The following is a 227682-nucleotide window of genomic DNA, read 5'->3' as shown; positions in this document are numbered from 1 at the left end:
CTCGCACTCCGGAACGTGGTGCACCAGCTCCGGATGCGCGGCCTCCACGGCGGCCACCTGCTCGGGGTGCAGCGGAAAGGCGGCGGCGATGTCGACGGTCTCGGTCAGCGGCGAGAAGTAGTACGCGTGGGCCGGGCCCGCGGGGTGCGCCCCGACCGCCTGCAGGGCGTCGATAAGCAGGGGGTAGGCGCGGTCGAAGAAGGCGGGCAGCTCGTCGACGGAGACGGTCTCACGCGAGGCGATGAACGCGTGGGCGGGGACGGTGATCTCTCGGGTCATGCCACCTAATTGTAGAACTTGGCGCCCCGGCCTTCACCGACGTGAATGTAGAGCCACTTGAGCAGCGGGTACGCGAGGATGATGCCCGCCGAACCCCAGGCGATGCCCTCCAGCTCGACGGAACCGATGCTCAGCGTCAGGTTGCCGATGCCCGCGATGAGCGCCACCGCCGCCGCCGTGAGGTTGACCGGATTGTTGAAGTTGACCCTGTTGTCCTGCCAGATGCGGATACCGAGCATGCCGATGAGTCCGTACAGCACGATCGTCGCGCCGCCCAGCACCCCGGTCGGGATGGTGAAGATGAGCGCACCGAACTTCGGGATGAACGCCAGCGCGATCGCCGTCGCCGCCGCCACCCAGTACGCGGCCGTCGAGTAGACGCGGGTGGCGGCCATGACGCCGATGTTCTCCGCGTACGTGGTGGTACCGGAACCACCGAAGGAACCGGCCAACGTGGTCGCCAGGCCGTCCGCGACGAGGGCGTCGCCCGCCAGATCGTCGAGGTTCTTCCCCGTCATCTCCGAGACGGCCTTGACGTGGCCGACGTTCTCCGCGATGAGCACGATGACCACCGGCAGCGTCACGAGGATCGCCGACAGGTGGAACTCCGGGCTGTGGAACTGCGGCACACCGATCCACGCGGCCTGCCGGATGGTCTCCCCCGCCCCCTCCGCGAGATTGCCCGTCACCGTGGCGAACACCCAGCCCACCACCACACCGATGAGAATGCCCAGACGCGCCACCATGCCACGCCCGGCGACCGTGCACACGAGGATCGCCACCATCGTCACCGCCGCCACCAGCGGCTGCGCCTGGAAGTTGCTCGTGGCCACCGGCGCCAGGTTGAGGCCGATGAGCGCCACGATCGCACCCGTCACCGCCGGCGGCATCACCGCGTCGATGACCTTCCGGCCGGCCGCCTTGACGATGAACCCCACCGCCATGAGCACGACACCGGTGACCAGCACGCCACCGATCTGCGCGCCGGGGCCGTGCTGCTGGCTGGCGATCATCGGCGCGATGAACGCGAACGACGACCCCAGGTAGGAGGGCAGGCGGTTACGGGTGATGAGCAGGAAGATCATCGTGCCCAGACCGGAGAACAACAGGGTGGTGTTAACGGGGAATCCGGTCAGGGTGGGGACAAGGAGGGTCGCTCCGAACATCGCCACGACATGCTGCATGCCGATGCCGATGGTGCGGGGCCAGCTGAGGCGCTCGTCGGGTGCGACGACCGCGCCGGGGGCAATTTTCCGACCGTCGCCGTGGACGGTCCAACCGAGGCTTTTGATGGTCACGGTTACACAGTAGCGTCGATAAGCATGAATCCTGACACGCAACCGTTCGCCTTCGGACGCGACGGCGTCCGCGTCTTCTCGCTCATCGGCGCCGCACTGGCCGCCTGGTTCTGGTACGAGCAGGAGGGCGGCGGCTGGATCGCCATGGTGTGGATGCTCGCCGTGTCGTGGGCGGTGCTGTTCGTCGTGTTCACGCTCGCGCGGTGGGCGTTCAACCGACTGTTCGCGTGGGGTGCACGGCGGGCGGAGGAGGACTCGTAATTACCGGCGACGACCTGACACTATGCGCGGATGGCATGCATCCGGTGATCGTTGTTACGACGCCTCCCCCTCCACCGCGAACTCCGCCAGCTCGCGGGCCATGGACTGCGGGAGGCGGACGTCGATGAGCGTGCCGTCGGCGGTGTACTCCTCGGAGCGCACGGTGCCGTACTCGTGCAGGCGTGAGATGACGTCGCCGCGGGTGAAGGGCACGAGCAGCACGAGATGGGCGTCGAGGGAGTTGAGGAACAGCTCGATGCGTGCCTCCAGCTCCGGGATGCCCTCACCGGTGACGGCGGAGACGTAGACGGCGTCATCGACCGCGTGCCGCAGCTCGGCGAGCACCAGCGGATCGGCCTGGTCGATCTTGTTCACCACGATCATCTCCGGCGGAGCGTCCTCGCCGGTCTCCTTGACGATGTCGTAGATGACCTTGTTCACGGCCTCGATCTGCTTGAGCGGGAACGGGTCGGAGCCGTCGACGACGTGCAGCACCAGATCGGCCGCCAGCACCTCCTCGAGCGTCGACTTGAAGGCCTCGACGAGCTGCGTCGGCAGGTGGCGGACGAAACCGACGGTGTCGGTGAAGACGACGGCGCGGCCGTCGGCGAGCTCGGCGCGCCGGGTCGTCGGGTCCAGGGTGGCGAACAGCGCGTCCTCCACGAGCACACCCGCGCCCGTGAGCGCGTTGATGAGCGAGGACTTACCGGCGTTGGTGTACCCCGCGATGGCGATCTGCGGGATCGTCGACTCCTGACGACGCTGACGCTTGATCTCACGCGCCGTCTTCATCCCCGCCAGTTCACGGCGCAGCTTGGACATCTCCTGGCGCAGGCGACGACGATCCGCCTCGATCCGCGTCTCACCGGGACCACGCAGACCCACACCGCCGTTGGAGCCGGCGCGGCCACCCGCCTGACGCGACAGGTTGCCACCCCAGCCACGCACGCGGGTGTAGAGGTACTCCATCTGCGCCAGCGACACCTGCGCCTTGCCCTCCTTGGACTTCGCGTGCTGGGCGAAGATGTCGAGGATGAGCATGGTGCGGTCGATGACCTTGGTGTTCAGTGCCGTCTCCAGCGCGACGAGCTGGCCGGGGCTGAGCTCACCGTCGCAGATGACGGTGTCGGCGTCGGTCGCGGCGATGATGTCCTTGAGCTCGGCGACCTTGCCGGACCCGATGTAGGTGCCCGGGTCGGGCTTGTCGCGGCGCTGGTAGAGCATCTCGAGGACCTCGGCACCCGCGGTCTCGGCGAGGGCGGCGAGCTCGGCCATGTTCGCGTCGACCTCCGCGGAGGTACCCTCCGTCCACACGCCGACGAGTATGACCTGTTCGAGGCGCAGCTTGCGGTACTCGACCTCGGTGATGTCCTCGGAGTCGCGGGAACGGATCTCGGTGTCACGGGTGACGCGGCGGAAGCGGTTACGCTCGGCGAGATCGAGCTCGCCGGTGGTGGGGGTCAGCAGATCGGAGAGATCCGTGCCCGGGTCCTCCGGGATGGTCGGCTGCGGGGCATTGTCGCGGAAGGCGCGGGCCAGCAGTTCATCGTGGGAGTTGGGGTCGTTCTGGGAAACATCAGTCATTTCTGTTCATTGTTCCACGTCGGAGGCGGAGTTAACAGCACCGGGCCGCCGCGATACACTGAACAACCATGAGCACCGACCTGAAGAGCATCGGACTGGGTTTTGACCGCTGGCAGGACGCCGTCGAAGCGGCCATCGCCACCAATCAGCTGGTTGTCGCCGGCGAGATCCGGGGTGGACAGCTGATCCAGTTCACGGACGCCTCGGGCGCCCAGATCAACATCCTGGCCGTCGAGCCGTTCGCCACCTTCGCCGGCTTCGAGTCGGTCACCCAGACCTTCGCCCACGTCAGCATGGTCAACGACGTTCTCGCGCTGTGTGAGATCGTCACCCCGGACGGCACCGTCCTGTCGTCGATCACCTGCAACCTGGCCCAGGGCCCACTGCTTGTCGACGCCCCCACCCAGACCTGGCAGCAGATCGGCGTCACCGCCCTCGGCCTGGACACCACCACCTACGAGTCCCCCGAGGCCTACGAGGCCGCCTCCGGCCAGGTCGTCGGCGAGATCGTCTCCGAGGGTGCGCAGCTGGTCACCTCCGGTTCCGGTGCCGCCGCCCCGGACGCCTCCGCGTTCTTCTCCGCCCGCATCCTCGACTCCGAATACCGCCACAACCAGCTCACCGGCCAGCGTTTCATCCACGCCACCGTCGACGGCGCCTTCCCCTTCGATCTCTGCCTGGTCGACGGCCCGGAGCTGCCGGAGAAGGGTTCCGTCGTCGCCGGCACCGCGATGCTCACCGCCTCCGTCCTGTCCCCCATGTCGGGTGGCGGCTGCGGCGGGTGCGGCAGCTCCTGCGGCTGCGGCGGCCACTAGAGGCACACATGTCGGACCGGATGCTCATCAAGCCGGATCCCCCGCGGCAGCGGTGGATTCTGCTGCTCATCATCGCCGCCTGCGTGGCGGTCCTGGTGATCTTCCGGCTGCAGGGGCTCCTGCTCATCCTGCCGATCCTGGCGGTGGCGATGCTCGTGATGAGCCGGCGTCCCGACACCACCGAGACCCTCGCCCTGCGCTCCTCCATCACGCTGAGCGCCGAGGACATCGAGGACGTCATCGCCGAGTTCGACCGCTTCGCCACCGGCACCGACGCCGAGGCCATCGCGGACCGCACCCTCAACCGTCCGGCGCTGCTCGACCTCGACTGCACCGACCCGGACATCGCGGCGTTCCATCATGAGTACGCCACCGCGCGCCGTTTCCTCTCGCGCCTCGACGCCCGCCTCGCCGCCGAGAACCTCGAGGTCTCCCAGCTGGAGACCATCCTGACGGTCACCGACATGCGGGCCCTCGAGATCAAGGAGACGTGGCTGGCCGCCCGGCAGGCCGCCCAGCGCCTGGGGCACGACTACTAGAGCGTGACCTCACCCGTCGCGATGATCCGCGACGGTCCGGTGAGCGTCGAACGGTCACCGTCGATGGTCACCTGCACCGTGCCGCCCGGGATGTGGACGGTCACCTCACCGTCCGTCCACCCGGCGTCGGCCAGGGCGGCGCGGGCGGCGGCCACCGTGCCCGTGCCGCAGGAGCGGGTCTCCCCCACCCCGCGCTCGTGGACCCGCATGTGTACGGCGCCGTCGGTCAGCGGGGTGAGGATCTCCACGTTGACCCCGCTGGGGAAGAACTCCCGGTCGAACTCGGGGTCCGAAAGTGCCATAGCCTGCAGCGACTCCGGGGTGAGTCCGGGCAGCACACACGCCACGTGGGGGTTGCCCATGTCGACGCCCAGCCCGGCGACGGTGAGATCCCCCAGGCGGGCCGTTGACAGGCCGGTGACCTCGGCGGCCCCCATCTCAACCGTGACCACCGCGTCGGTGTCCGAGCACTCGCGCACGGTCACGCGGCGGTCGCCCGCCCGGGTGCCCACGGTGAACTCGTCGGAGTCGACCAGCCCGCGGGAGCGCAACCAGTGCGCGAACACGCGCACGCCGTTGCCGCACATCTCGGCGATGGAGCCGTCGGCGTTGCGGTAGTCCATGAACCACTGCCCGTCGGCGTCTGCGCGAACGACCCGCAGCACGCCGTCCGCCCCCAGGCCGGCGCGACGCTCGCACAGGGCGCGCACCTGCTCCTCGGTGGGGTCGACGGTGGCGTCGATGATGAGGAAGTCGTTCTCCGTGCCGTGGCCCTTGGCGAAGCTGATGGTGTTCACCGGAGCGATTCTAGAGCGCCCGCGTTGCGGCGTACTCCTCTGTGTCCCGGGGTCCGCGAAAAGCCCAGGTCGCTGCTCAGGCGTAGAGGAATCGGGGTACGCCCGTACGCGGCCCGCCGCTCAGGAGAGTGCTTCCAGAGCGGCGCGCGCCGGATCCGCCTCGGCCGCCAGCCACGTGATCCGCGGATCGCGGTTGAACCAGGAGCGCTGGCGACGCACGTAGCGGCGCGTGCCGGTGATGGTGCGCTCCACGGCCTCCTCCCACGTCAGCTCTCCCGCGCGGGCCGCGAGCACCTGGGCGTAACCGATGGCGCGGCCGGCGGTGGAGTCGGCGACGAGCCCGTGGTCGTCGACCAGCCCCTCGACCTCCTCGACGAGGCCGCGCTCGAACATCTGCCGGGTGCGCAGCTCGATGCGCGGGTTGAGCCATTCCGCCTGCGTGCGCAGGCCGAGGATCCGCGTGCCCCAGCGCGGGGGAGCGTCCTTCGGCGGCTGGGAGGCCTGGAACGGCTGCCCCGTCAGCTCGATGACCTCCAGCGCGCGGACGGTGCGGCGGGGATCCTTGTCCTCGATGACGGCGGCGGCCGCCGGGTCTACGGCAGCGAGCTCGGCGTGGAGGGCGTCGATGCCGATGTCCGCCAGGTGCTCCTCCCACCGGGCGCGGACGGCCGGGTCGGTCGGCGGGAACCGCCAGTCGTCGAGGAGAGACTGGACGTAAAGCATGGAACCACCGACGAGGACGGGCACGCGACCGCGGGACATGATGTCCTCGACGTCCGCGACGGCGTCAGCCTGGTAGCGGGCGACCGAGGCTGTCTCCGTGACGTCCCACACGTCGAGCTGGTGGTGCGGGATGCCCTCGCGCTCCTCCACGGTGAGCTTCGCGGTGCCGATGTCCATCCCGCGGTAGAGCTGCATCGAGTCGACGTTGACCACCTCGCCTCCGAGCTCATGGGCCAGGGCGAGGCCGAGCGCCGACTTGCCGGAGGCCGTCGGGCCGACGACCGCGACGGGTGTCAGATCTGCCATGCCGCCACGTACCTTCCCACGCCGTGCGTCGTGTCCGCCAGGAGGAGTTCCGCGTGCTGCGGTTCCCGTGCCGCGAGCTCATGCCACAGCCCGGGTTCGAGGACGCCGCCGTCGGCCGGCAGCTCCCCCGCCGGCCGGCCGGACAACACCGCGCGGCACCACTCGTCGGCGGCCGCGGCCTGCGGGAGCAGGGCCAGCGGGGCGCGCTCCGTCAGACCGGCGGAACCGTCAACCGCGACGAGAGTCAAGGCTTCGGGCTCGACTTCCCCCAGTTCCCCACGCACCGACGCCACCCGCGACGCCGCCTCGCCGAGCACGTACCGCTGCACCAGTTCCGGCAGGAACCGCCCCTCACCCACCGTCACCTGCGGCGCGCCCCAGGCTCGGAAGGACCCCTCGACACCCGTCTCCCACCGCGGGTCACGCGAGGCGACGAGGTGGATGGGGGCGGCGGTGGCGTCGACAAGCGAACGCACCAGGGACACCATCTGCGCGCCGACCGCATCGCGCGGCGCGAGCTCGGCGACCAACGCCGGCGAGGCGGGCATGATGATCAGGTTGGGGCTCACCCGGCACATCCTACTGACTCCTGCTGACAGGCCCGAACGGTGCGCGGTATGTTAGTTGGAGCACTATCGGCAGCCGTGTCGCGCGGCATGAAGCAAAGGACCATCGACATGACCAACTCCCCGACGCCGTCCCCGACGCCCGGCCCGAAGCCAGGCCACCGGCCGGGACCGAAGCCTGGTCCTCTGCCGGGCGGCGGACACCGCCCCACCCCCTCCCCGCGCCCCGCGGCCCCCGTCGCCGCCCGCCCGCCGAAGAACGACCCCGCCAAGTGGGGCCGCGTCGACGCCGACGGCACCGTCTACGTCACCACCGCCGACGGCGAGCGCGAGATCGGATCCTGGCAGGCCGGCACCCCCGAGGAGGGACTCGCCCACTACGGCACCCGCTTCGATGACCTGGCCACCGAGGTCGAACTCCTCGAGGCCCGCCTGACCGCCCACCCGGACGACGCCACCTCCATCAAGGAGGCCGCCGGCCACCTGCGCGAGACCCTGCCGACCGCCGCCGTCATCGGTGACCTCGCCGGCCTGGACAAACGCCTCGGCGACATCATGGAGCACTCCGACGCCGCCGGCGAGCAGGCCAAGGCCGACCGCGCCAAGCGCCGCGAGCAGGCCATCGCCCGCAAGGAGGCCCTCGCCGGGGAGGCCGAGGAGATCGCCGAGAACTCCACCGACTGGAAGGGCGCCGGCGACCGCCTCCGCGCCATCCTCGAGGAATGGAAGACCATCCGCGGCATCGACCGCAAGACCGACGACGCCCTGTGGAAGCGCTACTCCCGCGCCCGCGACTCCTTCAACCGCCGCCGCGGCTCCCACTTCGCCGAACTCGACCGGGGTCGCGCCGCTGCCCGCCGCGCCAAGGAGGCCCTCGTCGAGCGTGCCGAGGCCATCAAGGACTCCACCGACTGGAACGAGACCGCCCGCGCCTACCGCGACCTCATGAAGGAGTGGAAGGCCGCCGGCCGCGCCCCGCGCGACGTCGACGACAAGCTGTGGGAGGCTTTCCGCGCCGCCCAGGACCACTTCTTCAACGCACGCAACGCCGTCAACGCCGAGCGCGACAAGGAGTTCGTCGCCAACGCCGAGGCCAAAGACGCGCTCCTCGCGGAGTACGACTCCCAGATCGACCCCGCCAAGGGTCTCGACGGCGCCCGCGCCAAGCTGCGTGAGCTGCAGGAGAAGTGGGACGAGATCGGCTACGTCCCGCGCAACCAGGTCCGCGAGTACGAGGACAAGATCGGGGCGATCGAGAAGCGTGTCTCCGAGGCGGAGGAGTCCCAGTGGCGCCGCACCGACCCGGAGGCGCAGGCCCGCGCCCAGCAGTTCCTCGACAAGGTCGCCGAGTTCACCGCCCAGGCCGAAGCAGCCGAGGCCAAGGGCAACTCCAAGAAGGCCGAGAAGCTGCGCGGCCAGGCCGCCCAGTGGCAGGAGTGGGCCGACGCCGCCGCCAAGGCCGTCGAGGATCTCTAGTTGCAGCTCGTTCGTCTTGATCGGCCGGTTCCGGATGCGGAACCGGCCGATGACGTTGTCAACCTCGTCTTCCTCGCCAACCTCGCGGCGCAGGAGACCACCGGTGACACCGCCTCCTCCACCTCCGTCGAGCGCGTACAGCACCGCCTGCGCGGCTCCACCGAGTACGACACCCACGCCTTCGCGCTCGTCGCACCAGACGAGGATCCGGCCGGTTACCTCCTGCTGAGCACTCCCCTGGTCGAGGATCTGCAGGTCGCCGACGCCGAGATCATCCTCGACGCCGCGCATCTCCCCCTCCCCGGCACCGCCTTCGAGCCGGAGGGCCGGGCGGTGCTCGGGCAGCTCTACGACGCCGCCGAGACCCAGGCCGCGCGTCTCGGCCGCTCCCTCGTGCAGACGTGGCTGCTGCACGGCGCTGACGAGGCTCCGGGTACCGGCGACTGGGCGGATCTTCTGCGTGCCCGCGGTTACGAGCTCGGGCTCGCGGAGATCCAGGGCGTGGTCGAGATCGGGGGCGAACCGACGTGGCCCGCCGACGTCCGCGTCGACATCGTGCGCGACCTGCGGTTCCCCTCCGGACTCGTGAAGGGCGTACTCGCGCTCTACCACCGGGCCAGCGTCGACGTCCCGCACGGCGGCCTGCACGCCGACCCCGTCGACTGGACGACCGCCCGCCTGGCGGCCGCCGCCGAGCGGGTGCGCACCACCCGTCGTGAGGTGGTCTCGGTCGTGCTGTCCGACGCCACCGGGCCCGTCGGGATCAGCGAGATCACCCGCTTCCCCGGTTCCGAGCCGGGCATCGCCGAGCAGGGCATCACGATGATCGCCCCGTCGGCCCGCGGCCACGGGTACGGGCTCGAACTGAAGAAGGCCGCGCTGCAGGCGGCGGCCGCGGAACTCGGTGCGACGCGGGTCTACACCTCCAACGCCGCGGACAACACGTGGATGATCGACATCAACCGGCGCCTCGGGTGGCGTGTCATCTCCGGTGGTTCGGGATGGCAGAAGGTGCTGGACACGTAGGTCGCGTTGTCGCGTACCCCGATTTCTCCGGGGACGGAATTCCACCTGGGGAAACGTCGGGGCTGCCGGAGATCGGGGTACGTCCGTACGCGGTCTCCCGGTCACGCTGCGCCGACACCCCGGGCGTGCCACACTGCGGGGCATGAACACGGTCGGGGGGCCTGTCATCACGACTGCGAAGATGTCGGGGGCAGAGCGGCAGCACATCATCCGGGGATGGAAGAACGACGAGTACGTCCGACTCGCCCCGGGGTTCTTCATGGAACGGGAACAGTACGAGGATCTCGGGCGGGAGGAGCAGATGCAGGCACGCGTCGTCGCGTACGCCTGCACTGCCGCGACCACGGTGGTGGTGGGTACCTCCGCGGCGCACCTGTGGGGCTTTCCCGTCGACACGGACAACGAGACCCTTTGTAAGGAGAGAATCCACCTGGCCTCCACCTCGATGCGCTCGCGGCGGATGGCGCGTGTGCACTACCGGAAGATCGGTCGTTCCCACGAGAACAGCATCGTCGAGGTAGAGACCGACTTCGGGACGGTGCAGGTCACTGATGCCCTCACCACGGCCCTGGATCTGGCCCGCTGGTCCACGATCGATCAGGCCGTCCGGGCCCTCGACCACGGACTCCAATCGAGTCTGTTCACCCGGGACGAACTGACCGCACGGTTGAAGGAGATGGCCGGGGTGACGGGGATCGAGACGACGCGGCAGGCGGCCGGGCTGGCGTCGATCGGCTCGGAGAGCCCGCGGGAGACCGACGTGAAGCTCCTGCTGTGGCGGATGGGGCTGCCGGCTCCCCGGCAGCAGGCGGATGTCAGTTCGCGCAGGAACGTGTGGATCGGCCGGGTCGACTTCTTCTTCCCCGAGCTGGGGCTCATCATCGAGTACGACGGCGACGGGAAGTACCACGATCCGGAGAACGCGGAGTCGACGAAGGCCAAGGAGTACGACCAGCACCGCGACTACCGGATGAACGGCCTGGTGCCCATCCACGTCTGTGATGAGACGCTGCGCAACGGGACCGCCGCGGACCTCATCGAGCGGTACGTCGCGGCGCTGTCCCTGGTGGGGCAGCTCTACCCGGACCACCTGTGGACGGCCGAATGCCTGGCCTGGGTCTGACGGGCCGCGTTGCGGCGTACCCCGATTCCCCGGCTGCACTCAGCCGACCTGGGGTTACGCCCACCCACCTGCGACAGAGGAGTACGCGGCAACGCGCCGCCCCGACACTCAGTCCTTCTTGTGTCGTTCGGTCGCGCGGGACCGGCGGTCGTCGACGAGCAGCGGGTTCTCCGCGGCGGAGATATTGGCCTGCTGCTGCATGCGGCCGACGACGTCGAGGTTGTCGGAGGCGGCGCGGGCCTGCGCGAGCTGCTCCTGTTCGGGGTTGCGGCGGAAGATCGTCGTCGCGTACCCGAGAAAGGCGAGCACGACGGCGAGGAGCGAGATCCAGAAGCCGAGGTTCATCTCGACGCCGTCGTCGGCGCTGGAGCGAGTCTGGCGCAGCCACATGGCGAACACCGAGTACGCGAGGCCCACGGTGGTGAGCATCCACGCCGGGATCGCCACGGCCAGGCGGCGGGTGAGCAGCGTCAGCGTCGTCAGGACGCCGATGCCCAGGAAGATGAGGATGGCGTAGACATACTCGGTGATTTTGATGCCGGCGTCATCTGCGGCGGAGGTCTGCAGCAGCACCTCGTACCCGCGCACCGACCCGGCCTGCGGCAGGACCAGGGAGATGACGTACAACACGAGCGCCCCGACGAAGAACCACAGCCGGCCTCCCAGATCCAGCCGGGATGCCACGCGCTTCTCACGGGTGGCCAGCTCCTGATGGTCGTTGCTCACGTCTGCTCCTTGGTGTGTCGGGGTGATGTGTCGAGCCTACGTCAGCAGCCGCAGGAATCCGCGGCGGCCGGGGGTGTGACCGGGCGGCCGACGGACGGCAGGCCCAGGCCGACGCCGATGGGCTCGGTGGTGGGGACCTGGCCGGCGGCGGACATGTCACCGGCGCGGGTGCGGCGGTGGGTGATGACGTCGGAGTCAGCAAGCAGGTGGTGCGGGGCGGAGGCGGTGACGGTGGTGGTGACCACGTCGCCGGGGCGGATGTCGCCGTCGAGGGCGCCGACGGGAGCGAAGTGGACGAGGCGGCCGTCGCGGGCGCGGCCGGTCATACGGCCGGTCTTCTTGCGGCCCTCGGCCTGGACGAGCAGTTCGACCTCGGTGCCGACGAGGCGTGCGTTCTCCTCGGCGGAGACCCGCTCCTGCAGGGCGAGGAGGCGTTCGAAGCGTTCCTGCACGACCTCCTTGGGGATCTGGTCGGTGTAGGTGGCGGCCGGGGTGCCGGGGCGCGGGGAGTACTGGAAGGTGTAGGCGGAGGTGAAGCGGGCCTTCTCGACGACGTCGAGGGTGGCCTGGAAGTCCTCCTCGGTCTCCCCCGGGAAGCCGACGATGATGTCGGTGGTGATGGACGCGTGCGGGATCTTGGTGCGCACCTCGTCGAGGATTCCGAGGAACTTGGCCGAGCGGTAGGAGCGGCGCATCTCCTTGAGCACCTTGTCCGAACCGGACTGCAGGGGCATGTGCAGCTGCGGGCACACGACCGGGGTCTCGGCCATGGCGTCGATGACGTCGGAGGTGAACTCGGCCGGGTGCGGGGAGGTGAATCGCAGGCGCTCGAGGCCCTCGATCTCGCCACAGGCGCGCAGCAGCTTAGAGAAGGCGGAGCGGTCGCGTTCCATTCCGGGGTCGGCGAAGTTGACGCCGTAGGCGTTGACGTTCTGGCCGAGGAGAGTGACCTCGGTGACGCCCTGGTCGACGAGCGCCTGCACCTCGGCGAGGATGTCGCCGGGGCGGCGATCGATCTCTTTGCCGCGCAGTGAAGGCACGATGCAGAAGGTGCAGGTGTTGTTGCAGCCGACGGACACCGACACCCAGCCGGCGTAGGCGGATTCGCGCTTGGCGGGCAGGACGGAGGGGAAGGCCTCGAGGGCGTCGACGATCTCGACCTGCGCCTCGTCGTTGTGCCGGGCGCGCTCGAGGAGTGTCGGCAGGGAGCCGATGTTGTGGGTGCCGAACACCACGTCGACCCAGGGCGCGCGGGAGACCACGGTGTCGCGGTCCTTCTGCGCGAGGCAGCCGCCGACGGCGATCTGCAGGCCGGGGTGCTCGCGCTTCGTGGCGCGGAGCTGGCCGAGTGTGCCGTAGAGGCGTTCGTCGGCGTTCTCGCGGACGGCGCAGGTGTTGAAGACGATGAGGTCGGGCTGCTCATCGACGGCGGCCTCGTACCCGGCCTCCTCGAGGAGCCCGGAGAGTCGCTCGGAATCGTGGACGTTCATCTGGCACCCGAAGGTGCGCACTTCATAGGTGCGGGGGGTATCGGTCTCAAGCTGTGCCACGGGACGTCATTGTATCGGCGCCGCGTGTCCGGACCTAAACGTCGGCCGCCACATCAACGCCACATCAACGCCACATCAACGCCACAACAACCACGCACTTAACAATCTTCGCCCCGTTGCTGAAAAGTTAACTGAAAGTCGGATGACCAAGCGTGGTTTATGTCTAAGATCATCCTATGACCCAGACCACACCTTCATCGGATCGTGTTCCCGAGAACACCGGCGGGCAGCGTGACGTCATGATCCGGATGACGGACGTGCAGAAGTACTTCGACGATTTCCACGCCCTCAAGGACATCAACCTCGAGGTCCCCCGGGGCCAGGTCGTCGTCGTGCTCGGCCCGTCCGGTTCCGGCAAGTCCACGCTGTGCCGCACCATCAACCGCCTGGAGACCATCGAGGACGGCACCATCGAGATCGACGGCGTCGTCCTCCCGGAGGAGGGCAAGGACCTGGCCAAGCTGCGCGCGGACGTCGGCATGGTGTTCCAGTCCTTCAACCTCTTCCCGCATCTGACCATCAAGGACAACGTCACCCTCGGCCCCATGAAGGTGCGTAAGAAGAAGAAGGCCGAGGCCGAGAAGCGTGCCATGGAGCTGCTGGAACGGGTCGGCATCGCCAACCAGGCCGAGAAGTACCCGGCGCAGCTCTCGGGCGGCCAGCAGCAGCGTGTGGCCATCGCCCGCGCGTTGGCGATGAGCCCGAAGATCATGCTTTTCGACGAACCGACCTCCGCCCTCGACCCCGAGATGGTCAACGAGGTCCTCGACGTCATGGCCAGCCTGGCCAAGGAAGGCATAACCATGGTCGTGGTCACCCATGAGATGGGCTTCGCGCGCCGCGCCGCGGACCGGGTCCTCTTCATGGCCGACGGGGCCATCGTCGAGGACGACACCCCCGACGAGTTCTTCACCAACCCGAAGACCGATCGTGCCAAGGATTTCCTCGGCAAGATCCTCTCCCACTGATCAATTCTCATCAGAGACTCACCAGACAAGGAAATAGAACCATGAAGCGCAACATCTTCCGCCTCGCCGCCATCTCCTCCACCGTCGCCCTCGCCGGTGCCACTCTCGCCGCCTGTGGTGATTCCGCTGGTGGCGGTGACGGCATGCTGGCCGCCATCGAGTCGGGTGACGTGACCATCGGCACCAAGTACGACCAGCCGGGTCTCGGCCTGCGCAACCCGGACGGCTCCATGGCCGGCCTGGACGTCGACGTCGCCGAGTACGTGGTCAACCACATCGCCGAGGAGAACGGCTGGGAGGCTCCGACCGTCACCTGGCGTGAGACCCCGTCCGCACAGCGTGAGACCCTCATCCAGAACGGTGAGGTCGACCTCATCGCGGCGACCTACTCCATCAACAAGGGCCGTTCCGAGTCGGTCAACTTCGGTGGCCCGTACCTCATCACCCACCAGGCGCTGCTGGTCCGTGAGGAAGAGTCCGAGATCACCGATCTCGAGTCCCTCGACGGCAAGATCCTCTGCTCCGTCACCGGTTCCACCCCGGCGCAGAAGGTCAAGGACGCTCTGCCGGGTGTCCAGCTGCAGGAGTACGACACCTACTCCTCCTGTGTCGAGGCGCTGCGCCAGGGCAACATCGACGCGATGACCACCGACGCCACCATCCTGCTCGGCTACTCCGCGCAGGCCCCGGGCCAGTTCAAGGTCATCGAGATGGAGCAGGACGGCGAGCCGTTCACCAACGAGTACTACGGCATCGGCCTGGCCAAGGACGATCAGGAGGGCACGGACGCCATCAACGCGGCGCTGACCGATCTGCACGAGTCGGGCGAGTTCGACCGTCTCCTGCAGTCGAACCTCGGTGGCGACGAGGCCGTCTCCCCGGGTGAGCCGGGCGATCTCTCCTTCCTCGACGAGAACTAGTCCGCACGCAAGGAGTCCCTCATGACGACACTATGGGCCGATCTGGGCCCCCGGTTGTGGCCGGCCTTCTGGCTGACCATTCAGCTGACGGTGTACTCAGCGATCGGATCCATGATCCTCGGCACCATTCTCACCGCCATGAGGGTCTCCCCGGTGAAGATCCTGCGTGGGCTGGCGACGTTCTACATCACCACGGTGCGTAACACGCCGCTCACGCTCATCATCATCTTCTGTTCCTTCGGCCTGTACCAGAACCTGGGTCTGGTCATGGCCGACCGGAGCTCCCCCACCTTCCTGGTGGACAACAACTTCCGCCTCGCGGTGCTCGGTTTCATCCTGTACACCTCGGCGTTCGTGGCGGAGTCGCTGCGCTCCGGCATCAACACGGTGCATTTCGGCCAGGCGGAGGCGGCGCGTTCCCTGGGTCTGTCGTTCGGGCAGATCTTCGGCAACATCGTCTTCCCGCAGGCGGTGCGCGCCGCGATCGTCCCGCTGGGCAACACGCTCATCGCGTTGACGAAGAACACCACGATCGCCTCGGCGATCGGTGTCGCGGAGGCGTCGCTGCTCATGAAGTCCACGATCGAGAATCACGCGAACATGCTCTTCGTGGTGTTCGGCATCTTCGCCCTGGGCTTCATCATCCTGACCCTGCCCACCGGCCTGGCCCTGGGCCGTCTCTCTGATCGTCTGGCGGTGAGGAAATAATGTCCGTACGTGCGACAGTGCTTTACGACGCCCCCGGCCCCCGCGGTCGTCGCAACAACCTCATCTTCACGGTCCTCACCGCGGTGGTCACCGTCGCGGTCCTCGGCTGGATCGGCTGGACGCTGGGCAACAACGGTCAGCTCGAGGCCGCGAAGTGGACCCCGTTCCTCGACTCGCTGACCTGGCGGACGTACATCCTCCCGGGCCTGTGGGGCACCCTGAAGTCCGCGTTCGTGTCCATCATCCTGGCCATGATCCTGGGTGTCATCCTCGGTCTGGGCCGCCTCTCCGAGGTCGCCCCGGTCCGCTGGGTGTGCGGTGTGATCGTCGAGTTCTTCCGCGCCATCCCGGTGCTGCTGCTCATGATCTTCGCGTACCAGCTCTTCGCCATCTACCGCATGGTCCCGCCGCGTGAGCTCGCCTTCGCGGCTGTGGTCTTCGGTCTGACGATGTACAACGGTTCGGTCATTGCCGAGATCCTCCGCTCGGGCATCAAGTCCCTGCCGAAGGGTCAGACGGAGGCGGCCCGCGCGCTGGGCATGTCCCACTCGCAGACGATGCGCACGATTCTCCTGCCGCAGGCGATCGCCGCCATGCTGCCGGCGCTCATCGCGCAGATGGTCATCGCGCTGAAGGACTCCGCGCTTGGTTACCAGATCGGTTACGTCGAGGTCGTCCGTTCCGGTATCCAGACGGCGTCCGTCAACCAGAACTTCCTGGCCTCGCTCACGGTCGTGGCGATCATCATGATCCTCATCAACTGGGCGCTGACCTCCCTGGCGCAGCGCATCGAGCGGCAGCTCCGCGCCGGCCGTGCCCGCCGCAACATCGTGGCCAAGGTCCCCGAGCTCCCCGACCAGGGTCTCGACACCAAGGACAACGTCAACGTCGACTGGCACGATCCCGACTACGTCGAGATCAAGAATCCGGGCCAGTAACACCCCGCTTGTCGACGCCGCCGTCACCTGCGCAGGTGACGGCGGCGTCGTCTAGTTTGGGGGTGAGAACTGTTTCGCCCGCATGCTTGTGGTCCTGCTCGGCGTCGGCACGCTCACCGCCTGTTCGACATCAGGCGGGGAGCTCTCCGCCTGGGACCAGGAGATCCGGGAGGTGTCGATGGGCTCGGACTGCGTCATCGCGTTCCTCGACGAGTCCGACGCGGAGGGCCTCTACCCCGCCACCGAGGAGGATCCACTCGCGGGGACGGACACGCAGTTCCGGGACGGCGGGGACGCGGCGACGGGCACCGGCTCCATGCTCATGCAGAGCCTGGAGGGCCGGATCGTGGAGGGGGCCTACACATGCGAGGCCACCCTGTCCGACGCCGGGGACGTCATGCCCGTGTGGGACCTCCACGTCACCACCACGTGGGAGCAGCCTGCCGCGGGGGCGGTACCGACGTACCCGTCCGGTTTCGTCCACTCCGTCGACCGGGCCCTCGAGAGCTGGCTGTGGCTGCGGGACCCGGGCACCGTCGTGCCGGGTGGCCGGATGGAGATCTCCGGCAGGGACGTGGTCTGCTCCGCCGGTTTCCTCGCGGAACGCGACGGGCGGACCACCCTGCTCACCGCCACCCTCTGCGGTGCACCGGACACGCAGCTCACAGTCGACCAGCCGATCGGCACGGTGGTCGAGAGCGTCGACAACGGCCACGGCCCCGAGATCGCCCTCGTCGCCCTGGAGGACGGAGTCTCGACCAGCCCGGGCCTCGCCTTCCCGGAACCGCTGCTCGGCGTCCGCGATCTGGCGTGGCTGGAGGAGAACTCGCCCCGCCTGTGCCACCTCGGTGCGGGCACGGGCCTGTCCTGCGGCGAGTACGAAGGCACGGTGGCCGAGGGACTGTTCCGGTTCACGGCGGCCATCAACTGGGACGACGCCGGCGGGCCGGGCTTCGCGATGACCGACGAGGGCCTGTGGGCGGTCGGCGTCGTCAGCGGAGGAAACCCGGGGAGCGGCGTGGTCGGTGTCACCGCGATCGCCCCGTGGTTCGACACCTGGGGCCTCACCCTCCTGGGGACCTCCGGGGAGCTCCGGGGACTGAGCCCGGGTCAGCTCAGCTGTGCGACCCGCTCGTCGAGGGCGTCGCGGGCGATCCGCAGGCTCATCCCCTGGGCGAAGCCGCGGCGGGCGAGCACGCCGACGATGCGGCGCAGCGCCTTGTCGCTCTCCGCGCGGTCAGCGGGCACGGTTCGCACCGAGCGGGCCTTCTTCTCGGCCAGGGCGCGGGCCGTGGCCTCCTCGTCGGCCGCGTCGATCTGCTCGAGGGCGTCGGCGCGGGTGGCGGAGTCGACGCCCTTGTCCTGCAGCTCCCGGTCGAGCACGCGGGAGGACTTCCCCCGCCGGGCGTGGCGCTGCCGCACCCACTCGTGGGCGAAGGCGGCGTCGTCGAGCAGGCCGACACCGGCGAGGTCGTCGAGGACGTCGTCGACCACCGCCTCCTCGAACTCGAGGTCGAGCAACCGGCCACGGAGCTCGTGGCGGGAGCGCGCCCGGGCGTCGAGAAACAAAAGGGCGCGCTTGCGCACCGCGGCCTTCGCCTCCTCGGCCTCGTGGTCGAAGAGGCTGCCCGGGCGGAAGTCCGCCAGGGCCTGCCGCAGCTGGTCGATCCGTGCGTCCCGCTCCATCGGCTACTCCGCGGTGGCGGCCACCGTGTCGCCGGCCAGGTCATCCTCGTCGTCGAAGTCGACGTTGGGGACCATGTCGACCGGGTCGTCGCTGAGATCGCTCTCGGCGGTGGCGGCGTCGGGGCCGATGCCCAGCTTGGCGAAGATCTTACGCTCGATCTCGTCCGCCAGCTCCGGGGTCTCCTTGAGCAGCAGGCGGGCCTTCTCCTTGCCCTGGCCGAGCTGGTCCCCCTCGTAGGTGAACCAGGAGCCGGACTTCTTCACGATACCGTTCTCCACGCCCATGTCGATGAGGGAGGACTCCCGCGAGATGCCCTCGCCGTAGATGATGTCGAACTCGGCGATCTTGAACGGCGGGGAGACCTTGTTCTTGACCACCTTGACGCGGGTGCGGTTACCGATCGCATCCTGGCCGTCCTTAAGGGTCTGGATACGACGGACGTCGAGGCGCACGGAGGCGTAGAACTTCAGGGCCTTACCGCCGGTGGTGGTCTCCGGGGAGCCGAACATGACGCCGATCTTCTCGCGCAGCTGGTTGATGAAGATGGCGGTGGTGCCCGAGGAGTGCAGGGCGCCGGTCATCTTGCGCAGCGCCTGGCTCATGAGGCGGGCCTGCAGGCCGACGTGGGAGTCACCCATCTCACCCTCGATCTCGGCCTTCGGGGTCAGCGCGGCGACGGAGTCGATGACGATGATGTCGATGGCGCCGGAGCGCACGAGCATATCCGCGATCTCCAGGGCCTGCTCACCGGTGTCCGGCTGGGAGACCAGCAGGGCGTCGGTGTCCACGCCGAGCTTCTTGGCGTAGTCGGGGTCGAGGGCGTGCTCCGCGTCGATGAACGCGGCGATGCCGCCGGCCTTCTGTGCCTGGGCGATGGCGTGCAGGGCGACGGTGGTCTTACCGGAGGACTCCGGACCGTACACCTCGATGATGCGGCCGCGCGGGTAGCCGCCGATGCCGAGCGCGACGTCAATGGCGGTGTTGCCGGAGGAGATGACCTGGATCGGCGGACGGTTGTCGTCGCCGAGGCGCATGACGGCGCCCTTGCCGAAATCCTTCTCGATCATCGCCAGCGCGGCGTCGAGTGCCTTCTGCCGGTCATCGCCCTTCGGTGCGGCGGCCTTCTTCTTGGGTGCCATGGTGACGGTTCCTTCTGTTGGGTGGTCGGTGGTGCCGGTCTCGTGTCGGGTTTTGTCCACACCCTCTTAGACTCCGGTCACCTGCGAAAGGATCCCGGATTCCGCGAGCCGGCGGCACCGCGTGCATTCCGGCCCTGACGATATCCACAGGGTGCGACGTGTGGACCATCGACTTCGAACATACACGCACGCCTGTTCGAACTCAACGCCATCGCTCCGGCGTGTCGAGTCCGAGCCGCCGCCCCTCCGGAACGTCGAAGTCACGGCAGATCTCGAGCCAGACTTCCCGCAGGTCAGCCCCGGCGTCGACAAGCTCCCCGACGGTGACCCCCTGCGACGCCAGGACGTGTGAGTGGACGAGGTGACGGCCCTTGGCGCGTCCGAACTCGTCCTCGATGAGCTGATGGAACTCCGTCAGTCGCATGCCCCGATAGTACAGCCCGGCCATCCACACCCCTGCCCCGACGTTCCCTTGAACGGTGTTCAGTGCTAGTGTCTCGTTCCATGACAACGACAACCGCCCGCCCGGCCCGCACCTCCCGCAGCGCCGTCCAGGACCTCGCCTACATCGCCGTGTTCGCGGCCCTCATCATCGTGCTCGCGTTCGTCGCCATCCCGGTCGGCGCGGCCGGCGTCCCGATCGTCCTGCAGAATGCCGCGGTCATCCTCGCGGGCCTCGTGTTGGGCGGGCGTCGCGGATTCCTCGCCACGGCGCTGTTCCTCGGCCTGGGGCTCATCGGCCTGCCGGTCCTCGCGGGCGGACGCACCACGCTCGCCGCGCTGGCCGGCCCGACCGTCGGCTACCTGGCCGGCTACCTCGTCTCCGCGGCCGTCGCCGGGTACCTCGCCTACCGCGCCCGCCCGGGGAGGCGCGGCGAGCAGATCCTCTGGTTCTCCCTCGCCGGTGTCGTCGGCGTCCTCCTCCAGTACGCGTTCGGCGCGCTCGGCCTCGTGTGGCGGGCAGGCATGGAACTCTCCGAGGCGATCATCGCCCAGGGCGCGTTCATTCTCCCCGGCATCGCCAAGATCGCCGTCATGATCATCATCGCCCTCGGCATCCACGCCGCGTTCCCCGACCTCCTCGCCCGCAGGAACTAATGCCCACCATCACCTTCGAGGACGTCTCCGTCACCTTCGCCGGGGACGATTCCCCCACCCTGGACCGGATCTCGCTGACGCTCGCCGAGCACCGCATCGGCATCATCGGTGCCAACGGCTCCGGCAAGTCGACACTCGCGCGCCTCATCAACGGCCTCGGGGATGCGACCTCCGGTCGCGTGCTTGTCGACGCCGCCGACGTCTCCCGCCACGGCCGCGACATCCGGCGCCGCGTCGGCTTCGTCTTCTCCGACGCGGAGAACCAGATCGTCATGCCCCAGGTGCGTGACGACGTCGCCTTCTCCCTCCGCCGCCTCAAACTGTCGCGGGCCGAACGGGATGCGCGTGTCGACGCCGCCCTCGCCCGCTTCGGCCTCACCGACCTGGCGGGCAATTCCCCGCACACCCTCTCCGGCGGCCAGAAGCAACTCCTCGCGCTGGCGTCCGTGCTGGTCATCGAGCCGGACCTCATCATCGCCGACGAGCCCACCACCCTGCTCGACCTGCGCAACCGCGACCGCATCGTCGCCGAGTTCGCCCGCCTCGAACAGCAGCTCATCGTGGTCACCCACGACCTGGACATCCTCGCCGACTTCGACCGCGTCCTCTGCCTCGACGACGGCCACATCGTCGCCGACGGAGCCCCGGACGAGGTGTGCGCCCACTACCGGAACCTCATGCTGGCATGAGGCACATCCCCCTCGGCGTCCACCTGCCCGGCGACACCGCCATCCACCGCCTGCCGGCCGGTGTGAAGTTCCTTGCGCTGCTGGCCTTCATCCTGACGTCGACGTTCCTGGTGACCGGGACCCCGGTCGCCGCGGCCTGGTGCGCGGTGGTGCTCGCCGGTTACGTGGTGGCGCGGGTTCCGGTGCGGGTGGCCCTCGGGCAGGTCCTGCCCGTCGTTCCGGTGCTGGCCGTGCTGGGTGCCTTCCAGTGGTGGCAGCGCGGCTGGGAGTTCGCTCTGACGACCGTACTGGTCCTGCTCGCCTCGGTGGCGGCGGCGGCCCTGCTCACCTTGACCACAACGATCGCCGAGCTCATGGCCGCCATCGAGCGCGGCCTGTCCCCCTTCGCACGCTTCGGACTGCCCGTGGAGACGATCTCCCTGGCGGTGTCCCTGACGCTGCGGCTCATCCCCCTGCAGCTGGCGACCGTCCACGAGGTGCTCGCCGCGCGGAAGGCCCGCGGCGCGGGCTTCTCGATCGCGGCCTTCGGCACCCCGGTGCTCGTGCGCTCCATCCGGCGGGCCCGCCTGCTCGCCGAGGCCCTCATCGCCCGCGGCGCCGCCGACTGAATCTAGTCCTGCCGCACCGCGGAGCCGTCGATCTCGATGCGTACCTCGTCGGAGAGCAACAGCCCGCCGCCGGGCAGTTCGGCGTGGAAGTCGAGTCCGAAGTCCTTCCGGTCGACGGTCGTCGACGCGCGGAAGCCGAGCCGGTGCTCGATCTCCCCGGTCTCGGGGACGGGAACATCCGCCTCGGCGATGTCGATGACGTCGAGCGTCACCGTCTGTGTCCGCCCCTTGACGGTGAGTTCGCCGTGGACGCGGGCGCGGTCCCCGTCGCCGTCGCGCTCGATCCCGGTGGAACGGAACGTGATCTCGGGGAACTGCGCGACGTCGAAGAAATCCGCGGCGAGCAGGTGCTCGTCGCGGAAGCGCACACCGGAATTCAACGAGGAGACGTCGAGGGTGGCGGCCACGGCGTCGTCGTCAAGCGAGGCGTCGAACGAGGTGAACAGGCCGCGCACGCGGGTGATCATGGCGTGGCGGACCTCGAACGCCACCTGTGACATGACTGGATCGAGGATGTAGCGCGCCATCAGCACCCCCGGGTGTCGAACAGCGTGCACTGCGGGATGCCGGCCAGCGAGGACAACATCGACGAGAACAGGGCGGGCAGACCGAAGAGCAGAAGCAGATTGTTCACGGGTGGTTCCTAACGGGACGAGAGGAAGTTGACGGCCCCCTGCGCCACGGCCGCCACGAGGGAGGAACCGAGCATGGGGAAGAACAGGATGAGGCTGATGATCTGGCCTGGCGTGTAATCCACGAACCCCAGCCTATACGTGAGCGTGGTCACGTCAAGGGGTCTCGACGACCTGCCAGGAACCGGACAGGTTGACCCGCCTACTGATGCTCGCAGCCGCTGACGTCCGCCAGCGAACACTGCGGGATGCCGAGCATCGTGAGGCCCAGGGACGACAGGAACCATCCCATCGACGACAGGAAGGAGACGTAGTCTCGGATGAAGGTGCTCATACCCGCAGCCTAGGCGGCGTGCCGGGCAAGTCAAGGCTCCCCGGGGCACGAATCGACAACAACCCCGACCCCCAGAGGGGCCGAGGTTGTCTCAGACGCGGAGGCTACTCGCCGCGCAGCTCACGCATGCGCTGGGCGACAGCGTCGTCGGTGACGTTGGCGCCACCGTTGCCGGACCCGATGGCCTTGTCGGCCTGGCCGGAGGTCAGCTGACCGCCGCCCTGCATCTCGGCGCGGATCGCCTCGAGGCGGGAGTGGCCGGCCATCTGGATGCCCGCCTGCTGCACCTCGGCCATACGACCCTCGACGGAGTTCTGCGCCAGCTCGGCCTGGCCGAGGGCGTTGGCGTAACGACGCTCGATCTTCTCGCGCACCTGGTCCAGGTTCGGGGTGGAACCGGCGGTGATGGCGTTCATGGACTGCAGGGAGTCGGAGACCTTCTCCTGCATCTTGGCCTGCTCCAGCTGGGAGAGCAGCTTGGTGCGCTCGGCGACCTTCTGCTGCAGGGCCATGGCGTTGCGCTCGACGGCCTGCTTGGCCTGGTCCGCCTGCTGCAGGGCCTGATCGTGCAGCTGCTTGGTGTCCTCGACGGACTGCTCGGCGGTGACGAGCTGCGCGGCGAAGGCCTCGGCGGCGTTCTCGTACTCGACGGCCTTGCGCTCATCGCCCTCGGCACGGGCCTTGTCTGCCAGCTGCAGCGCCTGACGAGTGTTGGCCTGCAGCTTCTCGATCTCACCGAGACGACGGTTGAGCTGCATCTCCAGCTGACGCTGGTTGCCGATGACAGCTGCCGCCTGCTGCGAGAGCTCCTGGTGCTGGCGCTGTGCGTCCTCGATGGCCTGCTGAATCTGCACCTTCGGGTCGGCGTTCTCCTCGATCTTCGAGTCGAAGAGCGCCATCAGGTACTTCCATGCCTTGACGAAGGGGTTAGCCATGTCGGATCGGGCCTTCCTGGTTAGTCATTGTTTTACGCCACCATGGTAGCGGAGTGGGATTCGAACTGTCGGTTAAGCGTGGAGCGATTCGGTGGCCAGCTCCTCGGCGACGGACTGCAGCGCCATCGACCCGGCGGCCTCGATGAGGACATCGGCGACAGAGGTGCCCAGCGCATGGCACACGGAGGCGAGCAGTTCGGAGGAGACCTCCTTGCGGCCGCGTTCCAGCTCGGAGAGGTAACCGGGTGAGACGCGCGCCTGTTCGGCGAGCTCACGCAGGGTGATGCCCTGGTCCGCGCGGAACGAGCGGAGGGCGGCACCGAGTGCCTCCCGCAGCAGCAGTTCAGGGGCGCGTCGGGTGGTGACGATCGGGGTATCAAGTACAGCGGTGGTAACCATTACTCCTCTTAACGCCCCACACCGTCGTTTTGTTCCACGCGCGCCCGCAGTCCGTCGAGCGCGGCGTTCACCGCCTGCTCGCGGATCTCCCGCCGGTCGCCGCTCAGCTGCAGCCGCTGCTTATCGACGCCCCCCGGCCCCGCGAATCCCAGCCACACCTCCCCCACCGCGTGACCGTCCTGCGGATCGGGCCCGGCGACCCCGGTGAGTGCCACACCCCAGTCGGCGCCGCAACGTTCCCGTGCGCCCCGGGCCATGGCGACTGCGGTGTCCCCGTCAACCGGGTCCGCCCCCTCGGGCACGCCGGCCAGCGAGTACTTGAGGTCGGTGGCATACGTGATGAGCCCGCCGCGCAGCACCGCCGACGCCCCCGGGGTGTCGGCGAGCGTCGCGGCGGCGAGACCCGCGGTGAGGGACTCGCAGAAGGCAACGGTGAGGCCGCGGCGTCGCAAAGCGTCGACGAGGCTCACTGCTTCCTCGAGTCCCACAGGTACTGCACGCCCGTGATGACGGTGACCGCGACGGCCGCGAGCATGACGATCCACGTCGGCAGATCCATCCACTCCGGCAGCGGCAGCAGGTAGAGGCCGATGGCCAGTGCCTGCAGGGTGGTCTTGATCTTGCCGCCCTTCGACGCCGGGACGACCAGACCGCGGCGCAGCATGACCATGCGCCACAGGGTGATGCCGAACTCCCGCACCAGGATGACCACGGTCACCCACACCGGCAGCACGCCGATGATGTTGAGGCCCACGAGCGCCGCCGTGATGAGCGCCTTGTCAGCGATGGGGTCGGCGATCTTGCCGAAGTCGGTCACCAGGTTGCGGGCGCGGGCAATGTCACCGTCGAGCTTGTCGGTGATCATGAGCGCCACGAAGACACCGAACGCCCACCACATCTGGCCGGTGAGCAGCAGCCACAGGAAGACGGGGATGACCAGGATCCGCAGACTCGTCAACACATTCGGCAGGTTGAAGTTGCTGGGCTGGGCCGATTCGGCCGGGTTCGGTGCAGTCACGACACACACCCTACCCCGCACCCGCGGCGTAGAATCGGCCGACATGAAGTACTTCGCAGTCTCCTACCAGTACCCCGACGGCGCCGAGGACATCGTGCGTCTGCGCCCCGAGCACCGTGAGTGGCTCGCCACGCTTCTCGACGCCGGCCGGCTCGTCGCCTCCGGCCCCCACACCGACGGAGCGGGTGGAGCGCTCATCATCATCCGCCTGCCGGAGACCGCCGCGCTGCGCGACGCCGAGGAGCTGATGGACGACGACCCCTTCACCCGGGAGGGCGTGCTCGCCGGTCGCGAGATCCGGGAGTGGAACCCCGTCCTCAACATCTTCCGCTAGACAGAAGGACACCCTCGCCTTTATGGCGAGGGTGTCCGTGTGTCAGGACTTCTTCTCGTCGATGTCGCTGAGCTTCGTCGACCCGTTCGTGTCGACGGAGTGGTCGAGGTGCTCGGTGGAGTACATCTCCTCCTCCGTGAGCTCGTGGTCCCACTCCACCGGGCGGATACGGGTGTCGATGCCACCCTGCGCCTCGTCGTACTTGTTCTTCCAGATGGACGCCAGGACCGTCACCGTGAGGATGCCGACGATGACGAGGAGGGACATCTCGGTCGGGATCTCCGGCACCGCCACGTCCTCGCCTCCGTTGATGAACGGCAGGTTGTTCTCGTGCAGCGCGTGCAGCAGCAGCTTCACACCGATGAACGCCAGGATGAGACCCAGGCCGTACGGCAGGTACACCAGGCGGTCGAGGAGGCCGTCCAGCAGGAAGTACATCTGACGCAGACCCATGAGCGAGAACGCGTTGGCGGTGAACACCAGGTACGCCTCGGTGGTGATGCCGTAGATCGCCGGGATGGAGTCGAACGCGAACATGACATCCACCAGGCCGATGGCCACCAGCGCCACGAACAGCGGGGTGAGCGCGAACTTGCCGTGGAACTTCGTGGTCAGCTTGTCACCGTGGTAGCCCGGGGTGACCGGGACGACCTTGCGCAGCCACCGGATGACCTTCATGTCGTTCGGGTCGGTCTCGGGGGCATCGGTGATCTCGTCCCACAGCAGCTTGATGGCCGTCCACAGCAGGAAGAAGGCGAAGAGGTAGAACACGTCCGACCAGGCGGCGATGATCGCGGCGCCGGCCAGGATGAACGCCAGACGGAACACCAGCGCCAGGACGATGCCGATGAGCAGCACCTTCTGCTGGTACTTCCGCGGGATCTTGAACGCGCCCATGATGAGCGCGAAGACGAAGAGGTTGTCGACGCTGAGCGCCTTCTCCGTCACGTAGCCGGTGAAGTACTCCATACCGTGCTGGTGGTCCCACATGAAGTAGACGAACACACCGAACAACAGGGCCAGGCCGACGTAGAACGCGGACCACGAGGCCGATTCCTTGAGCGTCGGCTCATGCGGGGTGCGCACATGGGAGTAGAAGTCGAAGATGAAGAATCCGAGGATCACCACGATGGTGGCGATCCAGATCCACAGGGGGACTGACATTGAGCCTCCGGTCTTTGGGGGTTGCCTGAATGACCGGAGGTCTCCCCCACCCGAAAAAGCGAGGCCGGCACGACCGGGCCCCTTGTACTGCCGGGACCGTGCTGACGATCAGTGCCGCTTAGGGGGTACTCCCCTCCATGTCGTGTCACTATACACGCGGGCGGGGGTGGCCGGAACGGGCGTCGTAAAGTTCGCGCTCGTAATTACGACCGTCCGACCCATAAGACGCACGACATAGTGCCGGGCCGCGGCTGACATGCGTCGAAGTTGATGGTCGTAATTACGAACAGGCCCTCACACCGATCCTCAGAACACCCCGCGCGGCGGATCCGCCTCCACGACGTCGACCTCGGGCTCCTCCTCCTTGGGGGCCTCGGCCGGGTCGGCGCCCTTGATCATCCACAGGATGGTGTCCAGCTCCTCCGGCTTGACCAGCACGTCACGCGCCTTGGATCCCTCGGACGGGCCGACGACGCCGCGGGTCTCCATGAGGTCCATGAGGCGGCCGGCCTTGGCGAAGCCGATGCGCAGCTTGCGCTGCAGCATGGAGGTGGAGCCGAGCTGCGAGGTGACGACGAGTTCGACGGCCTCGACGAGGTCGTCCATGTCCTTGCCGATCTCCTCGTCGATCTCCTTCTTGGCGTCGGTGGAGCGGTCCTCGGTGACGCCCTCGGTGTAGTTGGGCTGCGCCTGGTCCTTGGCGGACTCGACGACGGCCTGCACCTCCTCGTCGGTGACGAAGGCACCCTGGAGGCGCTGCGGCTTGCCGGCGCCCTGCGGGATGAAGAGGGCGTCGCCCATGCCGATGAGCTTCTCGGCGCCGGCCTGGTCGAGGATGACGCGGGAGTCGGTGAGGGAGGACGTCGCGAAGGCGAGGCGCGACGGCACGTTCGTCTTGATGAGGCCGGTGACCACGTCGACGGACGGGCGCTGGGTGGCCAGGACGAGGTGGATGCCAGCGGCGCGGGCCTTCTGGGTGATGCGGACGATGGAGTCCTCGATCTCCTTCGGCGCGGTCATCATGAGGTCGGCGAGCTCGTCGACGACGCAGATGATGAAGGGGTACGGGCGGTACTCGCGCTCGGAGCCGAGCGGGGCCTGGATCTCGCCGGACTTGACCTTGCGGTTGAAGTCCTTGATGTGGCGCACGCGGGCGGACTTCATGTCCATGTAGCGCTGCTCCATCTCCTCGACGAGCCACTGCAGCGCGGCGGAGGCCTTCTTCGGCTGCGTGATGATCGGGGTGATGAGGTGCGGGATGCCCTCGTACGGCGTGAGTTCGACCATCTTCGGGTCGACGAGGATGAGGCGCACCTCCTCCGGCGTCGCGCGCGTGAGCAGGGAGACGAGCATGGAGTTGATGAACGCGGACTTACCGGAGCCGGTGGAGCCGGCGACGAGCAGGTGCGGCATCTTCTGCACGGAGTGGGAGACGAAGTCGCCCTCGATGTCCTTGCCCAGGCCGATGAGCATGGGGTCGTGGTTGCCGCGGGTGGCGGGCGCGTTGAGGACGTCGGCGAGGCGGACCATCTCGCGGTCGGTGTTGGGCACCTCGATGCCGACGAGGGACTTGCCCGGGATCGGGGTGAGCAGGCGGACGTTGTCGGTGGCCACCGCGTACGCCAGGTTGGACTGCAGGTTGGTGATCTTGGAGACCTTGACGCCCGGGCCGAGTTCCACCTCGTAGCGGGTGACGGTCGGGCCGCGGGAGAAGCCGGTGACGGCGGCGTCGACGTTGAACTCGCGGAAGACGTCGGTGATGGCCTCGATCATCCGGTCGTTGGTCTCGGTGCGGGTCTTGGGCTTGTCGCCGTCGATGAGCAGGTCGGTGCTGGGCAGCTGGTAGTCCGTGGTGGTCTCCGGCTGGCGGGCCTCCGGGACGGGGACGGCCTCGAGCTCGGACTTCGGGGTGCTGGCGGGGACGGCGGCGGCATCGATACCCGAGCGGGCGACGATGGCCTGGCGCATCTGCTCGCGGGAGGCGGCGACGGCGTCGGCGGCGTCGGCGGCGTTAACGGCAGGGAACTCGTCGGTGTTCTCGCGGGCGACAGGCGTGTCGAAGAGCGTGTGCTGGGTGTCGTGCTCGAACTCCTCGGCCGGGTCCTCGTCGACCGGGTAGTTGTCCAGCGGGGTGTTGCTTCTCGACGCCCGCGTCGTCCGCGGGGTCGGCCGCGGACGGGGGCGCGGCGCCGGTCGGGGGGCGCGCTCGCGGCCCTCGGCGAGGGCGTCGATGTCGTCGTCGACGTGGCCGTAGAGGTCGTCACCGTCGACGTCGTCGTGCTCGGGGCCCGGGGTGCGGATGTCGCGGATGAGGTCGCGGACATAGTCGAAGGCCTGGCGGGTGGTGATGCCGGTGACCTTGAGGGCGCCGTAGACGATGACGAGGATGAGCAGCGGAATCGCCACGTAGGAGCTGAAGCCCAGGGCGAGGGTGCCGCCGGTCCAGGCACCGATGGCGCCGCCGGCGATGACGCGGCCGTCCCACTCCGCGGGGTTGCCGGCGAGGAGGTGGACGAGGCCCAGCATGGAGACGGCGATGAGGGTGGTGCCCACGGCGATGCGGGTGCGGTCGCCGGGGGCGTGGCGCACGCCGAGCATGAGGGCGATGGCCAGGGCGACGAGCGCCACCGGCAGGATGAGTGCACCGGCTCCGATCGCCAGGTGGGCGGCGGTGGAGATGGCGGCCCCGACGGGGCCGGCGATGTCCATCCACACGGAGGCGCCGAGCACGGCGGCCAGGCCGATGAGGGTGAGGGCGACGCCGTCCATGTTGACGTCGCGGGCCTCGCTGGTGGTCTCCTCGGGCTCGGTCGTCTGGGTGATACGGTCCTCCTTCGGGGCACGGCGGGTGAGGCTGCCGACGCCGCGGGCCATGGAGCTCAGCCCCCCGCCGACAGCACGGAACGCGCTGCCGGTCCTCTCCTCGGAGGTGTCAGCAGCGCGGAATGCGGAGGTCGCGGTGGCCGGGGGTGTGGCCTTGCTCCCTCTTCCGGAGGGCCGGGTGCGGTCCTTCTTGGTTCGTGACGCCGAGCTTCGTACAGACATGGCCCCCACTGTAGTTGCTCACGCCACACTATTCACATCAGCCACACCGGGCTCAGGGGCACTTTTTGGTCAAGGTCACAGCCCTGACCGGTGGGCGTCGGCGGGGTTGCCGTCGATGGCCACCTCCACCGCGTCACGCCCGTAGACCCACAGCAGCAGCTCCCCGACCTCGCCGCTGACACGCACGACGTTCTCCCCGTCGCCGCTCACCCCGCGCTCGTCGACGGCCACGATCCGCGGCATCCCGCTCGGATGGAGGATCACCGGGGCTGTACTCTTCGCCAGCATCCGCGGCGCCAGCATCTTCAGCGCGCCGTACAGCTGCCGGTTGACCACCGCGCTGAACTCGCGCGGCCGCGCCACGCCGTCGCCGCGGCGCACATCCTCGTGGTGGACGAAATGCTCCACCGTGTTCATCTGCCTGTCGATGAACCGCACCGGGTTGAACCTCCCCGGACCGGCGGCCCACTCGCGGACGAGGGAAGCGTAGTCCCGCTCCCCCGCCTTCGCGCTCGCCTTCGCCAGCTGGCCGGCCAGCGCCGGGATGAACATGCCGGCCGTCGCCAGCGGACGGTTCTCGCGCAGGAACAGGTGGACGGCGAGGTCGCGCGTGTCCCACCCTTCGCAGAGGGTGGGGGCGTCGGGGCCGGCGTCGATGAGCAGGGCGGCGAGGCGGGCACGTTCCGTACTGGAAAAAGACATGCACCCCAGCATAGTGCCGGGGTGCATGGACGGGGCGGGCTTAGAGCGAGGGGCGTGCGGAGGCCTTGATCTCGTCGTCGTCGATCGCGTCGTCGAGATCGGAGGTCATGGGCACGACCGTCGGCAGGATCATCGGCTCACGACGCCACTTCTGCTCCACGAAACGGGAGACGCGGCGGCGCAGCTGCTGGACCATGCGGTACGGGTTGTTCTCGCCCTCGGCGGCCAGATCGTTGAGGATGGTCTCCGCGAGCTCCTTGACCTCGGGGGTCATGGCGCGGTCATCCTCGGTGAAGCCCTTGGTCTCCACCGTCGGGGACTCCATCAGGCGGCCGGTGCGGTTGTCGATGATCGCCGTGATGGAGATCAGGCCGCCGGAGCCGAGGCTCGTGCGGTCGGCCAGGACGTCCGCGTCGACCTCACCCATGGTGGTGCCGTCGACGTAGAGGTTACCGACCGGGATCTGGCCGACGACCTGGGCGCGGCCGTCGACGAGGTCGACGACGACACCGTTCTGGGCCAGCACGACGCGGTCGCGCTCGGTGCCGGTGGCGATCGCCAGCTCCTTGTTGGCACGCAGGTGACGCCACTCGCCGTGGACCGGCATGGCGTTCTTCGGGCGGGCCGCGTTGTAGAGGAACAGCAGCTCGCCGGCGTAACCGTGACCGGAGGTGTGGACCTTTGCGTCCTTGCCGGTGACGACGGTGGCGCCGATCTGGGCCAGCATGTTGATGACACCGAACACGGCCTCCTCGTTGCCCGGGACGAGCGAGGAGGACAGGATGATGAGGTCGCCGTCGCGGACGGTGATCTGACGGTGCTCACGACGCGCCATCCGTGACAGGGCCGCCATCGGCTCACCCTGGGTACCGGTGGTGATGAGCATGACCTTGTGCGGGGCCATCTTGGAGGCGTCGTCCATGGACACGATCGTGCCCTTCGGCGCCTTGAGGTAGCCCATCTTCTCGGCGATCTCCATGTTGCGGATCATCGAGCGGCCGTTGAAAGCGACCTTGCGGCCGGCGGCGACGGCGGCGTCGACAGCCGCCTGCACGCGGTAGACGTTCGACGCGAAGGACGCCAGGATGACGCGCTGACGGGCGTCGGCGACAAGCCGCTTGAGGGTCGGGGCGACGTCGGCCTCGGAGCCGGAGACACCCGGGGTGGTGGCGTTCGTCGAGTCGCAGAGCATGAGGTCCACGCCCTCGTCGCCGAAGCGGGACAGGGCCGGCAGATCGGTCGGACGACCGTCGGTCGGGGTCTGGTCCAGCTTGATGTCACCGGTGTGGATGACCAGGCCGGCACCCGTCTTGATGGCCAGGCCGAGGCAGTCCGGGATGGAGTGGTTGACGGCCCAGAAACGGATGTTGAACGGACCGCGGTTCTCGTTGGAGGACTCGTTGACCTCAATGAGCTTCGGTCGCTGGCGGTGCTCCTTGCACTTCGCGGCGATGAGCGCGAGGGTGAAGCGGGAGGCCAGGATCGGGATGTCCGGACGCAGCTTGAGCAGCCACGGGATGGCACCGATGTGGTCCTCGTGGCCGTGGGTGACCACGAGCGCGTCGACGCGGTCGAGGTGCTTCTCGATGGGGCCGAAGTCCGGCAGGATGAGGTCGACGCCCGGCTCACCCGAGGACGGGAAGAGCACGCCGCAGTCGACGATGAGCAGACGGTTGTTGTACTCGAAGACCGTCATGTTGCGGCCGATCTCGGAGATACCGCCCAGCGCGTAGATGCGCAGGCCGTTCTTCGGGGCCTTCGGCGGCTCGGGCAGACGCTTCGTCAGATCCGCGCCCTGCATGGACTTGACGACGTTACGACGCCCCCGTCCACCCTGGTTGCGGTCCTGGTTCTGCCCACCCTGGTTGCCCTGGTTGTTGCGGCCGCCCCGGCCCCCGCGGGAACGGTTTCCGCCGCGGGAGCGGTTGCCGCCGCCGTTGTCGGACTTGGCGCCGCCGCCGTTGTTGTTGTCGGCAGACTTCTGGGTGTTCTGCTCTGCGTTTCCGTTCGTCTCCGGGGTCGGTGCCTGGAAAACCGGGGATGCAGCAGTGCTCTCGGTCTCCGGCGGGCCCGCCTTGCGGGTGACCTTCCGGGCACGATTACGGGATTCAGTCATATTTAAAGGACTCCAGCCTTCTCCATGTCACGGCGGAGGGCCTCGATCTCCTGCTCGTCGGGTGCGACGACAGGCAGACGCGGGTCCCCCACCTCAATGCCCTGCAGACGCAGGGCAGCCTTGGCCATCGTGGCTCCACCCAGGCGACCCTGGGCGGCGATGAGCGGTGAAAGAACAGTGGCGTTGATTTCCCGCGCACGGGCGAGGTCGCCTTCCTCGAAACTTGTGTACAGCTCACGCAGGGCGCGCGGTGCGGCGTGGCCGACCACGGAGACGAATCCCGAGGCGCCGATGGACAGCCACGGGATGTTCAACGGATCATCGCCGGAGTACCAGGCGAGACCGGTCTCATGCATGAGCAGTGCAGACTCGGCCATGTTACCCTTTGCGTCCTTCACCGCACGAATGGTCGGCAGTTCCGCGAGTCGGCGGATGGTGTCGGCCTCGATCGGAATCGACGAGCGCGGCGGGATGTCGTAGAGCATGATCGGCAGCTCGGTGGCGCCTGCGACAGCCGAGAAGTGCTGGTAGAGGCCTTCCTGGCTGGGCTTCGAGTAGTAGGGGGTGACCACCAGGAGTGCGTCGGCGCCCGCCTCGGCGGAGGCGCGGGCCAGCTCGATGGAGGCGGCGGTGTCGTTGGTGCCGGCGCCGGCGATGAGCTTCGCGCGGTCCCCGACCTCCTCCTTCACGGCCTTGAGCAGCGCGAGCTTCTCGTCCAGGGTCGTGGTCGGGGACTCGCCCGTGGTGCCGGCGAGCACCAGGGAGTCCAGCCCGTTGTCGACGAGGTGGGCGGCGATGCGGCGGCCGGCCTCGATGTCGAGGGCGCCGTCCCGGTCGAAGGGGGTGACCATGGCGACGCAGACGGTGCCGAAGTCCTCGACTCCGGTCTTGGAGGTCAAACCTGTACTCATGGTGGTCAAGGGTACCTCTTTCATTTATCGGAGGGGGAATCCCTGGCGCGTCAGAAGTCCGTGGCGTAGGGACTGACGGCCATTTCCGTGCCGTCGGACAGGGTGGAGATCTGGAAATCGGAGAAGAGCACGGGAGACTGCTGCTGCAGCAGGCGCAGACAGGCCACGGCGAGGGCGCGGATCTCGACGTCGGCGTGCTCCGTCGCGCGCGCCCCGATGAAGTGCCGCCACGCCCGGAAGTTGCCGGTGACGACGATGCGGGACTCGGTGGCGTTGGGCAGCACCGCGCGGGCGGCCTGGCGGGCCTGCTTCTTGCGCAGCAGGGCGTTGGGCTCGTCGGAGAGCTTGTCCTCGAGGGCGTCGAGAAGCTCCTGGTAGATGAAGCGGGACTCGTCGACGGCGCGGAGCATCATCTGGGCGAGCTCGGGGTCCTCGGCGATGAGGGTCGGCAGGACGACCTCGGCTTCGTCGGTGTGGACGAATCGCTGGCTCAGCTGCGAGAAACTGAAGTGGCGGTGGCGCACCAGCTCGTGGGTGGCGGACCGGGAGATGCCGCGGATGTAGAGGGTGGCGGTGGCGTGCTCGAGGAGCGCGGTGTGGCCGACCTCCATGATGTGGCGCAGGTAGGCGTCGTTGGCGGCGGTACGCGGGTTGGGCTTGTCGAAGGTCTCGTAGCAGGCGCGGCCGGCGAACTCGACGAGGGCCTCGGCGCCGGTGGCGGAAACGTCGACGTCCCAGTCGACCCCGGAGGGCGGGGTGAACGTGGTGGCGGCGATGAGCTGGACGTCCAGCTCGACAGGCTTGGCCATCTAGATCCCCAGGTAGCCGTCGAGTCCCACGGTCAGGCCCGGGTGCCCGGCGATCTCGCGGACGCCGACGAGCACGCCCGGCACGAACGAGGTGCGGTCGTAGGAGTCCTGGCGGATGGTGAGGGACTGGCCCTGGGCGCCGAAGATGATGTCCTCGTGGGCGACCATGCCGGTCATGCGCACGCCGTGGACGCGCACGCCGTCGACGTCGGCGCCGCGGGCCCCGTCGAGCGACTGCTCGGTGGCGTCCGGGATGGGGCCGAGACCGGCCTCCTTCCGCGCCTCGGCGATGCCCTGCGCGGTGTGGATCGCGGTGCCGGAGGGGGCGTCGAGCTTGTGCGGGTGGTGGTACTCGACGACCTCGGCGGAGTCGAAGAAGCGGGCGGCCTGCTGGGCGAAGCTCATCGCCAGCACGGCGGAGATGGCGAAGTTCGGGGCGATGAGCACGTGGCCCGCACCCTCCCTGCCCGTCCACTCGCGGACCTGCGCGAGGCGCTCCTCGTCGAAACCGGTGGTGCCGACGACGGCGTGGATGCCATGGGCGGTGGTGAACTCGAGGTTGCCCATGACGGAACCCGGGGTGGTGAAGTCGACGACGACCTGGGCGCCGGCGTCGACAAGCATCTGCAGGTCATCGCCCTGATCGACCTGCGCGACGAGCTCGAGATCCTCCGCCGCGTTGACGCCCTCGCACACCGCCGAGCCGACGCGGCCCTTCGCGCCGAGCACTCCCACCTTGATGGCCATGGTTCCTCCTTGAGTCCGGTTCATTCGGTGTCCCAGTGTAGGCGCATAGGATCGGGGCATGCGCATCAACATCACCAGCCTCTACGTCGCCGACCAACAGCAGGCCCTCGACTTCTACACCCGCGTCCTCGGGTTCGAGGTCAAGCACGACGTCCCCGTCGGTGACGGGGCCCGCTGGCTCACCCTCGTCTCCCCGGAGGACCCGGACGGCACCGAGCTACTCCTCGAGCCCATGGGGCACCCCGCGGCGGCCGTGTTCTGCGAGGCCCTCTACGCCGACGGCCTGCCCTTCACCCAGTTCGAGGTGAGCGACATCGAGGCCGAGTACCGGCGGCTGCTCGACCTCGGTGTCGTGTTCTCCATGGAACCCACCGAGGCCGGGCCGGTCACCGTGGCGGTGCTCGACGACACCTGCGGCCACTGGATTCAGCTGATTCAGCCATGAAACGCCTGCTGGTAACCCTGCCGCTGCTGCTCGTGGGCTGCGCGCAGCCTGCCGAGACGCCGGAGCCGACTGCGCCGGAGCCGACCGTGACGACCACTTCGACCACGCCTGAGCCGCCTGCGCCCGCACCGACGACACCGTCGACGACCCCGTCCACCACCATCACCGCGACCGCCACCGAAACCTCTGCGACCGCTCTCGCGCCGCTGGGCACACCCGACACCGCGCGCCAGGAGAACTGGGACTCGCTCACCGGAGAGCTCCACGTCACCGGCTACCGCATCGGCGAGCACGAGCGTTTCGACCGCCTCGTCTTCGACCTGGCGGGCAACGGTGAGCCCGGATGGTTCATCGAGTACACCGAAAAACCGCTGCAGCAGGCCTTGGGGTTCCCGGTCGACTACGAGGGCGCGACCGCGCTGCACGTCATCATCACCGGCACGCCCTACCCCATGGGCGACGACTCCGGTCTGCTGGCCCACGGCCCGCATCCGGGCGGCGGGGTGATCAACGGGGTCACCTTCGCGAGCCTCTTCGAGGCCCACTCCGAGTTCGTCATCGGCCTCGATCAGGAGTACCCGTACTCAGTGACCTTCCTGGAGGACCCGAAACGGCTGGTCATCGACCTTATCAAAGAACCAACAGACCCCTAACGATTCGGCCATAACCGGTGACAGTTCCCGGTTATGACCTTTAAGGTGGGACTATGACCGCTTATCGACGCCCCCTCATCCCCGCCGTCACCGTCACGGCGCTGCTACTCACCGCCTGCAACACCGAGGGCACCACCGATGGCGGTACCACCACGACCAACCCGCCGCTGACCGTGACGTCCACGGCCGCGCCGGTGGGCACGACCACCACGACCACACCCGCCGAGACCGACACCGACCCCACCACCACGGTGGCGACCACCACCACGACCCCGGCCGCGGACAACCCCACCCCGGACCGCCCGCTGGGCACCCCGGCTGTCACCTCAGAGAATCGCGAACCGGTGTGGGTGGATCCCCCGCCGCTGGTCACCGGGATCCGCGTGGGCCGCCACGAGAACTTCACCCGCGTGGTCTACGACCTCATCGGTGACGGCGAGCCCGGCTGGATCACCCAGTACATCGACCAGCCCTACCAGCAGGGCTCCGGGTTCGACGTCGACGTCGCCGGCGAGGCCTTCCTCATGGTGAACATCACCGGCACCACCTACCCCTTCGAGCACGACCACGAGGGCGCGGCCACGGGGCCGTACCCCGGCACCGGCGTGGTCGAGGAGGTCTACAACACCGGCACCTTCGAGGGCCACACGCTCACCTACATCGGACTGGAGGCGGAGCTGCCCTACTCGGTGACGCTGCTGCAGAACCCGCTGCGCGTGGTGGTCGACATCCAGCACAAGTAGCAGCCCACATATCCGCAGGTCAGACCACATGTAGGACACGTGTTCTATGGTGTGGCCATGTTCCCCACCAAGGACGCCCTCGCCCGCTCCCTGACCACCGCCGCCCTGCCCGCCGCCCTCACCGATCTCGCCCGCCCCGCCGCCCTGCTGCGACCGGAGGCCGGCCTCCCGCAGCGGGTCGGTGAGTCCCGCTTCGGCGGCCATCCCGATCTGCCGCCGCACCTGGACTGGCCGTGGATCCCCCGCTACGACATCCGCATGCCCTTCCTCGCGCAGATCAACCTCGCGGACGTCCGCGGGATGAGCGGGCTCGACCTGCCCCGCTCCGGGCACCTGTACTTCTTCTACGACACCGAAGGCCAGCCCTGGGGCTACGAGGACTTCCACAAGGAGGGCTTCCGCCTGCTCTACGCCCGCGACCACGGCCTGGTCCCCCGCGAGGCGCCGGCAGGCACCCACGTGTTGCCCGCCCACCGGCTCCTTCCGGAGGCCGTGTTGTCCATGCCCGGCAGCTGGCAGGGGGACGAGCGCTACTCCGGCTGGCACTACCGGGCGCCCGACACCGACGGGGTCCACCACCTCGGCGGACACCCGGTGCCCATCCAGGGGCCGGTGGAGGGCTTCGGCCGGGTGCTGCTCGCGGAGTTCACCTCCGGTGGGAAGGGCCAGTGGCAGTGGGGTGACCACGGGCGGCTTTACGTCACCATCTCTCGGACGGCGCTGCGTCAGCGTCGCTGGCGGGACGCGCGCCTGGAGCTGCAGTGCTACTGAAGGTTGCAGGCCGGCTGTCGGGCACACCAGCCGGATACGGCCTACGATCCAGTCTTGTTCGCCACCCACGATGCACTCCGTGCCTCTCTCGCCGCCTCGGACCTGAAGCCGACGATCCAGGAGCAGTTCCTCACCCTGGCCCGCCCCACCGCGCGTCTCGCCGCCACGCCCGGTGTCCCCACCGAGCCCGGCCAGTCCCGCTTCGGCGGCCACCCCGACCTGCCGGCGGAGATCGAGTGGCCGGCGCACGCCGGCACCGGTGAGCCGCTGCCGTTCCTCGCCCAGGTCAACCTCACCAAGATCGTCGGGCTCACCGATCTGGAGCTGCCCACCTCCGGGCATCTCTACTTCTTCTACGACTCCATCGAGCAGCCGTAGGGTTACCAGCTGGCCGACCGGGATGGCTTCCGCCTGGTCTACGCGGCTGCGCCCGGCGTCGAGCAGCGCGAGGGTCCGTCCCCGCTGCCCGCCCACCGCCTGACCCCGGTGTCCGCGGTGACCGTGCCGTCCGATAACTCCTCCGCCGTCGATTGGTCCGAGGACGAGGACGCCTACTTCGCCTGGTCCGACGACACCCCGGACGCCACCGAGCACCACCACATCGGCGGGGGGCCCTCCGTGATCCAGGAGGACGACATGGCCGCGAAATCCTCCGCCCTGTCCCGGGGTCTGGAGTACCGCCACGGCATGGAGGTTTCAGACGATTCCGGCGGGTGGGTGCTGCTCGCCCAGTTCGCCTCCCACGACGACGGGGACTGGTCCTGGGGTGATGACGGCTGACTCTACGTCTGGATGCGCCGCGAGGACATCCGCGACGGGAGGTGGGAGAACGCGCACCTCGTGCTGCAGTGTTTCTGAGCCCGAGTCCGCCAACGCGAAGCGCCCCCGCCCACCCGGCAGGGTGGACAGGGGCGCGTCAGCGGCGAACCGAGGCGTTTAGCCCTCGACGGGGACGAGGGAGATCTTGCCGCGGTTGTCGATGTCGGCGATCTCGACCTGGACCTTGTCACCGACGATGATGACGTCCTCGACCTTCTCGATGCGCTCGTCGCCACCGAGGTTCGAGATGTGGATCAGGCCGTCGCGACCCGGGGTCAGGGAGACGAAGGCACCGAAGGCGACGGTCTTGACGACAGTACCCAGGTAACGCTCGCCGACCTTCGGCAGCTGCGGGTTGGCGATGGAGTTGATCTTCTCGATCGCGGCATCGGCTGCCTCACCGGAGGCGGCGGACACGTAGACGGTGCCGTCGTCCTCGATGGAGACGTCGGCGCCGGTCTCCTCGGTGATGGAGTTGATGGTCTTGCCCTTGGGGCCGATGAGCTCACCGATCTTGTTGATCGGCACCTTGACGGTGGTGATCTTCGGGGCGAGCTTGCTCATCTCGTCGGGGCCGTCGATGACCTCGGACATGGTGTCGAGGATCGTGAGGCGTGCCTCGCGGGCCTGGGCGAGGGCGTCGGCAAGCACCTGGGACGGGATGCCGTCGAGCTTGGTGTCCAGCTGCAGGGCGGTGATGAACTCCGGGGTGCCGGCGACCTTGAAGTCCATGTCGCCGAAGGCGTCTTCGGCGCCGAGGATGTCGGTCAGCGCGACGTACTTGGTCTCACCGTCGACCTCATCGGAGACCAGGCCCATGGCGATACCCGCGACCGGGGCCTTGAGCGGAACGCCGGCGTTGTACAGGGAGAGGGTGGACGCGCAGACGGAACCCATGGAGGTGGAACCGTTGGAGCCCAGGGCCTCGGAGACCTGACGGATGGTGTACGGGAACTCCTCGCGGGACGGGATGACCGGCTCGAGGGCGCGCTCGGCGAGGGCACCGTGGCCGATCTCGCGGCGCTTCGGGGAACCGACGCGGCCGGTCTCACCGGTGGAGTACGGCGGGAAGTTGTAGTGGTGGATGTAGCGCTTGGACTTCTCCGGGGACAGCGAGTCGATCTGCTGCTCCATCTTGAGCATGTCCAGGGTGGTGACACCGAGGATCTGGGTCTCGCCACGCTCGAAGAGGGCGGAGCCGTGGGCGCGCGGGATGAGCTCGACCTCGACGCCGAGGTCACGGATGTCGGTGACACCGCGGCCGTCGATGCGGAAGCCCTCGGTGAGGATCTTCTGGCGTACGATCTGCTTCATCAGCGAGTTGTACGCGGCGCGGACCTCCTTGGCGGCGTCCGGGTTGTCGGCGAAGGAACCGACGAGGGACTCCTCGATCTCGACCATGTAGTCGTTAGCGGCGTCCTCGCGCTCGTGCTTGCCCTTGATGGTCATGATCTCGGCAAGCTTCTTCGAGGCCTTCTTCTCGACGGCCGCGTAGACCTTATCGCCGTACGCCGGGAACACCGGGAACTCCTGGCGCTCCTTGGCGGCCTGCTCGGCCAGCCCGGCCTGCGCCTTGCACAGGAGGGAGATGAACGGCTTGGCGGCCTCGAGGCCCTCGGACACGGTGTCCTCGGTCGGGGCCGGGGCACCGCCCTTGACCAGCTCGAGGACGTTGGCGCCGGCGCCGGCCTCGACCATCATGATGGCGACGTCCTCGCCCTTGCGACGGCCCTTGCGCTCAACGAGGCGGCCGGCGACGACCATCTCGAACACGCACTGCTCGCGCTGTGCCTGGTTCGGGAAGGCAACCCACTGGCCCTTCGGGTGCTTGTCATCGGCGATCAGTGCGATGCGCACACCACCGACGGCGCCGGACACCGGCAGCCCGGACAGCTGGGTGGCAGCGGAGGCACCGTTGATGGCGACAACGTCGTAGTAGTCCTCCGGGACCTGCGACATGACGGTGATGACGACCTGGACCTCGTTGCGCAGACCCTTGACGAAGGTCGGACGCAGCGGGCGGTCGATGAGGCGGCAGGCCAGGATCGCGTCGGTGGAGGGACGGCCCTCACGACGGAAGAAGGAACCCGGGATGCGGCCGGCGGCGTACATCCGCTCCTCCACATCGACGGTCAGCGGGAAGAAGTCGAAGCCCTCGCGCGGCTGGTTGGACGCGGTGACCGTGGCCAGCAGCATGTTCTCGTCGTCGAGGTAGGTGGTCACGGAACCGCCGGCCTGGCGGGCCAGCTGACCGGTCTCGAAACGGATCTCACGGGTACCGAAATCACCGTTGTCGATCTCGACGGTCGCCTCGGTGACGCCGTAGTCCTCGTCGACGTGAATCTGTACGGGGTTGCTCATGTATCTCCTTGGAAGATGAGTCTCATCGACGATCATCGGTGCCGTCGAAAAAATGTCCTTTACAACGGGGGACATTCTACCAGGTGTGGTACAGGTTTCGGAATGCCGAAACCCGCCCTCCGAACGGAGAGCGGGTTTGGGTGTTACCCGCGGGCTGACGCCTGGCCTGAGGGGGACGAGCGGAATACCACGGTGCCCTTCATCAAGCGGCACATGAAACAGTCAGAGCTCGCCTCCAGCAATCCCCTCCATTGCGGACAATGAAGGTGCGGACTACAGGGCTTGGTAGACGTGGGGCTGGGAGATACCGCAGAATTGACCCTGGTAGTGAATGCTCGCATCCATGGCTTCCTGGATAACGCCGATGCACATACGGGGCGAGGCCGAGTGGCGCGGCACTACGTGCCCGGCTCCACCACTCCTACCAACTAGAGTGCCGACGGCGGAACCACTAACTCCAAACCGGCCGGCACCCAGCCCTTTCCTGTCCATGAACTTTGGACTACGAGTAACCCGAAGCTCCGCCGCCGCAGTGAGGGTCTCGCCCGTGCCGACGGGTCTGCCCTCACCCAGCGCCCGCCGTAAAATGGTGCTACCCGTAGCGAGCACCCCCCGACCACCAGTGGAGCCCAGATGACCTCACCGACATCGCGTAGCAATGGGACAAACAAAGAAGATCTGTTGCCCAGAATCAGGCTCCGTGGCTTGGGCGACCCCGACGCTCAGTTGGTCATAGAGAACATCTGGCCGCACATCACTGGTGAATGGAGAGGCGTCATCGCCGGTGAGTGCGCTGTCGGCGAGGAACACTGGGCCGTTGAGCACGCTCTTCAAGGAGCATGTCTTGCAGGCCATTCTCTGCCGTCCGATGCTACTCGAGCGGCAAAAAGAATCGCAGACGAGTTAGGCGGACACTTGCGAAAACGCATCAATTACTGGCTCGACACCGTGGGCCGCGAAAATCCGCCTTCAGCGTGAGCATGCACGAAACCCGCCCTCCGAGCGGAGAGCGGGTTCGCGGAAGATCTGAGTTCGCTTAGCGACGCAGGCCCAGGCGGGCGATCAGGTCACGGTAGCGGTCGATGTTGTTGTCGGCCAGGTACTTCAGCAGGCCGCGACGACGACCGACGAGCAGCAGCAGGCCACGACGGGAGTGGTGGTCGTGCTTGTGGAACTTGAGGTGCTCGGTCAGGTTGTTGATGCGGTTGGTCAGCAGTGCGACCTGAGCCTCCGGGGAACCGGTGTCGGTCTCGTGCAGGCCGTACTCGCCCAGGATGTTCTTCTTCTGCTCAGAAGTCAGAGCCATGATGAATCTCTCTTCGTTGTTTCAGTCCACATGAAATGTCCCTGGCCTGGGGTTTCACGCCCTAGGCCTGGTGGCGCAACTGCTGTGGACCGCAGTCGCATGAAGCCTTGGAGGATCTTACCGGGTGAGGTGGGTGGGGACCAAATCCCTGAACGGCCGCCGACTCAAGTCGTTGCAAATCCTAGGTTGGAGAGGACTCTATGTACCAACCAAATCCGAAGTTCATCTGAGCCATCTTAGAAAAACTGTGTGGCCCCTAATCACCCAAAGGAGTACGTCGTGGTGATCCTCCCGATCATTGTGCTGGCCCTACTCGAGGCGGAGCTGGCTCCGATTGGACACCGAGCTCTCGCAATTGCAAAGGCTCAGCTGCGCCCACGCCCAAGCCCGATCTGATCCTCCCTGAAGAACTCGAACGTACTGTAGCCAATCCCGTCTACGACACTTCTCAGTACAGGTTCGCGGCAAAACACACCGTGATGCCGCGAAGTAGGCAGAGAACCTCCCCGACCTCACCCAGGGATACAAAGATGAGGTTCGCGAGGTCTTCAAGAGGCCCAACATAGACTCCGTGATTCACGGATCTGGGCGATCGGAATCGACCGACTCCCCGGCATCGACACGACTCAGTCGTTCGTAACCGATCCCTCAACACGGCCAGAACAGGGATTCCTAAGGGAAGTGGACGAGGAGCTAGAACGTCTTGTCTTCTTCTATTAGCTTCCGAAGAATGTCGGCTCTATCCCGAATCCCGGCGACCTTGACATCGTTGATCTGCTGATCGCCGGCTGCCAGCAGTTCCTTGGCTGAGTCTGCCCCTAAGGCACTCAACTCACGTTCTGTGCTCTCCCGTATGGCATTGATCGACTGGATCTCATCGTTGATTCTCGTCGCAATGATGTCGATGAGACTCGTTGCTTCTTCGCTTATGGCGGCCTTCTCTCGGTCGGAAATATCACCGGCGTTAGTGTCACGCACGAAATCGGCCACGGTCTGCAGGTCGCTCAAGAAGGGGTGCTCAAGAACCGATACGTTCTGAAGCTCGGCGAGCTCTGCCAGCTTGATCATGATGTCACCAAAGGCTGGATGAGTGACACCGTTCAGCCCTTCAGAAGGGTAGTCTTCACCATCCACATCAATCCCAGCGACCGTGTGGTTGATACTCATCCGCCGGACTACGAACCCCACCGCGATGATGGTCAGATTCACTGCGATCCCGCTCCACGATTGCGCAAACAGCGTCAAAGGAAGAACCATCAAAGCCAAGAACATCGCTGCGGAGGCGATCACTGCCCGTTCTGGCAAGGGTCTACGAGAACGCAGCAACTTGTGTAACCGGTCGGTTCCTCTCTGATTCAGGGTGACTTCCAGGGCCTGCGGGACGTCCTCATCCAGCAAATCGCGGACTACCTCGGATCCTTGTGACAACGACTCCACGTCGTCGATCTCCATTGGCACTGTGTTCGGTAGGAGGTAGATCACCGCCTGGGGCACTTGCCGACGTACACCGGCTCTGTAGAGATCACTGTAAAGCTCCCGCTTACCCGCCAGACGCTGAGGATTGGTAAGCAGGGACGCGGCAGGCTGCTTCTTTATCGAAGACAATCTTTGCTCCTCTTGTAGAACTGTTGGAGCTAAGAATAGTTCGGGCCCATTTCTGGAGGTTCTGGACTCCCGCTAAGCAGTCGTGAGCCTCAAAACCGACAACGAGGACCGCGACCTTCTCCTATGCGATAAATCTGGTATCACCTTGTGGCACAGCCAGGCAGCTACTAAACGGACGTCGATGGAGATGCTGAGTAGCTTCACGGGGCATAGCCCTACGCCCCCACCCAAGCCCCCGCTTCGGTATACACCACAGCAAACGGCAGGGCCTTGTTCTCGTTGCCTTCGCTGAACCAGAACAGCACGGGGCCACGCTCCCCGAGAATGACTTCCTTCGGCGAGCCCCAGCTCGGTAGGCTACCGAGAATGACGGTCTCGGCAACCACGTGGGCGCCCTTTTCATCGATCACGGCCTTGATCGACTGCCGAGTGGACCTGTCCAGACCTTTCACGAAGGCTTCGTAGTCCACGTCCTGCTGCGGGACGATGAGGGTGTCGACCTTCTTGTCCTCGGTGGAGAAGTCCTTCATCCAGCGGCGGACATCCGCGACGAGGTCGAAGGCGTCGAGCTCCGACACCTCCGAGGGCAGTTCGGCGAACCAGGCGCGGAGCTTGCGGTTTTCGAGTTTGATGTTCACTCGCGCGACCACCGCGTCCTCCAGTTCGGCGACGCGCGCCCCAGCCAGCTGCACGCCGGAGGCCTGTCCGCCTGCGTAGGCGGTGAAGGGCTTGAGTTCGGCGTCGACGTCCCAGGTGAGTTGGCCGGTGTCGATTTTCGCGGCGACGTTGAAGGGCGTGACCTCCACCTCGGCCAGGGCCACGAGGTGCTCGGGCATCTCGGCGTCGAGAACCTCTGGAATCTGCACCAGCGGCAGCTGTTCGGCGGCGATGCGCAGGGTGACGGGGTCGAAGGCGGCGATGCCGTTACGCAGTTCCATTCAGGCCCTCCGGAGACAGGTCAGGTGTTTGCGGCCAGCCTAGTCAATCGGGTCATGAATTCGCCGAGGAATTTTGCCACGTCCACGCCGACGGCGACATTGACCAGCGGGCCCTGTCGCGAGAGGTCGCCGATGGTACGTCCGCGGGTCTCCCCAGCCACGTCGACCTGCATGGGAAGCGCCAAGCACTCGACGAGCGAGGGGTCGACGGCCACGGCCACCGCCAGCGGGTCGTGCAGGCCGCAGCCGCCCAGGTGCGGGGAGGTGGTGGCGTAGGCACCGATGTAGTGGTCGGCGGCGTCGGCAAGCATCGTGCCACCGGGCGTGCCGAGGGCGCGCCATTGCGCGGTCTCGGTGCGGGTGAGCAGGGTCTTGAGGGTGACGTCGAGGCCGATCATCGTGACGTGGCGCGCGCGGCGGAACACCTCGTTCGTGGCCTCCGGGTCCTGCCACACGTTCGCCTCCGCCCACGGGCGCACGTTGCCGGGCACGGTGAGCGCACCGCCCATCATGACGATGCGCGCGTGCTCGGCGAAGTGGTCGTCGTCCAGCGCCGCCGCAATGGTCGTCGACGGCCCCGTCGGGACGATGACGAGGTCAGGGTGGGTATGGACGGCGTCGATAAGTAACTCGACGGCGGAGCCGGCGGGCCCGGTCGCCGGTGCGGGGAGTTCCACCTCGCCGAGACCGTTGGCACCGTGGATGAACGCGGAGATCTCCGCGACCTCGAAATCCTCCCGCTGCGGGCCGGGGTACACGGGGACATCCGGGCGGCCGAAGAGCTCGAGGAGGGCGAGGGTGTTGCGGACGCCGTCCGCGACCGTGACGTTGCCGTAGGTGCCGGTCACGCCGATGAGCTCGACCTCGGGGGAGGCGAGGGCATAGGCGAGGGCGAAGGCGTCGTCGATACCCGTGTCGAGGTCGAGGATGAGTTTCACCCGAGGATCTCCCGGACGCGGCTGACGTCATTGCGGATGGCGGTGAGCAGTGCATCCACCGAATCGAACTTCACCATGTCACGCACGTGCTCGACGAAGGCGACCTCAGCAACGTGGCCGTAGAGGTCGGCGTCACGGTCGAGGATGAAGGACTCGACGCTACGCTCCTTGTCCCCGAACGTGGGGTTCTTGCCCACGGAGATCGCCGCCGGGTACCTCTCCCCCGGCTCCATGTCGCCGTCAATCGGACCGTCGCTGACCACCGTGAACCAGCCCGCGTACACTCCGTCCGCCGGCAGCGCCACGGAGTCGTCGAAGTACTGGTTGGCGGTGGGAAAACCCAGCTCCCGGCCGCCCCGACCGGCACCGCGCATGATCTCCCCGCGCACCGTGAACGGGCGCCCCAGGGCCCACTCCGCACGCGCCACATCCTGCTCCGCGAGGAAACTGCGGATCGTCGAGGAGCAGATACGCATGCCCTCATCGTGCAGCAGATCGACGATCTCCACGTCCACACCGTGCCGCATCCCGCGCTCACGCATCGTGTCGGCGGTGCCGGCGGCGTCGCGTCCGAACGTGAAGTTCTGCCCGACGACCACGCACTGCGCCTTGAGACCGTCGACCAGCAGGGTCTGGAAGTACTCGTCCGGGGTCTGACCCGCGAGCTCCACGTTGAAGTCGATGATGAGGACGGCGTCGATCCCCAGCTCACCCGCCCGGGCGATCCGCTCCTCCACCGAATTGAGCAGCACCGGCGCACGATCAGGCAGAAACACCCTGATCGGATGCGGATCGAACGTCACCATCACCGCCGGCACACTGCGGATGTGCGCCTGCCGCACCGCCTCCTGGATGAGGCGCTGATGGCCGCGATGGACGCCGTCGAACACGCCGATGGTGACCACCGACACCTCGAGATCGGCGGGGATGTCTCCAAGTCCGTGCCAAACATTCACCGCTTCAGACTACGGCATACACTTCCCCTATGACCGATCCCCTGGCCAGTTCCGGACTCGTCGTGGTGGACAAGCCGCAGGGCATGACCTCCCACGACGTCGTCTCCCGCCTCCGCCGCATCTTCTCCACCCGCCGCGTCGGGCACGCCGGCACCCTCGACCCGATGGCGACGGGCGTGCTCGTCGTCGGCATCGAGCGCGGCACCCGCTTCCTCGCGCACCTGGTGACGGCCACCAAGGCGTACGACGCCACCATCCGCCTGGGTGCCGCGACCACGACGGACGACGCGGAGGGCGACGTCGTGTCCGGGGCGTCGGCGGCTTCTGTGTCGTCGGAGGATGTTCTGGCGGCGATGGCCGACCTCACCGGCGACATCATGCAGCGCCCGGCAGCCGTGAGCGCCATCAAGATCGACGGCAAGCGCGCCCACGAACGCGTCCGCGCCGGCGAGGAGGTGGAGATCCCTGCGCGACCGGTGACGGTGTCCCGCTTCGAGGCGCTGGCGTTCCGACGTGAGGGCGAGTTCCTCGACGTCGATGTGTCGGTGGACTGCTCCTCGGGCACCTACATCCGCTCCCTGGCCCGCGACCTCGGGGAGGCGTTGGGCGTCGGCGGGCACCTCACCGCTCTCCGACGCACGTCGGTGGGGCCCTTCGAGCTTGCCGACGCGCTGACGCTCGAGCAGCTGGAGGAGTCGCCGCGGCTGTCCCTCACCCTTGACGAGGCGCTCGCCCGCTCCTACCCGGTGCTCGAGGTGACGGAGGAGGAGGCCGAGGCCCTGGCCATGGGCAAGTGGCTCGAACCGCGCGGCCTCGTCGGGGTGCACGCGGCGGTGGCACCGGACGGGCGCTCCATCGCGCTGATCAAGGAGAAGGGCAAGCGCTTGGCGACGGTGTTCGTGGCTCGGCCGAACACGCTTTAGGCGGTGCGGCGGGCGTGCGCTCGCAGGGTCTCACGCAGCATACGGAGGAAGCGGCTCTCCCCCTCGACGACGGTTGCGAGATCCGCATACGTCACATGCAGCCGCGGAATCCCCGCATTGGTCAGCGCCCGGTCGCGCTCCCGGTCCTTGCGCATCTGCTCAGCCGGGGCAACACCGGTGGAGCCGTCGTACTTCAGATCACCGTCGGTCTCCACCAACTGGAAACCGTTGATCATGAGATCCACTCTGTGTCGCCCACCGAGGACGGGCACCTGGGGCTCCACGCTCGTGACCTCCGGCAGATCAGCGACGAGGATCTGTGCGCGGGCCCATGACTCGAGGGGACTCTCGGCGCGGGCGTCGGCAAGCTCGAGAGCCCGGCGGGCGACACTCAACCCACGGATCCGGCCCAGGTCATCGAGGAGAGCCGCAGCGCGTTGCCGGGTCATGTTCTTCAGCGTGAGTACGTGATCGAACGCCACGATCCCGTCCACCAGCCCGTGGTAGCGGCAGATGTCCACCACCGTCCGGATGATCCGGGTCACCCGGACCCCGTGTACCTCCGTGACCTGCTCCTGCGGCAGATTCGCGCGTCGATACCGCACGCCCTCAGGCCACTGCTTCACGGGAGGTCTCCCGCCGCCGGGGAGCACGATGGTGGCCGGCTCCTCGTTCCCCAGGACCGGGATACCGTGCAGCCGTGCCGCGGACTTGCCGACGAGAACCGCTGTCCGGCTCCCCAGGCCCACCGCGAACGCCCGTATCGCCTGCTGGTCCCAGGTCTGGAATGCCCGGAACGCGGCGGCAGGTACCGCGATCTCCGGGCACAGAAGTAGGAACCTCCCCTGCCTCAGCTCCCGCCGGAATGCCGGGGTACCGGCACGACGGCTCCGCATCCTGATGAATTCGATCTCCCCGCTCCAGTCCCGCACGGGTGCAGTATGGGCCGGGACCGGCGGACGGTCCAGCGGGACATTGCGGCGGCTGTGGATAACGTCGTGGCGGACCCGGGTTGCCCACAGTTCTCGGTGCGTCAGTGGTGCCCGGGGGTGGCAGCTGGTAACGGGGTATCCGGGTGGGGGCAGAAGACGGGTGGATGCACGGGTGTCCACGGTGAATGCCCCGACTCGAATACCCCCTTACGTCACCGCCGTCGCAGCGATGACGTAGCCGTCGTCGACCATCCAGCGCCCGGAGATGAACGGCACCGGGGTGGGGCGCACGAGCAGGTAGGAGACGAAGGAGCCGTCGGAGCGGATGTCGATCTCCGCGTCCTCGAAGCCGAGCCAGCGGTGCGTCATGGGAAACCACGCCTTGTAGGTGGCCTCCTTGGCGCAGAAGAGCAGGCGGTCGGCGCACTCGATGCCTTCGTTGCGCAGGCGCTCGAGCTGCGGCATCTCCCCCGGGCGGGCGATGGAGCCGATGACCTCCCGTGGGAGGGGGTCGGCGGGTTCGGCGTCCAGCCCCATGGACCGGACGTGGGTGCGGGGGGCGACGACCGCCGCGCGGAATCCCTCCGTGTGGGTCATGGAGCCGGTGATGTCCCGCGGCCACAGGGGCATGCCGCGCTCGCCGCGGAGGATGGGCTCGTTGTCCCACTCCCCCAGGTCACGCAGGGCCTGGTGGGCGCACCAGCGGGCGTCGCCGAACTCGGCCTTGCGTACATCGACGGAATGGGAGACCAGCGCCTGCTCGAGGGGGTGCAGGCCGTGGTAGTTCTGCAGGTCGGGACGCTCGCGGTCGGTGATGACGTAGCAGAACCGCGCCGCATCCGGGAACAGGGAGGAGTTAAGCATCGTCCTCGCCCCCCAGGCGCATGACCGGGTAGGGCCAGGGGTTGAGGTGGCCGTGGCGTTCCCATTCGCGCGGGTAGCCGAGGGAGACCTCGATATGCGGGATGCCGGCGACCTCGGTGACACCCGGCATGTGCAGGTGGCCGTAGATGACCGCCTGCGCCTGGTAGCGCTCCGCCCAGGTGCGGGTGTGCCGGGTGCCGCACCACAGGGCGATCTCCGGGTGCCGCATGACCAGCGTCGGCTCCTGCACCAGGGGCCAGTGGTTGATGAGGATGGTGGGGCCGTCGATGAGCGAGAGCCGCTTGATCGAGTACGCCAGACGATCCCAGCACCACGCACGCACGTCGACGAACGGAGCGATGGCGAACTCGTCCGTCATCATGATCTGCCGGTCGTGGGCCGCCTGCACCGCCTGCTCCACCGTCATGCCGGGGCCGCGGAAGGAGTAGTCGTAGAGCGTGAACAGCGGCACGAGGGTGACGCCGCCGAAGGTCGGGTACGGATCCTCCGGGGTGAGGACATCGATGGCGCGGCAGGCGTCGACAAGCTCGGTGTACTTGTCGCGGCCCTGGTAGCGGTCGGTGGAGCGGGAGAAGAGCTCGTGGTTGCCGGGCACCCAGATGACCTGCGCGAAACGCTGCCGGAACTGCGTGAGGATGCGCACCACCAGGTCGGTGCGCTCGGCGACATCACCGGCGACGATGAGCCAGTCCGAGGGGTCCTCGGGCTGGATGTCATCGATCCGGGCGACGTTCGCCTTGACGGCGCCGTGCAGGTCACTGACCGCCCACAGCGTTGTGCTCATGCACACCTCCTTCTCTCAGTATGTAACCACAGGGCCCGGAACCCTCGGTGTTCCCACGTGGATTTTCCGGCCGCGCGGCCTTGTCCCAGGTCGCGGCCTGTGACTGGTGGGATTGACGTGGGAACACCGAGGTACCACCTACTCCACCACGGCCCAGCGCATCGAGCGGAAGCGCCACACGACGGCCACGAGCCGGATGACGATGAAGGCGACGAGGCCGCACCAGATGCCGGTGAGGCCGGCGTCGAGAAGCAGGGCCAGCCAGACACCGGGCAGGAAACCGCCGAGCACCGAGATGATGGTGATGGTGCGCAGGAAGGCGGCGTCGGAGGCGCCGAGGAGGACGCCGTCGAGGGCGAAGACGACACCACCCAGGATGATCATGAGGATCATCAGCCACCACGGCCCGGAGATGGCGGCGAGCACCCCGGAGTCGGTGGAGAAGATCCGCGGGATGACACCTGCGCCCAGGGCGAAGACCGCGCCGAGGCCCGCGGCGAACACAGCGGAGTAGAGGGTGACCTTCTGCCCCACCTGCTTCGCGACGTCCACCGTCCCTCGACCGAGCGCCGCACCCGTGAGCGCCTGCGCGGCGATGGCGAGCGAGTCCAGGACCAGGGTGATGAAGTTCCACAGCTGCAGCAGGATCTGGTGCGCCGCCAGCGACGCGGTGCCGAAACGCGCCGCCACGGCCGCCGCCGAGATGAACGCCACCTGGAAGGACAGGGAACGCAGGATGAGGTCACGCCCCATGACGAGCTGGCGTTTCATGATGCTCCACCGTGGTCGCCACGAACCGGAGTGCTCGCGGCGCAGGGCCAGGAGGAAGAGCGTCGAGGTGATGGTGATGCCCACGACGTTGGCCATCGCGGAACCGGGGAGCCCGAACTCCCCGACGAGGACGGGGATGAGGATCGCCCCCGGGATGACGCCGGCGAGCGTGTACCACAGGGGGCTGCGGGTGTTCTGCACACCGCGGAGCCAGCCGTTGCCCGCCATGATGATGAGGGTGAGCGGGATGGCGATCGACTCGATGCGGATCCACTCGGCGGCGGCCGCGGCTATCTCCGGATCGCCGGTGAGCCACTCGCCGATGCGCCCGGCCAGCGTGAACACGATCGCCGCGAGTGTGAGCCCCACGCCGAGTCCCACCCACGTGGCCTGGACGCCCTCGGCGACGGCGTCGGCACGCCGTCCGGAACCGTAGAGACGGGAGGCGCGCGCGGTGGTGCCGTAGGAGAGGAACGTCAGTTGCGTGGTCACCGTCGACTGGACGGTCGTGCCCACGGCGAGGGCCGCGAGTTCGAAGGCGCCGAGGCGGCCGACAACGGCGGTGTCGAGGAGCAGGTAGAGCGGGGTGGCGGAGAGCACGCCGAGCGCCGGGAGCGCCAGCGCGAAGATCTGCCGGGCCGAGACTGTCACTGCCTGCGGAGCTCCGTCAGCAGGGCGGCGGTGGCCTCGGCGGCGGTGCCGCGGAAGGTGTAGCCGGCGGCCGGGATGTGCCCGCCGCCGCCGAGCGCCACGGCGATCCGTGAGACGTCCATCTCGTTGGAGCGCAGCGACACGTGCCACACCCCGGGGACGGTCTCCTTGAACACCGCGCCGAGGTCGGTGCCGTCGAGCGAGCGGACGAAATCCACCAGGCCCTCCACCGCCGGGAGCGACCCCGACTGGACGAGCGCGTGATCGGCGACGATGAGCGCCAGGTGGTTCTCCCCCGCCGCATGCACCTCGACGCTCGCCAGGGCGCGGCCGATCATGCGCAGATCGGCGACGGAGCCGGAGTCGAGGAGGTCGACGGCGATGGCACGGACGTCGAGACCCGTGTCCATGAGGCGCGCGGCGAAGGTGTGCATCGCGGGGCTGCCCCAACGGAAGCTGCCGGTGTCGGTGAGCAGGCCCGCGTAGAGGGCGTGTGCGATCGGCGGCTCGAGCTCGATGCCCATCATGTCGAAGAGGCGGCCGAGGACCGTGGTGGTGGATTCCGCGTCGAAATCCAGCAGGTTGACGCGGCCGAAACCCTCGTTGGAGGAATGATGGTCGATGACCACGGTGTCCTCCGCGCGGGCCGCGATCGCCCCGGCGAGGGTGCCCGCCCGGTCGATGGAACCGCAGTCGACGGTGACGATGAGGTCGACCTCCGGCAGGTGATCCACCAGCTCAACCTCCCGCGCACCGGGGATGGTGAGCAGGTTCTCCGCGAAAGGGTCCGCCTGGCCGATGAGGCCGACGGCCTGCTTGCCCAGCTGACGCAGGGCGCCGACGGTGGCGCACACGGAGCCGATCGCGTCGGCGTCCGGGCGCACGTGACCGATGACGGCCACGGAATCGGCGGCCGCCAGGGCCGCCGCGGCCGCGGCGTACGAGTGCACTAGCGCTCGTCCGTCTTGTACGGGTTGGCGTCGCCGGCGGGCTTCGCGTTCTCCTTCAGCTTCGCCAGCTCGGCATCCCGGGCACGGGCGCGGGCCAGCAGCTCCTCCATGTGGGCGGAGGCCTCCGGCACGGTGTCCACCTCGAAGGACAGGGTCGGGGTGAAACGCACACCGAGCTGGTCACCGACGATCTTGCGCAGCTGACCGCGGGCGCGGTGGAGGGCCTCGGCGGCGGCGTCGTAGTCCGGCTCGTCGGAGATGTCCCGACCGCGGACGGTGTAGAAGACGGTGGCGTCATGCAGATCGCCGGTGACCCGGGTGTCGGTGACGGTGACCAGCTCCAGGCGACGGTCCTTCACCTCGCGTTCGATGGCGGAAGCCACGATCGTCTGGATGCGCTTGGCCAGGCGGGCGGCGCGGGCGTTGTCAGCCATGTCGGTCTCCTTGAGTCCGGGTGCAGATACGATGTCCCATTCTACCCGTCGGACACACTCAGGGAATGCGCAGCCCCGGCAGCGGCCACGCCCGCCGCGGCATGCGGGCCTGCTCGAACGGGTAGCCCAGGGAGACGTCGACGTGGGGCACCCCGTCGACGATGATCTCCTCCGGCATGTGCAGGTGCCCGTGGACGACGCCGACGGCCCGGTAGTCCCGGGCGAAGGAGCGCGTCAGCGTGGTGCCGCACCACAGGGCCATCTCGTGTTGGCGCATCCGCCGGGTGGGTTCGACCACGAGCGGCCAGTGGTTGACCAGCAGCGTCGGGCCGTCAACCTCCGCCAGGCGGGTGCGTGAGTAGGCGACGCGTTCGGCGCACCACGCCTCGACGTCGACATAGGGGGCGATGAACAGCTCGTCGTCGAGGGTGGCGCGGGCGGAGCGGGCGTCGATAAGCGCGTCGACGGCGGTGACGCCCTCCGGCCGGAACGAGTAGTCGTACAGGGTGAACAACGGGGCGACGGTGACGTCGCCGAAGACCGGGAACGGGTCCTCCGGCGTATCGACGCCCACCTCCCGCAGCAGCTCCACGAGACGGTCGTACCGCGCGCGACCCTGATAACGGTCCTCGCGGCGCGCGAAGAGCTCGTGGTTGCCGGGGCACCACACCACACGCGCAAAACGTCGCCGGAGACGGGCGAGGGTGTCGACGACCACGTCGATACTCTCGGCCACGTCTCCGGCGACGATGAGCCAGTCCCCCTCCTCCGCGGGCGCGAGGCGCTCGACGCGCTCGCGGTTGGCGGGGAAGGTGACGTGCAGGTCAGAGACCAGCCACAAGGTGCTCATGCACCCCGAGACTAGTCGCGCGGGACCTCGACCATCTCGAAGACCTCGAGCTTGTCGTCGATCTGGATGTCCGGGTAGGACAGGACCATACCGCACTCGTAACCGGCGTTGACCTCGGTGACATCGTCCTTCTCGCGTCGCAGGGACTCGATCTTGACGTTGTCGGCGATGACGTTGCCGTCGCGGACCAGGCGGCCCGAGGCGTTGCGACGCACCTTGCCGGACTCCACCATGCAACCTGCGATGAGGCCGACAGCGGAGGCCTTGAAGATCGCGCGGATCTCGGCGACACCGATCTCCTTCTCCTCGTAGACCGGCTTCAGCATGCCCTTGAGAGCAGCCTCGACCTCCTCGATGGCGCGGTAGATGACGGTGTAGTAGCGGATGTCCACACCCTCGGCGTTGGCCTCCTCGGTGGCCTTGCCCTCGGAACGCACGTTGAACGCGATGATCACGGCGTCCGACGCGGCGGCGAGCGAGACGTTGGTCTGCGTGACGGCACCGACACCGCGGTCGATGATGTTGAGCTCGACCTCGTCGTCCATCTCGATCTTGAGCAGGGACTCCTCCAGGGCCTCCACCGAACCGGCATTGTCGCCCTTGAGGATGAGGTTGAGGACGCTGGTCTCCTTGAGAACGGCATCCAGATCCTCGAGGGAGACGCGCTTGCGGGCCTTGGCCTGCATGGCGGAACGCTTGCGGGCGTCACGCTGCGCGGCGATCTGGCGTGCGACACGGTCGTCCTCGACGACGAGCAGGTTGTCGCCGGCGCCGGGGACGCCGTTGAGGCCCTGCATCTGGACCGGACGGGACGGACCCGCCTCATCCACATCGTTGCCGTGCTCGTCGATCATGCGACGGACGCGGCCGTAGGTGTCACCCACGACGACGGAGTCCCCGACGCGGAGGGTACCGCGCTGGACCAGGACGGTGGCCACCGGGCCACGACCACGGTCGAGATGCGCCTCGATGGCGACACCCTGGGCGTCCATCTCCGGGTTGGCACGCAGATCCAGGGAAGCGTCCGCGGTGAGGACGACAGCCTCGAGCAGCTCATCGATGTTGATGTTCTGCTTCGCGGAGATGTCGACGAACATGGTGTCGCCGCCGTACTCCTCCGGCACCAGGCCGTACTCGGTGAGCTGGCCACGGATCTTGTCCGGGGAGGCCTCCGGCTTGTCGATCTTGTTCACCGCCACCACGATCGGCACGTCAGCGGCCTTCGCGTGGTTGATGGCCTCCACCGTCTGCGGCATGACGCCGTCATCGGCGGCCACGACGAGAATCGCGATATCGGTGGACTTGGCACCACGGGCACGCATGGCCGTGAAGGCCTCGTGACCCGGGGTATCCAGGAAGGTGATCTTCCGCTCGCGGTCATCGACGACGCGCTTGATCTGGTACGCACCGATGCCCTGGGTGATGCCGCCGGCCTCACCCGCGCCGACCTCAGCCTTACGGATGGTGTCGAGCAGTCGGGTCTTACCGTGGTCGACGTGACCCATGACGGTGACCACCGGCGGGCGCTTGGCCAGATCGTCCTCGTCGCCCTCGTCCTCACCGAACTGCAGGTCGAAGGACTCGAGGAGCTCGCGGTCCTCGTCCTCCGGGGAGACGACCTCGACGTTGTAGTTGATCTCGGCACCGAGCAGCTGGAGGGTCTCCTCCGGCACGGCTGCGGTGGCGGTGATCATCTCACCGAGGTTGAACAGCGCCTGGACCAGTGCGGCCGGATCGGCGTTGATCTTCTCGGCGAAATCGGACAGGGAGGCACCACGGCGCAGACGGACGGTCGAACCGCCGCCATCGGGCAGGCGAACGCCACCGATGACGTTCGGGGCCTGCATTGCCTCGTACTCGGAGCGCTTCTGACGCTTCGACTTACGTCCGCGACGCGGTGCGCCGCCCGGACGTCCGAAGGCACCGGCGGTGCCACCGCGACGTCCGCCGCCGCGGAAACCGCCGCCACCGCCACCGGGGCCACCCGGTCCACGGCCACCGGCACCACCGCGGCCACGACCGCCGGCACCGGCCGCCTTCTGCGGCATCTGGCCCGGGGTCGGAGCCTGGGAGGTCGGCATCATGGCCGGCGACGGACGACGACCGCCGCCCTGTGCCGGACGGTCAGCGCCGCCCTGGCCCTGACCCTGCGGACGCGGGCCACCCTGGCCACGGCCACCGGGGCGCGGACCGCCCTGGCCACGACCGCCGCCCGGACGCGGTGCCGGACGGTCCCCACCACCGGTGGAGAAGGGGTTGTTGGCCACGCGCGGGCGACCGCCCGGACGCGGCATCGGGCGCGGCATGGCGCCGCCGCCCGGCTTCGGAGCGCCACCCGGCTTGGGGGCACCGCCCGGCTTCGGGGCGTCGGACTTCGCGGCGGCCGGCTTCGGGGCGGCCTGCGGCTTGGGAGCTGCAGCCGGCTTCGGGGCGGCCTGCGGCTTCGGTGCTGCAGCCGGCTTCGGGGCGGCCTGCGGCTTCGGTGCTGCAGCCGGCTTCGGCGCGGCGGCAGGCTTGGGTGCGGCGGCCGGCTTCGGGCCGGCCTGCGGCTTCGGTGCCGGACCCGGCTTCGGGCCGGGCTTCGGGGCACCTGCGGACGGCTTGGCTGCGGAATCGCCGGAGCCGCCGTCCTTCTTCTCGTAGAGAGCCTCCATCTTCCGGACCACGGGGGGTTCGACGGTCGACGAGGCGGTCTTCACGAACTCGCCCTGCTCCTTGAGCGTGGCGAGCAGTTCCTTGCTGGTTACGCCGAGCTTCTTCGCAAGCTCATGTACGCGTAGCTTTCCGGGCACTTTACTCCTCTGGTTGTTGCTAGAGATCGAGTGTCAAGCCCCGGAAAGGGAACTCGACCTCTAGATGATGTCTGTGACGTTCATCGCTGATGCTTCATCGTGCAGTGCTCATCAGTGTTCGGTCTTCCTTACAATGTCGGGTCCGGCAGCGGTTGCTGCGAGGTACGTACGCACGTGACCTGTGTCCAGGCTTGTCCCGGACACCCGGAGCGCCCGCCCGAAGGCGCGGCGCTGTTCCGCCAGCTCGAGTGCTTCGATGTTCGGGGTGATCCAGGCTCCCCTCCCGGGGAGCGACCGGCCCGGGTCCGCCAGGAGGCGGGCCGGATCGGAGGGATCAGTAACCACCCGGAGCAGCTCCGTATCGGGCTTTCGCTCGCGGGTGGCGATGCAGGTACGTACGCGGATCTCGCGGGGTGCGCGGGTCAGCGTCATTCGTCTCCTACACAGGTGTGAACATCAACGGCACGTGGGCCATCCGACAGTTTACCCTATTTTCACCTGAAATTGAACTGCCGTCAGCAGTCGGCTCAGTTGATGTCGGAGTGGATGTCGATCTTCCATCCGGTGAGGCGGGCGGCGAGGCGGGCATTCTGCCCCTCGCGGCCGATGGCCAGCGAGAGCTGGTAATCCGGCACGGTGACCTTGGCGGTCTGGGCCTCGGGGTCGATGATCTCGACGTTGACCACCTTGGAGGGGGCCAGCGCATTGCCGACGTAGGTCGCCGGGTCCTCGGACCAGTCGATGATGTCGATCTTCTCGCCGCCCAGCTCGTTCATGATGTTGGTCACGCGCTGGCCGCGGGGGCCGATGCAGGCACCCTTGGCGTTGAGTCCCTTGACCTTGCCGGTGACGGCCACCTTGGAACGGTGGCCGGCCTCACGGGCGATGCCGAGGATCTCGACGGACCCGTCGGCGACCTCGGGGATCTCCAGCTCGAAGAGGCCGCGGACCAGCTCGGGGTGGGTGCGGGAGAGGTTGACCTGGACGTTGCGCGGGCCCTTGTTCACGCCGACGATGTACGCCTTGACGCGGTCGCCGTGCTCGAGCTTCTCGCCGGGGATCTGCTCGGCGGGCAGGAGGATGCCGTCCTGCGGATCGGCCTCGGTGCCCAGCTGGACGATGACGATGCCGCGGGAGTTGGCGGTGTCGTCCTTCTGCACGACGCCGGAGACGACGCGGCCCTCGAAGGACTGGTACTCGTCGAAGAGGCGGACGTTCTCGGCCTCGCGGAGGCGGCGGACGATCGCGTCGCGGACGGCTCCGGCGGCGATGCGGGCGAAGTTGTCCGGGGTGTCGTCGTACTCGGAGGCGACCTCGCCGTCGTCGTCAAGCTCGGTGGCGATGACGGCGACGGAGCCGGTGTCCTTGTCGATGTCCACGCGGGCGCGGGTCTCGCTCTCCTCGCCGCGGTACTCGCGGTACGCGTGGATGAGTGCGCTGCCGATCGTCTGGAGCATGTCATCCACCGGGATGCCCTTGTCCTTCTCGATGGTGGTCAGCGCAGCCATGTCGATATTCACTTGTTGTCCTCCTGCCAGGCGAGCGCCTGGTCGTAGTCAAGTCCGGTCAGCTCGGTTTCTGCCGCCGGGGGATTCGAGAATTCAATTTCTACCACTGCGCGGGGGGTTTCGGAAAACTCCAGCACGCGCATCTCGCGGTCCTTCTTCACGGTGCGCACGAGCACCACGCCGGACTCGTCCGGGGCGAGGGCGCCGACGCGCCACGTCGACTTCTTCCCGTCCTCGAGCAGTGCGACGAGGCGGCCGCGGTTGCGGCGCCAATGGCGCGGGGCGGTGAGCGGGGCGTCGACACCCGGGGTGGAGACCTCCAGGGTGTAGCCGGCGCCGAGGTTGACCTCGCCGCGGTCCTCGGCGGCGTCGAGAAGCATGGACACCTCCTGGGAGACCTGCTCCAGCAGGTCGAGGTCCGGGCGGATGTCCGAATCCACGAAGATCCCGACCACCGACTTCCGGCCCGCGCGGGTCACCTTCACGCCCTCGATGTCGAGGCCGCACGCGTCGGTGACCGGGGTGATGAGGCTGATCAGTTCTGCTTCTCCGGGGAATGCCATGCCCACCAGCCTATCGCGGGTAGGGTGTGCGCTGTGAACCGTCGCCTCCTCCCCTTCGTGCTCGTGCCGCTGCTCGCCTCCTGTTCGGTGGAGATGCTCGGCCCGCGCCCGAACCCGGAGCTGTCGACGCTGGCGGATCAGGCCCACGCCACCGGCCGGGCCGCCGACGCCGCCGAGCTGGAGGCCGAGATCGCCCGCCTGTGCGGCACCCACGAGGACGGCACCGTCCCCACCTCCTGTGACTACGTGCCCACGCCGGTGGAGGAGGCGGACGCCTTCGAGGTGACCGTCGCCGCCGTCGACGACGTGCCCGCCGAATCCCGTGACCTCGTCGCCCGGCAGGCCGTTGCCCTGGCCGCCGGGGAGGCTGCACCGGTGCCACTGTCGGAGGCCGCCGCCGAGCAGGCCCGCGCGCTGCTGCGCACCGAGTACGCCCACGTGTACGGACTTCAGGTGGCGCAGGCGTTCCACGGGGACGTCGAGACACTCATCGACGCCGCCGAGACGCGAATCACAGCCCTGCGCGAAGTGCTCGCTCCGGCCGGGGACGTGCCCGTCGCGGAACCGGGGTACGCGGTCAGCGGCGAACTCTCCCCTGGTGACGAGGGGTTTGTGACGGCGCTCGTGGCGGAGCGCGACGCGGCGTGGCTCAACGCGGTGAGTGACGCGGACAACGACGGGTGGCGCGCATGGCTCGCGCGCGTCGCGTAGCTTTCCGACACTATGTTGCCATCGGTACTCTGTGACTAGTGAGTACAACTACCGCCCGGGCCTTCCGCTGGCTCGCCCTTCTTCTCATTGCCCTCGCGGGTGCCTCGATGTCCTTCGGGTCAGCCGAGACCCCCTCCGACCCCACCGCCATGGCCCCGGACGACGTCGACTCCACACGCGTCGCCCAGATCCTGCAGGAACGCCCCGGTGACAACGGCGGCGCCGCGCTCGTCCTGTTCACCAGCGACGACCCCCTCGACATGCAGGCCCTTGCCCCCAAGGCCGAGGAACTCGGCGGGCCACTCATCCCCAACGAGGACATGACCGCCGCCATGGTGCCGGTCGAGGTCGCGTCCGAGGGACTGACGGACAACGTCGACAAGATCAACGAACTGCGTGCCGACGCCGCCGCCGACCTCCCCGACGGCGTCACCGCCCAGGTCACCGGCCCCGCCGCCATCGAGGGTGACCTCTCCGGCGTGTTCTCCGGCGCCAACCTCTTGCTGCTCGCCGTGACCGGCATCATCGTCGCGGTCCTGCTCATCGTCACCTACCGCTCCCCCGTCCTGTGGATCCTGCCGCTGCTCGTCATCGGCATCGCCGACCGCGTCGCCGCCACCACCTACACCTGGGCCCTCGACGCCCTCGGCGCCGTGTGGAACGAGTCGACCGCCGGCATCCTCTCCGTCCTCGTCTTCGGCGCGGGCACCAACTACGCCCTGCTGCTCATCTCCCGCTACCGCGACGAACTCCACCGCCACGAGGACCGCTTCGCCGCGATGGCGCAGGCCTGGGGCCCGACCGTCAAGACGATCTTCGCCTCCGCCGTCACCGTCATCCTCGGCGTCGCCTGCCTCCTGCTCTCCGCCGTGCCCACCACCCGTGGCCTGGGCCTGGCGTCCATGTTCGGCATCGGCATCGCCTTCCTCTTCGCCGTGTTCGTCCTCCCCGGCGTGCTGCTGTTCTTCGGCCGCTGGATCTTCTGGCCCAAGATCCCGCGCGTCGGCACCGACGTCAACCACCGCTTCTGGGACCGCATCGGCAACGTCGTGCGCTCCAAGCCTGTCATGCTCAGCGTCGTCGCCATGATCTTCCTCGCCATCGCCAGCGTCGGAGCCCTGCAGATCCGCACCGGCCTCACCCAGGCGGAGCAGTTCATCGAGACCCCCGAGTCCATCGCCGCCGCCGAGGTCCTCGAGGAGAAGTTCCCCGACCAGCAGGCCACCCCGGCCATCATCGCCACCCAGGAGCCCGAGCGCGTCACCGCCGTCCTCGAGGACGAGGGCGCCTCCGTCATCCCGCAGGAGCCCGCCGGCGACTGGGACATCCTCCAGGTCTCGGGCGGCACCACCGAGGAACTCCGCTCCTCCCTCGAGGGCACCGACGCACTCGTCGGCGGCGAGGAGGCCGAGCTCCACGACACCGAGCAGTCCGCCGCCGAGGACCGCACCCTCATCTTCCCGGTCATCCTGCTCGTCCTGCTCATCGCCCTGATGATCCTGCTGCGCTCCATCCTGGCGCCGGTGATCATGACCGCGACCGTGCTCATCACCAACATCGCCGCCCTGGGCCTGGGCTGGTGGATCTCCACCGGCATCCTCGGGTTCTCCAGCTTCGACGCCCTCACCCCCCTGTACTCCTTCGTGTTCCTCGTGGCGCTGGGCATCGACTACTCCATCTTCCTCATCACCCGCGCCCGTGAGGAGGCCCGCGTGGTGGGCACCCAGGAGGGCGTCCTGCGCTCCCTGTCCTCCACCGGTGGCGTCATCACCTCGGCCGGTATCCTCCTGGCCGCCGTGTTCGCCGCACTCGGTGTCCTGCCGCTGGTCGTCCTGGCGCAGGTGGGTATCGTGATCTTCATCGGCGTGCTCCTGGACACCCTCATCGTCCGTACCATCCTCATCCCGGCGGTCGTCCAGCTGCTGGGCGAGAAGTTCTGGTGGCCGGGCAAGGTGAAGCCGAAGAAGCAGGCCGGTGACGAGCAGGTCGTCGCCACCGCCGCCTCCGAGCTGTAGCCGTGACACCCGGTCGTATTTCCTGACGTGACTCCGGCCACTATCAGGAAATGACCTGGGCATATAAGAAGACGCGCACTCGTATTTGTCGACAAATACGAGTGCGCGTCTTCTTGTGCTTGCGGTCTACCCGCGCACGAGCTCCTGCACCTTCGCCACGGCCTCGTCAGCCGGGATCTCGAGGGTCTCGCCGCCACGCACCCGCAGCTCGACGATGCCGTCCGCGAAGGAACGACCGAGCACCACGGCGAAAGGCATGCCCAGCAGCTCGGCGTCCTTGAACTTCACGCCCGGGGAGACCTTGGGGCGGTCGTCGAAAAGCACCTCGATGCCGGCGTCATCGAGCTCACCGGCGAGGCGCTCGCCGGCCTCCATGGCGGCGGCGTCCTTGTTCGCGACGACCACGTGCACCTGGTACGGAGCGACCTCGACGGGCCAGTTGAGGCCCTTGTCGTCGTGGCGCTGCTCCGCGAGGACGGCCATGAGGCGAGAGACGCCGATGCCGTAGGAGCCCATGGTGGGCACGGACCGCTTGCCGGACTCGTCGAGGATCTGCACGTCGAAGGCCTCGGTGTACTTGCGGCCGAGCTGGAAGATGTGGCCGATCTCGATGCCGCGCTCGAGCGTGAGGGTGCCCTGGCCCTCCGGCGCGGGGTCGCCCTCGCGGATCTTGGCGGCCTCAATGTAGCCGTCGACCTCGAAGTCGCGGCCGGCGACGAGGCCGACGACGTGGCGATTGGGGGCGTCGGCACCCGTGATCCAGGCGGTGCCGGGCACGACGCGCGGGTCGGCGAGCACGCGGACGCCGTTGGCGGCCAGGCCGCGCGGGCCGACGTAGCCGCGGACGAGGAAGGGGTTCTTCCGGAAGTCCGCGTCCTCCGCCATGGCGACCTCGGACGGCTCGAGGGAGGCCGCGAGGCGCTTCATGTCGACCTCGCGGTCACCGGGGACGAGCACGCCGAGCAGCTCCGGCTCCTCGCCGGGCGCGGTGACCTTGACCACCACGCACTTGAGGGTGTCGGCGGCGGTTACGTCCAGCCCCTCGCCGCGGGCCCACTCCACGAGGGTGGCGATGGTCTCTGCATCCGGCGTGTCGTACTCGACGGCCTCCGGCTGGCCCTCGATGGGCTTCTCGACGCCCGGCTGGGTGACCACGGCCTCCACGTTCGCGGCGTAGGAACCATCGGTGGCACGGACGAAGGTGTCCTCGCCGTTCTCACTCACGGCCAGGAACTCCTCGGACGCCGAACCGCCCATCGCGCCGGAGGTGGCCTGGCAGATGGCGTAGGAGACGCCGAGACGGTCGAAGATCGCCTGGTAGGCCCGGCGGTGGGCGGCGTAGGACTCGTCGAGCCCCGCGTCCGACATGTCGAAGGAGTAGGAGTCCTTCATCACGAACTCACGCCCGCGCAGGATGCCCGCGCGCGGACGCTCCTCGTCGCGGTACTTCGTCTGGATCTGGTACAGCGTGACCGGGAAATCCTTGTACGAGGAGTACAGGTCCTTGACGGTCTGGGTGAACATCTCCTCGTGCGTGGGCCCGAGGAGCATGTCGTTGTCCTTGCGGTCCTTGAGGCGGAAGAGGTGGTCGCCGTACTCGGTCCAGCGGTTGGTCCTCTCGTAGGGCTCGCGCGGCAGCAGCGCCGGGAACAGCAGCTCCTGGCCGCCGATGGCGTTCATCTCCTCGCGCACGACGTCCTCGATCTTGCGCAGCGTGCGCAGGCCCAGCGGCAGCCAGGAGTACACACCGGGGGCGGCACGGCGGATGTACCCGGCGCGGACGAGCAGCTTGTGGCTGGGCACTTCGGCATCAGCCGGGTCTTCGCGCAGCGTGCGAAGGAACAGCGAGGACAGACGTGTGATCATGGTGTCAGACTTTACCCGCTACCCTTGTGCCCATGCTGATCGTCCTCCCTCCTTCCGAAACCAAGGCCCCCGGCGGCTCCGGCCCCGCTCTTGACCTGGAGGGACTGAGCTTTCCGACGCTCACTCCCGTGCGTTCCGCACTCATCGACGAGCTCTCCGGCCTCGAGGTCGCCGACGCGATGGCGGTGCTCGGGATCTCCGAGAAACTCCGCCCGGAGGCGGAGGCCAACCGTGAGTTGCGCACGTCCCCGACAATGCCCGCCCTGCACCGCTACACGGGCGTGCTTTTCGACGCCCTGTCCGCCCCCACCCTGCCCGAGCTCGCGTGGGACCGTCTCGCCGTCGGCTCGGCGCTGTTCGGTGTCGTCCGCGCCGGCGACCTCATCCCCCGCTACCGGCTCTCCGGCGGCACGAAGCTCGACGAACGCACCATGCGCTCCCGGTGGGGCCGGCTCATCACCGAGGCTCTGGCGGAGGAGGACTTCGTCGTCGACCTGCGCTCCGGCGCCTACCAGCAGCTGGGCAGAGTGCCCGGGGCCGTGACCGTGCGCGTGGAGAAGGACGGCAAGGTGGTCAGCCACTTCAACAAGCACTACAAGGGCGAACTGGCCCGGGTGCTGGCGAGCGCGCCGGCCGCGGCCTCCTCCGCCGCGGACGTCGTCGACATCGCCCGCGCGGCCGGGCTGGACATTTCCCCGACCTCCGCGACGGAGCTGACGCTTGTAGTGTGACCGGCATGACCCGCGTCGCCGTCCTCTCCCCCTCCTTCGCCGCTCCCGGCGCGTACCCGTCCGTCCACGAACAGGCCCTGGAGCGCCTGCGCGCGCTGGGGCTCGAGCCGGTGGAGTTCCCCACCACCCGCCAGGTCGGTGCCTCCCCGGAGGACCGCGCCCGGGACATCACCGCCGCCTTCGCCGACGGCTCCATCGCGGCGGTCCTCGCCTCGGTCGGCGGGAACGACCAGATCACCGTCACCCGGCACCTGGACGCGGAGGTCATCCGGGCGAATCCGAAGCCCTTCCTCGGGTACAGCGACAACACCAACCTGCTCAACCTGCTGTGGCAGCTGGGCGTCCCCGGTTTCTACGGCGGATCGACGCAGGTGCAGATCGGTCCCGGCCCGTACGTGGAGGACTACCACCTCATCTCCTTCCTCGCCGCCCTGCGCGGCGCGGGGGAGATCGAGGTGACGCTGCCCGCCGACTCCGAGGACCACGGCCCCGACTGGGACGACCCGCGAGCCCTCACGGAGTTCGGGCACCGGACCCCGTGCGACCCGCTGGAGTGGTTCGGCCCGCCACGGATCGTCGAGGGCCGCACGTGGGGCGGGTGTCTGGAGGTGCTCGCCCAGCTGGGGATCGCGGGGAGGTTCCCGGGCGTCGGGAAGCTGCAAGGGGGCATCCTGCTGCTCGAGGCCTCCGAGCGGCTCACCCCCACGGACGTGGTGACCGACATCGTCCGCGCTCTCGGGGAGGGCGGGATCCTCGGTGCCGTCGACGGCGTGATGCTCGCCCGCACCCCCACCACCAGCCTGGACACCGATGCAACCCTGTCCCGACGGGAGCAGATCGACATCGTCGCCGACACCGTCCGCCGCTACAACCCGGACGCGGTGATGTGCGCCGGTGTGCCGTTCGGACACACCCGGCCGCAGTGGATCCTGCCCTACGGCGGGAGGGTGCGGCTGGACGGCGTCGACAAGCGGGTCGTCGCCGACTACGCGTTTTCTGGATTTATGCAAGCCTAAGTGGTGTAGTTGATGCCATGGGTAGTGATGCAGACATAAGGAAGGTCGCCGTCCTCTCCCCCTCGAAGGCGGCGCCCCCACTCGGTCCGGAGGTCCACGAGCAGGCCATGCGACGCCTGCGTGAGGAGTTCGGACTCGAGCCCGTCGAATACCCCACCACCCGCGAATTCGAGTCCTACCCGGAGGACCGCGCCCGCGACATCATGGCCGCGTTCGCCGACCCGGAGATCGAGGCGATCTTCACCACCCTGGGTGGCGACGACCAGGTCACCGTCATCCCCTTCCTCGACCCGGACGTCATCGCCGCGAACCCCAAGCCATTCTTCGGTTACAGCGACAACACCAACATCCTCAACCTGCTCCACAGCCTGGGCATCCGCGCCTTCCACGGCGGCAACACCCAGGTGCAGATCGGTGCCGGCCCGCGTATCGACGACATCACCGCCACCTCCCTCCACGCCGCCCTCGACGGCACCGGCGTCCTGGAGATCACCGACCCCGGCGAGTCCGAGGACCACGGCATCCTCTGGTCCGACCCCCTCGCCCTCGAGGTCAACGGCCTGCGCGAATCGACGAAACCGTGGCGCTGGGCCGGCCCCGCCCGGCGCGTCTCCGGCCGCACCTGGGGAGGCTGCTTCGAGGTCATCACGCAGATGTCGCTCGCCGACCGCGTCCCGCGCGCCGAGGACCTCGAGGGTGCGATCCTCATGCTCGAGGCCTCCCAGCGTCTCACCAACACCCACGGGATCATGGAGATCGTCCGCGCCCTCGGCGAGGCCGACATCATCGGCGCCGTGCAGGGCGTCATGGTGGCCCGGCCCCCGTCACGCAGCCTCTTCCTCCCCGAGTACCGCGACCGCGAGGAACAGTACGACGCCGTCATCGAGCAGGTCACCCTGTACAACCCGGAGGCCGTCGTCGTGTGCGGCGTCCCCTTCGGCCACACGCGCCCGCAGTGGATCCTCCCCTACGGCGGTGAGGTCATCCTCGACGGCGAGCAGCAGCGGATCTTCGCCGATTACAGCTAGCCCCCTTCAGGGGTGGTGGATACGTGCCCTGGATCATATCGCGAGAGATCATCGCTGGACAGGGGGATAATCCGGGCATCCGTTGTGCCTCGAAAAGGAATCCGATGCGTCTCCGACTCGTTCTTCTTCTCTCCGCCCCGTTGCTTCTCACCGCCTGCGGAGGAACCGCCGACAGCAGCCCTGCCACCCTCACCGAAACCGTGGTCAGCACGGTCGAGGTCACCTCGATGGTCACTTCCACGGTGACGGAGACAGAAACCGAGACCGAGACCGAGACTGAAACTGAGACAGTGATGGCGGAGCCGCCGGCCCCGGAACCGGCCCCCGCCCCGGTGGAGGCGAACCTCGACACCGTTCCGCAGGGTTTCGCGTCGATCCCCGACCCCGCACCGGCCGCGACGGCCACACACTACGCGAACTGCGCAGCCGCACGAGCCGCCGGTGCAGCCCCGGTATACGCGGGCCAGCCCGGATACGGTCGCCACCTGGACCGCGATGGTGACGGAATCGGCTGCGAGTAGCAGCCCGCACGTACTGGCGTACTCCGATTACCACGGCATCCGGAGAATCCCCAGGTCGCCGAAGGCCCCAGAGGACAAACGGGTACGCCGGCACGCGGCCTCCTCCCCCGCTGACATTTATCAATTTATCAACTAGCCTCGGGGGCATGAGAAACCCCTTCCGGCCCACCTTCGGAGCCAGCCCCTACCACTGGGCCGGCCGTTCGGTCGTACTCGAGGAGTTCGCCCGAAGTCTGGACGGGTACCCGGGCGAGCCGTCGAGGAGCATGGTCATCGACGGGGCCCGCGGCATCGGCAAGACCGTCCTGCTCACCGAACTCGAGGACATCGCCGCCCAGCACGGTTGGATCGTGCTGCGCGCGACGGGCCGGGAGGATTCGGTCCGCACGCTCGTCGACACGACCATCCCGGCGAAGATCGCCGAACTCACCCCACCTGCCGGGCGGACGGTGACGGCGGTGCAGGTGAGCGGGTTCCGGGTCGACACCGAACTTCTCGACCCCACCGACCCCGTCCCCACCCTCGGGACCCGGATGCGGGATCTGCTGGGACTGCTGACCGGCACGGGCGTGCTCATCACCGTCGACGAGGTGCAGGACGCCGACCCGGACAACCTCTCCGCCATCGCGGTCACCCACCAGGACCTCATCCGCGACGACCACCACGTGGCGCTCGCCATGGCGGGCCTCACCCACGGGATCAACCGGCTCCTCGACCTGCCGGGCACGACCTTCCTGCGCCGCGCGCGCCGCTTCGAGCTGGGCCCGCTCACCGACGACGACGCCCGCGCCATCCTCCTGGCCACCGCAGAGGACAGCAAACCAATCGACGCCGACGCCGCCGACCTGGCCGTCGACATCGCCCGCGGCTACCCCTACCTGGTGCAGCTCGTCGGCTATCTGGCGTGGAACCGGGCGGGTGACCGCATCACCCGGGACGACGTCGCGGCGGTGCGGGAGGAGACCGTCCACACCATGGGCTCCCAGGTCCACGCCCCCTCCCTCAAGGGTGTGCCGCCGGCACAGATGGCGTATCTGCGCGCCATGGCCGACCTCATCGGCGACGCCCCCGATGTGTCCAGCACGGAGGTGGCGGAACGGATCGGCAAGAAGCCGAATGAGGCCACCGACACCAGAGGCAAGCTGCTGGATCGGGGCCTCATCGAGGCGCCGGCGTGGGGGCGCGTGGCGTTCACGCTCCCCTACCTGGCGGAGTTCCTGCGGACGGACAACCGCACTCAGCGGGTGAGCTGACGCGCACCGGAGTGGATGCCCAGTGCGGCGATGGCCGCGGTGGCGACCATGACGGCGGTCATCGCGACCGGCTGGGACATGCCCGCCGCGGCGGCCACGCCGACCAGCGGGGAGAGCACGCCGGCCATGATGAACTGACCGGAGCCCATGAACGCCGAGGCGGAGCCGGTGACGGCACCCGCACGGGAGATCGCCAGGGCGGAGTTGTTCGCGAAGTTGATGCCCATCGACGCGACGACGACGAAGAGTCCGACGAGGATGAACCAGCGGTTGGCGTCGGCAAGCGCGGCGGCGAGCAGGAAGACGGTGGCGGCGAGCAGCACGGTGTTGCCCACCTTGGCCAGGCGCAGCGGGCCGACCTTCTTGACGATCTTCGCGTTGGTCAGCGCCACGATGAACATGCCGGTCGTGTTGACGGCGAAGATGAGCGCGAACTGCACCGGGGTGAAGCCGTAGTGCTCCTGGAGGATGAACGGAGAGGCGGAGACGTAGGCGAACATCGTCGAGAAGCTGAAGATGAAGCCGAGGGTGAAACCGACGTAGGCGCGGTCCTTGAGCAGGCCGCCCATGGTGGTGAACAGCGGCCGGAGCCCGCCGCCCGTGCGCTTCTCGACGGGCATCGTCTCCGGGATCCACCTGAGCACAGCCAGGGCGGTGATGAGGTTGAGCACCACGAGCAGCCAGAACACGCCGCGCCAGCCGACGGAGTCGACGACGAGGCCACCGACGATGGGGCCGATCACCGGGGCCGCGCCACCGATGAGCATGAGCAGCGAGAACACGCGGGCCAGTTCCGGCCCCTTGGCCAAGTCACCGGCGACGGCGCGGGCGAGCACCACCGCGGTGCCGCCGGCCAGGCCCATGATGAAGCGCGCGGCGAACAACACCCAGGCGTGAGTGGCCAGGGCGGAGGCGACCGTGGCGACGACGAGCAGGAAGACGCCGGTGAGGAAGATGCCGCGGCGGCCGCGGGCGTCGGACAGCGGGCCCGTGACGAGCTGGCCGATGGCCATGCCGGCGAGGAAGAAGGTCAGCGTGAGCTGCGCGCCGGCCTGGGAGAGGTCGAGGTCGCGGCCGAGCTGCGGCAGGCCGGAGAGGTACATGTTGATCGACAGCGGTTCGACCGCCGAGACCAGCGCGAGGACGCCGAGAATGAGCGGCGGGATGAGCACCTTCTTACCGGATGGTGTGGACACCGGGGATACTGTAGTCGCCAATGGAATCTCCGTAGCTTAATGACAATCGTTTTTGGTTACTTGTCAACAATATATCATACCCACGGGGGTATCAAGTCCGTACTCTGGAACCATGAACGCACCCCAGCTCGACCACAGCTACGCCGACGCCTTCCCCGAGCTTGTCCACGCAGCCCATGCCGAGGAGCAGCCCGACCCGCAGCTCGTGGTGCTCAACGACGACCTCGCCCGCGACCTCGGATTCGACCCCGACTGGCTCCGCAGCGCCGAGGGCATCCAGTTCCTCCTCGGCCGCGGTGGCAACCGCACCGTCGCCATGGGCTACGCCGGCCACCAGTTCGGCCAGCTCTCCCCGCAGCTCGGCGACGGGCGCGCCCTGCTGCTCGGTGAGATCGACGGCCGCGATCTCCACACCAAAGGCACCGGTCCCACCGTCTTCTCCCGGGGCGGCGACGGCCGCGGCGCGCTCGGCCCCATGCTCCGCGAGTACCTCGTCTCCGAGGCGATGCACGCCCTCGGCGTGCCCACCACCCGCGCGCTGGCCGTCATCTCCACCGGACGCAAGATCATGCGCACCGGTGCCGTCCCCGGCGCCGTCCTCGTCCGCACCGCCGCCAGCCACCTGCGCATCGGCACCGTGCAGTACACGCGCCTGGTCAGTCGGGACATGGACCTCACCGACCGCCTCTGCACCTACGCCCGGCAGCGCCACTACCCGGACCTGGACACTCACGACGAGTTCTTCTCCGCCGTCATGGACGCCCAGCTGTCGACCGTCGCCCAGTGGATGCGCCTCGGCTTCATCCACGGCGTCATGAACACCGACAACACAACCCTGTCCGGCGAGACCATCGACTACGGCCCGTGTGCCTTCCTCGACCGCTTCGACCCGGCGACGTTCTTCTCGTCCATCGACACCCACGGCCGCTACGCGTTCCGCAATCAGCCGGCCATCCTCGGCTGGAATCTCGCACGTCTCGCCGAGGCGATGGTCCCGCTCATCGACGTCGAGACCGCCCAGGAGACCATGAACTCCTTCCCCGAGCGCTGGGAGAAGGCACAGGCCGCTGAGCTGGCCCGCACCCTCGGCACCGACGACGCCGACATCGGCCGCCGCTGGCTCGAGCACCTCGAGGTCAACGCCCCCGACCTCACTGAGAGCCACCGCCTGCTCAACGACGACCCGGACTCCATCTCCGACGCGCAGTGGGTCGCGGACTGGCGGGCACTCGACCCGCAGCCGATGGAACACCCCTTCCACATCCCCCGCAACCATCTGCTCGACGCCGCCCTGCGGTCCGCCGAGTCCGGCGACCTCACGGACTTCCATGAGCTCCTGGATGCCGTCACCGACCCCTACTCCGACCACGGAGTCGAGTTCCGCGGCCCGGCGCCGGAGGGATTCGACGACATGTTCCGCACCTTCTGCGGAACCTAGGCCGACCGCCCGCGTTGTGGCGTACTCCGATTCCTCCCGGGGAGGCCCTCAATCGCCGTTCCGGGAGGAATCGGAGTACGCCCGTACGCCCCCGGCTAGAAGTCGCCGATGATGAGCTTGCCCATCCCGAGCATCCGCTGATAGGCCCCCGGTCGCGCCAAGAGCTCGGCCAGGTTGTCCGGCACGATCTGCCAGCTCACGCCGTAGCGGTCCTGCAGCCAGCCGCACTGCTCGGCGGAGTCCAGCGCCGACAGGCCCATCCAGAACAGGTCGATCTCCTGCTGCCCGTGGGCGTTGACCTGCAGGGACACACCGGGACTGAAGGTGAAGGGCTGCTCCACCGCGGAATCCATCGCGGTGAGCCACTCGCCGAAGATCTGGAACTCCGAAAACATGACCGCGCCCGAATCGGGGTAGGTCACCCGCGTGCCCACCTGCCCGCCGGGGAACAGGGACACGTAGTCGTTCACGGCCTCGCGCGCCCTGCCCTGCGCCGGGCCGCAGAACATGAGGTTGGGGATGATGAAGGGCCGCGGCTCCCCCGCCGGGTCGGTGAGCATGAGCTGCCAGTTGACGCCGAAGCGGTCGACCACCCAGCCGTAGTGCGGGGAGAAGTCGTAGGCGTCGAGCGGCATGAGGACGATGCCGCCGTCGACGAGCCTCCCCCACAGCTCATCCAGCGCCCCGCGGGCGTCGGCCAGGCGGGAGGGGTCGAAGTTGACGAAGAAGCTGATCGACGGGTTGGGCCCGAACTCGGGCCCGCCGTTGATGAGCGTGAGGCGGTAACCGTCGATGACGACGTCCACCGACAACGTCTCACCGGCCCGGTCGGCCTGGAACTCGGGGAGACCGGAGGTGGGGTAGGTGACGCGGGCGTCGATACGCGTGTCGGGGAAGGCGGCGGCGTAGAACTCGGCGGCGTCGTCGGCGTTCCGGTCGAACCAGAGGTTGGGCACGATGCGTTGCATGCCCTCCATCCTACGACCGGGAATCGCGGAAGGGCCGCGGCGCCCGTGCGCCGCGGCCCTCACACCCGCAGAGTTACTTCTCCAGCTGGAGGGTCTTCTGGGTGTACTCCCACAGCTCGTCGAACATCTTCTTGTCGTCGGCGAGCTTGGTGCCGTAGGACGGGATCATCTCGTAGAGCTTCGGACCCCAGTCGATCATGCGCTCACCGAAGCAGCGCTCAAGCAGCTCGAGCATGGCGGCCGGGGCGATGGAGGCGCCCGGGGAGGCGCCCAGCAGGCCGGCGATGGAGCCGTCGATGCTGTTGATGAGGGTGGTGCCGAACTCGAGGGAGCCGAAACGCGGGGCGGCGGTCGGCTTGATCACCTGGACACGCTGGCCGGCGACGACGGTCTCCCAGTCCTCGGCGCGGGCGGACGGGACGTAGTCACGCAGGTCGACGAGGCGCTTCTCGAAGTCCTTGGCCACCTCGGAGACGAGGTACTTGGTCAGGGCGAACTCCTGCACGGCGACACCCAGGTAGGACGGGATGTTGTCCGGGCGGATCGACTTGAACAGGTCGAGGTAGGAACCCTCCTTGAGGAACTTGGGGGTCCAGCCACCGTAGGGGCCGAAGAGGAGGCCCTTCTTGCCGTCGATGACGCGGGTGTCGAGGTGCGGGACGGACATCGGCGGGGCACCGACCTTGGCCTTGCCGTAGACCTTGGCGTCGTGCTGGTTGATGAGCTCCTCGTTGGTGCAGCGCAGCCACAGGCCGGAGACCGGGAAGCCGGCGTAACCGTTGACCTCCGGGACGCCTGCCTTGCGCAGCAGGTCGAGGGCGTAGCCGCCGGCGCCGACGAACACGAACTTGGCCTTGACGACGGAGGTGTCACCCGTGTGGACGTTCTTGACGGTGATCTTCCACTTGGCACCGTCCTTCTTGATGTTCTTGACCTCGTGGCCGTAACGGATCTCGGTGCCGGAGGCCTCGGCGGCAGTGAGGAACTGCTTGGTCAGCGCGCCGAAGTTGACGTCGGTGCCGATGTCGGTGCCGGAGTAGGCGACCTTCTCGGCGGCGAAGTCACGGTCCTTGGACATGACGGGGAGGCGCTCGGCGAACTTGGCGTCGTCCTCGACCCACTCCATGCCCGGGAAGAGGATGTTGTCCTTCAGTGCCTCGTGGCGGCGCTTGAGGTAGTCGACCTGGTCGTCGCCCTGGGCGAAGGCCAGGTGGGCGACCGGGTTGATCCACTCCTTGGGGTCGGCGAGCACACCGTGGTCGATCTGGTGGGACCAGAACTGGCGGGAGACCTGGAACTTCTCGTTGATGCCGATGGCCTTGGAGACGTCGATGCGGCCCTTGACCTCGGGGGTGTAGTTCAGCTCGCACAGTGCGGAGTGGCCGGTGCCGGCGTTGTTCCACGGGGAGGAGGACTCCTGGGCGGGGCCGTCCAGGCGCTCGAAGATCATCTGGGACCAGCTGGGCTCGAGCTCACGGATCATCGCACCCAGGGTGGCGCTCATGACACCTGCGCCGACGAGGGCGACATCGACCTCGTCAGTGACCTTGGGGGCGTTCTTGTTTTCGTTGGACACCTTGCATTACCTCATTCGTCGTCGAAGGTTCTGGCCATGATGGCCCGCGCCGGGTGGCGGCAACTCCCGGCGGGCAGGACAATTCCGGGTGCGGCCTCTTCCGTCCTCGGCGGCTGAGCCCGCTCCCCTTGTCCGGTAAACATCAACCTTACGCCCTAGGTTCCCGGGGGTGTGATGAAGGCCGGTAAAACGCGAACTTATCGGTGCCCGCCACTCCCCCCGCTGCCTGCCCCCGCGGGTCGTAATAGGGTGGTGGGCATGAGTGTCGTCGACGTCTCCGACTGGTATCCGGACCTTCTCGGGCCCGATTTCTCCGCCCTGGACATCCGTCTGGGCCCCGACCCGGAGGGGGAGACGGACATCGTCGCCACCCTCGTGCGCTACGGCACGCCGGTGCCGGGCCGGACGAGCGTGCTGTGGGTGCACGGCATGACGGATTACTTCTTCCACGCGCACGTCGCGCAGGCCGTGGCGGAGGCGGGCTTCAACTTCTACGCCCTCGACCTGCGCAAGTGCGGCCGGTCCCGGCGCGACGGGCAGCGCTGGCACTACAGCACGGATTTCCGGCACTACTTCCCGGAGCTCTCCGCCTCACTCGACATTATCGACGCCCCCGTCGTCCCCATCGCCCACTCCACCGGCGGGCTCATCGTCCCGCTGTGGGCGGATCACCTGCGCCGCATCAACTCGGAACGCCATGCGCGGCTGGCGGGGATCGTGCTCAACTCGCCGTGGCTGGACATGATGTACCCGCGGGCGGCGGTCGCGGTGATGCGCCCGGTAGCGGGGCTCCTGGGCCGCCTGCTGCCGGCGGTGAAGATCCCGGGCGGCAACCTCGGCACCTACGGGGTGTCCATCCACAAGGACCACTACGGCGACTGGGACTTTAACGTCACCTTCAAGCCGGTGGGCGGGCACCACAAGTACCTCGGCTGGCTGCGGGAGGTGCTGCGCGCCCAGAAGCTGGTGCACACCGACCAGGTGGATGTGGGGGTGCCGGTGCTCACGCTGTGTTCCACCGCCTCGCTGCTGGGCCGCGGTTACTGCGAGGATTCCCACTGCCACGACACGGTCCTCGACATCGAGCAGATCCAGCGGTGGGCCCCGCACCTGGGCGCGGACGTCACGGTGCACCCGGTGGAACGCGCCCGCCACGACGTGTTCCTCTCCCGCCCCGAGCCGCTGTCGGAGGCGCTGACCACCACGATCGACTGGTTGCGGCGCAGGTAGACTGCAGGCGTTGAATATTTCTGCTGGTCTGAAGGAGACTGAGTGAACGTCGATAAGCACTACGATCTGATCATCATCGGCACGGGTTCCGGTAACTCCATTCCGGGACCGGAGTTCGACGACACGTCGATCGCGATCGTGGAGAAGGGCACCTTCGGCGGCACCTGCCTCAACGTCGGCTGCATCCCGACGAAGATGTTCGTCCACCCGGCGGACATCGCGCACTCCGCTCGCCACGCCGGGAAGCTCGGTCTCAGCGCGCAGGTGTACCGCGTCGACTGGCCCGCCATGGTCTCCCGCATCTTCGACGAGCGCATCGACCTCATCGCCCAGGGCGGCGAAGCGTACCGGCGCGGCCCCGAGACCCCCAACATCGACGTCTACGACCAGCACGCCCGCTTCGTCGGCGAGCGCACCCTGCAGGTCGGTGACCAGGTGATCTCCGGCGATCAGGTGGTCATCGCGACCGGCTCCCGCCCGATGATCCCGGAGCAGATCGCCGAATCCGGCGTCCGCTACTACACCAACGAGGACATCATGCGGCTCGAACAGCAGCCGCAGTCCATCATCATCGTCGGCGGCGGCTTCATCGCCCTCGAGTTCGCGCACGTCTTCGAGTCGCTCGGCACGAAGGTGCATATCATCAGCCGCTCCGCCCTCATGCGCCTCCTCGACGCCGACCTCTGCTCCCGCGTCAACGAACAGGCCGTCAAGCGTTTCGACGTCCGCGTCGGCCGCACCGTCGCCTCCCTCGAGGACGACAGCCGCGGCATCACCGCCACGCTCGACGACGGCGCCGAGATCACCGCCGACGTCCTCCTCGTCGCCACCGGGCGCATCCCCAACGGCGACCAGATGGACCTCGAGCGCGGCGGCGTCGCCATGACCCCGGACGGGCGTATCGACGTCGACCGGTACGGCCGTTCCGTCTCCGCCGAGGGCGTGTGGGCGCTCGGTGACGTCTCCTCCCCCTTCATGCTCAAGCACGTGGCCAACGCCGAGATGCGCGCCGTGCGCCACAACCTCCTCCACCCCGAGGACATGCAGGAGATGCCGCACAAGCACGTGCCGTCCGCGGTGTTCACCAACCCGCAGATCGCCACCGTCGGCATGACCGAGCGCGCGGCGCGGGCCGCCGGCCACAACGTCACCGTGAAGATCCAGAACTACGGCGACGTGGCCTACGGCTGGGCCATGGAGGACACCACCGGCATCTGCAAGCTCATCGCCGACCGCGACACCGGCAAGCTGCTCGGCGCCCACTACTACGGGCCCCAGGCCTCCACCCTCATCCAGCAGATGATCACGGTCATGGCCTTCGACCTCGACGTCCGCGACGTGGCGACCAAACAGTACTGGATCCACCCCGCGCTGCCGGAGGTCACCGAGAACGCCCTCCTGGGCCTGGAGTTCTAGCGCGCGTCATCCCGCGTCATCCCGGCGCGGTTCGGCCACTTATGGGGTGTTCAAACACCCCTGAAGTGGCCGAACCGCGGTGGCACCGCTAGTCAGCGAGAGTGAGGATCTCGTTGCCGTCGTCGGTGATGACGATGGTGTGCTCGAACTGCGCGGTGAACTTGTAGTCCTTGTTCTGGACGGTCCAGTCGTTGTCCCAGATGCGATAGTCGAGCTCGCCGAGGTTGATCATCGGCTCGATGGTCAGGGTCATGCCCGGCTCGAGGATGTCGCGGTAGGCGGTGGAGTCGTAGTGCAGGACGACCAGGCCGTTGTGGAAGGTGGGGCCGACGCCGTGTCCGGTGAAGTCCTGCACGACGTTGTAGCCGAAGCGCTTGGCGTAGGCCTCGATGACGCGGCCGATGACGTTGACCTCGCGACCCGGCTTCGCGGCGCGGATGCCGCGCATCATGGCCTCCTCGGTGCGTTCGACGAGGAGGCGGTGCTCCTCGGAGACGTTGCCGGCGAGGAAGGTGGCGTTGGTGTCGCCGTGGACGCCGTTCTTGTAGGCGGTGACGTCGATGTTGACGATGTCGCCGTCCTCGATGACGGTGTCGTCGGGGATGCCGTGGCAGATGATCTCGTTCATCGAGGTACAGCAGGACTTGGGGAATCCGCGGTAGCCCAGCGTCGACGGGTAGGCGCCGTGGTCGAGCATGTACTCGTGGGCGATGCGGTCGAGTTCGTCGGTGGTCACACCGGGGGCGACGGCGGCACCGGCCTCCTGGAGGGCGTTCGCGGCGATCTTCGAGGCCTCGCGCATGGCCTCGATGACCTCGGGCGGCTGGATGAAGGGCTCGCCGATGTTCTCCTGGACGTCGTCCTTCCACGCGTACTCGGGTCGCTCGATGTGATCGGGGACGGTACGGATCGGGGACATGCGGCCGGGAACGAGGGGGGAGCGTGAAGTCATGCCTGTCATGGTAGTCCGCGCTCGGCCCGCATCCCGTCGAGGGTGGTGAACATGTGGTCCGTGATCGCCACGGCCGTCTCGGAGCCGCCGCCGAGGACGACGAGGGTGGCGAAGGCGATGTCGTCGTCACGGTAGCCGGCAAACCAGGCGTGCGACCCCTGGTTGATCTCGGCCTCACCGGTCTTGCCGTGGATCTCGCCGCCGGCCTGCATGCCGCGGGCGGTGCCGCTGGTGACCACCGAGCGCATCATCTGCTGCAGCTGCGCGATCGCCTCCGGGGACGGGGCGGGGACGTCCTCGGAGACCTCGGTCGCGTGGCCGTCGATGAGCACGGGGACGGGGGTCTCGCCGCGGGCGGCGGTGGCGGCGACGAGCGCGAGGCCGAAGGGGCTGGCGAGGTCGAGGCCCTGGCCGTAGCCGGCCTCGGTGCGGTCGAGCGGGGTCTCGCCCTCGGGGATGGAGCCGGTGACGGTGTGCAGACCGGGGATCCGGTAGTCGATCCCGAGGCCGAACTGCTTACCGACGTCCGCCAGCTCCCCCGGCTCCAGCTTCGTCGAGATGTCCGCGAAAGTGGTGTTGCACGAGGACGCGAAGGCCCGCTCGAGCGGCACGTTGCCCAGGGAGAACTGGTTGTAGTTGTTGACGATGCGCCCGTAGATGTTCATCGACCCCGGGCACGGCACGATGGACCCGGACCCCAGGCCCTGCCTCTCCATTCCGGCGGTGGCGGTGATGATCTTGAACACCGAGCCCGGCGGGTAGAGGCCCGACAGGGCCAGGTCGCCCTTGCGGTCGGCGGCCTCGGTCTGGGCGACCGCGAGGACCTGCCCGGTGGAGGGGCGGATGGCCACCGTCATCGCCTCCATGTCGGCGCGCAGGTTGACGGCCTGCTGGGCGGCCTGCTGGATGTCGTGGTCGAGGCCGATGCGGATGGCGGGGGCGGGCTGTGCGGGGTGGTACTCGACGTCGTCGATGGGCGCGCGGTGCTCGTTGACGGCCATGACGCGCCAGCCGTTGGCGCCGTCGAGTTCGTCGGCGACGATGGCGGACACGCGCGCCATGATGTCGGGGGCGAAGGAGGGGTCGCGGTTGACCATCGCGGCCTCGTCGTTGACGATGACGCCCTCGACGTCGGCCAGCTCGTCCCGCACGCGCGGCCCGTCCTGCTGGTCGACCATGGTCACCGAGTACACGCCGGAGGCGCGCGAGAGTTCCTCCGCCAGTTCCGCGGCGTCGAGCTTGTCGACGACCGCCGCCAGCCGCGCCGCCACCGGCCGCACGTCGCTCACCTTCCCCAGGTCGACGAGCACGCGGTACATGGTGCCCGGCTGGAGGATCTCGACACCGTCGGAGGACACGACGCTCGCCTTCGTCGCGGGCACGGGCCGCAGCTCGAGGTGCTGGTTGGCGCCGAGGCGCGGGTGGACGACGGTGGGCTGCCAGCGCACGGTCCAGTCGTCGGCGGACTTCGTCAGGGTGAGCGACGTGTCGTAGGTGAGGTTGCGGTCGCGCGGGAGCTGCCAGTCGAGGGTGTAGCGCGCGGTGGCGGTGTTGTCCTGCACCTCCACCTCCCCCAGGGTGGTGGTCAAGGACTCAGCCTGGAGTCCGGCCCAGGTGGCGTCGATGATGTGTTGTGCGGTGGCCGGATTGTCGATGACCTCCGCCAGCCCCTCCGCATCCCGCTCCGCCAGCGCGGCGAGGAAATCCTCCGCCACGGGCGAGGCGTCCAGGGGCTTGGGCGTGCAGGAGACGAGCCCGCCCACGAGGGCGGCCACGAGCAACGCCCCACGTACTTTCCCTGTCATGAACGCAGGTTAACAGCCCCGCCGCGTATCGACGCCGAGGGACGCGCCCTACTGGGTGACCTTCACCTCGGGGCGGGTTCCCTCGACCTCCTCGAGGCCCTGCTCCTCGGCGATGCGCATGGCCTCCTCGATGAGGGTCTCCACGATCTTCGCCTCCGGCACGGTCTTGATGACCTCACCCTTGACGAAGATCTGGCCCTTGCCGTTGCCGGAGGCCACACCGAGGTCCGCGTCGCGCGCCTCGCCGGGGCCGTTGACGACGCAGCCCATGACCGCGACGCGCAGCGGGAACTCCATGCCCTCGAGTCCGGCGGTGACCTCCTCGGCGAGCTTGTACACGTCGACCTGGGCGCGGCCGCAGGACGGGCAGGAGACGATCTCCAGCTTGCGGGGGCGCAGGTTCATCGACTGCAGGATCTGGTCGCCGACCTTGATCTCCTCCACCGGGTCCGCCGACAGGGACACGCGGATGGTGTCGCCGATGCCCTGGGACAGCAGCGCACCGAAGGCCACGGAGGACTTGATGGTGCCCTGGAAGGCGGGGCCGGCCTCGGTGACGCCGAGGTGCAGCGGGTAGTCGCACTGCTCGGCGAGCTTGCGGTAGGCCTCCACCATGACGACCGGGTCGGAGTGCTTGACGGAGATCTTGATGTCGCCGAAGCCGTGCTCCTCGAACAGGCCGGCCTCCCACAGGGCGGACTCGACGAGCGCCTCCGGGGTGGCCTTGCCGTACTTCTTCAGCAGGCGGGCGTCGAGCGAACCACCGTTGACGCCGATGCGGATCGGGATGCCCGCGTCACCGGCCGCCTGGGCGACCTCCTTGACGCGGCCGTCGAACTCCTTGATGTTGCCCGGGTTGACGCGCACGGCGGCACAGCCGGCGTCGATGGCGGCGAAGATGTACTTCGGCTGGAAGTGGATGTCCGCGATGACCGGGATCGGCGACTTCTTCGCGATGATCGGCAGCGCCTCCGCGTCGATCGTCTTCGGGCAGGCCACGCGCACGATGTCACAGCCGGAGGCGGTGAGCTGCGCGATCTGCTGCAGGGTGGCGTTGACGTCGTGGGTCTTGGTGGTGGTCATCGACTGTACGGAGATCGGATGATCCGAACCGACTCCGACGTTGCCGACCATCAGCTGGCGGGTCCTGCGTCGCGGTGCGAGGGTGGGGGGCGGAGCGTCCGGGATACCAAGTCCGATGTTCATGGGCACAACTCTAGCCGAACAGTCGCACAGGGTTGACCACGTCAGCGACGATGACCAGACCACCGATCACCATGAGCACCGCCGCCATCGCGTACGTGACCGGCAGCAGCTTCTCGTAGTTCGCCGGTCCGGCCGGGGCCAGGCCCCGCAGGCGGCGGAAGAAGTCGCGCACCTTCTCCCACAGGACGACAGCGATGTGCCCGCCGTCGAGGGGCGGCAGCGGCACGAGGTTGAACAGGGCGAGGAAGAAGTTGAGCGACGCCAGCATCATCCAGAACATGTTCCACAGGGAGCGCTCCACCAGCTCGCCGCCGACGCGCGAGGCTCCGACGACGCTCATGGGGCCCTCGATGTCGCGCTCGGCGCCGAAGATGGAGGCGACGACCCCCGGGATCTTGGCCGGGAAGCTGGCCAGGCCGCGGACGGTGGCGTCGAGAAGATCCCACGTGAAGGCGCCGGTCGCGCCGACCGCCGCGACGGGACCGTAGGACACCCAGGCGTTCTCGAGTGGTGCGTTGCTCAGGCCGACGGCACCGGCGGTGATCTCGTTGCCGGCGGCGTCGAGACGCGTCACCGGGGCGACGGGGACCGTGACTTCGAGGGTCTGCCCGTCGCGCTCAACGGTGAAGACGACGTCCTCCCCCGGCCTGGTCAACACGGTGTCGCGCAGCTGGGTGAACGACTCCATCTCCTGCCCGTCGAGAGCGAGGATACGGTCGCCGACCTGCACACCCGCCTCGCCCGCGGGGCCGACGCCGGAGCAGTCCGCCAGCGTCTCGGGGCCGGTCTGGTCGGAGACGCACGAGACCTCACCGACGGTGGGCGTGGTGTCGACGTCAGGGTTCGGCAGGCCGGAGGTCACCGCCAGTCCGTAGATGATGGTGACGCCGACGATGACGTTGACGACCACTCCGCCCGACAGCACCGCCACCCGCTGCCACCACGGCTTGTTCACCATGGCGTGCGGCTTCTCCTCCTCGGTGACCGGCTCCTGCCCGGTCATGCCCGCGATCTCGCAGAACCCGCCGAGCGGCAGCGCGGCCACTCCGTAGGTCGTGTGCCCGCGCCGGACGGACCACACCGTCGGGCCGAAGCCGATGAAGTAACGGCGCACCCGCATGCCGAACGCGCGGGCCGTGAACATGTGGCCGGCCTCGTGCAACGCGATGGTCACCGCGATGCCGAGGGCGAACAGGACCACGCCGAGCAGGTATCCGCCCACTGGTCTCCTTAGGACTTCTCGAGCTTGTCGACGATCGCGTTGGCCCGCACCCGGGCCTCCGACTCGACCGTCAGGATGTCATCGACGGTTGACGGTACACCAGCAAACTGACCGGCCCCTGCGAGGACCTCGGCAACGGTGTCGACGATCTGCGGGAAGCGGATCCGCCCTGCCAGGAAGGCCGCGGCGGCCTCCTCGTTGGCGGCGTTGTACACCGCCGGGAAGGTGCCCCGCCGCGTCGCGACGTCGCGTGCGAGGGCGACGGCCGGGAAGGCGGCGTCGTCCAACGGCTCGAAACGCCAGTCGTGCGCCTGCGTGAAATCGAGCGCCGGCTGGGCGCCGGCGACGCGGTGCGGCCAGTCCAACGCCAGCGAGATCGGCAGCTTCATCGACGGCGGCGAGGCCTGCGCGATGGTCGCTCCGTCCGTGAACGTGATCATCGAGTGGATGATGGACTGCGGGTGGACGGTGACGTCGATACGCTCCGCCGGGACGCCGAACAACAGGGTCGCCTCGATGAGCTCCAGCCCCTTGTTGACGAGGGTCGCCGAATTGAGCGTGTTCATCTGGCCCATCGACCACGTCGGATGCGCCGCCGCCTGCTCGGGCGTGACATCCCACATCTCCTCCCTCGTCCAACCCCGGAACGGGCCACCCGAGGCGGTGAGGACGAAACGGTCCACCTCGCGCTCGGTGCCCGAGTGCAGGCACTGCGCCATCGCGGAATGCTCCGAGTCCACCGGCACGATCTGCCCCGGGGCGGCCGCCGCCATGACGAGATCACCACCCGCGACGAGGGACTCCTTGTTGGCCAGCGCCAGGGTGGTGCCCGACTCGATGGTCGCCAGGGTCGCGGCCAGCCCGAGGGAGCCGACGAGCGCGTTGAGCACCGTGTCCGCCTCCACCGCACGCACCAGCTCCTCCGCCGCGCCCGGACCCGAGATCACCGTCCCGCCGAGCGCCGCCGACACCTCCGCGGCCGCCCGCTCCCCCGCCACCGCCACGCGGTCCGGGGCCAGCCCGAGCTGCCGCGCCTGGGCGATGACCAGCGCCGGGTCCGAGCCGCCCGCCGCGATGCCGACCACCTCGAAGAGGTCCGGATTATCGGCGACGACCTCGATCGCCTGCGTGCCGATCGACCCGGTCGAGCCGAGAAGAAGAATGCGCCTGGGGGTATCAGCGGTAGTTTTCACGGCCCCCATTGTGTCACTCCGTAACTCTTGGGGGTGTTTTGTCGCACCTGGATGAACTATGTGCAAAGATATGGGGCAAGTTAAACCTGCCTTCATGACAAGGAGAACAACGTGGCTGCTTCCCACGAGATCGTGCCTGAGGTCCACAACGGAACCTCCACCCTGGACGTGCCCTCTGCCGCTTTCGGCTGGAGCGAGCTCTCCCGTACCACCGTCCAGGTCGCGGGCTGGGTCTCCGTGCTCATCCTCCTCGGTTACAACTTCGGTAACCACGAGGGTCACGTTGAGACCATCTGGCTCCTGTCCATCGCCGCTCTCGTGGCCATCGGCCTGCTGATCCACCTCTTCGAGCCGAAGCTCAGCCAGGTCCGCACCCTCTCCGCCCGTAACCAGCCGGCCAACCACCGCGAGCCGGACTGGGCCTACAACCAGAAGACCCTGTCGGGCACCTACGCCAACCTGACCGACAGCCAGCTCATCGCCATGAACATCGACCCGGCCCGCGTCCAGCACCTGCGCGAGACCCCGGCAGTCGAGGCGAACGGCTCTGTCGGCACCGTGGGCACCGGCTCCACCGCCGCCTCCGAGCTCGAGGCCCGCTAAGCAGCACGAATCTCCACCGCTCTCCCCCACCGGGAGGGCGGTTTTTTCGTTCCCTCCCGGTGGGGGCGCGTTGTGGCGTACCCCGATGTGCGCGCCGACCCCCGGAATCGAGGGGGTCCGGAGGGAATCGGGGTACGCCGCAACGCGGCCGCTAGTTCACCCAGCGGGAGACCCGGTCGTAGATCTCCGGGAGGCGGGTCTCCACCCGCTTCTCGGCCAGGCGCAGGCACAGCCAGTAGAACGCGGCGGGCAGGGCGAGGGCGAGCAGCAGACCGGGGACGACCCAGCCGGCGGCGGCCAGTGCGGCACCCGGGGCGGCCGGGATCCAGCCGAGCAGGAGCGAGGCGAAGGCGGCCACGAAGGCGGCGCCGGAGAAGCCGGACTTGTCGGCCCACGGGCTCGTGCCCGGCTTCGCGGTGGGGAACGGGTTGTGGGTGCTCAACAGCAGGGCGATACCCGCCACAGAGATGAGCAGCCCGAGCGAGATGACGGCCACGAGTGCGGCGCGGCCGGAGTCGTCCGCGAGGAGGACGGCGGCCACGTCCACGAGGAGGACCAGCACCACCATCGGGGTGAGCTGGGCGAGATGGCGCGCCACGAGCAGCGTGCGGGCGGGCACCCCGGAGACGAGGTGGGTCCAGCCGGCCGGCCCGTCGTAACCGAAGTCGTTGCTGGCCAGCGACCCGGAGATGAGGGCGAGGACCACCATGCCCAGGTACAGGGTGGTGTCGTCGACGAGGGCACCCTGCACGAGCAGCACCAGGGCGATGATGGGGAACGACGCGATCGCTCCGACCATGCGCGGGTCCCGCCGGAAGTAGCGCAGGCCGCGGGAGTAGATCATCGCGCCCGGGGTGTACGGCAGGCCCGCCAGGAGGATGCCCTCCGGCCGCTCCCCCACTTCCTCGCGGGTGACGGAGTCCTGCGGGGCGGTGAGCCGCCGGGTGATGACGGTGCGCCACCACCACGCGCCGAGCACCACCGTCGCCACCGTGACGGCGAGCTGGGCGAGGGCGGTGAGCCAGTGGGCGTCGAGAAGCGCGGCGACGACACCGGCGGGGGCGGCGGCCGGGGTCCACGCGAGGAGGCGGCCGATCCGGTCGAGGGGGATGTTCTCAAGGCCGAAGGACATGAGCAGGTTGAAGCCGAAGATCATGGCGATGACCAGCACGCCGCTGAGGATGTTCATCCGCTCCGAGGACACGCGGCCCGAGCCGGAGCTCAGCATGCGGGCGAGCTCGCCGGACAGCAGGGTCATCACCAGGGCGACGGGCATGGCGAGAATCCACCACCAGCTCGACAACCACACGGCGACGCCGGTGGCGATGGCCGTGCTCAGCGCGGCGATGACCCCACGGGTGGTGAGCAGCGTCGACCACGCCATCGCGGGTTGCAGGTCCCGGGCGGTGACGGGCAGCGTGGCGAAGTCCGCGGCATTGAGCTGCGACTCCCCCGACGGGATGATCACCGCCACGGCGACATACGCGAGGGCACCGAGGCCCACCATCCCGGCGACACCCCACGCCCGGTTCTCCGGGGCCAGCAGCCAGACACTCAGGGTGAGACTGACCAGGCCGATGAGGGCGTAGAGGACGATGAGCACCGCCATGATCGTGGCGGCCGTGTTCTCCTTCATCGACCGCCGCCACAGGGTGCGGTGCAGTCGGAGCAGTAGACCCGTCATCGCAGCCACCCCAGGGTGTCGTCGTCGAGGTCGCGACCGCCGACGTGGCGGACGAACGTGTCGACGAGGCTCGCACCCTGCCGCACCTCGTCCACGTGCCCGGCGGCGAGGACACGCCCCTGGTGGATGATGGCGACGTGGTCGCACAGTCCCTCCACCAGCTCCATGACGTGCGAGGACAGCACGACGGTGCCGCCGCGCTCCGCGTAGCGTCGCAGAATCTGCTGGATGTGACGGCCCGACACCGGGTCGACGGCCTCGAGGGGCTCGTCGAGGATGAGGATCTCCGGGTTGTGCAACAGCGCCCCGGCCAGCAGGATCTTCTTCGTCATGCCCGCGGAGTAGTCGACGATGTACTTCGGGCCAGCGTCGGCGAGGCCGAGGGCGTCGAGAAGCTCGGTGGCGCGCTGCTCCACCTCCGCCTGCGGCAGGCCCCGGATGCCGCCGAGGTACTGCAGATACTCGCGGCCGGAGAGGCGGTCGAAGACGGGGACACCGTCGACGAGCAGACCCATCGCCTGTTTCGCCGGGAGGGGGTCCTCCCACACGTCATGGCCGGCGACCCACGCCCGGCCCGCCGTCGGGCGTGCCAGGCCGGCGACCATGGAGATCATCGTCGTCTTACCCGCGCCGTTCGGCCCGACGATGCCGTAGATCGAACCGCGGGGGATGTCCAGGGAGAGCGTGTCGACGGCCACGTGCTGCCCGAAGACCTTCGTCAGGTCACGGACCGCCAGGGCCTGCGTGGTGGGGTCAGTCATGGACCCCACGGTAGCGTCGCTACTTCTCCTCGGCAGCCAGCTGACCGCAGGCGGCGGCGATCTCCTGGCCACGGGTGTCGCGCACCGTGCACGGCACACCCTGCGCGATGACGCGGCGGACGAACTCGTCCTGCCGCTCCTTCGGGGAGGCGTCCCACTTCGAGCCCGGGGTCGGGTTGAGGGGGATGAGGTTGACGTGGACCTTGGAGCCGAGCGCCTTGTGCAGCTTCTTGCCGAGCATGTCGGCACGCCAGTCCTGGTCGTTGATGTCGCGGATGAGGGCGTACTCGATGGAGACGCGGCGGCCCGACTTGTCGGCGTAGTAGCGGGCGGCGTCGAGCACCTCCTCCACGGAGAAGCGGTTGTTGATGGGCACGAGGGTGTCGCGCAGCTCATCGTCCGGGGTGTGGAGGGAGACCGCCAGGCGGACGGACATGTCCTCGTCCGCCAGCTTGCGGATCGCCGGTGCCAGGCCCACGGTGGAGACGGTGACGTTGCGCTGGGAGATGCCGAAGCCCTGCGGGGAGGGCTGCGTGATCTGGCGGACCGCGGAGATGACGCGCTTGTAGTTGGCCAGCGGCTCACCCATGCCCATGAACACGATGTTCGTCAGGCGGGACCCCTCCGCCTCCATCGCGGCGGCCGCAGCGCGCACCTGGTCGACGATCTCGGAGGCCGAGAGGTTACGGTCCAGGCCACCCTGGCCGGTAGCGCAGAACGGGCAGGCCATGCCGCAGCCGGCCTGGGAGGAGATGCACAGCGTCGCGCGGTCCGGGTAGCGCATGAGCACGGACTCGAGCAGCGTGCCGTCGTTGAGGCGCCACAGGGACTTGGTGGTGTCACCGTCATCGGTCTCGATGGAGCGGACGGGGCTCAGCAGCGTCGGGAAGAGTTCCTTCGTGATGGTCTCCCGGGCGGCGACGGGCAGGTCCGTCATGGTGGAGGGGTCGGCCTCGAAGCGCCCGTAGTAGTGGCGGGCGATCTGGTCGGCGCGGAACTTCGGCAGGCCGAGGTCGGTGATGCGCGCGATGCGCTCCTCGGGGGTGAGGTCGGCGAAGTGGGTCGGCGGCATGCCGCGCTTGGGCGCGGAGAACTGGAGGGTCACGGGTTCAGCCATAATGCCCCCATCTTTCCACGTCGGCAGGTTGTTACCCAAGTGTATGGGCATTTGCGTGGCGGATTTCGCATGCACAGCGTTGAATGATGGTATGACACGATCACACGACAACGATCCCGTCCGTGACCGCGAGCCGGTGTACGACATGGACCCGGACCTCACGTCCGACCGCACCCCCGCCGTCCGCGACGAGCCGATGCCGGACCATCTCGACGAGAACCGGGACATCTACGCCGAGGAGCGCCCCGCCCCGCGCGGCCCCGTCACCGAGACCGAGGTGGAGACCAAGGTGAAGAGCTCCCTGGCCGGTGGCACCTGGGCGGCGCTCATCATCGGCGCGCTGCTGCTCATCGGCCTGCTGGTGTTCATCCTGCAGAACCAGCAGCAGGTGGAGCTCAACGTCCTGTCGTGGACGTTCCACTTCCCGGCCGGCATCGGCTACCTGTTCTCCGCGATAACGGGTGCGCTCATCATGGCGCTCGTCGGCGGTGTGCGCATGTTCGAGCTGCGTCGCCAGGTCAAGCGCCAGCGCAAGCTCCAGGGCTAGACACCCGGAACACGGTGGAGGGGCGGTGGTCGACGTCGACCACCGCCCCTCTGAGTTTCCCTGCCGTCAGCCCCCGACGATGCTGAGCACGAGCCAGGTGACCATGGCGGAGGGCAGCATGCCGTCGAGACGGTCCATGAGCCCGCCGTGGCCGGGCAGCAGAGCCGACATGTCCTTGATGCCCAGTTCGCGCTTGAACTGCGACTCCACGAGGTCGCCGAGGGTGGCGCACACGACGAGCCCGAGGCCCATGAGCGCGCCGATCCACCACGCCTCCCCCACCAGCAGGGAGACGGTGAGGGCACCGGTGACGACGCCGCCGATGACCGAGCCGGCGAAGCCCTCCCACGACTTCTTCGGGCTCACGGCCGGGGCCATGGGGCGGGAGCCGAACATGACGCCTGCGATGTAACCGCCGGTGTCGGAGGCCACCACGCACAGCATGAAGGTGACGATGTACACCCCGCCCCACACCCCCTCGGCGGAGGCGATGAGCGAGAGCATCGCCGCGAACGAGGCGAACAGCGGGATCCACGTGAGCACGAAGATCGCCACCGCCGTGTCCCGCAGATAGTTCTGCGGCGGGGTGGAGCGCCCGTGGTAGAAAAGCCGGCCGAACATCATGAACAGCACGGCGGTGACGTAGGCCGCCACCAGGCCGGTGGTGCCGAAGGGCCAGGACAGCCACACCATGAGCTGTCCCAGCAGGAGCATCGGCAGGCGGGGGATGAAGTAGGAGTGCTCCCGCAGGCGCATGACCACTTCCCACGTCGCCACGGCCACGGCGGCCGCGACCAGCGGGTACCAGCCCACCGGGCCGATCCACACCGCCAGGAGGACGAGCCCGCCGAGGAGGGCGCTGACGCCGATGGCCGCCGGCAGGTTGCGGCCGGCGGAGTTCTTCGGTTTCGGCAGGTGCCCCAACTTCGCTTCCGTCACCTGGAGCCTCCTGGGATGTGGGTGGGCGGGTCGTCGATAAGCGGACAAGAGGTCCTAGACCTCCATCAGCTCCTCTTCCTTGCGGGCCACGATCTCGTCGATCTGCGCGACGTAGTTCGCGGTGACCTTGTCCAGCTCCTTCTCGGCGGCCTGGACCTCGTCCTCGCCGAAGTCGCCGTCCTTCTGGAGCTTCTTCAGCTGCTCCATGCCCTTGCGGCGGATGTTGCGGATGGCGATCTTGCCGTCCTCGCCCTTGCCCTTGGCGACCTTGACCATGTCCTTACGACGCTCCTCGGTCAGCTGCGGGATGGTGACGCGCAGGACCTGGCCGTCGTTGGTCGGGTTGACACCGAGGTCGGAGTTGCGGATGGCGTTCTCGATGTCGCCCATGACATTCATCTCGTAGGGCTTGATGAGCAGCATGCGCGGCTCCGGCACGGAGATGGTGGCCATCTGGGTGATCGGGGTGGGCACGCCGTAGTACTCGGCGATGACACCGTTGAACATAGCCGGGTTGGCACGGCCGGTACGGATCGTCGTCAGATCCTCACGGGTGTGCTCGACGGTGTGGGTCATGCGGTCCTCGGACTCGAGGAGGATCTCGTCGATCATGGGAAGCCTTTCTTAAGGTGTGTTTACCTGCATCAATCTACCAGGATGCAGGGCCGGGGCCGCTAGGACCTGACCAGCGTGCCGATCTGCTCGCCGGCGACCGCGCGGGCGATGTTGCCGTCAGTGAGCAGGTTGAACACCAGGATCGGCATGTTGTTGTCCATGCAGAGGGAGAAGGCGGTGGCGTCGGCGACCTTGAGGCCCTTCTCGATGACCTCGCGCGGGGTGATCTCCGTGTAGAGCTCGGCGTCCGGGTTGGTGCGCGGGTCGTCGGAGTAGACGCCGTCCACGCCCTTGGCCAGGAAGAGGACGTCGCAGCCGATCTCCAGGGCGCGCTGCGCGGCGGTGGTGTCGGTGGAGAAGTACGGCATGCCCATGCCGGCGCCGAAGATGACCACGCGGCCCTTCTCCAGGTGGCGGGCGGCGCGCAGCGGCAGGTAGGGCTCGGCGACCTGGGCCATGTTGATGGCGGTCTGCACACGGCAGTCGACGCCCTTCTGCTGGAGGAAGTCCTGCAGGGCCAGGCAGTTCATGACGGTGCCGAGCATGCCCATGTAGTCGGAGCGGGCGCGGTCCATGCCGCGCTGCTGCAGTTCCGCACCGCGGAAGAAGTTGCCGCCGCCGATGACCACGGCGATCTCCGCGCCGGTCTTCGCCACCTCGGCGATCTGGCGGGCGACGTTCTCGACGACGTCGGGATCGATGCCGACCTCGCCACCGCCGAACATCTCACCTCCGAGCTTCAACATGACGCGCTTGTAGCTGGTCCGTTTCGGGCTGGGGTTGGTCACCGTGTGAGCTCCTTGAGAAGGGGGCGGTTGAATCGGATCCATCCTATCCCGTGGCCATGGGACGCGAAAACCGCCGCGCCCCGAGGGGCGACGGCGGTCGTCGATGAGCGGCTTAGGCCTGGCCGACCTCGAAGCGCTTGAAGCCGGTCAGGGTGACGCCGGCGTCATCCATGAGCTGCTTCACGGTCTTCTTGGAGTCGGCGACGGAGGCCTGCTCCAGCAGGACGACGTCCTTGTAGAAGCCGTTGAGGCGACCCTCGACGATCTTCGGGATGGCCTTCTCCGGCTTGCCCTCCTCGCGGGTGATCTGCTCGGCGATGGAGCGCTCCTTCTCCACGACCTCGGCCGGAACGTCCTCGCGGGTCAGGTAGCCGGCCTTGAGGGCGGCGACCTGCATGGCGGCGGCCTTGGCGGCGGCCTCGGCCTCGGCGCCCTCACCGGTGTAGGCGACCAGGACACCAACTGCCGGCGGCAGGTCGGAGGCACGCTGGTGCAGGTACACGGCGACGTTGTCACCCTCGACGGTGGCGGCGCGACGCAGCTCGAGCTTCTCGCCGATCTTGGCGGACATCTCCTGCAGCACATCGCCGGCCGGCTTGCCGTCGACGTCAGCGGCGGCGAGCTCCTCCGGAGTGTTGGCCTTGGCGGCGGCGGCAGCCTCGGCGATCTTGGCGGCGAGCTCCTTGAACTCGGCGTTCTTGGCCACGAAGTCGGTCTCGGAGTTGACCTCCACCATGGTGTTGCCGGAGACGGCGATCAGGCCCTCGGAAGCGGAGCGCTCAGCGCGCTTGCCGACATCCTTGGCACCCTTGATGCGCAGGATCTCAACAGCCTTGTCGAAGTCACCAGCGGACTCCTCCAGGGCCTTCTTGCAGTCGAGCATGCCGGAGCCGGTGAGCTCGCGGAGCTTCTTGACGTCTGCAGCAGTGTAGTTCGCCATAGTCGGGGCGATCCTCCTCGTATCGGAACGGTTATCGACCACAGAGCGTAGTCGATGGGAAAGGCCCCCGCCGCGTACACGACCGACGGGGGCCTCAGGATTTCAGGCCTCGTGCCTGGTTTAGTTCTCGGCGCCCTCGGTGGTCTCGGCCTCGGTGGCCGGAGCCTCAGCAGCCTCGGTGGCCTCGGCGGCCTTCTCGGCGTCGGCGGCGGCCTTCTCCTGGGTGTCGCCGGCAGCTTCCTTGGAAGCGGCGAGCTGACGCTCCTCGCGGGCCTTCTTGCCCTCCTCCACGGCGGTGGAGATGACGCGGGACAGCAGGGCGGTGGAGCGGATGGCGTCATCGTTGCCCGGGACCGGCCAGTCGACGACGTCCGGGTCGCAGTTGGTGTCCAGGATGGCGACGACCGGGATGTTGAGCTTGTGGGCCTCGTTGACCGCGATGTGCTCCTTGTTGGTGTCGATCACCCAGAGAGCGGACGGGATGCGGGTCATCTCGGCGATACCACCCAGGACGCGCTCCAGCTTGGTGCGCTCGCGGGTGAGCATGAGGGTCTCCTTCTTGGTGCGACCCTCGTAGCCGTTCTCCGCTGCATCCATGGCCTGCAGCTCCTTGAGGCGGTGCAGACGCTTGGAGACGGTCTGGAAGTTGGTCAGCATGCCGCCGAGCCAACGGTGGTTGACGTACGGCATTCCGACGCGGTCGGCCTCGACCTGGACGGCCTCCTGGGCCTGCTTCTTGGTGCCGACGAACAGGATGGTGCCGCCGTGGGCGACGGTCTCCTTGACGAACTCGAACGCTGCGTCGATGTAGGTCAGGGTCTGCTGCAGGTCGATGATGTAGATGCCGTTGCGGTCGGTGAAGATGAAGCGACGCATCTTCGGGTTCCAACGACGGGTCTGGTGGCCGAAGTGGACACCGGCATCGAGAAGCTCGCGCATGGTAACGACTGCCATGTCACGCTCACTTTCTGGTAGTTTTCGGTTTTCTGTCTGACGTGCAGGTTTTTGTCCTGCACCCTAGCGACGAGGCCGGCCGCCGACACCCGGATACCCGGGACCGTGTCAACGTCGGTCTTCCCCGCCGCGCGTAGTCAGCGCACGCCTTTCGGGCACACTGCTGGCGCCTACTTTAGCCCCCTGGCCTGCGAACACCAAACCGGGACACGGAGTTGTCCACAGGTTCGTCACATCCGCCCCATCATCCACAGGTCCCCCGCTTATCGACGCCCCGCCCCTCCCCGTCGCCCCTACCGTCGCGGGTATGCGGTGGATTGTCGTTGTACTTGTGTTCCTGCTGGTGGCTGCGCCGGGGGTGGCGGGGGTCGCACACGCCTACGTCTCCCCGACCGGCTCCGTCCACGTCCTGCGCGCCTTCGATCGGCCCGCGCACAACTGGTTGCCCGGCCACCGCGGCGTCGACCTGGCACTGCCGGTGGGAGGTTCGGTGGTGGCGGCCGGGGACGGGGTGGTCGCCTTCGCGGGCGTGGTGGCCGGCACCCCGACGGTGTCGGTGGACCACGCCAACGGGTTGCGCACCACGTACCAGCCCGTCCACGCGCGGGTGGCAAGGGGCGAGGAGGTACGCGAAGGGCAGATGCTCGGCATCCTGGGACACCCCGTGGACGGCTGGCCGGGGTTGCACTGGGGCGCGCGGCGGGGCCCGGACGACTACGTCAACCCGCTGGGGCTGCTCGACGCGCCGGTGATCCGTTTGAAGCCGAATCCGTAGATCACGCCCGCGGGTGTGCCTGCTTGAACACGTCCTTGAGCCGCTCGGCGGAGACGTGGGTGTAGATCTGCGTGGTCTGCAGGGAGGAGTGGCCGAGCATCTCCTGCACGACGCGGAGATCGGCACCCCCCTCGAGCAGGTGGGTGGCGGCCGTGTGGCGCAGGCCGTGCGGGGTGATGCGCTGGCCGGTGACCTGCCCGGCCTTCTCCACCACGCGGCGGACCTGGCGGGGGTCGATGCGCCCGCCGCGCACGCCGACGAACAGGGCCGGGGTGTCCCTCGCCAGCTCTCCACGGCCGCGCGCGAGCCACTCGGTGACGGCGTCGGCGGCGGCCTCCCCGAAGGGCACGACGCGCTCCTTGTCGCCCTTGCCCAGCACCCGGACCGTTCGGCGGGTCATGTCCAGGTCCTTGACATTCATGCCGGACAGTTCGGAGACGCGCACCCCGGTGGCGTAGAGCAGCTCGAGCATCGCGGAGTCACGGAGGAACTCCACCTCGTCCGCGGAGGCCGCGTTACCGACGAACTCCCCCGCCTTCTCCACGCCGAGCACCTCGGGCAGCGGCCGGTTGACCTTCGGGGAGACCAGCCGGGCGGCGACGTCGGACTGCAGGTGTCCCTGCCGCAGGGCCCACGTCGAGAAGCTGCGGGCGGAGGCGGTGCGGCGGGCGATCGTCGCCCGGGACCGGCCCTCCCGGACCGCCGTCGCCAGCCAGGCGCGGAGGGCGGGCAGGGTGAAGGCGGCGAAGGTCGGCACGCTCTCGGCCAGCGAGAGCAGGTCGGAGCGGTAGCCGCGGACGGTGGCCTCGGAGCGGCCGAGCACCAGTCGGGAGTGGTCGGCGAAATCCTCGATCGCCTCCACGAGCTGTGACTGGTGTTGCCTCATGGGGTCACAGTCTATCCGCGCGGGACCACACCGTCCCCTCCCGCGTCACCACCCCGCGTTTCGTCAGCTCGAGGAGCAGGTGCACCGTCAGCGGCAGGGGCAGGCCGGCGCCCAACGCGATGTCCTGGGCGACGGACCCGGTGGGGTCGATCGCGTCGAAGACCCGCAGCTCGTTGCGCGTCAGCGACTGCACCGGGGTGGCCGCGAAGGCCAGCTCATACTGCTCCGCGACGTCGAGTGCTCCGGCGGCACCCAGCAGCGCCCGGATGTCGTCGGACCCCGTGACCAGCTGGGCGCGGCCCTCCTTGATGCGCTCGTGGCAGCCGAGCGACCCGGCCCCGGTGATCGGACCCGGCACCGCCATGGCCACCCGGCCCAGGCCCTCGGCCCACGACAGCGTGTTGAGGGCCCCCGAGCGCCAGGCCGCCTCGACGATGACGGTACCTGCGGTGAGCGCGGCCACCAGGCGGTTGCGGGTGAGGAAGCGGTGGCGCTGCGGCGGGGTACCCGGCGGGTACTCGGTCACGCACACCCCCTGCCCGGCGATCCGGTCGAACAGCGCGGCGTTGCGTGCCGGATACGTGCGGTCGATGCCGCACGCCGCCACCGCGACCGTCAGTCCACCGGCTCCCAGGGCCGCCTCGTGCGCCACGGTGTCGACCCCGAGCGCCCCGCCGGAGACCACCGTCCACTGGTGAGACGCCAGGCCGGTGGCGATCTGCCGGGTCGCCTCGAGCCCGTAGCGGGTCGCCGCCCGCGTACCCACCACCCCGACGGACTGCGCCACCGCCGGCCGCAACGGCCCGCCCCGCACCCACAGCGCATGCGGAGGGACGGCGTCGTCCTGGTAGCTGCGCAGGTGTTCGCTGCGGCCGGTGGCGGCGAAGCCGAAGGCGACGTCGAACTCCTCGCGCGGCCATTCCGCGCATTCCGGGGTGATGAGACGCGCCCCCACCGCGGCGGCCGCCGCCAGGTCCTCCTCCGCGCGGTCCCACGTGGCACGGGCCGCGGTCTGACCGGCCAGCTCCCCCAGCCACGAGGCGCGGGACCGCACGCCGTGCGCGATCTCGGAGGCGTCCCGCCCGGCGGCCAGCAGCTGCTGCAGCGGACGCGAGGGCCCCTCGACGACCCGGTTGAGGTACGCCCAGTCCCTCATGCCCCCTCCCGCAGTTCCGCCGCCCGGTGGACGTGGTCGAGGGTCGGTTGCCCGGCCCCTTCCAGGTCCGCCAGCGTCCACGCCAGTTTCAGGGCCCTGTCGACGCCCCGCTGGGTGATGTCCCCCGTCGCCAGCAGCGACCCCAGCAGTGCCATCCCGACGTCGTCGGCCGGGTACTCGCGACGCAGCAGGTGCGGATCCGTCGCGGCGTTGACACACCCGAAGCGCGCCATCGCCCGTTCCCGCGCCGCCGTCACCCGCCCGGCGATGACCTCCGAGGACTCCTCCTCCCCCACCAGCACCCCGGCCGCCGAGGTCCGGGCCGTGATGTCCAGCCGGTCCCGCATCGGGCCGGAGAGGTTGCGCAGGTACCCGGCGCGCTCGTGTGAGCGGCAGCGGCAGCGCGCGGGGTCCTCCGCCGCGCAGCGGCACGGGTTGGCGGCGAGGACCAGCTGGAACCGGGCCGGGAACACCACCTCCCGCTGCGCGCGCAGGAGTCTGACCTCCCCGTCCTCGAGCGGGGTGCGCAGCCCGTCGAGGATGGCGGCCGGCACCTCGGAGACCTCGTCGAGAAACAGCACTCCGTGATGCGCCAGGCTCACCGCCCCCGGCCGCGCGGTGCCCGGTCCCCCGCCGAGCAGGGCGGCGCGGGTCACGGAGTGGTGCGGGTCGATGAACGGGGCCCGCCTCACCACCCTCCCGTTGCCGGCCACCGAGTGCACGGCCGTGGCCTCGAGCGACTCCGCCGGGGTGAGCGGCGGGAGGATCCCCGGCAGGCGCGCCGCGATCATCGACTTCCCCGACCCGGGCGGGCCGATGAGCAGCATGTGGTGCCCGCCCGCCGCGGCCACCTCGGCCGCGAACCGGGCCTCCCGCTGCCCGGCGAGGTCGGCGAAGTCCGGCACGGAGCACTGACCGACGTGCCCGGCTCCCCCGTCACCCACCGCCACCGGCAGCTCCCCCTCCCCGGTGGCCCAGGCCCACGCCGCGGTGAGCGAGGGGGCGGTGAGGACGGTGAGATCGTCGACGAGCGTCGCCTCGGCGGCGTTGCCCGGCGGGATGATCGCATGGGTGAAGCCATTTGTGCGGGTGGCGAGCAGGGCGGGCAGGACGCCGGGGACCTCGCGGACGGAGCCGTCGAGACCGAGCTCCCCGACCACCACCGCATCCCGCAGCCGCGGTGCCGGTGCGCCCGCCGCCAGCACGGACAGGGCCGTGGGGAGATCGAAGTGGGAGCCGGACTTGCGCAGCGACGCCGGGGACATCGACACGATGATCTTCGTCCTCGGCCACGGCAGGCGGGAGTTGGCCACGGCGGTGCGCACGCGGTCCTTCGACTCGCTCACCGCGGTGTCGCCGAGACCGACGAGGTGGATGCCGGGCAGGCCGGGGCCGATGTTCGCCTCGACGGTGACCGGGCGGGCCGTCACCCCGTCGAGGGCGACGGTGCGGGTTCTACCGAGCGCCATGTTCGACCCCCTCGTAGAACTCCACGTCGAAGCCGTGGCGGATGGTGGTGAACACGAGGACGTCGAAACGCACGCGGGCATACTCGCGGCCCTCCAACCAGCGCGCGGCCGCCCGGCGGAGACGGGCGAGCTTGCGGCCCGTGACGGCCTCCGCCCCGCCGAAGCCCCGGCCGGAACGGGTCTTGACCTCCACGAACACGATGGTGCCGTCCGGTTCCCGGCAGATGAGGTCGAGCTCGCCGACGGGATAGGAGACGTTACGGTCGAGCACCTCCGCCCCACGGCGGCGGTAGAAGGCGGCGGCCTCGGACTCCCCCCGGCGGCCGAGTCGGGTGCGACGTTTATGGGCTACTGACATGTGCTTCCCCCTGGAGTTGGTGTGGTGACCCCAGGGTGGGCGTCGAGAAGCGGGAAGAAAAGTGCGGACAAGTAGAAAAGCCCCGTTTCTGTGGATAACTCGGGTTATCCACAGGCGGGGCCGGGGGCGGACGACGCGGATCCGCGAAATGTGCTACTCGGGAAGCACCAGGTCAGGCTTGTCCAGCTCCTCAATGTTGACGTCCTTGTAGGTGATGACGCGGACGTAACGCACGAAACGGGCCGAACGGTACATGTCCCACACCCACGCGTCCGACATGCGGACCTCGTAGTAGACGTCCCGGCCGTCGGTGTGAGGGATGAGCTCCACCGCGTTGGCCAGGTAGAAACGGCGCTCGGTCTCCACGACGTAGGAGAACTGGCTGACCACGTCCCGGTACTCGCGGTACAGGGAGAGCTCCACCTCTGCCTCGTAGTTGTCGAGTTCCTCAGCGCTCACTTCTCAAACCTCCTGCATGCTCAGCCACTCGTCGTGGGCCTTCACGACGTTGGCGTAAGTGTATCGGTGCTCGGCGGTCGCACCGTGCTGCCGCACCGCAGCCATGTGCGCCTTCGTGGAGTAGCCCTTGTGCGACGCCAGGCCGTAACCGGGGTGGCGGGCGTCCATCTCCACCATGAGCCGGTCGCGGGTGACCTTGGCCAGGACGCTCGCCGCGGAGATGGAGCGCACGACGGCGTCCCCGCCGACGACGGGCAGGTGCGGGACGTCGAGCCCCGGGATGCGCCAGGCGTCGGTGAGCACGTACCCGGGGCGGACCTCCAGCTGCGCGACGGCGCGCCGCATGCCGGAGATGTTGGCGTGCTGGATGCCGCGGGCGTCGATGGCCGCGGCGGAGATGGTCACCACCGACCAGGCGAGCGCGGCGTCGATGATGAGCGGGTACAGCCTCTCCCGCCACGCGGGGGTGAGCTTCTTGGAGTCGGTGAGTTTCTCCAGGCCGTCGACCGGGCCTGCGGGGAGGATGCACGCGGCGACGGTGAGCGGCCCGCAGCAGGCGCCGCGCCCCGCCTCGTCGACGCCGGCGACGGGGCCGAGACCGCGGGCGTCGAGAAGCTCCTCCACTACTCCTGGATCGCCGGGTCGGCGACACCGCCGATGCGGTTGAACGGGAAGATGATGGCCTGGACCTTGCCGCGGATGTGATCCTCCGGGATGGTGCCCTGGTGCTCGTCGCCGATGTGCGCGCGGGAGTCGGCGGAGTTGGTGCGGTTGTCGCCCATCATGAAGTAGTTGTCCTCGGGCACGGTCAGCGGGCCGAAGTAGGGGCCGCCGCAGGCCTCGGACCCCGTGGCCGGATCGACCGGGTACGCGACCGGGGTCAGCGTGTAGGACTGGTCGACCGGCTGCCCGTCGACCATGACGGCCGGGTCACCCTCCTGACAGGACACCGTCTGCCCACCGGTGGCGATGATGCGCTTGACCAGGTCATTCTCATCCGGCGCGACGAGGCCGACGTAGGAGCCGACATTCTGCAGCGCCCGCACGACATCGTTCTGCGAACGCTGGGACACGAACCCCTGGTTCCACGAGTCCGTGCCCTTGAACACCACGACATCCCCGGCCTTCGGATCGGAGAAACGGTAGCTGACCTTGTCCACGAAGATGCGGTCACCCGTGCACCCGGCGCAGCCGTGCAGCGTCGGCTCCATCGACTGCGAGGGGATCATGTACACACGCCCGACGAACGTCTGGATGAGGAAGATCGCCAGCAGCGTCACCGCGATGACCACGGGAATCTCGATGTACCACGGTGCGGGCTTCTTCTCCTCGGCGTTGTCCGCCTCGCTTGCCGACGCCGCCGTCGACCCGGTCAGCTCCTCGGGGTTATTCTCCGCATCAGTCACGGGGACCGAGCCTAGCAGCCGGGGGCAGGCCTAGACTGGACCGACATGAAGTCCTCCCCGTTCCGCGCGCTGCTGGCCATGCTCGCCCACCACAAGGGCGCGCTCACCCTGGCGGTCGTGCTCTCCCTCGTCGGGTCGGGTCTGGGCCTGGCGCAGCCGCTGGTGATCAACCGGCTCATCTCCACCGTCGGCCAGGGTCCCATCGCGCACCTGGCGTGGATCCTCGTCGGACTGCTCGTCGTGTCGTCGGTCCTCGGCGCCTTCCAGTCCTACCTGCTCACCGTCACCGCGGAGACGGCGGTCAAGGCCACGCGCCACGACCTCATCAGCCACCTCCTGCGCCTGCCCATCGCCGTGTACGACCGCCACCGCACCGGTGATCTGGTCACCCGCCTGGGTTCCGACACCACCATCATCCGCTCCGCCTTCACCGGCGGCCTCGTCAGCGCCATCGGCGGTCTGGCCACCATGATCGGCGCGATCATCCTCATGGCCATGGTCGACGTGTTCATGCTGGGCCTGGTGCTGGCGGTCGTGACGGTCACTCTCATCGCCGTCATCGGTTCCTCGACCCTCATCCAGCGCTACACAAAACGCGCCCAGGAGGCCGTCGGTGACCTCGGCGCCGGCATGGACCGCGCACTCGTCGCCGTGCGCACCATCCGCGCCTCCGGGGCCCAGGACTCCGTCGAGACCGGTCTGCGTGCCGACGCCGACAACGCCTGGCTCCAGGGCGTGCGCATCGCCCGCGTCGCCGCGCTCATCTTCCCCGCCACCGGCCTGGCGATGCAGGGCTCCTTCCTGCTGGTCCTCGGCATCGGCGGCGCGCGCGTCGCCGCCGGCACCATCACCGTCGCCGACCTGGTCACCTTCGTCCTCTACCTGTTCATGGTGTCCATGCCCCTCGGCACGATCTTCGGTGCCATCACCACCATTCGCCAGGCCATGGGCGCCATCGAACGCATCAACCAGATCATGGACGAGGAGCCCGAGTCCGTCGACGGTTCGCCCGCCCGTCCCGCCCGCTCGGTGCGTTTCGACGACGTCTCCTTCTCCTACTCCGACGACACGCCCGTCCTCGTCGACGTCTCGGTCGACATCCCCGCCGGCACCAAGACCGCCATCGTCGGCCCCTCCGGTTCCGGAAAGTCCACCATGCTGGCCCTCATCGAGCGCTTCTACGACCCCGATTCCGGACGTCTCTACCTCGGCGACCAGGACATGGCGGGGCTGACGCGGGCGTCGGTACGCGGGATCGTCGGCTACGTCGAGCAGGAGGCCGCCGTGCTCGCCGGCACCGTCCGCGACAACCTCCTGCTCGCCACCCCCGACGCCACCGACGAGCAGTGCTGGTGGGCCCTCGAACAGGTCAACCTGCGCGAGCGCATGGAGGAGGCCGAGGGCCTCGACACCGTCCTCGGCGACCGCGGCCTCACCCTCTCCGGCGGTCAACGGCAACGCCTGGCACTCGCCCGCATGCTGCTCATGGACTCGCCCATCCTGCTTCTCGACGAGCCCACCTCCGCCGTCGACTCCCAGAACGAACAGCTCATCCTCGACGCCATCGACGCCTCCGCCGCCGACCGCACCCTCGTCGTCGTCGCCCACCGCCTCTCGACCGTCACCGACGCCGACCAGATCATCGTGCTTGACGACGGCCGCGTCGCCGGCGTCGGCACGCACGCGTCACTGATGGAGTCGAGCGAGCTCTACCGCGATCTCGCCTCCCGTCAGCTGCTGGCTTGACGGCCGCTGACGGCCCTAATCCGGCTGGCCGGTGCGGATCTGACGAGCCGCCCCATCGTAGAAACTGAACAGTTCCTGCACGGGCACGACCCGGCGGGATGCCGCGGCAATGTCCTTCCCCTCCCTGCTGAAGGGCGGCGGATACACCGACAGCCCCTGGTGAGGCGGCACGGCGGCGACCTCGTCCTCCCAGCCCGGCCAGCGGAGAGCGGCGAAGGCCGGGGCCAGATGTCCGCCGATCGCCGCAGCCACGAAATCACCGTGCCCACCTCCCAGACCATCCCAGGTCAGGGAATCAGGCCCGAAGTAACAGACCTCACCGGGGCTTACTCCCAGTCCGCCGCCATCGATGGCGAAGCGGCCGCCGAGCACGTCATAACCGACCATGAGATACGGGGGCGGGCCGGTCACCTCGTCCGGCGAGGCCAGCCCGCTGGCGGATGCCAGGTCAGGCATCCGTTCACTCCCTCCCCCGAGGATTCTGAACCACCCGTGATCCGCGAGGACGCCGCCGCTGTTGAGGGCCAACACGCCGAGAGGGGAGCCGGCTGTCACCTGCAGGTGCCGGAGGACCTCGCGGCCCTGCTCCGGGTCCACATCCAGATTCGTCGAGTCGGGATGCTGCTGGATGAGATCCCGGACGGCGGGCCACGCCGGATTCGGGACGTTGCTGAGTTCTTAACTACTGCGGGTCACCACCGCAGCTAAACCAGCTTCCCTCCGGACCGCCGGGGGACGGTGTCAGCCGAACACACACCAGTCCTCCATCCGGGAGAGCGCCTCCCGCAGCTCCGGGGTCGCCAGCAGACGGTCCTGTCCGGACGGCGGCTGCCAGTAGGCGGCATTGTCGACGACCCGGGCCACGATGTCGCGCACGACGTCGGAAGAGGGCTGCACCAACGGCACCTGCTACAGCAGCGGGAGTCACCTCGGGAGCATTCCACGATGGCACAGACGTGCCGCCGCAGGTGGTGTAGTAGCTGACCGAACCGGGCGGCTCGAAGGGGCGGCACGCGTGGAACAACGCCCCGCCGAGCGCCGCATCATCCCCGGCCAACACCACCTCGAGGAGGAACGAGCGGCCGCGGGGGCGTCGATAAGCGTCATGGGGCCGACGATACGCGCAGCTGCGGACGCGACGTCGGGTGTGCATTTGGACCTGACACTGGTCCTGCATTTCCCCAGGACGACCCCCAATCGACGCTTTAACGTCAGGTCCACCTGGACACCACGCCGGACGCCGGCAACAGAAATGGCCCCACACCTGCCGGTGCGGGGCCATCACAGTGAAGCTTAGGGGTGACGCTTAGCGCTTCTCCTTGATGCGGGCTGCCTTGCCGCGCAGCTCGCGCAGGTAGTACAGCTTCGCACGGCGGACGTCGCCGCGGCGGATGACCTCGATGGAGGCGATGTTCGGGGAGTGGACCGGGAAGGTACGCTCCACGCCGATGCCGAAGGAGACCTTGCGGATGGTGAAGGTCTCGCGGATGCCGGAGCCCTGGCGACGGATGACGACACCCTTGAACAGCTGGGTACGCTCCGTGGAGCCCTCGATGACCTTGACCTGGACGTCGAGGGTGTCACCGGCGCGGAAGGCCGGGATATCGTCGCGCAGCTGCGCGGCATCAACCTTGTCGAGAATGTTCATGCGACATGTTCCTTTTCAGTTCTGGACAGAGGACCCTGGCGGCATTTTCCCTGGTGGGACGCTCGACCGGTTCGTGCCCGTTACATACAACCTGCACAGTCTCCCACACCCTGCCACCCCCACACAAACCACGAGTGGTAGGATGACCGACGACCCCACGGGCGCCCGAGGCATCGGGCTGAGATTGCGCTGGTCAGCCGCGCAAGCACCGTTTGAACCTGTCTGGTTAGCACCAGCGAAGGAAGAGAGGCGTTGGCATGCAGCCCACCCATGGCTCCAGCACGGAAATCCACACTGAGATCGAAACCGAGATCCACCCCAAGCACCGATTCTCCCCGATCGAGAAGAACGGTCTGAGCGTCCCGGAGACGGAGATCCTTCTGGACGACTCCCCCACCGGCCCGAACGAGCCGTTCCGCGTCTACCGCACGCGCGGCCCGGAGTGCGATGTCACCGTCGGCCTGCCGGCGCTGCGCGCGGAGTGGATTGAGGGACGCGGGGACGTCGAGAAGTACGAGGGCCGCCCGCGCAACCTGGCCGATGACGGCAAGACGGCGACCCGCCGCGGCGAGGCGTCGGCCGAGTGGAAGGGCGAGAAGCGTCCGACGCTGCGCGCGCAGAAGAACAGGCGCGTGACGCAGATGCACTACGCGCGTCAGGGCGTCATCACGAAGGAGATGGAGTTCGTCGCGCTGCGCGAGCACTGCGATCCGGAGTTCGTCCGCTCGGAGATCGCCCGCGGTCGGGCGGTCCTGCCGAACAACATCAACCACCCGGAGTCCGAGCCGATGATCATCGGCCGGAAGTTCCTGACGAAGATCAACGCGAACATCGGCAACTCGGCCGTGACGTCGTCGATCCAGGAGGAGGTGGAGAAGCTGCGCTGGGCCACCCGCTGGGGTGCGGACACGGTCATGGACCTGTCCACCGGCAATGACATCCACACCACCCGCGAGTGGATCCTGCGCAACTCCCCCGTCCCGATCGGCACCGTCCCGATCTATCAGGCGCTGGAGAAGGTGGGCGGCATCGCCGAGGACCTGACCTGGGAGATCTTCCGCGACACCGTCATCGAGCAGTGCGAGCAGGGGGTGGACTACATGACCGTCCACGCCGGCGTGCGCCTGCCGTTCATCCCCCTGACCACGGAGCGCGTGACGGGCATCGTCTCCCGCGGCGGTTCGATCATGGCGGGCTGGTGCCTGGCCCACCACAAGGAGTCCTTCCTCTACGAGAACTTCGACGAGCTGTGCGAGATCTTCGCGCAGTACGACGTCGCCTTCTCCCTCGGTGACGGCCTGCGACCGGGCAGCCTCGCCGACGCCAACGACGACGCCCAGTTCGCGGAGCTCAAGACCATCGGCGAGCTCACCCGCCGCGCCTGGGAGTATGACGTCCAGGTCATGGTCGAGGGCCCGGGCCACGTGCCGCTCAACATGGTGCAGGTGAACAACGAGCTGGAGCAGGAGTGGGCCTCCGACGCCCCCTTCTACACCCTGGGCCCCCTCGTCACGGACATCGCGCCCGGCTACGACCACATCACCTCCGCCATCGGTGCCGCGCACATCGCCATGGGCGGCACCGCGATGCTGTGCTACGTCACGCCGAAGGAGCACCTGGGCCTGCCGAACCGCGACGACGTCAAGACCGGTGTCATCACGTACAAGCTGGCGGCGCACGCGGCGGATGTCGCGAAGGGGCATCCCGGCGCGCGTGACTGGGACGACGCCATGTCCAAGGCCCGTTTCGAGTTCCGCTGGCACGACCAGTTCGCCCTCTCCCTCGACCCGGAGACCGCGCAGGCCTACCACGACGAGACCCTGCCCGCGGAGCCGGCGAAGACCGCGCACTTCTGTTCCATGTGCGGCCCGAAGTTCTGTTCCATGCGCATCAGCCAGGACATCCGCGACACGTTCGGTTCGACGCTGGGCATGCCCCAGGTGGGCGAGCCGGAGGCAGAGGACGGGATGCGTACCATGTCGGAGGAGTTCCGCAAGCGCGGATCCAACGTCTATCTCGAATCGGTGAATGATGCGTCCCTCCCCTGATCTCCGCTGCTACCTCGTCACGGGCTCCGGTACCCGCGAGCACATCCTCGAGGTGGTGCGGGAGGCCGTCGCCGGCGGCTGCGGCACCGTGCAGGTGCGCAGCAAGCCGATCGACGCGCTCGATCTCTACGAGCTCACCGCGGACATCGCCCGCGAGGTCGGTGACCACGCGACGGTGCTTGTCGACGACCGCGTCGACGTCGCCCTCGCCCTCATGCGGCAGGGTCTGCCCGTCCACGGCGTCCACGTCGGGCAGACGGACCTGCCGGTGGAGCAGGTCCGTGAGCTGCTCGGCCCCGCTGCGGTCATCGGGCTGACCACGGGGACCCGCGAACTCGTCGCGGCGTCCAACGCGCTCGGTGATGTCATCGACTACATCGGGGCCGGCCCCTACCGCCCGACCCCGACGAAGGACTCCGGCCGCCCGCCGCTGGGTCTCGACGGCTACCGGGAGATCACGGAGCTCTCGCAGGTGCCGGTCGTCGCCATCGGTGACGTCACCGCCGACGACGCCGCCGACCTCGCCGCCACCGGCGTCGCCGGGCTGGCCGTCGTGCGCGGCCTGATGAACGCCGACGACCCCCGCGCGTACGCGGCCCGCCTGGTGGAGGGCTTTGAGGAGGGCCGGAAGTGATCACCGTCGTCGGTGGCGGGCTCGTCGGCCTGGCCACCGCACTGCGTCTGGCCGATCGCGGGCATGACGTCACCCTGCAGGATCCCTCCCCGGCCTCCGGGGCCACCCACCACGCCGGCGGTATGCTCGCCCCGGTCGCGGAGGTGGTCTACCGGCAGGAGCCCCTGTTCCCCCTCATGTTGCGCTCGGCGGAGTTGTATCCGGGGTTGCTGCGGGTCGTCGAGAAGCACACGGACCTGCCGACCGGATACCGCACCGAGGGCACCCTCGTCGTCGCCGCGGACCGGGCGGACGCGACGCATCTGGCGGAGCTGTCCGAGTACCAGGCCTCCCACGCCATGACGGCCGAGCGCCTGCCGCTGCGGCAGGCCCGTTCGCTCGAGCCCGCGCTCAGCCCGCAGCTGGCCGGCGCGGTGCACATCCCGGGTGACCACCAGGTCAACCCGCGGCTGTTCGCCGCCGCGCTGCTCGACGCCCTGTCCACCCTCGGCGTGCGCATCATCCGGGAACGCGCGGACGCGCTGCCCGAGGGACACGTCATCCTGGCCAACGGCCTCGGCGCCTCCGCTCTCCACGCAGGCCTCAAGCTGCGCCCCGTCTACGGCGACATCCTCCGCCTCGGGGTGCCCGCGCACCTGCAGCCGCTGCTCACGCGCGTCGTGCGCGGTTTCGTCGAGGACCGTCCCGTCTACCTCATCCCGCGCACCGACGACACCATCGCCGTCGGCGCCACCTCCCGCGAGGACGACCGCCCGGTGCCGCGCACCGGTGCCGTCCACGACCTGCTGCGCGACGCCACCCGCCTGGTGCCCGGCATCGAGGAGTGCGATTTCCTCGAGGCCACCACGGGTGCGCGCCCGGGCACGCCGGACGATCTTCCGTACCTTGGGAGGGTGAACGAGAACCTCATCGTCTCCACCGGGTACTTCCGCCACGGCATCCTGCTCACCGCGCTGGCCGCCGACGTGGCCGTCCACCTGGTGGAGGGCACCGACCCGGGCATCGACCTGGCGGCGTGCAACCCGCACCGACACAAGGAGTGACATGAACCTGACCGTCAACAACGAGGCCGTCGAGACGGCCGCCACCACTCTCCTCGGTCTGCTCGAGGAGACCCTCGGTGAGCTGCCGGGAGCCGGTGTCGCCGTCGCCGTCGACGGGGACGTCGTGCCGCGTTCCGACTGGGACCGCGAGCTCGTCGAGGGCCAGAACATCGACATTCTCACCGCAGTCCAGGGAGGCTGACACATGCTCACCATCGCCGACCGCACGTTCTCGTCGCACCTCATCATGGGGACCGGCGGTGCGACGTCGATGTCCATGCTCGAGGAGTCGCTGGTCGCCTCCGGCACGGAGCTGACCACCGTGGCCATGCGTCGCCACGCCGCGCGCGCGGAGGGCGGCGAGTCCGTCTTCGACATGCTGCAGCGCCTCGACATCGCCCCGCTGCCCAACACCGCCGGCTGCCGCACCGCGCGCGACGCCGTCATCACCGCGAAGCTGGCCCGGGAGGCGCTCGGCACGAACTGGGTGAAGGTCGAGGTCATCGCCGACGAGCACACCCTGCTTCCCGATGTCGTCGAGCTGATCGACGCCTGCGAGCTCCTCGTCGCCGAGGGCTTCGTCGTCCTGGCCTACACGTCCGATGACCCGGTCGTCGCGAAGCGTCTCGAAGACGTCGGCTGTGCCGCCGTCATGCCGCTGGGCTCGCCGATCGGCACCGGCCTGGGCATCCTCAACCCGCACAACATCGAGCTCATCTGCTCGCGCGCCTCCGTGCCCGTGCTTCTCGACGCCGGCGTCGGCACCGCCTCCGACGCCGCCCTCGCCATGGAGCTCGGCTGCTCCGGCGTCCTGCTCGCCTCCGCCGTCAACCGCTCGCAGGATCCGGTGGCGATGGCACAGGCCATGAAGATGGCCGTCGAGGCGGGACGCCTGGCCTCCGGTGCCGGGCGCATCCCGCGCCGCGAGCACGCCGTCGCCTCCTCCAGCTTCGACGGGCTGGTGTCCTGGTCGGATCAGGTGCTCTAGGATGCTGCCCGAATCTGAGATGCGGCGGGTGGCCCGCCAGCTGTCCCTGCCCGGTTACGGCCCGGAGCAGCAGGAGGCGCTGCACCGCGCCCACGTCCTCGTCATCGGCGCCGGCGGTCTCGGCTGCCCCGCCATGCAGTCGCTGGCGTCCGCGGGTGTCGGCCACATCACGGTGATCGACGATGACACCGTCGATCTCACCAACATCCACCGCCAGATCCTCTTCGGAGCCTCCGACGTCGGCCGGGTGAAGGTGGAGGTCGCCGCCGAGCGCCTCGCCGAGCTGCAGCCGGGCATTGAAGTCACGGCCTTGAATGAGCGTCTGACCGTGGCGAACGCGGTCTCGCTGGTCGGGTCCGTCGACCTCGTGATCGACGGCTCCGACTCCTTCCAGACCAAGTACCTCGTCGCCGACGCCGCCGAGATCACCGGCACCCCCCTCGTCTGGGGCACGGTGCTGCGCTTCCACGGCGACGTCTGCCTGTTCACCTCCGGCCCGTCAGCACGCGGCGTGGGCCTGCGCGACCTGTTCCCCACCCAGCCCCCCGGGATCGAGGACTGCGCCACCGCCGGTGTCCTCGGTGCCACCACCGCCGTCGTCGGCGGGCTCCTGGCCACCACCGCGATCGGGTACCTCACCGGCCTCGACGTCGTCCCCGGCCGGATGCTCAGCTACGACGCCTTCCCCGGCTCCACCCGCACCTTCCGGATCGCCGCCGACCCGACGCGCGAACTGGTCACCTCGCTGGAGTCCACCTACGGGGGCGAGGCCTGCGCGGTCGGCCCCTCCCCGCTCGACGAGGTCCGCGCCGGCCGCGCCATCCTCCTCGACATCCGCGAGCCGCACGAGAAGATGCTCAATGACTCCCTCGCCGACCTCGATCCCGTGCGGCTGCCGCTGTCGGACATCTTCTCCCCCGACACCATCCGCCGCCGCCTCGGCGACGCGTCACGGGTCGTCGTGCACTGTGCCTCCGGAGTCCGCTCCGCCCGCTTCTGCGAGCAGTACGCGGACCTCGGCTACGAGTTCATCGACCTGCCCGGCGGCATCAACGGGGTCAGCGGATGATCACCCGAGTCACCGCCCCAGGCCGGCGCGCTTGAGGGCGTCCGCCATGGAACCGCCCGCCGCCGGGCGTTTGTCCGGGCGCTTGTCCGGGCGCGGCTTCCGCTGACCGCCACCGCCGCCCCGGCCCCCGCGCTGGGGCTTCTTCTTCGGCTGGCCGGGCTCGTCGTCGAGACGCAGGGTGAGGCCGATACGCTGACGGTCGACGTCGACCTCCATGACCTTCACCTTGACCACCTGCCCGGAGCGCACGACCTCGTGCGGGTCGGAGACGAAACGATCCGACATGGCGGAGACGTGGACGAGGCCGTCCTGGTGAACGCCGACGTCGACGAACGCGCCGAAGGCGGCGACATTGGTGACGGTGCCCTCGAGGATCATGCCGGGCGTGAGGTCCGAGACCTTCTCGACGCCCTCCCTGAACGTCGCCGTCCTGAACTCCGGGCGGGGGTCACGGCCGGGCTTGTCGAGCTCGGCGATGATGTCGGTGACGGTGGGGATGCCGAAGGTGTCGTCGGCGAAGTCGGCGGGCCGGAGACCGGAGAGCACCCGGGTGTTGCCGATGAGCTCCTCGACGCCGAGCCCGGTGGCCGCGGCGATGCGGGCGACGACCGGGTAGGCCTCCGGGTGGACGGCGGAGGCGTCGAGCGGGTCGCTGCCACCGGAGATACGCAGGAAACCGGCGCACTGCTCGTAGGCCTTCGGCCCCAGGCGCGGGACCTTGAGCAGGGCCCTGCGGTTGCGGAAGGCACCGTTGTCGTCGCGGTGGGCGACGATGTTCTTCGCCAGGGTGCCGGTCACGCCGGCGACGCGCTCGAGCAGCGGGACCGACGCGGTGTTGAGGTCCACGCCCACGGCATTGACGGCACTCTCGACGACGCCGTCGAGGGTGCGGGCCAGGGCGTGCTGATTGACGTCGTGCTGGTACTGGCCGACGCCGATGGCCTTGGGGTCGATCTTCACCAGCTCCGCCAGCGGGTCCTGCAGGCGGCGGGCGATGGAGACGGCGCCGCGCAGGGAGACGTCCATGTCGGGGAACTCGGCGGAGGCGATCTCGGAGGCCGAGTACACCGACGCTCCCGATTCACTCACGACGACCGGGGTCGGCCGCTTCCCGCCCGCGTCCTTGATGAGGTCCGCGATCTCGCCCGCCAGCTTCTCCGTCTCCCGCGACGCGGTGCCGTTGCCGACGGCCAACAGATCCACCCCGTGCGTGGCGCACAGGCCGGCGAGCTCCTGGCGGGCGGCGTCCCAGCGGTTCTGCGGCTGGTGCGGGTACACGATGGAGGTGGCCAGCACCTTGCCGGTGGGATCCACGACGGCGCACTTCACGCCGTTGCGGAAGCCCGGGTCAAGGCCCAGGGTGGCGCGCTGCCCGGCGGGGGCGGCGAGCAGGACGTCGCGGAGGTTGGTGGCGAAGACGTCGAGGGCGCCCTCCTCCGCCTTCTCCTTGAGACGCATGCGCACGTCGAGACCCGAGGAGACGGCCAGCTTGGTGCGCCAGCCGAAGCGCACGGCGTCGGCCAGCCAGCGGGACTCACCCACGGGCAGAGCGAAACGGTCGGCGATCATGCCCTCGTAGACGGCGTCGTCACCGGGGTCGAGGTGCAGTTGCAGGACGCCCTCGGACTCACCGCGCAGCAGCGCGAGGATACGGTGCGAGGGCAGCTTCGTGAACGGCTCCGAGAACTCGAAGTAGTCCTTGAACTTGGCACCTTCGCTCTCCTTGCCGGGAACCACCGAGGCGGTCATCTCACCGGTGCGGAACATCTGCTCGCGGACCTCGCCGACCAGGTCGGCGTCGAGGGCGAAACGGTCGATGAGGATCGCACGCGCACCCTCGAGGGCCTTCTTCTCGTCCTCGAAACCGTCGGTGAGGTAGCTCGCGGCCAGGGCCTGGGGGTCGGAGGCGGGGGCGTCGATAAGCGCATCGGTGAGGGCCTCCAGCCCGGCCTCGCGGGCGATGTCCGCCTTCGTCTTGCGACGCTTCTTGAACGGCAGGTACAGGTCCTCGAGGCGGGCCTTCGTCTCGCAGGCGGCGATGAGCGCGCGGAGATCGTCGGTGAGCTTGCCCTGCTCCTCGATCGCCTCGAGCACCGCCTGCTTACGCTCCTCGAGTTCCCGCAGGTAGGTGGCGCGTTCCTCGATGGTGCGCAGCTGCGTGTCGTCGAGCCCGCCGGTGGCCTCCTTGCGGTAGCGGGCGATGAACGGGACGGTGTTGCCTTCCGCGAGCAGGTCGAGGACGGCGCGGATCTGGTCCTCGCGGACCTGCAGTTCGCGGGCGATGGTGGTGACGATCATTCGGGACAGTTTACGCGAGTGCGCAACTGCGCAGTTGTGCTAGTATCAGTAGCACAACTAGCGGAAAGGGCGCCTCATGATCTACGCCGCCATCACCCTGGCCGTCGTTCAGGTGACGCTGCTCGTGGTCGCCCTCACCGTGCTCCTGCGCACCCCCACCGACCGGCTCAGCAAGGGCCTCGGACGCTGGGGCTGGGCGGCGGTCATCATCGTCGCCAACCTCATCGGCCCGCTCCTCTTCCTCACCCTAGGCCGCGAACGCACCGGCAGCGCCGACACCCTCCCGACCCCCACCGGCCACCTCATCGACCGCTTCCCCACCACCGGCGGTGCACCGTTGCGCACCCGCGCGCTGCACAAGAGCTTCCGTGACCACGTGGTGCTCGACGCCGTCGACCTCGACGTCCCCGCCGGCTCCATCTACGGCTTCCTCGGACCCAACGGCTCAGGCAAGACCACCGCGCTGCGGACCATCATGGGCTTCGCGCACGCCGACTCCGGAACCGTCGACCTCCCGGCGCGCGCCGACATCGGCCACCTCCCGGATGTCCCCGCCTTCGACCCCTGGCTCAGCCCCGCCGGGTACCTGCGCCTGGCCGCCCGTCTCAGCGGCGTCGACGACGTGGAGGAACGCGTCGCCGAGGCCCTGGAACTGGCCGGCCTCCGCCAGGTCCGCCGCCCCATCGGCGGGCTGTCACGCGGCATGCGGCAACGCCTCGGCATCGCGCAGGCGCTCGTCCACACCCCGCAGCTCATCATCCTCGATGAGCCGACCTCCGCCCTCGACCCCATCGCCCGCGGGGAGGTGCTCGACACCATTGCCGCCCTCCGCGGCCGTGCGACCGTGTTCTTCTCCACGCACTCGATGGCGGACGTGGAACGCGTCTGCGACCACGCCGTCTTCCTGGGCGGCGGCCGCATCATCGCCGCCGGTACCCTGACGGAACTGGTCGGACGCTACGGCGACCCGCACCAGGTCACCGCCACCTTCCACTCTCCCGACGCCGCCCGTACCGCGCAGCTCCTGGAGGACGCCGGCTTCCGCGACATCCACCTCACCACCGCGGGGCGTCTCGACGCCGCCTTCGCCACCGCCCTGGAGGGATCCCGATGACCCTGCTCGCCCGCCAGTTCCGTGTCCTGCGCGCCTCCTGGGCGACGTGGGTGCTCGCCGGATTCGCGCTGTTCTTCGCCGTCCTGGCCCCCGTGACGGCGAGATTCATGCCCGAGATCCTCGGCAGCCTCGCAGGTGGGGAGATACCCATCGACGTCTCCGCCCTGCCCGACCCCACGGCGGCGGACGCCTGGGTGCAGTGGTCCTCCAACCTCAACCAGATCATCATCATCCTCGTGGCGATTGTCGCCGCCTCGACGATCTCCGCCGACATCGCCCGGGGCAGCGCGGTCCCGATCCTGGCGCGGCCCGTCAGCCGCACCTGGTACTGGGTCTCCGCGTTCCTCGCGGTGACGGTGGCGTTGACACTCATCACCATCGTCAGCACCGCCCTGATGACAGGCGTCACCGCCCTGCTTCTCGACGTCTCCCCCACCGCCCCGCGCACCCCCGCCCTCGCCACCGCCGCCTGGCTGCTCTTCGCCTGCTCCCTCATCGCGGTGACCCTGCTGGCCTCCTCCCTCGGCGCCCCGACCCTGGGCGCCGCGGCCGCCGGTGTCGGCTGGTTCGCGCTCACCGCACTGGCCGGGCTGTGGACCGCCTCCCACGCGTGGTCCCCCACCGGCCTGCTCACCCTCGAACCGACCTGGGGTGACGCGGCCGTGACGGCACTGGTCACGGCCGGGATGGTCGCCGCAGGCCTCGCCGCGTTCCGCCGCCGGGAGATCTGATGCTCATCCAACTGGACACCGGCTCCCAGGTCCCCCTGTACGCCCAGCTCATCGCGGCACTGCGCAAGGCCATCGTCACCGGAGAGATCGCCGACGGCGGGCGGCTGCCCAGCGCCGAGGACCTCGCCGCCGCGCTCGATCTCAACCGCAACACCGTGCTGCGTGCCTACCGCGAACTCCGCGACGACGGCCTCGTCGAACTCCGCCGCGGGCGCGGGGCGACCGCGATCAGACCACGCGAGGAGATGGACGAGGGCGTCGAGAAGCACCTCGACGCGCTGGCCGCCGCCGCCAGGAAAGCCCGCATCCCCCTCGCCGACCTCATCGCCGGCCTGACCGTCAGAGGAGTTCTGTGAACCGCCACCGCCTCGCCACCCTCGGCCTCCCCGTCCTCGCCCTGTGCGCCGCCCTCGGGTGGACCCTGAGCGTCCGCGACGCCCTGCCCGACCCGGTGGCCAGCCACTTCGACTTCACCGGACAGCCCGACGGATTCCAGTCGCTGACCATCCTCACTCTCGGGATGCTCGGCACCGGACTCCTCCTGCTCCTGCTCTTCCAGCGGCTGAGCACCACCCGCCTCATGTCCGGAATCGGTGCCGGGACCGTCATCTTCGTCGCCGCGCTGCAGGTCCTCATCCTCGCCCCGCAGCGCGGGCTGGCCGACGCCGCGGACACCACCCTCGGCGCCGCGCTCCCCCTGGCGCTGGTGGCGGCCATCGCGGGCGGGGCGCTGGTCGGTGCGCTCGCCGATCCCCCGCCGGCCGACCCGGACCCGGCACCCGCCGACTCCGTCCCCCTGCGCCCCGGGACCCGGGCCGCGTGGTTCGGCACCGCCCGGGCGACGGGATTCCCCCTGTGGATCATGCTCGGCGGAATGCTCCCCCTCATCGCACTCGCCGTCAGCGCGTTCCTCGACGGTGCCTGGATCCCCGCGTTCCTGCTGTTCCTGGCCGTCCCGGTGTTCGTGATGTTCCTGGGGGTGAACGTGCGTGTCGACGCCCACGGCACCCACTGGCAACTGTTCACCGGCATCCCGCGCGGCACCATCCCCCACGACGAGGTGACCCGTGTCGGGGCGGTCGACATACGCCCCGGCGACTGGGGTGGGTGGGGCTGGCGAATGAGCCTGCAGGGCCGGGCCATCCTCATCCGCGGCGGCGAGGGCCTGCGTATCAAGCGCGGGAAGAAGAACTTCTACATCACCGTCGACGACGCCGCCCGCGGTGCCGCGCTCATCGAGGCGTACCGGGGCAACTGAGGGACAGCTGTCCGCCGGTGACGGCGCGTTGCCGCGTACTCCGATTCCGGCTGGCCTGATGTGCGACCTGGGAAAACACCCCACCCCGGAGGGAATCGGAGTACGCCGGTACGCGGGCCCTCAGGCCCCCGCCTTCTTCTGGTTCTGCCGCCAGGCGCGGAAGACCATGAGGGCCACCAGGCCGAGGGTGATCCACAGCAGGTAGCGGTTGATGACCTCGACGACCTCGAGCACCTGCTCGCCGTAGGTGAAGCCGAGCCACATGAACAGACCATTGACCGCCAGGATGCTCACGATGTTGACGGCGAGCATGACGGGGAAGCGGATCTTCAGCAGGCCGGCCACGGCGTTGACCACGGTGTTCGGCACGGGGCCGGGCAGATAGCCGAGGGGGATGAAGGCGAGCGTGCCCGCGTACATCTTCGGCGACTCGTTTCTCACCGCCCGCTGGAAGAAGCGGTGGGCGCGGGGCATGTACTGAAGGGACATGTCGATGAACTCCATGCCCCACTTGCGGCCCATGGCCCAGTAGATCGGCATGAACTTCACTGCGCCGATGACGGAACACAGCAGGTAGACCCACCAGATGCCGTTGCCCACCGAGGCGTTCGCACCGGAGACGACCGCGGAGGTGTAGCCGCCGACGGCGAGGGTGTAGATGAGCGGGTGCGAGAGCAGCCACGCACGCAGCGGGATGAGCGCCAGCGACCAGATGCCCATGAGGATGAGGGCGGTGAAGAGGATCTTGTCGGTGCGGTCGGGGTGGGCGAGGAACCCGGGGAGTTCGGGTTCTTTCTGCTCTGTCATCTACGTGTGGACCTTGCCATTCGGGAGATTGTGTGGCGACGACCTCGGATCGTCTCACTGAGCGTATAGATGTTCATCGGGTCCGCCAACCCGCCTGGCCCGGCGTCTCCGATGTGCTGGATGTCGGCACCGGCGATCTTGTTGTCGTGGGCGATGCGGCGGATGGTGGCGGGATCCGAGGTCTCCTGGCTGGTGCCGATGGTGGTCATCACGAGGCCGCCGCGGGCGTGGACGGTGCGGACGGTGCCGACGGCAGGGACGAGGATGATGTCGGCACCCGCGGCGAGGTGGTCCTCCACGGCCTGCTTGTCGACGACGCCCTCGCCCACCCCGGCGCCGTGCATCTTGCCGGCGATGACGAGTCCGTCGAAGAGCTCCCTGCACAGGCGCACGGTCTCCGTGATCTGCGCGTTGCTCACCCCGGAGCCGGGGTTGCCGGACAGGCAGAGGAAGTCCGCCCCGAGTTCCCCGGCGCGCACAATGGATTCGCGCACGGCCCGGCGGCCCGGCGCGACGTCCTGTCGTTCCTCGAGCATGGCGGCTGCCGTGTCGACGGGTTCCAGGTTGATGCCCACGGGGCGGCCGACGAGCTCGCGGAGGCGGCGCACCGGATACCCGGTCTCGTCGAGGCCGTGGATGTAGGGGTGGTCGACGTCGAGGAAGTTGAGCAGGATGAGGTCTGCCCCGAAGGCCCGGGCGATCTCGGCGTTGGTGATGTCGGTGACCTGCGGGATGAGAGCGGTGATGTTCTCGGAGAGCACCACCCGCCCCTCGCTGGCCCGGATCGACTGCTTGAGCTCGGCGGGGTGAAGCCGAGTACCTCGGAGGTGTCGGCGCTGATGAGGAGTTTCACTGGATGCTCCCCGGGTGTTTCATGAGGGAGAAGGCGATGAACGCGGGAACCCGGGAGAGTTTCTCGTACGCCTCCGGGTACCGGTGCTGCATCGTCTCCGTGGGTCGCGGTTCGACGAGCTTCTCGACGACGAAGCCGGCCCGCCCGAACTCGTCGACGAGGGTGGACAGCGGGGCGCGTCGGTATGCGACCTGCAGGCCCATCGACCACGTCTCCTCGATGCGTTCGGTGGTGAAGTAGCTGCCGCCGCGGCGACGCCAGTCGTCGGTGGGGTGGCCGGTGGAGAGGACGAGGCGGCCGTCGTCACGCAGGACGCGGTGCAGTTCGCGCAGGACGTCGACGGGATAGTGCAGGTGGTGCAGGACGAGCGCCATGAGGACCCGGTCGACGCTGCGGTCCGCCGCCCAGTCGAGCGGCTTCTCGAGGGGCTGGACGTGGAAGGCGGCCTCCGGGGCGCGGCGGCGGGCGAGTCGGATGAGTTCGGCGCTCTCGTCGACGCCGACGACCCGCGCGCCCCGGGCGAGCAGTTCGGCGGCGTAGAGGCCGGAGCCGCACCCGGCGTCGAGAATGTCCAGGCCGGAGACGTCACCGAGCAGGTCGAGCATGGCGGGACGGTCGTAGTGGGCGTTGTAGGCGCTGTCGGCGGCATGGTTGTCGAAGGCCTGTGCCGCGCGGTCGAACATGGCCATGGGTCAGGAACGGTCCTGCCAGGCGCAGGAGGCGCCGATGCCGGGTTCGGTGACACCCTCGCGCGAGGTGCCGTACCAGTAGGTGCCGTCCGGGAACGCCGCGACGACCGCGGCGGTGGCCTCCCTGAGATCCAGGCCGCTGCGGCCGTTGATGATCACCCGGTAGAGCACCTCCGTGGTGGGCATGCGGCCCTGCTCCCGGGCGAACTGGGCGACGAGCATGTTGTCGGGTTCGCAGGTGAGGTCGACGATCTCCCCGTGCACGGAGTCGACGTCGTAGCCGGACTTCCCGAGGAGGGCGGGCAGCGTCGTGGAGAGCTGCTCCCACTCGGCGGGCCGGGCGAGGATGTTGAGGTCCGTGGAGATGTCTCGACTCATGGCACCACGCTACCCCTCCCCCAGCACCTTCCGGTCGGCGTCGGAGAGCTCCGCGTCGTCGAGAAGCTCGGGCCGGACGGCCTGCGTGCGCAGCAGCGCCTGGTCTCGGCGCCACCGGTCGACCTTCGCGTGGTTGCCGGAGAACAGCACCTCCGGCACCTCGAGCCCGCGCCACGACCGCGGCTTCGTGTACGAGGGGCCCTCGAGGAGCCCGTCGGAGAAGCTGTCCTCCTCGTGGCTGCGGCGGTTGCCCAGCACGCCGGGGATGAGGCGGACGACGGCTTCGGCGATGACGAGCACCGCGACCTCGCCGCCGATGAGGACGTAGTCGCCGATGGAGACCTCGCGGACGCGGTAGCGCTGCGCGGCGTCGTCGATGACGCGCTGGTCGATGCCCTCGTAGCGGCCGCAGGCGAAGACGATGTGCTCCTCGTGGGACCAGGCGCGGGCATCGGCCTGGGTGAAGGGCTTGCCGGCGGGGGTCGGGACGATGAGGAGAGGGCGGTCGTCGCGCTCCCCCGCCTCGTACGACGACGCGACGTCCTCGACGGGCTTCTCCAGGTGCGGCAGGGAACTCTCGAGCTCAACTCCGGCCTCCCCGGCGGCGACGGCGTCGAGCGCGGGGCCCCACACCTCGGGCTTCATGACCATGCCGGGCCCGCCGCCGTAGGGGGTGTCGTCCACGGACTTGTGCACGTCGGTGGCCCATTGGCGCAGGTCGTGCACGCCGACGGAGAGTATCCCCTGCTCGATGGCCTTGCCGAGGAGGGCGTGGCGCAGGGGGTCGAGGTACTCGGGGAAGATGGTGACGACGTCGAGCCTCACAGGTCCAGCAGTCCTTCCGGCGGGGTGATGACGATGGCCTCGTTGTCCAGATCGACGATGGGGACGATGGCGTGGACGAAGGGCACCATGGCCTCGCCGCCGTCGTCGAGCGCGACCTCGAGAATGCGGTGGGCGGCGCCGCGGACGACGCCGGTGACCTCGCCGATGTCCGCGGGCTCCGGCTGCGCACCCTCGTAGGCGCGGGCGTGGGCCTCCTCCTCGCTGACGGCGCCGACGGTGAGCACGCGCAGGCCGATCAGCTCGTGGTCGTAGTAGGCGTCGTCCTCGTCGTCGATGACGGGCTCGGCGAAGAACTTCAGCCCGCGCAGCGACTCGGCCTCGGTGCGGCCGGGGATCTCCTCGAAGGTGACCAGCAGGCGACCCTGGTGCGGGCGGACGGCCTTGACGGTCAGGTCGAGGGTCTTGCCGGTCTGGCGTCCCTCGAGCACGGTACCGACGGCGAAACGCCCGTCCGGGTCATCCGTCGTGGCGTCGACGACGACCTCGCCGCGCACGCCATGGGGCTTGATCACTCGTCCGATCTGGACCTCATTCTCATTCACGGGTTACATGCTAGTCGTCTAGGCTCGGCACCATGACTGACCACTTCGTTCCCGTGAATTCGCCGGACACGTCCGGGTCGGCGGCCCACGTCGGCGAGGCCATGACGGTCCTCCCGCTCATCGACGCCGCGCCCGCCCCCTCCCCCTCCCGGCCGCGCCCGGCGGTGCAGCGTCTGCTGCAGGGTGACGGTGCCAATCTCATCGTGTTCACCTTCGCGCCGGGGCAGGATCTCCCCGACCACAAGGCGGCGCACCCCATCACGGTGCAGTGTCTGGAGGGGGAGCTCGACTTCACGTGCGGGGACGAGACGGTGCGGCTGGCCCCGGGCGTGGTGGTCCACCTGCGGGAGCACGTCATGCACCGGGTCGACTGCCCGGACAACGCCCCGGAGCGCAACATTCTGCTGCTGAGCATGCTGACGGGAGAGCGCCATGTCTGAGCTGTCTGAGAGGCCTGAGATGCCGGACACCCCGCACATCAACCCGCAGGGGGCACCCATCGCGCGGACGGTCCTCCTGCCGGGTGACCCGCTGCGGGCGAAGTTCATCGCGGACACGTACCTCGACGACGTCGTCCAGTTCAACGCGGTGCGCAACATGCTCGGGTTCACGGGCACATGGCAGGGGCACGAGGTCTCGGTCATGGGCTCCGGCATGGGCATCCCGTCGATCTCCCTGTACGCGCACGAGCTCATCCACGTCTACGGGGCGCAGCGTCTCATCCGCGTCGGCAGCTGTGGTGCGATGCAGCCGGAGCTGGACCTCTACGAGATCATCGTCGCCCAGGGCGCGTGCACCGATTCGCGCTTCCTCTCGCAGTACAACCTGCCGGGCACGTTCGCGCCGATCGCGTCGTGGCGGCTGCTCCGGGCGATCACGGAGGAGGCCGCGCGCCGGGGCACGGAGGTCCACGTGGGCAACATCCTGTCCTCCGACATCTTCTACAACGCCGATGACACGGCGATCTCCCGGTGGGCACGGATGGGTGTGCTCGGCGTGGAGATGGAGTCCGCGGGCCTCTACGCGGTCGCCGCGGATGCGGGTGTCGACGCCCTCGGCGTGTTCACGGTGTCCGACAACATCGTCACGGGCGCGGCCACCTCGGCGTCCGAGAGGGAGACCGCTTTCACCCGGATGATGGAGCTCGCCCTCCCCCTGGCAGCACTGTGACACAACTCACATAACCAGTTTCTTAACCCGATCGTCACCGGATGCCCAGTTCCCCCACAGGAACCAGGTCCCCGCCCATGTCGGATTTTGCATGCAAAGTGGCGCATGCGCGGCGTCGATACGCTGTAACGGCCCTGTCGACGCCTGTCAAGGGCGATGTTGCAGACGCCGCGACGGCATCTCCGGCCCGCTGCAGACCACCCCCGGACGTCCCTACCGTGGTGAGTGTTCCGCTGAAGCAGACATGAAAGGAATCCAAGACAATGGTTAACCGCAACATCGGAGACATCACCCGCGCCACCGCTTACGACGTCGACGGCGAGAAGCTCGGCTCCGTCAAGGAGGTCTACATCAACGACTCCACCGGCCAGCCGGACTTCGTCGAGATCGGCCACGGCCTCTTCGGTATGAGCTCCTCCCTGGTGCCGCTGCGTGGTCACCGCCTGGACGGCGAGAACCTCAAGCTGGCCTTCTCCAAGGACCGCATCCAGGACGCGCCGAACATCGACCACGACGCGCACCTCACCGACGCGGACCAGGACACCATCTACCGCCACTTCGGCCTGGAGTCCACCCAGAACGTCGAGACCTACGACGAGGACGTCGTCAACCGCGACCGCCAGGGTTACGCCACCACCGACGACCGCCGCGACGCTGCTCTTGACCGCGACGCCGCCGCCGATCGTGATGCACACCGCGACACCCACCGCGAGGGCGAGATGATCCGCTCCGAGGAGCGCCTCAACGTCGACAAGGAGAACGTCACCACCGGCGAGGCCCGCCTGCGTAAGTACGTCGTCCACGACACCGAGACCGTCGAGGTCCCCGTCGAGCGCGAGGAGGTCCGCGTCGAGCGCACCCCGATCGACGCCGATGACGCCCAGGCTGCCCGCGGCGGCACCCTCGGCGACGACGAGGCCTCCGTCACCCTCCACGAGGAGCGCGTCAACGTGACCAAGGAGACCGTCCCGGTCGAGAAGGTCGGCCTGGACAAGCAGACCGTCCGCGACACCGAGACCGTGTCCGAGGACGTCGCCCACGAGGAGATCGAGGTCGACGGCGGCGACCGCACCCTCCGTGACGACAAGCGCGACCTGCGCTAAACCGTTCCACCCCGCACCCCTGACCGGCCCCGGCCGTCAGGGGTGTCGGTCTGCCACGAGCCGGTCGAGCCGCGCCTGCGCCTCCGCCCGGGTGGGTGCCACCGCCTCGTAGTAGTACTTGATCTTCGGCTCCGTGCCGGAGGGGCGCACGATGACGCGGTCGGGGCCGATCTCACGCACCACCTTCTCCCCGGCGGCCCGCTCCACCCGCACCGCGACCTGCCGCGTCACGTGGTGCCCGAATCGTTCGCCGAGATCATCGAGCAGCGTCACCAGATCGCTTTTCGACGCCACCTCCGCCACCCGCAGGCACGCCGTGATCCCGTCCTTGTCCGCGACGAACTGCGGGTCGACGCAGTAACCGAGGGCCTCTTCGTACCCGAAGATGAGATCCGGGACGCGGGCGATCCACTTGAACCCGGTGTCGGCCTCCGCGAAACCGAGTCCGTAGTGGGCCGCGATCTTCCCGAGCAGCCGCGAGGACACGTTCGAGCAGGCCAGCGTGCCGCCGGTGGCCCGGGACGCCACGTCCCAGCCGAGCACCGCGCCGATCTCGTCGCCGGTGAACTGCCGCCCCGGCACGGCCACGGCACAGCGGTCGGCGTCCGGGTCGAGGGCCAGGATGAGGTCCGCGCCGACCCGCTCCGCCAGCGCGCAGGCCAGGTCGAGGGTGCCGTCCTCCTCGGGGTTGGGGAAGGCGACGGTGGGGAAATCCGGGTCAGGGTGCTCCTGCTCCGCGACCGGGTGCACGTCCGTGAACCCGGCCCGCCGCAACGCCTCGGCGAGCACCGCTCCCCCGACGCCGTGGAGCGCGGTGGTGACGATGACGGGCTGGGACGAGGGGGCGTCGATAAGCGAGACCGCGCGGGCGAGGTAGTCCCCGAGCACGTCGACCTCCCGGATCAGCCCGCGGGAGCGCGGGATCTCATCGGCCCGGGCGGCGGCGTCGATGAGCGCCGCGATCTCCCGGTCCGCGGGCGGGATGATCTGGGAGCCGGAGGCGTCGTAGACCTTGTAGCCGTTGTCGGTGGCCGGGTTGTGGGAGGCGGTGATCATGACGCCGGCGTCCGCGCCGAAGTGGCGGACGGCGAAGGCGGTCACCGGGGTGGGCTGCTGCGGCGGCAGGGCGAGGACCTCGATGCCCGCGGCGGAGAGCACCTCGGCGGTCGCCTCCCGGAACACGGCCGAGCCGTGGCGGGCGTCGCACCCGAGGACCACGCGCGCCCCCGGACCGAGCCAGGCGGCCAGCCCCGCGGTGGCGCGGGTGACCGTGGCGACGTTCATCGCGGTCTCCCCCGCCCCGATCGGCCCGCGCAGGCCGGCGGTGCCGAACGTCAACGGCCCGGCGAAACGCTCGTGGAGCAGCGGGTCACCGGTCGCCAGCCAGCGCTGCACCTCCGCCCGGGTCACCGGGTCCGGGTCGTGCGCCGCCCACTCCGTCGGGTTCACAGGCCGGCCAGCACCGCGGCCGAGGAGGAGCAGCCGAGGCGGGTGGCACCGGCGTCGATCATCGCGAGGGCGGTCGCGGTGTCGCGGATGCCGCCGGAGGCCTTGATGCCCAGGCGGCCGCCGACCGCGGCGTGCATGAGCTCGACGGCGTGGACGGTGGCGCCGCCGGCCGGGTGGAAACCGGTGGACGTCTTGACGAAGTCCGCCCCCGCCCGCTCCGCCGCGACGCAGCAGGCGGTGACCTGCTCGTCGGTGAGCACCGCCGTCTCGAGGATGACCTTGAGCACCGCGTTGGGGATCGCGTCGCGCACGGCCCGGATGTCGGACTCGACAGCCTCGAAATCGTTGTCCACGGCGAAGGCGAGGTTGATGACCATGTCCACCTCGTCGGCACCCGTCGACGCCGCGAGCGCCGCCTCGGCGGCCTTGATGTGGGAGTGGTGCGCGCCGGAGGGGAAGCCGCACACGGTGGCCACCTTCACCTCCGCGGGCACGTCCACCGGCAGGCGCGACGGCGAGACACACACGGAGTAGACGCCGAGCTCAGCGGCCTCCGCGATGAGCTTCTCGACGTCCGCCGCCGTGGACTCCGGCTTGAGCAGGGTGTGGTCGATGTACCGGGCGAGTTCGTTGCGCTTCATACCTCAAGTTCTAGCCGATCCGCTCGTGAATGAGGGTGCGCGGCGCGGGCGGGGTGTCGCCGATGACCGGGCGCAGCACCTCCAGTGCCCGCTCGAAACGCTCCGGAGTGTCGGTGTGGAGGGTGAGCAGCCGCTCGCCCCGGCGCACCCGCGTGCCCAGCGGCGCGTGGATCTCGATGCCCGCCCCCGCCTGCACGGGGTCCTCCTTCCGCGACCGCCCGGCCCCCAGCCGCCAGCTCGCGACACCGACCTCGAGCGCATCCAGCCCGGTGACGTAGCCGTCGTGCTCCGCCCGCACCTCGTGGGTGTGGCGGGCCCGCGGCAGCGGGGCATCCGCGTCGCCGCCCTGGTGGCGGACCATCGCCCGCCAGGCGTCCATGGCGTGGCCGTCGCGCAGGGCGTCGGCGGGGTCGGCGTCGACACCCGCGAGCGTGAGCATCTCCCGGGCCAGCGCCAGGGTCAGCTCGACGACGTCCGCCGGACCGCCGCCGGCCAGCACCTCCACCGCCTCGCGCACCTCGAGTGCGTTGCCCACGGTGCGCCCCAGCGGCGTCGACATGTCCGTGATCAGTGCGCAGCTGCGCACTCCCGCGTCGTTGCCCAGCTCGACCATGGTGCGGGCGAGCTCGCGGGCGTCGTCACGCTGCGTCATGAACGCACCGGAACCGAACTTCACGTCGAGGACCAGCCCGTCCGTGCCCTCCGCGATCTTCTTGCTCATGATGGAACTCGCGATGAGCGGGATCGAATCGACGGTCCCCGTCACGTCGCGCAGCGCATAGAGCTTCCGGTCCGCCGGCGCGAGATCCGCGGTCGCCGCCGCAACGAACCCGCCCGGTGCCGCCTGCATCTCCGCCTCGCTCAGCTCCGCCCGCCACCCCGGGATCGCCTCCAGCTTGTCCAGTGTGCCGCCCGTGTGCCCCAGCCCGCGCCCGGACAGCTGCGGCACGAACACCCCGTGCGCCGCGACGAGCGGCCCCAGCGGCAGCGTGATCTTGTCCCCCACGCCACCCGTCGAATGCTTGTCGACGCTCCCCTCCCACCGCATCCGCGCCCCCGAGTCGATCATCGCATTCGTCCAGTCGGCGATTTCCCGGCGGTCCATCCCCCGCAGCACGATCGCCATTGCGAGCGCCGCCATCTGCTCCTCGGCGACGCGGCCATGCGTGTACGCGTCGATGACCCACCGGATCTCGTCGGTGCCCAGTGCGCCGCCGTCGCGCTTGGTGCGGATAATGTCGATCATGTCCATGCCCCCGATCCTAGGGAGAACCATGCCTCTCGACCTGCTGGACCAGGCCCGCCGCGCCGCCCGCCACGCCTACGCCCCCTACAGCGGCTTCCCCGTCGGCGCGGCCGTGCTCACGTCGACGGGTGAGATCTTCACCGGGTGCAACGTCGAGAACGCCGCCTACGGATCGACCCTGTGCGCCGAGCGCGGGGCCGTCATGGCGATGGTCGCCGCCGGGTTCCGCGAGATCGACACCGTCGCGGTCGTCGGCCCCGACGGGCCGTGCTGGCCGTGCGGTGCGTGCCGGCAGGTGCTAGCCGAGTTCGGCTGCCGCCGCGTGCTTGTCGACGGCCACGAGGTCGCTTTCGCGGACCTTCTCCCCCGGGCTTTCGGCCCGGGTGTGCAGAAGCTGGACTGAACAGGGGTCAATTTCCTGCATTCTCCCTGTTCGCAACATGTCTCTACGTCAGCGATTGCAGACCGGTGAATCGCGTCCGACCCCGCCCACTGTGCAGTGGACGGGGTCGGACGAGTCAGAGTGCTTTACTCAGCGGACTCCTCGGAAGCCTCCTCAGCCGGAGCCTCCTCGGACTCGGCAGCCTCGGCAGCCTCAGCAGCAGCGGCCTCTTCGGCGGCAGCCTTCTCGGCGGCCTCCTTCTCAGCAGCAGCCTTGGCCTCGGCCTCTTCCTTGGCCTTGCGCTTCTTCTCGGTGATGGCCTCAGCGGTCGGGCCGTCGTTGGCCTCGGCGAGAGCCTGGTTGAACAGGTCGAGCTTGGAGGGCTTCTCCTCGGCCACCTTCAGGGTGCCCTCGGCGCCGTCGATGCCCTTGTGCTTCTGCCAGTCACCGGTGACCTTCAGCAGTGCGAGGACCGGCTCGGTCGGCTGGGCGCCGACGGACAGCCAGTACTGTGCGCGCTCGGAGTCGATCTTGATGAGGGACGGCTCCTGCTTCGGCTCGTAGATGCCGATGTTCTCGATGACCTTGCCGTCGCGGCGGGTGCGGGCGTCGGCGATGACGACGCGGTAGTGCGGGGTACGGATCTTGCCGAGACGCTGCAGCTTGATCTTGACAGCCATGTGGGGCTCCTTATAAGTCACTGGGCAGTTCAGACACCCGCCACCTGTCGGCGGGCCGGTTCAACCCTCGGATTTCACTGCGTGTGACTGACCGGCCGACCGTGGTCGGGGGCGGTATGACGCAGTAACCTGCAGTACTATACCGGGCCCGCCGCCGGGGACGAAATCGCTACTTCTTGCCCTGTCCGAAGTCGAGGTTGTCGAGGTCGATGCCCTCCATGCCCTTCGGCATCTTGGGCATACCCGGCATCTTGCCCAGGCCCGGCATTCCCGGCATGCCGCCGCCGGCCTCCATCTGCTTCTGCAGCTGCTGGAGCTGGGCCATGTCGGGCATTCCCGGCATGCCGCCACCCATGCCCGGCATCTGCGGCGAACGCGGTGCCTTGCGCTTGCCGCCCTTGCCCTTGCGACCCTTGGGGCGCTTCTTGGTGGCGGAGCGCTGCATGCCGCCGCCGGGCATGCCGAACTGTCCGGCCATCTTGCCCATCATCTTCTTGGCCTCGAAGAAGCGCTCGACGAGCTGGTTGACGTCGGTGACGGTGACGCCGGAGCCGTTGGCGATGCGCTTGCGGCGGGAGGCGTTGAGGATCTTGGGGTCCTCGCGCTCGGCGGGGGTCATGCCGCGGATGATGGCCTGGATGCGGTCGAGCTGCTTCTCGTCGACCATGTCGGCCATCTCGTTCATCTGCTTGCCGCCGGGCAGCATCTTGAGGATGTTGCCGAGGGGGCCCATGCGCCGGATCATGAGCATCTGGTCGAGGAAGTCCTCGAGGGTGAGCTCACCGGAGCCGAGCTTGGCGGCGGTCTCCTCGGCCTTCTTCTGGTCGAGGACCTGCTCGGCCTGCTCGATGAGGCTGAGGACGTCGCCCATGCCGAGGATGCGGCTGGCCATGCGCTCGGGGTGGAAGACGTCGAAGTCCTCGAGCTTCTCGCCGGTGGAGGCGAACATGATGGGCTTGCCGGTGACCTCACGGATCGACAGGGCGGCGCCACCGCGGGCGTCGCCGTCGAGCTTGGTGAGGACGACACCGGTGAAGTCGACGCCGTCGCGGAAGGCCTCGGCGGTGGTGACCGCGTCCTGGCCGATCATGGCGTCGATGACGAAGAGGACCTCGTCGGGGTTGACGGCATCGCGGATGTTGCGGGCCTGGGTCATGAGGGTCTCGTCGATGCCGAGGCGACCCGCGGTATCGACGATGACGATGTCGTGCTGGAGACGCTTGGCCTCCTCGATGCCCCGCTTGGCGACGTCCACCGGGTCACCGTGGGAGGTGCCCATGTCGTGGTCGTGGGAGTCGATGCTCGTGCCCGGGTCGGGGGCGAAGGTGGGCACGCCGGCGCGCTCACCGACGATCTGCAGCTGCTGGACCGCGCCCGGTCGCTGCAGGTCACAGGCCACCAGCATGGGGGTGTGCCCCTGCTTGGTGAGGTGCTTGGCCAGCTTGCCGGCGAGGGTGGTCTTACCGGCGCCCTGGAGGCCGGCGAGCATGATGACGGTCGGCGGGTTCTTCGCCAGGGTCAGGCGGCGGGTCTCACCACCGAGGATCTCGACGAGCTCCTCGTTGACGATCTTGACGACCTGCTGGGCGGGGTTGAGGGCCTCGGAGACCTCGGCCCCCGCGGCGCGCTCCTTGATGCGCTTGATGAAGCCGCGGACGACCGCGAGGGAGACGTCGGCCTCGAGCAGGGCGAGGCGGATCTCCCGGGCGGTGGCGTTGATGTCCGCCTCGGTCAGTTTGCCCTTCCCGCGTAGCCCGGTGAGGGCACCGGTCAGGCGGTCTGAAAGAGACTCGAACACTAGGACACACTCCTACGACTGCGACAATGACGACTGATCAACTCCCCCATGCTAACCGTTGCCCAGCACGTGGGTCACATCCCTGTCCACCTTACGGCGGTCGACGGTCGCGGTGAAGGCGGCCTGGACGATCATCGTCGCGCCCGGGGTGGTCATGGACAACCACTCGATCTCCGGCAGCACGCGCAGAAGGGCGGCGAGCGCGCCGACGCGGACGGCGGTGCGCACCTCGAGGACCTGCCCGCGCCACGACACCCACGTCGGTGCCGGGGCGGGCGCGGCCACCGCGGTGTGCACGCCTGATTTGTGGGCCTGGATGAACGCGGCGTCGTCCAGCTCCTCGAGCGTCTCGACGGTCGGGCGGGCGTCATATTCCGCATGGTCACCGGAGATCCGCACCCCGTTGAGCTTCCACGCCTTGGCGGCGAGCACCGCCAGCACACCCTGCGGGTCCTGTCCCCGGGCGGAGACGGTGATCATGTCGTCCTCCCGGCGCAGGCTGAGCGGTGCGGGGGCGTGGACGTGGGGGCGCAGCGGGGCGGCCAGGACGAGTGCCTGCCGCGCCCGGCGCGTGAGGGTGCGCAGTCCGTTCTCGAGGCGGGCGTTCCACACGCCGGGGCCGGTGGCCTTCGCGTCGGCCTCGGTGAGCACCTCGAGGAGGTCGAGGGTGTCGCGGTCGTAGTGCACGGCGTCGAGAAGCATGTCGAGGGTGTCGTCGGCGGTCGGGTCGAAGCGGGCGGCGAGGCGGGCGATGGTGGTGTGCTCGGCGACGAGGGTCTGCACGCGGGAACGGTCGGGCAGGTGGAGGCGGAGGCGGGCGGCGAGGCGGGCGACGAACTCGGCGCCGACCTGTTCGTGGGGGCGTCCGTACCCTTTGCCGATGTCGTGGAACAGGGCGCCGAGCATGAGCAGGTCGGGGCGGGCGACGGAGACGCCGGCGGCGGCGCAGTGCGCGACGGTGACGATGCTGTGCTGGTCGATGGTGTGGATGTGGGTCCGTTCGCGGGGCATCCGGCCGCGGATGTGCTCCCATTCGGGCACCAGTCGGGTCCACAGGCCGTGGGTGTCGAGGTCGTTGATCACCTCGGGGTGGGTGAGCAGGGCGAAGAAGTCCTCGACGGCCGCGGCAGGCAGGATCTCCGGCAACGGTGGCAGCTCGTGCAGCCGCGTCCAGGTGTGCTCGGCGACGGGCAGACGCGTGCGGGCGCTGGCGGCGGCGACGCGCAGCAGCAGCGCCGGGTCGCTGAGGTCGGGGCGACGTGACAGGGTGATCTCTCCCCCGGCGTCGACGACGTCGATGTCCAGCGGGCGCCGGTCCCCGCGCGCCCGCGAGCCGAGCGCCCCCCGGGCGGTGGCGAGGGCGGCGGTGACGGCGGCGTCGATACGCCGGGCGGCGGCGGCCAGCTGCGCGGAGAGTTCGTGGCGGTCGGTCAGCCCCATCTCGGCGGCGATGTCGGTGGCGAACTCGGGGTCGAGGACGTCGCGACGCCGGCGGGCGTGGCGGTGCAGGAGGGCGCGGACGTCGAGAAGCAGGCGCCGCTCCTCGGCGAGCGGCGGCTCGTCGCAGAGCTGCGCGAGCGCCAGGGCACGGATGAGGTCGAGGTCACGCAGCCCGCCGCGGCCGTTCTTGAGGTCCGGGTGCGTCATGGTGACCACCGACCCGGACCTCCGCCAGCGGGCGATCGCGGTGCCGACGAGCGCGTTGAAGTTGCGGTGGATCTCCACACGCCACTCCCGCAGCACCATCTCGCGGGTCCGCGCCGTGAGTTCCGCATCGCCGGAGAGGTGGCGCATCTCCAACAGGGCGAGCGCCGCGGTGGAGTCCGCGCTCATCATCCCCGCGCACTCCTCCGGGGTGCGCACGGCATGGTCGATGCGGTACCCGCTGTCCCACAACGGGTACCAGAGCTTCTCGACGTCCGGCTCCACCCCCGCCGGGTGCAGCAGCAGGAGGTCGAGGTCGGAGTGCGGGGCCAGCTCCCGGCGCGCCAGGGACCCGGTGGCCACGAGGGCACAACCGGGCGGAACGGGCAGGTCAGAGAGCAGATTCATCGTGGTCGCCGGTGCGGACGCGGATGACGCGCTCCACCGGCGTGACCCACACCTTGCCGTCACCCATCTTGCCGGTGTACGCGGCGCGGACGATGGCGTCGATGACGTCGTCGACCTGGGCGTCGGCGACCAGCACCTCGAGCTTGACCTTGGGCACGAAGTCGGTGGCGTACTCCGCCCCGCGGTAGACCTCGCTGTGTCCGCGCTGCTGGCCGTAACCCTGCACCTCGGTGACGGTGAGCCCGCCGACGTCCAGTGCCTCGAGCGCTTCCCGGATGTCGGAGAGGGTGAAGGGCTTGATCACTGCGGTGACGAGTTTCATGAGGCAGATCCTAGTGCGGAAGGGGCCGGGCTGTCATCGTAGGCGGACTCGCGGTGTTCGGCGAGGTCGATGCCGCCGAACTCGTCCTCCGGGTTGATGCGCCAGCCCATGGTCGCCTTGAGGGCCAGGCCGATGACGAAGGTGACCACCGCGGAGAAGACCATCGCCACGACCGCGATGACGATCTGCACCACGAGGAGGCGCAGGTGGTCGACGCCCTGGGCGAAGAACGCCAGGCCGATGGTGCCCCACAGGCCGGCGACGAGGTGCACGCCGACGACGTCGAGGGAGTCGTCGTAGCCGAAGCGGTACTTCAGGCCCACGCCGAGGCAGGCGAGAATGCCGCCGATGAAGCCGAGCAGGAGGGCGCTCACCGGGGTGAGTGCGCCGGCGGCCGGGGTGATGGTGACCAGGCCGGCGACGACGCCGGAGGCCGCTCCGAGGGAGGTGGGGCGGGTGTCGCGGATCCGCTCGACGAGCACCCAGCCGAGCATCGCGGCGGCCGCGGCGGCGGTGGTGTTGAGCCACGCCAGGCCGGCGAGACCGTCGGCGGCGAAGGAGGAGCCACCGTTGAAGCCGAACCAGCCGAACCACAGCAGGGCGGCGCCGAGCATGACCAGCGGCAGGTTGTGCGGGCGGGAGGAGACCTCCCCGCGCCTGCCCACCATGAGTGCCAGGACGAGGGCGGCGGTGCCGGCGGAGATGTGGACGACGGTACCGCCCGCGAAGTCGATGGGTGCGACGGTCGCCTCCCCGTCGGTGGTGCCGAACATCATCGCGGCCAGACCCTCCGCCGAGTGCGAGAGCAGTCCTCCGCCCCACACCATGTGGGCGAGCGGGAAGTACGCGAAGGTGGCCCACAGTGCGGAGAACACCAGCCAGGTGGTGAACTTCACGCGGCCGGCCAGGGCGCCGGAGATGAGCGCGGTGGAGATGACGGCGAAGGTGAGCTGGAAGGCGACGTCGATGCCGAGCGGGTAGCCGTTCGGACCGGGTTCGTCGATGAGCATGTCCCGCAGCCCGAAGTACTGCGTCGGGTCGGCGACGAGGCCCGCGATGGAGCGGTCGCCGTAGGACATGGACCAGCCCCACAGGATGTAGACGACGGTGACCACGCCGAGCGTGCCGAACGACATCATCATCATGTTCAGTGCTTGTCGACGCCCCGCCATACCGCCGTAGAACAGCGCCAGCGCGGGCGTCATGAGGAGTACCAGGGATGCCGACGTGAGCATCCATCCGGCGTCAGAGTTCATGGTTCAGCCCTCCTAGTCAGGTTATCTGTAGCTCGACAGGTTCGTGGCTACACGGCTAACTATAGAGATATAGAAACTGTTTCTATAGCCTTGCAGGTATAATGTGACACAGACAACAAAAAAGCGGCCCGAAGGCCGCTTCCCTGCTTATCGACGCCTACTTCGTGCCCAGCAACGCATCCACGAAGCCCTCGACCTCGAAGGGCGCGAGGTCATCCGCACCCTCACCCAGGCCGACGAGCTTGACCGGCACGCCCAGCTCCTCCTGCACCTGGAAGACGATGCCACCCTTAGCGGTACCGTCCAGCTTGGTCAGCGCCACACCCGTGATGTCCACGACATCCCGGAACACGCGCGCCTGCGTCAGGCCGTTCTGGCCGACGGTCGCATCGAGCACGAGGATGACCTCGTCCACGACCGCCTTCTTCTCGACGACACGCTTGACCTTGCCCAGCTGATCCATGAGACCCGTCGAGGTGTGCAGACGGCCCGCAGTGTCGACGAGCACGACATCCGCCTGCTCCTCCACACCCTTGGCCACCGCGTCGAACGCGACGGACGCCGGATCCGCACCCTCCGCGCCACGCACCGTGGTGGCACCCACGCGACGACCCCAGGTCTCCAGCTGATCCGCCGCCGCCGCACGGAAGGTGTCCGCCGCGCCGAGCAGCACCTTGTGGCCCATGGACACGAGCACACGCGCCAGCTTGCCGGTGGTGGTGGTCTTGCCGGTGCCGTTGACACCGACGATGAGGATGACCGCCGGCTTGCCCTGGTACGGCATCGCCTTGATGGAACGGTCCATCTCCGGGTGGCACGCCTCGATGAGGGTCTCCCGCAGCATGGTGCGGGCCTCCGCCTCACTGGACACACCGCGCTCGGCGATCTTGCCCCGCAGCGAATCGACGACGTTCATGGTCACCGTGGTGCCCAGATCCGCCATGAGCAGCGTGTCCTCGATCTCCTCCCAGGCGTCCTCGTCGAGGTCACCCGCGGTGAGGATACCCAGCACACCCTGACCGATGACGTTCTGCGAACGCGACAGACGACCACGCAGACGGCCGATACGACCGGCCGCCGGGGCGATGTCCTCGACCTCCGCCGGGGGCGGGGTGTCCGCCGGAACGGTGTCCGGAACCTCGGTCTGCTCCAGCGCCGCCTCGACGGCACCGGCGGTGACGGAAGCCGCGGCGGCGGCCTCGGTGGCCTCCTCCTCGACGCGCTCTTGCTCTTCCACGAGCTCCTGCGTCTCCGTCTCCTGCTCCACCTCGGCCGGGGTATCCACCTCGGGCTCCTGCTGCGGATCCTCTGCCAACTCATCGAGCGTCTCCCCCACCGGCTCGCTGACCTCGATGTCCTCGTGCTGCAGGTCCGACTCGGTGTCCGTGTCGGCCGGGGTGTCGGCGACGTGCTCGGTCGGGGTGTAATCCGATACCTCGGCGGCACCGTCCAGGGAGAAGGTCGCCTCCTCGTGCTCCAGCGGCTCCGCCAGCTCGGACGGCTCCGGGATGGTCGGCTCCTCGTGCGGCGGCAGATCCTCAGCCTCCGGCTTCACGTCATCCGGTGCCGGCTCGGCGAGCGGCTCCTGCTCGGTGACCAGCTCGGCCTCCGGCTCCGTCACAGGCTCCTCGACGGGCTCCTGCCCCTCGATATACTTCAGCTCCTGAGCCTCCGCGGCCTCCGCCAGGTTGTCACGCTGATCAACCGGCTGCTCCGCGACAGGCTCGGGCTTCGGCTCGACAACCGGCTCCGGCACGGGCTCGGTGGCGCCGAGCCGCTGTCCCTCGAGCAGTTCGGGCTCGCGCTCGTCGGCCTTCGCGGGTGCGAAGTTGAATCCGCCGGTGGCCTGGTAGTTGCCGGACTTCTCCTGCTGGGTGAGCTCCTTGGGGGCGTCGTCCTCCTTCTTCTCGAAGCTGACCGTCTTGGACTTCTTGCGGTTGAGTCCGACGACAACCAGGACGATGAGCAGCAGAATCAGGACTACTGCGATGCCGATGATCAGATAAGTCGTGTTCATGGCTTCCATAGTGTCAGCACGGGGCCGATTATTCACGCTGAACGATGGGTTTCGCCCGACGGCGTCGAAAAGTGCGCAGCTGCGCACTTTCTCAGGCCGACGCGGGGCTCATGCGTTGGCTGATGACGCGGGTGACGCCGTCGCCACGCATGGTGACGCCGTAGAGGACGTTCGCGACGTCCATCGTCGGCTTCTGGTGGGTGATGACGATGAGCTGGGAGTCCTGCCGCAGGTCTTCGAACAAGGCGATGAGGCGGCGGAGGTTGACGTCGTCGAGGGCGGCCTCGACCTCGTCCATGACGTAGAAGGGGCTGGGGCGGGCCTTGAAGATGGCGACGAGCATGGCCAGCGCGGTGAGCGATTTCTCGCCACCGGACAGCAGCGACAGTCGCTTGACCTTCTTGCCCGGGGGTCGTGCCTCGACCTCGATGCCGGTGGTGAGCATGTCGTCGGGGTCGGTGAGCACGAGGCGTCCCTCACCGCCCGGGAACAGGGTCTGGAACACCTGCGGGAACTGCGCCTCGACGTCGACCCAGGCGTCGGTGAACAGCTGGAGGATCTTGGCGTCGACCTCGTCGATGACGCCGGTGAGATCCTTGCGGGCCTGGATGACGTCGTCGAGCTGGGTGGACAGGAACTCGTAGCGTTCCTCGAGGGCCTTGAACTCCTCGAGCGCCAGCGGGTTGACCTTGCCCAGCGCGCGCAGGTCCTTCTCGGCCCGGGCGAGACGTTTCTCCTCCGCGGGGCGGTCGAAGTCCTCTCCGGGGGTGTAGTCGGCCATGAGGTCGGTGATGGACAGGCCGAGCTGTTCGACGATCTTGGTCTCGGCCTCGTCGATACGCACCTGCGCCTGGGTGCGCGCGATGTCGCCGGCGTGGGCGTTGTCGGTGAGTCGGCCCAGCTGCTGCCGGGCCGCGCCCACCTTGTCCTTCGCCCGCGACAGGCGGGAGCTCAGCTCGGCGCGCTGCCGTGCGAGGTCGTCGCGTTCCGACGCCGCCCGCTCCGTCGCGTCCGCCACCCGGGCGGCGACGTCGAGCGCACCCTGCTTGACGACGCCCGCCAGTTCCGCCGCTTCCCGACGCTTCCGCATCACCTCGTCGTGTCGTGCCTTCGCCTGCCGCTCGTGCGCGGCCTGGCGACGCAGCCCCTCCCCCTTGCCGGCGGCCTGCCCGGCGCGTTCCTCAGCGGTGCGCAGGGCGAGGGTGGCCTCCATCTCCATGGCCTTGACCTGCGCGAGCGCGGTGTTCGCCTCGTCGCGGGCGTGGGTCGAGGGTTCCTCCGGGGCGTCGGTGTCCTCCACGCGGGAGAGCCGGTCGCGGGCCTCGTCGAGCTGGTCGCGGAGTTCGGCGAGGCGGGCGTCGGCACCCGTGGCGCGCTCGGCGGCGCGCTGGTGCTCCGCCCGGTTCGCCTCGTACTGCTTCTGCAGACGGGCCAGGTCGCGCTCCCAGCCGGCGAGCGCCTGGTCGTGTTCGCGCAGCGCCGCCTTCGTGGCGGCGGCGTCGACCCGCGATTCCTCGGCGGCGATCCGGGCGCCCTCGAGGGTGCCGGAGAGTTGGTCGAGGACGGCGCGGGCGTCGAGAAGCTCTGTTTCGGCGTCGGCGATCTGGGTGTTCACCTCGACCGGGGACACCGCACCCCGGCCGGCCTGGATCCAGCCCTCGCCGACGAGGACGCCGTCGGGCGTGACGGCGCGCAGGCGCGGGTCCGCGTGGACGACCGCGCGGGCGGCGGGCAGATCGGGGGCGAGCGCGACGTCGGCAAGCAGGCGGTTGAGGGTCCGCGCGAGCCGCTCGTCAGCGTCGATGTGATCGAGTAGCCAGGTGGCGCCGGTGGGGAGATCGGCGTCGAGGCGCCAGGTGTCACCGCGGTTGCCCGCGTCGACGAGGACGGTGCGCGAGGCCCCGTCGAGCTTCTCGACGACCCCCTCGTCCACCGCGCCCACCAGCGCCTCCGCGTGCGCACCGAGCGCCGCCGACACCGCGGTGGCGTGCTGCGTGCGCAGCAGCGAGGCCAGGCTGGGCCAGTCGAGGTCGACGGCGGCGACGGGCACGTTCTGCCGCAGCGTCTCGATGCGCGACTCCAGCGAGTACACTGCCCGCTCCCGCTCCAGCTGCTCGTCGCGCAGCTGGTCGAGGCGCTTGTCGGCGGCCCCGGCCTCGCTGGCGGCCCGGATGTGCGCGTCCTCCAGCGGGGCCCGCTCGGCCTGGAGTTCGGTGATCTTCGCCGCGACCTCCTCGGCCTCGGCCTGGGCGGTCTTCGTGCGGCGCAGGGTCTCGGCGAGGGTCTCCGCCTGGTGCGCGATCTCCTGCTCGGCGGACGCCACTTGCCCGGCCAGGGACTCCTCCGCGGCGATGAGACGGACCACACCTTCACGACGATCGGCGATGGCGCGGACCTGCGCCATGTGCTCGGCCTCCGCTTCCCGACGCGCCTCCTCGCGCTCGAACACCTCGTCGCGGATCGACTCGAGCCGCTCGGCGGCGACCTCCACGGCCTCGGTGAGCTCGGCGAGCTCCTCGTCGGCCTGCTCCGCGCGCCGCTCGAGCGCCTCCGGATCCGGCCCGTTGTAGGCGACGACATCCGCGTTCGACGCGCGCTCGGCGGCGATGCGGGCGGTGGCCGACACGCGCTCCGCCAGGGTGGAGAGGGTGAACCACAGCTGCTGGGCGGCCTCCGCCTGCGGGACGAGGGTCTCCAGCTCGGTCTCGATCTCCAGCTGCTCCCCGCTGGCCTCCTCCAGCAGCCCCGTGACTTCCTCGACCTGCTCGGCGAGCAGGCGGGCCCGCCGGTCGGCGTCCTCGAACTCGCGCCGCAGACGGTGCACGCGTTCGCCGGCGAGGCGGAGGCGGGCGTCGCGCAGCGTGGCCTGGACCGTCTGCGCACGCTGCGCCGCCTCCGCCTGCCGGGCCAACGGCTTGAGCTGCTTGCCCAACTCATCGGTGAGATCCTGCAGACGATCCAGGTTGGCCTGCATGCCGACGAGCTTGCGCTGCGCCTTCTCCTTGCGACGCCGGTGCTTGAGCACGCCCGCCGCCTCCTCGATGAAGGCGCGGCGCTCCTCCGGGCGGGACTCGAGGATCTGCGCCAGACGCCCCTGCCCCACGATGACGTGCATCTCCCGGCCGATACCCGAATCGGACAACAGCTCCTGGATGTCCATGAGGCGGGCGCGGGCCCCGTTGATCTCGTACTCGCCCGCACCGTCCCGGAACATGCGGCGAGTGATCGAGACCTCGGTGTAGTCGATCGGCAGCGCGCCGTCAGAGTTGTCGATCGTCAGCGTCACCTCCGCCCGGCCCAGCGGCTTCCGGTCACCGGCGCCCGCGAAGATGACGTCCTGCATCTTGCCGCCACGCAGGGTCTTCGCCCCCTGCTCGCCCATGACCCACGCCAGGGCGTCGACGACATTGGACTTACCCGACCCGTTCGGCCCGACGACGGCACAGATGCCGGGCTCGAATTTCAGGGTCGTCGCAGACGCGAAGGACTTGAATCCCCTCAGCGTCAGCGATTTCAGGTGCACCCGGTCAGGCTAACACCTGGAAACCGGTCTCCCCCGCAGGCTCCTCCCACTCATGGGTGACGGAGTCGACGCGACCGGGACGTCGGTACGCGGAGGGCTGCTCCTCCAGGCGGGCGAGCATCTCGCCGACCGGGTCGTCCGGACCTTCCAGGACAACGCGCACGCGACCGTCGGTGAGGTTCTCCGCGGAACCGGCGAGTCCCAGCTCCGTGGCCTCACCGCGGACCCACCACCGGAAGCCGACGCCCTGCACGTGGCCGTCGACAAGCGCTACGAGCCGCTTCACTGGACGCGGTCCTCGAGGGAGCGGCGGGTGACCGGATCGGAGCCGTCCCAGTACTCGACGTTCTTCAGCTCGGGCAGCATGTCGCGGTGGAAGACCGGGTCGATGCCCCGGCGGCGCTGCTCGCCGTAGTTCTTGAGCAGCTTGATGGCCACGCCACCGAGCGGGATGATCGCGATGAGGTTGATGAAGACCATGGTCGCGGCGAAGGTGTCGCCCAGGGCCCACACCAGCGGCAGGGAGCCGACGGCACCGAAGAAGACGAAGGCCACGACCACGACGCGGAAGACGTTGAGCCACAGGTTCGACTTGGTGAGGTACTCGATGTTGGTCTGGGCGAGGTAGTAGTTGCCCAGGATCGAGGAGAACGCCAGGAAGAAAAGGATGAAGGTGACGAAGTGGGTGCCCCACGCGCCGACCTCACTGGCCAGTGCGGCCTGGGTCAGCGCCGCCCCCTGGACCTCCTCGCCGTAGGCGATCTCGTTCTTGCCCAGCAGGATGATGAAGGCGGTGATGGAACAGATGAGCAGGGTGTCGAAATACACGCCGAGGGTCTGCACCAGGCCCTGCTTGACCGGGTGGGACACGGTCGCGGTGGCGGCGGCGTTCGGGGCGGAACCCATGCCGGCCTCGTTGGAGAACAGGCCGCGGCGCATGCCGTTCATGAAGGCGGCGCCGATGGTCGCGCCGACAATCTCCTTGAAACCGAGGGCGTGGGTGACGATGTCGACGATGACGCCCGGCACCTCCTGGATGCGCAGCGCGATGACGATGATGGCGACCACGATGTAGGCGATCGCCATGAACGGCACGATGATCTGGGTGGCGCTGGCGATACGGCGCACACCGCCGAAGATGATCAACGCGGTGAGCAGCGCCAGGATGCCACCGACGGCCATCTTGAACCCGTTGTCGTCGCGCTCGAGGGAGCCACCGACAGCCTCCGCGATGGAGTTGGTCTGGATCGCGTTGTACACGAAACCGTAGGTGATGGAGATGAAGATGGCGAAGAGGACCGCCAGCCACTTCGCGTTCATGCCGCGGGTCATGTAGTACGCGGGGCCGCCGTGGTAGTTGCCGTCCGCATCCTTGGTCTTCCACAGCTGGGCGAGGGTGGACTCGATGAAGGCGGTCGCACCACCGATGAGGGCGATCATCCACATCCAGAACACGGCACCGGGGCCACCGAGAGTGATGGCCACGGCCACACCGGCGATGTTGCCGGTTCCCACGCGGGAGGCGGCGGAGATGGTGAACGCCTGGAAGGCGGAGATGCCGCCGTACTCCTCGTCATGGTCCTTGCCCGGGGAGTTGGGCTTCTCCATGACGGCGCGGAACATGTCCGGCACCATGCGGATCTGCACGAGGATGGTGCGGATGGCGAAGTACACGCCGGCCGCGATGAGCACCCACGGTACGGCGGTCCACAGGTTGTCGTTGATCGTCCCTGTGACGAAGTTCTCGAGTTGGTCCATCCTTTAAAGGTAACCCTATATGTGTGGCAGGACACAGCCAGAAACGAAACTGTTACCGACGCCTCTCAGTGCTGGCACTCCGAGCAGTAGTGCGACGACCGCCCACCCACGACGATGCGCCGCAGCGGCGTCCCGCACCGGCGGCAGGGCTCCCCCTCGCGGCCGTAGGCGTTGAGGGACCGCGAGAAGTACCCGGATTCTCCGTTGACGTTGACGTACAGGGAGTCGAAGGACGTTCCTCCCTCGGCGAGGGCACGGCGCATGACTTCCTCGGCGGCGTCGAGAAGCGCGACGGCCTCGCGCTGCAGGAGTGACGAAGCCCGCCTGGTCGGCGCGATGCCCGCCTGCCACAGCGCCTCGTCGGCGTAGATGTTGCCGATGCCGCTGACGACCTCCTGGTTGAGCAGCACCGCCTTGATCGCCGACCGCTTCCGGCGGATGAGCCGCGCCGTGGCCACGCGGTCGAAGTCCGCCTCCAGCGGATCCCGCGCGATGTGCGCCACCGGCACCGGCACCCCGGCGACCTGCGGGGTGTAGAGCCAGCGGCCGAACGTGCGCTGGTCGACGAAATTGAGATCCCGCCCGGAGACCCGCGCCCGGATCCGCACATGGGGTGAGGATGTGGGCCCGATGAGCATCTGCCCGCTCATGCCCAGGTGGACGTAGAGGGCATCCTCGCCGAGATCGAGCCACAGGTACTTGCCGCGCCGGCGCACCGCCGTGATGCGAGCACCAACGAGCAGGTCCGCGAGCGGGACGTCCTGCCCGCGGTTGGCGCGCGGGTGGAGTACCTCGACGTCCTCGAAGACGCCGTCGAGCACGTGCGCCTCGAGCCCGCGGCGCACCACCTCGACCTCAGGCAGTTCCGGCACGCGGATTCTCCCGCAGCAGCAGGAACGCCTGGCGGGCGGACTCCTGCTCGGCGAACTTCTTGCTGCCGCCGACGCCGCTGCCGAGCACGCGCCCGTTGACAGTCACCGTCGCGGAGAACGTCAGGTCGTGCTCCGGTCCGGTCGATGTCGCCTCGTACACCGGCATCGGGAGCTTGAGCTCGGCGACGCGTTCCTGCAGCGTCGTCTTCCAGTCCCGGTGGATGTTGCTTGCCGACGCCCGGTCGATCTTCTCCGCGAACAACCGCAGGATGACACCACGGGCGGTCTCGAAGCCGTGCTCGAGGTAGATGGCACCGAAGAGGGCCTCAGTGGTGTCGGCGAGGATGGAGTCCTTCTCCCGGCCGTCGGTGACCAGCTCCCCCTTGCCGAGGAGAATGTGCTCGCCGAGGTGGATCTCCCGGGCGATGTCGGCCAGGCCGAAACGCGACACGATCGACGCGCGCATCTTCGAGATGTCCGACTCCGGGCGCGAGGGGTACTGCTCGTAGAGCTGGTTGGCCACGGACAGGCCGAGGACGGCGTCACCGAGGAACTCGAGGCGCTCGTTGTTGGGCAGGTTGCCGTTCTCGTTGGCGAAGCTGCGGTGCGTCAGGGCGTGCCGCAGGAGTTCGTCGGGGAGGGCGACACCGAGGGCGTCGAGAAGCGGGGTGTGATCGACCGCGGCGAAGGCCGTGGCGAGCGCCTCCTCCCCGGTGGGACGGTGGCGCTTCCGGCTCACAGGAACTTCTCCAGGTCGGCCCACCGCGGGTCGAGGGGCTTGTGCTCGCCGGACACACCGTCCGGGGAGGGGGTGTCGGAGGCATCGCAACCGCCCTCGCACGTCGGGTTGAACGGCAGGGTGAGGCCGGCCTCGTCGATGACGGCCTGGAGCAGGTCGATCTCATCGCCGACGATCTCGGGCAGCTCGTCGACCTCGCCCTCGTCGTCCTCCTCACCGGTGACGAAGTCATCGGACCCGGAGAACACCTGCTGGACGCGCAGATCCAGCGGCGGGTTGAGATCCCCGAGGCAGCGGACGCACTGGCCGGTCAGCTGGCCGGTGACGGTGGCGTCGGCGAGCACTCCCCCGCCGAGCTGGGTGAGCGACGCGTCGACGGTGACCTCCGCGCCCTCGGCGATACCGATCATCTCCGGTCCGATCCGGGTGGGGGCGGGGCCGGTCTGGGTGCGCTGCTCGAAGTCGGTGAGACGGGCAACGTGAAACACAAAAGGTGAAGTCATAGCGAGTCTGAGCCTACTCAGATCGGCGGCGGGACACACCTGCGCCCCGTCGCAGCGCCTGACGGTCGCGGGTGACGGTGCGCAGAACCTCCGACAGGGAGCTCTCGAACTCGGAGAGCTTGCCGTCGACGAACTCGTCGCACTCGGTGCGCAGACGCTCGGAATCGGCATGCGCTGTGTCGACGATGCGGTGTGCCTCCTCGTTCGCGCGGCGCACGACCTCGGACTCGGAGACGAGGCGCTCCTGCTCGGCGATACCCTCGTCGACGCTGCGACGGTAGGAGTCGTTACCGTCCTGGATGAGGCGGTCGGCCTCGTTCTGCGCACGGTGGACGGTGTCCTCCGCCTCCCGCCGCGCCGAGGTGACCATGTGCTCGACATCGTCCTCGGCCTTGGCGACCATGGTGGTGGCCCGGTGCTGGGCGTCGTCGACAATGTGGTCGGCGTCGGCCTGGGCACGGGAGACGATCTCGTGCGCCTGGGCCTCCGCCTCGGCGATCATCTCGCGGGCGCGGTCCTCGGCCCCGCGGAGAATCTCCTCCTGCTTGTCCAGGACATCCTGTGCGTCGTCGATCTCGACGGGCAGGGCGTTACGGAGATCGTCGAGAAGCGCGAGGGTGTCGTGGCGCGGCACCATGCAGTTGGAGGTCATGGGCACGCCGTAGGCCTGCTCCACGGTCTGGTTGAGCTCGTCCAGGGCTTCGAAAACGCGGTACATGCCCCAAACGATACTGGCCCCGCCGCCCAAAGTGTGGTGCGGCAGGGCCAGTGCAGGCGCAGTCTCCTAGATGACGCCCTGGGCGAGCATCGCGTCGGCGGTCTTCTTGAAGCCGGCGATGTTGGCACCGGTGACGTAGTCGCCCTCGCGGCCGTACTCCTCGGCGGTGCGGGACATGGTGCGGAAGATCTTGGACATGATCTTGTGCAGACGCTGGTCGGTGTACTCGAAGGACCAGGAGTCGCGGGACGCGTTCTGCTGCATCTCCAGGGCGGAGGTGGCCACGCCACCGGCGTTGGCGGCCTTGCCCGGGGCGAAGTGGATGCCGCGCTCACGGAAGACCTCGATGGCCTCCGGGGTGGACGGCATGTTGGCGCCCTCGGAGACGAAGCGGACGCCGTTGTCGGCCAGGGTGCGGGCATGGTCGCCGTTGAGCTCGTTCTGGGTGGCGCACGGCAGGGCGACGTCGGCCTCGAGGTCCCAGATGGAGCCGTCGGTGTGGAAGGTGACGCCGGTGGCCTCCTCCGCGTAGCAGTTGATGCGCTCGCGGCGGTTCTCCTTGATGTCGCGGAGCAGCTCCACGTCGATACCGTTCGGGGCGTGGACCCAGCCGGAGGAGTCGGAGACGCCGATGACGGTGGCGCCCAGCTCCTGGGCCTTCTGGGTGGCGTAGATGGCCACGTTGCCGGAACCGGAGACGATGACCTTGGCGCCGGACATGTCGGCGCCGTGGGCACGCATCATTTCCTGCGTGAGGTAGACGCAGCCGTAGCCGGTTGCCTCGGTGCGCACGAGGGAGCCACCCCAGGCGAGACCCTTGCCGGTGAGGACACCGGACTCGTGCTGACCGGCCAGACGACGGTACTGGCCGAAGAGGAAGCCGATCTCACGGCCACCGACACCGATGTCACCGGCGGGGACGTCCTTGTACTCGCCGATGTGGTTGTGCAGCTCAGTCATGAAGGACTGGCAGAAGCGCATGATCTCGAGCTCGGAACGACCCTTGGGGTCGAAGTCGGAGCCACCCTTGCCGCCACCGATGGGCAGGCCGGTGAGGGAGTTCTTGAAGATCTGCTCGAAGCCGAGGAACTTGATGATGCCCAGGTTGACGGACGGGTGGAAGCGCAGGCCACCCTTGTACGGGCCGAGGGCGGAGTTGAACTGGACGCGGAAACCGCGGTTGACCTGTACCACGCCGTTGTCGTCGATCCACGGCACGCGGAAGATCAGCTGACGCTCGGGCTCGCAGAGACGCTGGATGAGACCGTAGTCGGCGTAGTGCGGGTCCTTCTCCAGCACGATCTTGAGGGAGGCAAGCACTTCTGCGACTGCCTGGTGGAACTCCGGCTCTCCTGCGTTCCGCTTGAGGAGCATGTTGTAGTAGGAGGAGACCTGCTCGTCGATCGACATACGAGTCCTTTCCGGCCCGCAGTCGCGGGCTGCCTGGGGGTGGCTTTTCTAACGGCTAACAGTTTTCACGCGAGACGTCATTCATGCAAGTCATTGACGAGTTGAATGCGTCACTTACCCTACCCCCTAGACTTGGGTCCCATGGTCCACATCATCATCGCCCCCGACTCCTACAAGGGTACCGCCACCGCAGAGCAGGCTGCGCGACTGCTCGGCGAGGGCGTCCGCTCCGTCATCCGCGACGCCGAGATCACCCTCGCCCCCATGGCCGACGGGGGTGAGGGCACCGCCGCGACCTTCGACGGCCGGACGATCACTCTGCCCACCACCGACGCCGCCGGCCGCCTCACCGAGGCCTCCTACGTCTTCGACGGTTCGACCGCCTACATCGACATCGCCGCCGCCTCGGGGCTGCCGGCCGTCGCGGACAACAAGGTGCCGCTCACGGGTGACACCTACGGCACAGGCGTGCTCATCGCCGACGCCCAGACCCGCGGCGCGAGCCGGATCGTCCTGTGCCTCGGCGGTTCCGCCACCTCGGACGCGGGCACGGGCATTCTCGTCGCCCTCGGTGCCACCCCGATGAACGCCGAGGGCTACTCCCTGCCGAAGGGCGGCGGTTCCCTCGGTGACCTCGACAGCATCGACACCGCCCAGCTCAACATCCCCGCGGCGGCCGTCGAGTGGGTGCTGCTCACCGACGTCTCCGCGACCGTCCCCCAGGCCGCCACCGTCTACGCGCCGCAGAAGGGTGCGTCCGCCGAGGACGTCATGCTTCTCGACGCCGCCCTCACCCACGCCGCCGAGACCCTCGGCATCGACCCGCACACCCCCGGCTTCGGCGCCGCCGGTGCGGTTCCGGTGGGCCTGTACTGGCTGTCGACGATGCTGCACGGCACCGCCGACCACATCCACGTCCTGCCCGGCGCGCCGCTCGTCGCCGACGCCCTCGGCCTGCCGGAGTCGATTCCGCAGGCGCAGCTCGTGATCACCGGCGAGGGTGCCTTCGACGAGCAGTCGCTCACCGGCAAGGTCGTGGGCACGATCGCGGACCTGGTGGAGGGCACCGACGCGACCCTCGCGATCGCGGCCGGGCGCATTGACGTGGACCCGGGCGCAGACGTCATCACGGTCGCCATGGGTGAGCCGGGCGACGTCGAGAAGCAGCTTTTCGACGCCGGCGCACAGATCGCCGCGGACTACCTGCGGATCTCCACCGCCCAAGGATAGGTGGCGTCCACCTCGTAGTTCTGCTCCTGCTCGAGCAGCACGGCGTCGCGGGGCAGGTCGGCCTGCGGGGTGAGGAAGCGGGAGAGGACCATGGCCAGCTGGTTCATGGAACCGGTCTGGCCCTCCACGCGGATGAGGTAGCGATGGACCTGCGCGTCGTGGAGATCGTCGCGGTCCTCCCGCAGTCCGTCCTCGACGCCCTCGTACAGGGTCGGGGCGTGATCGTGGGTGACCTCGGCGGAGGTGAGCTTGCCGGCGTCGACAAGCTTGTCCATCGCGTTCTCGAACACCCCCTGGAGCTGGACCGCAGCGGAGTCGGGAATGAGGACATCGAACTGGATTGCAGGCATGAGCACAGAGTAGCCAATAACCTGGTGGGTATGAACCTCCCCGCCAATGCGCACCGCGATCCCATCACCATCATGGCCGACGGCACGATCAAACAGGTCAACCCGTTCTCCGGAACCGAGGTGTGGACCGTGCCCGGGCGCGGGAATCGGCCCCTGTCCAAGCCCGCCGTCGACCCCGCCCCGCTGGGCCCCCACGACCGCGACCACCGCTGTGCATTCTGTTCCGCGACCCCGCTGGCCACTCCCCCGGAGAAGTCCCGCATCGTCCGCGACGGTTCGGACTGGCGGATCCTCCACGGCCTGCTCCCCCACGAACTCGACGACACAGTGCCGGAGTTCCGCCGCGTGCCCAACCTCTTCGAGATCATCTCCTACGACTACTGGGCGAAGAACTACGGCTACGAGATGGACACCGAGACCGCTCAGCGGATGGAGACCTACCTCGCGGATCCGGAGGGCCGCGAGCACGTCCTCGACATCGTGCGCACCCGTCTCACCGCCGGTGGCAAGTCCGCGGACGTCTCCGAGAAGGAGCTGCTGGACTATGTGCCCGCCTACTTCGGCGGCGGTCACGACGTCATCATCGCCCGCCGTCATTTCACCGACGAGGCCACCCACGACAACGAGCTCGCCTCGTCCGGCACGCTGACCCCGGAGGAGCACTTCGCGTTCACGCTGTTCACCATCGACGGCATCGACGACCTCTACCAGCGCAACCGTTACGCCCCCTACGTGGCGGCGTTCCAGAACTGGCTGGCCCCCGCCGGCGCGTCCTTCGACCACCTGCACAAGCAGCTCGTGGCCATCGACGCCCGCTCCGTCCAGGCCGAGCTGGAGATCGCCCGTCTGCGCACCAACCACAACATCTACAACGAGTGGGGCGTCGACTACGCCGGCTACCGCAACCTCATCATCGCGGAGAACGAGCACGCCGTGGTCCACGCCGGTTTCGGGCACCGCTACCCCACCCTGACGATCTACTCCCGTTCCGCGACGCCGGAGCCGTGGCTGCAGTCCAACGACGAGATCCGTGGCATGAGTGACCTCATCCACGCCTGCCACGCCGCGACCGGCCCGGATGTGGCCGTCAACGAGGAGTGGCACCACCGTCCCGTCGATCTCGACCTGCCCATGCCCTGGCGCGTCAACATCAAATGGCGCGTATCGACGCTCGCCGGGTTCGAGGGCGGCACCAAGATCTTCGTCAACACCCTGTCCCCGGACAACGTCCGTGACCGCATGGTGTCGGCGATGTACCGGCTGCGCGACGAGGGCAGGATCGCCCAGGACATCAAGATCGCCACGGAATGCTCGGCGCGCCGCAACTCCCTGCTGTACAACCCGCTGCTGCAGTAGCCCGAAAGTGCGCAGCTGCGCACTTTTCCCGGGGTGTGCGAACAGCCCCTTGCGCGTGTCGAACAGGTTTGCTACGTTCGGAGGTGATCGAACACGATTTCGACACCTGGGGGAACCATGCTCGCCACAACCACCGACCTCGCACGCCTCGACGACACCGACCTGACCACCTGCATCAGCACCGCCAACCGCTCCTTCACCCGCCACAAGGCGGAGTTCATCCGCGCCATCGCCGAGTTCGACGAGCGCGACCTCGCGCGTTCGCTCGGGGCCTCCACCACCGCCACCTGGCTCGTGCGCACGCAGGGCCTGTCCTCGCGCAGCGCCCACGAATACCTCGAGGTCGGGCGCAAACTCCGCGCGTTCCCGTCCCTCACCGACGCCTTCACCCGGGGTGACCTCAGCTACTCCAAGGTCCGCCTGCTGCTGAAGTACATGACCCTCGACAATGAGCACACACTCATCGAGCTGGCCCTGGCGCACACCATCACGGAGCTCGAGTCACTGCTGGCCGGCCACCCGAAGGTCGGCGGCCCGAGCCGGAAGGCCACCAACCGCCTGTCCATGACGGTCTGCCCCGACACCGGCCAGGTGAAGCTGTGGGGCACCTTCGACCCGGAGATCGGTGCCGAGCTGCAGGCCGCGCTCAAGGCTGCGGAGCTGGCGGCCGCCAAGTCCCGGGACGAGGCGGATAACGGGGAGCAGGACCCGGGCCCCGACTCGTCCACCACCCGCTTCGGCCCCCCGGTCGCCTCCAGCCTCCTCGGATCCTTCGTCAGTCTCATCCGCCTGGCGCGCAACAACCCGGTGGCCCGGACGCTGGCACCCGGTGCCCACGTCAACATCGTCATCGACTCCGAGGACAACGCCTGCCTCCCCGGCCAGCCGGGGGCGGAGGGCAAGGACCTGCTGCGCAGCATCATCAACGGGGTCCTCTCGGTGCAGATCCGCGGGAGGGGCGGGCGCATCCTCCACCTGGGGCGCAGCTCTCGCCTGGTTAACGGTGCCCAGACGAAGGCGCTGCTCACCCGCTGGAAGCACCGCTGCGCCACCCCCGGTTGCGACCACGCCCGCTGGCTGCAGTTCCACCACATCCGGGACTGGGCCTCCGGCGGCACCACGGACCTCGACAACCTCATCCCGCTGTGCACCCTCCACCACACGATGATCCAGAGCGGAGAACTCGTCATCGTTCCGGACCGCGTGGATCCGACGCTGCTGCGGTTCCGCTTCCCCGGCGGGGAGTCGTGGACGTCCGTCGACAACGGCCCTCCGGTGCGCGACGACGCCATGGGACAGCACGCCGACGGTTACACCCACGGACCCGTCCCCCACGGGGATGAGGACCTGCTCACGATCTGGGAGCACGAGGACTCCTTCGATGACGTGCAGCCCTGACGAGTGCGCAACTGCGCACTCCACCTCCACTAGAGTTGACGGCATATCACCTGACACTGAAGGAGTTTCCGAACACCCCCATGAGTGACATCTCCCGTCTCCTCTCCCAGCATTCCGCCGATCTCTCCTGGCAGCAGTCCTTCTACGAGGATCTGCACGAGCGCCCGGAGCTGTCCGGACACGAGTACGAGACGGCGGAGAAGATCGCCCGGAAGCTGGCAGACTTCGACTGCGAGGTGACCACCCACATCGGGGGTTACGGCATCGTCGCGGTCTTCCGCAACGGCGAGGGCCCCACCGCGCTGTTCCGCGCCGACTTCGACGCCCTGCCGATCAAGGAGGAGACGGGTGTGCCCTTCGCCTCGACACGGGTGCGCCCGGCGGCCGACGGCACGCAGACGGGTGTCATGCACGCCTGCGGCCACGACATGCACACCACGGCCCTCCTCGGTGCCTGCGCGGTGCTCGACGCCCACCGCGAGGCCTGGTCCGGCACCTTCATCGCCCTGTTCCAGCCTGCGGAGGAGACGGGCGAAGGTGCCGCCGCGATGGTGGCGGACGGCCTGGTCACCCGCATCCCGCGCCCCGACGTGTGCCTCGGCCAGCACATCATGCCCGGCCGCGCCGGCGAGGTGCAGACCATGGCGGGCCCCCAGTTCGCGGCCTGTGACTCCATCCGGATCACCATCCCCGGCCGCTCGGCCCACGGGTCCATGCCCCACAACGCCGTCGACCCCACCTACATCGCCGCGATGGTGGTCATCCGGCTGCAGGGCATCGTCGGCCGCGCCGTGGACCCCAACGACTTCGCGGTCATCTCCGTGGGCACCCTGCGCGCGGGTGCGACGAACAACATCATCCCGGATTCCGCGGAACTGGTCCTCAACTGCCGTTTCTACGACGAGACGACGAAGCGCCGCGTGTATGCCGCCATCAAGCGGGTCGTGGAGGCGGAGTGCGTGGCGTCGGGAAGCGAGGAGGAGCCGACCTTCGAGTTCTTCGGCCACGGTGAGCTGGTGGACAATGATCAGGGTGTCTTCGACGCGGTCCGCCCGGTGTTCGACAACGTCTTCGGTGCGGCCTCGGTCGACGCCCGCCGCACCACGGTGTCGGAGGACTTCTCCAACATCCCCCTCGCCTTCGGTGCGCCCTACATGTACTGGGTCGTCGGCTGCACTCCGCAGGAGCTGTGGGACCGGGCGGTGGCGGAGAATCGGGTGAAGCAGGACGTCCCCGTCAACCACATGAACACCTTCCTCCCCGAGTACGGTCCCACCGTCGACGCCACCACGAAGGCGGCCGCCGCCGGCGTGCTCACTTATCTCGGGCGCTGAGGCGCGGAACAACCTGCCTGCCTATATGCTGAGACAAGTGGCTACCTGAGGTAGCCCTAAAACCTGTTGCCAGAAAACGACAACCCAGGAGCAATCCACATGAGTGACTCCCTGCCCGCGCTGAACACGACCGTCGGCGGCCATGTCCGCGCAGCCTCCGGCGCCTCGCCGGAGAGTGCCACCGACTACAAGTTCTGGTTCGGTCTCTCCCGCGGCGTGATGGAGCAGATCGCCGACAAGTGGGAGGCCACCACCGAGGCCTACGCGGGTGTACGCCAGCAGCACTACTTCTCTGCCGAGTTCCTCATGGGTCGCGCCCTGCTGAACAACCTCACCAACCTGGAGATGGTCGACGAGGCCGCCGAGGCGGTCCGCGAGCTGGGCCACGAGCTCGGTGACGTCCTCGAGGCGGAGAACGACGCCGCCCTCGGCAACGGCGGCCTCGGCCGCCTCGCCGCCTGCTTCCTGGACTCCTCCGCGACGCAGGACTTCCCGGTCACCGGCTACGGCATCCTCTACCGCTACGGCCTGTTCAAGCAGGCCTTCGACAACGGGTTCCAGACCGAGAAGCCGGACGCGTGGAAGGAGAACGGCTACCCGTTCTACATCCGCCGCGAGGAGCAGCCGCGCATTGTCCAGTTCGACGACATGACCGTCCGCGCGGTGCCCTACGACATGCCGATCACCGGCTACGGCACCGACAACGTCGGCACCCTGCGCCTGTGGAAGGCGGAGCCGATGGAGGAGTTCGACTACGACGCGTTCAACTCCCAGCGCTTCACCGACGCCATCGTCGAGCGCGAGGCCGTCATGGATCTGTGCCGTGTCCTCTACCCGAACGACACCACCTACGCCGGCAAGGTGCTGCGCGTCCGCCAGCAGTACTTCTTCGTGTCCGCCTCCCTGCAGGCGATGATCGAGTCCCACCTGGAGAACCACGGCGATCTGTCCACTTTCGCCGACTTCAACTGCATCCAGCTCAACGACACCCACCCGGTGCTCGCCATCCCGGAGCTCATGCGTCTGCTGCTCGACGAGCACGACATGACCTGGGAGGACGCCTGGGAGATCGTCACCAGGACCTTCGCCTACACCAACCACACCGTGCTGGTCGAGGCCCTCGAGCAGTGGAACGTCTCCATCTTCCAGCAGCTGTTCAACCGCGTGTGGGAGCTCACCGTCGAGATCGACCGTCGTTTCCGCGAGGATCTGCGCGAGCGCGGCCTCGACGAGGAGCACATCAACCGCATGGCCCCGGTCCAGGACGGTCACGTCCACATGGCCTGGATCGCCTGCTACGCCGCGTACTCCATCAACGGTGTCGCCGCGCTGCACACCGAGATCATCAAGCGTGACACCCTCGGTGACTGGCACGCCATCTGGCCGGAGAAGTTCAATAACAAGACCAACGGCGTCACCCCGCGTCGCTGGCTGAAGATGTGCAACCCGCGTCTGTCCGATCTGCTCACCCGCCTCGTCGGTTCCGACGAGTGGGTCACCGACATGGACAAGCTCAAGGAGATCGCGCACTACGCCGACGACGAGGCCGTGATGAACGAGCTGCTCGAGATCAAGGAGGCCAACAAGGCCGACTTCGCCGAGTGGATCCTCGAGCGTCAGGGCATCGAGGTCGACCCGCACTCGATCTTCGACACCCAGATCAAGCGTCTCCACGAGTACAAGCGTCAGCTGCTCAACGCCCTGTACATCCTGGACCTCTACCTGCGCATCAAGCAGGACGGCCTGACCGATGTCCCGCCGCGCACCTTCATCTTCGGTGCGAAGGCCGCCCCGGGTTACTACCGCGCGAAGGGCATCATCAAGCTCGTCAACGAGATCGCCAACGTCGTCAACAACGACCCGGAGGTCGACGACGTCATGCGCGTCGTCTTCGTGGAGAACTACAACGTCTCCCCCGCCGAGCGCATCATCCCGGCGACCGACGTCTCCGAGCAGATTTCCACCGCCGGCAAGGAGGCCTCCGGTACCGGCAACATGAAGTTCATGATGAACGGTGCCCTCACCCTGGGCACCATGGACGGCGCGAACGTCGAGATCCACGACTCCGTGGGCGACGACAACGCCTACATCTTCGGTGCCCGTGAGGAGGAGCTGCCGGAGCTGCGCGCCACCTACAACCCGTGGCACGCCTACGAGACCGTCCCGGGTCTCAAGCGCACCCTGGACGCCCTCATCGACGGCACCCTGGACGACAACGGCACCGGCCAGTTCCACGACATCCGTTCCTCGCTTCTCGACGGCGGCGGCTGGGAGACCCCGGACGTGTACTACGTCCTCGGTGACTTCGCCGACTTCCGCGAGACCCGTGACCGCATGGCCGCCGACTACGTCGCGGACCGTCAGCACTGGGCACGCATGTGCTGGGTGAACATCTGCGCCTCGGGCCGCTTCTCCTCCGACCGCACCATCGGCGACTACGCCCGTGAGGTCTGGAAGCTCGACGCCACCCCGATCACCAAGTAGCAGGTAACAAGCGAAGAAGCGGCGGAGAGGATGTCCTCTCCGCCGCTTCTCGCGTGCTTGTCGACGCCCGCGTTACTTGCGCGTGGTGGCCGTCGGCGAGCTGGTGTCCTCGCCCAGCAGGTGGACGTGGATCATGTTGGTGTTGCCGGAGACTCCGGGCGGGGTGCCGGCGACGACGACCATCATGTCGTCACGGTGGTAGTCGTCCATGGCGAGCAGGGAGCGGTCGAGCTCGGCCATCATGTCGTCGGTGGAGCGGGCCTGGGCGCACAGGAAGGTCTCTGCGCCCCAGGTGAGCGCCAGCTGGGAGCGGACGGCCTGATGCGGGGTGAACACGAGCAGCGGCAGGTGCGAGTGCAGGCGGGCCACGCGGCGGGCGGTGTCACCGGAGGTGGTGAAGCAGACCAGTGCGCGGGCGTTGAGGCGCTCGGCGATGTCGCGGGCGGAGTAGGAGATGACGCCGCGCTTGGTGCGCGGGACGTGGCTCAGCGGCGGCACGTGGCCGTCGGTCTCCGCCTGGGTGACGATGCGCGCCATGGTGCGCACGACGTTGTGCGGGTCGACGCCGATGGAGGTCTCGCCGGAGAGCATGACGGCGTCGGCGCCGTCGAGGACGGCGTTGGCGACGTCGGAGGCCTCGGCGCGGGTCGGGGTGGAGTTCTCGATCATGGAGTCGAGCATCTGGGTGGCGACGATGACCGGCTTGGCGTTCTCGCGCGCGATCTGGATGGCGCGCTTCTGCACCAGCGGGACCTGCTCGAGCGGAACCTCGACGCCGAGGTCACCGCGGGCGACCATGATGGCGTCGAAGGCGAGGACGATGGACTCGAGGGCGTGGACGGCCTCGGGCTTCTCCAGCTTGGCGATGACCGGCACGTGGCGGCCGACGCGGTCCATGACCTCGTGGACGAGGTCGACGTCCGCGGGCGAGCGGACGAAGGACAGGGCGATGAAGTCGACGCCCAGCTTGAGGGCGAACTCGAGGTCGGCGATGTCCTTCTCGGACAGGGCCGGGACGGAGATGTCCATGCCGGGCAGGGACACGCCCTTGTTGTTGGAGACGGGGCCACCCTCGGTGACCTCGCAGACGACGTCGTTGCCGTCGACCTCGAGGCAGGTGAGGCCGACCTTGCCGTCGTCGACGAGCAGGCGGTCGCCGGGCTTGGCGTCCTTGGCGAGGTTCTTGTAGGTGGTGGACACGCGGTCGTGGGTGCCCTCCACGTCGTCCACGGTGATGCGGACGACCTCACCGGTCTCCCAGACGGTGGCTCCGTCGATGAAGCGGCCGAGGCGGATCTTGGGTCCCTGGAGGTCGGCGAGGATGCCGACGGCACGGCCGGTGACATCGGTGGCCTCGCGGACCCACTTGTAGTTCTGCTCGTGATCGGGGTGATCACCGTGGGAGAAGTTCAGGCGGGCGACGTCCATGCCGTCCTCGACGAGGCGCCGGATGGCGTCCTTCGAGGCGACGGCGGGACCGAGGGTGCACACAATCTTGGTTCGTCTAGACACGGCTACCAACCTACTCTGTTTCGTTGACGACAGCCCGTCGGCGTCGCTGAAGCCACAGGAACACAGCCACTGCGGCCAGGAACACGATCGCGGACACCCAGGTGTTGACGCGCTGGCCGAGGATCATCGTGGCGGAGTCGTCGCGCATGAGCTCGATCCAGAAGCGGCCCAGGGTGTAACCCGCGACGTAGAGGGCGAAGATGCTGCCCTGCGCCAGCCGGAAGCGGCGGTCGATGAGGATGAGCAGGGCGAAAATGAGCAGGTTCCACAGCAGTTCGTAGAGGAACGTCGGGTGGACCGAGGTGATGACCTCACCCGTCGAAGTGCCGGTGAGCGGGGCGAACTCGCCGTTGTCGTCGACGCGGTAGAAGATGTCGAGCGCCCACGGCACGTCGGTGGGCCGGCCGTAGATCTCCTGGTTGAACCAGTTGCCCAGGCGGCCGACGGCCTGGCCGAGGATGATGCCGGGGGCCACGGCGTCGGCGAAGGGCGCGAGCGGCACCTTCTTCCAGCGGAACAGGGCCGCCACGGCCACCGCGCCGAGTGCGACCGCACCCCAGATGCCCAGGCCACCGGCGGTGACGTTGAGGGCGTCGACCGGGTTACAGGTGTCGCAGAAGTACTTGTCGTTGTCGGTGATGACGTGGTAGAGCCGGCCGCCGATGATGCCGGCGGGGATGGCCACGATCGCCGCGTCCCACACCATGTCCGCGTCTCCCCCGCGCGCCGTGTAGCGACGGTGCGTCACCCACAGGGCCAGGAGAATGCCGATCATGATGCATATCGCGTACGCGCGCAGCGGGATCGGACCGAGGTACCACACGCCCTGGGGCGGGGAGGGGATGTTCGCGAGGATAGTGGTCTGCACGATATGACAGTGTGCCAGAGAGCACCGGGCGGGTCAGCGCGAGGGGCAGGAGGGATGCTGTCCGGTGGCGACGAGGGTGCGGGTGAGGCGGGCGGGGTCCTCGGCGGTCATGAGCTCCTCGCCGACGACGACGGCGTCGGCACCCGCGGCGGCGTAGGTGAGCAGGTCGCGCGGCGAGTGCACCCCGGACAGGGCGATGCGCACGGTCGACTCGGGCAGGCCCGGGGCGATGTCCGCGAACAGACGCTTGTCGACGTCCCCGCCCAGCAGCGGCCGCGCGTTGACCGCGACGACCCGCGCCCCGGCCTCCATGGCGCGGTCGGCCTCGGCGGGGCTGCGGACCTCGAGGACGGCGGTCATGCCGAGGGACTCGATGCGGTCGAGCAGCGACACGAGACGGTTCTGGTCGAGGAGTTCGACCTGCAGGGGCACGAGATCGGCACCGTAGCAGCGGGCCTCATGGATCTGGTACGGGTCGAGGATGATGTCGCGGCAGAACATGGGCACCTCGACGGAGGCGCGGGCGGCCTTCATGTCCGTGAGCGAGCCGTGGAAGCGCAGGCGCTCGGTCTGGCAGGCGATGAGGTGGGCCCCGCCCTCCTCGAATTCCCGGGCCAGGTGGGCGATGGGTGCGGTGTCGGTGTCATCCGCGGCGAGCAGGGTGCGGCCGGGGATGGCCCGCTTGATTTCGGCGATGACGCTGCAGCCGTTACGCAGTAGCGCCTGATAGCCGTCACGGGTGTTGTCCGTGTCGCGCGAACGGGCCTTGATCTCCTTGAAGGAGACCGTGGCCTCGCGGGCGGCGACGTCCTCCAGGACGCCGGCGACAAGCCGCTCCAGTGCACTCATCGGCACCTCCCATCGAGATCCCACTTAGGGTATCCCGTGACCTTCCTCACGAAGAAATCAGGGTCGGGAAGTGTCCGTCGGGTCGATGTCGGCGTCGAGGGCGTCCCACATGACGCGGCCGGAATCGGGCTCGGCCTCGAGGTCCTCGGCGATCTTGGCCTCGCGGGCCTGGCGGGTCTCGTAGCGGTTGAGCTTCGCGGAGTCGGTGCCCGGGCGCATCGCCAGCAGCACGCCGCCGAAGAGGGCGACGGCCGCGCCCACCATGGCCAGCGCGGGGCCGGCCGTGTGGACCTCGAGGCCCGCGATCTCCGCCCACGAAGCGATGACGGTCTCGTCGCCGGTGGACAGCAGCTGGTGCACGCGCTGCGGGTCGGGCTCCCCCGCCAGCAGGCCGAGGGGTGCCCACGACGCGCCGATGCCGGCCAGGGCCGAGATGACGCCCACGATGCGGCGGCCGGTGCGGCGCAGGGCCAGGCCGGCGACGGCCCCGGCGAGCAGCAGCAGTGCCACGGCGGTCTGCTCGGTGGACCACAGGCCGCCGATGACGGCGTGGGTGGCGTCGCCGGACTTGTCGTCGAAGGTCTCGGCGGTGATCCACGGCATGCGGGACGCCGCCCACAGGATGAGTGCCGCGACGGCGAGGAGGAGGGCGGAGATGCGGTGCAGATTCTTCATGGGGCCTACAGCAGTTCGTCGGCGTCGAAGCAGGTGCGGTCGCCGGTGTGGCAGGCGCCGCCGACCTGCCTGACGGTGACCAGGACGGTGTCTCCGTCGCAGTCGAGGCGCACGCCGGTGACCTCCTGGGTGTGGCCGGAGGTCAGGCCCTTGATCCAGTACTCGTCGCGGGAGCGGGAGTAGTAGGTGCCGCGGCGGGTGGCCAGGGTGTACGCGAGGGCGTGGGCGTCCATCCACGCCATCATGAGGACCTCCCCGGTGCCGTCGGCCTGGACGACGGCGGGCAGCAGTCCGGCGTCGTTGAGTTTCAGCCGGGCGGCGATGACCGGGTCGAGCTTGTAGTCGGCGGGGTTGTCGGAGCTCATCGACGGACCTCGTGGCCGGCGTCGGCGAGCGCGTCCTTGACCTCGGCGATGGTGACCTCACCGAAGTGGAAGATGGTGGCGGCGAGCACGGCGTTGGCGCCGGCCTCGACGGCGGGCGGGAAGTGCTCGGCCCTGCCCGCCCCGCCGGAGGCGATGACGGGGACGGAGACGGCCTCACGGACCAGGCGCAGCAGCTCGAGGTCGAAGCCGTCCTTGGTGCCGTCGCCGTCCATGGAGTTGAGCAGGATCTCGCCGACGCCGAGCTCCTCGCCGGTCTTCGCCCACTCGATCGCGTCGAGGCCGGCGGACTTCGTGCCACCGTGGGTGGTCACCTCGAAGCCGGAGGGCTGGTCGGCCGCGCGGCGGGCGTCGACGGACAGGACGATGCACTGGGAGCCGAACTGGTCGGCCAGCTCGCGGAGGAGCTCCGGGCGGGCGATGGCGGAGGTGTTGACGGAGACCTTGTCGGCGCCCGCGCGCAACAGCTGGTCGACGTCCTCGACGGAACGCACGCCGCCACCGACGGTGAGCGGGATGAACACCTGCTCGGCGGTGCGCTTGACCACCTCGAGCATGGTGCCGCGGCCGTCCTTGGAGGCGGAGACGTCGAGGAAGGTGAGCTCGTCGGCGCCCTCCTGGTTGTAGCGGGCGGCGAGTTCGACGGGGTCACCGGCGTCGCGGAGGTTCTCGAAGTTGACGCCCTTGACCACGCGACCATTGTCGACGTCCAGGCAGGGAATGACGCGGATGGCGACGGCCATGAATCCGCCCCTTTCATTCAGGAATTCAGGATCCCGTCCATCGTACTCATGATGGCCTCGTGCGCCCGCGCGGTACCCGCCACCACGCCGATGGAGCGCGGGGTCCACTCGTTGCCCTCGATGTCGGTGACCACCCCGCCGTTGGCGCGGATGAGCATGACACCGGCGGCGTTGTCCCACACGTGCGGGGAGAAGCTCACCGCACCGCCGAAGATGCCCTGCGCGGTGAACGCGAGGTCGACGCCGACGGAGCCGGTGATCCGGGGCCGCAGGTACGTGGCGGCGAGTTCCGCGAGCAGGCCCTGGCGCAGCAGGGAGGGGAACTGGGAGCGCACCTGGGACGCCACCGAGGAGAAACCGACCTGAGCGACGAGCTGGTCGGCCTCGCTCAGCGGGGTGAGGGGCTGGCCGTTGAGGCGCACCTGCCCACCCTCGAAGGCGGTGAGACGGCGGCCCAGCAGAGGCATGGAGGTGATGGCGGCGACGGGTTGGTCGTCGACGAGCAGGCTGATGAGGATCGCGCACATCGGGTTGCCGGCCGCGTAGTTGGCGGTGCCGTCGATGGGGTCGACGATCCACACGGCGTCGTGGCTGTAGCTGCCGCCGGCCTCCTCCCCCAGCACGGGGATACCGGTGAACTGGGTGAGGGACTGCCGCAGGTAGGCCTCGATGGCGAGGTCCACCTCGGTGGCGAAGTCGCCCGGGCTCTTCATCGCGGCAGGGTCGGAGCCGACGCCGGCGAGGAACATCCTCTCCGCGTCGTCGCACACCGCTTCCGCGACAGCGAGCAGTTCCCGGGCGTCCATGACTACTGCTTGTCGACGGCCGCGAGTGCCTCCCGCAGCGTGAATCGTCCCTCGTACAGGGCCTTGCCGATGATGGCGGAGTCGATGCCCTCGTCGGTGTACCTCGCCAGTTCGACGACGTCGTCGAGGACGGAGATGCCGCCGGAGGCGACGATCTTCGCGTCGGTGGCGGCGGCCACCTCGCGCAGGAGCTGGACGTTGGGGCCGGCGAGGGTGCCGTCCTTGGACACGTCGGTGACGACGAAACGGGAGCAGCCCGCGGCGTCGAGACGCTCGAGGACCTCCCACAGGTCACCGCCGTCGGAGACCCAGCCGTTGCCGCGGGTGCGCCACTCGCCGTCGATCTCGCGGACGGCGATGTCGACGGCGACCTGGTCACCGTGGGACCTGAGCACCTCGGCGATCCACTCCGGCTTCTCCAGGGCGGCGGTGCCGATGTTGACGCGGGTGGCACCGGTGGCCAGGGCCCGCTCGAGGGAGGCGTCGTCGCGGATGCCGCCGGTGAGCTCCACCTTGATGTCCAGCTGGCGGGTGATCTCCGCCATGAGCTCATGGTTGGAGCCGCGGCCGAAGGCGGCGTCGAGGTCGACGAAGTGCAGCCACTCCGCTCCCTGCGCCTGCCACTCGAGGGCGGCCTCCAGCGGGGAGCCGTAGGACTTCTCGGTGCCGGCCTCGCCCTGATCCAGTCGCACGGCCTGGCCGTCGACCACGTCAACGGCGGGAAGAAGAGTGAAATCGCTCATGGTGGTCAATCCTAACCTCTACAGGGTGTCGACCCAGTTGAACAGCAGTTGCAGGCCAGCATCGCCGGACTTCTCCGGGTGGAACTGGGTGGCCCACAGCGGGCCGTTCTCCACGGCGGCGACAAAGCGGTCCCCTTCGTGCTGCGCCCAGGCGACGGACGGCGGGGTGGTCAGATCGTCGGTCTCCAGGGTCCAGTCGCGGACGCCATAGGAGTGGACGAAGTAGAAGCGCTCCTCCTCGGAGAGCTCGGCGAACATCTGGGAGTCGGCCGCACGCTCGACTGTGTTCCACCCCATGTGGGGGAGGATGTCGGCGTGCAGGCGCTCGACCGCACCCGGCCACTCCCCCGCCCCCTTCGAGTGGACGCCGTGCTCGTGGCCCTCGTCGAAGAGGATCTGCATGCCGACGCAGATGCCCATGACCGGGCGGCCGCCGGCGAGTCGCTGGCCGATGATGCGGGCGCCGTGGATAGCGTTGAGACCGGCCATGCAGGCGGCGAACGCGCCGACGCCGGGGACGAGGAGCCCGTCGGCGTTGACGGAGATCTGCGGATCGGAGGTGACGGTGACCTCGGCCCCGACCTTCTCCAGTGCCCGGTGTGCGGAGCGCAGGTTGCCGGAGCCGTAGTCGAGGAGGGCGACGGTTTTTGCCATGGGGGAAAGTGTAGTCCTAGGGGTGTCGGCCGGATTCCGTGACCTCGCCCGCTACCTCCGGCGCCGTGGACGACGGGGCACCGGGATCTGGCGCAGACGGGTACGGATGTTGTTGTGCTCGGTGACGCGGTGCGCGCCGAGGTAGCGGTCGGTGAGCGTCGCGAGGATGCCCACCGCCACGATCGCCGCCGCCACCGTGTACGCGCCGGAGTAGGCGGCCCGCGCCGCGACGAATCCGAGGACGAAGGACCCGATGCCGGTGCCGGCGTCGTAGGCCATGTTCCACACGGCGGAGGCCTCGGAGACCTTCGTGCGTGGCAGACGCTGGAACATCTCCAGCAGGGCCTCGTTCTGCACCATGCCGAAGCCGCCGCCGAAGAGGACACCGGCCAGGACGAGCCACCACACGGACCACCCGTTGGCGATGACCAGCGCCATGAGCGCCACACCGCCGAATCCCATGAGCTGGCCGGGGATCATCGTCACACCGGCGCGGCCCGCCCGGTCGGCGACGATGCCGGAGAAGTAGCGCAGGGCCATAGCCGCGCCGCCGGTGATCGACAGCATGAAACCGCCGATGACGGCTCCGGTGACGGGATCGAGTTCCTGCACGGCGGCGGGCAGGAAGGAGGAGACCGCGCCGAAGCTCATGGACAGGCTGTTGACGGCCACCGCCGGGACCAGGACGAGCTTCCACATGGACACGTCCGCCTTCTCCCGCGACGTCTCCTGCGCCCGGATCCTTGGTATGCGCAGGCACATGACGGCCGCGATGAGAGCGACCACCGCTGCCGCGATATACACGGAGCCGTAGCCGAACTGCCCGGCCGTCCACAGGCCGAGCGGCAGGAACACCATCTGGGCGACGCCGACGAACACGCCGAGCATGCCGGAGGCCTTACCGAGGAAACGGGCGGGCACCAGCTCCGCGATGAGCGCCGACTCGGCGACGGTGAGCGCGCCGAAACCGACGCCGCGCAGGGCGGAGAAAAGCAGCAGGGCCCAGACGGCGTCGTCGAGCAGGTGGCCCAACGCCGGGACGCCGAGCATGAAGGCGGCGGCCACCATGACCGGGTTGTAGCCGATGCGGCGCAGCATCGCCGGGGTGAAGATCTGGGTGGCCACCGTCGCGGCCATGAAGATGCCGGTGGTGGCGCCGGCGATGGTGGCGGAGTGGCCGGCATCGAGCGCGGCCAGCGGGATCACGGGCAGCAGCAGCGACCAGGCGCCGAAGGCCGCGAACACCGCGACGAGGGTGGGCACGAACCCCGGGGCCTTCCACATGCTGTCGAGGTTCTCGATCTCCGCACGTGTCAGTCCCGTCTGTGCCACTTAGCCCATCGCTCCCATCATCCAGAACACGGCACCTGCGAACGCCACGGCGGAACACAGGGCCAGAAAAATCGTCAACGGCCGGCTGCCCGACTGGTACGCGGACCAGGTGGCGCCGACCAGCAGGCCGGCGACGATGAACAGCAGGTAGACAAGCCAGTTGCTGCCGCCCTGGCTGTCCTGAGCCACCGTAGCAATAGAGAGCACTTTTTACAGCGCTCCCTTGGTGGAGGGCACGCCCTCGACGCGCGGGTCGAACTCCACTGCCTCCCGCAGGGCGCGGGCGACGGCCTTGTACTCGGCCTCGGTGATGTGGTGCGGATCGCGGCCGTGGTGGCAGATGACGTGCAGGGTGATGCGGGAGTTGAGCGCGAGCGTCTCAAAGAAGTGCTCGTTGATCACCGTGGCGTAGTGCCCGCCGATGACGGAGGTGATCATGTGGTCCGGCTCGCCGCGCATGACGAAGTAGGGGCGGCCGGAGATGTCCACCACCGACTCGACGAGGGTCTCGTCCATCGGGAGCTGGCGGGAACCGAAACGCCGGATGCCGGCCTTGTCGCCCACGGCGTCGAGAAGCGCGCGGCCGAGGACGATGGCGGTGTCCTCGACGGTGTGGTGCGCGTCGATCTCGATGTCACCCTTCGCGTGCACGGTGAGGTCGAAGGACCCGTGCACCGCGAAGGCGGTGAGCATGTGGTCGAAGAAGGGCAGGCCGGTGTCGATGTCGGCGCGGCCGGTGCCGTCGAGGTTGATCTCGACGGTGATGTCGGACTCCGAGGTCGTCCGGGTGGAACGTCCGATGCGGTCGGTCACTTAGAGGTTCTCCTTGATCACGTCGGCGGCGGCGCGGAGGAATGCATCGTTTTCCGCGGGCAGCCCGATGGTGGTGCGCAGGTGTCCGGCGACCCCGACGTCACGGATGAGCACATCCGCGTCGAGGAACTTCCGCCAGGCGGCGTGCTGGTCGGCGAAGGTGCCGAAGAACACGAAGTTCGATTCGCTGGGCACCACATCGTAGCCCAGTTCCTCCAGGGCTGCGACGACGCGGATCCGCTCCTCGGCAAGCTTGTCGACGGTGGCCAGGGTGTCCGCCCGGTGCCGGAGAGCGACCGTCGCCGCGGCCTGGCTGAGCATGGACAGGTGGTACGGCAGGCGCACCAGCATGACCGCCTCGACGAAGGCCGGGTCGGCGACGAAGTAGCCGAGGCGCCCGCCCGCGAAGTCGAAGGCCTTCGACATGGTGCGGGAGACGACGAGCTTCGCCGGGTACTCGGCGAGCAGGGTGACGGCGGAGGGGGACGGCGAGAACTCGCCGTAGGCCTCGTCGACGATGACGATGCCGGGGGCGGCGTCGGTGAGCGTGCGGATGTCGTCGAGCGAGGTGATGTCGCCGGTCGGGTTGTTCGGGGTGGTGATGAAGATGACGTCCGGGCGGTGCTCCGCGATGGCCTCGAGGGCGGCGGGGATGTCGATGCGGAAATCCGCGCCGCGCGGGCAGTTGAGGAACTGCGTCTGCGTGCCCGCCGAGAGGATCGGGTGCATGGAGTAGGACGGCTGGAAGCCGAGTGCCGTGCGGCCCGGGCCGGCGAAAGCCTGCAGCAGCTGCTGGAGGACCTCGTTGGAGCCGTTGGCGGCCCACAGGTTGTCCACGGTCACCGTGACGCCGGTGCGCTCGGTGACGTAGCCGGCCAGCTGGGTGCGCAGCTCGACGGCGTCGCGGTCCGGGTAGCGGTTGAGCTCGGAGGCGACCTGCGTGACGGTCGCGACGAGGTCGTCGATGAGAGCCTGGGAGGGCGCGTAGGGGTTCTCGTTGGTGTTGAGACGCACGGGGACGTCGAGCTGCGGGGCGCCGTAGGGCGACTGGCCGCGCAGTTCCTCGCGGAGGGGCAGCTGATCGAGGGTCAGACGGGTCACCTACATCACCTCGAATCGGGCGCGGATGGACTCGCCGTGGGCCGGGAGGTCCTCGGCGTCGGCCAGCGCGATGATGTGCGGGCCGATCTCCTTGAGGGCGGTGCGGTCGTACTCGATGAGGTTGACCTCACGGAGGAAGGTGTGGGTGGACAGGCCGGAGGAGAAGCGCGCCGTGCCGGAGGTCGGCAGGACGTGGTTGGAGCCCGCGGCGTAGTCGCCCAGCGGGACCGGCGAGTAGGAGCCGACGAAGATGGCGCCGGCGTGACGGATGCGCTCGGCGACCTCGCGGGCGTTCTCGGTGTGGATCTCCAGGTGCTCGGCGGCATAGGCGTCGGCGACGGCGATGCCCTGCTCGAGATCGTCGACGAGCACGATGCCGGACTGCTGGCCCCGAAGCGCCCCGGCGACGCGGTCGGCGTTGCGGGTGACGGTGTAGCGCTCGTCGATCTCCTTGTCGACGGTGCGCGCCAGCTCCTCCGAGTCGGTGATGAGGACGGACGCCGCGAGATCGTCGTGCTCGGCCTGGGAGATGAGGTCGTAGGCGATGTAGACGGGGTCGGCCGAATCGTCGGCGAGGATGGCGATCTCCGATGGGCCGGCCTCGGCGTCGATGCCGACGACGCCGTTGACCAGGCGCTTCGCCGCGGTGACGAAGATGTTGCCCGGGCCGGTGATGATGTCGACCGGCTCGAGACCCTCGTCACCGTAGGCCAGCAGGGCCACGGCCTGGGCGCCACCGACGGCCCACACCTCGTCGACGCCCAGCAGGTGGCAGGCGGCGAGGATGGTGGGGTGCGGCCACCCGTCGTGATCCGCCTGCGGCGGGGACGCGACGACGAGGGAGGTGCAGCCGGCCTCCTGCGCGGGGACGACGTTCATGATGACGCTCGACGGGTACACGGCCTTGCCGCCCGGGACGTAGAGGCCGACGCGCTCGATCGGGATGTGCACCTCGGTCACCGTCGCCCCCTCCCCCAGGGTGGTGGTGTGCGACGCCGGCTTCTGGTCGGCGTGGACCGCCCGCACGCGGGAGATCGCCTCCTGCATCGCCTCGATGACGTCCTCGTCGAGCGTCCCGACGGCGCGCTCGAACAGCTCCGCCGGCACCCGCACCGACGCCGGATTGACGCCGTCGAACTTCTCGCCGTACTCCAGGGCCGCCTCCGCGCCGCGCTCCCGCACCGCCTCCACGATGGGGGCCACGGTGGGCAGCACCGCGTTGACGTCGGTGCCGCCGCGGGGCAGGGCGCGGCGCAGCTCGCTGGTGGACGGGGTACGACCGCGCAGGTCGATGACATTGAGCATCGTGAAAGTTCTCCTAGGTCGGCACTGTATTGCCCTATTGTAGGACTTACGGAGCCGCCCCTTCCTGGAAGGCCCGCACAACCCCTGGAGGTGTCAGCCCGATGGTCACCCTGACGGAGGTGTACGTCGCCGCCGAGTCGTTCGGATTCCACTGTTACGTGGGCGCCGACCGACTAGTGTTCCCGTGGCACGACCACATCGTCATCGCCTACCTCGACGAGCGCAATGCGCAGGCGCTGGTCTTCGACACGGAACTGCGCAACACCATCGGCATGGAGCACACCGGCGACCTGGCGCGGACCATCACCGCCTGGAATCACGAGCGCCTCGGCCCCACCGTCTCCCTCCGCGTCGGCGACGAGGCGGCCGTCAGCCTCCACGCCCGCTCCAGCCTGCTCAGCGGTGCCGGGCTCACCCCGGAGCAGCTGGCCGACTTCGTGCGGTTGTCCATGGAGACCGCCCGCCTGGCCGTCGACCACCTCATCGAGGACCTGCCCGACCTGGCCATGCCCGAGTCGGAGGACAACGTCGCCCTGCGCCGCAAGCAGGACACCGCCGCCCTCAACGGCCCGCTCCCCCGAGACCGCCACGTGGGCGTGAACAAGCTTGACGACGACGTCGTGCGCCTGCGCGACATCGACCACCGCCGCAGCCAGGACGACATCGACCCCGGCGCCCCCGACGAGGAGTACTCCGCCAGCATGAGCACCGACCACGACTGGGACACCCCCGACGGTGCCGACGAGGACACCCCCGTCGACGTCTCCCTCGACCGGGTGCGGGAGGCGCTGTCGGCTCTGGGGATCGAGAAGACCCACGGCGACGAGGACGTGATCATCGCCTGGATCAACGACGTCCTCTTCGGGTTCTTCCTCGACAACGGGCCGAGCTACCTCATCAAGGGGCACTGGGATCCGGGGCTCGACCCGGACTCGGACTTCCTGCGCATGTTCCTGCTGTGCAACGACTGGAACGAGTCCTCGACGACGACGAAAGCCTTCTGCCACGAGGACGCCGAGGGACTGCAGGTCCGCGTCGAGTTCACCGCCCCCGTCCGCGAGGGCATGACGGATCTGCAGTTGGAGCACAACACCGCAGTCGCCATCAATCAGGTGCTGCACGCCATCGACGAGATCAGCACCGACGCCACGGGTGAGTCCGCGGTGGTGTGGCCCGCGTAGTCAGTCGAAGTCGAGGCCCAGGTCGAGCGCCGGGGCGGAGTGCGTGAGCGAGCCGACGGCGAGGAAGTCGACGCCCGTGCGGGCGTAGTCGGCGGCGACGTCGAGGGTGAGCCCACCGGAGGCCTCGAGGAGGGTGTCGGGGGACACGGCGTCGCGACGCTGTACGGCGACCTGCACCATCCACGGCTCGAAATTGTCGAGCAGGATCTCGTCGGGTTTCTCCGGCAGGAGCTGGTCGAGCTGCTCGAGGGTGTCCACCTCGATCTCGCACCACTTGTCCGGGAACTGCTCCCGCACGGCACGGAAGGCCGCGAGCACGCCGCCGGCGGCGATGACGTGGTTGTCCTTGATGAGCGCCCGGTCGCCGAGACCGAGGCGGTGGTTGACTCCCCCGCCGACGGTGACGGCGTACTTCTGCAGCAGGCGCAGCCCGGGGAGGGTCTTGCGCGAGTCGCGGATCCGGGCACCGGTGCCCTCGACGGCGTCGACCCATTGCGCCGTCGCGGAGGCGATGCCGGACAGGTGGGTGAGCAGGTTGAGCAGGGTGCGCTCCGCGGTGAGCAGGTCCCGGGTGCCGGCCTCGATGCGGGCGACGACGTCCCCGGGGCCCACGCGGGTGCCGTCGGGGGCGACCTCCTCGACGCGGAAGTCGGAGGTGGCCACCTGGCGCAGCACCCGGTCGACGACGAACAGTCCCGCGATGGTGCCCGGGCGGCGGGAGACGATGCGCGCGCTGGAACGGTGCTCGGCGGGCACGGTCGCGCGACTGGTGATGTCCGGGCCGTAGGTGAGGTCTTCGTCGAGGGCCTGGGCGATGAGGCGGTCGACGTCCTCCGGGTCGACGTCGGCGGTCGGGAAGTGAGGCGTCATGCCCCTCACTCTATCGGGAGTTGTCCGGGCTCCGTCTCGGGGGTCACCAGGGCGGAGCACCAGTAGGCCAGGGCCGCGAGGAAGGGGGCCGCGAGCCAGCCGACGCCGGGATCGAGCCCGGGCACCATGCTCAGCCGGTCACCCTCGGACAGCAGGTGGGGGTCGCCGATGTCATGGAGCAGACCGGCGCTCACGGTCCCGACCTGCAGGAAGGAGAAGGCGGAGAACACGGCCACCGCCATGAGCCACCACAGCATCCCCGGGCCGCGGGTGGCCGGGGACAGCACGTAGGTACTCAGGGACACGATGACGGCGAGGAGCCCGGTGGCGGCGACGAAGCTGCCGAAGGAGACGAACTCGACGTTGGCGGCCGCGGAGTCGATGACAACCTGCCCGCCCTCGGCGAAAGTGCCGGTGTAGGCCGGGCGGAGCAGCCCCCAGAGCGCCCCGACGGCGCTGTAGACGAGCAGGGACACCGCGGCGACGCCCGCCGCGGTGCCCACCGTGCGTGGGATCGCCATCTAGGAGCAGAACTTCCAGCGGCCGTCCTCGTGGAGGTAGCGCTGGGTGCGGGTCTCGGACTGGCCGGCGGAGACGGCGGTGACCACTGCGGAGGCACGGTCACCGTCGACCTGGATGTCGGTGATCGAGGCGATGTGCGGGTTGGCGTTGGCGTACATCGGCATGTCGGCCAGGCGCTGGTCCGGGATGCCGTTGAGGTCCATGGCCTGCGCGCCACCCTGGGCGGCGAGCAACTCGTGGCAGGTGTTGTCGGGGAAGTAGCGCAGCCACTGGTGGAAGGTCTCCACCTGGTAGACACCGTGGACCAGCTGCTCGATCTCGGCCCGCTGGGCCTCGGTGGGCTCGTGCCCGCCCTGGACCGGGTCGGGCTCCTGGTAGAGGTCCTCCAGGATCGGATCCACGGGGGCGGCCTCCGGCGCAGGCTCCTCGACGACCTCCTCGGTGGGCTCCTCGACCGTCTCCTCCTCGGTGGTCTCCTCCTCGGTGGTGGTCTCCTCCTCGGTGCTCGACTCGACGGAGCGGGTGGAGGTGACGGTGCTCTGCGTGGGCACGCCGGTGGCGGTGCTCTCCGCGGTCTCGCCGGAGCCGCACGCCGTCAGCAACGGGATGGTGAGGGCGAGGGACACGAGGGACACGAGGGTCTTCTTCACGGTCACGGTGATGGTTCTCCTGCCGGATTCTGATGGTCGATCGATGGGCCACCCTATCAACACGCAGGTGTCGACGGCTGGCAGCTCCCTGAGAGTTTCGCCACCGGGTAGGCTCTGACGGTGTGCAGCTGACCCGCAAGACCATCATCGCCGCCGCCGTGACCATTCTGGACACGTACGGCCTGGCTGACATGACCATGCGCCGGGTCGCCACCTCCCTCGGTGTGGCACCGGGAGCTCTGTACTGGCATATCGCGAACAAGCAGCAACTCATTACGGCCATCGCCGAGGAGATCCTCGCCCCGGTGCTCGCCGACTCCGCGCCGGACACCCCCGCCGCCCTCGCCGAACTGCTGCGGGAGTCGATGCTCTCGCGCCGCGACGGTGCCGAACTCGTCGCCGCCGCCCTGTCGCAGCCGGAGTCGGAAACACGCGGGGACGTCGAGAAGCAGTTGGCGCAGACGCTGCCCGGGGACGGGGACCTGCGGCGCATCGGCGCGGCCTCCCTGCTCCACCTCGTGCTTGGCGCGACCGCCCTGGAGCAGGCCCGGGCCCAGCATGCGGCCGACACCGGGGCCGAGGTGCCGGGTGACGCGTCCGCTGATTTCCGCCGGGGAGTGGACCTGTTGCTCACTGGTCTGGCCACAAGCCGTGGCTGAGACGGTGAATCAGCCTGAGAACCGTTAAGATCGGCAACCATGACTACTGAGTCCGAGCACAACTACACGGTCTGGCCGGGTGACCCGTACCCCCTGGGTTCCACCTACGACGGCGCAGGCACCAACTTCGCACTCTTCTCCTACGTCGCCGAGAAGGTGGAACTGTGTCTCATCGACCGTGAGGACAACGAAGTCCGCATCAACCTCGAGGAGGTGCACGCGAACGTCTGGCACTGCTACCTCCCCGGTGTGCAGCCCGGCCAGCGCTACGGCTTCCGTGTCCACGGCCCGTACGACCCGCACGACGGCAAGCGCTGTGACCCGAACAAGCTCCTCGTCGACCCCTACGCCCGTGCCTTCGACGGCGATTTCGACGGCGACCCGTCCCTGTTCTCCTACGACATCTTCGCCGACCCGCCGGGGTCCGGCCGCAATGAGGAGGACAGCCTCGGCCACACGATGAAGTCCGTGGTCATCAACCCGTTCTTCGACTGGGGTTCCGACCGCGCCCCGCGCATCCCGTACAACGAGACGGTCATCTACGAGACCCACGTCAAGGGTCTGACCATGACCCACCCGGACGTGCCGCCGAACCTGCGCGGCACCTACGCCGGCCTCGCCCACCCGGCGATCATCTCCTACCTCAAGGACCTCGGCGTCACCGCCATCGAGCTCATGCCGGTGCACCAGTTCCTGCAGGACGACCGCCTGCGCGACCTCGGCCTGCGCAACTACTGGGGCTACAACACCTTCGGTTTCTTCGCCCCGCACCAGGACTACGCCGCCGCCCGCAAGCCCGGTGGGGCCGTGTCCGAGTTCAAGGGCATGGTCCGCGCGTACCACGAGGCCGGCATGGAGGTCATCCTCGACGTCGTGTACAACCACACGGCGGAGGGCAACCACCTCGGCCCGACCATCATGTTCCGCGGTATCGACAACGAGGCGTACTACCGCCTCGTCGACGGTGACAAGTACCACTACATGGACTACACCGGCACCGGTAACTCCCTCAACGTGCGCGACCCGCACTCGCTGCAGCTCATCATGGATTCGCTGCGCTACTGGATCACCGAGATGCACGTCGACGGCTTCCGTTTCGATCTGGCCTCCACCCTGGCCCGTGAGCTGCACGACGTCGACCGCCTGGCCACCTTCTTCGACCTCGTCCAGCAGGATCCGGTCGTCTCCCAGGCCAAGCTCATCGCCGAGCCGTGGGACATCGGCCACGACGGTTACCAGGTGGGCAACTTCCCGCCGCTGTGGACCGAGTGGAACGGCAAGTACCGCGACACCGTCCGTGACTTCTGGCGCGGCGAGCCCGCCACCCTGGGTGAATTCGCCTCCCGCCTGACGGGTTCCTCGGACCTCTACGCCAACAACGGCCGCCGCCCCACCGCGTCGATCAACTTCATCACCGCCCACGACGGCTTCACGCTCAACGACCTGGTGAGCTACAACGAGAAGCACAACATGGCCAACGGTGAGGACAACCGCGACGGTGAGTCCCACAACCGTTCCTGGAACCACGGCGTCGAGGGCCCGACCGACGACCCGGAGATCCTGGCCCTGCGCGCGCGTCAGCGCCGCAACTTCCTCACCACGCTCATCCTCTCGCTGGGCACCCCGATGATCAGCCACGGCGATGAGATGGCGCGTACCCAGGACGGCAACAACAACGTCTACTGCCAGGACAACGAGCTGGCGTGGATGGACTGGGATCAGCTGGAGGAGAACTCCTCCCTGCACGCCTTCACCAAGCGACTGCTCAACATCCGGCGCCGTCACCCCGTGTTCCGTCGCCGTCGCTTCCTTGCCGGCGGCCCCCTGGGTGCCGACGTCCGTGACCGTGACATCGCGTGGCTGGTGCCCTCGGGCAAGCTGATGACCCAGGACGACTGGGACTTCGCCTTCGGTAAGGCGCTCATGGTCTACCTCAACGGCATGGCCATCACCGAGCCGGACGCCCGCGGCCAGAAGATCGTGGACGATTCCTTCATCCTCATGTTCAACGCCCACTACGAGGAGATCGAGTTCACCCTGCCGCCGCGCGCCTTCGGTGCCCGCTGGCAGCTGCTCGTCGACACGACCGAGGACATCGGCTACCCGATCGAGGCGTCCATCATCGAGGCGAAGGGCACCATCACGGTGCCGTCGCGCGCGACGATGGTGCTCAAGCAGATCGAGCCGCCGGTCTACGACGAGGAGGACGAGATCGACGAGGTCGAGATCGTCGATGAGGCGGAGCGCGAGAAGGACCTCGGTGTCGTCGGCGACAAGGTGACCGCGGATTCCGCCGCCACCGCCGAGAAGACCGCCGAGGAACTCGAGACCGAGACCGAGACTGAGCCGGTGGAGGAAGAGGTCGAGGCACCGGGTGAGGAGGCGGAGATCGAGCCGGGTCAGAACAAGGCCCTGCTCGCCTCGATGAGCGAGGAGGAGCAGCTCGCCGCGAAGCGCCGCGCCGCGCTGCGCGACGAGTACACCGACGAGGAGGCCTAGCCTCCGCTGCTGCGGTGTTCCTCCACGTCGCGGGTGTGGTCGATGAGCCACCCGATGAACGGGTAGAACACCGGCAGCAGGCTACGGCCCAGGTCGGTGAGTTCGTAGGCGACGTGCGGGGGGACCTCGTCGAACTCCCAGCGGACGAGGATGCCGTCGTCGACCAGCCGGCGGAGCCGTTGGGTGAGCATCTTGGGGGAGATGCCGTCGACGGCCTGCTCGAGTTCGCCGTAGCGCAGCTGCTCGCCGTCGAGGCTGAGGATGATGAGGATCGACCACTTGTCGCCGAGACTGGCGAGCAGTGCACGGCTCGGGCAGGTGCGGTCGAAGGGATCGGCATCGCGTACCCAGTCCTCCATGCCCGCCCATGGTACCCCGGTAGACTGACGGTCCATCCTGCTTTTCCTAACGATCGGAGTCGTCGACGTGATCCCGGCCCACGGCGCCCAGCTCAGTGTCACCGCCACCAGCATCCGCATTGACCGTTCCGCCCTGCTGACGGCGCTCACGGGGCAGGACTCCGTCGAGGTCCCGTTGGCGCAGGTCACGGGTGTGCGGTGCACACCGCCCTCGCTTCTCGACGTCGGCGTGGTCACCCTCGAGGGCCCCGGCACCGAGGTGGCGTTCGCCCCGGGGCAGGCGCAGGCGGCGGAGGACTTCCTCGCCGCGATCGAGGCAGCGCAGCGCGGTGAGGCGCCCGCCGCGGTGGCCGGGCTGGACTTCGTGGCGCTGGCGGTGGAGACGGACGGCGACACGGTGAGCCGGGTCGACGTCGTGAAGCTCGTCGACGGGGTGGAGGTCGAGGCCGCCACCGGACTGGACCTCGGGGCCCTGCCCGGATTCCTCGGCGATCTGCCCGTCGTCGCGCACAACGCGCAGTTCCACATGATGGCGCTGCGTCGCGCGTACCTGGCGGCGGGGCTCGAGGTGCCGGTGCTCCCCTACGTCTGTTCGCTGGTCCTGGCCCGCGGTGCGGGGGTGGAGGCGGAGTTCTTCGCGGACGCCCGCACGGCCGCCGGTCTCGTCGTCGATCTGGCGCGGAAGAAGAACCACCGCGGCAGCCTCGCCGAGTTCCAGCACGCCTCCGGCTACACGCTGGGCACCCTCAGCGCCGAACACGCCTACCCGGTGCTCCGCGACCGTTCCGGGGCGCGCAGCATCATGCAGCAACGGACGGAGGAGCCGCCGAAGAAGGCCCCCCGCCGCGCGCCGTGGCAGTCGGTGGCTACGCCGGACGTCATCCCCGACGCCAACCCGGACGCCGATCCGACGGGCCCGCTGTTCGGGCAGCACGTCACGCTCACCGGCGATTTCGAGCCCTTCGACAAGGGGCGGCTGTGGTCGGCGATCGCGGACCTGGGTGCGGACGTCGGGAAGAACGTCACGAAGAAGACGACCATCCTCGTCGCCGGCACGTGGGCCACGAAGACCTCGAAGGAGAAGCGGGCGGAGGAGCTCATCGCCAAGGGGCAGGACATCCAGATCTGGACCGGTGACCAGCTCATCGCCGTGCTCGGGCTCGACGCCGCGGACGACGAACAACCCCCGTTCTAGGGTTGCCGGGAACCTTCGGGCGATTTTCGGAGTCCAACTGTGGTGACGGTTTCCCCTCCCACAGTTAGGACGTGCCCATGCCCCTTGACCCTGCCGCCCTCCTGCCCGCACTGCGTCCCCATTCCTGGGTGCAGCGCAGCGGCCTGAGCGACGACGGATTCTGCGACACCATCGCCTACATTGCCCTGTCCCGGGAGTTGTGCGCCACGTTCACGTGCCACGGGGCGGACGTCTCCTACCGCGGCCTCGGAGATCTCGACCTCTCGGCCCACCGGGCGTGGGACCGGGCGGCGGCCAACCTCATCGCCTCCGCCCGGACGGCAGAGGGCATCCAGGTGCGCACCCGCCCGGCGGAGATCCTCCTCGGCCCCGGAGTGAAGGGCCTGCAGGTGGCGTTGCCCGGCGCGCCCGCCAGCGCCTGGCTGGCGCACCCGCGGACCTTCGCGGTGCTCGACGGGCACCTGGCGACCCTCCTGCGGGAGCCGGCGGCGTGGCTGGTGTTGACGGAGAACACACTGGTGGCGGTGGGGCGCGGGGACGTCGATAAGCAGGGGTGGGACCTGAGCGGGGCCCTGGCCCCGGTACCCCTGGTGCGGCGGCACGGCTTCCCGGCGGCTGTGTCGTCCCCCACGCCGGTGGCCGCACCCGCCTAAGCTGTGAGGTGCACTTTTCTTCATTCATCCGACCCGAGGAGTTCCATGCGTCGTCCGATCACCGCCACCTACCGTCTGCAGCTGCGCGGACCACAGGCGGACCCGTCGGGACGGGCCTTCGGTTTCGCCGAGGCGGCCGCCCAGGTCCCCTACCTGCAGTCCCTGGGCGTCAGTCACATCTACCTCTCCCCCATCTTCACCGCCGACCCGACGTCGAGCCACAACTACGACGTCACCGACCCCACCGAAATCAACCCGGAGCTGGGCGGCATGGAGGGTCTGCGTGAGCTGGCCGCCGCCGCCCATGAAGCGGGGCTGGGGCTCATCATCGACATCGTCCCCAACCACCTCGGTGTGGAGAACCCGCGCCTGAACAAGTGGTGGTGGGACGTGCTCAAGCACGGGCAGGAATCGGAGTTCGAGCACTACTTCGACATCGACTGGCACGCCGACAACGGCGCCGGCGGCAAGTTGGGCATGCCGGTGCTGGGGTCCCCGGAGGACGTCGACAAGCTGGAGCTGCGCGAGGAGGACGGCGAGATCGTCCTGGCCTACTACGACAACATCTTCCCCGTCGGCGATGACGTCACCCTCGACGACGATGTGGCGGAGGTGTACGAGAAACAGCACTACCGCCTGATGTACTGGCGCGACGGCGTGATCTCCTACCGTCGTTTCTTCTCGGTCAACGGGCTGGCGGGTATCCGCCAGGAGGATCCGATGGTGTTCGAGCACACGCACCGCATCGTGCGCCAGCTCATCGCCGAGGATCTCATCGACGGTGTCCGCGTCGACCACCCGGACGGCCTGTCCGATCCCTTCGGCTACCTCAACCGTCTGCGGGAGGTCGTCGGCCCGGAACGTTGGCTCATCGTGGAGAAGATCCTCGAGGTCGACGAGACCCTCGATCCGCGTCTCGCCGTCGACGGCACCACGGGGTACGACGCCCTGCGGGAGCTGGACGGCGTGTTCATCGCCCGCGAGTCGGAGGATTCGCTGTCGATGCTGGCGCTGCAGCACTCCGGGTCGACGTGGGACGAGGCCGCCGTCGAGGTGACCATGCACCAGCTCAAGCGGGAGGTGGCGCAGGAGGAGCTGGCCGCGGAGATCCGCCGCCTGGCCCGCGCCATGCGCCGCGACAACTTCTCCACCGCCGGTTCGGGTGTGTCGGAAGAGGATCTCATCACCACCATCACCGAGCTGGTGGCCGCCATGCCGGTGTACCGCGCGGACTACCTCTCCCTGTCGCGTGTCACCGCGACCGTCGTGGCGGAGATGTCGCGTCGTTTCCCCTCGCGGCGGGATGCGCTCGACCTCGTCGTCGCCGCGCTCAACGCCAACGCCGAGGCGAAGATCCGTTTCGCGCAGGTGTGTGGTGCCGTCATGGCCAAGGGCGTGGAGGACACCACGTTCTACCGTGCCTGCCGCCTCGTCGCGCTGCAGGAGGTGGGTGGTGCCCCGGGTCGTTTCGGTGTCTCAGCGGCGGAGTTCCATCTGCTGCAGCAGGAGCGGGCCCGTCTGTGGCCGAAGGCGATGACGACGCTGTCCACGCACGACACCAAGCGCGGCGAGGATGTCCGTGCCCGCATCATCGAGCTCACCGAGCGTCCCATGGACTTCTCCGAACTGGTCCACCGCGTCACCTCCGTGGTGCCGGCCCCGGACGCGGGCACCGGTCACTTCCTCCTGCAGAACCTGCTGGGTGTGTGGCCGGCCGACGGCCAGATCACGGACGCGCTGCGGGAGCGTTTCCACGGTTACGTCATCAAGGCGCTGCGTGAGGCGAGCGTCCACACCACGTGGGTGGATCCGGTGGAGACCTTCGAGACGGCGGTCCTCGACTGGGTCGACGTGCTTTTCGACGGCCCCGTCACCTCCATGATCACCGAGTTCGTCGCGCCGTTGGCCCGCGGTGGGGTGCGCGTCTCCCTGGGCCGCAAGCTGCTGCAGCTCACCGGCCCGGGCATCCCGGACATCTACCAGGGCACGGAGTTCTTCGACGACTCCCTCGTGGACCCGGACAACCGTCGCTTCGTCGACTACACCGCCCGCCAGCAGACCCTCGACATCCTCTCCGAGGGCGTCGACTGGCAGGACCTGGCCGCAGAGGCCGAGGCCCAGGCGGAGACCACCGGCGACTACCCGCACCTCGACCTCTACGGCGACCGCGCGAAGCTGCACATCGTCCACGAGGGTCTCAAGGTGCGTGCGGAGCACCCGGAGTACTTCGTGGGCGGCGAGGTCCAGTCGGTGTTCGCCGTCGGCCCGGAGGAGTCCCACCTCATCGGCCTGGCCCGCGGTGCGGCGCACACCCCGGGTGAGGCGGGCATCGGTGTCATCACCCTGGCGACGCGTCGCCCGCTCGATCTGGAGCGCCAGGGCGGGTGGAACGGCACCACCGTCACCCTGCCGGAGGGAACGTGGACCGACCGTCTCACGGGCCGCAGCTTCGAGGCGACCGTGCCGCTCGCCGAGGTCCTCGACCTCTTCCCCACCGCGCTGCTGGTCAAGGATGTCTGACCGGATCGCCCGGCTGGGCAACCGCTACCACGAGTGGGTCCGGGCCCATCCTGACGCGGCGGAGGATTTCGCCGCCGGGGTGGAGGATCTGCTCGCGGATGCGGGTGTCACGTACGACCGCGTCGTCGCCCGCGTGAAGGACTGGCCGTCGTTCAAGGCCAAGGCCTACAAGAAGCGGGACAACGGTGAGTGGATGTACCCGGATCCGTGGGAGGACATCCACGATCTCATCGGGGTGCGCGTCACCACGTTCCACTCGACGGAGATCCCGGTGGCGATCGGGGTGCTCAAGCAGTCCTTCACGGTCGAGCGGTCGGTGGACAAGACGGCGGAGACCCGCATCGCCGGTGGTTTCGGCTACGGCTCGCACCATCTCATCCTCACGGTCGACGAGAACTCCTCGGACATCGCGGAGCTCGCCGAGTACAAGGGGGTGAGTTTCGAGGTGCAGATCCGCACCGTGCTGCAGCATGCGTGGGCGGAGTTCGAGCACGACATCCGCTACAAGCGGGGCAACGAGGAGCTCGACCCGCGGGTGGACCGGGCCTTCGCCCTGGCCGCCGGGCTCATCGAATTGGCGGACCAGCAGTTCGACCAGATCGCGGTGGCGCAGGACGCCGCCAAGGAGGACACCTCCCGCGATGACGTCGACCTCACCCCGGAGACCCTGCCGGGTGTGCTGGCGATGCTGCTGGGCAACCGGTTCCCGCGTTCCCGTTCAGAGAACTACCGTTTCCTGGCGGAGATCCTCGCCGCCGACGGCATCACCACGGTCGCCGAGCTCGCTGAGCTTCTCGACGACGGCGACATCGCGGATGTCCACGGGGCCCTGCGCTACCGCTTCCATCCGGGGCAGATCCGCCTCATCGACGATCTGCTGCTGCGGCGTTTCGGGCGGGACCACATCACGCGGACGGGCGAGATCGGCGTGCGACCTGCGCTTCGTCCGCAGCAGTTGGCACGTCGTCTGAAACTCATGCGCGCCGCGCGCATCCTGGGTGACGATGCCCCGGATCAACCAGTAACATGAGCAGGGTTAGTATCACTCGCCGAATAAGGAGCACCTTTCATGTCGTCCATCCGTGAAGACTTCCCCCAGCTGGCCGACGCCCTCCACGTGTGGGCCCTGACCATCGCGAACTTCTTCCGCCCGATGGGCATCGACTTCCCGCCGGCGCACTGGGGTCTCTGGTAGCACCCCGGATAGTTGTTGACGTATCATCGTCAACATGAACTCTCCCCTGACTTTCGGCCTCGACACCTTCGGCGACGTCAACGGCGTCTCCCCCGACCAGGTTCTGCGGAACGTGGTCGCCGAAGCGGTCGAGGCCGATCGCGTCGGTGTCGACGTCTTCGGAATCGGCGAACACCACCGCGACGACTACGCCGTCTCCTCCCCCGACATGGTGCTGGCCACCATCGCCGGCCGCACCTCACACATCCGCCTGACCACCTCGGTCATCGTGTTGTCCTCAGACGACCCGGTGCGCATCATGGAACGCTTCTCCACGCTGCAGGCCCTGTCCTCCGGCCGCGCCGAGATCACCCTGGGACGTGGCTCCTTCATCGAGTCCTTCCCCCTCTTCGGCTACGACCTCGCCGACTACGAGCGACTCTTCGAGGAGAAGCTCGAGCTCATGCGCGTGCTGCTCGACTCCGCCTCCTCCGGCGATCCCATCGCCTGGGACCGTGGGGTGGACCACCTCCATCCGCCGCTGGCCACCGAGCTGCCGGTGTGGGTCGCCGTCGGCGGTTCCCCGGAATCCGTGCTCCGCGCCGCCCGTCACCGCATGCCGCTTATGCTGGCGATCATCGGTGGCTCCTCCCGTCGTTTCCGCCCCTTCGTCGACCTCTACCGCCGGGAGATCCCGGGCGGCCCGGTCGGCGTCCACTCCCCCGGCCTCATCGCCCCCACGGACGCGGAGGCGCAGGAACGGCTCTTCGAGCACTGGCTGGCCAGCCACCGCCGCGTCGGTGCCGAGCGCGGCTGGGCAGCCCCCACTGCCGACCAGTTCATGGCGGAGGTCCACCACGGTGCCCTCTACGTCGGCTCCCCGGAGACCGTGGCCCGGAAGATCGCGGACACCGTCACCGCTCTCGGCCTGGACCGCTTCACCCTCAAGTACGCCAACGGGCCGACCACCCACGAACACAACCTGGAGACCATCCGTCTCTACGGCGAGGAGGTCATCCCCCGGGTGCGCGAGCTGCTGGCCTAGCTTTTTTCGGTCTGACCACAGGGGTGGTTTCATGGGCCGGTGATTGTATCCACCCCACCCCCGGCCCTCGCTACGGCCTGCGGCCTGGCCCTCGTCGCGACGCTTCTGCCCCTCGGCCTCGCCGCGGCCCTCACGCCCCGGGACGAGCCGATCGCCCTGGAGAGCGTGGACATCATCACTCTCGGTGGCGTGGATCCGGCGCTGTCCGCCACCGCGCCCCGCAGCTGCGACCGCCGTGCCTCCCTCACGATGGGTGCGCACGAGTTTACGTGCGGCGACGTGACCGTCGTGACCCGCTCGGCGGAGGACGTGGAGGATCTGCCCCGCTTCGGGGTCCGCGCCATCCGCGCCGCCACCTTCGCCACCGCCACCCCACCCGACATGACCCGCGCCGAGGTGGGCGAGGGCCTGCGCGCCTGGACCGGTGGCCCCACCAGCGTCGGCGACACCGCGTACAGCGTCATCGTCCTCGGCGAGCGGAGCGGCGCGAACGCTCTCGTCGCCGCGCCCTCCGGCCCGGAGGGCGCGGTCACCGACACCACCTCCGCCCTGCTGTCCGACGTCCGGAGGGTTCCGTGATCCGACTCATCCCCGGCGTCATCATCGGCGCCATCATCGTCGTCGGCGCGGCCGTCAACGTCCTGACTCTCAGCGCCTTCGGGCGGGCCACCCCCGTCTCGCTCCTGGCGGGTTTCGTCGTCTCCGCGGTCGTCATCGCCGTGGTGTGGGCGCTCATGCGCCGCTCGGTGCTGTGGCGTCCGGCCGGCGCCTGGCCGCTGCTCCCCCTGGCGTGAGGCGCGTTCGGGTCCTTCGCCTTCATCTTCGCCGCGGGCGAATCACTGACCACCATCGCCACCGCCCTCGGGTGGGAGGCCGCGGAGGCCTCCCTCGGCGGGGCCTGGCCGGAGGAAATCGGAAAATCCTTCGGCATCGCGCTCATCCTGCTGGCGCTGCCGCGCCTGTGGAACCGCCCCTGGGACGGGCTGCTCGTGGGCGTCTTCGTCGGCCTCGGTTTCGAATTCATCGAGACCGTGCAGTACGGTGCCGCCGGGGCGCTCGAGGAAGCGAACTCCGATGTCGACGGCCTGCTGACCATGTGGTTCATCCGGGCCATTGCCGGCCCGGGCCTGCCCGTGTTCTTCTCCGCGGTCGCCGGCCTGGGCATCGGCCTGGCGCTCCCCCATCCCCGGCTGAGCACCTCCCGGCGCTGGCTGTACGGCCAGGGCCGGCCGACCCTCGCCTTCCTCATGCACTTCGCGTGGAACTACGACTGGGCGGGCGGATGGGCGTACGCCGTCATGTGGCCCGTGTACCTGGGGCGCTCATCGCGTGCTGGATCGCGGCACGGCGGATGGTCTAGTCCCTCCCGCGCAGCCGGTCGAGTTGGCGGCGCTCCCGCTTCGTGGGGCGCCCGGAACCGCGGTCGCGCTGCGGCTGCGAGGCGAGGATCTCCTTCGGCGGGGGCGGCGGGGAGTGGTCGATGTAGCAGGTGCGGGCGATCGGTGCGCCGACGCGCTTGCGCGGGGTGTCCACCACCTCGAGCTGAAGTTCCCGGTGGTTGACCCAGGCGCGGACCCGGTCCCCGGGGACGACCTGCTGGGCGGGTTTGACGGCCACCCCGTTGAGTTTGACGTGCCCGGCGCGGACGGCCGCGGCGGCGTCGGTACGCGTCTTGAAGATGCGCACCGCCCACACCCACACGTCGATGCGGACGGACACGATCAGTAGTTGTCGCGGTGGTTGACGATCTTCTGGACCTTGTTCCAGTTGTAGAAGCCGCCGACGACGGCGACGACGAGGCCCAGGACGAGCCAGGTCCAGCTGGTGAACAGGAGCGCGAGGGCGGCACCGCCGACGACACCGCCGCCGACGGAGAGGGCGGCGTTGCGCGTGTACCTGCGCACGGCCTGCTTGCGCTGTTCGATCGGGTTGTTGGGGCGACGCTGCATTGTCATGCGCACCATCCTAATACTCGACCCACGCGGTGCCCGCCTCGACGGGGATCACGGCCCCGGCGGTGAGCGCCGCGAGGGTGGACTCCAGCTCCTCCCGCCCGCCGGGTTCCACCGCCAGGGTGTGGGTGACCGCCGCCCCGTAGTCGGTGTCGGTGATGGCCACGCCCCGGGCCCGCAGGTCAGCCTCGAGGCGTCCGGCTTCGGCGTGGGGCACCTCGATGAGGTAGAGCTCGCGGATCGCCCGGGTGACGCGCCGAACCTGCGGGAGCAGGTCGCCGACGGACTGGGAGTAGGCGTGGACGAGGCCACCGGCGCCGAGTTTGATGCCGCCGAACCAGCGGACGACGACCACGGTGGCGTCGAGAAGCTCCGATCCCTTGAGCACGTCGAGCATGGGGCGACCGGCGGTGCCGGAGGGTTCCCCGTCGTCGGAGGAACGCTCGATGGGGTTCGCGTTCTCGACGTGCAGCATGTACGCGCTGCAGTGGTGGCGCGCGTCCGGGTAGTCGGCGCGCACCGAGGCGATGAACTCGCGCGCGGCCTGCTCGTCCGGGGTGCGGCGGGCGAGGGAGAGGAACCGGGACCGCTTGACCTCCCACTCGTGGCTCCACGTCTGGCCGGCGGCGGGCAACTGGTAGGTCGTGAGCATGAGGTCTGATAGTAGTCGGCGTTTCCGTTAGCCTGGTGTACATGACTGCGCATGAACCGTTTTCCGTGTGGGCCCCGTCCGCCCAGGATGTCCGCCTCCGCCTCGACGACGAGGAGGTGGGCATGCGTGCCACCTCCGGCGGCTGGTGGGTCGCGGACCGCATCGCGGAGCCGGGGATGCGTTACGGCTACGAGCTGTTCGACGGGGAGAACTGGTCCAAGACGCTGCCCGATCCGCGCAGCCAGGCCCAGCCCGACGGCGTCCACGGGATGAGCGAGATCGTCGACCACACCCACGACTGGTCCCGGGGGTGGACCGGGCGTCCGCTGGCGGGGCAGGTCATCTACGAGCTGCACGTGGGGACGTTCACGCCGGAGGGGACGTTCGACGGGGTCGTCGGTAAGCTCGGTTACCTGCGGGACCTCGGCGTTACCGCCATCGAACTCATGCCGGTCCAGCCGTTCGGCGGCGAGAGGAACTGGGGCTACGACGGTGTGACGTGGCACGCCGTCCATGAGGGCTACGGCGGCCCGGAGGGCCTCAAGAGGCTGGTCGACGCCGCGCATGACGCCGGCATCGGCGTCATCCTCGATGTCGTGTACAACCACTTCGGCCCCGACGGCAACTACAACGGCATGTTCGGCCCGTACACTGCGGGTGGTTCCACCGGCTGGGGTGAGGTGGTCAACATCTCCGGGCAGCAGTCGGATGAGGTACGGGCCTTCATCCTCGACGCGGTGCGCCTGTGGCTGGACACCTACCGCATCGACGGCCTGCGCCTCGACGCGGTCCACTCCCTCGACGACACCGCCGCGTACTCCATCATGGAGCAGATCCAGGACGTCGCCGACGACGTCACCGCCCGCACCGGTGTGCCGCGCTACATCATCGCCGAGTCCGACATGAACGACCCGCGCCTCATCACGGAGCGTGACGGCGGCGGCTACGGGCTGGCCGGCCAGTGGGTCGACGACATCCACCACGCCCTGCACACCGTCGTCTCCGGCGAGCGCCACGCCTACTACGAGGACTTCGGGTCCCTCGAGGCCCTGGCCAAGACCCTGCGCGGCGGCTTCTACTTCGACGGCACGTACTCCTCCTTCCGCGGGCGTCGCCACGGTCGGCCGATCAACGTGGACTCCATCCCGGCACACCGCCTGGTCACCTACACCACCACCCACGACCAGACCGGCAACCGTGCGTCCGGCGACCGCCCGTCGATGAATCTCACTCCCGCGCAGCAGGTGCTCAAGGCCGCGGTGATCTACTGCTCGCCGTTCACCCCGATGCTGTTCATGGGTGAGGAGTACGGCGCGCAGACCCCCTTCGCCTTCTTCTGCTCGCACACCGACGACAACCTCAACCGCCTCACCTCCGAGGGCCGCAAGCGTGAGTTCGCCCGCTCCGGGTGGGACCACTCCGAGGTCCCCGACCCGGCCGACCCCGCCACCTTCGAGGCCTCGAAGCTCGACTGGGATTTCAACGAGGAGCAGCAGGAGATCCACGCCGCGTACACGCAACTGCTGCGCCTGCGCCGGGAGCTGGGGTTGTCGCGCGCGGACCTGTCGGAACTGCTGGTCGAGACCGGTGATGGCTGGCTGGCCATGGGCTGGGACGACGTCCTCCTCGTGGCCAACCTCAGCGAATCCGACGTGGTCGCCCCCTACGGCGGCGAGCTCATCTACTCCTTCACCGCGCCCGAGGTCGATCTCGACGAGACCCGCCTCGGTGCCTGGGAGTTCGCGCTCCTGCGCCGGTAGATGTTTCTCCGCGCCGCGCTTCTCGACGCCCCGCCCGCCCCCGGCTGGCTGCGGGAGCTGCCGGTCGTGCGTGCCCTGACGGCCGCACCCCTGGAGTTCACCTCCTCCGTGACCGTCATCTCCGGGGAGAACGGGGCCGGGAAGTCGACGCTCGTGGAGGCCCTGGCGGTCGCCAGCGGCTTCAACCCCGAGGGCGGGTCCCGGCACGCGACGATGCAGATGATGCAGGATTCCGTCTCGCCGCTGCACGAGTGGCTGACGCTGCGCCGCCGCAACGCGCCGGACGGGTTCTTCCTCCGCGGCGAGTCCTTCTACAACCTGGCCGGCTGGTACGCGGGACTGGAGGATTCCCCACTCCCCGACCTGCTGCGGATGAGCCACGGTCAGTCCCTCATGTCTCTCATCGACCGTCGCTTCCACGGCGGCGGCCTCTTCTTCCTCGACGAGCCCGAGGCCGGGCTGTCCACCCTGCGGCAGCTGGAACTGCTCGGGCGGTTGTGGCACCTGGCGGATGCGGGATCGCAGATCATCATGGCCACGCACTCCCCCGTCCTGCTGGCGATCCCCGGCGCACAGATCCTCGAGATCGACGCTGACGGCATCCACGAGCGTCGACTGGAGGACACCGAGGCCTTCCGTGCCGCCCGGGAGTTCGCCGCCGACCCTGTGGGCACGGCGGAGTATCTCACGGCATGAGGAAGTACCACGTCCACGGATACCGGCGCGCGTTCCACCCGCAGGCCCCGGCCTGGGTCGACGACGTCCCGGCCTTCCGGGCACTGCGCGACGGGCTGGACCTGCGGCGACCGATCACGCTGTTCACGGGCGAGAACGGCGTCGGTAAGTCGACACTCCTGGAGGGCCTCGCCGTGAGCTGCGGATTCAATGCCCGCGGCGGGGCGTTCGGGGAGGAGATGAGCGGCCGCGAGAACCCTCTGCGGCACGCTGCCACGCTGCTGCGGGGCCCGCTGGCCATGAACGGGCATTTCCTCCGCGCGGAGGCCCACTACGAGGTCGCCCGCGAGTACAACCGCACGCACGACACGGACCTGTACACCCTCTCCCACGGCGAGTCCGTCCTACGCATCGTGCAGGACAGCTTCCACGGGGCGGGGCTGTTCCTCCTCGACGAGCCCGAGTCCGGCCTCTCCCTCATCCGCCAGATGACGCTGCTCGCGGAACTGCACCAGATCGCGGAGGCGGGGGCGCAGCTCATCATCGCCACCCACTCCCCCGTGCTGCTGACTCTGCCCGGAGCACGGATCCTCGAGTTCACCGCCGACGGCGGGATCCTGGAGAACATCGGCGTGGAGGAGACGACCGCGTACCGGGCGCTGCGGGATTTCCTCGCCGACCCGCACAGCATCGCCGACTACATGGTCGACGTCACCGGCCCTTAGGTGTTGACGAGGTACTCGTACTCGGGGGTGTTCGGCTTGAGGTGCTGGCACTCGATGCGCGAGGCGTTCATGCGCTCGACGAGCGGGTCGAAGTCGCTGGCTCGGCCGAGCTCGAGGCCGACGAGCGCGGCACCGGTCTCGCGGTTGTTGCGCTTGAGGTACTCGAAGAGGGTGATGTCGTCGTCGGGGCCGAGGATGTCGTTGAGGAAATGGCGCAGCTGACCCGGCTCCTGGGGGAAGTTCACCAGGAAGTAGTGCTTGAGACCGCGGTGGACGAGGGAGCGCTCCATGATCTCGGCGTAGCGCAGGACGTCGTTGTTGCCGCCGGAGATGATGCACACGACGACGGAGTCCTGCTGCAGCTTCATCTCCTTGAGGCCGGTGACGGACAGGGCGCCGGCGGGCTCGGTGATGATGCCTTCGTTCTGGTACAGGTCGAGCATCTCGGTGCACACCGCACCCTCGGACACGCTCATGACGTGGGTGCGGCCCTGGTTGCGCTCGACGATCTCGTAGGTGAGGTCGCCGATGCGCTTGACGGCGGCACCGTCGACGAAGGGGTCGACGGTGTCGAGGGTGACGGGGCCGTCGTGACGCAGGGCGGCCTGAAGCGAGGCTGCACCGGCCGGCTCGATGCCGACGATCGCGGTGCGCGGGGCCATGTCGGCCAGGTAGCTGGCCACACCCGCGAGCAGGCCGGCACCGCCGACGGGGACGAAGACGGTGTCCAGGGACTTCCCGATGGAGGTCAACTGGGAGAGGATCTCCGCGGCGACGGTGCCCTGGCCGATGATCGTGTCGCGGGCGTCGAAAGGCTCGATCATGGTGGCACCGCGCTCGGCGGCGTCGGCACGCGCGGCCTCCGCGGCCTCGTCGAAGGTGTTGCCGGTGACGACGAGCTCCACCATGTCCCCGCCGTGGACGGCGATACGGTCGCGCTTCTGCTTCGGGGTCTGGTTCGGCACGTAGATGCGGCCGCGGATGCCCATGGTGCGGCAGGCGTAGGCGACACCCTGCGCGTGGTTACCGGCGGACGCGGCGACGATGCCGGCCTCCCGCTGCGTCTCATCCAGGTTGGCGATGGCGTAGTACGCGCCGCGGATCTTGTAGGAGCGCACATCCTGCAGGTCCTCGCGCTTGAGGTAGACCTCGCATCCGGTCTCCTCGGACAGGCGAGGGCAGTACTGCAGCGGGGTGGGATCAATGACTGACGAAATCCGGGCCTGCGCCAGCTGAATATCCGAGGCGCGAACGGGCTCGAAGGTGGTCACGACAGTCCGGGTGTCACTCATGTCGAAACAGTGTAGTCCTCTCCTCCCGGAACACATCCTTCACGGGCCGCTTCACCAAGTGTTCACCTCCGGGTGACCATGAGTTGACCGTCCCGTCACATGACTCGGCCACTAGGGCTCCCGGTATTTACTCATCGTTCTCTCAGGAGTTTTTGTGATGTCTCTCCGCCGTTCCGCCGTCGCCCTCTGCGCGGCCGCCGCCACCGGCCTGTCCCTGTTCACCCCGGCCCACGCCGCGATCGTCGCCGAGCCGATCGTCCACTCCGCCCCCGGTGCAGCGCTGAGCGTCACCCCGATCGGCACCTACGAGACCGGCATCTTCGACGCCTCCGCCGCCGAGATCGTCGACTACCACGCCGGCACCCAGCGCGTGCTCACCGTCAATGCCCAGTCGGGTCAGATCGACGTCCTCGACATCTCCGACCCGACCGCCCCGACCAAGGTCGGCTCCGTGGACGCCGGTCAGGGCACCGTCATCAACTCGGTGTCCGTGCGCGCTGACGGCCTGGCCGTCGCCACCGTCGAGCCCGCCGCCGACAAGACCGCCCCGGGTTCCCTGCTGTTCTTCGACGCGGAGTCCCTCGAGACCTTCGGCACCGTCACCGTCGGTTCCCTGCCGGACATGGTGACCATCACCGAGGACGGCAAGTACGCCCTCGTCGCCAACGAGGGTGAGCCGGCCGAGGACTATTCGGTGGACCCGGAGGGCTCCGTCTCCGTCGTGACCCTGCCGGCCGGCCTCGCGGCCGCCACCAAGGATGACGTCCGCACCGCCGACTTCCGCGCCTACAACGAGCCGGCCGCCCTGCCGGAGGGCGTCCGCATCTTCGGACCGGAGGGCACCGTCGCCCAGAACCTGGAGCCGGAGTACATCACCGTCCAGGGCGGCACCGCCTACGTCTCCCTGCAGGAGAACAACGCTCTCGCCGTCGTCGACATCGAGACCGCGACCGTCACCAAGATCCTGCCGCTGGGCACCGTCGACCACTCCGTCGTCCCGCTGGACGTCTCCGACCGCGACGATGAGATCAACATCACCACCTGGCTGATCAAGGGCATCCTGCAGCCCGACTCCATCGCCTCCTACCAGGTGGGTGGCACCACCTACGTCGTCACCGCCAACGAGGGCGACGCCCGCGACTGGGACGCCTACTCCGAGGAGGCCCGCGTCAAGCACTTCGGTGACGAGGAGCGCGGCATCGCCCCGATCTGTGAGGACTTCAACGGCCTGACCGCCGAGGGCGTCGCCGACCTGCAGGAGGACGAGAACCTCGGCCGCCTGACCGTCACCACCGCGAACGGTTACAACGCCGAGCGCGACTGCTACGACCAGATCCACTCCTTCGGCGCCCGTGGCTTCTCCATCGTCGACGAGAACGGCACCCGCGTGTTCAACTCCGACGACCAGTTCGAGCGCATCACCGCCGCGGCCAGCCCGGACAACTTCAACTCCAACCACAGCGAGGCCAACTTCGAGGGCCGTTCCGACGACAAGGGCCCGGAGCCGGAGGGTGTCGCCCTCGGCGAGATCAACGGGCGCACCTACGCTTTCATCGGCCTCGAGCGTATCGGTGGCGTCATGGTCTATGACGTGACGGACCCGGCATCCGCCGCCTTCGTCACCTACGTCAACAACCGTGACTTCTCCGCCGCCCCGGACTCCCCGGAGGCGGGTGATCTCGGTGCCGAGGGTCTCGTCTTCATCCCCGCCACCGACTCCCCGACCGAGAAGGACCTGCTGGTCATCGGCAACGAGGTGTCCGGCACCACCACCATCTTCGAGGTCTCCGACCTCGTGCCCGCGGGCTCCGCTGACCTGTCCTCCGGCTCGTCACTGTCCTCCCGCTAGCCCCCTCTCGCGTGAGAGCCTGATCACTGCTAAGTTCAGACAGCGATCAGAGTTTTCATACCCCAAGGAGTTTCCCGTGATCCGTCGCCGCCTCGCCGTCGCCCTGGTTGCCGCCACCAGCACCACCCTGGCTCTGGTGACCCCCGTCCAGGCCCAGGAGCCCTCCTCGCTCTCCTCCACCACCGAGGCGCCCGAGAACGGCAACGACCTGGAGGGCCTGCCGGACATGCTCATGTCCGCCGTGGTCGACGGAGAGACCGCCCTGGTCCTCGAGGTCATCCGCGCCATCATGGCCCTCGGCCTGGCGGTCACCCAGGGTGCCACCATCATCCTGCCGCTGATCCCGGGCGGCACCGACCAGCTGCGCAACTTCTTCGGTCAGTTCGGCATCCAGGTCTAACAACATCCGGGAAGCCAGCGCACGGGAAAGGCCCGCAGTTCCGTGTGAACTGCGGGCCTTCTCCGATTCCTAGAACAGCTCAGCGCTGGCGATGCGGGCCCCCTCGACGAGGGACTCCAGCTTCGCCCAGGCGATCTGCTGGTTGAGGCGGCCGCCCAGGCCGCAGTCGGTGGAGGCCACGACGTTCTCCGGGCCCACGACCTCGGCGAACTGAATGATGCGGTCGGCGACGAGGCGAGGGTGCTCGACGGCGTTGGTGCTGTGGGAGATGACACCCGGGTAGATGAGGGACCCCTCGGGCAGCTGGTGGTCCTGCCAGACGCGCCACTCGTGGGCGTGGCGCGGGGAGGCACCCTCGAAGGAGAAGCCGCCGACCTCGGCGCGGAGGATCTCCTCGATGATGTCGCCGAACTCGACGTCGGTGACATGCGGGCCGTGCCAGGAGCCCCAGCAGATGTGCAGGCGGGTCTGCTCCTTGGGAAGGTCGCGCACCGAGTGGTTGATGGCGTCGACGCGGGTGCGCAGCCAGTCGCGGTAGTCGTCGAGGGAGGGCTCGGGGTTGATCTGGTCCCAGGACTCGGCGAGATCCGGGGCGTCGAGCTGGACGGTGAAGCCGGCGTCGGTGATGGCCTTGTACTCCTGGGCCATGGCGTCGGCGCAGGCCCACACGACCTCGTCGTCGGTGGCGTAGTACTCGTTCTTGAGGCGGGCGGCGGATCCCGGGGACAGGGCGGCGACGAAGCCGTCCTGCGCACCGGCGGCGTCCATGGCCGTCCGCATGAGCTTGACGTCGGCCTCGACCTCATCCTGGCCGATGTAGGTGATGGGGCCGGTGAACTTGGGGTTGCCCACCTTGGCGCGGCCGGCGAAGATGCCGGACTCCGGATCCTCGTAGGCCTCGTTGAACAGCGCGCGGTCGCGGCGGTCGGAGAAGGAGGTGAGCTTGATGTTGCCCGGGGTGGAACGAATGGCCTCCTGGCTGGCCCAGCGGTCCTCGTCGGTCATGGTGAGGCCGCCGAGGCGGGTGAAGGAGTAGTTCCACCAGGCGCCGTAGTCGACGGCACCGGAGGTGATGTGGCCGTACTCGCCCTCGTTGATGATGTCGATGCCCATGTCGACCTGGCGGCGGACGACCTCGTCGACGGCGGTCTGGAGGATGCCGAAGAACTCCTCGTCGGAGAGTTCGGAGCGCCTGAGGTTGGCGTCGAGAAGCTCGGGGGTGCGCGGCAGGGAGCCGACGTGGGTGGTCCGGATCTTATTGGTCATGGTCAAGATGGTAGTACATTATCGGGCGCGATCCTTATCCGAGGATCCCGGCACCGAGAGTGGCCTTGAGGTCGCCCATGAGGGATCCCGATCGGTCGACGCGGAGGTGCTCGCCGAGGATCATCATCGTGGACTCCTCCCCGTTGATCAACTTGAGGTAGACGTCGGAGTCGCCCTGGTTGGCGGCGAGCACGTTCTTGAGCTTGGCGATGTTCTCCATGGTGCACTGGTCGGTGCGCATGGTCAGGCGCAGGGGCAGGCCGGCGCCGTTGCCGGGGCCGAGTTCGGGAACCTTGAGGTCGTCGCAGAACAGGGACATGCGGTCGTCGCGGATGGAGACGTGGGCCTTGGCGAGGATGATGTTGTCCTCGACGATCGAGGAGCTCACCAACGCGTAGACCTTGTTGAAGACCAACAGTTCCACCTGGGCACCGTTGTGGTCCTCAATGGTGACGATCGCCCAGGGAGAACCATCCTTCTTGGAGAATCGGCGATCCACGGCCGAGATGATGCCGCCGATGAGCACCTCCGCACCGTTACGCATCTCCCCCGCCAGGATGGTGGTCAGGGCGGTGTCGGTCTGGGCGTCGAGAGCCTCCTCGTAGCCGTCGAGCGGGTGGCCGGAGACGTAGAGCCCGAGCATCTCGCGCTCCAGAGCCAGCTCGTGCTTACGGTCCCAGGAGTCCTCGGGGACGTCGATGGCGAAGACGTTGGTGGTCTCCGGGTCATCGCCACCGAAACCGGCGAAGAGGTCGAACTGGCCCTTGTCCGCGGCCTTCTTGGTGGCCAGGACGGAGTCGACGGCGTCCTCGTGGATGAGCATGAGGCCCTTGCGCGGATGCCCCAACGAGTCGAAGGCGCCGCCCTTGATGAGGGACTCGGTGATGCGCTTATTGCAGGGCAGGAGGTCGATCTTCTCCAGGTAGTCGGAGAAGTTCGCGTACGCCCCCTTCGTGCGCCGCGTCTCGACGATCGAGTCGACGACCTCGGCGCCGACGTTGCGGATCGCCCCGAGTCCGAAGCGGATGTCCTCGCCGACGGCGACGAAGTCGTTCTCCGACTCGTTGACGTCCGGCGGCAGCACCTTGAGGCCCAGGTGACGGCAGTCCGCGAGGTAGATGGCGGACTTGTCCTTCCGGTCTGCGACCGAGGTCAGGAGCGCGGCCATGTACTCCGGCGCGTAGTGGGCCTTGAGGTAGGCCGTCCAGAAGGACACCAGGCCGTAACCGGCGGCGTGCGACTTGTTGAACGCGTAGGAGGCGAAGGGCAGGATCGTGTCCCACAGGGCCTTGATGGCCTCCTGGCCGAAGCCGTTGGAGATCATGCCCTCGGAGAACTTGGTGTACTCCTTCGCCAGGACCTCCGCCTTCTTCTTACCCATGGCCTTACGGAAACCATCCGCTTCACCGGCCGTGTAGTTCGCGAGCTTCTGCGCGATACGCATGATCTGCTCCTGGTACACGATGAGGCCGTAGGTCTCCTCGAGGATGTCCTCCAGTGCATCCCCGAGCTCCGGGTGGATCGGCTCGATCGGCTTGCGGCCGTTCTTGCGGTCCGCGTAGTCGAGGTGAGCGTTGACACCCATCGGGCCCGGTCGGTACAGCGCCAGGGACGCCACGATGTCGTTGAAGCCGGTGGGCTGCATGCGCTTGAGCAGCTCCTGCATACCGCCGGAGTCCAGCTGGAACACACCCAGGGTGGAGCCGCGGCCCAGGAGTTCGTAGGTCTCGGTGTCCTCGACCGCGAGGTTCTCCAGGTCGAGGTCGATGCCACGGTTCTTCTTGATGTTCGCCAGGGCGTCGCCGATGACCGTGAGGTTACGCAGACCCAGGAAGTCCATCTTCAGCAGACCGATGGCCTCACATGCCGGGTAGTCCCAGCCGGTGATGAGCGCCCCGTCGGCGGCGCGCTTCCACATGGGCACGTGGTCCAGCAGCGGGACGGACGCCATGATCACCGCGCAGGCGTGGACGCCGGCCTGCCGGACCACTCCCTCGAGGCCACGGGCCGTCTCGTAGATCTTGCGCACGTCCGGGTCGGTCTCGATGAGAGTGCGCACCGCGCCGGCCTCGTTGTAGCGCTCATGCTTGGGGTCGGTGATGCCGGACAGCGGGATGTCCTTCGCCATGATCGGCGGCGGCAGCTCCTTCGTGATGCGGTCGGCCATCTGGTAGCCGGGCTGTCCGAACTGCACGCGGGCGGAGTCCTTGAGCGCCTGCTTGGTCTTCACCGTGCCGAAGGTGATCACCTGGGCGATCTTGTCCTCGCCCCAGCGCTCGGCGGCGTAGCGGATCATCTCACCGCGGCGGCGGTCATCGAAGTCGATATCGATATCGGGTGCCGACGGTCGCTCGGGGTTGAGGAATCGCTCGAAGAGCAGGCCGTGCTCCATCGGGTCGATGTTCGTGATGGTCAGGGCGTAGGCCACCAGCGCGCCGGCGGCCGAACCACGGCCCGGGCCCACCCAGATGCCGATCGAGCGTGCGTGCTTGATGATCTCGGCGACGATGAGGAAGTACGACGGGTACCCCTTCATGTCGATGACCTCGATCTCGTAGTTCGCGCGATCGATGTACTCCTGCGGCACCTCGCCGCCGTTGAAGCGGTGGCGCAGACCCTCCATCACCTCGTGGTGCAGCCACGTGGTCGGGGTGTGCCCGTCGGGGACGTCGGCGATGGGCATGCGGTCGTGCGGGTGGGACTCCCACACCTCGCCGTAATCCTGCACGCGCTCGGCGATGAGCAGGGTGTTGTCGCATCCGTCGGGGACGATGTCGTCGAAAAGCGCACGCATCTCGGCGGCGGTCTTGATGTAGTAGCCGGTGCCGTCGAACTTGAAGCGGTCCTCGTCGTGCAGGGTCTTGCCGGTCTGCACGCACAGCATGGCCTCGTGTGCCTGGGCCTGGGACTCGAGTACGTAGTGGCAGTCGTTGGTCACCAGCGGCGGCAGGTCGAGCTTCTGGCCGATCTCCAGCAGCTCCCGACGCACGCGCTGCTCGATGTGCAGGCCGTGGTCCATGAGCTCGAGGAAGTAGTTCTCCTTGCCGTAGATGTCCTGCCACATCGCGGCGGCCTCGAGCGCCTTGTCGAACTGGCCCAGTCGCAGGCGGGTCTGCACGTCACCGGAGGGGCAACCGGTGGTGGCGATGATGCCGTCGGCGCGCTCGGCGATGAGCTCCGCGTCCATGCGCGGCCACTTGCCCAGCTGGCCCTCGTAGGAGGCCATCGACGACAGGTAGAACAAGTTCTTCAGGCCGGTGGCGTTCTCCGCGATCATTGTCTGGTGCAGGTAGGCACCCGAGGCGGAGACGTCGTCGGACTTCTGGTGCGGCTCACCCCAGCGCACGCGGTTCTTGTTGAAGCGGCTCTCCGGCGCCAGGTACGCCTCGATGCCGATGATCGGCTTGATGTCCGCCTTCGTCATCGCCCGGTAGAACGCGTCGGAGCCGAACATGTTGCCGTGGTCGGTGATGCCGACGGCCGGCATGTCCTGCCTGCTGACCTCCTCGGCGAGCATGTCGATCTTCGCCATTCCGTCGAGCATGGAGAACTCGGTGTGGTTGTGGATGTGGACGAAGGAGGAGTTCTTGGCCATGGGTGTGAGTTTATCCAGTGCGTCAAATACGGGTGCGCGGGTCGACGACCAGCAGGTTCGAGACATCGAGGGAGGTGACCTGCGCCAGGTGGTCGACGGTCCCCCACACCAGGCCCTCGAGCACCCGGGACACGGCGACGTCCCGGGCCGAGAACGTCACCCGGACCGTGCAGTTGCTCTGGACATGGTGGTCCTGCCCGTCACCGACCAGGAGGTCTGCGTCGGAGAGGCCGGGGTCGTCGCACTGTTCGACGGTGACGGTGAGGTCCGCCTCCCAGACGTTGATGTCGAGTGCCTCGAGTGCCTCCCGCAGTCCGAGTTCGTCCACGCTCTGCCCGCGGTGTCCCTCCAGTTCGCTGTGAACCTCTGAGCCGAGGATGCTGCTCAACCCGGAATCGGTGGTGCGCACCCAGTTGAGGTCGTCGCTGAGTGGTTCCCGGATCCGGAAGGGGTCCGGTCCGGGGTCTCCCTCGGGTACTGGGTCGATCATCCGCCCGTAGTGGACCTGGGGCATCACCGTGGCACGCCATCCCGCCGGACCGCGGCGAAACTTGCGGACGAGAATGTCCCTGTGGTCCGGCCGGTCCGACACGCTCTCCGGCAGACGGATCTCCAGATGCAGGTCGACGAGTGACGTCCACGACCCGTCGTCCACGGGGAGAACGACGAGGAGTACGTGACCGTCGTCCCTCGCGCGCTGTCGCAGTTCGCGGAGGTTCGCGAGGGGCTCCCCCTCCATCTCACCGATGCTGTCCACCACCAGCAGGTCAACGGGACCGGGTTCGAGCGGCGTGGATGACAACATGTCGATGAGACGCCGGTGGCGTCGTCTCTCCGCCTCCCCGATCTGCTCAGCCCGGACCGCGGTGAGAGCGGACACGATCCTGCTCTCCGCCACCTCTCTGACATTCTGCAGATCGCAATAGGTGACGCGCGCTCCCCGCACGGCATTGACCACCGCCACGGACCGGACGAAGGCACTCGTCCCCGCTCCGGTCACGGCGACGACCTCTCCGGGATGCATCGTCCCCACACGGTCGTGGAGTTCGTTGAAACCCCAGAGGACATCTCTCATGGCAGCACTCCACCTTCTCCCGCCACCTACGCTAGCGGCTGCTCCTGACACGACCGCCCCATCTCTACCACCCTGTTCTGTTAGGCTCAGGCCATGACCCGATCCACCCCCTGGGCCGCTGCTTTCGACGACGTCGGTTGGAGGCTCCCGCAGATTCTCACCGTCGAAGCCACGGCCCGGGCCGTCGAGCACCTCGAAAGCTACATGCGCCATGATGAGCACAAGGGGCCTGAATACTCCGGTTCCTGGTTCCACCGACTGGGCGGAGGCGGTGACAGGGAGGACATCAAGAATGTCATCACCTCCGATGATCTGGTCTCTCTGAACACACTGAATGAGAGAGCGGGAGGACAGGAAGCGATCGCGCTGCTCACGGATTTGAGCGACTGGGACCGCCCGGAGGTACCACTTGATGGGACAGTGCGGGACTCCACCAGTCACCGCCTCCCCATCAATCCTGACCAGGTCACTTCGCTTCTGCGGCAGATCGGGACGGATCTGCGCCTCGAGGACCTCACCGAGGATGAGTTCGCACGTTTCCAGGCTCTCTGGGATGATCTCTTCTGGTCGCTGCGCCGGAAGAAGTTCGGTCCCGTGGCGGTGTACAAGCTCTGTGCACGCAAGCGGCCCCATCTCATCCCGATCTACGACACGAATGTAAAGAAGCAGCTCGGGATAGGGGATCCGGTAGGTTTCACCGCCCATCTGCACCGCGTCCTCCGCCACGGTGACGGCGCTTTCGCCCGTCACCTGGCTGACATTCGCTCTCAGGTCGACGAAGCCGCCGATCTCAGCCTCATCCGCGTCTTCGACATCGTGGTGTGGCGAGAGGAGGAGCAACGCAGGAAGCACACCTGACACCCCAAAGATCACACCTTGAGGGTAGGATCCACGCATGATCTTCGGCCTGCTCGCCTACCTGCTGTGGGGACTCTTCCCGGCGTTCTTCCCGCTGCTATTGCCGGCGGGGCCGGTGGAGATTCTCGCGCACCGCGTCCTGTGGACGGCGGTCATCATGTCGGTGGTGCTCACGGTGGTGAAGGGCTGGGGGCAGCTGCGGCGGGCGTCGGCACGCACATGGGGGCTGCTCATCGCCGCAGGTGCGCTCATCTCCGCGAACTGGGGCATCTACGTTTTGGCGGTCAACACGGGGCATGTCGCCGACGCCGCGTTGGGGTACTTCATCAACCCGCTGCTGTCGGTGCTGCTGGGTGTCCTGTTCCTCGGCGAGCGGCTCAACCGGATGCAGACGGTGGCGGTGGTCATCGCCGCGGTGGGCGTGCTGCAGCTGACCTTCCTGTCCGGTCAGGCACCGGTCATGGCGCTGGGTATGGCGATCTCCTTCGGGCTCTACGGCCTGGTGAAGAAGCGGGTGGCCGTCTCCCCCACCGCCTCGTTGACGGCGGAGACGCTCGTCATCGCTCCATTGGCGCTGACCTACCTGCTGCTCATCGACGGCACCTTCCTCACGGAGGGCCCCGGACACACGGCGTTGCTGGTGCTCTCGGGGCTCATCACCACCCTGCCGCTGCTGCTGTTCGGCATGGCGGCGAAGCGTCTGCCACTGAGCACGATCGGCATGATCCAGTACATGACGCCGACGATGCAGATGTTGTGGGCGCTGTTCGTCACCCAGGAGTACCTGTCCCCGGCGCGCTGGGTGGGGTTCATCATCATCTGGGTCGCGGTGGCGATCTACCTCGCGGACCTCATGAGGCGGTCTCGATCCAGAAGCGGCAGGTCGGTGTCGACACCCCGTGGGAGAGACTGAACTCGTCGACGTGCCGGATGTTCTCCAGCACTCCCCCGCACGCCCGGATGACGCTTATCGACGCCGCGTTGTCTTCCCGGCAGCACACCAGCACCCGATGCAGACCGATTTCCCGGGCGTCCGTGAGCACCTCGCGCAGGGCCTGCCTCGCCAGGCCGCGGCCCCGCGCTGAGGGGCGCACCCCGTAACCGATGTGCCCGAACAGATCCGCCAGGGCGGGACTGTCGATGGTGTGCCGCAGCTGGATCGCGCCGAGGTACTCGCCGTCCTCGACCATCCAGTGGTTGGTGGCCGCCACGGAGTCGTCGTTGAGCATCTCGACCCAGGTGGCGAAGTCGACGGGGTCCGTCAGGTCGAGCCCGCGCGCCAGGTGGGTGGCGGCACCGTCCTGGTGCTCACCGCCCCACTCGGCGTTCGCGGCCAGCCAGGATGCGTGCAGGTCGGCGGTGGGCGTGACGAGCTTCATGTCCCCGCAGTCTAGGGGATCTCGACGGGGCGCACACCGAAGCGACCCCACGCGGCGTCGGCGGGCAACGTCTCGACGGTGGCGATGCGCTCCCGCTCGGAGAGGGTCCGCAGGACCTCGCCGTTGTCGCGGACAACGGCGGCGTCGATGAGCTCCGGTGTGGGGACGTTGCCGATGCCCGCCAGGGACGCCCCGATGCGGTCGAGTTCGCGCTGGAAGACGTCCGCGCGGTCCTCGCCGGCGATCGGCTCGGGCAGCGGGAAGGGCGCGGCCATCTGGACGATCATGGCGTTGACGCGCTCGATGGAGGCCAGGACCTCCCCGGCCTCCTCGGGGGTCAGACCCTCGGAGAAGGTGACGAGGGCGTAGACGGGCTGGTCGTCGGGGGCGTCGAGAAGCGTCTTCTCGGCGCGTTCACTGTACGCCTGGAAGCTCTCCCCGGACTCGGTGCCCAGCATGTCGCCCTGCGGCGGGACGGGCCGGTGGGTGGCGTCGTCGAAGAAGGCGAGCACGAGCAGCCCGAGCAGTCCGACGACGGCGAGGGCGGCGAGGCTGCGGCGGATCATCCGCGGATCACCTCGAGGGCGTGCGCGAGGTCGTCCGGGTAGGGGGCCTCGATCTCCATCCACTCACCCGACCCCGGGTGCTGGAAGCCGAGACGGACGGCGTGCAGCCACTGGCGGATGAGACCCAGGCGCTCGGACAGGCCCGGATCGGAGCCGTACATCGGGTCGCCGACGCACGGGTGGCCGATGGCGGACATGTGCACGCGGATCTGGTGGGTGCGGCCGGTCTCGAGGTTGACCTCCAGCAGGGTCGCCTCGCGGAAGGCCTCGATCGTCTCGTAGTGGGTGACGGCCGGCTTGCCGTCGGTGGTCACCGCGAAACGCCAGCCGGCGGAGGGATGCCGGCCGATGGGGGCGTCGATGGTGCCGGTGAACGGATCCGGGTGGCCCTGGACGAGGGCGTGGTAGACCTTGGTCACCGTGCGGTCGCGGAAGGCGTTCTTGAGCACCGTGTAGGCGCGCTCGGAGGCGGCGACGACCATGACGCCGGAGGTGCCGACGTCGAGACGTTGGACGATGCCCTTGCGCTCCGGCGGGCCCGAGGTGGAGATGCGGAACCCGGCGGCGGCCAGCCCGCCGACGACGGTGGGCCCCTCCCAGCCGACGGTCGGGTGCGCGGCGACGCCGACGGGCTTGTGCACCGCGATGATGTCGTTGTCCGAGTAGAGGATGTCCATCCCCTCGACCAGCTCCTCCTTCGGGGTGAGGTCCGGGGCGGCCGGGAGGGTCACCTCCAGCCAGGAACCCTCGTGGAGGCGGTCGGACTTGCTCACCGCGGCACCGTCGACCAGCACGTCGCCGTCGGTGGCCAGGTCCGCGGCGACGGTGCGGGAGATGCCCAGGAGCTTGGACAGGGCGGCGTCGACACGCATGCCGGCCAGGCCCTCCGGGACGGGAAGATTACGGGTCTCGCGGCTCATGCCGCCACCTCTTTCTGACGACGCTCCTCGGCGAACATCGCCAGGACGAACACGACCACGCCGACGGTGATCGCCGAGTCCGCGATGTTGAACACCGCGAAGCCGCCCACCGAGATGAAGTCCACGACGTGCCCGAACCAGAAGCCCGGCTCGCGGAACAGGCGGTCGATGAGATTACCCAGGGCGCCGCCCGCGATGAGGGCCAGACCCAGAGCCTGACCCCGGTCGCGGATGCGCGGCGCGGCAATGGCGATACCGATGACGAAGGCCAGCTGAATGGTGGTGAACAGCCAGGTGGAGTTCTCCCCCATGGAGAACGCCGCCCCCGGGTTGAACAGCAGCAGGAAGCGGAACCAGTCGCCGATGACCGGCACCGGGACCCCCGGCTCCAGCCACGCCAGCATGAGGGCCTTCGTGGCCTGATCGATGACCGCCACCACCAGGATGATCACCGCCATGAAGGTGACGTTCCGTCGGATGGGTCTCGATGCTCGCGTGCTCACGCGGTCCATCATTCCCCACCACGGCCTTTCGGGTCCACCCGGTGACCTGCCTGCGGTAGCGTTGACGGGGTGTTGTTCCGACATTTCCCCCGCACCGTCGCCGCTGTCGCCACCGCCGCGGCCCTGACCCTCACCGCCTGCTCCTCCGAGGAGACCGGTCCGCAGACCGAGGCCGCCGTCGGCCTGCCCGTCGACGCCGCGCGCGTCACGGTGCAGACCCCGGGTGAGGCGGAGCGCGTCCTGGCGTACGCCGCCGCCGGGGAGCAGACCGTGTCGGTGGAGGTGGCCGAGGGCTTCAACCAACTGGTCATGCAGGCTGACGCCGTCGACGTGCAGGCCCCGGCGGGCGGCGACGTCACCCGCCTCACCCTCCCGCTGACGGGCGTCACCGAGGGTGCCTCCGAGCCCGCCGAGGGCGAGCGGGAGGCGACCCGCGACGTGGAGTTCACCGTCGGACAGCCCTCCCCCGACAACCTCGAGCTCGTCGACGACGTCCGCTCCGCCGAGGGATTCCGCCTCGGCTGGCGGGCCGAGGACGACGGTCAGGTGTCCACCGTGCGCCTTGCCGCGCCGACGGAGGCCACCGACGAGGGACGTGCCCTCGTCGAGCAGGCCCTCATGAAGATCCTCAGCCTGCCGGTCATCTTCCCGGAGGAGGAGGTCGGCGTCGGCGCGACCTGGTCGGTGGACACCCGCGTCACCGGCGAATCGACCCTGCTGCAGACCGCAACGTACACCATCACGGGCATCGAGGGTGACCGCGTCGACCTCGACGTCGATGTGCAGCAGCGCCCGGCACTCGGTGCCCTGACCATGGAGGACGGCGAGCCCCTCAACGTCCTCAACTCCAACACCACGAGCGAGGGTTCCCTCACCGTCGACCTCGGCTCCCCCCTGCCGGTCGACGGGCGGGTCTCGTACACCACCCGCGTCGTCTACGGCGGCGCTGATTCCGACGTCCGCGTGGTCCAGGACTCCACGACCTCGCTGGCCTTCAGTTAGGACCCACCATGGCCTCCCCCCACCACCTCAAGCTCGACGGTGTCAGTTTCACCTACCCGGGTTCCGTCCGGCGGGTGCTCACGGACATCACCTTCGCGGTCCCGTCCGAACACGTCACGGGCCTCATCGGGGAGAACGGTTCCGGCAAGTCGACGCTGCTGCAACTCATCGCCGGGTCGCTGGAACCGGACGTCGGCAGCATCACCACCCCGCCGACCACCGGATTCATCGAGCAGGAGACGCAGCTGCCCTTCTCCTCACCCGCGTCGGCGTTGATCGACGCGGCGGTGTCGGAGCTGCGCGACGTCGAGAAGCAGATCGGTGAGATCTCCGAGAAGATGGCGGAGGACCCGGACCGTTACGCCGAGGCCTTCGACGCCGCCCTGGCGATGGCCGAGCAGGCCGGCGTGTGGGAGCTGGACGCGCGCATCGCGACGGTGCTCGCGGGTCTCGGCCTGGCGAACGTGCCCCTGGAGACCACGTTGGGCGACATGTCCGGTGGCCAGCGCCGCCGCTTTGCCCTCGCCGCGCTCCTGCTGCGCCCGGTCGACGCGATGGTGCTCGACGAGCCCACCAACCACCTCGACGACGACGGCGTCGACTTCCTCATCCGGGAGCTGGAGGAGTTCTCCGGCCCGGTGCTCGTGGCCAGCCACGACCGCTTCTTCCTGGACAAGGCCGCCGACTCCCTCGTCGACCTCGATGCTGGTCTGGGCCACGAGGGCGGCGGCGGTGAGGACACCCGGCAGGGCACCCTGTTCACCGGCTCCTTCACCGACTACCTGGAGTCGCGCGAGGACATCCGCCGCCGCTGGGAGGAGCTCTACACCGTGCAGGAGCACGAGCGGGCCCGCCTGGAGAAGGCGGCCGAGCAGACCGCGGAGGATGTCTTCCACAGTCAGGAATCGAAGTCGGAGGTGGGGATCGCGAAGAAGTTCCACGCCGACCGCGCCGCCAAGACCGTGGGCAACCGCCTGCGTTCGGCCCGCAACCGCCTCGAGGCGTTGGAGCGCGACGAGCTGCCGAAGCCGCCGGCGCGCCTGAAGTTCCACGGCATCCCCGAGCACACTTCCGCGTCCCTCGGCGAGCCGGCCGTCTGGGCGAAGGACATCTGGGTGGGCGACCGTCTCGGCCCGTTGACCATCAAGATCAACCCCGGTGAGCACTGGCTCATCGAGGGCCCCAACGGTGCGGGCAAGTCGACGTTCCTCAAGGTGGTGCAGGGCAAGTGGGAGATCACCGAGGGTGAGCTGCGTATCCCGGAGGAGGTGGTCGTCGGCCGCCTCAGCCAGGACGACGAGTGGATCGACTTGGAGAAGCCCGCGGAGGAGATCTTCGCGGAGAAGGTGCCCCCGAAGTCCCCGTCGCTCGTCGACATGGGGCTGATGACCGAGGAGACCGCCGCCCGCCCCCTGGGTGAGCTGTCCCTCGGTCAGCGCCGTCGCGTGTCGCTGGGCATCATCCTGGCGTCACCGCCGGACATCCTGCTTCTCGACGAGCCCACCAACCACCTCTCCCTCGCCCTCGCGGAGGAACTGGAGGAGGCGCTGTCGACCTTCCCGGGCACGGTGCTCATGGCCACGCATGACCGGTGGATCCGCCGCAGGTGGGCGGTGCGTACCGACGGCCGCGGCAGGGTCCTCTCCCTGCCGGGCCGGCGCGACGACTAGTTACTGGACCGGGGCCTCTTCCACCGGGGCCTCCTCGGCCGGGGCCGGGTTGTAATCGAGGCACATCTCCGGAACCTGCTCCGGGGCGACGGTGTTGGTGATGAGGGTGCAGGCCCAGGACTGGGACAGCTTCCAGGTCTCGTCCTCGTAGATGAACTCGACGTTCTCCGCCGGCTGGGCCTCGGACTCCGGGAGGATGAAGTTCACGGAGGCCAGCACTGAATCCGGGGTGTAGCCCGGCAGCACCGGGTTGACCACCTGGAACTGTGCGCCGGACTCGGCCTGGGAGGCGGCCATGACCTCGAAGAGCTCGGGAGCCTGCTCGCCGCCCTGGACGGTGTTGACCTTCTCCTCCAGCGGGACGTTCGGGTCGGTCGCCTTCGCGAGAATGCCGTTGAGCTCGTCCGCGGTCGGCAGCGCCGGGGCGGCGGTGGTCTCGGTCGTCTCGGTGGCGGTGGTCTCCGCCGCGGTGGTCTCGGTGGTGGTCTCACCGTTGCCGTCACCGTCGCCGCAGGCGGCGAGGGCCAGAGCCGCGCCGAGGGCGGCGGTGATCGCGGTCATCTTGCTCAGCTTCACGGGAAAAAACTCTCCTGTAGATAGGGGCGCGTCTGCGTTGATGGTACACGTGTTGAGGATGTGACAACACTTCCTGTGGCAGGCTGGGGGCATGACCCGCATTGCGTTGCTCACCACGGGCGGCACCATCGCCTGCACCACCGACGAGTCCGGCGCCCTGCGCCCCACCATCACCGGCCGGGAGCTTTTCGACGCCGTCTCCGACCACGTCCCCGTCGACGTCTCCGTCACCGAGTTGACCCGCCTCGACTCCTCGGCGATCACCCTCGCCGAGCTGGACGGACTCATCGCCGCCGTCCACGAGGCACTGGGTGATCCCGACATCGACGCCGTCGTGGTCACCCACGGCACGGACTCGATGGAGGACACCGCCTTCGCCCTCGACTGCTTCCACACCGACGACCGCCCGGTGGTCCTCACCGGCTCCCAGCGCGCCTTCGACCACCGCGAGTCCGACGGGCCCGGCAACCTCATCGACGCCCTCCGGCTCGCCGCCGATCCACTCGCGCGCCGGCAGGGTGTGCTCATCGCCTTCGGCGGCTGGACCATCCCGGCGCGCGGTGCGGTCAAGCGTCATACGACGGAGCTCGACGCCTTCATCTCCACCATGCCGCGTGAGGTCCGCCGCCCCGCCGGCATCCCGGTCGCGCCGCTGGACGGCACCTGGGTGCCGGTGCTCGCCGCGTGGCCCGGCGCGGACCGGACGCTTGTCGACGCCGCCGTCACCGCCGGCGCCCGCGGCATCGTCGTCGAGGCCCTCGGGTCCGGCAACATCGGCCCCGACATGGGTGCGGGTGTCTCAGATGCCCTTGAGGCGGGCGTGCAGGTGGTCATCACCTCCCGTGTCCCGGCTGGCGAGGTGACCCTCGCCTACGGCGGTTCCGGTGGCGGGGCGACCCTCGGATCCCGGGGCGCACTGAGCGCCGGGCATCTCCGCGCAGGACAGGCCCGGATGGCGCTGGTGGTGGCGCTGGCCACCGGCAACGACGCCTCTGACCTGCTTCTTTAACCGCACCACCCCCGCAGATCACCCCCATGTCCGGGGCGTGCTCTAGGTTAGTTTTCGAACACACGAACTAATGGTGATCGAAGGGGGTGAAGGGACATTTCTCAGCCGGCGTCGTGGTCCGTACTCAATCCGGACAGCCTGTACTCCAGGGTCCGCCGTGACCGTACGGCCGCCGAGTACGACTACTGGCGCACCCTCCGCCCGGTCGCGGACATCAACTCGGAGGAGGACTGGACGACGCTGTGCACGCTCCTCTACCGCGACACCGGCCTGTCCAAGGGCATCCTCACCCGCAACTTCGGTGCGCTCGACACCCTGGACAGGTTGCCGCGCCTCAAGGCCCTCATCGCCGAGACCTATCTCCTCGACCTCTACCACCTGTCGATCATCTCCAAGGCCATCGGCAAGGCTCCCACTGAACTGCAGGAGGAGGACTTCCTGTGGCGCTCCCTCGACGAGGATCTCATGGCGTTGTTCACGCCGAGCCGCCCGCAGCAGCTCCTGCCCGGCACCCGGACGATCAACAACACCATCGCCGACACGATCGCCAGTGTGAAGAACCTGGCGGCGCCGCAGGTCCCCGACCCCTGGGGGAAGCCGACCCCCGAGCCGGAGGACGGCCCCACCCCCTGTGAGGATCCGGCCGCCACCATGCGCAGCCTGCCCCCGGCGGATGACGCAGGCCGGGTGTCCAGCCTGTTCGTCGAACCGCTTCCCGATGACCGTCTCAACTTCTCCCTAGCCGTCGATCAGGCCACCGGAGTGCTCCTCACCGACGTGCTGTCCCAGGCGGCCCGCACGAGGAAGACCAACCAGGCGAACGCCATGGTCGATCAGTTGCTGGATCCAGTGTCCCTCACCGTCAACTCGCTCCTCTACCGGGCCTCCGACGTGGACGACGCACCCGTCTTCCACCCCACCACCGGCATCCTCACCGAGGAGGCCGCCCAGACCCTGCAGGACATGGTCACCCAGACCCTGGACATGGATGCCGCCCGGGACGCCGAGACCCCGCAGCACGACATGACCCACCCCATCCGCTGCTGCGTCATCGGCCGCGACTGGACGTGCCGCTGGCCGGGGTGCAATGCCCCGGCCACCCACCTCGACGGTGATCACCGCATCAACCACGAGGACGGCGGGCCCACCCGCGCCGACAACATGGTCATGCTGTGCCGGCATCACCACAACCGGAAGACGGATGTGCAGGCGACGTATCTGCTCGACCCCGTGACCGGTGACGTCTACTGGCACTTCTCCGACGGCACGTACGCCGTCGACCTCGCCGCCGGTCCCCTCGCCCCGCGGAAAAAGAACTGGGTGCAGACCTACTCCCAGCGCGCCGCCCGCGCCCGCGAGTACGCCGCCCGGAAGGCCGCCGCCGAGGAGTTCGAGCGCTACCAGGCAGATCAGGAACCCCGCCCGGCTCCGCAGCCCTACGAGCCGGTGCTCGTCAGGCACCGCGCCCCGCCGGAGGAGGATCCCCCGCCCTTCTAGTCCTGGTCCTCTGCTTCCTGCTCCGCCAGCCAGTCCTCCCAGGCCAGGCTCGCGAGCGGGTCGGCGGGCTCCAGGTCGGGATCATCCTCGGCGAAGGTGCGGGTGATGCCCGGGCCGGTGGCCCGGGTCTCGAACCGCACCGACACGATGCCGTGCCCGGCACCCTGCACCCAGCCGTGTCCGTACTCCGGGTGGTGCACGTCCTGGGTGGCCCGCCACCCCTCCGGGGCGTGCTCCACCTCCACCACGGGTTCCGCGATATGGTCGCTGACCCCGGTCTCGAAGTCATCATCCGTGGCGGCCACCACCACCTGTTGGTCGAGCTCCGGGAACAGGACGTCCTGCCGGGCGGCCTCGAGTCCGGAAAAGCCCACACCGACCAACCGGATGGGCCCCACCTCGTCTGCGTAGCGCACCAGCCGGAAGGCGGTGGCCTGCAGGGTCTCGAGGTTGTCGGTGGCGTACGACAGCGTCGCCGAGCGGGATTCGATCCGGAAGTCCGCCATCTTGAGTTTGACGGTGACGGTGCGGGAGCCGCGGCCGTCGATAAGCAGGCGACGGTGGGCGGCTGCAGCGGCGCGGGTGACGGCGGCGTCGACCTCCGCCCGCGTCGTCAGGTCGCGCGGGTAGGTGTACTCGGCGGAGATGGACTTCGCCTCCGCGCGGGGTTCCACGGGGCGGTCGTCGATGCCGTTGGCCAGGGCCCACAGCATCGGGCCGACGGTGCCGCCGAGGGAGATGACGACCTCCTTCTCGCTCAGGGCCGCGAGGTCACCGATGGTCACTACGCCGATCTGGGCGAGCTTGGCCTCCGTCACGGGCCCCACACCCCACAGTTCGTTGACGGGCATGGGGTGGAGGATCTCCAGCTGGGTGTCGCCGGGGATGACGAAGGTGCCGTCGGGTTTCGCCCGTCCCGAACCGATCTTGGCGTACTGCTTGCCGGTGCCGGCCCCGATGGAGGACGGGAGGCCTGTCTCCTCCCGGATGAGACGGCGCAGGTCATCCGACCATTCCTTCACCTCGTCCGGGGTGGCGCCGGTGAGTTCCGCGGGTTCCATGAAGGCCTCGTCGATGGACAGCTGCTCGACCACCCCGACGCGGGAGGAGATGAGCTGGAACACGCGGCGCGAGGCGGCGGCGTACACGGGACGGCGCGGGGAGACGAGGACGGCGGAGAAGCCGACGAGGCGGGCGGCCTGGTGGGTGGGCATGGCGGAACGGGCCCCGAAACGGCGCGCCTCGTAGCTGGCGCCGGCCACCACTCCCCTGCCGGACACGCCCGCCACGAGCACGGGGCGGCCCCGCAGAGTCGGCCGGGTCAGCTGTTCGACGGAGGCGTAGAACGCGTCCATGTCGATGTGGAGTACCCAGCGTGTCATGGGCGTCGGAGAGCAACGGCGGCGACGACGAGGACGATGCCGACCACCTCGGCCACCGACAGCCACTGCCCCAGCGCCACGGCGCCGAGCACGGCGGCGACGACGGGGAGCAGTGCCTGGAGCAGCGCGAAGTAGGCGGACCCGGCCATCCGCATGACCACCTGGTCGAGGGTGTACGGGATGACGGCCGACAGCACGCCGAGGCCGAGGGCGAGGCCCAGCAGGGTCGTCGCGGGCTTATCGACGCCCGCCGGCCACCACCACACCATGAACGGCAGGGCGATCACCGCCGCCATGGTGAAACCGGTGGTCATGGAGGTGCGCGGGGTGTCCGTCGCGATGCGGGTCCCGATGAGGATGTACACCGCCCACAGACCGCCCGCCAGCAGGGCAAAGCCGAGGCCGACGGCAGCGGTGGACCACACCGCCCCGGAGATGACCACCACGCCGACGGTGGCCAGGGCCAGCGCGGCCCAGTCGCGGGCCGACCGGGACCCCAGGGCGGCGACGAGCACCGGCCCGAGGAACTCCACCGCCACGGCCGTGCCCAGGGGCAGGCGGGCGATGGACTCGTAGAAGGCCATGTTCATGCCCATGGTCGCCAGCCCATAGATGAGCGCGGGGACGCTGCAGAAATCCCGCAGGCGCGGGCGCACCAGCACCAGGAGGATGACGGCCCCCGCCGAGATGCGGAACCAGGCGACGATGGCGGGCGGGAGGACGTCGAAAAGTCCGACCGCCACGGCGGCTCCCGCGTACAGGCTGACGCCTGACGCGATCATCACCGCCGGGGCACGGAGGTTCATCGCTTGACGACGGTCGCCTTCACGCCCTTGACCACGTCGTGCGCGTCGTCGAGATCCTCGGTGGTGACGTCCAGCTCGAGGGCGAGGACCTCACCGGCGATGAGCTCGCGGTGGCGCTGCGCCCACTCGAGCTTGTCCTCCGGGACGGACAGGCGGACGTTGATGCGGTCGGAGACCTCCAGGCCGGTGGCCTTGCGGGCGTCCTGCAGGCCGCGGATGACGTCGGCGGCCCAGCCCTCGGCCTCCAGCTCCTCGGTGACCTCCATGTCGAGGACGACGAGACCGTCGAGGCCATCGATACGCGCGGTGGACTCCGGGTTCGCGGCGACAAGGCGCTCGGTGTACTCGTCGGCGTTGAGCTCGATGCCGTCGGCGACGACCTGGTCGCCCACCCGCTCGTAGTTGCCGGACTTCACGGCCTTGATGACGCGCTGGACGTCCTTGCCCAGGCGCGGGCCGGCCGCGCGGGCGTTGACCACGACCTCGAAGGTACCCACCGAGTCGACGTCGGAGGTCAGCTCGATGTTCTTGACGTTGACCTCGTCGCGGATGATGGCGGCGAAGGGCGCGAGCTGGCCGGAGTCCGGCAGCGCGACGGTCAGCGACGGCAGCGGCAGACGGTTGCGCAGCTTGTGAGCCTTACGCACCGAGGAGGCGGCCGAGCAGACACCGCGGGTGGCGTCCATGGCGGCGACGAGATCGGCGTCGGCCGGGATGTCGGAGGCCTCCGGGAAGTCGGCCAGGTGGACGGACCGCTCGCCGGTCAGCCCCCGCCAGATGACCTCGGAGGTCATCGGCAGCAGCGGGGCGGTGACGCGGGTGAGCACCTCGAGCACGGTGTAGAGGGTGTTGAAGGCCTCCGGGTGCTCGTCGTCACCCGCCCAGAAGCGGTCGCGGGAGCGACGCACGTACCAGTTGGTCAGGGCGTCGGCGAACTGGCGGACGGCGTCGGTGGCGTCGGCGATGTCGGTGTTGTCCAGGGAGACGCGGACGGTGCCCACCAGGTCGTGCAGCTTGGCCAGGATGTAGCGGTCGAGCACGTCCTCGGAGTCGACGGACCACTGCGCCGGCTTCGAGGAGTACAGCTGCAGGAAGGAGTAGGCGTTCCAGATCGGCAGCAGCGCCTGGCGCACGCCGTCGCGGATGCCCTGCTCGGTGACGATGAGGTTACCGCCGCGCAGGATCGGCGAGGACATGAGGAACCAACGCATGGCGTCGGAACCGTCGCGGTCGAAGACCTCGTTGACGTTCGGGTAGTTGCCCTTGGACTTGGACATCTTCTGTCCGTCGTCGCCGAGGACGATGCCGTGGGCGACGACCTTCTTGAACGCCGGGCGGTCGAACAGTGCCACCGACAGGACGTGCAGCAGGTAGAACCAGCCGCGGGTCTGGCCGATGTACTCGACGATGAAGTCCGCCGGGTTGTGGTCCTCGAAGAACTCCTTGTTCTCGAAGGGGTAGTGGAACTGGGCGAACGGCATGGAGCCGGAGTCAAACCACACGTCGAGGACGTCCGGGACGCGGCGCATGGTGGACTGACCCGTCGGATCGTCCGGGTTGGGGCGGGTCAGCTCGTCGATGTACGGGCGGTGCAGGGACGTCGGGCGGACGCCGAAGTCGGCCTCCAGCTCGTCGAGGGAACCGTAGACGTCGACACGCGGGTACTCGTCGTTGTCGGAGATCCACACCGGGATCGGGGAACCCCAGTAGCGGGAGCGGGAGATGTTCCAGTCGCGGGCGTTCTCCAGCCACTTGCCGAACTGACCGTCACGCACGTGCTCCGGCAGCCAGGTGATCTCGTCATGGTTCAGCTCGACCATGCGGTCGCGGATCTCGGTGACGCGCACGAACCAGGACGGCAGCGCCATGTAGATGAGCGGCTCGCCGGAACGCCAGGAGTGCGGGTAGGAGTGCTCGATGGTCTGGTGGCGCAGGACGCGGCCGCGCTCCTTGAGGTCGCGGATGATGTCCTTGTTCGCGTCGAAGACGAGCTGCCCCTGGTATTCGGGCACCTGGGAGGTGAACTTGCCGTCCATGTCGACGGGGATGACCACGCCGATGCCGTACTTCCTGCAGGACTCCATGTCGTCCTCACCGAAGGCCGGGGCCTGGTGGACGATACCGGTGCCGTCCTCGACGGTGACGTAGTCCGCGAGGATGATCTGGAAGGCGTTCTCCTCGTCCGCGAAGTAGTCGAACATCGGCTGGTAGGTCAGGCCCTCGAGGGAGGAACCGGTGAGCTTCTCGACGACCTCGTGCTCACCGAATTCCTTCGCCAGCGTGCCCACCAGCGGGTCGGCCATGAGGTAGACGTTGCCGTCCGCGGCCCGCACCAGGGCGTAGTCGACGTCCGGGTGGACGGCAAGAGCCAGGTTGGAGGGCAGGGTCCAGGGGGTGGTGGTCCAGGCGAGGGCGGCGGCGTCGGCAAGCAGGGGCTGGGCGGCGAGCGTGGACTCGGCGGCCGAGCCGGCGACGGCACCGGTCACCGGGAAGGTGACGGTGAGCGCCGGGTCCTGGCGCATCTTGTAGGAGTCGTCGAGGCGGGTCTCCTGGTTGGACAGCGGGGTGTGCTCGGCCCAGGAGTACGGCAGGACACGGAAGCCCTGGTAGATGAGGCCCTTGTCGTAGAGCTGCTTGAACGCCCAGATGACGGACTCCATGTACCCCGGGTCCATCGTCTTGTAGCCGTTGTCGAAGTCCACCCAGCGCGCCTGACGGGTGACGTACTCCTTCCACTCCTCGGTGTAGCGGAGCACGCTCTCGGCGCAGTACTCGTTGAACTTCGCCAGACCCATGTCCTCGATCTGGCCCTTGTCGGTGATGCCGAGCTGCTTCTCCGCCTCCAGCTCGGCCGGCAGGCCGTGGGTGTCCCAGCCGAAGACGCGGGGCACATGGTGGCCGGTCATGGTGCGGAAACGCGGGATGATGTCCTTGACGTAACCGGTGAGCAGGTGGCCGTAGTGCGGCAGACCGTTGGCGAAGGGCGGGCCGTCGTAGAAGACGTACTCCTTGGAACCCTCCCGCTGATCCAGCGAGGCCTGGAACGTGCCGTCCTTCTTCCAGTAGTCGAGGACGATCTCCTCCATGTCGGGGAATCGGGAGGAACCCCCGGTCATGTCCACCTTGGGGTAGACGCCTCCGACGGCGGTCTTCTTCTGCTCGGACATATCTTCCTTCACTCACGAGTCGGTGTGCGGTGCAGGGACGCAGATGCTGCGCGGTACCACCCTGCTTGGGCACCCGGGGATGCCCCACTTCGTTTCGTGGTGAAGGTCTGTCACGGTCCCACCCGTCCGGTTCTACTCAGCCTGTGCTTTTCTTCCGGATGCTCCCCGGTGATGGCCGGATCAACGCGTTACGTGTTGACACTATACACGCAAAAAAACTCCCCGCCTGCAGCGGGGAGTTTCAGTGCGCGTGAGCTAGTTCTGCTTGCCTGCGTCGGCGTTCGGGGCGGCGGAACCGCGGGCCTCGAGCTCCTGCAGCTGGGACTCCAGCAGGGTCTTCAGGCGGGTGCGGTACTCGCGCTCGAAGGTGCGCAGCTCCGCGATGCGGGTCTCCAGGGCCGTCTGCTGCTGCTTGACGGTGGCCATGATCTCGGTGTGCTTGCGCTCGGCGTCAGCCTGCAGGGCATTCGCCTTCTCCTCGGCCTGACGGATCTGGGCCTCGGCGCGGGAGTTCGCCTGGTTGGTGGTCTCCTCGGCGCGCTTCTCGGCGTCGGCGACGAGCGACTTGGCGCGGGTGTCGGCCTCGGTGACCTGCTGATCGGCGCGCTTCTTGGCGTCGGCCAGCTGGGCCTGGGACTTCTGGTCCGCGTCGGCCAGCTGGGCCTCGGCGGCGGCACGGGCCTCGTCCAGCATGGACTTGGACTCGGCCTGGGCCTCGGAGGTGAGGCGGTCGGCCATCTCCTGGGCCAGGCCCAGGACCTTGGCGGCCTGCATGTGGGTGTCGGCGGTGGCCGGGGCGGTGTCCTGGGGGACGGCCACGGCGGCGGCCTTCTGCTGCTGCTGAGCCGGCTGTGCGGCGGCCTGCTTCTTGGCGGCGTCCAGGTCGGACTTGGCCTTCTGCAGGTCAGACTTGGCGGTCTTCGCCTCGGACTCGGCCTTCTCGGTGGCCTTGCGGGCCTCGGTCAGCTTGGACTCGTACTCCTTGCGGACCTTCTCCTCGATCTCCTTGCGGAGGGCCGCCTCATCGACACCGCGGTCGCCGGCGGGTGCGGCGCCACCCTCCTCGAGGCGGGCACGGAGGTCGTCGTTGTCGTCCTGCAGCTGGGCGAGCGTGTCTTCGACGAGGTCGAGGAACTGGTCAACCTCATCCTCGTTGTAACCCCGCTTGCCGATCGGCGGCTTACTGAAAGCGACGTTGTGCACATCAGCTGGTGTCAGCGGCATTGGCGTTCCCTTCGAGTTTGTGGTGGCCCGGTAGGCCTGCGCGGTGTGACCCGCTTAATGCATTTCGTTTAATCGTACGTTGAGTGCTTGGTCAAGTGTAACCCCGGGTGGGGCCGCGTAGACCACGGACACACTAATTCTTTACCGGAGGTTCAGCGTTCCGGCCACCCGTCACCGGAAAACGGTGAGGACGATGACCTGCAGAACGGAAAGAATGATGAACAGCACAATGACCGACATGTCCAGCGCCACCCCGCCCATCTTCAGCGGCGGAATGACCTTCCGCAGCGCCTTGACCGGCGGATCCGTGACGACGAACAGGGGCTCGGCAATGTAGATGAACCAGCGCGGCGGCTGGAAATTGCGCGAGAAGGACTGGATCATCTCAATGACGATGCGCGCGATGAGAACGAGTGTGAACACCCGCAGGATGAGGTACAGGACGGTTCCGAGAAGACTCACGCCCACCGACCTTAGTGCCTGAACAGACAAAAAAGGTAGGCACCCGCCGATGCGGTGTGCCTACCTCAGTCCAGCTGCGCGCAGGATCAGCGCAGCTTCGCGGAGCGCTCCAGCTCCACCTGGGAGAAATCGGCGCCCTCGGGGACGATGGCGAAGACCTGGCGGTCGGTGTCGACGTTCTTGGACACGTTGACCATGCGGCCGCGCAGGGCGTAGCAGAGGCCGGCGGCGAAATCGACGATGCGCTTGTTCTCGCCCGGCTCCATGCGGGTCATGTCGAACACCACGGCGTCGCCGTCGCGGAAGGGCTCGCCGATCTGGGCGGCCTCGCTGTAGGAGGAGACCTCCACCGCGACGATCTTGGCCTCCGGCTGGTAGGAGGGGCGCTCCTCACGGCCGTAGTCGTAGCCGTAATCGCGGGACGGCGCGTAGGCGGCGGAACCGCTGGAGCGGTAGCTGGGGCGCTCCTCGCGGTCGTAGTCGTAGTAGGCGTCCTCGTGCTCCATGTCGATCGGAGTCAGACCGAAGAACTCCTTGGCGTTCCTGATGATGGACATATGGTTTCCTCTCCCGTTGGTGCAGCTGGCACGGGGTAATCGTCGGTGACTTTGCCTTTACGCTAGTGGCCGCGGACCCATGATATCGGTTCCGACACGCACGATATCTGAGCCCTCGGCGATGGCGGTCTCCATGTCCGCGGACATGCCGGCGGACAGCTCCATACCGGCGCTGAGCTCGCGTGCCCGGGCGAACACCGGGGCCGGATCCATCCCCAGCGGGGGCACCACCATGAGGCCCTTGAGCTCGAGATGACCGGAAGCCCGGACGGCGTCGATGAGCTCCGGCAGATCCTCCTCCGTCACTCCCCCGCGGGCGGTGTCGCCGTCGGCGGACAGCTGCAGGTACACCGGCAGGTTCGTGGTCCGGTCACCGCGTTCCAGGGCCAGGGCCACACCCCGGTCGAGGGCGTGCGCGAGCTTGAGCGAGTCCACCGAGTGGACGCTGGCTGCCCAGCGGGCGACGGAGTTCGCCTTCTTCGTCTGCACCTGGCCGATCATGTGGATGCGCATGGCGGGCACGTCCGCGGCCTTGGCGCGGGCCTCCTGCTCGCGGTTCTCGGCGACGTCCGTGACGCCGAGCTCCAGCAGCAGTTCCAGGTCGGAGGACGGGTGGAACTTGGTCACCGGCAGGAGCCGGACGGGGCGGTCGCCGGCGGCGGCGTCGATACGCGCGCGGGTGGCGGCGAGGTTGGCCCGCAGATCGTCGATACGCGTCACGGCAGCCACACCAGCCCCGCCTGGCGTCCGGTGGTGCCCTCCCGCCGGTAGGAGAAGAAGCTCTCGTCCTCGATCGTGCAGCGCGGGTCCGCCTCGATGTTGGTCACGCCGAGACCCATGAGCTGGCGCACCAGGCCGGCGCGCACGTCGATGCCCGGGGTGCCCTGTTCCGTGCGGGTCCGCGAGCCGGGAAGATGCTTCTCGACGTCGGCCGCCATCTCCGCCGGCACCTCATAGTGCCGCCCGGAGGCCGCGGGCCCGAGCACGACCTGGATGGCGTCCGGGGTGGCGCCGAGCTCCAGCATCGTCTCGACGGTGCGCCTGACTATGCCGTTGCGCGCTCCCATGCGTCCCGCGTGGGCGGCGGCGACCACACCGTGGACGTGATCGGCGAGGAGCACCGGCACGCAGTCGGCGACCTGCACGACGAGCGCGAGCGCGCGCTGCGTCGTCACGAGGGCGTCCGTCGCCTCGACGGGCTCCTCCTGCGGGCCGTCGACGACGGTGACGGTGTTCGAGTGGATCTGCTCCATCCACACCAGATGCTCCAGGTCGAGGATCCGGGCCAGGCGCCCGCGGTTGGCGGCGACGTCGGCCGGGTCATCCCCGACGTGGTCACCGAGGTTGAAGGAGTCATAGGGAGACGACGACACCCCGCCCGCACGGCTGGTGAAGACCATGCGGACGGGGCGAGGGGCCTCGTTGGCGCTGCTGAGGGACATGCCCTAGAGGTTAGCGCAGGAAGTCGGGCACATCGAGATCGTCGTCGCGGGAGGTGCGCTGCTCACGGGAGGAGGTGAACAGACCGCCGCGCTCCTCGCGGTGGTGGTGGCGGCCGGACTCCGGCTCCTCCTGGCGCTCCTCGAAGAGGCTGCCGCGCGGGGTGGGCCCCTCCATCGGGGACGGGGTCGGTGCCGAGGTGGCGGCGACCGGCGGATTGTTCTTCGCGGCGTCGAAACCGGTGGCGATGATCGTGACGCGGACCTCGTCGCCGAGGTTGTCGTCGATGATGGTGCCGAAGATGATGTTGGCGTCCTCGTCGGCCTTCTCCTGGACGATGGTGGCCGCCTCGTTGACCTCCATGAGGCCGAGGTCGGAGGCACCGGCGACGGAGAGCAGCAGGCCCTTCGCGCCTTCCATGGTGGACTCGAGCAGCGGGGAGTTGATGGCCTGGAGGGTGGCGGTCATGACGCGGTCGTCGCCACGCGAGGAGCCGACGCCCATGAGGGCGGAGCCGGCGTCGGACATGACGGAGCGGACGTCGGCGAAGTCGACGTTGATGACGCCCGGGGTGACGATGAGGTTGGTGATGCCCTGGACACCGTTGTGCAGGACCTCATCGGCGGCGCGGAAGGCCTCCATCATGGACAGCGAGGCGTCGCCCAGCTGCAGCAGACGGTCATTCGGGATGACGATGAGCGTGTCACAGACCTGGCGCAGCTCCTCGATGCCGGACTCCGCCTGGCGGGTACGGCGCGGGCCCTCGAACTTGAAGGGCTTGGTGACGACGCCGACGGTCAGGGCGCCGAGCTTCTTGGCGATGCCGGCGACGACCGGGGCGGCACCGGTGCCGGTGCCACCACCCTCGCCGGCGGTGACGAAGACCATGTCGGCACCCTTGAGGGTCTCCTCGATCTCGGACTTGTGGTCCTCGGCGGAGGTGCGACCGACCTCCGGGTTGGCGCCGGCGCCGAGGCCGCGGGTGGCCTCCCGGCCGATGTCGAGCTTGGTGTCCGCGTCGGAGAAGAGCAGGGCCTGGGAGTCGGTGTTGATGGCGACGAACTCGACACCCTTGAGGCCCTCTTCGATCATGCGGTTGACGGCGTTGACTCCGCCGCCGCCGACGCCGACGACCTTGATGACGGCGAGGTAGTTGTTCGGTGAGGTCATAGGTTCTGGCCGCGCCTTTCGGGAAAGTGTGTGATCTGTAACGAGGTTGTCTCCATCATGGGCGACCGGAGGTAAGTTTTCGCGCACATTTCTGCGCGTGTCGATACCCTCAACCTCAGGTTTAACGTACGGTCACCATCGACGGATTCGACACATTCCAGTGCTGTCCCTCGCGCTGAACGGCCGTCTGCACGGCCAACGCCTTGTCGTGATTCGCGTCCGCCGCGCCCCAGAAGATGGTGCGCCCGTCGTACAGCCGCAGCTCGATCTCGAACTCCCCCGGCACGTCCACGGACGCCACCAGAGCGCGCACGTGATCGGGCAGCGCCGTCAACGCATCCGCCACCCCGGCGAGGGTGTCCGGATCCTGCCGCAGGCTGCCGGTCACCTCGACCGCCCCCTCCGGGGGGACGTCGATGACGAAGGGACGGCCGTCGGTGTCGATGAGGTGGTCCCCGTCGCCCTCGCTGCTGTACATGAGCGCCTGCCGCTCGGTGACCTCCACCGCGAGGGTGGACGGCCACTGACGCGACACGGTCGCACTGCGCACCCACGGGAGCTCGGCGACGCCCTGCGCGGCCTGCCCGGCGTCGACACGCACGAGATTGTCCCCGACGGACACGCCGGTGGCGTCGACGACGTACTCCTCCGGGGAGTTGGCGTTGCCGGTGACCTCGAAGGAGGACACCCGCAGGACGGGGAACGCCCACAGGACGCCGGCGGCGAGCAGGAGGACGGCCAGCACCCCGGCGAGGACGGTGAGGATCGTACGGCGGGACATCTACTGGTCCAGGGCGGACAGGATCTCACCGGCCAGCAGGGTGACGTCACCGGCACCCATGGTGAGCACGAGGTCACCCGGGCGGGCCAGCTCGCGGACGGTCTGCGGCGCGTGGGAGAAGTCGGGCTCGTAGACGACCTCGGTGGTCATGGCGTCGGTGATGATGCGGGAGCTGACCCCCTCCACCGGCTTCTCGCGGGCGCCGAAGATGTCGAGCACCACGGCGGCGTCGGCCAGCGACAGGGCCGCGGCGAACTCCTCGGCGAACTCGATGGTGCGGGAGTACAGGTGCGGCTGGAAGGCGACGATGACGCGGGCGCCCTCCCCCTCCGCCTCGACCTTCTGCCGGGCGGCCTGCAGGACAGCGGTCACCTCGGTCGGATGGTGGGCGTAGTCGTCGAAGACGCGCACCCCACCGGCGGTGCCCCGGTACTCGAAGCGGCGACGCACGCCGTTGAAGTCGCTGAGCCCCTCTGCCAGGCGGTCGAGGTCGCCACCGGCCAGGTGGGCGGCGAGCAGGGCGGCCGCCCCGTTGAGGACCATGTGCTGGCCCGGGATCTGGAGGACGACGGTGAGGTCCCGGCCGTCGATACGCATCGTGGCCGTGGAACCGACGTCGGTGACCTCGGTGGACAGCACCTCGGCGCCGAGCGGGATGCCCGGGTGGAGCGCCGCGGCGTCGGTGGTGCCGTAGCCGAGGACGCGGATGCCGCGCTGCAGGCTGCGCTCGCCGAGGGCGGCGGCGTGGATGTCGTCGAGGCAGACGACGAGGTGGCCGTCCGGGGTGATGCGGTCGGCGAAGTCGTCGAAGACCTGGTGGTAGGCCTGGGCGGTGCCGAAGTAGTCGAGGTGATCCGGCTCGATGTTGGTCACCACGGCGACGTCCGGGGAGTACCGCAGCAGGGAGGCGTCGGACTCGTCGGCCTCCGCCACGAAGGCGTCACCCGTGCCGTGATGGGCGTTGGTGCCGGAGCGGTTGAGCTGCCCGCCGATGGAGAAGCTCGGGTCCAGGCCCGCGGTCTGCATCGCGGCGACCGCCATCGACGTGGTCGACGTTTTGCCGTGGGTGCCGGCGAACAGCACCTGGCGGCGGCCCTCCATGAGCTCGCCCAGCAGGTCGGAGCGGCGAATGACCGGGATGCCCTCCTCGTGGGCGCGGACCAGCTCCGGGTTGTCCTGCGGGATGGCCGCGAAGGAGACCACGACGACGGTCGGCAGCTCGCCGGTGAGGAGCAGATTCCCGGCGTCATGGCCGACGGCGACGTGCGCGCCGGAGGAACGCAGGGCCCGTACCGGGCGGGAGTCCTTGACGTCGGAGCCGGTGACGACGGCACCGCGGTCGAGGAGGATACGCGCCACGCCGGACATGCCGGACCCACCGATGCCGATGAGGTGGACGCGGGAGAGATCGACGGTCACGGGTGGTGCACTCCTGTGGTGAGGGGACAAGGACGGACGATTCACTGTAGCGCTGCGGCGACCGCGTCGGCGAGCAGCGCGGCGGCGTCGCCGGCGGCATGATCACGGGCGGCGGCCCGCATGGTGGCCAGCTGCTCGTCATCGCCGAGGATCGCGGTGACCTCGGAGACGAGACGGTCGGAGGTGAGTTCACTGTCGGGGACGAGGCGGGCGGCCCCGGCGTCGACGACGCTGGTCGCGTTGAGGGCCTGCTCGCCGTTGCCGTGCGGCAGCGGCACGTAGACGGCCGGCAGCCCGGAGGCGGTGACCTCCGCGACGGTCATCGCGCCGGACCGGCAGACGATGAGATCGGCGACGGCGTAGGCGGCGGCCATGTCATCGATGTAGGGCAGGGCCACGTAGTGCTCGTGCGGGGCCGGCGCGGTGTTGCGCTTGCCGTACGCGTGGAGCACCTGGAACTCCTCGGTGAGCGTGGCGACGGCACCCGCCACCGCCTTGTTGAGACTCACCGCACCCTGCGATCCGCCGGTGATGAGCAGCGTCTTGCGGGTGCCCAGGCCCCACGTCTCGCGGGCGCGGGCGGCGGCGTCGGCGTGGTCGGCGTTGCGCAGGCTGGCGCGGACCGGGATGCCCACGACCTCGCCCGGCATGCCGGAGTCGGGCACCGCGTTGTAGCTGGTGCCGCCCAGGCGCTGGCCGAGCTTGTTGGCCAGGCCGGCGCGCGCGTTCGCCTCGTGCACGAAGAAGGGGATGCCCAGGGAGCGGGCCGCCAGGTAGGCGGGGGCGGAGACGTAGCCGCCGAAACCGATGAGGGCGTCCGCGTCCCGGAGGACCCCGCGCGTCTGGCGGACCGCCCGGATCACGCGGAAGGGCAGCTTGAGCAGGTCGACACTGGGGCGACGCGGCACCGGCACCGGGTCGATGAGCTCGAGGTCGAAGCCGCGGGCGGGGACGAGGTCCCGCTCCAGACCGCGCGGGGTGCCCAGGGCCGTGACCTGCGCCCCGTGCCGCTCGACGAGGGCCTCGGCGACGGCGAGTGCGGGCTCGATGTGGCCGGCGGTTCCGCCTCCGGCGACGACGACTCTGAGGGGCTCATTCGATGCGGGCATGGATCACCGTCTCCTGTCAGGGTGGGGCCGAGGTCTCCTGTTGACGCTACCAGTGACCGGCTCGCCGAACCGCTCGCGCGGCTCCCGGCGCACGGGGGCGCGGCGCACCGCAGGCTCGGGCAGCAGGAACAGCCGGTCGAAGAGCGGGCGGCCGTAGGACTGCATCGCGGAGACCACCTCCGGCTCGTGGCGGGCGACTGACGCCAGTAAGCCCATCGACCCGAGGGTGATGATGGTGGAGGTACCGCCCGCGGAGATCATCGGCAGCTGGATACCGGTGACGGGTAGCAGGCCGACGACGTAACCGATGTTGATGAACGCCTGGGAGACGACACCCGCGGTGAGCGCGCCGGCCATGAGCGCCTGGAACTGGTTCTGGGCGCGGAACGCCGCGCGGATGCCGAAGTACCCCAGTGCGGCGAACAGGGCGATGACGAGCGCGCCGCCCCACAGGCCGAGCTCCTCGCCGATGATGGCGAAGATGAAGTCGTTCTTGGCCTCCGGCAGGTAGAACCACTTGGCGCGAGACTGGCCGACGCCGACGCCGGCGACGGAGCCGTCCGCCAGCGAGAGGAAGCCCTGATAGGACTGGAACGCCGTGCCGCGGGTGTCCTCGAAGCGGCCGAAGAGGGCGTCGAAGTAGACGTGGAAGCGGTTGGAGCGGAAGCCGCCGCTGAGGAACAGCCACACGAGCAGGCCGCCTGCGGCGATGAAGGCCGCCAAGATGAGGCGGATGTCCACACCGGCGAAGAAGAGGGTGAACATGACGATGATGCCGAAGTTGACGGCCATGCCGATGTCACCCTGCGCGGCGATGAGCACCGCCATGACGGTGGCCACGACGGTGTAGATGGTGAACGGGCTGCGCATGCTGGGGCCGGTGTGGCGCTTGTCCGCCAGGTAGGAGGCACCCCACACGGCGATGGCGACCTTGGCCAGCTCCGAGGGCTGGAAGCGCAGCGGGCCGAGCACGATCCACGACTGCGAACCCACCTCGAGGCGGCCGGTGCCGATGCCCGGGATGAGCACCGCGACGAGCAGCGCGAGGGCGATGACGAGCAGCCAGGGGGTGAGTCTGCGGACGGTGTCGGGCCGCAGGCGCAGGGCGATCCAGAAGGCGACGAGTCCGGCGACGATCATCATGAACTGGCGCGCGGCCTGGTTCCACACGGTCGCGCCCTCGAGGACGGACCACGTCATCGTCGACGACATGACCATGACGGCGCCGATGCCGACGAGGAGGAAGACGACGGAGCGGATCATGAAGTAGTCGAAGCCGGGGCGCGACTCCATCATGCGGTGCCAGTCGGCCCGCCATCTGGTGAAGGTTCCGGTGGTGGTGCTCATGACAGCCTCCCTGCCGCGGCGGCGAAGAGGTCGCCGCGTTGTGCCATCCCGGTGAACATGTCGAGTGAGGCGGCCGCCGGCGCCAGGAGGACGGTGTCCCCCTCCGTGGCGAGGCCGTGGGCCCACCCGACGAGCTCGTCCACGGCGGCCTGAGGGTCGGTGTCCGCGGTGACGCGGACGGGGACGTCCGGGGCGAGGTCGGCCAGCGCGGCGGCGATGAGCGGGGCGTCGACCCCGAGCAGCCCGACGGCCTTGAGCCGGTGCGCGTGATCGCGGATGAGCGGGGCCACGTCCGCGCCCTTGAGCTGCCCGCCGGCGATCCAGATGACGTCGTGCAGGCCGGCGAGTGCGGCGTCGGCGGCGTGGGGGTTGGTGGCCTTGGAGTTGTCGATCCACGACACTCCCCCGGTCTCCGCGACGGTCTGCCCGCGGTGGCCGTCGACCTGGAAGTCGGCGAGCGCGGCGGCGATGTGGGCCGGTTCCGCCCCTTGACTGCGGGCCACGGCGGCCGCGGCCAGGGCGTCGAGCACCCCGGCCGGGCCGCCGGGCTGGATCCCGGCGACCGGGGCCAGGACGACGGGAGCGTCGCCGGTGTTGTCCACCAGCTGCCCGCCGATGACACCGAACTGCCCCAGGCCCGGCTCGCCGAGCGTGAAACCGGTGTGCTTGTCGACGCCCGCCCGCTCCAGCGCCGCGCGCACCGCGGCGTCGTCGACACCCGCGACGGCGACGGGGCCGCGCAGGGCGCGGGCCTTGTCGTCGGCGTAGGCGGTGAAGGAGCCGTGCCAGTCGATGTGGTCCTCGGCGAGGTTGAGCAGCACCCCGGCGTCGGGGGTGAGCTGGTCCGACCAGTGGAGTTGGAAGGAGGAGAGCTCGGCGACGAGAACGTCGACACGCTGCTTGTCGACGAGCGCGTCCGCCACTGCCACGCCGATGTTGCCGACGGCCGCGGCGCGAAGGCCGGTGTCCCGGCCCAGCTGCTGCATCATGGCCGCCAGCATCGCGGTGGTGGTGGTCTTGCCGTTGGTGCCGGTGACGACCAGCCACGTGCGGGGATCACCGAAGGTGCCCGCCCGGTCGAGGCGGTAGGCGAGTTCGACGTCGCCGATGACCTCGAGGCCCGCGGCGGCAGCGTCGATAAGCAGGGGGTTGTCGGGGCGCCAGCCCGGGGAGGTGACGACGAGTTCGAACTCGTCGAGGCGTCGGCGGGCCTCCGCGGTGGGGATGCCCGCGCCGTTGTCGTCGGCGACGACCACGGACACGCCGAGATCGTCGAGCAGGCGGGCAATTCCGCGACCGGAGACTCCGGCGCCGGCGATCAGGGCGGTTCCGGTGATCATCGTAGGCTCACTCCTGTGGCTGTCAGCCACTCTGCGTAGAAGATGGACACTCCCAACATCACGGCCATCGCGGCGATGAGCCAGAAGCGGATGACGACGGTGGTCTCAGGCCAGCCGCCGTTCTCGAAATGGTGGTGGAAGGGGGCCATGCGGAAGAAACGCCGGCCCGTCGTGCGGAAGACGATCACCTGGATGACCACGGAGGCGGCCTCGATGACGAAGAGCGCACCGATGATGATCATGAGCAGCTCGGTGCGGGACGCGACCGACAGGCCGGCGACGAGACCACCGAGGGCCAGGGAGCCGGTGTCGCCCATGAAGATCTTGGCGGGGGCGGCGTTCCACCACAGGAAGCCGAGGCAGCCGCCCAGGCCGGCGGCGGCCAGCACCGCGAGGTCCAGCGGGTCACGCACGGAGTAGCAGCCCGGCTCCACAGAGACGGTGCAGGAGTTGCGGAACTGCCAGAAGGTGATGAGCGCGTAGCCGCCCATGACGAAGGCGGTGGAGCCGGCGGCGAGACCGTCGAGGCCGTCGGTGAGGTTGACGGCGTTCGACCAGGCGGCGATGAGGATGTACATGAACAGCAGGAACACCACAATGCCGATGACGGAGCCACCGAAGGCGATGTCGAAGGTGTCGATGTCACGCACGAAGGACAGGTGCGTCGATCCCGGGGTGAGCCCCTGCTCGTCGGGGAACCACAGGATGAGCAGGCCGAAGCCGATGGCGAGCACGAGCTGGCCGACGAGCTTGGCGGTCTTGTTGAGGCCCAGGTTGCGGGCGCGGAAGAGCTTGATGAAGTCGTCCGCGAAGCCCAGGGCGCCGAGGCCCAGGGTGAGGCCGAGGACGAGGAGACCGGAGACGGTGAAGCCGCCGGAGCCGATGGCCATCCCGAAGATGCCGACGGTGAGGTAGGCGACGACGATGCCCGCGATGATGGCGATACCACCCATCGTCGGGGTGCCGCGCTTGCGCAGGTGGGACTTCGGCCCCTCCTCGCGGATCTCCTGGCCCAGCCCCTCGGCGGAGAATCGCCGGATGAGGACCGGGGTGGTGAAGATGGCGACGAGGAAGCTGACGATTCCTGCGATGATGATCTGTGTCACGTCGGTGCGCCCCTAAAGACCCTTCTCGATGAGTTGCTCGGCCACCCGCCACAGGCCGAGGGCGTTGGACGCCTTGACCAGCACGACGTCCCCGGGGTTGCCGGGACCGGTGTGCTCGATGGGACGGGTGCGCAGCACGGCGTCGACCAGCCGGGTGGCCTCGTCGACGTCATGTGCGATCTCAGTAGTTATACCCCGATTCCGGGCCTCGGTGGCCATGGCGCGGCTGTTGGGGTTGTCCCCCACCGCGATGAGGTGGCCGACCCGGTAGCGGTCGAGCTGCTCGCCGAGCAGACGGTGGGACTCCTCCGCGTCCTCGCCGAGCTCCCCCATCTCGCCGAGGACCGCGATGGCGCGGGCGTGCGGGCGGGCGGCGGCGGTGTAGGCCAGGGCGGCGATGCCGGCGCTCATGGAGTCCGGGTTGGCGTTGTAGGCGTCGTTGATGACGGTGACGCCGTCGGCGCGCGTCTGCACGTCCATGCGGTGGGCGGAGGCGTTGGTGTGCGCTGACAGTCCCGCGGCGACCTGCGCCACGCTGAGGCCGGCCTCGATGCCGACGGCCGCGGCGGCCAGGGCGTTGGACACCTGGTGCTCGCCGAACACCTGCAGGGTGACGGGGGCCGTGGTGTCCCCGGCGTGGAGGGTGAAGCTGGCGCGGGCGACGTCGTCGAGACGGATGTCGTCCGCCCACAGGTCGGCGCGCTGCTGGGTGGAGTACGTCACCACCCGGGCGCGGGTCCGCGGGGCCATGGCGGCGACGAAGGGGTCGTCGGCGTTGAGGATGGCCACGCCCGCGTCCGGGAGCGCCTCGACGAGCTCCCCCTTGGCCTGGGCGATGTTCTCCCGGGAGCCGAACTCGCCGAGGTGCGCGGAGCCCACGTTGAGCACCACGCCGATGTGCGGTGGCACGGACTCCGCCAGGTGGGCGATGTGCCCGATACCGCGGGCGGACATCTCGGCGACGAGGAATCGGGTGTCCGCGTCGCACCGCAGTGCCGTGTAGGGGTGGCCGATCTCGTTGTTGAAGGAGCCGGGCGGGGCGACGGTCTCCCCCGCCTGCCGGAGCACGGAGGCCACGAGGTCCTTCGTGGAGGTCTTGCCGGCGGAGCCGGTGATGCCGACGACCGTCAGGTCCGGCAGGCGCGTCACGACGCCGTGGGCCAGCGCCGCCAGCGCCTCGACGACCGCGCGGGCGGAACCGTCGGTGTCGTGGGCGTAGATGTCGGCGTTGGAGTCGCTGCGGCCGGTGGGCGTGACGACGACCGCCGGGACACCCACCGGGCGGGCGGCCAGGACGGCGACCGCCCCGGCCTCGGTGGCGGTGGCGGCGAAATCATGGCCGTCGACACGCGCACCCGGCAGGGCCAGGAACAGACCACCCGGGGTGACCTTGCGGGAGTCGAACTCGACGAAACCGGTGACGCGCGCCTGCGGATCGGCGCCGTCCGTGAGCTCGCCGCCGGTGATCTGTGCGATCTCCGCGAGAGTCAGGGGGATCATGACTGCTTCTCCTTCAGTGCACGCCGGACTTCTTCCCGGTCGTCGAAGTGGTGGTTGACGCCGGCGACGAGCTGGCCGACCTCGTGGCCCTTGCCCGCGACGACGACGGCGTCACCCGGCTGCGCCCACTCGACGAGGGCGTCGATGGCGGCGGCGCGGTCGCCGATCTCCCGGATCTCCGCGTCGGTGCCGGCGTCGACCGCACCCTGCAGGACGGCGGCACGGATGGTCTCCGGCACCTCGCTGCGCGGGTTGTCGTCGGTGATGATGACGAGGTCCGCGCGGCGGGCGGCCTCCGCGCCCATGATCGGGCGCTTCGTGGCGTCCCGGTCACCACCGGCCCCGACGACGACGCCGAGTCGACCCCTGACCTGACCGCGAAGGGTGTCCAGGACGGCAGCGACGGCGGCCGGCTTGTGGGCGTAGTCGACGACGGCGAGGAACTCCTGCCCCTCGTCGATACGCTCCATGCGACCGGGGACGGCGACGTTGACGAAGCCGCCGACGAAGTCCCGGGGGTCGACCCCGACGGCGTAGGCCATGCCGGTGGCCAGGGCGGCGTTGGCGATGTTGAAGTCACCCGGCAGCGGGAGTTCCGCCTCGAGGAAGGTGTCCGGCAGGTGCATGACCAGCAGCTGGGCACCCGTCGGGGTGAGCTGGGCCTGCGCGGAGCTGATGTCGGCCTCCGCCCCACGGGTGGCGACGGTGAGCGGGTCGGCGGCGCGGTCGGCCATCCGCCGACCCCAGTCGTCGTCGATGCAGATGACGGCCCGGTCCGCGACCAGCGGGGACTCCGGGTCGAAGAAGCGGGCCTTGGCCTCAAAGTACTCCTCCATCGTCGGGTGGAAGTCGAGGTGGTCCTGGGAGAGGTTGGTGAAGCCCGCGACGTCGAAACGCGTGCCCGTGACGCGCCCGAGCTCGAGGGCGTGGGAGGAGACCTCCATGACGACGTGGGTGACGCCCTCGTCGAGCATCTCCTTGAACAGGGCCTGGAGGGTGGTGGCCTCCGGGGTGGTCAGGGAGGTGGGGACGGGGCGGCCGTCGATACGCGTGCCGGTGGTGCCGATGAGGCCGACCTTGTGACCGGCGGCCATGAGGCCCTGCTCGAGCAGGTAGCTCGTGGTGGTCTTGCCGGAGGTGCCGGTGACGCCCAGCAAGGTGAGCTGCTCGGAGGGGTGGCCGTGGATCTCGGCGGCGACGAGCCCCAGGATGGCGCGGACGTCGTCGACGACGATGACGGGGCGGGTCTCCTGCTTCTCCCGCAGGATGTCGTGGCCCGCCCGGTCGGTGAGGATGGCCTCGGCGGTGGTGTCGGCGGCGAACTCCGCGCCGTGGCGACGGGTGCCGGGCAGAGCGGCGAACAGACCGCCCGCTGCGGGAACACGGGAGGATTCGAGCTCGAGGGAGGTGATGGAGGGATCGGCCCCGAAGGCGGCGACCAGCTCTCCCCCGGCGATCCGGTTGAGGTGGGACAGTGTGTGCAAGGTGGTTCTCCTCCTGGGGGCGGGGTGGTTACTGGGCGTGGAGGATGAGCAGATCCTCCATGGGCGGCGAGGTCGGGATGTTGTCGCGGTTGAGCAGCCACGAGGCGATCTCGCGGAACACCGGGGCGGAGGACTCACCGCCGCCACCGCCCTCCTCGACGCCGGCGCGCGGCTGATCGACCATGACGGCGACGACGAAGCGGGGATCATCCGCCGGGGCGATGCCGGCGAAGGTGATCCAGTAGTCGGAGTTCGAGTAGGCGCCGGTGTTGGGGTCGACCTTCTGGGCCGTTCCCGTCTTGCCGGAGGTCTGGTAGCCGGGCACGGCACCGTTGGCACCGGTACCCATCTGCAGGCCACCCGGATCATCCTGGGTGACGGCCCGGAACATGGAGACGACCGTGTCGGCAGTCTCCGGGCTGACCACCTGGGTGCGCTTGGGCTCGGTGGTGGGCTGCTCCTTGCCGTCGGGTCCGGTGACGGACTCGACGATGCGCGGTTCGATGCGCATGCCGTCGTTGGCCAGGGCCTGGTAGATGCTGGCCATCTGGAGCGTGGTGAAGGACATGCCCTGTCCGATCGGCAGGTTGGCGAACGTGCCGCCCGACCACTGCTCGCGGGCGGGCAGCAGACCGGAGGACTCGTTGGGCAGCTCGATGCCTGTCGGGCGGCCGACGCCGAAACGGTCGAGGTACTCGGCGAAGGTGTCCTCGCCGAGGCGCTCGGCCAGCATGAGGGTGCCCACGTTGGAGGACTTACCGAAGATGCCCGTCGTGGTGTACGGCACGACGCCGTGGTCCCACGCGTCGGAGACCGTCACCCCGGCCATGTGGATGGATCCCGGCACCTGGTGGACCTCGTCCGGGGTGGTCAGGCCCTCCTCGATGCTGGCGGCGGCGGTGATGACCTTGGCGACGGAACCCGGCTCGAAGGGGTGCGAGATGGTCTGGTTCTCGAAGTCCTTGCCCGCCGCCAACTGCCGTTCGATGTTGCCGTTGGGGTCGATGGTGTCGGTGTTGGCCATCGCCAGCACCTTGCCGGTGGCGACGTCGAGGACAACGGCCTCCGCCGACTCCGCCTGCGAGTTGGCCTTCGCCTGCTCGAGCAGCTGCTGCACGTAGGTCTGCAGGTCGAGGTCGAGGGTCAGCTCCACGGCGGCCCCGTCGACGGCCGGGACGACGTCGCGGAGCGTGCCCGGGATGACCTGCCCGTCCGTGGACACGTCCTCCGTGGAACGGCCGTTGATACCTGAGAGCATGGCGTCGCCGGAGGCCTCGAAACCGAACTGGCCCTGCCCGTCCATGGACACCCTGCCGATGATGTTCTCCGCGATCGCCCCGTTGGGGTACTGGCGGATGTCCTGATGGTCGGCCGCCACACCGTGGAAGGTGGAGGCGATCTCCGTGGCGACATCCGGGTCGACGTTGCGCACCAGCACCTCATAGGAGGTCTCGGCGTGGAGCTTGTCCAGGATGTCCTGGGACTTCACCTCACCGGTGATGGCACCGGCGTCCTCGATCATGCGGGGGATCTCCTCCGACATGGTCACCAGGACGTCCTCGACGCGGTCGTCGAGCTGGGCGTCGATCTCGGCGCGGGCCATGCCGTCGATACGCATCTGCAGATCCTGCTGCTGGGCCAGCTCCTGACGCAGCAGTTGCGGCGACACCGTGAGACTGCGGGCCTGCATCGTGTAGGCCAGCTGATTGCCCCGCTTGTCGGTGATCTCGCCGCGGCGGGCCGGGTCGACGTAGATACGGGCACGCTGCTCCTGGGCCTTGGCTGCCAGGTCCGGGCCCCACACGACCTGCACCCACGCCAGACGGCCCACGAGGACCACGGCGATGACGAGGAAGATGCCCAGCACCAGCCGCATGCGGCCGACCATGAGGGACTTCTGGTCCTTCGGTGCCTTCTGTGTCTTCTGCTGCGGTTGCGGGCGAGGCCGGGACACCCGGGCATCCGAGTAGGCGCGGGATGACGACCGGCGGGACGAGTCGCCTCGTCCCGCATTACGTCGCACGCCTCCGTGGCCGGGTCGTGTCACTGGCCGTCCTCACCTGCTAGTTGTCTGTCGATTCTGCTGTCTCCGGAACGTTCGGGGCGTAGGGCAGCACGCCCGGCTCGGGGGCCGGGGCCACCGGATCCGGGAGGATGTCATCCGGCGACCGGAGCTGGTGCCCCTGCGGGACCGCCTCCAGGTTGTCACCCAGCTCGTCGATCGCGTCCGGGTCACTCGATGCCTGCCCCGGACGGACCGGGGCACCATTCACGTCAATGATAGGACGCGTCGCCGGATCTGCCGGACGCTGCTCCAGGATGTCGCCGTTTTCCTGCACCGCGAGAATACCGGGCTGCGCCGGGGCGACCATGCCCAGCTCGCCGGCGCGGCGCGCGATCTCCGCGGAGGAACGCACGTTCTCCAGATCACGGTTGAGGGTCTCCAGCTGGTTGGACAGCTGCTTGTCCTGCGACTGCAGCAGCTGCATCTGGAACGTCTGCTGGGTGGCCAGGCCCGCCAGCCACATCGCCACGGCCACGCCGGCGATGGCGAGGACGATGGAGATGCTGAACAGCTTCGCCAGCAGGGAGGTCTTCTTCAGCTCCGCGACACGACGCCCCCGCACGGAGACGACCTGGCGCGAACCGAGTCGATTCGGGACCGGGCGGCGGCGCTTCGGCAGCGGCGTCTGCGCCGGCGGCGCGTAGGGCCGCTCGAGGAGGGCGGTGGACGTGAAATCGCGGCTGGCACCCATACGGCGGTCCTTGCTGGTCGGTGTCGTCGGTGTCGTCACGGTCGGTCTCCAAACGGGTCAGGGAGCTTCTCGACGGCGCGGACCCGCACCGGGGCCGCCCGCGGATTGTCGTCGATCTCTGCTGCGGTCGCCTTCTCCGCACCGCGGGTGACGGAGGCGAAGCGGGGCGCGGTGCCCGGCAGATCCATGGGGAGACCGGGCGGGGTCTTCGAGGCCGTCATCTCGGCGAACGCCGCCTTGACGATGCGGTCCTCGAGGGACTGGTAGCTCATGAACACCGCCCGCCCGCCGACGGCGAGGAGGTCGGTGATGATCGGCAGGACGTTCTCCAGCGCCTCGAGCTCGGCGTTGACCTCGACGCGCAGGGCCTGGAAGGTGCGCTTGGCCGGGTGACCACCGGTGCGGCGAGTGGCGGCCGGGATGGTGGCATAGAGCAGTTCCACGAGACGGGCGGAGCTGGTGAAGGGCTCCTTCTCCCGCTCCCGGAGGACCGCGGAGGCGATCTTCCCGGCGAAACGCTCGTCACCGTAGGTCTTGAGGACACGCGCCAGGTCACCGTGGCTGTACGTGTTGAGCACGTCCGCGGCGGTCTTGCCCGTCGTCGGATCCATACGCATGTCCAGCGGGGCGTCGGTGCGGTAGGCGAAACCACGCTCCACCTGGTCGAGCTGCATGGAGGACACCCCGAGGTCGAAGAGCGCACCGGCGACGCCGTGCTCGCGGGCCAGCTCGAAGATGTGGCCCTCCCCCTCGGCGATGGCCTCGCCGATCCCGTCGAAACGGGTCTGCACGCCGACGAAGCGCTCCCCGAAGGGGGCGAGGCGCTCGCGGGCGCCCGCCAGGGAGGCGGGGTCCCGGTCGACGCCGATGACGTGGGCGGCGGGGAAGGTGCGCAGGAAATGCTCGGTGTGGCCGCCGGCCCCGAGGGTGCCGTCGACGATGACGGCGGCGTCGGCAAGCTTCTCGACGCCGGGCGCCAGCAGGTCGGCCATCCGATCCCGGAGCACGGGAACGTGGCCGTGGTTGTCGGTGATGTCGAAGCTCATGTCACTCATGGCCGCGCCCCCTTCCTGGTCATCGTGTGCTGTATTCAGGTCCAGGCTGCGGGGCACGTACAGGGCCCTGCCCGATGTGTTCATCTGATGTCGGGGAAGTACACCAGAGCATCACCTCGGGCAGAGTCCGTACACGTACCCCGCCCCACCCTTGACGACCATCAAGGTCAGAGCAGTCCGCCGAGGACGTCTTCTGCATCGGCCGCGGAGAACGCAGCCTCAGTCTCCTGCTGATAAGCGGCCCAGGATTCGGCATCCCAGATCTCGAGAAAATCCACTGATCCGATGACCACACACTCCTTGGTCAGGCCCGCATACTCGCGGTGCCCGGCCGAGAGGGTGATGCGACCGCTCCCGTCAGGACGCTGTTCATCCGCACTGGCAGCCAGATTTCGGATGAAGGCACGTGCCTGGGGGTTGGTCCGGGACACCGCCGCGGCCTTGCGGACGCGCTCGGTGAACTCCTCCCGGGGATAGACCGCAAGACTGTGGTCCTGCCCCTTCGTGACCATCAACCCGCCGGCCAGTTCGTCACGGAACTTCGCCGGCAGTGTCAGCCGACCCTTGTCGTCGAGCTTCGGAGTGTAGGTACCGAGAAACATCCCGGGGCCACCTTCCTTGTCTCGACGCCACGGATCTTGTCAGACCTGATTCAATTCTCACGATGGATCGCTCCACCGCTGCGCCCCACAATACCCCACTTTGCCCCACCAACAACCCCCAATTGCCCCACTATTCCCACACGTTCCGTTATTTGGCCAGGTAAATGCACGAAAACCACAGTGGGGCACCGTCCCGTCCGGGCGCGTCATGTCCACACTTCCACACCACAGCGACGGCGTCCACAGCGGGCCGACGTCGCCTCCGACGCACCATGGTGGGGGAAAGTGGGGAATCGACGAAGCCCGCCGCCTACCGAGGGGGTAGACGACGGGCCTGATCTCGAAATGGGGCGCTAACGCTCCTCAAACCGGCGGCGGAAGTTCTCCTCCATCCGACTGCCCCGCGAGGACGGATCCTTGGGACGGTCGGACGTCGACTGACGCGGCGCGCGCGACGCCCCGGAAGCCCCGCCACCGCGGAGCATCCACACACCGGCACCGAACATGACGAGGAAGCCGACCACACTGAGCGCGATGAACCACAGGCTCTGCTGCGCCAGGGCGACACCACCCACCAGCATGACCAGTCCGACCACCACCAGGGCAATCCCGCGGAGGGTGATGCCCGGCGTACCGCCGATGCCGTGGTCGCCGGCCACGGACGCCCCGAACTTGGGGTCGTCAGCAAGGAGAGACTGTTCAATCTCCCGGAGCATCCTCTGCTCCTGCTCTGAAAGCGACACTGTTCCTCCCGGATATCGCTGGGGTTTTACCTGTCTACTGATTTAACGCCCAGACTATCGGGATTGTTCCCGCCAATGCCAACCCTGTTACGCGGCGGCCGGCAGCCAGCCCGCCTCCTCCTCCACCTCGGCGAGGAACTCGGCGGCCAGATCCATGATCCGGTTGACCACCGCGTGGTCGATGGAGCGCTCCAGTCCGGAGGACACTCGGGAACGGAGACGGGAGTACTGGGCGAACTCGGCCGCCCACCGCGCACCGTCCTCGTCCACCAGCCGCAGCTGCTCCCACGCATTGCTCGGGCGGCGACGACGGCCCGCCAGCGCCGACGCCGAGATCCGCGCGCCTGCGGTGCGCAGGGCCGCCTGGAAGGCCGCCTCGAGGGCGAGGTCCCAGTCCCCCGCTTTCCGGTGTTCCACGGCCTGCGCCAGCAGGGCCCGCGCCTTGAGAATGAAGTCGGCCCGACGCGTACCAGCGCCCGCCCCGGCAAACCTCGTCGTTGCTGAAATGATCTGTGCCATCGGAACCAACTCCCTTCCTTACTCCTTGTTCACCGAACTGCTTTCCGTGATGCCGTCACCTTAGAACCAACCTCGAACACCACACCCCCATTATAGAACAGCCATTCGAACACGTCAACGGTGAACTGCATCTTTCCCACGCAGAGCGGACCGCCGCGTTCGAACACCGCACCCCGCGCCGCCCACCAGTCCCCCACCACCGGCCCCACTTCTGGTTCAGTGGTGGTGTGACCATGGAGATCCGCCGGTTGTCCGGACCTGAATTCGCCGTCCTGGCCCCGCAGCTCGTCGACCTCTACATCGAGGCGATGGGCTACGACCCGAGCATCCGCGCCGGCCGCATCGCCGTGTGGCGCCAGGAGATCATGCAGCCCGGCTTCACCGCCCTCGTGGCACTCGAACACGACACCGTCCTCGGCGTGGCCTACGGCTACATCGGTGCCCCCGACATGTGGTGGGACCGGCAGGTCCGCCGCGGATTCCGGGAGGGGGGCGGCCCGGACACCCGCCAGCTCATGCTCATGCGCGACTACTTCGAGGTGGCGGAGATCCACGTCGACCCATCCCAGCAGGGCCGCGGCATCGGCCGCCTGCTGCTCTCCCAGCTGCTGTGGCTCGCCCCCGCCGGCAACGCCATGCTCTCCACCCCCGAGGTCGAGGACGAGGCGAACAACGCCTTCTCCCTCTACCGTTCCATGGGCTTCCGCGACGAGCTGCGGGACTTCTTCTTCGACGGCGACGCCCGCCCCTTCGCGGTGCTGTCCGTCCCGTTGCCCCTGCCCGGGATGGTGGAGAAGCCCGCCGTGGTGGACCAGCCCCGGTAGGGCACTGGGTATCGTTGATACTCGTACCCACCCCGTCCGACTGAAGGATCACCCGCGTTGACCACCCAGGACATTCAGACCCTGACCCTCGACCAAGTTCCCGCCGCGGCCCGCGACGAGCTCGCCCGCTTCATCGACTCCCGCCGGGCGCAGGTCGCCGCCATCGGCGGCCCGGTGACCAGGGCGGTCTCCCACCTGGAGTCCTTCGTCCTCGACGGCGGGAAGCGCATTCGTCCGCTCTACGCCTGGGCTGGCTTCGTCGGCGGCGGCGGACTCGAGACGGATGAGGACCCGGCGGCGATGCTGCGCGCCGCCGCCTCCCTGGAGTTCATCCAGGGCTGCGCCCTCATCCACGACGACATCATCGACGCCTCCGACACCCGGCGCGGCAACCCGACGGTGCACCGGGCCGTCGAAAAGGTGCACGGCGACAACGGCTGGGCCGGTGACCCGGCGCACTTCGGTGAGTCCGTCGCCATCCTGGTCGGCGATCTGGCCCTGGTATGGGCCGAGGACATGCTGCAGGACTCCGGGCTGTCGGTCGCGGCCCTGCAGCGGGCACGCGAACCCTGGCGGGCCATGCGTACCGAGGTCATCGGGGGCCAGCTGCTCGACATCTCCCTGGAGGCCACGGGCGACGAGGACATCGAGCTCGCGGACTCGGTCAACCGTTTCAAGACCGCCGCCTACACCATCGAACGCCCGCTCCACCTGGGCGCGGCGATCGCGGGCGCGGACCAGGCCACCATCGACGCCTTCCGCGGTTACGGCCGCGACATCGGCATCGCCTTCCAGCTGCGGGACGACGAACTCGGCGTCTACGGCGACCCGGAGGTCACCGGCAAGCCGGCGGGCGACGACCTGCGGGAGGGCAAGCGCACCGTCCTGCTGGCCACCGCCCTGCAGCGTGCCGACGAACGCGACCCGGCCGCCGCCGCCGAACTGCGCCGCGGCATCGGCACCACCTCCGACCCCGCGGAGATCGCCCGTCTGGCGCAGATCATCGCGGAGACCGGCGCCGTCGAGGCCCTCGAGGAGCGCATCTCCGCCCTCACCGCCTCCGGCCTGGCCCATCTGGCCGCCGTCGGCACCTCTCCGGAGGTCACGGCCACCCTCACCGATCTCGCGCACCGCGCCACGGCCCGCCGACGCTGATGGTCATCCGGCTGCCCTCCGCCCTGTCCCTCGGGCTCATCGGCTCGCTGCTGCTGCTCCTGGGATCCTTCGGCGGCGGTGCCACCCGCAACCGGGGTGGCGTCCTGGAGGCCCTCGACCTCGATTTCCTGGCCTACGGCCGCGGGGCGGGCATCTCCAACGTGGTGTTCTGGGCGGGCGTCGCCTTCCTCCTCGCCGGCTGGGTCGTCCTCGGGCGACGTCACGTGCTGCGGGGCCGACCGGGCGTCGAGAAGCATGTCCGTAAATCCCTCTGGGTGTGGATCCTGCCGCTCCTCCCCGCCGCCCCGATGCTCTCGCGCGACGTCTACTCCTATCTCATGCAGGGAGCGATGCTGCGCGACGGCTACGACCCGTACACGCAGGGCGCGGCCGTCAACCCGGGTCCGTACCTGCTCGAGGTCTCCCACGACTGGCGCAACACCACCACCCCCTACGGCCCGCTGCACCTGTGGATCGGCGAGGGGGTGACCCGGCTGGTGGGCGACAACGTCACGGCCGGGGTCATCGTGTACAAGCTCATCTCGGTCCTCGGCTTCGCGGCCATCGCCTGGGCGGTACCGCGGATCGCCCGCGCCCTCGGGGGCGACCCGGCGCTCGCGCTGTGGCTGGGTGTGGCCAATCCCGTGATGATCCTCCACATGGTCGGCGGCATGCACAACGAGTCGGTCATGGTGGGGCTCGTCTCCGTCGGCCTGCTCGCCTGCCTGCACAAGCGCTTCCTGCTCGGCGTGGCGCTCATCGCGGTGGCTGTCTCCCTCAAGGCGACGGCCGCGATCGCGCTGCCGTTCGTCGTGTGGATGGCCACCCACCATTATTCCCGCCACATGCACCGCTTCCTGGCGTTCGTGGTGACGGGTTTCGTGGGGCTCGTCGAGACGCTCGCGGTGGTCGCTGCGGTGACGTGGCTGTCCGGCTCCTCGTGGGGCTGGCTGTCGGAGATCTCCGGCAACTCGAAGGTGATCAACCCGCTGGCCCTGCCGTCCCTGCTGGCCAGCGGCATCACGTGGGTGGTGCAGGTCGTCGACACCGGTTTCGAGTACAACACCGCCCTGGGCGTGCTGCGCAGCATCTCCATGGTCCTCATGCTCGCCGGGCTGGTCGTCGTGTGGTGGATGTTCCGCCACACCACCCGGCGAGCCCTCGCCGGCACCGCTCTGGCCTACCAGGTGGCGTTCGTCTTCAATTCGGTGACGCTGCCCTGGTACTACGCGTCGGTGATCACCCTCGTCGGTACCGTCCGTCCGCCGGAGTGGGTGCTGCGCCTGGCGGTGGGTGCCTCCATTGTGGTCACCCTGTCCTTCACGGGCAGCGGCAACCACCAGCTTTACAACACGTGGTGGATGGCGGGCGTGTTCGTGCTCGCCTGGGTGCTCACCGACTGGGTCTTCGGGAAGGAGATCAGAGGGCCATGGCCTGCGCCCGGCGCAGGACCTCACGGGCCAGCTGACCGTGCAGAGCGTCGACCGGACGCCCCGGCAGAGTCTCATCCTCGGTGAACAGGTAGCGCAGGATCTCCTCGTCGGAGTAGCCGCCGTCGGCGAGGAGGGTGA

At 68.7% G+C, this 227682-nt stretch carries 224 protein-coding genes, 3 pseudogenes and 1 riboswitch (2 of these 228 only partly in view); of the genes and pseudogenes, 79 read left to right on the top strand and 148 right to left on the bottom strand.

Annotation, left to right across the window (positions count from 1 at the left end):
* Together B9Y70_RS03040 and B9Y70_RS03035 are read right to left on the bottom strand one after the other, a co-directional pair.
* A protein-coding gene (locus B9Y70_RS03040; protein WP_085548748.1) for a GyrI-like domain-containing protein crosses the window boundary here: on the bottom strand, window positions 1–279 show its 5' portion. 186 nt of this gene lie to the left of the window's left edge; 279 of the gene's 465 nt are visible here — the first part of the coding sequence; it begins with the start codon at window positions 277–279; its stop codon lies off the left edge, out of view.
* A 5-nt stretch (window positions 280–284) separates the two neighbouring features.
* On the bottom strand, window positions 285–1571 hold the full coding sequence (locus B9Y70_RS03035; protein ID WP_420838425.1) for a uracil-xanthine permease family protein: 1287 nt from the start codon (window positions 1569–1571) through the stop codon (window positions 285–287).
* 30 nt (window positions 1572–1601) lie between these two features.
* Here B9Y70_RS03035 and B9Y70_RS03030 point away from each other — a divergent pair, with 30 nt between their 5' ends.
* Window positions 1602–1838, top strand: coding sequence for a hypothetical protein (locus B9Y70_RS03030; RefSeq protein ID WP_085548746.1), 237 nt, complete (start codon window positions 1602–1604; stop codon window positions 1836–1838).
* Window positions 1839–1892: 54 nt separating this feature from the next.
* Here the strand turns inward: B9Y70_RS03030 and hflX are convergent, their stop codons facing one another.
* Window positions 1893–3422 (bottom strand): GTPase HflX, encoded by a 1530-nt coding sequence (gene hflX, locus B9Y70_RS03025; RefSeq protein ID WP_085548745.1) that lies wholly within the window; start codon window positions 3420–3422, stop codon window positions 1893–1895.
* A 68-nt stretch (window positions 3423–3490) separates the two neighbouring features.
* Between hflX and B9Y70_RS03020 the strand changes: the two genes are divergently transcribed.
* Together B9Y70_RS03020 and B9Y70_RS03015 are read left to right on the top strand one after the other, a co-directional pair.
* The gene (locus tag B9Y70_RS03020; protein WP_085548744.1) at window positions 3491–4237 is read left to right on the top strand and encodes a hypothetical protein; all 747 of its coding nucleotides are present in this window, start codon (window positions 3491–3493) and stop codon (window positions 4235–4237) included.
* 8 nt (window positions 4238–4245) lie between these two features.
* Window positions 4246–4776 carry a hypothetical protein gene (locus B9Y70_RS03015; protein WP_162494801.1) on the top strand — a complete coding sequence of 177 codons (531 nt, stop codon included), beginning with the start codon at window positions 4246–4248 and terminating at the stop codon, window positions 4774–4776.
* Here B9Y70_RS03015 and dapF read toward each other — a convergent pair.
* From dapF to B9Y70_RS03000, 3 genes are all read right to left on the bottom strand, one after another.
* Window positions 4773–5564 carry a diaminopimelate epimerase gene (dapF, locus tag B9Y70_RS03010; protein WP_085548834.1) on the bottom strand — a complete coding sequence of 264 codons (792 nt, stop codon included), beginning with the start codon at window positions 5562–5564 and terminating at the stop codon, window positions 4773–4775. The two genes, B9Y70_RS03015 and dapF, sit on opposite strands and share 4 nt — an antisense overlap.
* 129 nt (window positions 5565–5693) lie before the next feature.
* On the bottom strand, window positions 5694–6602 hold the full coding sequence (miaA, locus tag B9Y70_RS03005) for a tRNA (adenosine(37)-N6)-dimethylallyltransferase MiaA (RefSeq protein ID WP_085548742.1): 909 nt from the start codon (window positions 6600–6602) through the stop codon (window positions 5694–5696).
* On the bottom strand, window positions 6590–7180 hold the full coding sequence (locus B9Y70_RS03000; RefSeq protein ID WP_085548741.1) for a hypothetical protein: 591 nt from the start codon (window positions 7178–7180) through the stop codon (window positions 6590–6592). The genes miaA and B9Y70_RS03000 overlap by 13 nt, the downstream gene beginning before the upstream one ends.
* A 99-nt stretch (window positions 7181–7279) precedes the next feature.
* Between B9Y70_RS03000 and B9Y70_RS02995 the strand changes: the two genes are divergently transcribed.
* The 3 genes from B9Y70_RS02995 (at window position 7280) to B9Y70_RS02985 (ending at window position 10793) form a co-directional block, all read left to right on the top strand.
* Complete coding sequence (locus B9Y70_RS02995) at window positions 7280–8644, top strand: DUF349 domain-containing protein (protein WP_085548740.1); 1365 nt, start codon at window positions 7280–7282, stop codon at window positions 8642–8644.
* Window positions 8645–9670, top strand: coding sequence for a GNAT family N-acetyltransferase (locus B9Y70_RS02990; RefSeq protein WP_085548739.1), 1026 nt, complete (start codon window positions 8645–8647; stop codon window positions 9668–9670). It abuts the gene before it with no gap.
* A 142-nt stretch (window positions 9671–9812) separates the two neighbouring features.
* The gene (locus B9Y70_RS02985) at window positions 9813–10793 is read left to right on the top strand and encodes a PDDEXK family nuclease (RefSeq protein WP_143337479.1); all 981 of its coding nucleotides are present in this window, start codon (window positions 9813–9815) and stop codon (window positions 10791–10793) included.
* Between the two features lie 108 nt (window positions 10794–10901).
* Here the strand turns inward: B9Y70_RS02985 and B9Y70_RS02980 are convergent, their stop codons facing one another.
* Window positions 10902–11519 (bottom strand): Rv2732c family membrane protein, encoded by a 618-nt coding sequence (locus B9Y70_RS02980; protein ID WP_085548737.1) that lies wholly within the window; start codon window positions 11517–11519, stop codon window positions 10902–10904.
* A gap of 41 nt (window positions 11520–11560) precedes the next feature.
* Window positions 11561–13009 (bottom strand): tRNA (N6-isopentenyl adenosine(37)-C2)-methylthiotransferase MiaB, encoded by a 1449-nt coding sequence (gene miaB, locus B9Y70_RS02975; RefSeq protein ID WP_240309120.1) that lies wholly within the window; start codon window positions 13007–13009, stop codon window positions 11561–11563.
* Between the two features lie 299 nt (window positions 13010–13308).
* On the opposite strand from miaB, the gene gluA reads away from it, so the two are divergent.
* From gluA to B9Y70_RS02955, 4 genes are read left to right on the top strand one after another with little or no spacing between them, the layout of a single operon-like run.
* Window positions 13309–14037 carry a glutamate ABC transporter ATP-binding protein GluA gene (gluA, locus tag B9Y70_RS02970; protein WP_085548833.1) on the top strand — a complete coding sequence of 243 codons (729 nt, stop codon included), beginning with the start codon at window positions 13309–13311 and terminating at the stop codon, window positions 14035–14037.
* A gap of 41 nt (window positions 14038–14078) precedes the next feature.
* Window positions 14079–14957: a glutamate ABC transporter substrate-binding protein gene (locus B9Y70_RS02965; protein WP_085548735.1), complete on the top strand. Its 879-nt coding sequence runs from the start codon at window positions 14079–14081 to the stop codon at window positions 14955–14957.
* 21 nt (window positions 14958–14978) lie between these two features.
* Window positions 14979–15665: a glutamate ABC transporter permease GluC gene (gluC, locus tag B9Y70_RS02960; protein WP_085548734.1), complete on the top strand. Its 687-nt coding sequence runs from the start codon at window positions 14979–14981 to the stop codon at window positions 15663–15665.
* Window positions 15665–16603 (top strand): amino acid ABC transporter permease, encoded by a 939-nt coding sequence (locus B9Y70_RS02955; protein ID WP_085548733.1) that lies wholly within the window; start codon window positions 15665–15667, stop codon window positions 16601–16603. Before gluC ends, B9Y70_RS02955 begins: the two co-directional genes overlap by 1 nt.
* A gap of 357 nt (window positions 16604–16960) precedes the next feature.
* On the opposite strand, the gene B9Y70_RS12735 is transcribed toward B9Y70_RS02955, so the two are convergent.
* The 4 genes from B9Y70_RS12735 to B9Y70_RS02935 form a co-directional block, all read right to left on the bottom strand.
* Complete coding sequence (locus B9Y70_RS12735) at window positions 16961–17233, bottom strand: hypothetical protein (protein WP_159449774.1); 273 nt, start codon at window positions 17231–17233, stop codon at window positions 16961–16963.
* Between the two features lie 480 nt (window positions 17234–17713).
* Complete coding sequence (gene recX / locus B9Y70_RS02945; RefSeq protein WP_085548731.1) at window positions 17714–18289, bottom strand: recombination regulator RecX; 576 nt, start codon at window positions 18287–18289, stop codon at window positions 17714–17716.
* 3 nt (window positions 18290–18292) lie between these two features.
* On the bottom strand, window positions 18293–19429 hold the full coding sequence (recA, locus tag B9Y70_RS02940; RefSeq protein WP_085548730.1) for a recombinase RecA: 1137 nt from the start codon (window positions 19427–19429) through the stop codon (window positions 18293–18295).
* A 202-nt stretch (window positions 19430–19631) separates the two neighbouring features.
* Window positions 19632–19853 carry a DUF3046 domain-containing protein gene (locus tag B9Y70_RS02935; protein ID WP_085548832.1) on the bottom strand — a complete coding sequence of 74 codons (222 nt, stop codon included), beginning with the start codon at window positions 19851–19853 and terminating at the stop codon, window positions 19632–19634.
* Between the two features lie 80 nt (window positions 19854–19933).
* Between B9Y70_RS02935 and B9Y70_RS02930 the strand changes: the two genes are divergently transcribed.
* The 3 genes from B9Y70_RS02930 to B9Y70_RS02920 are packed head-to-tail and all read left to right on the top strand — an operon-like array spanning window position 19934 to window position 21824.
* Complete coding sequence (locus B9Y70_RS02930; RefSeq protein ID WP_085548729.1) at window positions 19934–20527, top strand: biotin transporter BioY; 594 nt, start codon at window positions 19934–19936, stop codon at window positions 20525–20527.
* Window positions 20527–21216, top strand: coding sequence for an energy-coupling factor ABC transporter ATP-binding protein (locus tag B9Y70_RS02925; protein WP_085548728.1), 690 nt, complete (start codon window positions 20527–20529; stop codon window positions 21214–21216). Before B9Y70_RS02930 ends, B9Y70_RS02925 begins: the two co-directional genes overlap by 1 nt.
* Window positions 21213–21824: a CbiQ family ECF transporter T component gene (locus tag B9Y70_RS02920; RefSeq protein WP_085548727.1), complete on the top strand. Its 612-nt coding sequence runs from the start codon at window positions 21213–21215 to the stop codon at window positions 21822–21824. Before B9Y70_RS02925 ends, B9Y70_RS02920 begins: the two co-directional genes overlap by 4 nt.
* A 2-nt stretch (window positions 21825–21826) precedes the next feature.
* On the opposite strand, the gene B9Y70_RS02915 is transcribed toward B9Y70_RS02920, so the two are convergent.
* From B9Y70_RS02915 to pgsA, 6 genes are all read right to left on the bottom strand, one after another.
* Window positions 21827–22351: a YceI family protein gene (locus B9Y70_RS02915; RefSeq protein WP_085548726.1), complete on the bottom strand. Its 525-nt coding sequence runs from the start codon at window positions 22349–22351 to the stop codon at window positions 21827–21829.
* Window positions 22352–22658: 307 nt separating this feature from the next.
* Window positions 22659–22790 (bottom strand): hypothetical protein, encoded by a 132-nt coding sequence (locus B9Y70_RS13120; RefSeq protein WP_273224223.1) that lies wholly within the window; start codon window positions 22788–22790, stop codon window positions 22659–22661.
* A 104-nt stretch (window positions 22791–22894) separates the two neighbouring features.
* Complete coding sequence (locus B9Y70_RS02910) at window positions 22895–23725, bottom strand: PspA/IM30 family protein (protein WP_085548725.1); 831 nt, start codon at window positions 23723–23725, stop codon at window positions 22895–22897.
* 72 nt (window positions 23726–23797) lie between these two features.
* Window positions 23798–24124, bottom strand: a complete 327-nt coding sequence (locus tag B9Y70_RS02905) for a helix-turn-helix domain-containing protein (RefSeq protein WP_085548724.1) — start codon at window positions 24122–24124, stop codon at window positions 23798–23800.
* An 8-nt stretch (window positions 24125–24132) separates the two neighbouring features.
* Window positions 24133–24594, bottom strand: coding sequence for a CinA family protein (locus B9Y70_RS02900; protein WP_240309104.1), 462 nt, complete (start codon window positions 24592–24594; stop codon window positions 24133–24135).
* Window positions 24591–25142: a CDP-diacylglycerol--glycerol-3-phosphate 3-phosphatidyltransferase gene (pgsA, locus tag B9Y70_RS02895; protein ID WP_240309103.1), complete on the bottom strand. Its 552-nt coding sequence runs from the start codon at window positions 25140–25142 to the stop codon at window positions 24591–24593. Before pgsA ends, B9Y70_RS02900 begins: the two co-directional genes overlap by 4 nt.
* A 43-nt stretch (window positions 25143–25185) precedes the next feature.
* Here pgsA and B9Y70_RS02890 point away from each other — a divergent pair, with 43 nt between their 5' ends.
* Window positions 25186–25476: a YciI family protein gene (locus tag B9Y70_RS02890; RefSeq protein ID WP_085548721.1), complete on the top strand. Its 291-nt coding sequence runs from the start codon at window positions 25186–25188 to the stop codon at window positions 25474–25476.
* 42 nt (window positions 25477–25518) lie between these two features.
* Here B9Y70_RS02890 and B9Y70_RS02885 read toward each other — a convergent pair whose 3' ends face one another.
* The 7 genes and pseudogenes from B9Y70_RS02885 to dapB form a co-directional block, all read right to left on the bottom strand.
* Window positions 25519–26640 carry a TerC family protein gene (locus tag B9Y70_RS02885; protein ID WP_085548720.1) on the bottom strand — a complete coding sequence of 374 codons (1122 nt, stop codon included), beginning with the start codon at window positions 26638–26640 and terminating at the stop codon, window positions 25519–25521.
* Between the two features lie 306 nt (window positions 26641–26946).
* Window positions 26947–29685 (bottom strand): FtsK/SpoIIIE family DNA translocase, encoded by a 2739-nt coding sequence (locus B9Y70_RS02880; protein ID WP_085548719.1) that lies wholly within the window; start codon window positions 29683–29685, stop codon window positions 26947–26949.
* A gap of 75 nt (window positions 29686–29760) precedes the next feature.
* Window positions 29761–30387: a TIGR03085 family metal-binding protein gene (locus B9Y70_RS02875; protein WP_240309102.1), complete on the bottom strand. Its 627-nt coding sequence runs from the start codon at window positions 30385–30387 to the stop codon at window positions 29761–29763.
* 40 nt (window positions 30388–30427) lie between these two features.
* A pseudogene (locus tag B9Y70_RS02870) lies at window positions 30428–32308 on the bottom strand (ribonuclease J); the annotation flags it as partial.
* 197 nt (window positions 32309–32505) lie between these two features.
* On the bottom strand, window positions 32506–33414 hold the full coding sequence (gene dapA / locus B9Y70_RS02865; protein WP_085548831.1) for a 4-hydroxy-tetrahydrodipicolinate synthase: 909 nt from the start codon (window positions 33412–33414) through the stop codon (window positions 32506–32508).
* Between the two features lie 50 nt (window positions 33415–33464).
* Window positions 33465–34223, bottom strand: coding sequence for an FAD-dependent thymidylate synthase (gene thyX, locus B9Y70_RS02860; protein ID WP_085548716.1), 759 nt, complete (start codon window positions 34221–34223; stop codon window positions 33465–33467).
* Window positions 34224–34970: a 4-hydroxy-tetrahydrodipicolinate reductase gene (dapB, locus tag B9Y70_RS02855; RefSeq protein ID WP_085548715.1), complete on the bottom strand. Its 747-nt coding sequence runs from the start codon at window positions 34968–34970 to the stop codon at window positions 34224–34226. It abuts the gene before it with no gap.
* Between the two features lie 58 nt (window positions 34971–35028).
* Between dapB and B9Y70_RS02850 the strand changes: the two genes are divergently transcribed.
* The 5 genes and pseudogenes from B9Y70_RS02850 to B9Y70_RS13265 all read left to right on the top strand — a co-directional run bounded on the left by B9Y70_RS02850 (window position 35029) and on the right by B9Y70_RS13265 (window position 38362).
* Window positions 35029–35415 carry a VOC family protein gene (locus B9Y70_RS02850; protein ID WP_085548714.1) on the top strand — a complete coding sequence of 129 codons (387 nt, stop codon included), beginning with the start codon at window positions 35029–35031 and terminating at the stop codon, window positions 35413–35415.
* On the top strand, window positions 35412–36068 hold the full coding sequence (locus B9Y70_RS02845) for an AMIN-like domain-containing (lipo)protein (protein WP_085548713.1): 657 nt from the start codon (window positions 35412–35414) through the stop codon (window positions 36066–36068). The genes B9Y70_RS02850 and B9Y70_RS02845 overlap by 4 nt, the downstream gene beginning before the upstream one ends.
* 53 nt (window positions 36069–36121) lie before the next feature.
* Window positions 36122–36811 carry an AMIN-like domain-containing (lipo)protein gene (locus B9Y70_RS02840; RefSeq protein ID WP_085548712.1) on the top strand — a complete coding sequence of 230 codons (690 nt, stop codon included), beginning with the start codon at window positions 36122–36124 and terminating at the stop codon, window positions 36809–36811.
* 57 nt (window positions 36812–36868) lie between these two features.
* Window positions 36869–37582, top strand: coding sequence for a YwqG family protein (locus tag B9Y70_RS02835; protein ID WP_143337478.1), 714 nt, complete (start codon window positions 36869–36871; stop codon window positions 37580–37582).
* A 3-nt stretch (window positions 37583–37585) separates the two neighbouring features.
* Window positions 37586–38362, top strand: a pseudogene (locus B9Y70_RS13265) (YwqG family protein).
* Window positions 38363–38518: 156 nt separating this feature from the next.
* Here B9Y70_RS13265 and B9Y70_RS02820 read toward each other — a convergent pair.
* The 6 genes from B9Y70_RS02820 to B9Y70_RS02795 all read right to left on the bottom strand — a co-directional run bounded on the left by B9Y70_RS02820 (window position 38519) and on the right by B9Y70_RS02795 (window position 46505).
* Window positions 38519–40762: a polyribonucleotide nucleotidyltransferase gene (locus B9Y70_RS02820; RefSeq protein WP_085548708.1), complete on the bottom strand. Its 2244-nt coding sequence runs from the start codon at window positions 40760–40762 to the stop codon at window positions 38519–38521.
* 1036 nt (window positions 40763–41798) lie between these two features.
* A complete protein-coding gene (gene rpsO, locus B9Y70_RS02815) occupies window positions 41799–42068 on the bottom strand; it encodes a 30S ribosomal protein S15 (RefSeq protein ID WP_085548707.1) in 270 nt (89 codons plus the stop codon).
* Between the two features lie 693 nt (window positions 42069–42761).
* Window positions 42762–43520: a hypothetical protein gene (locus B9Y70_RS02810; RefSeq protein WP_143337477.1), complete on the bottom strand. Its 759-nt coding sequence runs from the start codon at window positions 43518–43520 to the stop codon at window positions 42762–42764.
* Window positions 43521–43888: 368 nt separating this feature from the next.
* The gene (locus tag B9Y70_RS02805) at window positions 43889–44611 is read right to left on the bottom strand and encodes a hypothetical protein (RefSeq protein WP_085548705.1); all 723 of its coding nucleotides are present in this window, start codon (window positions 44609–44611) and stop codon (window positions 43889–43891) included.
* Window positions 44612–44631: 20 nt separating this feature from the next.
* Window positions 44632–45549 (bottom strand): nucleoside hydrolase, encoded by a 918-nt coding sequence (locus B9Y70_RS02800; protein ID WP_085548704.1) that lies wholly within the window; start codon window positions 45547–45549, stop codon window positions 44632–44634.
* Window positions 45546–46505, bottom strand: coding sequence for a bifunctional riboflavin kinase/FAD synthetase (locus B9Y70_RS02795; protein ID WP_085548703.1), 960 nt, complete (start codon window positions 46503–46505; stop codon window positions 45546–45548). Before B9Y70_RS02795 ends, B9Y70_RS02800 begins: the two co-directional genes overlap by 4 nt.
* A 29-nt stretch (window positions 46506–46534) precedes the next feature.
* Between B9Y70_RS02795 and truB the strand changes: the two genes are divergently transcribed.
* Entirely contained in the window at window positions 46535–47428 is an 894-nt protein-coding gene (truB, locus tag B9Y70_RS02790; RefSeq protein WP_085548702.1) for a tRNA pseudouridine(55) synthase TruB, read from the top strand.
* On the opposite strand, the gene B9Y70_RS02785 is transcribed toward truB, so the two are convergent.
* From B9Y70_RS02785 to rimP, 11 genes are all read right to left on the bottom strand, one after another.
* Window positions 47425–48324 (bottom strand): hypothetical protein, encoded by a 900-nt coding sequence (locus B9Y70_RS02785; RefSeq protein ID WP_143337476.1) that lies wholly within the window; start codon window positions 48322–48324, stop codon window positions 47425–47427. The genes truB and B9Y70_RS02785 overlap by 4 nt on opposite strands.
* Window positions 48325–48567: 243 nt before the next feature.
* The gene (locus tag B9Y70_RS02780; RefSeq protein ID WP_085548700.1) at window positions 48568–49224 is read right to left on the bottom strand and encodes a 4'-phosphopantetheinyl transferase family protein; all 657 of its coding nucleotides are present in this window, start codon (window positions 49222–49224) and stop codon (window positions 48568–48570) included.
* Window positions 49217–50029: a metallophosphoesterase family protein gene (locus B9Y70_RS02775; RefSeq protein WP_085548699.1), complete on the bottom strand. Its 813-nt coding sequence runs from the start codon at window positions 50027–50029 to the stop codon at window positions 49217–49219. The genes B9Y70_RS02780 and B9Y70_RS02775 overlap by 8 nt, the downstream gene beginning before the upstream one ends.
* 138 nt (window positions 50030–50167) lie before the next feature.
* Window positions 50168–51451: an MATE family efflux transporter gene (locus B9Y70_RS02770; protein WP_240309101.1), complete on the bottom strand. Its 1284-nt coding sequence runs from the start codon at window positions 51449–51451 to the stop codon at window positions 50168–50170.
* Window positions 51448–52401, bottom strand: coding sequence for a DHH family phosphoesterase (locus B9Y70_RS02765; RefSeq protein WP_240309100.1), 954 nt, complete (start codon window positions 52399–52401; stop codon window positions 51448–51450). Before B9Y70_RS02765 ends, B9Y70_RS02770 begins: the two co-directional genes overlap by 4 nt.
* Complete coding sequence (gene rbfA, locus B9Y70_RS02760) at window positions 52401–52835, bottom strand: 30S ribosome-binding factor RbfA (RefSeq protein WP_085548698.1); 435 nt, start codon at window positions 52833–52835, stop codon at window positions 52401–52403. Before rbfA ends, B9Y70_RS02765 begins: the two co-directional genes overlap by 1 nt.
* Window positions 52836–52893: 58 nt before the next feature.
* Complete coding sequence (locus B9Y70_RS02755; protein WP_085548697.1) at window positions 52894–53685, bottom strand: metallophosphoesterase family protein; 792 nt, start codon at window positions 53683–53685, stop codon at window positions 52894–52896.
* A gap of 11 nt (window positions 53686–53696) precedes the next feature.
* The gene (gene infB / locus B9Y70_RS02750) at window positions 53697–56477 is read right to left on the bottom strand and encodes a translation initiation factor IF-2 (RefSeq protein ID WP_085548696.1); all 2781 of its coding nucleotides are present in this window, start codon (window positions 56475–56477) and stop codon (window positions 53697–53699) included.
* 111 nt (window positions 56478–56588) lie between these two features.
* The gene (locus B9Y70_RS02745) at window positions 56589–56909 is read right to left on the bottom strand and encodes a YlxR family protein (RefSeq protein ID WP_085548695.1); all 321 of its coding nucleotides are present in this window, start codon (window positions 56907–56909) and stop codon (window positions 56589–56591) included.
* Window positions 56910–57004: 95 nt separating this feature from the next.
* Window positions 57005–57997: a transcription termination factor NusA gene (nusA, locus tag B9Y70_RS02740; RefSeq protein WP_085548694.1), complete on the bottom strand. Its 993-nt coding sequence runs from the start codon at window positions 57995–57997 to the stop codon at window positions 57005–57007.
* A complete protein-coding gene (gene rimP / locus B9Y70_RS02735) occupies window positions 57994–58548 on the bottom strand; it encodes a ribosome maturation factor RimP (RefSeq protein ID WP_085548693.1) in 555 nt (184 codons plus the stop codon). Before rimP ends, nusA begins: the two co-directional genes overlap by 4 nt.
* A gap of 33 nt (window positions 58549–58581) precedes the next feature.
* On the opposite strand from rimP, the gene B9Y70_RS02730 reads away from it, so the two are divergent.
* Together B9Y70_RS02730 and B9Y70_RS02725 are read left to right on the top strand one after the other, a co-directional pair.
* On the top strand, window positions 58582–59259 hold the full coding sequence (locus B9Y70_RS02730) for a hypothetical protein (RefSeq protein WP_085548692.1): 678 nt from the start codon (window positions 58582–58584) through the stop codon (window positions 59257–59259).
* Between the two features lie 38 nt (window positions 59260–59297).
* The gene (locus tag B9Y70_RS02725; RefSeq protein WP_085548691.1) at window positions 59298–61274 is read left to right on the top strand and encodes an MMPL family transporter; all 1977 of its coding nucleotides are present in this window, start codon (window positions 59298–59300) and stop codon (window positions 61272–61274) included.
* A 126-nt stretch (window positions 61275–61400) separates the two neighbouring features.
* Here B9Y70_RS02725 and B9Y70_RS02720 read toward each other — a convergent pair whose 3' ends face one another.
* Window positions 61401–63140 carry a proline--tRNA ligase gene (locus tag B9Y70_RS02720; RefSeq protein WP_085548690.1) on the bottom strand — a complete coding sequence of 580 codons (1740 nt, stop codon included), beginning with the start codon at window positions 63138–63140 and terminating at the stop codon, window positions 61401–61403.
* A gap of 32 nt (window positions 63141–63172) precedes the next feature.
* Between B9Y70_RS02720 and yaaA the strand changes: the two genes are divergently transcribed.
* From yaaA to B9Y70_RS02695, 5 genes are all read left to right on the top strand, one after another.
* The gene (gene yaaA, locus B9Y70_RS02715) at window positions 63173–63871 is read left to right on the top strand and encodes a peroxide stress protein YaaA (RefSeq protein WP_085548689.1); all 699 of its coding nucleotides are present in this window, start codon (window positions 63173–63175) and stop codon (window positions 63869–63871) included.
* A 5-nt stretch (window positions 63872–63876) separates the two neighbouring features.
* Window positions 63877–64887, top strand: a complete 1011-nt coding sequence (locus B9Y70_RS02710; RefSeq protein WP_085548829.1) for a S66 family peptidase — start codon at window positions 63877–63879, stop codon at window positions 64885–64887.
* Between the two features lie 17 nt (window positions 64888–64904).
* A complete protein-coding gene (locus B9Y70_RS02705) occupies window positions 64905–65915 on the top strand; it encodes a S66 family peptidase (RefSeq protein WP_085548688.1) in 1011 nt (336 codons plus the stop codon).
* A 104-nt stretch (window positions 65916–66019) separates the two neighbouring features.
* Complete coding sequence (locus B9Y70_RS02700; RefSeq protein ID WP_085548687.1) at window positions 66020–66436, top strand: excalibur calcium-binding domain-containing protein; 417 nt, start codon at window positions 66020–66022, stop codon at window positions 66434–66436.
* Window positions 66437–66582: 146 nt separating this feature from the next.
* Window positions 66583–67689 carry an AAA family ATPase gene (locus B9Y70_RS02695; protein ID WP_085548686.1) on the top strand — a complete coding sequence of 369 codons (1107 nt, stop codon included), beginning with the start codon at window positions 66583–66585 and terminating at the stop codon, window positions 67687–67689.
* On the opposite strand, the gene B9Y70_RS02690 is transcribed toward B9Y70_RS02695, so the two are convergent.
* Window positions 67674–68885, bottom strand: coding sequence for a multidrug effflux MFS transporter (locus B9Y70_RS02690; RefSeq protein WP_240309099.1), 1212 nt, complete (start codon window positions 68883–68885; stop codon window positions 67674–67676). The two genes, B9Y70_RS02695 and B9Y70_RS02690, sit on opposite strands and share 16 nt — an antisense overlap.
* Window positions 68886–68997: 112 nt before the next feature.
* Between B9Y70_RS02690 and B9Y70_RS02685 the strand changes: the two genes are divergently transcribed.
* Entirely contained in the window at window positions 68998–70323 is a 1326-nt protein-coding gene (locus B9Y70_RS02685) for a protein adenylyltransferase SelO (protein WP_085548684.1), read from the top strand.
* 95 nt (window positions 70324–70418) lie between these two features.
* Here B9Y70_RS02685 and B9Y70_RS02680 read toward each other — a convergent pair whose 3' ends face one another.
* Window positions 70419–71291 (bottom strand): VOC family protein, encoded by an 873-nt coding sequence (locus B9Y70_RS02680; RefSeq protein WP_085548828.1) that lies wholly within the window; start codon window positions 71289–71291, stop codon window positions 70419–70421.
* Window positions 71292–71364: 73 nt separating this feature from the next.
* Window positions 71365–72867: a malate dehydrogenase (quinone) gene (gene mqo / locus B9Y70_RS02675; protein WP_085548683.1), complete on the bottom strand. Its 1503-nt coding sequence runs from the start codon at window positions 72865–72867 to the stop codon at window positions 71365–71367.
* 258 nt (window positions 72868–73125) lie between these two features.
* Here mqo and B9Y70_RS02670 point away from each other — a divergent pair, with 258 nt between their 5' ends.
* Complete coding sequence (locus B9Y70_RS02670) at window positions 73126–74097, top strand: alpha/beta hydrolase (RefSeq protein ID WP_085548682.1); 972 nt, start codon at window positions 73126–73128, stop codon at window positions 74095–74097.
* Window positions 74098–74139: 42 nt separating this feature from the next.
* Entirely contained in the window at window positions 74140–75513 is a 1374-nt protein-coding gene (gene mtr / locus B9Y70_RS02665) for a mycothione reductase (RefSeq protein ID WP_085548681.1), read from the top strand.
* An 88-nt stretch (window positions 75514–75601) separates the two neighbouring features.
* Here mtr and map read toward each other — a convergent pair whose 3' ends face one another.
* The 5 genes from map to dxr are packed head-to-tail and all read right to left on the bottom strand — an operon-like array spanning window position 75602 to window position 81900.
* Entirely contained in the window at window positions 75602–76465 is an 864-nt protein-coding gene (gene map / locus B9Y70_RS02660; protein ID WP_085548680.1) for a type I methionyl aminopeptidase, read from the bottom strand.
* A 5-nt stretch (window positions 76466–76470) separates the two neighbouring features.
* A complete protein-coding gene (locus B9Y70_RS02655; protein WP_085548679.1) occupies window positions 76471–78270 on the bottom strand; it encodes a penicillin-binding transpeptidase domain-containing protein in 1800 nt (599 codons plus the stop codon).
* Window positions 78271–78318: 48 nt separating this feature from the next.
* On the bottom strand, window positions 78319–79476 hold the full coding sequence (ispG, locus tag B9Y70_RS02650) for a flavodoxin-dependent (E)-4-hydroxy-3-methylbut-2-enyl-diphosphate synthase (RefSeq protein WP_085548678.1): 1158 nt from the start codon (window positions 79474–79476) through the stop codon (window positions 78319–78321).
* A 10-nt stretch (window positions 79477–79486) separates the two neighbouring features.
* A complete protein-coding gene (locus tag B9Y70_RS02645; protein ID WP_085548677.1) occupies window positions 79487–80698 on the bottom strand; it encodes a M50 family metallopeptidase in 1212 nt (403 codons plus the stop codon).
* An 8-nt stretch (window positions 80699–80706) separates the two neighbouring features.
* Window positions 80707–81900 (bottom strand): 1-deoxy-D-xylulose-5-phosphate reductoisomerase, encoded by a 1194-nt coding sequence (dxr, locus tag B9Y70_RS02640; protein WP_085548676.1) that lies wholly within the window; start codon window positions 81898–81900, stop codon window positions 80707–80709.
* Between the two features lie 102 nt (window positions 81901–82002).
* Here dxr and B9Y70_RS02635 point away from each other — a divergent pair, with 102 nt between their 5' ends.
* A complete protein-coding gene (locus B9Y70_RS02635; protein WP_085548675.1) occupies window positions 82003–82494 on the top strand; it encodes a DUF2631 domain-containing protein in 492 nt (163 codons plus the stop codon).
* Window positions 82495–82645: 151 nt separating this feature from the next.
* On the opposite strand, the gene B9Y70_RS02630 is transcribed toward B9Y70_RS02635, so the two are convergent.
* From B9Y70_RS02630 to rlmN, 3 genes are read right to left on the bottom strand one after another with little or no spacing between them, the layout of a single operon-like run.
* Window positions 82646–84178 (bottom strand): hypothetical protein, encoded by a 1533-nt coding sequence (locus B9Y70_RS02630; RefSeq protein ID WP_143337475.1) that lies wholly within the window; start codon window positions 84176–84178, stop codon window positions 82646–82648.
* Complete coding sequence (locus B9Y70_RS02625) at window positions 84175–84939, bottom strand: ABC transporter ATP-binding protein (protein ID WP_085548673.1); 765 nt, start codon at window positions 84937–84939, stop codon at window positions 84175–84177. The genes B9Y70_RS02630 and B9Y70_RS02625 overlap by 4 nt, the downstream gene beginning before the upstream one ends.
* 19 nt (window positions 84940–84958) lie before the next feature.
* Window positions 84959–86056 carry a dual-specificity RNA methyltransferase RlmN gene (gene rlmN, locus B9Y70_RS02620; RefSeq protein ID WP_085548672.1) on the bottom strand — a complete coding sequence of 366 codons (1098 nt, stop codon included), beginning with the start codon at window positions 86054–86056 and terminating at the stop codon, window positions 84959–84961.
* Window positions 86057–86147: 91 nt separating this feature from the next.
* Here rlmN and B9Y70_RS02615 point away from each other — a divergent pair, with 91 nt between their 5' ends.
* The gene (locus B9Y70_RS02615; protein WP_085548671.1) at window positions 86148–86603 is read left to right on the top strand and encodes a LapA family protein; all 456 of its coding nucleotides are present in this window, start codon (window positions 86148–86150) and stop codon (window positions 86601–86603) included.
* 66 nt (window positions 86604–86669) lie between these two features.
* On the opposite strand, the gene B9Y70_RS02610 is transcribed toward B9Y70_RS02615, so the two are convergent.
* The 5 genes from B9Y70_RS02610 to rpsB form a co-directional block, all read right to left on the bottom strand.
* Window positions 86670–87542 carry a phosphatidate cytidylyltransferase gene (locus B9Y70_RS02610; protein WP_085548670.1) on the bottom strand — a complete coding sequence of 291 codons (873 nt, stop codon included), beginning with the start codon at window positions 87540–87542 and terminating at the stop codon, window positions 86670–86672.
* Window positions 87543–87596: 54 nt separating this feature from the next.
* On the bottom strand, window positions 87597–88154 hold the full coding sequence (frr, locus tag B9Y70_RS02605) for a ribosome recycling factor (protein ID WP_085548669.1): 558 nt from the start codon (window positions 88152–88154) through the stop codon (window positions 87597–87599).
* Window positions 88155–88216: 62 nt separating this feature from the next.
* Window positions 88217–88903: a UMP kinase gene (pyrH, locus tag B9Y70_RS02600; protein WP_240309119.1), complete on the bottom strand. Its 687-nt coding sequence runs from the start codon at window positions 88901–88903 to the stop codon at window positions 88217–88219.
* A gap of 154 nt (window positions 88904–89057) precedes the next feature.
* Window positions 89058–89885 (bottom strand): translation elongation factor Ts, encoded by an 828-nt coding sequence (gene tsf / locus B9Y70_RS02595; protein WP_085548667.1) that lies wholly within the window; start codon window positions 89883–89885, stop codon window positions 89058–89060.
* Between the two features lie 120 nt (window positions 89886–90005).
* Entirely contained in the window at window positions 90006–90839 is an 834-nt protein-coding gene (rpsB, locus tag B9Y70_RS02590) for a 30S ribosomal protein S2 (protein ID WP_085548666.1), read from the bottom strand.
* A 307-nt stretch (window positions 90840–91146) separates the two neighbouring features.
* On the opposite strand from rpsB, the gene B9Y70_RS02585 reads away from it, so the two are divergent.
* Complete coding sequence (locus B9Y70_RS02585) at window positions 91147–91614, top strand: M23 family metallopeptidase (protein ID WP_085548665.1); 468 nt, start codon at window positions 91147–91149, stop codon at window positions 91612–91614.
* Between the two features lies 1 nt (window position 91615).
* Here B9Y70_RS02585 and B9Y70_RS02580 read toward each other — a convergent pair whose 3' ends face one another.
* The 7 genes from B9Y70_RS02580 to lepB form a co-directional block, all read right to left on the bottom strand.
* Window positions 91616–92500, bottom strand: coding sequence for a tyrosine recombinase XerC (locus B9Y70_RS02580; RefSeq protein ID WP_085548664.1), 885 nt, complete (start codon window positions 92498–92500; stop codon window positions 91616–91618).
* A gap of 4 nt (window positions 92501–92504) precedes the next feature.
* Window positions 92505–93656, bottom strand: coding sequence for a DNA-processing protein DprA (gene dprA / locus B9Y70_RS02575; RefSeq protein ID WP_085548663.1), 1152 nt, complete (start codon window positions 93654–93656; stop codon window positions 92505–92507).
* Window positions 93653–95125, bottom strand: coding sequence for a YifB family Mg chelatase-like AAA ATPase (locus B9Y70_RS02570; RefSeq protein WP_085548662.1), 1473 nt, complete (start codon window positions 95123–95125; stop codon window positions 93653–93655). Before B9Y70_RS02570 ends, dprA begins: the two co-directional genes overlap by 4 nt.
* A complete protein-coding gene (locus B9Y70_RS02565) occupies window positions 95112–95483 on the bottom strand; it encodes a YraN family protein (protein ID WP_085548661.1) in 372 nt (123 codons plus the stop codon). The genes B9Y70_RS02570 and B9Y70_RS02565 overlap by 14 nt, the downstream gene beginning before the upstream one ends.
* Before the next feature lie 153 nt (window positions 95484–95636).
* Window positions 95637–95942: a DUF2469 domain-containing protein gene (locus tag B9Y70_RS02560; protein WP_085548660.1), complete on the bottom strand. Its 306-nt coding sequence runs from the start codon at window positions 95940–95942 to the stop codon at window positions 95637–95639.
* A 3-nt stretch (window positions 95943–95945) separates the two neighbouring features.
* Window positions 95946–96566 carry a ribonuclease HII gene (locus B9Y70_RS02555; RefSeq protein WP_143337474.1) on the bottom strand — a complete coding sequence of 207 codons (621 nt, stop codon included), beginning with the start codon at window positions 96564–96566 and terminating at the stop codon, window positions 95946–95948.
* Window positions 96566–97318, bottom strand: a complete 753-nt coding sequence (gene lepB / locus B9Y70_RS02550; protein WP_205410405.1) for a signal peptidase I — start codon at window positions 97316–97318, stop codon at window positions 96566–96568. The genes B9Y70_RS02555 and lepB overlap by 1 nt, the downstream gene beginning before the upstream one ends.
* A gap of 75 nt (window positions 97319–97393) precedes the next feature.
* Between lepB and B9Y70_RS02545 the strand changes: the two genes are divergently transcribed.
* On the top strand, window positions 97394–99094 hold the full coding sequence (locus tag B9Y70_RS02545; protein WP_240309097.1) for an ABC transporter ATP-binding protein: 1701 nt from the start codon (window positions 97394–97396) through the stop codon (window positions 99092–99094).
* 15 nt (window positions 99095–99109) lie between these two features.
* On the opposite strand, the gene B9Y70_RS02540 is transcribed toward B9Y70_RS02545, so the two are convergent.
* The 3 genes from B9Y70_RS02540 to rplS all read right to left on the bottom strand — a co-directional run bounded on the left by B9Y70_RS02540 (window position 99110) and on the right by rplS (window position 100742).
* Complete coding sequence (locus B9Y70_RS02540; protein WP_085548657.1) at window positions 99110–99724, bottom strand: DUF2625 family protein; 615 nt, start codon at window positions 99722–99724, stop codon at window positions 99110–99112.
* A gap of 111 nt (window positions 99725–99835) precedes the next feature.
* Window positions 99836–99994: a hypothetical protein gene (locus B9Y70_RS12730; protein WP_159449772.1), complete on the bottom strand. Its 159-nt coding sequence runs from the start codon at window positions 99992–99994 to the stop codon at window positions 99836–99838.
* 406 nt (window positions 99995–100400) lie between these two features.
* Window positions 100401–100742, bottom strand: a complete 342-nt coding sequence (rplS, locus tag B9Y70_RS02535) for a 50S ribosomal protein L19 (protein ID WP_085548656.1) — start codon at window positions 100740–100742, stop codon at window positions 100401–100403.
* Between the two features lie 147 nt (window positions 100743–100889).
* Window positions 100890–101004: riboswitch (TPP riboswitch) on the top strand.
* Here rplS and thiC point away from each other — a divergent pair.
* The 6 genes from thiC to B9Y70_RS02505 all read left to right on the top strand — a co-directional run bounded on the left by thiC (window position 101000) and on the right by B9Y70_RS02505 (window position 106524).
* Window positions 101000–102790 carry a phosphomethylpyrimidine synthase ThiC gene (thiC, locus tag B9Y70_RS02530; RefSeq protein WP_085548655.1) on the top strand — a complete coding sequence of 597 codons (1791 nt, stop codon included), beginning with the start codon at window positions 101000–101002 and terminating at the stop codon, window positions 102788–102790. It overlaps the preceding riboswitch by 5 nt.
* On the top strand, window positions 102774–103424 hold the full coding sequence (locus B9Y70_RS02525) for a thiamine phosphate synthase (protein ID WP_085548654.1): 651 nt from the start codon (window positions 102774–102776) through the stop codon (window positions 103422–103424). The genes thiC and B9Y70_RS02525 overlap by 17 nt, the downstream gene beginning before the upstream one ends.
* Window positions 103424–104467 carry a glycine oxidase ThiO gene (thiO, locus tag B9Y70_RS02520; RefSeq protein WP_162841647.1) on the top strand — a complete coding sequence of 348 codons (1044 nt, stop codon included), beginning with the start codon at window positions 103424–103426 and terminating at the stop codon, window positions 104465–104467. The genes B9Y70_RS02525 and thiO overlap by 1 nt, the downstream gene beginning before the upstream one ends.
* A 1-nt stretch (window position 104468) precedes the next feature.
* On the top strand, window positions 104469–104669 hold the full coding sequence (gene thiS, locus B9Y70_RS02515; protein WP_085548652.1) for a sulfur carrier protein ThiS: 201 nt from the start codon (window positions 104469–104471) through the stop codon (window positions 104667–104669).
* A gap of 3 nt (window positions 104670–104672) precedes the next feature.
* Window positions 104673–105455 (top strand): thiazole synthase, encoded by a 783-nt coding sequence (locus tag B9Y70_RS02510; RefSeq protein ID WP_085548651.1) that lies wholly within the window; start codon window positions 104673–104675, stop codon window positions 105453–105455.
* Window position 105456: 1 nt separating this feature from the next.
* The gene (locus B9Y70_RS02505; RefSeq protein ID WP_085548650.1) at window positions 105457–106524 is read left to right on the top strand and encodes a ThiF family adenylyltransferase; all 1068 of its coding nucleotides are present in this window, start codon (window positions 105457–105459) and stop codon (window positions 106522–106524) included.
* Window positions 106525–106533: 9 nt separating this feature from the next.
* Here the strand turns inward: B9Y70_RS02505 and B9Y70_RS02500 are convergent, their stop codons facing one another.
* Window positions 106534–108822, bottom strand: a complete 2289-nt coding sequence (locus tag B9Y70_RS02500) for a Tex family protein (RefSeq protein WP_085548649.1) — start codon at window positions 108820–108822, stop codon at window positions 106534–106536.
* Between the two features lie 76 nt (window positions 108823–108898).
* Between B9Y70_RS02500 and B9Y70_RS02495 the strand changes: the two genes are divergently transcribed.
* Genes B9Y70_RS02495 through B9Y70_RS02480 form a run of 4 tightly spaced genes read left to right on the top strand, consistent with a single transcriptional unit; the run spans window position 108899 to window position 111925 of the window.
* The gene (locus tag B9Y70_RS02495) at window positions 108899–109936 is read left to right on the top strand and encodes an ABC transporter ATP-binding protein (RefSeq protein ID WP_085548648.1); all 1038 of its coding nucleotides are present in this window, start codon (window positions 108899–108901) and stop codon (window positions 109934–109936) included.
* Window positions 109933–110667 (top strand): ABC transporter permease, encoded by a 735-nt coding sequence (locus B9Y70_RS13115; RefSeq protein WP_085548647.1) that lies wholly within the window; start codon window positions 109933–109935, stop codon window positions 110665–110667. Before B9Y70_RS02495 ends, B9Y70_RS13115 begins: the two co-directional genes overlap by 4 nt.
* Window positions 110667–111023 (top strand): GntR family transcriptional regulator, encoded by a 357-nt coding sequence (locus tag B9Y70_RS02485; protein WP_085548646.1) that lies wholly within the window; start codon window positions 110667–110669, stop codon window positions 111021–111023. Before B9Y70_RS13115 ends, B9Y70_RS02485 begins: the two co-directional genes overlap by 1 nt.
* Window positions 111020–111925: a DUF1648 domain-containing protein gene (locus B9Y70_RS02480; protein ID WP_085548645.1), complete on the top strand. Its 906-nt coding sequence runs from the start codon at window positions 111020–111022 to the stop codon at window positions 111923–111925. Before B9Y70_RS02485 ends, B9Y70_RS02480 begins: the two co-directional genes overlap by 4 nt.
* Window positions 111926–112045: 120 nt before the next feature.
* Here the strand turns inward: B9Y70_RS02480 and B9Y70_RS02475 are convergent, their stop codons facing one another.
* From B9Y70_RS02475 to rimM, 6 genes are all read right to left on the bottom strand, one after another.
* The gene (locus tag B9Y70_RS02475) at window positions 112046–112732 is read right to left on the bottom strand and encodes a DedA family protein (protein WP_085548644.1); all 687 of its coding nucleotides are present in this window, start codon (window positions 112730–112732) and stop codon (window positions 112046–112048) included.
* The gene (locus B9Y70_RS02470) at window positions 112729–113493 is read right to left on the bottom strand and encodes a DUF7916 family protein (protein WP_240309096.1); all 765 of its coding nucleotides are present in this window, start codon (window positions 113491–113493) and stop codon (window positions 112729–112731) included. Before B9Y70_RS02470 ends, B9Y70_RS02475 begins: the two co-directional genes overlap by 4 nt.
* A gap of 88 nt (window positions 113494–113581) precedes the next feature.
* A complete protein-coding gene (locus B9Y70_RS02465; protein WP_085548643.1) occupies window positions 113582–114274 on the bottom strand; it encodes a class I SAM-dependent methyltransferase in 693 nt (230 codons plus the stop codon).
* 3 nt (window positions 114275–114277) lie between these two features.
* Window positions 114278–114652, bottom strand: coding sequence for a hypothetical protein (locus B9Y70_RS02460; RefSeq protein WP_085548642.1), 375 nt, complete (start codon window positions 114650–114652; stop codon window positions 114278–114280).
* A 9-nt stretch (window positions 114653–114661) separates the two neighbouring features.
* A complete protein-coding gene (gene trmD / locus B9Y70_RS02455; protein ID WP_085548641.1) occupies window positions 114662–115477 on the bottom strand; it encodes a tRNA (guanosine(37)-N1)-methyltransferase TrmD in 816 nt (271 codons plus the stop codon).
* Window positions 115474–116040, bottom strand: coding sequence for a ribosome maturation factor RimM (gene rimM, locus B9Y70_RS02450; RefSeq protein ID WP_085548640.1), 567 nt, complete (start codon window positions 116038–116040; stop codon window positions 115474–115476). Before rimM ends, trmD begins: the two co-directional genes overlap by 4 nt.
* A 101-nt stretch (window positions 116041–116141) precedes the next feature.
* Here rimM and B9Y70_RS02445 point away from each other — a divergent pair, with 101 nt between their 5' ends.
* The 3 genes from B9Y70_RS02445 (at window position 116142) to B9Y70_RS02435 (ending at window position 118313) form a co-directional block, all read left to right on the top strand.
* A complete protein-coding gene (locus B9Y70_RS02445; RefSeq protein WP_085548826.1) occupies window positions 116142–116480 on the top strand; it encodes a cupin domain-containing protein in 339 nt (112 codons plus the stop codon).
* Window positions 116473–117210, top strand: coding sequence for a purine-nucleoside phosphorylase (gene deoD / locus B9Y70_RS02440; protein ID WP_420838419.1), 738 nt, complete (start codon window positions 116473–116475; stop codon window positions 117208–117210). The genes B9Y70_RS02445 and deoD overlap by 8 nt, the downstream gene beginning before the upstream one ends.
* A 263-nt stretch (window positions 117211–117473) precedes the next feature.
* Complete coding sequence (locus tag B9Y70_RS02435; protein ID WP_085548638.1) at window positions 117474–118313, top strand: DUF2382 domain-containing protein; 840 nt, start codon at window positions 117474–117476, stop codon at window positions 118311–118313.
* Between the two features lie 36 nt (window positions 118314–118349).
* Here the strand turns inward: B9Y70_RS02435 and B9Y70_RS02430 are convergent, their stop codons facing one another.
* The 3 genes from B9Y70_RS02430 to B9Y70_RS02420 are packed head-to-tail and all read right to left on the bottom strand — an operon-like array spanning window position 118350 to window position 121655.
* The gene (locus B9Y70_RS02430) at window positions 118350–119762 is read right to left on the bottom strand and encodes a phospho-sugar mutase (RefSeq protein WP_085548637.1); all 1413 of its coding nucleotides are present in this window, start codon (window positions 119760–119762) and stop codon (window positions 118350–118352) included.
* On the bottom strand, window positions 119759–120403 hold the full coding sequence (deoC, locus tag B9Y70_RS02425; protein WP_085548636.1) for a deoxyribose-phosphate aldolase: 645 nt from the start codon (window positions 120401–120403) through the stop codon (window positions 119759–119761). Before deoC ends, B9Y70_RS02430 begins: the two co-directional genes overlap by 4 nt.
* A gap of 10 nt (window positions 120404–120413) precedes the next feature.
* On the bottom strand, window positions 120414–121655 hold the full coding sequence (locus B9Y70_RS02420) for a thymidine phosphorylase (RefSeq protein ID WP_240309095.1): 1242 nt from the start codon (window positions 121653–121655) through the stop codon (window positions 120414–120416).
* Window positions 121656–121677: 22 nt separating this feature from the next.
* On the opposite strand from B9Y70_RS02420, the gene B9Y70_RS02415 reads away from it, so the two are divergent.
* Complete coding sequence (locus B9Y70_RS02415) at window positions 121678–122052, top strand: cytidine deaminase (protein WP_205410397.1); 375 nt, start codon at window positions 121678–121680, stop codon at window positions 122050–122052.
* Window positions 122053–122177: 125 nt separating this feature from the next.
* Here the strand turns inward: B9Y70_RS02415 and rpsP are convergent, their stop codons facing one another.
* The 14 genes from rpsP to gdhA form a co-directional block, all read right to left on the bottom strand.
* Window positions 122178–122711, bottom strand: a complete 534-nt coding sequence (gene rpsP, locus B9Y70_RS02410; RefSeq protein WP_085548633.1) for a 30S ribosomal protein S16 — start codon at window positions 122709–122711, stop codon at window positions 122178–122180.
* Window positions 122712–122880: 169 nt separating this feature from the next.
* Window positions 122881–124509: a signal recognition particle protein gene (gene ffh / locus B9Y70_RS02405; protein WP_085548632.1), complete on the bottom strand. Its 1629-nt coding sequence runs from the start codon at window positions 124507–124509 to the stop codon at window positions 122881–122883.
* A gap of 51 nt (window positions 124510–124560) precedes the next feature.
* Window positions 124561–126561 (bottom strand): [protein-PII] uridylyltransferase, encoded by a 2001-nt coding sequence (locus B9Y70_RS02400; protein ID WP_085548631.1) that lies wholly within the window; start codon window positions 126559–126561, stop codon window positions 124561–124563.
* Window positions 126545–126883 carry a P-II family nitrogen regulator gene (locus B9Y70_RS02395; protein ID WP_085548630.1) on the bottom strand — a complete coding sequence of 113 codons (339 nt, stop codon included), beginning with the start codon at window positions 126881–126883 and terminating at the stop codon, window positions 126545–126547. Before B9Y70_RS02395 ends, B9Y70_RS02400 begins: the two co-directional genes overlap by 17 nt.
* A complete protein-coding gene (locus B9Y70_RS02390) occupies window positions 126880–128139 on the bottom strand; it encodes an ammonium transporter (RefSeq protein WP_085548629.1) in 1260 nt (419 codons plus the stop codon). Before B9Y70_RS02390 ends, B9Y70_RS02395 begins: the two co-directional genes overlap by 4 nt.
* A gap of 157 nt (window positions 128140–128296) precedes the next feature.
* Window positions 128297–130156: a signal recognition particle-docking protein FtsY gene (ftsY, locus tag B9Y70_RS02385; protein ID WP_085548628.1), complete on the bottom strand. Its 1860-nt coding sequence runs from the start codon at window positions 130154–130156 to the stop codon at window positions 128297–128299.
* Window positions 130157–130247: 91 nt separating this feature from the next.
* A complete protein-coding gene (gene smc / locus B9Y70_RS02380) occupies window positions 130248–133679 on the bottom strand; it encodes a chromosome segregation protein SMC (RefSeq protein WP_085548627.1) in 3432 nt (1143 codons plus the stop codon).
* Window positions 133680–133683: 4 nt separating this feature from the next.
* A complete protein-coding gene (locus B9Y70_RS02375; protein ID WP_085548626.1) occupies window positions 133684–133965 on the bottom strand; it encodes an acylphosphatase in 282 nt (93 codons plus the stop codon).
* Window positions 133962–135437 (bottom strand): alanine/glycine:cation symporter family protein, encoded by a 1476-nt coding sequence (locus B9Y70_RS02370; protein WP_085548625.1) that lies wholly within the window; start codon window positions 135435–135437, stop codon window positions 133962–133964. Before B9Y70_RS02370 ends, B9Y70_RS02375 begins: the two co-directional genes overlap by 4 nt.
* Window positions 135438–135502: 65 nt before the next feature.
* Window positions 135503–136309, bottom strand: coding sequence for a bifunctional DNA-formamidopyrimidine glycosylase/DNA-(apurinic or apyrimidinic site) lyase (gene mutM / locus B9Y70_RS02365; protein ID WP_085548624.1), 807 nt, complete (start codon window positions 136307–136309; stop codon window positions 135503–135505).
* Window positions 136293–137048, bottom strand: coding sequence for a ribonuclease III (rnc, locus tag B9Y70_RS02360; protein WP_085548623.1), 756 nt, complete (start codon window positions 137046–137048; stop codon window positions 136293–136295). Before rnc ends, mutM begins: the two co-directional genes overlap by 17 nt.
* On the bottom strand, window positions 137045–137551 hold the full coding sequence (locus B9Y70_RS02355) for a YceD family protein (RefSeq protein ID WP_085548622.1): 507 nt from the start codon (window positions 137549–137551) through the stop codon (window positions 137045–137047). Before B9Y70_RS02355 ends, rnc begins: the two co-directional genes overlap by 4 nt.
* A gap of 13 nt (window positions 137552–137564) precedes the next feature.
* The gene (locus B9Y70_RS02350; protein WP_085548621.1) at window positions 137565–138269 is read right to left on the bottom strand and encodes a DivIVA domain-containing protein; all 705 of its coding nucleotides are present in this window, start codon (window positions 138267–138269) and stop codon (window positions 137565–137567) included.
* 66 nt (window positions 138270–138335) lie between these two features.
* Complete coding sequence (gdhA, locus tag B9Y70_RS02345) at window positions 138336–139679, bottom strand: NADP-specific glutamate dehydrogenase (protein WP_085548620.1); 1344 nt, start codon at window positions 139677–139679, stop codon at window positions 138336–138338.
* 141 nt (window positions 139680–139820) lie between these two features.
* On the opposite strand from gdhA, the gene B9Y70_RS02340 reads away from it, so the two are divergent.
* Window positions 139821–140909: a glycerate kinase gene (locus tag B9Y70_RS02340; RefSeq protein WP_085548619.1), complete on the top strand. Its 1089-nt coding sequence runs from the start codon at window positions 139821–139823 to the stop codon at window positions 140907–140909.
* Here B9Y70_RS02340 and B9Y70_RS02335 read toward each other — a convergent pair.
* Window positions 140879–141259, bottom strand: a complete 381-nt coding sequence (locus tag B9Y70_RS02335) for a hypothetical protein (RefSeq protein WP_085548825.1) — start codon at window positions 141257–141259, stop codon at window positions 140879–140881. The genes B9Y70_RS02340 and B9Y70_RS02335 overlap by 31 nt on opposite strands.
* A gap of 30 nt (window positions 141260–141289) precedes the next feature.
* Here B9Y70_RS02335 and B9Y70_RS02330 point away from each other — a divergent pair, with 30 nt between their 5' ends.
* The 4 genes from B9Y70_RS02330 (at window position 141290) to B9Y70_RS02315 (ending at window position 147831) form a co-directional block, all read left to right on the top strand.
* A complete protein-coding gene (locus tag B9Y70_RS02330) occupies window positions 141290–142615 on the top strand; it encodes a DUF4921 family protein (RefSeq protein WP_085548618.1) in 1326 nt (441 codons plus the stop codon).
* A 117-nt stretch (window positions 142616–142732) separates the two neighbouring features.
* Complete coding sequence (locus B9Y70_RS02325; RefSeq protein ID WP_085548617.1) at window positions 142733–144013, top strand: HNH endonuclease signature motif containing protein; 1281 nt, start codon at window positions 142733–142735, stop codon at window positions 144011–144013.
* Between the two features lie 80 nt (window positions 144014–144093).
* Complete coding sequence (locus B9Y70_RS02320) at window positions 144094–145347, top strand: amidohydrolase (RefSeq protein ID WP_085548616.1); 1254 nt, start codon at window positions 144094–144096, stop codon at window positions 145345–145347.
* 99 nt (window positions 145348–145446) lie between these two features.
* Window positions 145447–147831, top strand: a complete 2385-nt coding sequence (locus tag B9Y70_RS02315) for a glycogen/starch/alpha-glucan phosphorylase (RefSeq protein WP_085548615.1) — start codon at window positions 145447–145449, stop codon at window positions 147829–147831.
* Window positions 147832–147903: 72 nt separating this feature from the next.
* Here B9Y70_RS02315 and pyk read toward each other — a convergent pair whose 3' ends face one another.
* From pyk to hisD, 14 genes are read right to left on the bottom strand one after another with little or no spacing between them, the layout of a single operon-like run.
* A complete protein-coding gene (gene pyk, locus B9Y70_RS02310) occupies window positions 147904–149343 on the bottom strand; it encodes a pyruvate kinase (protein ID WP_085548614.1) in 1440 nt (479 codons plus the stop codon).
* 10 nt (window positions 149344–149353) lie between these two features.
* Window positions 149354–150211, bottom strand: a complete 858-nt coding sequence (gene lgt, locus B9Y70_RS02305; protein ID WP_085548613.1) for a prolipoprotein diacylglyceryl transferase — start codon at window positions 150209–150211, stop codon at window positions 149354–149356.
* Window positions 150212–150244: 33 nt separating this feature from the next.
* Entirely contained in the window at window positions 150245–151060 is an 816-nt protein-coding gene (locus B9Y70_RS02300; RefSeq protein ID WP_143337471.1) for an indole-3-glycerol phosphate synthase TrpC, read from the bottom strand.
* Window positions 151061–151117: 57 nt separating this feature from the next.
* Window positions 151118–151735 carry a TIGR02234 family membrane protein gene (locus B9Y70_RS02295; protein WP_085548611.1) on the bottom strand — a complete coding sequence of 206 codons (618 nt, stop codon included), beginning with the start codon at window positions 151733–151735 and terminating at the stop codon, window positions 151118–151120.
* Window positions 151736–151740: 5 nt separating this feature from the next.
* Window positions 151741–152100, bottom strand: coding sequence for a phosphoribosyl-AMP cyclohydrolase (gene hisI, locus B9Y70_RS02290; protein ID WP_085548610.1), 360 nt, complete (start codon window positions 152098–152100; stop codon window positions 151741–151743).
* Window positions 152097–152861, bottom strand: a complete 765-nt coding sequence (gene hisF, locus B9Y70_RS02285) for an imidazole glycerol phosphate synthase subunit HisF (RefSeq protein ID WP_085548609.1) — start codon at window positions 152859–152861, stop codon at window positions 152097–152099. The genes hisI and hisF overlap by 4 nt, the downstream gene beginning before the upstream one ends.
* A gap of 17 nt (window positions 152862–152878) precedes the next feature.
* Window positions 152879–153667, bottom strand: coding sequence for an inositol monophosphatase family protein (locus tag B9Y70_RS02280; protein WP_085548608.1), 789 nt, complete (start codon window positions 153665–153667; stop codon window positions 152879–152881).
* Between the two features lie 2 nt (window positions 153668–153669).
* Complete coding sequence (gene priA / locus B9Y70_RS02275; RefSeq protein ID WP_085548607.1) at window positions 153670–154410, bottom strand: bifunctional 1-(5-phosphoribosyl)-5-((5-phosphoribosylamino)methylideneamino)imidazole-4-carboxamide isomerase/phosphoribosylanthranilate isomerase PriA; 741 nt, start codon at window positions 154408–154410, stop codon at window positions 153670–153672.
* 18 nt (window positions 154411–154428) lie between these two features.
* Window positions 154429–155064 carry an imidazole glycerol phosphate synthase subunit HisH gene (hisH, locus tag B9Y70_RS02270; RefSeq protein ID WP_085548606.1) on the bottom strand — a complete coding sequence of 212 codons (636 nt, stop codon included), beginning with the start codon at window positions 155062–155064 and terminating at the stop codon, window positions 154429–154431.
* A 51-nt stretch (window positions 155065–155115) separates the two neighbouring features.
* Entirely contained in the window at window positions 155116–156348 is a 1233-nt protein-coding gene (locus B9Y70_RS02265; protein WP_085548824.1) for an MFS transporter, read from the bottom strand.
* 48 nt (window positions 156349–156396) lie between these two features.
* Window positions 156397–156603: a hypothetical protein gene (locus B9Y70_RS02260; RefSeq protein ID WP_240309094.1), complete on the bottom strand. Its 207-nt coding sequence runs from the start codon at window positions 156601–156603 to the stop codon at window positions 156397–156399.
* Between the two features lie 3 nt (window positions 156604–156606).
* Complete coding sequence (gene hisB / locus B9Y70_RS02255; RefSeq protein WP_085548605.1) at window positions 156607–157209, bottom strand: imidazoleglycerol-phosphate dehydratase HisB; 603 nt, start codon at window positions 157207–157209, stop codon at window positions 156607–156609.
* Window positions 157210–158310, bottom strand: coding sequence for a histidinol-phosphate transaminase (locus B9Y70_RS02250; RefSeq protein ID WP_085548604.1), 1101 nt, complete (start codon window positions 158308–158310; stop codon window positions 157210–157212).
* The gene (hisD, locus tag B9Y70_RS02245) at window positions 158311–159615 is read right to left on the bottom strand and encodes a histidinol dehydrogenase (RefSeq protein WP_085548603.1); all 1305 of its coding nucleotides are present in this window, start codon (window positions 159613–159615) and stop codon (window positions 158311–158313) included. It lies immediately after the preceding gene.
* A gap of 101 nt (window positions 159616–159716) precedes the next feature.
* Between hisD and B9Y70_RS02240 the strand changes: the two genes are divergently transcribed.
* Window positions 159717–160796 (top strand): YbjN domain-containing protein, encoded by a 1080-nt coding sequence (locus B9Y70_RS02240; RefSeq protein WP_085548602.1) that lies wholly within the window; start codon window positions 159717–159719, stop codon window positions 160794–160796.
* Here the strand turns inward: B9Y70_RS02240 and nadC are convergent, their stop codons facing one another.
* The 3 genes from nadC to B9Y70_RS02225 are packed head-to-tail and all read right to left on the bottom strand — an operon-like array spanning window position 160797 to window position 162844.
* Window positions 160797–161666 (bottom strand): carboxylating nicotinate-nucleotide diphosphorylase, encoded by an 870-nt coding sequence (nadC, locus tag B9Y70_RS02235; RefSeq protein ID WP_085548601.1) that lies wholly within the window; start codon window positions 161664–161666, stop codon window positions 160797–160799.
* Between the two features lie 5 nt (window positions 161667–161671).
* On the bottom strand, window positions 161672–162187 hold the full coding sequence (locus tag B9Y70_RS02230) for a hypothetical protein (RefSeq protein ID WP_085548600.1): 516 nt from the start codon (window positions 162185–162187) through the stop codon (window positions 161672–161674).
* Entirely contained in the window at window positions 162188–162844 is a 657-nt protein-coding gene (locus B9Y70_RS02225; RefSeq protein WP_085548599.1) for a hypothetical protein, read from the bottom strand.
* 116 nt (window positions 162845–162960) lie between these two features.
* Between B9Y70_RS02225 and B9Y70_RS02220 the strand changes: the two genes are divergently transcribed.
* Window positions 162961–163497: a TetR family transcriptional regulator gene (locus tag B9Y70_RS02220; RefSeq protein WP_085548598.1), complete on the top strand. Its 537-nt coding sequence runs from the start codon at window positions 162961–162963 to the stop codon at window positions 163495–163497.
* A gap of 39 nt (window positions 163498–163536) precedes the next feature.
* Window positions 163537–165996: a glycogen debranching protein GlgX gene (gene glgX / locus B9Y70_RS02215; RefSeq protein ID WP_085548597.1), complete on the top strand. Its 2460-nt coding sequence runs from the start codon at window positions 163537–163539 to the stop codon at window positions 165994–165996.
* On the opposite strand, the gene B9Y70_RS02210 is transcribed toward glgX, so the two are convergent.
* Window positions 165993–166355 carry a winged helix-turn-helix transcriptional regulator gene (locus tag B9Y70_RS02210; protein WP_085548596.1) on the bottom strand — a complete coding sequence of 121 codons (363 nt, stop codon included), beginning with the start codon at window positions 166353–166355 and terminating at the stop codon, window positions 165993–165995. The two genes, glgX and B9Y70_RS02210, sit on opposite strands and share 4 nt — an antisense overlap.
* Window positions 166356–166422: 67 nt before the next feature.
* On the opposite strand from B9Y70_RS02210, the gene B9Y70_RS02205 reads away from it, so the two are divergent.
* The 9 genes and pseudogenes from B9Y70_RS02205 to B9Y70_RS13200 form a co-directional block, all read left to right on the top strand.
* Window positions 166423–167550, top strand: coding sequence for a hypothetical protein (locus tag B9Y70_RS02205; RefSeq protein ID WP_085548595.1), 1128 nt, complete (start codon window positions 166423–166425; stop codon window positions 167548–167550).
* 77 nt (window positions 167551–167627) lie between these two features.
* On the top strand, window positions 167628–168203 hold the full coding sequence (locus B9Y70_RS02200; RefSeq protein WP_085548594.1) for a hypothetical protein: 576 nt from the start codon (window positions 167628–167630) through the stop codon (window positions 168201–168203).
* 45 nt (window positions 168204–168248) lie between these two features.
* Window positions 168249–170723 (top strand): malto-oligosyltrehalose synthase, encoded by a 2475-nt coding sequence (gene treY, locus B9Y70_RS02195; RefSeq protein ID WP_085548593.1) that lies wholly within the window; start codon window positions 168249–168251, stop codon window positions 170721–170723.
* Window positions 170716–171753 carry a GTP pyrophosphokinase gene (locus tag B9Y70_RS02190; RefSeq protein WP_085548592.1) on the top strand — a complete coding sequence of 346 codons (1038 nt, stop codon included), beginning with the start codon at window positions 170716–170718 and terminating at the stop codon, window positions 171751–171753. Before treY ends, B9Y70_RS02190 begins: the two co-directional genes overlap by 8 nt.
* A 39-nt stretch (window positions 171754–171792) precedes the next feature.
* Window positions 171793–171918, top strand: a complete 126-nt coding sequence (locus B9Y70_RS13110; protein WP_273043260.1) for a hypothetical protein — start codon at window positions 171793–171795, stop codon at window positions 171916–171918.
* A 34-nt stretch (window positions 171919–171952) separates the two neighbouring features.
* A complete protein-coding gene (locus tag B9Y70_RS02185) occupies window positions 171953–172942 on the top strand; it encodes an LLM class flavin-dependent oxidoreductase (RefSeq protein ID WP_085548591.1) in 990 nt (329 codons plus the stop codon).
* Window positions 172943–172981: 39 nt separating this feature from the next.
* Window positions 172982–173521 carry a hypothetical protein gene (locus B9Y70_RS02180; RefSeq protein WP_085548590.1) on the top strand — a complete coding sequence of 180 codons (540 nt, stop codon included), beginning with the start codon at window positions 172982–172984 and terminating at the stop codon, window positions 173519–173521.
* Window positions 173518–173736 (top strand): hypothetical protein, encoded by a 219-nt coding sequence (locus B9Y70_RS02175; RefSeq protein WP_085548589.1) that lies wholly within the window; start codon window positions 173518–173520, stop codon window positions 173734–173736. The genes B9Y70_RS02180 and B9Y70_RS02175 overlap by 4 nt, the downstream gene beginning before the upstream one ends.
* A gap of 24 nt (window positions 173737–173760) precedes the next feature.
* A pseudogene (locus tag B9Y70_RS13200) lies at window positions 173761–174192 on the top strand (PrsW family glutamic-type intramembrane protease); the annotation flags it as partial.
* Between the two features lie 106 nt (window positions 174193–174298).
* Here the strand turns inward: B9Y70_RS13200 and B9Y70_RS02165 are convergent.
* The 3 genes from B9Y70_RS02165 to B9Y70_RS02155 are packed head-to-tail and all read right to left on the bottom strand — an operon-like array spanning window position 174299 to window position 175546.
* Window positions 174299–174667 (bottom strand): RNA-binding S4 domain-containing protein, encoded by a 369-nt coding sequence (locus B9Y70_RS02165; RefSeq protein ID WP_085548587.1) that lies wholly within the window; start codon window positions 174665–174667, stop codon window positions 174299–174301.
* On the bottom strand, window positions 174664–174897 hold the full coding sequence (locus B9Y70_RS02160; protein ID WP_085548586.1) for a hypothetical protein: 234 nt from the start codon (window positions 174895–174897) through the stop codon (window positions 174664–174666). Before B9Y70_RS02160 ends, B9Y70_RS02165 begins: the two co-directional genes overlap by 4 nt.
* A gap of 10 nt (window positions 174898–174907) precedes the next feature.
* On the bottom strand, window positions 174908–175546 hold the full coding sequence (locus B9Y70_RS02155) for an IMPACT family protein (RefSeq protein WP_085548585.1): 639 nt from the start codon (window positions 175544–175546) through the stop codon (window positions 174908–174910).
* A gap of 41 nt (window positions 175547–175587) precedes the next feature.
* Between B9Y70_RS02155 and treZ the strand changes: the two genes are divergently transcribed.
* Genes treZ through B9Y70_RS02140 form a run of 3 tightly spaced genes read left to right on the top strand, consistent with a single transcriptional unit; the run spans window position 175588 to window position 178706 of the window.
* Window positions 175588–177306, top strand: coding sequence for a malto-oligosyltrehalose trehalohydrolase (gene treZ, locus B9Y70_RS02150; protein WP_085548822.1), 1719 nt, complete (start codon window positions 175588–175590; stop codon window positions 177304–177306).
* Window positions 177307–178002: an AAA family ATPase gene (locus B9Y70_RS02145; protein WP_085548584.1), complete on the top strand. Its 696-nt coding sequence runs from the start codon at window positions 177307–177309 to the stop codon at window positions 178000–178002. It abuts the gene before it with no gap.
* The gene (locus B9Y70_RS02140; protein WP_085548583.1) at window positions 177999–178706 is read left to right on the top strand and encodes an AAA family ATPase; all 708 of its coding nucleotides are present in this window, start codon (window positions 177999–178001) and stop codon (window positions 178704–178706) included. The genes B9Y70_RS02145 and B9Y70_RS02140 overlap by 4 nt, the downstream gene beginning before the upstream one ends.
* On the opposite strand, the gene ilvA is transcribed toward B9Y70_RS02140, so the two are convergent.
* On the bottom strand, window positions 178703–179998 hold the full coding sequence (gene ilvA / locus B9Y70_RS02135; protein WP_085548582.1) for a threonine ammonia-lyase IlvA: 1296 nt from the start codon (window positions 179996–179998) through the stop codon (window positions 178703–178705). The two genes, B9Y70_RS02140 and ilvA, sit on opposite strands and share 4 nt — an antisense overlap.
* A 157-nt stretch (window positions 179999–180155) precedes the next feature.
* On the opposite strand from ilvA, the gene B9Y70_RS02130 reads away from it, so the two are divergent.
* Window positions 180156–181847 (top strand): choice-of-anchor I family protein, encoded by a 1692-nt coding sequence (locus tag B9Y70_RS02130; RefSeq protein WP_085548581.1) that lies wholly within the window; start codon window positions 180156–180158, stop codon window positions 181845–181847.
* Between the two features lie 76 nt (window positions 181848–181923).
* The gene (locus B9Y70_RS02125; protein ID WP_085548580.1) at window positions 181924–182247 is read left to right on the top strand and encodes a hypothetical protein; all 324 of its coding nucleotides are present in this window, start codon (window positions 181924–181926) and stop codon (window positions 182245–182247) included.
* Window positions 182248–182316: 69 nt separating this feature from the next.
* On the opposite strand, the gene B9Y70_RS02120 is transcribed toward B9Y70_RS02125, so the two are convergent.
* From B9Y70_RS02120 to B9Y70_RS02110, 3 genes are read right to left on the bottom strand one after another with little or no spacing between them, the layout of a single operon-like run.
* Complete coding sequence (locus tag B9Y70_RS02120) at window positions 182317–183513, bottom strand: cobalamin-independent methionine synthase II family protein (protein WP_085548579.1); 1197 nt, start codon at window positions 183511–183513, stop codon at window positions 182317–182319.
* A gap of 34 nt (window positions 183514–183547) precedes the next feature.
* Window positions 183548–187108 (bottom strand): DNA polymerase III subunit alpha, encoded by a 3561-nt coding sequence (gene dnaE / locus B9Y70_RS02115; protein WP_085548578.1) that lies wholly within the window; start codon window positions 187106–187108, stop codon window positions 183548–183550.
* A 22-nt stretch (window positions 187109–187130) separates the two neighbouring features.
* Window positions 187131–188183: a hypothetical protein gene (locus B9Y70_RS02110; RefSeq protein WP_085548577.1), complete on the bottom strand. Its 1053-nt coding sequence runs from the start codon at window positions 188181–188183 to the stop codon at window positions 187131–187133.
* 93 nt (window positions 188184–188276) lie between these two features.
* Here B9Y70_RS02110 and B9Y70_RS02105 point away from each other — a divergent pair, with 93 nt between their 5' ends.
* Window positions 188277–189041, top strand: a complete 765-nt coding sequence (locus tag B9Y70_RS02105) for a DUF6308 family protein (RefSeq protein ID WP_085548576.1) — start codon at window positions 188277–188279, stop codon at window positions 189039–189041.
* 37 nt (window positions 189042–189078) lie between these two features.
* Window positions 189079–189954, top strand: coding sequence for an EamA family transporter RarD (rarD, locus tag B9Y70_RS02100; RefSeq protein WP_085548575.1), 876 nt, complete (start codon window positions 189079–189081; stop codon window positions 189952–189954).
* On the opposite strand, the gene B9Y70_RS02095 is transcribed toward rarD, so the two are convergent.
* From B9Y70_RS02095 to lspA, 4 genes are read right to left on the bottom strand one after another with little or no spacing between them, the layout of a single operon-like run.
* Window positions 189893–190420 (bottom strand): GNAT family N-acetyltransferase, encoded by a 528-nt coding sequence (locus B9Y70_RS02095; RefSeq protein WP_085548574.1) that lies wholly within the window; start codon window positions 190418–190420, stop codon window positions 189893–189895. The genes rarD and B9Y70_RS02095 overlap by 62 nt on opposite strands.
* 11 nt (window positions 190421–190431) lie before the next feature.
* Entirely contained in the window at window positions 190432–190986 is a 555-nt protein-coding gene (locus tag B9Y70_RS02090; RefSeq protein WP_085548573.1) for a hypothetical protein, read from the bottom strand.
* Window positions 190983–191906, bottom strand: a complete 924-nt coding sequence (locus B9Y70_RS02085; RefSeq protein ID WP_085548572.1) for an RluA family pseudouridine synthase — start codon at window positions 191904–191906, stop codon at window positions 190983–190985. The genes B9Y70_RS02090 and B9Y70_RS02085 overlap by 4 nt, the downstream gene beginning before the upstream one ends.
* Window positions 191903–192418, bottom strand: a complete 516-nt coding sequence (lspA, locus tag B9Y70_RS02080; RefSeq protein ID WP_085548821.1) for a signal peptidase II — start codon at window positions 192416–192418, stop codon at window positions 191903–191905. Before lspA ends, B9Y70_RS02085 begins: the two co-directional genes overlap by 4 nt.
* A gap of 60 nt (window positions 192419–192478) precedes the next feature.
* On the opposite strand from lspA, the gene B9Y70_RS02075 reads away from it, so the two are divergent.
* The gene (locus tag B9Y70_RS02075) at window positions 192479–193411 is read left to right on the top strand and encodes a DUF6263 family protein (RefSeq protein ID WP_240309092.1); all 933 of its coding nucleotides are present in this window, start codon (window positions 192479–192481) and stop codon (window positions 193409–193411) included.
* Between the two features lie 8 nt (window positions 193412–193419).
* Window positions 193420–195081, top strand: coding sequence for an ABC-F family ATP-binding cassette domain-containing protein (locus B9Y70_RS02070; RefSeq protein ID WP_085548571.1), 1662 nt, complete (start codon window positions 193420–193422; stop codon window positions 195079–195081).
* Here B9Y70_RS02070 and B9Y70_RS02065 read toward each other — a convergent pair whose 3' ends face one another.
* Complete coding sequence (locus tag B9Y70_RS02065) at window positions 195082–195657, bottom strand: WKL family lipoprotein (protein WP_085548570.1); 576 nt, start codon at window positions 195655–195657, stop codon at window positions 195082–195084. It abuts the gene before it with no gap.
* 91 nt (window positions 195658–195748) lie between these two features.
* Here B9Y70_RS02065 and B9Y70_RS02060 point away from each other — a divergent pair, with 91 nt between their 5' ends.
* Both B9Y70_RS02060 and B9Y70_RS02055 read left to right on the top strand, forming a co-directional pair.
* On the top strand, window positions 195749–196666 hold the full coding sequence (locus B9Y70_RS02060) for an asparaginase (RefSeq protein ID WP_085548569.1): 918 nt from the start codon (window positions 195749–195751) through the stop codon (window positions 196664–196666).
* A gap of 324 nt (window positions 196667–196990) precedes the next feature.
* Window positions 196991–198163, top strand: coding sequence for an HNH endonuclease signature motif containing protein (locus tag B9Y70_RS02055; RefSeq protein ID WP_085548568.1), 1173 nt, complete (start codon window positions 196991–196993; stop codon window positions 198161–198163).
* On the opposite strand, the gene B9Y70_RS02050 is transcribed toward B9Y70_RS02055, so the two are convergent.
* The 23 genes from B9Y70_RS02050 to B9Y70_RS01940 all read right to left on the bottom strand — a co-directional run bounded on the left by B9Y70_RS02050 (window position 198160) and on the right by B9Y70_RS01940 (window position 224132).
* Window positions 198160–199545 carry a DNA polymerase IV gene (locus B9Y70_RS02050; RefSeq protein WP_085548567.1) on the bottom strand — a complete coding sequence of 462 codons (1386 nt, stop codon included), beginning with the start codon at window positions 199543–199545 and terminating at the stop codon, window positions 198160–198162. The genes B9Y70_RS02055 and B9Y70_RS02050 overlap by 4 nt on opposite strands.
* The gene (locus B9Y70_RS02045) at window positions 199542–200351 is read right to left on the bottom strand and encodes an EamA family transporter (protein ID WP_240309091.1); all 810 of its coding nucleotides are present in this window, start codon (window positions 200349–200351) and stop codon (window positions 199542–199544) included. The genes B9Y70_RS02050 and B9Y70_RS02045 overlap by 4 nt, the downstream gene beginning before the upstream one ends.
* Window positions 200348–203518 carry an isoleucine--tRNA ligase gene (gene ileS / locus B9Y70_RS02040; RefSeq protein ID WP_085548566.1) on the bottom strand — a complete coding sequence of 1057 codons (3171 nt, stop codon included), beginning with the start codon at window positions 203516–203518 and terminating at the stop codon, window positions 200348–200350. Before ileS ends, B9Y70_RS02045 begins: the two co-directional genes overlap by 4 nt.
* 255 nt (window positions 203519–203773) lie before the next feature.
* Window positions 203774–204742 (bottom strand): DivIVA domain-containing protein, encoded by a 969-nt coding sequence (locus tag B9Y70_RS02035; protein ID WP_085548565.1) that lies wholly within the window; start codon window positions 204740–204742, stop codon window positions 203774–203776.
* A 171-nt stretch (window positions 204743–204913) separates the two neighbouring features.
* Window positions 204914–205204 carry a YggT family protein gene (locus B9Y70_RS02030; RefSeq protein WP_085548564.1) on the bottom strand — a complete coding sequence of 97 codons (291 nt, stop codon included), beginning with the start codon at window positions 205202–205204 and terminating at the stop codon, window positions 204914–204916.
* 86 nt (window positions 205205–205290) lie between these two features.
* Window positions 205291–205761 carry a cell division protein SepF gene (locus B9Y70_RS02025; RefSeq protein WP_085548563.1) on the bottom strand — a complete coding sequence of 157 codons (471 nt, stop codon included), beginning with the start codon at window positions 205759–205761 and terminating at the stop codon, window positions 205291–205293.
* Window positions 205762–205818: 57 nt separating this feature from the next.
* On the bottom strand, window positions 205819–206481 hold the full coding sequence (locus B9Y70_RS02020) for a YggS family pyridoxal phosphate-dependent enzyme (protein WP_085548562.1): 663 nt from the start codon (window positions 206479–206481) through the stop codon (window positions 205819–205821).
* The gene (gene pgeF, locus B9Y70_RS02015) at window positions 206478–207203 is read right to left on the bottom strand and encodes a peptidoglycan editing factor PgeF (protein WP_240309090.1); all 726 of its coding nucleotides are present in this window, start codon (window positions 207201–207203) and stop codon (window positions 206478–206480) included. Before pgeF ends, B9Y70_RS02020 begins: the two co-directional genes overlap by 4 nt.
* Before the next feature lie 10 nt (window positions 207204–207213).
* A complete protein-coding gene (gene ftsZ, locus B9Y70_RS02010; RefSeq protein WP_085548561.1) occupies window positions 207214–208371 on the bottom strand; it encodes a cell division protein FtsZ in 1158 nt (385 codons plus the stop codon).
* A gap of 121 nt (window positions 208372–208492) precedes the next feature.
* Window positions 208493–209152 (bottom strand): cell division protein FtsQ/DivIB, encoded by a 660-nt coding sequence (locus B9Y70_RS02005; protein ID WP_085548560.1) that lies wholly within the window; start codon window positions 209150–209152, stop codon window positions 208493–208495.
* Window positions 209153–210520: a UDP-N-acetylmuramate--L-alanine ligase gene (murC, locus tag B9Y70_RS02000; protein WP_085548817.1), complete on the bottom strand. Its 1368-nt coding sequence runs from the start codon at window positions 210518–210520 to the stop codon at window positions 209153–209155.
* 92 nt (window positions 210521–210612) lie between these two features.
* Entirely contained in the window at window positions 210613–211680 is a 1068-nt protein-coding gene (murG, locus tag B9Y70_RS01995; protein WP_085548559.1) for an undecaprenyldiphospho-muramoylpentapeptide beta-N-acetylglucosaminyltransferase, read from the bottom strand.
* A gap of 3 nt (window positions 211681–211683) precedes the next feature.
* On the bottom strand, window positions 211684–213027 hold the full coding sequence (locus tag B9Y70_RS01990; protein ID WP_085548558.1) for an FtsW/RodA/SpoVE family cell cycle protein: 1344 nt from the start codon (window positions 213025–213027) through the stop codon (window positions 211684–211686).
* Window positions 213024–214367, bottom strand: coding sequence for a UDP-N-acetylmuramoyl-L-alanine--D-glutamate ligase (gene murD / locus B9Y70_RS01985; protein WP_085548557.1), 1344 nt, complete (start codon window positions 214365–214367; stop codon window positions 213024–213026). Before murD ends, B9Y70_RS01990 begins: the two co-directional genes overlap by 4 nt.
* The gene (gene mraY / locus B9Y70_RS01980; RefSeq protein WP_085548556.1) at window positions 214364–215473 is read right to left on the bottom strand and encodes a phospho-N-acetylmuramoyl-pentapeptide-transferase; all 1110 of its coding nucleotides are present in this window, start codon (window positions 215471–215473) and stop codon (window positions 214364–214366) included. Before mraY ends, murD begins: the two co-directional genes overlap by 4 nt.
* Window positions 215474–215485: 12 nt before the next feature.
* The gene (locus B9Y70_RS01975; RefSeq protein ID WP_085548555.1) at window positions 215486–216973 is read right to left on the bottom strand and encodes a UDP-N-acetylmuramoyl-tripeptide--D-alanyl-D-alanine ligase; all 1488 of its coding nucleotides are present in this window, start codon (window positions 216971–216973) and stop codon (window positions 215486–215488) included.
* Window positions 216970–218448, bottom strand: coding sequence for a UDP-N-acetylmuramoyl-L-alanyl-D-glutamate--2,6-diaminopimelate ligase (locus B9Y70_RS01970; protein WP_420838424.1), 1479 nt, complete (start codon window positions 218446–218448; stop codon window positions 216970–216972). Before B9Y70_RS01970 ends, B9Y70_RS01975 begins: the two co-directional genes overlap by 4 nt.
* 37 nt (window positions 218449–218485) lie before the next feature.
* Entirely contained in the window at window positions 218486–220345 is a 1860-nt protein-coding gene (locus B9Y70_RS01965; protein WP_085548553.1) for a peptidoglycan D,D-transpeptidase FtsI family protein, read from the bottom strand.
* 175 nt (window positions 220346–220520) lie between these two features.
* Complete coding sequence (gene ftsL, locus B9Y70_RS01960; protein ID WP_085548552.1) at window positions 220521–221213, bottom strand: cell division protein FtsL; 693 nt, start codon at window positions 221211–221213, stop codon at window positions 220521–220523.
* Between the two features lie 35 nt (window positions 221214–221248).
* Window positions 221249–222259, bottom strand: coding sequence for a 16S rRNA (cytosine(1402)-N(4))-methyltransferase RsmH (gene rsmH, locus B9Y70_RS01955; RefSeq protein WP_420838423.1), 1011 nt, complete (start codon window positions 222257–222259; stop codon window positions 221249–221251).
* A 176-nt stretch (window positions 222260–222435) separates the two neighbouring features.
* Window positions 222436–222870, bottom strand: coding sequence for a division/cell wall cluster transcriptional repressor MraZ (gene mraZ / locus B9Y70_RS01950; protein ID WP_085548550.1), 435 nt, complete (start codon window positions 222868–222870; stop codon window positions 222436–222438).
* Window positions 222871–223223: 353 nt separating this feature from the next.
* On the bottom strand, window positions 223224–223613 hold the full coding sequence (locus tag B9Y70_RS01945) for a DUF3040 domain-containing protein (RefSeq protein WP_085548549.1): 390 nt from the start codon (window positions 223611–223613) through the stop codon (window positions 223224–223226).
* A gap of 87 nt (window positions 223614–223700) precedes the next feature.
* The gene (locus B9Y70_RS01940; RefSeq protein ID WP_085548548.1) at window positions 223701–224132 is read right to left on the bottom strand and encodes an SAV_6107 family HEPN domain-containing protein; all 432 of its coding nucleotides are present in this window, start codon (window positions 224130–224132) and stop codon (window positions 223701–223703) included.
* Window positions 224133–224359: 227 nt separating this feature from the next.
* Here B9Y70_RS01940 and B9Y70_RS01935 point away from each other — a divergent pair, with 227 nt between their 5' ends.
* From B9Y70_RS01935 to B9Y70_RS01925, 3 genes are read left to right on the top strand one after another with little or no spacing between them, the layout of a single operon-like run.
* Complete coding sequence (locus B9Y70_RS01935) at window positions 224360–224956, top strand: GNAT family N-acetyltransferase (RefSeq protein ID WP_085548547.1); 597 nt, start codon at window positions 224360–224362, stop codon at window positions 224954–224956.
* Between the two features lie 57 nt (window positions 224957–225013).
* A complete protein-coding gene (locus tag B9Y70_RS01930; protein WP_085548546.1) occupies window positions 225014–226111 on the top strand; it encodes a polyprenyl synthetase family protein in 1098 nt (365 codons plus the stop codon).
* Entirely contained in the window at window positions 226111–227628 is a 1518-nt protein-coding gene (locus tag B9Y70_RS01925; protein WP_085548545.1) for an alpha-(1->6)-mannopyranosyltransferase A, read from the top strand. Before B9Y70_RS01930 ends, B9Y70_RS01925 begins: the two co-directional genes overlap by 1 nt.
* Here B9Y70_RS01925 and B9Y70_RS01920 read toward each other — a convergent pair.
* A protein-coding gene (locus tag B9Y70_RS01920; RefSeq protein ID WP_338025214.1) for an Rv2175c family DNA-binding protein crosses the window boundary here: on the bottom strand, window positions 227531–227682 show its final stretch. Its footprint extends 220 nt past the window's final position; the window shows 152 of its 372 coding nt (coding positions 221–372); the start codon falls outside the window, past its right edge — the gene reads right to left on this strand; the stop codon is at window positions 227531–227533. The two genes, B9Y70_RS01925 and B9Y70_RS01920, sit on opposite strands and share 98 nt — an antisense overlap.

It is taken from the genome of Corynebacterium pollutisoli, assembly GCF_900177745.1.
Taxonomy (GTDB): Bacteria; Actinomycetota; Actinomycetes; order Mycobacteriales; family Mycobacteriaceae; genus Corynebacterium; species Corynebacterium pollutisoli.
The sequence above is the reverse complement of the archived record's forward strand: the minus strand, read 5'-3'. Positions and strand labels throughout refer to the sequence as shown.

Bases quoted from the DNA above. Each gene is read 5' to 3' on its own strand.
- B9Y70_RS03030 (WP_085548746.1), top strand. From the start codon at position 1,602: ATGAATCCTGACACGCAACCGTTCGCCTTCGGACGCGACGGCGTCCGC.
- hflX (WP_085548745.1), bottom strand. From the start codon at position 3,422: ATGACTGATGTTTCCCAGAACGACCCCAACTCCCACGATGAACTGCTG.
- B9Y70_RS03020 (WP_085548744.1), top strand. From the start codon at position 3,491: ATGAGCACCGACCTGAAGAGCATCGGACTGGGTTTTGACCGCTGGCAG.
- B9Y70_RS03015 (WP_162494801.1), top strand. From the start codon at position 4,246: ATGTCGGACCGGATGCTCATCAAGCCGGATCCCCCGCGGCAGCGGTGG.
- miaA (WP_085548742.1), bottom strand. From the start codon at position 6,602: ATGGCAGATCTGACACCCGTCGCGGTCGTCGGCCCGACGGCCTCCGGC.
- B9Y70_RS03000 (WP_085548741.1), bottom strand. From the start codon at position 7,180: ATGTGCCGGGTGAGCCCCAACCTGATCATCATGCCCGCCTCGCCGGCG.
- B9Y70_RS02995 (WP_085548740.1), top strand. From the start codon at position 7,280: ATGACCAACTCCCCGACGCCGTCCCCGACGCCCGGCCCGAAGCCAGGC.
- B9Y70_RS02985 (WP_143337479.1), top strand. From the start codon at position 9,813: ATGAACACGGTCGGGGGGCCTGTCATCACGACTGCGAAGATGTCGGGG.
- miaB (WP_240309120.1), bottom strand. From the start codon at position 13,009: ATGAACGTCCACGATTCCGAGCGACTCTCCGGGCTCCTCGAGGAGGCC.
- gluA (WP_085548833.1), top strand. From the start codon at position 13,309: ATGATCCGGATGACGGACGTGCAGAAGTACTTCGACGATTTCCACGCC.
- B9Y70_RS02965 (WP_085548735.1), top strand. From the start codon at position 14,079: ATGAAGCGCAACATCTTCCGCCTCGCCGCCATCTCCTCCACCGTCGCC.
- gluC (WP_085548734.1), top strand. From the start codon at position 14,979: ATGACGACACTATGGGCCGATCTGGGCCCCCGGTTGTGGCCGGCCTTC.
- B9Y70_RS02955 (WP_085548733.1), top strand. From the start codon at position 15,665: ATGTCCGTACGTGCGACAGTGCTTTACGACGCCCCCGGCCCCCGCGGT.
- recX (WP_085548731.1), bottom strand. From the start codon at position 18,289: ATGGAGCGGGACGCACGGATCGACCAGCTGCGGCAGGCCCTGGCGGAC.
- recA (WP_085548730.1), bottom strand. From the start codon at position 19,429: ATGGCACCCAAGAAGAAGGCCGCCGCACCGAAGGGCGATGACCGGCAG.
- B9Y70_RS02935 (WP_085548832.1), bottom strand. From the start codon at position 19,853: ATGCGACTGACGGAGTTCCATCAGCTCATCGAGGACGAGTTCGGACGC.
- B9Y70_RS02930 (WP_085548729.1), top strand. From the start codon at position 19,934: ATGACAACGACAACCGCCCGCCCGGCCCGCACCTCCCGCAGCGCCGTC.
- B9Y70_RS02925 (WP_085548728.1), top strand. From the start codon at position 20,527: ATGCCCACCATCACCTTCGAGGACGTCTCCGTCACCTTCGCCGGGGAC.
- B9Y70_RS02920 (WP_085548727.1), top strand. From the start codon at position 21,213: ATGAGGCACATCCCCCTCGGCGTCCACCTGCCCGGCGACACCGCCATC.
- B9Y70_RS02915 (WP_085548726.1), bottom strand. From the start codon at position 22,351: ATGGCGCGCTACATCCTCGATCCAGTCATGTCACAGGTGGCGTTCGAG.
- B9Y70_RS13120 (WP_273224223.1), bottom strand. From the start codon at position 22,790: ATGAGCACCTTCATCCGAGACTACGTCTCCTTCCTGTCGTCGATGGGA.
- B9Y70_RS02910 (WP_085548725.1), bottom strand. From the start codon at position 23,725: ATGGCTAACCCCTTCGTCAAGGCATGGAAGTACCTGATGGCGCTCTTC.
- B9Y70_RS02905 (WP_085548724.1), bottom strand. From the start codon at position 24,124: ATGGTTACCACCGCTGTACTTGATACCCCGATCGTCACCACCCGACGC.
- B9Y70_RS02890 (WP_085548721.1), top strand. From the start codon at position 25,186: ATGAAGTACTTCGCAGTCTCCTACCAGTACCCCGACGGCGCCGAGGAC.
- B9Y70_RS02885 (WP_085548720.1), bottom strand. From the start codon at position 26,640: ATGTCAGTCCCCCTGTGGATCTGGATCGCCACCATCGTGGTGATCCTC.
- B9Y70_RS02880 (WP_085548719.1), bottom strand. From the start codon at position 29,685: ATGTCTGTACGAAGCTCGGCGTCACGAACCAAGAAGGACCGCACCCGG.
- B9Y70_RS02875 (WP_240309102.1), bottom strand. From the start codon at position 30,387: ATGTCTTTTTCCAGTACGGAACGTGCCCGCCTCGCCGCCCTGCTCATC.
- dapA (WP_085548831.1), bottom strand. From the start codon at position 33,414: ATGAGTACAGGTTTGACCTCCAAGACCGGAGTCGAGGACTTCGGCACC.
- thyX (WP_085548716.1), bottom strand. From the start codon at position 34,223: ATGGCCAAGCCTGTCGAGCTGGACGTCCAGCTCATCGCCGCCACCACG.
- dapB (WP_085548715.1), bottom strand. From the start codon at position 34,970: ATGGCCATCAAGGTGGGAGTGCTCGGCGCGAAGGGCCGCGTCGGCTCG.
- B9Y70_RS02850 (WP_085548714.1), top strand. From the start codon at position 35,029: ATGCGCATCAACATCACCAGCCTCTACGTCGCCGACCAACAGCAGGCC.
- B9Y70_RS02845 (WP_085548713.1), top strand. From the start codon at position 35,412: ATGAAACGCCTGCTGGTAACCCTGCCGCTGCTGCTCGTGGGCTGCGCG.
- B9Y70_RS02840 (WP_085548712.1), top strand. From the start codon at position 36,122: ATGACCGCTTATCGACGCCCCCTCATCCCCGCCGTCACCGTCACGGCG.
- B9Y70_RS02835 (WP_143337478.1), top strand. From the start codon at position 36,869: ATGTTCCCCACCAAGGACGCCCTCGCCCGCTCCCTGACCACCGCCGCC.
- B9Y70_RS02820 (WP_085548708.1), bottom strand. From the start codon at position 40,762: ATGAGCAACCCCGTACAGATTCACGTCGACGAGGACTACGGCGTCACC.
- rpsO (WP_085548707.1), bottom strand. From the start codon at position 42,068: ATGGCTCTGACTTCTGAGCAGAAGAAGAACATCCTGGGCGAGTACGGC.
- B9Y70_RS02810 (WP_143337477.1), bottom strand. From the start codon at position 43,520: ATGGAGATCGACGACGTGGAGTCGTTGTCACAAGGATCCGAGGTAGTC.
- B9Y70_RS02805 (WP_085548705.1), bottom strand. From the start codon at position 44,611: ATGGAACTGCGTAACGGCATCGCCGCCTTCGACCCCGTCACCCTGCGC.
- truB (WP_085548702.1), top strand. From the start codon at position 46,535: ATGACCGATCCCCTGGCCAGTTCCGGACTCGTCGTGGTGGACAAGCCG.
- B9Y70_RS02785 (WP_143337476.1), bottom strand. From the start codon at position 48,324: ATGCGGAGCCGTCGTGCCGGTACCCCGGCATTCCGGCGGGAGCTGAGG.
- B9Y70_RS02780 (WP_085548700.1), bottom strand. From the start codon at position 49,224: ATGCTTAACTCCTCCCTGTTCCCGGATGCGGCGCGGTTCTGCTACGTC.
- B9Y70_RS02775 (WP_085548699.1), bottom strand. From the start codon at position 50,029: ATGAGCACAACGCTGTGGGCGGTCAGTGACCTGCACGGCGCCGTCAAG.
- rbfA (WP_085548698.1), bottom strand. From the start codon at position 52,835: ATGGCTGACAACGCCCGCGCCGCCCGCCTGGCCAAGCGCATCCAGACG.
- B9Y70_RS02755 (WP_085548697.1), bottom strand. From the start codon at position 53,685: ATGAGCACCTTGTGGCTGGTCTCTGACCTGCACGTCACCTTCCCCGCC.
- B9Y70_RS02745 (WP_085548695.1), bottom strand. From the start codon at position 56,909: ATGACGCTGACCCGCGCACCCCGCGAGATCCGCGTACGTACCTGCATC.
- rimP (WP_085548693.1), bottom strand. From the start codon at position 58,548: ATGGCATTCCCCGGAGAAGCAGAACTGATCAGCCTCATCACCCCGGTC.
- B9Y70_RS02720 (WP_085548690.1), bottom strand. From the start codon at position 63,140: ATGATCACACGTCTGTCCTCGCTGTTCCTTCGCACGCTGCGCGAAGAC.
- yaaA (WP_085548689.1), top strand. From the start codon at position 63,173: ATGCTGATCGTCCTCCCTCCTTCCGAAACCAAGGCCCCCGGCGGCTCC.
- B9Y70_RS02710 (WP_085548829.1), top strand. From the start codon at position 63,877: ATGACCCGCGTCGCCGTCCTCTCCCCCTCCTTCGCCGCTCCCGGCGCG.
- B9Y70_RS02705 (WP_085548688.1), top strand. From the start codon at position 64,905: ATGGGTAGTGATGCAGACATAAGGAAGGTCGCCGTCCTCTCCCCCTCG.
- B9Y70_RS02700 (WP_085548687.1), top strand. From the start codon at position 66,020: ATGCGTCTCCGACTCGTTCTTCTTCTCTCCGCCCCGTTGCTTCTCACC.
- B9Y70_RS02695 (WP_085548686.1), top strand. From the start codon at position 66,583: ATGAGAAACCCCTTCCGGCCCACCTTCGGAGCCAGCCCCTACCACTGG.
- B9Y70_RS02685 (WP_085548684.1), top strand. From the start codon at position 68,998: ATGAACGCACCCCAGCTCGACCACAGCTACGCCGACGCCTTCCCCGAG.
- B9Y70_RS02680 (WP_085548828.1), bottom strand. From the start codon at position 71,291: ATGCAACGCATCGTGCCCAACCTCTGGTTCGACCGGAACGCCGACGAC.
- B9Y70_RS02670 (WP_085548682.1), top strand. From the start codon at position 73,126: ATGAGTGTCGTCGACGTCTCCGACTGGTATCCGGACCTTCTCGGGCCC.
- map (WP_085548680.1), bottom strand. From the start codon at position 76,465: ATGACTTCACGCTCCCCCCTCGTTCCCGGCCGCATGTCCCCGATCCGT.
- B9Y70_RS02655 (WP_085548679.1), bottom strand. From the start codon at position 78,270: ATGACAGGGAAAGTACGTGGGGCGTTGCTCGTGGCCGCCCTCGTGGGC.
- ispG (WP_085548678.1), bottom strand. From the start codon at position 79,476: ATGAACATCGGACTTGGTATCCCGGACGCTCCGCCCCCCACCCTCGCA.
- dxr (WP_085548676.1), bottom strand. From the start codon at position 81,900: ATGGGGGCCGTGAAAACTACCGCTGATACCCCCAGGCGCATTCTTCTT.
- B9Y70_RS02630 (WP_143337475.1), bottom strand. From the start codon at position 84,178: ATGACGGGTCTACTGCTCCGACTGCACCGCACCCTGTGGCGGCGGTCG.
- B9Y70_RS02625 (WP_085548673.1), bottom strand. From the start codon at position 84,939: ATGACTGACCCCACCACGCAGGCCCTGGCGGTCCGTGACCTGACGAAG.
- rlmN (WP_085548672.1), bottom strand. From the start codon at position 86,056: ATGGCTGAACCCGTGACCCTCCAGTTCTCCGCGCCCAAGCGCGGCATG.
- B9Y70_RS02615 (WP_085548671.1), top strand. From the start codon at position 86,148: ATGACACGATCACACGACAACGATCCCGTCCGTGACCGCGAGCCGGTG.
- frr (WP_085548669.1), bottom strand. From the start codon at position 88,154: ATGATCGACGAGATCCTCCTCGAGTCCGAGGACCGCATGACCCACACC.
- pyrH (WP_240309119.1), bottom strand. From the start codon at position 88,903: ATGTTGAAGCTCGGAGGTGAGATGTTCGGCGGTGGCGAGGTCGGCATC.
- tsf (WP_085548667.1), bottom strand. From the start codon at position 89,885: ATGGCGAACTACACTGCTGCAGACGTCAAGAAGCTCCGCGAGCTCACC.
- rpsB (WP_085548666.1), bottom strand. From the start codon at position 90,839: ATGGCAGTCGTTACCATGCGCGAGCTTCTCGATGCCGGTGTCCACTTC.
- B9Y70_RS02585 (WP_085548665.1), top strand. From the start codon at position 91,147: ATGCGGTGGATTGTCGTTGTACTTGTGTTCCTGCTGGTGGCTGCGCCG.
- B9Y70_RS02580 (WP_085548664.1), bottom strand. From the start codon at position 92,500: ATGAGGCAACACCAGTCACAGCTCGTGGAGGCGATCGAGGATTTCGCC.
- dprA (WP_085548663.1), bottom strand. From the start codon at position 93,656: ATGAGGGACTGGGCGTACCTCAACCGGGTCGTCGAGGGGCCCTCGCGT.
- B9Y70_RS02570 (WP_085548662.1), bottom strand. From the start codon at position 95,125: ATGGCGCTCGGTAGAACCCGCACCGTCGCCCTCGACGGGGTGACGGCC.
- B9Y70_RS02565 (WP_085548661.1), bottom strand. From the start codon at position 95,483: ATGTCAGTAGCCCATAAACGTCGCACCCGACTCGGCCGCCGGGGGGAG.
- B9Y70_RS02545 (WP_240309097.1), top strand. From the start codon at position 97,394: ATGAAGTCCTCCCCGTTCCGCGCGCTGCTGGCCATGCTCGCCCACCAC.
- rplS (WP_085548656.1), bottom strand. From the start codon at position 100,742: ATGAACATTCTCGACAAGGTTGATGCCGCGCAGCTGCGCGACGATATC.
- thiC (WP_085548655.1), top strand. From the start codon at position 101,000: ATGCAGCCCACCCATGGCTCCAGCACGGAAATCCACACTGAGATCGAA.
- B9Y70_RS02525 (WP_085548654.1), top strand. From the start codon at position 102,774: ATGCGTCCCTCCCCTGATCTCCGCTGCTACCTCGTCACGGGCTCCGGT.
- thiS (WP_085548652.1), top strand. From the start codon at position 104,469: ATGAACCTGACCGTCAACAACGAGGCCGTCGAGACGGCCGCCACCACT.
- B9Y70_RS02510 (WP_085548651.1), top strand. From the start codon at position 104,673: ATGCTCACCATCGCCGACCGCACGTTCTCGTCGCACCTCATCATGGGG.
- B9Y70_RS02505 (WP_085548650.1), top strand. From the start codon at position 105,457: ATGCTGCCCGAATCTGAGATGCGGCGGGTGGCCCGCCAGCTGTCCCTG.
- B9Y70_RS02500 (WP_085548649.1), bottom strand. From the start codon at position 108,822: ATGATCGTCACCACCATCGCCCGCGAACTGCAGGTCCGCGAGGACCAG.
- B9Y70_RS02495 (WP_085548648.1), top strand. From the start codon at position 108,899: ATGATCTACGCCGCCATCACCCTGGCCGTCGTTCAGGTGACGCTGCTC.
- B9Y70_RS13115 (WP_085548647.1), top strand. From the start codon at position 109,933: ATGACCCTGCTCGCCCGCCAGTTCCGTGTCCTGCGCGCCTCCTGGGCG.
- B9Y70_RS02485 (WP_085548646.1), top strand. From the start codon at position 110,667: ATGCTCATCCAACTGGACACCGGCTCCCAGGTCCCCCTGTACGCCCAG.
- B9Y70_RS02475 (WP_085548644.1), bottom strand. From the start codon at position 112,732: ATGACAGAGCAGAAAGAACCCGAACTCCCCGGGTTCCTCGCCCACCCC.
- B9Y70_RS02465 (WP_085548643.1), bottom strand. From the start codon at position 114,274: ATGGCCATGTTCGACCGCGCGGCACAGGCCTTCGACAACCATGCCGCC.
- B9Y70_RS02460 (WP_085548642.1), bottom strand. From the start codon at position 114,652: ATGAGTCGAGACATCTCCACGGACCTCAACATCCTCGCCCGGCCCGCC.
- B9Y70_RS02445 (WP_085548826.1), top strand. From the start codon at position 116,142: ATGACGGTCCTCCCGCTCATCGACGCCGCGCCCGCCCCCTCCCCCTCC.
- deoD (WP_420838419.1), top strand. From the start codon at position 116,473: ATGTCTGAGCTGTCTGAGAGGCCTGAGATGCCGGACACCCCGCACATC.
- B9Y70_RS02435 (WP_085548638.1), top strand. From the start codon at position 117,474: ATGGTTAACCGCAACATCGGAGACATCACCCGCGCCACCGCTTACGAC.
- deoC (WP_085548636.1), bottom strand. From the start codon at position 120,403: ATGAAGCGCAACGAACTCGCCCGGTACATCGACCACACCCTGCTCAAG.
- B9Y70_RS02420 (WP_240309095.1), bottom strand. From the start codon at position 121,655: ATGGACATGATCGACATTATCCGCACCAAGCGCGACGGCGGCGCACTG.
- B9Y70_RS02415 (WP_205410397.1), top strand. From the start codon at position 121,678: ATGCCTCTCGACCTGCTGGACCAGGCCCGCCGCGCCGCCCGCCACGCC.
- rpsP (WP_085548633.1), bottom strand. From the start codon at position 122,711: ATGGCTGTCAAGATCAAGCTGCAGCGTCTCGGCAAGATCCGTACCCCG.
- B9Y70_RS02400 (WP_085548631.1), bottom strand. From the start codon at position 126,561: ATGAATCTGCTCTCTGACCTGCCCGTTCCGCCCGGTTGTGCCCTCGTG.
- B9Y70_RS02395 (WP_085548630.1), bottom strand. From the start codon at position 126,883: ATGAAACTCGTCACCGCAGTGATCAAGCCCTTCACCCTCTCCGACATC.
- B9Y70_RS02390 (WP_085548629.1), bottom strand. From the start codon at position 128,139: ATGAACTCTGACGCCGGATGGATGCTCACGTCGGCATCCCTGGTACTC.
- ftsY (WP_085548628.1), bottom strand. From the start codon at position 130,156: ATGAACACGACTTATCTGATCATCGGCATCGCAGTAGTCCTGATTCTG.
- B9Y70_RS02370 (WP_085548625.1), bottom strand. From the start codon at position 135,437: ATGGACCAACTCGAGAACTTCGTCACAGGGACGATCAACGACAACCTG.
- B9Y70_RS02355 (WP_085548622.1), bottom strand. From the start codon at position 137,551: ATGACTTCACCTTTTGTGTTTCACGTTGCCCGTCTCACCGACTTCGAG.
- B9Y70_RS02350 (WP_085548621.1), bottom strand. From the start codon at position 138,269: ATGTACCGCGTTTTCGAAGCCCTGGACGAGCTCAACCAGACCGTGGAG.
- gdhA (WP_085548620.1), bottom strand. From the start codon at position 139,679: ATGTCGATCGACGAGCAGGTCTCCTCCTACTACAACATGCTCCTCAAG.
- B9Y70_RS02340 (WP_085548619.1), top strand. From the start codon at position 139,821: ATGGTCCACATCATCATCGCCCCCGACTCCTACAAGGGTACCGCCACC.
- B9Y70_RS02335 (WP_085548825.1), bottom strand. From the start codon at position 141,259: ATGCCTGCAATCCAGTTCGATGTCCTCATTCCCGACTCCGCTGCGGTC.
- B9Y70_RS02330 (WP_085548618.1), top strand. From the start codon at position 141,290: ATGAACCTCCCCGCCAATGCGCACCGCGATCCCATCACCATCATGGCC.
- B9Y70_RS02325 (WP_085548617.1), top strand. From the start codon at position 142,733: ATGCTCGCCACAACCACCGACCTCGCACGCCTCGACGACACCGACCTG.
- B9Y70_RS02320 (WP_085548616.1), top strand. From the start codon at position 144,094: ATGAGTGACATCTCCCGTCTCCTCTCCCAGCATTCCGCCGATCTCTCC.
- B9Y70_RS02315 (WP_085548615.1), top strand. From the start codon at position 145,447: ATGAGTGACTCCCTGCCCGCGCTGAACACGACCGTCGGCGGCCATGTC.
- B9Y70_RS02300 (WP_143337471.1), bottom strand. From the start codon at position 151,060: ATGAGTGCACTGGAGCGGCTTGTCGCCGGCGTCCTGGAGGACGTCGCC.
- B9Y70_RS02295 (WP_085548611.1), bottom strand. From the start codon at position 151,735: ATGAAGAATCTGCACCGCATCTCCGCCCTCCTCCTCGCCGTCGCGGCA.
- hisI (WP_085548610.1), bottom strand. From the start codon at position 152,100: ATGAGCTCCGACAACCCCGCCGACTACAAGCTCGACCCGGTCATCGCC.
- hisF (WP_085548609.1), bottom strand. From the start codon at position 152,861: ATGGCCGTCGCCATCCGCGTCATTCCCTGCCTGGACGTCGACAATGGT.
- B9Y70_RS02280 (WP_085548608.1), bottom strand. From the start codon at position 153,667: ATGGACGCCCGGGAACTGCTCGCTGTCGCGGAAGCGGTGTGCGACGAC.
- priA (WP_085548607.1), bottom strand. From the start codon at position 154,410: ATGAGCGATTTCACTCTTCTTCCCGCCGTTGACGTGGTCGACGGCCAG.
- hisH (WP_085548606.1), bottom strand. From the start codon at position 155,064: ATGGCAAAAACCGTCGCCCTCCTCGACTACGGCTCCGGCAACCTGCGC.
- B9Y70_RS02265 (WP_085548824.1), bottom strand. From the start codon at position 156,348: ATGTGGAAGGCCCCGGGGTTCGTGCCCACCCTCGTCGCGGTGTTCGCG.
- hisD (WP_085548603.1), bottom strand. From the start codon at position 159,615: ATGCTCAATGTCATCGACCTGCGCGGTCGTACCCCGTCCACCAGCGAG.
- B9Y70_RS02240 (WP_085548602.1), top strand. From the start codon at position 159,717: ATGGTCACCCTGACGGAGGTGTACGTCGCCGCCGAGTCGTTCGGATTC.
- nadC (WP_085548601.1), bottom strand. From the start codon at position 161,666: ATGACGCCTCACTTCCCGACCGCCGACGTCGACCCGGAGGACGTCGAC.
- B9Y70_RS02230 (WP_085548600.1), bottom strand. From the start codon at position 162,187: ATGGCGATCCCACGCACGGTGGGCACCGCGGCGGGCGTCGCCGCGGTG.
- glgX (WP_085548597.1), top strand. From the start codon at position 163,537: ATGACTACTGAGTCCGAGCACAACTACACGGTCTGGCCGGGTGACCCG.
- B9Y70_RS02210 (WP_085548596.1), bottom strand. From the start codon at position 166,355: ATGGAGGACTGGGTACGCGATGCCGATCCCTTCGACCGCACCTGCCCG.
- B9Y70_RS02200 (WP_085548594.1), top strand. From the start codon at position 167,628: ATGCCCCTTGACCCTGCCGCCCTCCTGCCCGCACTGCGTCCCCATTCC.
- treY (WP_085548593.1), top strand. From the start codon at position 168,249: ATGCGTCGTCCGATCACCGCCACCTACCGTCTGCAGCTGCGCGGACCA.
- B9Y70_RS02190 (WP_085548592.1), top strand. From the start codon at position 170,716: ATGTCTGACCGGATCGCCCGGCTGGGCAACCGCTACCACGAGTGGGTC.
- B9Y70_RS13110 (WP_273043260.1), top strand. From the start codon at position 171,793: ATGTCGTCCATCCGTGAAGACTTCCCCCAGCTGGCCGACGCCCTCCAC.
- B9Y70_RS02185 (WP_085548591.1), top strand. From the start codon at position 171,953: ATGAACTCTCCCCTGACTTTCGGCCTCGACACCTTCGGCGACGTCAAC.
- B9Y70_RS02160 (WP_085548586.1), bottom strand. From the start codon at position 174,897: ATGACAATGCAGCGTCGCCCCAACAACCCGATCGAACAGCGCAAGCAG.
- B9Y70_RS02155 (WP_085548585.1), bottom strand. From the start codon at position 175,546: ATGCTCACGACCTACCAGTTGCCCGCCGCCGGCCAGACGTGGAGCCAC.
- treZ (WP_085548822.1), top strand. From the start codon at position 175,588: ATGACTGCGCATGAACCGTTTTCCGTGTGGGCCCCGTCCGCCCAGGAT.
- B9Y70_RS02145 (WP_085548584.1), top strand. From the start codon at position 177,307: ATGTTTCTCCGCGCCGCGCTTCTCGACGCCCCGCCCGCCCCCGGCTGG.
- B9Y70_RS02140 (WP_085548583.1), top strand. From the start codon at position 177,999: ATGAGGAAGTACCACGTCCACGGATACCGGCGCGCGTTCCACCCGCAG.
- ilvA (WP_085548582.1), bottom strand. From the start codon at position 179,998: ATGAGTGACACCCGGACTGTCGTGACCACCTTCGAGCCCGTTCGCGCC.
- B9Y70_RS02130 (WP_085548581.1), top strand. From the start codon at position 180,156: ATGTCTCTCCGCCGTTCCGCCGTCGCCCTCTGCGCGGCCGCCGCCACC.
- B9Y70_RS02120 (WP_085548579.1), bottom strand. From the start codon at position 183,513: ATGACCAATAAGATCCGGACCACCCACGTCGGCTCCCTGCCGCGCACC.
- dnaE (WP_085548578.1), bottom strand. From the start codon at position 187,108: ATGGCCAAGAACTCCTCCTTCGTCCACATCCACAACCACACCGAGTTC.
- B9Y70_RS02110 (WP_085548577.1), bottom strand. From the start codon at position 188,183: ATGAGAGATGTCCTCTGGGGTTTCAACGAACTCCACGACCGTGTGGGG.
- B9Y70_RS02105 (WP_085548576.1), top strand. From the start codon at position 188,277: ATGACCCGATCCACCCCCTGGGCCGCTGCTTTCGACGACGTCGGTTGG.
- rarD (WP_085548575.1), top strand. From the start codon at position 189,079: ATGATCTTCGGCCTGCTCGCCTACCTGCTGTGGGGACTCTTCCCGGCG.
- B9Y70_RS02095 (WP_085548574.1), bottom strand. From the start codon at position 190,420: ATGAAGCTCGTCACGCCCACCGCCGACCTGCACGCATCCTGGCTGGCC.
- B9Y70_RS02090 (WP_085548573.1), bottom strand. From the start codon at position 190,986: ATGATCCGCCGCAGCCTCGCCGCCCTCGCCGTCGTCGGACTGCTCGGG.
- B9Y70_RS02085 (WP_085548572.1), bottom strand. From the start codon at position 191,906: ATGAGCCGCGAGACCCGTAATCTTCCCGTCCCGGAGGGCCTGGCCGGC.
- lspA (WP_085548821.1), bottom strand. From the start codon at position 192,418: ATGGACCGCGTGAGCACGCGAGCATCGAGACCCATCCGACGGAACGTC.
- B9Y70_RS02070 (WP_085548571.1), top strand. From the start codon at position 193,420: ATGGCCTCCCCCCACCACCTCAAGCTCGACGGTGTCAGTTTCACCTAC.
- B9Y70_RS02060 (WP_085548569.1), top strand. From the start codon at position 195,749: ATGACCCGCATTGCGTTGCTCACCACGGGCGGCACCATCGCCTGCACC.
- B9Y70_RS02050 (WP_085548567.1), bottom strand. From the start codon at position 199,545: ATGACACGCTGGGTACTCCACATCGACATGGACGCGTTCTACGCCTCC.
- B9Y70_RS02045 (WP_240309091.1), bottom strand. From the start codon at position 200,351: ATGAACCTCCGTGCCCCGGCGGTGATGATCGCGTCAGGCGTCAGCCTG.
- ileS (WP_085548566.1), bottom strand. From the start codon at position 203,518: ATGTCCGAGCAGAAGAAGACCGCCGTCGGAGGCGTCTACCCCAAGGTG.
- B9Y70_RS02035 (WP_085548565.1), bottom strand. From the start codon at position 204,742: ATGCCGCTGACACCAGCTGATGTGCACAACGTCGCTTTCAGTAAGCCG.
- B9Y70_RS02025 (WP_085548563.1), bottom strand. From the start codon at position 205,761: ATGTCCATCATCAGGAACGCCAAGGAGTTCTTCGGTCTGACTCCGATC.
- pgeF (WP_240309090.1), bottom strand. From the start codon at position 207,203: ATGTCCCTCAGCAGCGCCAACGAGGCCCCTCGCCCCGTCCGCATGGTC.
- ftsZ (WP_085548561.1), bottom strand. From the start codon at position 208,371: ATGACCTCACCGAACAACTACCTCGCCGTCATCAAGGTCGTCGGCGTC.
- B9Y70_RS02005 (WP_085548560.1), bottom strand. From the start codon at position 209,152: ATGTCCCGCCGTACGATCCTCACCGTCCTCGCCGGGGTGCTGGCCGTC.
- murC (WP_085548817.1), bottom strand. From the start codon at position 210,520: ATGTCCGGCGTGGCGCGTATCCTCCTCGACCGCGGTGCCGTCGTCACC.
- murG (WP_085548559.1), bottom strand. From the start codon at position 211,680: ATGCCCGCATCGAATGAGCCCCTCAGAGTCGTCGTCGCCGGAGGCGGA.
- B9Y70_RS01990 (WP_085548558.1), bottom strand. From the start codon at position 213,027: ATGAGCACCACCACCGGAACCTTCACCAGATGGCGGGCCGACTGGCAC.
- murD (WP_085548557.1), bottom strand. From the start codon at position 214,367: ATGATCACCGGAACCGCCCTGATCGCCGGCGCCGGAGTCTCCGGTCGC.
- B9Y70_RS01975 (WP_085548555.1), bottom strand. From the start codon at position 216,973: ATGATCCCCCTGACTCTCGCGGAGATCGCACAGATCACCGGCGGCGAG.
- B9Y70_RS01965 (WP_085548553.1), bottom strand. From the start codon at position 220,345: ATGGTCGGCCGCATGCGGCTGGTGCTGGGCATCTTCCTCGTCATCGCC.
- ftsL (WP_085548552.1), bottom strand. From the start codon at position 221,213: ATGGGTGCCAGCCGCGATTTCACGTCCACCGCCCTCCTCGAGCGGCCC.
- rsmH (WP_420838423.1), bottom strand. From the start codon at position 222,259: ATGAGCTTCGACATCACCGACAACCACGGCCACGTTCCCGTGCTCCGG.
- mraZ (WP_085548550.1), bottom strand. From the start codon at position 222,870: ATGTTTCTCGGTACCTACACTCCGAAGCTCGACGACAAGGGTCGGCTG.
- B9Y70_RS01940 (WP_085548548.1), bottom strand. From the start codon at position 224,132: ATGGCACAGATCATTTCAGCAACGACGAGGTTTGCCGGGGCGGGCGCT.
- B9Y70_RS01925 (WP_085548545.1), top strand. From the start codon at position 226,111: ATGGTCATCCGGCTGCCCTCCGCCCTGTCCCTCGGGCTCATCGGCTCG.